Source organism: Promicromonospora sukumoe (assembly GCF_014137995.1).
GTDB lineage: Bacteria > Actinomycetota > Actinomycetes > Actinomycetales > Cellulomonadaceae > Promicromonospora > Promicromonospora sukumoe.
Genome location: NZ_JACGWV010000001.1, coordinates 1 through 222,853, shown reverse-complemented (window position 1 = coordinate 222,853; position 222,853 = coordinate 1). Strand labels below are relative to the sequence as shown.

General features: G+C 72.6%; 212 protein-coding genes, 1 tRNA gene and 1 riboswitch (1 of these 214 cut by a window edge). Of the genes, 85 read left to right on the top strand and 128 right to left on the bottom strand.

The window, feature by feature from the left end; translation table 11 throughout:
• A protein-coding gene (gene sigE, locus FHX71_RS01060) for an RNA polymerase sigma factor SigE (protein ID WP_182614029.1) crosses the window boundary here: on the bottom strand, positions 1-373 show its 5' portion. 230 nt of this gene lie to the left of the window's left edge; only the first 373 of its 603 coding nucleotides appear in the window; its start codon is at positions 371-373; its stop codon lies off the left edge, out of view.
• 176 nt (positions 374-549) lie between these two features.
• Between sigE and FHX71_RS01055 the strand changes: the two genes are divergently transcribed.
• Positions 550-1,122, top strand: coding sequence for an O-methyltransferase (locus FHX71_RS01055; protein ID WP_312876877.1), 573 nt, complete (start codon positions 550-552; stop codon positions 1,120-1,122).
• A 67-nt stretch (positions 1,123-1,189) separates the two neighbouring features.
• On the opposite strand, the gene FHX71_RS01050 is transcribed toward FHX71_RS01055, so the two are convergent.
• The 4 genes from FHX71_RS01050 to dapE all read right to left on the bottom strand — a co-directional run bounded on the left by FHX71_RS01050 (position 1,190) and on the right by dapE (position 4,529).
• On the bottom strand, positions 1,190-1,357 hold the full coding sequence (locus FHX71_RS01050) for a DUF3117 domain-containing protein (protein ID WP_084467633.1): 168 nt from the start codon (positions 1,355-1,357) through the stop codon (positions 1,190-1,192).
• A 169-nt stretch (positions 1,358-1,526) separates the two neighbouring features.
• Positions 1,527-2,516 carry a dihydropteroate synthase gene (gene folP / locus FHX71_RS01045; RefSeq protein ID WP_182614028.1) on the bottom strand — a complete coding sequence of 330 codons (990 nt, stop codon included), beginning with the start codon at positions 2,514-2,516 and terminating at the stop codon, positions 1,527-1,529.
• Positions 2,517-2,534: 18 nt separating this feature from the next.
• Complete coding sequence (locus tag FHX71_RS01040) at positions 2,535-3,386, bottom strand: LOG family protein (protein ID WP_182614027.1); 852 nt, start codon at positions 3,384-3,386, stop codon at positions 2,535-2,537.
• A 9-nt stretch (positions 3,387-3,395) separates the two neighbouring features.
• The gene (gene dapE, locus FHX71_RS01035; RefSeq protein WP_182614026.1) at positions 3,396-4,529 is read right to left on the bottom strand and encodes a succinyl-diaminopimelate desuccinylase; all 1,134 of its coding nucleotides are present in this window, start codon (positions 4,527-4,529) and stop codon (positions 3,396-3,398) included.
• A 42-nt stretch (positions 4,530-4,571) separates the two neighbouring features.
• Between dapE and dapD the strand changes: the two genes are divergently transcribed.
• Together dapD and FHX71_RS01025 are read left to right on the top strand one after the other, a co-directional pair.
• Positions 4,572-5,519, top strand: a complete 948-nt coding sequence (gene dapD / locus FHX71_RS01030; RefSeq protein WP_182614025.1) for a 2,3,4,5-tetrahydropyridine-2,6-dicarboxylate N-succinyltransferase — start codon at positions 4,572-4,574, stop codon at positions 5,517-5,519.
• A 116-nt stretch (positions 5,520-5,635) separates the two neighbouring features.
• Entirely contained in the window at positions 5,636-6,604 is a 969-nt protein-coding gene (locus FHX71_RS01025; protein WP_182614024.1) for a hypothetical protein, read from the top strand.
• A gap of 72 nt (positions 6,605-6,676) precedes the next feature.
• Here FHX71_RS01025 and FHX71_RS01020 read toward each other — a convergent pair whose 3' ends face one another.
• The 5 genes from FHX71_RS01020 to FHX71_RS01000 all read right to left on the bottom strand — a co-directional run bounded on the left by FHX71_RS01020 (position 6,677) and on the right by FHX71_RS01000 (position 13,777).
• Positions 6,677-8,494, bottom strand: coding sequence for an ABC transporter ATP-binding protein (locus tag FHX71_RS01020; RefSeq protein ID WP_182614023.1), 1,818 nt, complete (start codon positions 8,492-8,494; stop codon positions 6,677-6,679).
• A gap of 2 nt (positions 8,495-8,496) precedes the next feature.
• Entirely contained in the window at positions 8,497-9,495 is a 999-nt protein-coding gene (locus FHX71_RS01015; protein ID WP_182614022.1) for an ABC transporter permease, read from the bottom strand.
• A 27-nt stretch (positions 9,496-9,522) separates the two neighbouring features.
• The gene (locus FHX71_RS01010; RefSeq protein ID WP_182614021.1) at positions 9,523-11,043 is read right to left on the bottom strand and encodes an ABC transporter permease; all 1,521 of its coding nucleotides are present in this window, start codon (positions 11,041-11,043) and stop codon (positions 9,523-9,525) included.
• Between the two features lie 195 nt (positions 11,044-11,238).
• On the bottom strand, positions 11,239-13,053 hold the full coding sequence (locus FHX71_RS01005) for an ABC transporter family substrate-binding protein (RefSeq protein WP_182614020.1): 1,815 nt from the start codon (positions 13,051-13,053) through the stop codon (positions 11,239-11,241).
• 232 nt (positions 13,054-13,285) lie between these two features.
• Positions 13,286-13,777, bottom strand: coding sequence for a cold shock domain-containing protein (locus tag FHX71_RS01000; RefSeq protein ID WP_220489395.1), 492 nt, complete (start codon positions 13,775-13,777; stop codon positions 13,286-13,288).
• 208 nt (positions 13,778-13,985) lie between these two features.
• Here FHX71_RS01000 and FHX71_RS00995 point away from each other — a divergent pair, with 208 nt between their 5' ends.
• Together FHX71_RS00995 and FHX71_RS00990 are read left to right on the top strand one after the other, a co-directional pair.
• Positions 13,986-14,567, top strand: coding sequence for a histone deacetylase (locus tag FHX71_RS00995; protein ID WP_312876876.1), 582 nt, complete (start codon positions 13,986-13,988; stop codon positions 14,565-14,567).
• 9 nt (positions 14,568-14,576) lie between these two features.
• Entirely contained in the window at positions 14,577-15,107 is a 531-nt protein-coding gene (locus FHX71_RS00990; RefSeq protein WP_182614018.1) for a GNAT family N-acetyltransferase, read from the top strand.
• Between the two features lies 1 nt (position 15,108).
• Here the strand turns inward: FHX71_RS00990 and FHX71_RS00985 are convergent, their stop codons facing one another.
• The 8 genes from FHX71_RS00985 to FHX71_RS00950 all read right to left on the bottom strand — a co-directional run bounded on the left by FHX71_RS00985 (position 15,109) and on the right by FHX71_RS00950 (position 24,968).
• The gene (locus FHX71_RS00985) at positions 15,109-15,897 is read right to left on the bottom strand and encodes a GNAT family N-acetyltransferase (protein WP_182614017.1); all 789 of its coding nucleotides are present in this window, start codon (positions 15,895-15,897) and stop codon (positions 15,109-15,111) included.
• Positions 15,898-15,997: 100 nt separating this feature from the next.
• Entirely contained in the window at positions 15,998-17,839 is a 1,842-nt protein-coding gene (locus FHX71_RS00980; protein WP_182614016.1) for a BCCT family transporter, read from the bottom strand.
• 177 nt (positions 17,840-18,016) lie between these two features.
• Positions 18,017-18,862, bottom strand: a complete 846-nt coding sequence (locus FHX71_RS00975; protein WP_220489393.1) for a carbohydrate ABC transporter permease — start codon at positions 18,860-18,862, stop codon at positions 18,017-18,019.
• Position 18,863: 1 nt separating this feature from the next.
• Positions 18,864-19,754 (bottom strand): carbohydrate ABC transporter permease, encoded by an 891-nt coding sequence (locus tag FHX71_RS00970; protein WP_312876875.1) that lies wholly within the window; start codon positions 19,752-19,754, stop codon positions 18,864-18,866.
• 2 nt (positions 19,755-19,756) lie between these two features.
• On the bottom strand, positions 19,757-21,070 hold the full coding sequence (locus tag FHX71_RS00965) for an ABC transporter substrate-binding protein (protein ID WP_182614014.1): 1,314 nt from the start codon (positions 21,068-21,070) through the stop codon (positions 19,757-19,759).
• 26 nt (positions 21,071-21,096) lie between these two features.
• Positions 21,097-22,719, bottom strand: a complete 1,623-nt coding sequence (locus FHX71_RS00960; protein WP_312876874.1) for an FAD-dependent oxidoreductase — start codon at positions 22,717-22,719, stop codon at positions 21,097-21,099.
• Complete coding sequence (locus FHX71_RS00955; RefSeq protein WP_182614013.1) at positions 22,716-23,834, bottom strand: LacI family DNA-binding transcriptional regulator; 1,119 nt, start codon at positions 23,832-23,834, stop codon at positions 22,716-22,718. Before FHX71_RS00955 ends, FHX71_RS00960 begins: the two co-directional genes overlap by 4 nt.
• 297 nt (positions 23,835-24,131) lie before the next feature.
• Positions 24,132-24,968, bottom strand: a complete 837-nt coding sequence (locus FHX71_RS00950; RefSeq protein ID WP_182614012.1) for an aldo/keto reductase — start codon at positions 24,966-24,968, stop codon at positions 24,132-24,134.
• Between the two features lie 200 nt (positions 24,969-25,168).
• Here FHX71_RS00950 and FHX71_RS00945 point away from each other — a divergent pair, with 200 nt between their 5' ends.
• Entirely contained in the window at positions 25,169-25,639 is a 471-nt protein-coding gene (locus FHX71_RS00945) for a VOC family protein (protein WP_182614011.1), read from the top strand.
• A gap of 46 nt (positions 25,640-25,685) precedes the next feature.
• A complete protein-coding gene (locus FHX71_RS00940; protein ID WP_182614010.1) occupies positions 25,686-26,639 on the top strand; it encodes a helix-turn-helix transcriptional regulator in 954 nt (317 codons plus the stop codon).
• On the opposite strand, the gene FHX71_RS00935 is transcribed toward FHX71_RS00940, so the two are convergent.
• Genes FHX71_RS00935 through FHX71_RS00920 form a run of 4 tightly spaced genes read right to left on the bottom strand, consistent with a single transcriptional unit; the run spans position 26,629 to position 30,704 of the window.
• Positions 26,629-27,471 carry an energy-coupling factor transporter transmembrane component T family protein gene (locus FHX71_RS00935; RefSeq protein WP_246402100.1) on the bottom strand — a complete coding sequence of 281 codons (843 nt, stop codon included), beginning with the start codon at positions 27,469-27,471 and terminating at the stop codon, positions 26,629-26,631. The genes FHX71_RS00940 and FHX71_RS00935 overlap by 11 nt on opposite strands.
• Positions 27,468-29,426 (bottom strand): ABC transporter ATP-binding protein, encoded by a 1,959-nt coding sequence (locus FHX71_RS00930; RefSeq protein ID WP_182614009.1) that lies wholly within the window; start codon positions 29,424-29,426, stop codon positions 27,468-27,470. The genes FHX71_RS00935 and FHX71_RS00930 overlap by 4 nt, the downstream gene beginning before the upstream one ends.
• Complete coding sequence (locus tag FHX71_RS00925) at positions 29,416-30,042, bottom strand: ECF transporter S component (protein WP_182614008.1); 627 nt, start codon at positions 30,040-30,042, stop codon at positions 29,416-29,418. Before FHX71_RS00925 ends, FHX71_RS00930 begins: the two co-directional genes overlap by 11 nt.
• Entirely contained in the window at positions 30,039-30,704 is a 666-nt protein-coding gene (locus tag FHX71_RS00920; protein ID WP_182614007.1) for a YkoF family thiamine/hydroxymethylpyrimidine-binding protein, read from the bottom strand. The genes FHX71_RS00925 and FHX71_RS00920 overlap by 4 nt, the downstream gene beginning before the upstream one ends.
• A gap of 58 nt (positions 30,705-30,762) precedes the next feature.
• Positions 30,763-30,870, bottom strand: a riboswitch (TPP riboswitch).
• Between the two features lie 57 nt (positions 30,871-30,927).
• On the opposite strand from FHX71_RS00920, the gene FHX71_RS00915 reads away from it, so the two are divergent.
• Both FHX71_RS00915 and FHX71_RS00910 read left to right on the top strand, forming a co-directional pair.
• Positions 30,928-31,383 carry a hypothetical protein gene (locus FHX71_RS00915; RefSeq protein ID WP_182614006.1) on the top strand — a complete coding sequence of 152 codons (456 nt, stop codon included), beginning with the start codon at positions 30,928-30,930 and terminating at the stop codon, positions 31,381-31,383.
• A gap of 78 nt (positions 31,384-31,461) precedes the next feature.
• Complete coding sequence (locus FHX71_RS00910) at positions 31,462-32,307, top strand: maleylpyruvate isomerase N-terminal domain-containing protein (protein ID WP_182614005.1); 846 nt, start codon at positions 31,462-31,464, stop codon at positions 32,305-32,307.
• 1 nt (position 32,308) lies between these two features.
• Here FHX71_RS00910 and FHX71_RS00905 read toward each other — a convergent pair whose 3' ends face one another.
• The 5 genes from FHX71_RS00905 to FHX71_RS00885 all read right to left on the bottom strand — a co-directional run bounded on the left by FHX71_RS00905 (position 32,309) and on the right by FHX71_RS00885 (position 35,200).
• Entirely contained in the window at positions 32,309-32,839 is a 531-nt protein-coding gene (locus tag FHX71_RS00905) for a flavoprotein (protein WP_182614004.1), read from the bottom strand.
• A 19-nt stretch (positions 32,840-32,858) separates the two neighbouring features.
• A complete protein-coding gene (locus tag FHX71_RS00900; protein WP_182614003.1) occupies positions 32,859-33,254 on the bottom strand; it encodes a hypothetical protein in 396 nt (131 codons plus the stop codon).
• Positions 33,255-33,320: 66 nt separating this feature from the next.
• A complete protein-coding gene (locus FHX71_RS00895; RefSeq protein WP_182614002.1) occupies positions 33,321-33,698 on the bottom strand; it encodes a DUF4259 domain-containing protein in 378 nt (125 codons plus the stop codon).
• Positions 33,699-33,735: 37 nt separating this feature from the next.
• A complete protein-coding gene (locus FHX71_RS00890; RefSeq protein WP_182614001.1) occupies positions 33,736-34,359 on the bottom strand; it encodes a maleylpyruvate isomerase family mycothiol-dependent enzyme in 624 nt (207 codons plus the stop codon).
• Between the two features lie 46 nt (positions 34,360-34,405).
• Complete coding sequence (locus FHX71_RS00885) at positions 34,406-35,200, bottom strand: MerR family transcriptional regulator (protein ID WP_182614000.1); 795 nt, start codon at positions 35,198-35,200, stop codon at positions 34,406-34,408.
• Positions 35,201-35,278: 78 nt separating this feature from the next.
• On the opposite strand from FHX71_RS00885, the gene FHX71_RS00880 reads away from it, so the two are divergent.
• Together FHX71_RS00880 and FHX71_RS00875 are read left to right on the top strand one after the other, a co-directional pair.
• Positions 35,279-35,641 carry a nuclear transport factor 2 family protein gene (locus tag FHX71_RS00880; RefSeq protein ID WP_182613999.1) on the top strand — a complete coding sequence of 121 codons (363 nt, stop codon included), beginning with the start codon at positions 35,279-35,281 and terminating at the stop codon, positions 35,639-35,641.
• 33 nt (positions 35,642-35,674) lie between these two features.
• Positions 35,675-36,463: an SDR family oxidoreductase gene (locus tag FHX71_RS00875; protein ID WP_182613998.1), complete on the top strand. Its 789-nt coding sequence runs from the start codon at positions 35,675-35,677 to the stop codon at positions 36,461-36,463.
• 222 nt (positions 36,464-36,685) lie between these two features.
• Here the strand turns inward: FHX71_RS00875 and ychF are convergent, their stop codons facing one another.
• The 4 genes from ychF to FHX71_RS00855 form a co-directional block, all read right to left on the bottom strand.
• Entirely contained in the window at positions 36,686-37,771 is a 1,086-nt protein-coding gene (gene ychF / locus FHX71_RS00870) for a redox-regulated ATPase YchF (RefSeq protein WP_182613997.1), read from the bottom strand.
• Between the two features lie 11 nt (positions 37,772-37,782).
• Positions 37,783-38,559, bottom strand: a complete 777-nt coding sequence (locus FHX71_RS00865; RefSeq protein ID WP_182613996.1) for a DinB family protein — start codon at positions 38,557-38,559, stop codon at positions 37,783-37,785.
• Positions 38,560-38,632: 73 nt separating this feature from the next.
• The gene (locus tag FHX71_RS00860) at positions 38,633-40,246 is read right to left on the bottom strand and encodes a hypothetical protein (protein WP_182613995.1); all 1,614 of its coding nucleotides are present in this window, start codon (positions 40,244-40,246) and stop codon (positions 38,633-38,635) included.
• Complete coding sequence (locus FHX71_RS00855) at positions 40,228-41,058, bottom strand: ABC transporter ATP-binding protein (protein WP_182613994.1); 831 nt, start codon at positions 41,056-41,058, stop codon at positions 40,228-40,230. Before FHX71_RS00855 ends, FHX71_RS00860 begins: the two co-directional genes overlap by 19 nt.
• Before the next feature lie 196 nt (positions 41,059-41,254).
• Between FHX71_RS00855 and FHX71_RS00850 the strand changes: the two genes are divergently transcribed.
• Positions 41,255-42,754 (top strand): DNA recombination protein RmuC, encoded by a 1,500-nt coding sequence (locus tag FHX71_RS00850; protein ID WP_182613993.1) that lies wholly within the window; start codon positions 41,255-41,257, stop codon positions 42,752-42,754.
• Between the two features lie 170 nt (positions 42,755-42,924).
• Here the strand turns inward: FHX71_RS00850 and FHX71_RS00845 are convergent, their stop codons facing one another.
• Positions 42,925-43,962 carry a 4-hydroxy-3-methylbut-2-enyl diphosphate reductase gene (locus FHX71_RS00845; protein ID WP_182613992.1) on the bottom strand — a complete coding sequence of 346 codons (1,038 nt, stop codon included), beginning with the start codon at positions 43,960-43,962 and terminating at the stop codon, positions 42,925-42,927.
• 63 nt (positions 43,963-44,025) lie between these two features.
• Between FHX71_RS00845 and xseA the strand changes: the two genes are divergently transcribed.
• Together xseA and FHX71_RS00835 are read left to right on the top strand one after the other, a co-directional pair.
• Positions 44,026-45,288 carry an exodeoxyribonuclease VII large subunit gene (gene xseA, locus FHX71_RS00840; RefSeq protein ID WP_182613991.1) on the top strand — a complete coding sequence of 421 codons (1,263 nt, stop codon included), beginning with the start codon at positions 44,026-44,028 and terminating at the stop codon, positions 45,286-45,288.
• 80 nt (positions 45,289-45,368) lie between these two features.
• Positions 45,369-46,511 (top strand): epoxide hydrolase family protein, encoded by a 1,143-nt coding sequence (locus FHX71_RS00835; RefSeq protein ID WP_182613990.1) that lies wholly within the window; start codon positions 45,369-45,371, stop codon positions 46,509-46,511.
• 18 nt (positions 46,512-46,529) lie between these two features.
• Here FHX71_RS00835 and FHX71_RS00830 read toward each other — a convergent pair whose 3' ends face one another.
• Complete coding sequence (locus FHX71_RS00830; RefSeq protein ID WP_182613989.1) at positions 46,530-47,279, bottom strand: class I SAM-dependent DNA methyltransferase; 750 nt, start codon at positions 47,277-47,279, stop codon at positions 46,530-46,532.
• A gap of 154 nt (positions 47,280-47,433) precedes the next feature.
• Here FHX71_RS00830 and FHX71_RS00825 point away from each other — a divergent pair, with 154 nt between their 5' ends.
• Entirely contained in the window at positions 47,434-48,390 is a 957-nt protein-coding gene (locus FHX71_RS00825; RefSeq protein ID WP_182613988.1) for an RNA polymerase sigma-70 factor, read from the top strand.
• Here the strand turns inward: FHX71_RS00825 and FHX71_RS00820 are convergent.
• On the bottom strand, positions 48,356-49,099 hold the full coding sequence (locus FHX71_RS00820) for an SDR family oxidoreductase (RefSeq protein WP_182613987.1): 744 nt from the start codon (positions 49,097-49,099) through the stop codon (positions 48,356-48,358). The two genes, FHX71_RS00825 and FHX71_RS00820, sit on opposite strands and share 35 nt — an antisense overlap.
• A gap of 138 nt (positions 49,100-49,237) precedes the next feature.
• On the opposite strand from FHX71_RS00820, the gene FHX71_RS00815 reads away from it, so the two are divergent.
• Positions 49,238-49,855: an HAD family hydrolase gene (locus FHX71_RS00815; RefSeq protein WP_182613986.1), complete on the top strand. Its 618-nt coding sequence runs from the start codon at positions 49,238-49,240 to the stop codon at positions 49,853-49,855.
• 12 nt (positions 49,856-49,867) lie between these two features.
• Here FHX71_RS00815 and FHX71_RS00810 read toward each other — a convergent pair whose 3' ends face one another.
• Positions 49,868-51,487 carry an ABC-F family ATP-binding cassette domain-containing protein gene (locus FHX71_RS00810; RefSeq protein ID WP_182613985.1) on the bottom strand — a complete coding sequence of 540 codons (1,620 nt, stop codon included), beginning with the start codon at positions 51,485-51,487 and terminating at the stop codon, positions 49,868-49,870.
• 107 nt (positions 51,488-51,594) lie between these two features.
• On the opposite strand from FHX71_RS00810, the gene FHX71_RS00805 reads away from it, so the two are divergent.
• The 4 genes from FHX71_RS00805 to FHX71_RS00790 all read left to right on the top strand — a co-directional run bounded on the left by FHX71_RS00805 (position 51,595) and on the right by FHX71_RS00790 (position 55,000).
• Entirely contained in the window at positions 51,595-51,867 is a 273-nt protein-coding gene (locus FHX71_RS00805; RefSeq protein ID WP_312876873.1) for an exodeoxyribonuclease VII small subunit, read from the top strand.
• Positions 51,864-52,781, top strand: a complete 918-nt coding sequence (locus FHX71_RS00800) for a carbohydrate kinase family protein (RefSeq protein WP_312876872.1) — start codon at positions 51,864-51,866, stop codon at positions 52,779-52,781. Before FHX71_RS00805 ends, FHX71_RS00800 begins: the two co-directional genes overlap by 4 nt.
• Entirely contained in the window at positions 52,778-53,440 is a 663-nt protein-coding gene (locus FHX71_RS00795; RefSeq protein ID WP_182613984.1) for a carbonic anhydrase, read from the top strand. Before FHX71_RS00800 ends, FHX71_RS00795 begins: the two co-directional genes overlap by 4 nt.
• 117 nt (positions 53,441-53,557) lie before the next feature.
• Positions 53,558-55,000, top strand: a complete 1,443-nt coding sequence (locus FHX71_RS00790) for a class II fumarate hydratase (RefSeq protein ID WP_182613983.1) — start codon at positions 53,558-53,560, stop codon at positions 54,998-55,000.
• 73 nt (positions 55,001-55,073) lie between these two features.
• On the opposite strand, the gene FHX71_RS00785 is transcribed toward FHX71_RS00790, so the two are convergent.
• Complete coding sequence (locus FHX71_RS00785; protein ID WP_182613982.1) at positions 55,074-55,841, bottom strand: GOLPH3/VPS74 family protein; 768 nt, start codon at positions 55,839-55,841, stop codon at positions 55,074-55,076.
• Positions 55,842-56,121: 280 nt separating this feature from the next.
• Positions 56,122-57,381: an RNA 5'-3' helicase PhoH2 gene (phoH2, locus tag FHX71_RS00780; protein ID WP_246402640.1), complete on the bottom strand. Its 1,260-nt coding sequence runs from the start codon at positions 57,379-57,381 to the stop codon at positions 56,122-56,124.
• Between the two features lie 504 nt (positions 57,382-57,885).
• Between phoH2 and FHX71_RS00775 the strand changes: the two genes are divergently transcribed.
• Both FHX71_RS00775 and nhaA (FHX71_RS00770) read left to right on the top strand, forming a co-directional pair.
• Positions 57,886-58,467 (top strand): DUF1697 domain-containing protein, encoded by a 582-nt coding sequence (locus tag FHX71_RS00775; RefSeq protein WP_182613980.1) that lies wholly within the window; start codon positions 57,886-57,888, stop codon positions 58,465-58,467.
• An 85-nt stretch (positions 58,468-58,552) separates the two neighbouring features.
• Positions 58,553-59,851 (top strand): Na+/H+ antiporter NhaA, encoded by a 1,299-nt coding sequence (nhaA, locus tag FHX71_RS00770; RefSeq protein ID WP_182613979.1) that lies wholly within the window; start codon positions 58,553-58,555, stop codon positions 59,849-59,851.
• 155 nt (positions 59,852-60,006) lie between these two features.
• Here the strand turns inward: nhaA (FHX71_RS00770) and FHX71_RS00765 are convergent, their stop codons facing one another.
• The 5 genes from FHX71_RS00765 to FHX71_RS00745 all read right to left on the bottom strand — a co-directional run bounded on the left by FHX71_RS00765 (position 60,007) and on the right by FHX71_RS00745 (position 65,049).
• The gene (locus tag FHX71_RS00765; protein ID WP_182618377.1) at positions 60,007-61,179 is read right to left on the bottom strand and encodes an acetyl-CoA C-acyltransferase; all 1,173 of its coding nucleotides are present in this window, start codon (positions 61,177-61,179) and stop codon (positions 60,007-60,009) included.
• 174 nt (positions 61,180-61,353) lie between these two features.
• Positions 61,354-62,004, bottom strand: coding sequence for a CoA transferase subunit B (locus tag FHX71_RS00760; protein WP_182613978.1), 651 nt, complete (start codon positions 62,002-62,004; stop codon positions 61,354-61,356).
• Positions 62,005-62,007: 3 nt separating this feature from the next.
• Positions 62,008-62,826, bottom strand: a complete 819-nt coding sequence (locus tag FHX71_RS00755; RefSeq protein WP_246402095.1) for a CoA transferase subunit A — start codon at positions 62,824-62,826, stop codon at positions 62,008-62,010.
• An 82-nt stretch (positions 62,827-62,908) separates the two neighbouring features.
• Positions 62,909-63,676 (bottom strand): 3-hydroxybutyrate dehydrogenase, encoded by a 768-nt coding sequence (locus FHX71_RS00750; protein ID WP_182613976.1) that lies wholly within the window; start codon positions 63,674-63,676, stop codon positions 62,909-62,911.
• Positions 63,673-65,049 (bottom strand): MFS transporter, encoded by a 1,377-nt coding sequence (locus FHX71_RS00745; RefSeq protein ID WP_182613975.1) that lies wholly within the window; start codon positions 65,047-65,049, stop codon positions 63,673-63,675. Before FHX71_RS00745 ends, FHX71_RS00750 begins: the two co-directional genes overlap by 4 nt.
• A 165-nt stretch (positions 65,050-65,214) precedes the next feature.
• On the opposite strand from FHX71_RS00745, the gene FHX71_RS00740 reads away from it, so the two are divergent.
• Complete coding sequence (locus FHX71_RS00740) at positions 65,215-66,153, top strand: LysR family transcriptional regulator (RefSeq protein WP_182613974.1); 939 nt, start codon at positions 65,215-65,217, stop codon at positions 66,151-66,153.
• A 9-nt stretch (positions 66,154-66,162) separates the two neighbouring features.
• Here FHX71_RS00740 and FHX71_RS00735 read toward each other — a convergent pair whose 3' ends face one another.
• The 9 genes from FHX71_RS00735 to FHX71_RS00695 form a co-directional block, all read right to left on the bottom strand.
• Positions 66,163-67,137 carry a hypothetical protein gene (locus FHX71_RS00735; protein ID WP_182613973.1) on the bottom strand — a complete coding sequence of 325 codons (975 nt, stop codon included), beginning with the start codon at positions 67,135-67,137 and terminating at the stop codon, positions 66,163-66,165.
• Between the two features lie 323 nt (positions 67,138-67,460).
• A complete protein-coding gene (locus FHX71_RS00730; RefSeq protein ID WP_182613972.1) occupies positions 67,461-68,432 on the bottom strand; it encodes an alpha/beta fold hydrolase in 972 nt (323 codons plus the stop codon).
• Positions 68,429-69,061, bottom strand: coding sequence for a TetR/AcrR family transcriptional regulator (locus FHX71_RS00725; protein WP_182618376.1), 633 nt, complete (start codon positions 69,059-69,061; stop codon positions 68,429-68,431). The genes FHX71_RS00730 and FHX71_RS00725 overlap by 4 nt, the downstream gene beginning before the upstream one ends.
• A 17-nt stretch (positions 69,062-69,078) precedes the next feature.
• Complete coding sequence (locus FHX71_RS00720; protein ID WP_182613971.1) at positions 69,079-70,629, bottom strand: class I adenylate-forming enzyme family protein; 1,551 nt, start codon at positions 70,627-70,629, stop codon at positions 69,079-69,081.
• On the bottom strand, positions 70,626-71,717 hold the full coding sequence (locus FHX71_RS00715) for a branched-chain amino acid ABC transporter permease (protein ID WP_246402093.1): 1,092 nt from the start codon (positions 71,715-71,717) through the stop codon (positions 70,626-70,628). Before FHX71_RS00715 ends, FHX71_RS00720 begins: the two co-directional genes overlap by 4 nt.
• Positions 71,714-72,589, bottom strand: a complete 876-nt coding sequence (locus FHX71_RS00710) for a branched-chain amino acid ABC transporter permease (RefSeq protein ID WP_182613970.1) — start codon at positions 72,587-72,589, stop codon at positions 71,714-71,716. Before FHX71_RS00710 ends, FHX71_RS00715 begins: the two co-directional genes overlap by 4 nt.
• Positions 72,586-73,383 (bottom strand): ABC transporter ATP-binding protein, encoded by a 798-nt coding sequence (locus FHX71_RS00705; RefSeq protein WP_182613969.1) that lies wholly within the window; start codon positions 73,381-73,383, stop codon positions 72,586-72,588. Before FHX71_RS00705 ends, FHX71_RS00710 begins: the two co-directional genes overlap by 4 nt.
• A complete protein-coding gene (locus tag FHX71_RS00700; protein WP_182613968.1) occupies positions 73,380-74,153 on the bottom strand; it encodes an ABC transporter ATP-binding protein in 774 nt (257 codons plus the stop codon). The genes FHX71_RS00705 and FHX71_RS00700 overlap by 4 nt, the downstream gene beginning before the upstream one ends.
• Positions 74,153-75,352: a substrate-binding domain-containing protein gene (locus tag FHX71_RS00695; RefSeq protein ID WP_182613967.1), complete on the bottom strand. Its 1,200-nt coding sequence runs from the start codon at positions 75,350-75,352 to the stop codon at positions 74,153-74,155. Before FHX71_RS00695 ends, FHX71_RS00700 begins: the two co-directional genes overlap by 1 nt.
• Positions 75,353-75,597: 245 nt before the next feature.
• Here FHX71_RS00695 and FHX71_RS00690 point away from each other — a divergent pair, with 245 nt between their 5' ends.
• Positions 75,598-76,842, top strand: a complete 1,245-nt coding sequence (locus tag FHX71_RS00690) for an extracellular catalytic domain type 1 short-chain-length polyhydroxyalkanoate depolymerase (RefSeq protein ID WP_182613966.1) — start codon at positions 75,598-75,600, stop codon at positions 76,840-76,842.
• Between the two features lie 174 nt (positions 76,843-77,016).
• Entirely contained in the window at positions 77,017-77,733 is a 717-nt protein-coding gene (locus tag FHX71_RS00685; protein WP_182613965.1) for a hypothetical protein, read from the top strand.
• Between the two features lie 225 nt (positions 77,734-77,958).
• On the opposite strand, the gene FHX71_RS00680 is transcribed toward FHX71_RS00685, so the two are convergent.
• Entirely contained in the window at positions 77,959-79,515 is a 1,557-nt protein-coding gene (locus FHX71_RS00680; RefSeq protein WP_376770113.1) for a helix-turn-helix domain-containing protein, read from the bottom strand.
• Positions 79,516-79,671: 156 nt separating this feature from the next.
• On the opposite strand from FHX71_RS00680, the gene aceA reads away from it, so the two are divergent.
• The 4 genes from aceA (at position 79,672) to FHX71_RS00660 (ending at position 85,732) form a co-directional block, all read left to right on the top strand.
• Positions 79,672-81,030: an isocitrate lyase gene (aceA, locus tag FHX71_RS00675; protein WP_220489386.1), complete on the top strand. Its 1,359-nt coding sequence runs from the start codon at positions 79,672-79,674 to the stop codon at positions 81,028-81,030.
• The gene (gene aceB / locus FHX71_RS00670; RefSeq protein ID WP_182613963.1) at positions 81,030-82,916 is read left to right on the top strand and encodes a malate synthase A; all 1,887 of its coding nucleotides are present in this window, start codon (positions 81,030-81,032) and stop codon (positions 82,914-82,916) included. Before aceA ends, aceB begins: the two co-directional genes overlap by 1 nt.
• Before the next feature lie 296 nt (positions 82,917-83,212).
• On the top strand, positions 83,213-84,916 hold the full coding sequence (locus FHX71_RS00665) for a D-alanyl-D-alanine carboxypeptidase family protein (protein ID WP_182613962.1): 1,704 nt from the start codon (positions 83,213-83,215) through the stop codon (positions 84,914-84,916).
• 60 nt (positions 84,917-84,976) lie between these two features.
• On the top strand, positions 84,977-85,732 hold the full coding sequence (locus FHX71_RS00660) for a hypothetical protein (RefSeq protein WP_182613961.1): 756 nt from the start codon (positions 84,977-84,979) through the stop codon (positions 85,730-85,732).
• Between the two features lie 77 nt (positions 85,733-85,809).
• Here FHX71_RS00660 and lysA read toward each other — a convergent pair whose 3' ends face one another.
• The 4 genes from lysA to FHX71_RS00640 all read right to left on the bottom strand — a co-directional run bounded on the left by lysA (position 85,810) and on the right by FHX71_RS00640 (position 91,144).
• Positions 85,810-87,171, bottom strand: coding sequence for a diaminopimelate decarboxylase (gene lysA / locus FHX71_RS00655; protein ID WP_182613960.1), 1,362 nt, complete (start codon positions 87,169-87,171; stop codon positions 85,810-85,812).
• Entirely contained in the window at positions 87,168-88,829 is a 1,662-nt protein-coding gene (argS, locus tag FHX71_RS00650; RefSeq protein WP_182613959.1) for an arginine--tRNA ligase, read from the bottom strand. The genes lysA and argS overlap by 4 nt, the downstream gene beginning before the upstream one ends.
• A 114-nt stretch (positions 88,830-88,943) precedes the next feature.
• Complete coding sequence (locus tag FHX71_RS00645) at positions 88,944-90,569, bottom strand: hypothetical protein (protein ID WP_182613958.1); 1,626 nt, start codon at positions 90,567-90,569, stop codon at positions 88,944-88,946.
• Positions 90,569-91,144 carry a SigE family RNA polymerase sigma factor gene (locus FHX71_RS00640; protein ID WP_220489384.1) on the bottom strand — a complete coding sequence of 192 codons (576 nt, stop codon included), beginning with the start codon at positions 91,142-91,144 and terminating at the stop codon, positions 90,569-90,571. The genes FHX71_RS00645 and FHX71_RS00640 overlap by 1 nt, the downstream gene beginning before the upstream one ends.
• 305 nt (positions 91,145-91,449) lie before the next feature.
• Here FHX71_RS00640 and FHX71_RS00635 point away from each other — a divergent pair.
• The 5 genes from FHX71_RS00635 (at position 91,450) to FHX71_RS00615 (ending at position 95,282) form a co-directional block, all read left to right on the top strand.
• Positions 91,450-91,525: transfer RNA gene (locus tag FHX71_RS00635), tRNA-Arg, on the top strand.
• A 342-nt stretch (positions 91,526-91,867) separates the two neighbouring features.
• Positions 91,868-92,905 (top strand): TerC family protein, encoded by a 1,038-nt coding sequence (locus FHX71_RS00630; protein ID WP_376770112.1) that lies wholly within the window; start codon positions 91,868-91,870, stop codon positions 92,903-92,905.
• 234 nt (positions 92,906-93,139) lie between these two features.
• Positions 93,140-93,952: a sulfite exporter TauE/SafE family protein gene (locus tag FHX71_RS00625; protein WP_182613957.1), complete on the top strand. Its 813-nt coding sequence runs from the start codon at positions 93,140-93,142 to the stop codon at positions 93,950-93,952.
• 43 nt (positions 93,953-93,995) lie between these two features.
• Positions 93,996-94,556, top strand: coding sequence for an STM3941 family protein (locus tag FHX71_RS00620; protein WP_182613956.1), 561 nt, complete (start codon positions 93,996-93,998; stop codon positions 94,554-94,556).
• A gap of 54 nt (positions 94,557-94,610) precedes the next feature.
• Positions 94,611-95,282, top strand: coding sequence for a CYTH domain-containing protein (locus FHX71_RS00615; protein WP_220489377.1), 672 nt, complete (start codon positions 94,611-94,613; stop codon positions 95,280-95,282).
• Positions 95,283-95,328: 46 nt separating this feature from the next.
• On the opposite strand, the gene FHX71_RS00610 is transcribed toward FHX71_RS00615, so the two are convergent.
• From FHX71_RS00610 to FHX71_RS00600, 3 genes are all read right to left on the bottom strand, one after another.
• Entirely contained in the window at positions 95,329-96,156 is an 828-nt protein-coding gene (locus FHX71_RS00610; RefSeq protein WP_220489375.1) for a M15 family metallopeptidase, read from the bottom strand.
• A 149-nt stretch (positions 96,157-96,305) separates the two neighbouring features.
• Positions 96,306-97,352 carry a hemolysin family protein gene (locus tag FHX71_RS00605; protein WP_182613954.1) on the bottom strand — a complete coding sequence of 349 codons (1,047 nt, stop codon included), beginning with the start codon at positions 97,350-97,352 and terminating at the stop codon, positions 96,306-96,308.
• A complete protein-coding gene (locus tag FHX71_RS00600) occupies positions 97,349-98,806 on the bottom strand; it encodes a hemolysin family protein (protein ID WP_182613953.1) in 1,458 nt (485 codons plus the stop codon). Before FHX71_RS00600 ends, FHX71_RS00605 begins: the two co-directional genes overlap by 4 nt.
• Before the next feature lie 173 nt (positions 98,807-98,979).
• Here FHX71_RS00600 and FHX71_RS00595 point away from each other — a divergent pair, with 173 nt between their 5' ends.
• The 3 genes from FHX71_RS00595 to FHX71_RS00585 all read left to right on the top strand — a co-directional run bounded on the left by FHX71_RS00595 (position 98,980) and on the right by FHX71_RS00585 (position 105,182).
• Positions 98,980-99,753 carry a response regulator transcription factor gene (locus FHX71_RS00595; protein WP_220489373.1) on the top strand — a complete coding sequence of 258 codons (774 nt, stop codon included), beginning with the start codon at positions 98,980-98,982 and terminating at the stop codon, positions 99,751-99,753.
• 13 nt (positions 99,754-99,766) lie between these two features.
• Positions 99,767-100,999, top strand: a complete 1,233-nt coding sequence (locus FHX71_RS00590) for a sensor histidine kinase (protein ID WP_182613952.1) — start codon at positions 99,767-99,769, stop codon at positions 100,997-100,999.
• A 394-nt stretch (positions 101,000-101,393) separates the two neighbouring features.
• Complete coding sequence (locus tag FHX71_RS00585) at positions 101,394-105,182, top strand: multifunctional oxoglutarate decarboxylase/oxoglutarate dehydrogenase thiamine pyrophosphate-binding subunit/dihydrolipoyllysine-residue succinyltransferase subunit (protein ID WP_425566305.1); 3,789 nt, start codon at positions 101,394-101,396, stop codon at positions 105,180-105,182.
• A gap of 77 nt (positions 105,183-105,259) precedes the next feature.
• Here the strand turns inward: FHX71_RS00585 and FHX71_RS00580 are convergent, their stop codons facing one another.
• Entirely contained in the window at positions 105,260-106,255 is a 996-nt protein-coding gene (locus FHX71_RS00580; protein ID WP_182613951.1) for an aldo/keto reductase, read from the bottom strand.
• A gap of 166 nt (positions 106,256-106,421) precedes the next feature.
• Here FHX71_RS00580 and FHX71_RS00575 point away from each other — a divergent pair, with 166 nt between their 5' ends.
• Together FHX71_RS00575 and FHX71_RS00570 are read left to right on the top strand one after the other, a co-directional pair.
• Complete coding sequence (locus tag FHX71_RS00575; protein WP_312876870.1) at positions 106,422-107,366, top strand: aldose 1-epimerase family protein; 945 nt, start codon at positions 106,422-106,424, stop codon at positions 107,364-107,366.
• A 142-nt stretch (positions 107,367-107,508) separates the two neighbouring features.
• The gene (locus FHX71_RS00570; RefSeq protein ID WP_376770136.1) at positions 107,509-108,102 is read left to right on the top strand and encodes a GDSL-type esterase/lipase family protein; all 594 of its coding nucleotides are present in this window, start codon (positions 107,509-107,511) and stop codon (positions 108,100-108,102) included.
• A gap of 66 nt (positions 108,103-108,168) precedes the next feature.
• On the opposite strand, the gene FHX71_RS00565 is transcribed toward FHX71_RS00570, so the two are convergent.
• From FHX71_RS00565 to FHX71_RS00555, 3 genes are read right to left on the bottom strand one after another with little or no spacing between them, the layout of a single operon-like run.
• Entirely contained in the window at positions 108,169-108,966 is a 798-nt protein-coding gene (locus FHX71_RS00565) for a DUF4097 family beta strand repeat-containing protein (protein ID WP_182613949.1), read from the bottom strand.
• Positions 108,967-109,003: 37 nt separating this feature from the next.
• Positions 109,004-109,702, bottom strand: coding sequence for a PadR family transcriptional regulator (locus FHX71_RS00560; protein WP_182613948.1), 699 nt, complete (start codon positions 109,700-109,702; stop codon positions 109,004-109,006).
• Entirely contained in the window at positions 109,702-110,577 is an 876-nt protein-coding gene (locus FHX71_RS00555) for a DUF4097 family beta strand repeat-containing protein (protein WP_182613947.1), read from the bottom strand. Before FHX71_RS00555 ends, FHX71_RS00560 begins: the two co-directional genes overlap by 1 nt.
• 156 nt (positions 110,578-110,733) lie before the next feature.
• Between FHX71_RS00555 and FHX71_RS30270 the strand changes: the two genes are divergently transcribed.
• Positions 110,734-110,808, top strand: coding sequence for a 50S ribosomal protein bL37 (locus FHX71_RS30270; RefSeq protein ID WP_156968370.1), 75 nt, complete (start codon positions 110,734-110,736; stop codon positions 110,806-110,808).
• Positions 110,809-111,005: 197 nt separating this feature from the next.
• Here the strand turns inward: FHX71_RS30270 and rsrA are convergent, their stop codons facing one another.
• Positions 111,006-111,287 (bottom strand): mycothiol system anti-sigma-R factor, encoded by a 282-nt coding sequence (rsrA, locus tag FHX71_RS00550; protein ID WP_020016497.1) that lies wholly within the window; start codon positions 111,285-111,287, stop codon positions 111,006-111,008.
• Positions 111,284-112,060, bottom strand: a complete 777-nt coding sequence (locus FHX71_RS28940; protein ID WP_281383745.1) for a sigma-70 family RNA polymerase sigma factor — start codon at positions 112,058-112,060, stop codon at positions 111,284-111,286. The genes rsrA and FHX71_RS28940 overlap by 4 nt, the downstream gene beginning before the upstream one ends.
• 388 nt (positions 112,061-112,448) lie before the next feature.
• On the opposite strand from FHX71_RS28940, the gene FHX71_RS00540 reads away from it, so the two are divergent.
• The 4 genes from FHX71_RS00540 (at position 112,449) to FHX71_RS00525 (ending at position 115,996) form a co-directional block, all read left to right on the top strand.
• Entirely contained in the window at positions 112,449-112,922 is a 474-nt protein-coding gene (locus FHX71_RS00540) for a DoxX family membrane protein (protein ID WP_182613945.1), read from the top strand.
• A 91-nt stretch (positions 112,923-113,013) separates the two neighbouring features.
• Entirely contained in the window at positions 113,014-114,321 is a 1,308-nt protein-coding gene (gene aroA, locus FHX71_RS00535; RefSeq protein WP_182613944.1) for a 3-phosphoshikimate 1-carboxyvinyltransferase, read from the top strand.
• Complete coding sequence (gene rsgA, locus FHX71_RS00530; protein WP_182613943.1) at positions 114,321-115,454, top strand: ribosome small subunit-dependent GTPase A; 1,134 nt, start codon at positions 114,321-114,323, stop codon at positions 115,452-115,454. The genes aroA and rsgA overlap by 1 nt, the downstream gene beginning before the upstream one ends.
• Before the next feature lie 2 nt (positions 115,455-115,456).
• Positions 115,457-115,996, top strand: a complete 540-nt coding sequence (locus tag FHX71_RS00525; protein WP_182613942.1) for an endonuclease V — start codon at positions 115,457-115,459, stop codon at positions 115,994-115,996.
• A 7-nt stretch (positions 115,997-116,003) separates the two neighbouring features.
• Here the strand turns inward: FHX71_RS00525 and FHX71_RS00520 are convergent, their stop codons facing one another.
• Together FHX71_RS00520 and FHX71_RS00515 are read right to left on the bottom strand one after the other, a co-directional pair.
• Positions 116,004-116,432 (bottom strand): VOC family protein, encoded by a 429-nt coding sequence (locus FHX71_RS00520; protein ID WP_182613941.1) that lies wholly within the window; start codon positions 116,430-116,432, stop codon positions 116,004-116,006.
• Positions 116,433-116,497: 65 nt separating this feature from the next.
• The gene (locus FHX71_RS00515; protein ID WP_182613940.1) at positions 116,498-117,130 is read right to left on the bottom strand and encodes a DUF6928 family protein; all 633 of its coding nucleotides are present in this window, start codon (positions 117,128-117,130) and stop codon (positions 116,498-116,500) included.
• A 165-nt stretch (positions 117,131-117,295) separates the two neighbouring features.
• Here FHX71_RS00515 and FHX71_RS00510 point away from each other — a divergent pair, with 165 nt between their 5' ends.
• A complete protein-coding gene (locus tag FHX71_RS00510) occupies positions 117,296-117,850 on the top strand; it encodes a DUF6912 family protein (protein WP_182613939.1) in 555 nt (184 codons plus the stop codon).
• 26 nt (positions 117,851-117,876) lie between these two features.
• Here the strand turns inward: FHX71_RS00510 and hisN are convergent, their stop codons facing one another.
• From hisN to FHX71_RS00495, 3 genes are all read right to left on the bottom strand, one after another.
• Positions 117,877-118,677, bottom strand: a complete 801-nt coding sequence (gene hisN / locus FHX71_RS00505; protein WP_182613938.1) for a histidinol-phosphatase — start codon at positions 118,675-118,677, stop codon at positions 117,877-117,879.
• A gap of 121 nt (positions 118,678-118,798) precedes the next feature.
• On the bottom strand, positions 118,799-120,085 hold the full coding sequence (locus FHX71_RS00500) for a CpaE/TadZ family protein (protein ID WP_182613937.1): 1,287 nt from the start codon (positions 120,083-120,085) through the stop codon (positions 118,799-118,801).
• A complete protein-coding gene (locus tag FHX71_RS00495; RefSeq protein WP_182613936.1) occupies positions 120,082-120,771 on the bottom strand; it encodes a CpaB family protein in 690 nt (229 codons plus the stop codon). Before FHX71_RS00495 ends, FHX71_RS00500 begins: the two co-directional genes overlap by 4 nt.
• A gap of 195 nt (positions 120,772-120,966) precedes the next feature.
• Here FHX71_RS00495 and FHX71_RS00490 point away from each other — a divergent pair, with 195 nt between their 5' ends.
• Positions 120,967-121,185 (top strand): helix-turn-helix transcriptional regulator, encoded by a 219-nt coding sequence (locus FHX71_RS00490; RefSeq protein ID WP_020016485.1) that lies wholly within the window; start codon positions 120,967-120,969, stop codon positions 121,183-121,185.
• Between the two features lie 89 nt (positions 121,186-121,274).
• On the opposite strand, the gene FHX71_RS00485 is transcribed toward FHX71_RS00490, so the two are convergent.
• Entirely contained in the window at positions 121,275-121,829 is a 555-nt protein-coding gene (locus FHX71_RS00485; RefSeq protein WP_182613935.1) for a hypothetical protein, read from the bottom strand.
• Between the two features lie 153 nt (positions 121,830-121,982).
• Between FHX71_RS00485 and FHX71_RS00480 the strand changes: the two genes are divergently transcribed.
• Entirely contained in the window at positions 121,983-122,981 is a 999-nt protein-coding gene (locus FHX71_RS00480; protein ID WP_182613934.1) for a LysM peptidoglycan-binding domain-containing protein, read from the top strand.
• Between the two features lie 59 nt (positions 122,982-123,040).
• The gene (locus FHX71_RS28935) at positions 123,041-123,718 is read left to right on the top strand and encodes an Rv3235 family protein (protein WP_246402090.1); all 678 of its coding nucleotides are present in this window, start codon (positions 123,041-123,043) and stop codon (positions 123,716-123,718) included.
• A 22-nt stretch (positions 123,719-123,740) separates the two neighbouring features.
• On the opposite strand, the gene FHX71_RS00470 is transcribed toward FHX71_RS28935, so the two are convergent.
• Positions 123,741-124,403 carry a nucleoside/nucleotide kinase family protein gene (locus FHX71_RS00470; RefSeq protein ID WP_182613933.1) on the bottom strand — a complete coding sequence of 221 codons (663 nt, stop codon included), beginning with the start codon at positions 124,401-124,403 and terminating at the stop codon, positions 123,741-123,743.
• Positions 124,394-125,278, bottom strand: a complete 885-nt coding sequence (locus FHX71_RS00465; protein ID WP_220489369.1) for a PfkB family carbohydrate kinase — start codon at positions 125,276-125,278, stop codon at positions 124,394-124,396. The genes FHX71_RS00470 and FHX71_RS00465 overlap by 10 nt, the downstream gene beginning before the upstream one ends.
• Before the next feature lie 54 nt (positions 125,279-125,332).
• Here FHX71_RS00465 and FHX71_RS00460 point away from each other — a divergent pair, with 54 nt between their 5' ends.
• Positions 125,333-125,950: a DinB family protein gene (locus tag FHX71_RS00460; RefSeq protein ID WP_182613931.1), complete on the top strand. Its 618-nt coding sequence runs from the start codon at positions 125,333-125,335 to the stop codon at positions 125,948-125,950.
• On the opposite strand, the gene FHX71_RS00455 is transcribed toward FHX71_RS00460, so the two are convergent.
• Positions 125,914-126,717, bottom strand: coding sequence for a MerR family transcriptional regulator (locus FHX71_RS00455; RefSeq protein WP_182613930.1), 804 nt, complete (start codon positions 126,715-126,717; stop codon positions 125,914-125,916). The genes FHX71_RS00460 and FHX71_RS00455 overlap by 37 nt on opposite strands.
• A gap of 126 nt (positions 126,718-126,843) precedes the next feature.
• On the opposite strand from FHX71_RS00455, the gene FHX71_RS00450 reads away from it, so the two are divergent.
• On the top strand, positions 126,844-127,362 hold the full coding sequence (locus FHX71_RS00450; RefSeq protein ID WP_182613929.1) for a hypothetical protein: 519 nt from the start codon (positions 126,844-126,846) through the stop codon (positions 127,360-127,362).
• On the opposite strand, the gene FHX71_RS00445 is transcribed toward FHX71_RS00450, so the two are convergent.
• Both FHX71_RS00445 and exaC read right to left on the bottom strand, forming a co-directional pair.
• Positions 127,319-127,750: a DUF779 domain-containing protein gene (locus tag FHX71_RS00445; protein ID WP_182613928.1), complete on the bottom strand. Its 432-nt coding sequence runs from the start codon at positions 127,748-127,750 to the stop codon at positions 127,319-127,321. The two genes, FHX71_RS00450 and FHX71_RS00445, sit on opposite strands and share 44 nt — an antisense overlap.
• A gap of 97 nt (positions 127,751-127,847) precedes the next feature.
• Positions 127,848-129,371 carry an acetaldehyde dehydrogenase ExaC gene (gene exaC, locus FHX71_RS00440; RefSeq protein ID WP_182613927.1) on the bottom strand — a complete coding sequence of 508 codons (1,524 nt, stop codon included), beginning with the start codon at positions 129,369-129,371 and terminating at the stop codon, positions 127,848-127,850.
• A 238-nt stretch (positions 129,372-129,609) separates the two neighbouring features.
• On the opposite strand from exaC, the gene FHX71_RS00435 reads away from it, so the two are divergent.
• Positions 129,610-131,286: a vWA domain-containing protein gene (locus FHX71_RS00435; protein WP_182613926.1), complete on the top strand. Its 1,677-nt coding sequence runs from the start codon at positions 129,610-129,612 to the stop codon at positions 131,284-131,286.
• Between the two features lie 166 nt (positions 131,287-131,452).
• Here the strand turns inward: FHX71_RS00435 and FHX71_RS00430 are convergent, their stop codons facing one another.
• The gene (locus tag FHX71_RS00430) at positions 131,453-132,091 is read right to left on the bottom strand and encodes a hypothetical protein (protein WP_182613925.1); all 639 of its coding nucleotides are present in this window, start codon (positions 132,089-132,091) and stop codon (positions 131,453-131,455) included.
• A 290-nt stretch (positions 132,092-132,381) separates the two neighbouring features.
• Between FHX71_RS00430 and FHX71_RS00425 the strand changes: the two genes are divergently transcribed.
• Entirely contained in the window at positions 132,382-133,674 is a 1,293-nt protein-coding gene (locus tag FHX71_RS00425; protein WP_182613924.1) for a sigma-54-dependent transcriptional regulator family protein, read from the top strand.
• A 40-nt stretch (positions 133,675-133,714) separates the two neighbouring features.
• Here the strand turns inward: FHX71_RS00425 and FHX71_RS00420 are convergent, their stop codons facing one another.
• Positions 133,715-134,233 (bottom strand): hypothetical protein, encoded by a 519-nt coding sequence (locus tag FHX71_RS00420; protein ID WP_182613923.1) that lies wholly within the window; start codon positions 134,231-134,233, stop codon positions 133,715-133,717.
• Positions 134,234-134,886: 653 nt separating this feature from the next.
• Complete coding sequence (locus tag FHX71_RS00415) at positions 134,887-135,285, bottom strand: hypothetical protein (protein WP_182613922.1); 399 nt, start codon at positions 135,283-135,285, stop codon at positions 134,887-134,889.
• A gap of 242 nt (positions 135,286-135,527) precedes the next feature.
• Here FHX71_RS00415 and FHX71_RS00410 point away from each other — a divergent pair, with 242 nt between their 5' ends.
• Positions 135,528-136,421, top strand: coding sequence for a sulfurtransferase (locus FHX71_RS00410; protein WP_182613921.1), 894 nt, complete (start codon positions 135,528-135,530; stop codon positions 136,419-136,421).
• A gap of 130 nt (positions 136,422-136,551) precedes the next feature.
• On the opposite strand, the gene FHX71_RS00405 is transcribed toward FHX71_RS00410, so the two are convergent.
• The gene (locus FHX71_RS00405) at positions 136,552-136,863 is read right to left on the bottom strand and encodes a DUF3175 domain-containing protein (protein WP_182613920.1); all 312 of its coding nucleotides are present in this window, start codon (positions 136,861-136,863) and stop codon (positions 136,552-136,554) included.
• Positions 136,864-137,017: 154 nt separating this feature from the next.
• On the opposite strand from FHX71_RS00405, the gene FHX71_RS00400 reads away from it, so the two are divergent.
• Complete coding sequence (locus FHX71_RS00400) at positions 137,018-137,473, top strand: SufE family protein (RefSeq protein ID WP_036970494.1); 456 nt, start codon at positions 137,018-137,020, stop codon at positions 137,471-137,473.
• Between the two features lie 159 nt (positions 137,474-137,632).
• On the opposite strand, the gene metG is transcribed toward FHX71_RS00400, so the two are convergent.
• Positions 137,633-139,351: a methionine--tRNA ligase gene (metG, locus tag FHX71_RS00395; protein ID WP_182613919.1), complete on the bottom strand. Its 1,719-nt coding sequence runs from the start codon at positions 139,349-139,351 to the stop codon at positions 137,633-137,635.
• A gap of 224 nt (positions 139,352-139,575) precedes the next feature.
• Here metG and FHX71_RS00390 point away from each other — a divergent pair, with 224 nt between their 5' ends.
• Positions 139,576-141,129 carry a CotH kinase family protein gene (locus FHX71_RS00390; protein WP_182613918.1) on the top strand — a complete coding sequence of 518 codons (1,554 nt, stop codon included), beginning with the start codon at positions 139,576-139,578 and terminating at the stop codon, positions 141,127-141,129.
• Positions 141,130-141,140: 11 nt separating this feature from the next.
• Here the strand turns inward: FHX71_RS00390 and FHX71_RS00385 are convergent, their stop codons facing one another.
• Entirely contained in the window at positions 141,141-141,725 is a 585-nt protein-coding gene (locus FHX71_RS00385; protein WP_182613917.1) for a TIGR03086 family metal-binding protein, read from the bottom strand.
• A gap of 51 nt (positions 141,726-141,776) precedes the next feature.
• Between FHX71_RS00385 and FHX71_RS00380 the strand changes: the two genes are divergently transcribed.
• Positions 141,777-142,193: a MarR family winged helix-turn-helix transcriptional regulator gene (locus FHX71_RS00380; RefSeq protein WP_182613916.1), complete on the top strand. Its 417-nt coding sequence runs from the start codon at positions 141,777-141,779 to the stop codon at positions 142,191-142,193.
• A gap of 4 nt (positions 142,194-142,197) precedes the next feature.
• Here the strand turns inward: FHX71_RS00380 and FHX71_RS00375 are convergent, their stop codons facing one another.
• On the bottom strand, positions 142,198-142,680 hold the full coding sequence (locus FHX71_RS00375) for a hypothetical protein (RefSeq protein WP_182613915.1): 483 nt from the start codon (positions 142,678-142,680) through the stop codon (positions 142,198-142,200).
• Between the two features lie 125 nt (positions 142,681-142,805).
• Between FHX71_RS00375 and dapA the strand changes: the two genes are divergently transcribed.
• On the top strand, positions 142,806-143,759 hold the full coding sequence (dapA, locus tag FHX71_RS00370; protein ID WP_182613914.1) for a 4-hydroxy-tetrahydrodipicolinate synthase: 954 nt from the start codon (positions 142,806-142,808) through the stop codon (positions 143,757-143,759).
• On the opposite strand, the gene FHX71_RS00365 is transcribed toward dapA, so the two are convergent.
• Positions 143,745-144,110 (bottom strand): Lrp/AsnC ligand binding domain-containing protein, encoded by a 366-nt coding sequence (locus FHX71_RS00365; protein ID WP_182613913.1) that lies wholly within the window; start codon positions 144,108-144,110, stop codon positions 143,745-143,747. The genes dapA and FHX71_RS00365 overlap by 15 nt on opposite strands.
• Before the next feature lie 142 nt (positions 144,111-144,252).
• Between FHX71_RS00365 and chrA the strand changes: the two genes are divergently transcribed.
• The 3 genes from chrA (at position 144,253) to FHX71_RS00350 (ending at position 148,012) form a co-directional block, all read left to right on the top strand.
• Complete coding sequence (chrA, locus tag FHX71_RS00360; protein ID WP_182613912.1) at positions 144,253-145,611, top strand: chromate efflux transporter; 1,359 nt, start codon at positions 144,253-144,255, stop codon at positions 145,609-145,611.
• A gap of 74 nt (positions 145,612-145,685) precedes the next feature.
• Complete coding sequence (gene cmtR / locus FHX71_RS00355) at positions 145,686-146,045, top strand: Cd(II)/Pb(II)-sensing metalloregulatory transcriptional regulator CmtR (RefSeq protein ID WP_182613911.1); 360 nt, start codon at positions 145,686-145,688, stop codon at positions 146,043-146,045.
• On the top strand, positions 146,042-148,012 hold the full coding sequence (locus FHX71_RS00350; RefSeq protein ID WP_182613910.1) for a heavy metal translocating P-type ATPase: 1,971 nt from the start codon (positions 146,042-146,044) through the stop codon (positions 148,010-148,012). Before cmtR ends, FHX71_RS00350 begins: the two co-directional genes overlap by 4 nt.
• An 18-nt stretch (positions 148,013-148,030) precedes the next feature.
• Here FHX71_RS00350 and FHX71_RS00345 read toward each other — a convergent pair whose 3' ends face one another.
• From FHX71_RS00345 to FHX71_RS00305, 9 genes are all read right to left on the bottom strand, one after another.
• On the bottom strand, positions 148,031-148,750 hold the full coding sequence (locus FHX71_RS00345) for a response regulator (protein WP_312876869.1): 720 nt from the start codon (positions 148,748-148,750) through the stop codon (positions 148,031-148,033).
• Complete coding sequence (locus FHX71_RS00340; RefSeq protein ID WP_182613909.1) at positions 148,747-151,275, bottom strand: DUF4118 domain-containing protein; 2,529 nt, start codon at positions 151,273-151,275, stop codon at positions 148,747-148,749. The genes FHX71_RS00345 and FHX71_RS00340 overlap by 4 nt, the downstream gene beginning before the upstream one ends.
• Before the next feature lie 4 nt (positions 151,276-151,279).
• A complete protein-coding gene (gene kdpC, locus FHX71_RS00335; RefSeq protein ID WP_281383635.1) occupies positions 151,280-151,906 on the bottom strand; it encodes a potassium-transporting ATPase subunit KdpC in 627 nt (208 codons plus the stop codon).
• Positions 151,907-151,935: 29 nt separating this feature from the next.
• On the bottom strand, positions 151,936-154,170 hold the full coding sequence (gene kdpB, locus FHX71_RS00330) for a potassium-transporting ATPase subunit KdpB (protein ID WP_182613908.1): 2,235 nt from the start codon (positions 154,168-154,170) through the stop codon (positions 151,936-151,938).
• Positions 154,167-155,834: a potassium-transporting ATPase subunit KdpA gene (gene kdpA / locus FHX71_RS00325; RefSeq protein WP_182613907.1), complete on the bottom strand. Its 1,668-nt coding sequence runs from the start codon at positions 155,832-155,834 to the stop codon at positions 154,167-154,169. The genes kdpB and kdpA overlap by 4 nt, the downstream gene beginning before the upstream one ends.
• Positions 155,835-155,838: 4 nt before the next feature.
• Entirely contained in the window at positions 155,839-155,931 is a 93-nt protein-coding gene (gene kdpF, locus FHX71_RS28930; RefSeq protein WP_020016455.1) for a K(+)-transporting ATPase subunit F, read from the bottom strand.
• Between the two features lie 313 nt (positions 155,932-156,244).
• Positions 156,245-156,700, bottom strand: a complete 456-nt coding sequence (locus FHX71_RS00315; RefSeq protein WP_182613906.1) for a TFIIB-type zinc ribbon-containing protein — start codon at positions 156,698-156,700, stop codon at positions 156,245-156,247.
• A 76-nt stretch (positions 156,701-156,776) separates the two neighbouring features.
• Positions 156,777-157,979: a TFIIB-type zinc ribbon-containing protein gene (locus FHX71_RS00310; RefSeq protein WP_182613905.1), complete on the bottom strand. Its 1,203-nt coding sequence runs from the start codon at positions 157,977-157,979 to the stop codon at positions 156,777-156,779.
• Between the two features lies 1 nt (position 157,980).
• Entirely contained in the window at positions 157,981-159,105 is a 1,125-nt protein-coding gene (locus FHX71_RS00305) for an SPFH domain-containing protein (RefSeq protein ID WP_182613904.1), read from the bottom strand.
• Between the two features lie 223 nt (positions 159,106-159,328).
• On the opposite strand from FHX71_RS00305, the gene FHX71_RS00300 reads away from it, so the two are divergent.
• On the top strand, positions 159,329-159,712 hold the full coding sequence (locus FHX71_RS00300) for a universal stress protein (protein ID WP_182613903.1): 384 nt from the start codon (positions 159,329-159,331) through the stop codon (positions 159,710-159,712).
• A gap of 129 nt (positions 159,713-159,841) precedes the next feature.
• On the opposite strand, the gene FHX71_RS00295 is transcribed toward FHX71_RS00300, so the two are convergent.
• Positions 159,842-161,860, bottom strand: a complete 2,019-nt coding sequence (locus FHX71_RS00295) for an anthranilate synthase family protein (RefSeq protein ID WP_182613902.1) — start codon at positions 161,858-161,860, stop codon at positions 159,842-159,844.
• A 223-nt stretch (positions 161,861-162,083) separates the two neighbouring features.
• On the opposite strand from FHX71_RS00295, the gene moaA reads away from it, so the two are divergent.
• The 6 genes from moaA (at position 162,084) to FHX71_RS00265 (ending at position 169,506) form a co-directional block, all read left to right on the top strand.
• Complete coding sequence (moaA, locus tag FHX71_RS00290; protein ID WP_182613901.1) at positions 162,084-163,202, top strand: GTP 3',8-cyclase MoaA; 1,119 nt, start codon at positions 162,084-162,086, stop codon at positions 163,200-163,202.
• Between the two features lie 96 nt (positions 163,203-163,298).
• Positions 163,299-164,570 carry an ATP-binding protein gene (locus tag FHX71_RS00285; protein ID WP_182613900.1) on the top strand — a complete coding sequence of 424 codons (1,272 nt, stop codon included), beginning with the start codon at positions 163,299-163,301 and terminating at the stop codon, positions 164,568-164,570.
• A gap of 147 nt (positions 164,571-164,717) precedes the next feature.
• The gene (locus FHX71_RS00280) at positions 164,718-165,707 is read left to right on the top strand and encodes a carbohydrate ABC transporter permease (protein WP_182613899.1); all 990 of its coding nucleotides are present in this window, start codon (positions 164,718-164,720) and stop codon (positions 165,705-165,707) included.
• On the top strand, positions 165,704-166,582 hold the full coding sequence (locus FHX71_RS00275; protein ID WP_182613898.1) for a carbohydrate ABC transporter permease: 879 nt from the start codon (positions 165,704-165,706) through the stop codon (positions 166,580-166,582). Before FHX71_RS00280 ends, FHX71_RS00275 begins: the two co-directional genes overlap by 4 nt.
• A 71-nt stretch (positions 166,583-166,653) precedes the next feature.
• On the top strand, positions 166,654-168,036 hold the full coding sequence (locus FHX71_RS00270) for an ABC transporter substrate-binding protein (protein ID WP_182613897.1): 1,383 nt from the start codon (positions 166,654-166,656) through the stop codon (positions 168,034-168,036).
• Positions 168,037-168,153: 117 nt separating this feature from the next.
• On the top strand, positions 168,154-169,506 hold the full coding sequence (locus FHX71_RS00265) for a glycosyltransferase family 4 protein (RefSeq protein ID WP_220489367.1): 1,353 nt from the start codon (positions 168,154-168,156) through the stop codon (positions 169,504-169,506).
• Here FHX71_RS00265 and FHX71_RS00260 read toward each other — a convergent pair.
• Both FHX71_RS00260 and FHX71_RS00255 read right to left on the bottom strand, forming a co-directional pair.
• Complete coding sequence (locus tag FHX71_RS00260; RefSeq protein ID WP_182618364.1) at positions 169,472-169,891, bottom strand: molybdenum cofactor biosynthesis protein MoaE; 420 nt, start codon at positions 169,889-169,891, stop codon at positions 169,472-169,474. The two genes, FHX71_RS00265 and FHX71_RS00260, sit on opposite strands and share 35 nt — an antisense overlap.
• A 47-nt stretch (positions 169,892-169,938) precedes the next feature.
• Entirely contained in the window at positions 169,939-171,228 is a 1,290-nt protein-coding gene (locus FHX71_RS00255; protein ID WP_182613896.1) for a molybdopterin molybdotransferase MoeA, read from the bottom strand.
• Positions 171,229-171,305: 77 nt separating this feature from the next.
• Here FHX71_RS00255 and FHX71_RS00250 point away from each other — a divergent pair, with 77 nt between their 5' ends.
• A complete protein-coding gene (locus FHX71_RS00250) occupies positions 171,306-171,944 on the top strand; it encodes a hypothetical protein (RefSeq protein ID WP_182613895.1) in 639 nt (212 codons plus the stop codon).
• Between the two features lie 6 nt (positions 171,945-171,950).
• Here the strand turns inward: FHX71_RS00250 and FHX71_RS00245 are convergent, their stop codons facing one another.
• Entirely contained in the window at positions 171,951-172,439 is a 489-nt protein-coding gene (locus FHX71_RS00245; RefSeq protein ID WP_182613894.1) for a dsRBD fold-containing protein, read from the bottom strand.
• Between the two features lie 137 nt (positions 172,440-172,576).
• Here FHX71_RS00245 and FHX71_RS28925 point away from each other — a divergent pair, with 137 nt between their 5' ends.
• The 3 genes from FHX71_RS28925 (at position 172,577) to FHX71_RS00230 (ending at position 175,620) form a co-directional block, all read left to right on the top strand.
• Positions 172,577-173,965 (top strand): XdhC family protein, encoded by a 1,389-nt coding sequence (locus FHX71_RS28925; protein WP_182613893.1) that lies wholly within the window; start codon positions 172,577-172,579, stop codon positions 173,963-173,965.
• 76 nt (positions 173,966-174,041) lie between these two features.
• On the top strand, positions 174,042-175,052 hold the full coding sequence (locus FHX71_RS00235) for a S66 family peptidase (RefSeq protein ID WP_182613892.1): 1,011 nt from the start codon (positions 174,042-174,044) through the stop codon (positions 175,050-175,052).
• Positions 175,053-175,200: 148 nt separating this feature from the next.
• Entirely contained in the window at positions 175,201-175,620 is a 420-nt protein-coding gene (locus FHX71_RS00230) for an Hsp20/alpha crystallin family protein (RefSeq protein ID WP_182613891.1), read from the top strand.
• Between the two features lie 193 nt (positions 175,621-175,813).
• Here the strand turns inward: FHX71_RS00230 and FHX71_RS00225 are convergent, their stop codons facing one another.
• Genes FHX71_RS00225 through FHX71_RS00205 form a run of 5 tightly spaced genes read right to left on the bottom strand, consistent with a single transcriptional unit; the run spans position 175,814 to position 182,171 of the window.
• Positions 175,814-176,734, bottom strand: a complete 921-nt coding sequence (locus FHX71_RS00225) for an ROK family protein (RefSeq protein WP_182613890.1) — start codon at positions 176,732-176,734, stop codon at positions 175,814-175,816.
• Positions 176,731-178,494 carry a dipeptide ABC transporter ATP-binding protein gene (locus FHX71_RS00220; protein WP_182613889.1) on the bottom strand — a complete coding sequence of 588 codons (1,764 nt, stop codon included), beginning with the start codon at positions 178,492-178,494 and terminating at the stop codon, positions 176,731-176,733. Before FHX71_RS00220 ends, FHX71_RS00225 begins: the two co-directional genes overlap by 4 nt.
• Complete coding sequence (locus FHX71_RS00215; protein WP_182613888.1) at positions 178,491-179,327, bottom strand: ABC transporter permease; 837 nt, start codon at positions 179,325-179,327, stop codon at positions 178,491-178,493. Before FHX71_RS00215 ends, FHX71_RS00220 begins: the two co-directional genes overlap by 4 nt.
• Positions 179,324-180,361 (bottom strand): ABC transporter permease, encoded by a 1,038-nt coding sequence (locus FHX71_RS00210; protein ID WP_220489365.1) that lies wholly within the window; start codon positions 180,359-180,361, stop codon positions 179,324-179,326. The genes FHX71_RS00215 and FHX71_RS00210 overlap by 4 nt, the downstream gene beginning before the upstream one ends.
• Position 180,362: 1 nt before the next feature.
• Positions 180,363-182,171, bottom strand: coding sequence for a peptide ABC transporter substrate-binding protein (locus tag FHX71_RS00205; RefSeq protein ID WP_182613887.1), 1,809 nt, complete (start codon positions 182,169-182,171; stop codon positions 180,363-180,365).
• Between the two features lie 251 nt (positions 182,172-182,422).
• Between FHX71_RS00205 and FHX71_RS00200 the strand changes: the two genes are divergently transcribed.
• Together FHX71_RS00200 and FHX71_RS00195 are read left to right on the top strand one after the other, a co-directional pair.
• Positions 182,423-183,631: an ROK family protein gene (locus tag FHX71_RS00200; RefSeq protein ID WP_312876868.1), complete on the top strand. Its 1,209-nt coding sequence runs from the start codon at positions 182,423-182,425 to the stop codon at positions 183,629-183,631.
• Complete coding sequence (locus FHX71_RS00195) at positions 183,628-185,130, top strand: M81 family metallopeptidase (protein ID WP_182613886.1); 1,503 nt, start codon at positions 183,628-183,630, stop codon at positions 185,128-185,130. The genes FHX71_RS00200 and FHX71_RS00195 overlap by 4 nt, the downstream gene beginning before the upstream one ends.
• A gap of 85 nt (positions 185,131-185,215) precedes the next feature.
• Here FHX71_RS00195 and ocd read toward each other — a convergent pair whose 3' ends face one another.
• Positions 185,216-186,244: an ornithine cyclodeaminase gene (ocd, locus tag FHX71_RS00190; RefSeq protein ID WP_182613885.1), complete on the bottom strand. Its 1,029-nt coding sequence runs from the start codon at positions 186,242-186,244 to the stop codon at positions 185,216-185,218.
• Entirely contained in the window at positions 186,241-187,236 is a 996-nt protein-coding gene (gene ddaH / locus FHX71_RS00185) for a dimethylargininase (RefSeq protein WP_182613884.1), read from the bottom strand. Before ddaH ends, ocd begins: the two co-directional genes overlap by 4 nt.
• A gap of 102 nt (positions 187,237-187,338) precedes the next feature.
• On the opposite strand from ddaH, the gene FHX71_RS00180 reads away from it, so the two are divergent.
• The 3 genes from FHX71_RS00180 to FHX71_RS00170 all read left to right on the top strand — a co-directional run bounded on the left by FHX71_RS00180 (position 187,339) and on the right by FHX71_RS00170 (position 189,776).
• A complete protein-coding gene (locus FHX71_RS00180; protein ID WP_182613883.1) occupies positions 187,339-187,776 on the top strand; it encodes an Lrp/AsnC family transcriptional regulator in 438 nt (145 codons plus the stop codon).
• A 59-nt stretch (positions 187,777-187,835) separates the two neighbouring features.
• On the top strand, positions 187,836-188,504 hold the full coding sequence (locus FHX71_RS00175; protein WP_182613882.1) for a DedA family protein: 669 nt from the start codon (positions 187,836-187,838) through the stop codon (positions 188,502-188,504).
• Between the two features lie 87 nt (positions 188,505-188,591).
• Positions 188,592-189,776, top strand: a complete 1,185-nt coding sequence (locus FHX71_RS00170; protein WP_182613881.1) for an MFS transporter — start codon at positions 188,592-188,594, stop codon at positions 189,774-189,776.
• On the opposite strand, the gene FHX71_RS00165 is transcribed toward FHX71_RS00170, so the two are convergent.
• Positions 189,675-190,610 (bottom strand): AraC family transcriptional regulator, encoded by a 936-nt coding sequence (locus FHX71_RS00165; RefSeq protein ID WP_182613880.1) that lies wholly within the window; start codon positions 190,608-190,610, stop codon positions 189,675-189,677. The two genes, FHX71_RS00170 and FHX71_RS00165, sit on opposite strands and share 102 nt — an antisense overlap.
• Before the next feature lie 132 nt (positions 190,611-190,742).
• Between FHX71_RS00165 and FHX71_RS00160 the strand changes: the two genes are divergently transcribed.
• The gene (locus FHX71_RS00160; protein ID WP_182613879.1) at positions 190,743-191,129 is read left to right on the top strand and encodes a DUF1304 domain-containing protein; all 387 of its coding nucleotides are present in this window, start codon (positions 190,743-190,745) and stop codon (positions 191,127-191,129) included.
• Between the two features lie 32 nt (positions 191,130-191,161).
• Here FHX71_RS00160 and FHX71_RS00155 read toward each other — a convergent pair whose 3' ends face one another.
• Positions 191,162-192,013: a helix-turn-helix transcriptional regulator gene (locus tag FHX71_RS00155; protein ID WP_182613878.1), complete on the bottom strand. Its 852-nt coding sequence runs from the start codon at positions 192,011-192,013 to the stop codon at positions 191,162-191,164.
• An 86-nt stretch (positions 192,014-192,099) separates the two neighbouring features.
• Here FHX71_RS00155 and FHX71_RS00150 point away from each other — a divergent pair, with 86 nt between their 5' ends.
• The gene (locus FHX71_RS00150; RefSeq protein ID WP_182613877.1) at positions 192,100-192,894 is read left to right on the top strand and encodes an SDR family NAD(P)-dependent oxidoreductase; all 795 of its coding nucleotides are present in this window, start codon (positions 192,100-192,102) and stop codon (positions 192,892-192,894) included.
• Positions 192,895-192,971: 77 nt separating this feature from the next.
• Here the strand turns inward: FHX71_RS00150 and FHX71_RS00145 are convergent, their stop codons facing one another.
• Both FHX71_RS00145 and FHX71_RS00140 read right to left on the bottom strand, forming a co-directional pair.
• Positions 192,972-193,994 carry a GlxA family transcriptional regulator gene (locus tag FHX71_RS00145; protein WP_182613876.1) on the bottom strand — a complete coding sequence of 341 codons (1,023 nt, stop codon included), beginning with the start codon at positions 193,992-193,994 and terminating at the stop codon, positions 192,972-192,974.
• On the bottom strand, positions 193,991-194,572 hold the full coding sequence (locus tag FHX71_RS00140; protein WP_182613875.1) for a cysteine hydrolase family protein: 582 nt from the start codon (positions 194,570-194,572) through the stop codon (positions 193,991-193,993). Before FHX71_RS00140 ends, FHX71_RS00145 begins: the two co-directional genes overlap by 4 nt.
• A gap of 207 nt (positions 194,573-194,779) precedes the next feature.
• Here FHX71_RS00140 and FHX71_RS00135 point away from each other — a divergent pair, with 207 nt between their 5' ends.
• The gene (locus FHX71_RS00135; protein ID WP_182613874.1) at positions 194,780-196,768 is read left to right on the top strand and encodes an HNH endonuclease; all 1,989 of its coding nucleotides are present in this window, start codon (positions 194,780-194,782) and stop codon (positions 196,766-196,768) included.
• 532 nt (positions 196,769-197,300) lie between these two features.
• On the opposite strand, the gene FHX71_RS00130 is transcribed toward FHX71_RS00135, so the two are convergent.
• A complete protein-coding gene (locus FHX71_RS00130; RefSeq protein WP_182613873.1) occupies positions 197,301-198,143 on the bottom strand; it encodes an NAD(P)H-binding protein in 843 nt (280 codons plus the stop codon).
• Positions 198,144-198,266: 123 nt separating this feature from the next.
• Here FHX71_RS00130 and FHX71_RS00125 point away from each other — a divergent pair, with 123 nt between their 5' ends.
• Complete coding sequence (locus FHX71_RS00125; protein ID WP_182613872.1) at positions 198,267-198,680, top strand: winged helix-turn-helix transcriptional regulator; 414 nt, start codon at positions 198,267-198,269, stop codon at positions 198,678-198,680.
• Positions 198,681-198,807: 127 nt separating this feature from the next.
• Here FHX71_RS00125 and FHX71_RS00120 read toward each other — a convergent pair whose 3' ends face one another.
• On the bottom strand, positions 198,808-199,650 hold the full coding sequence (locus FHX71_RS00120) for an alpha/beta fold hydrolase (protein WP_182613871.1): 843 nt from the start codon (positions 199,648-199,650) through the stop codon (positions 198,808-198,810).
• A gap of 117 nt (positions 199,651-199,767) precedes the next feature.
• Between FHX71_RS00120 and FHX71_RS00115 the strand changes: the two genes are divergently transcribed.
• The 3 genes from FHX71_RS00115 (at position 199,768) to FHX71_RS00105 (ending at position 201,909) form a co-directional block, all read left to right on the top strand.
• A complete protein-coding gene (locus FHX71_RS00115) occupies positions 199,768-200,337 on the top strand; it encodes a TetR/AcrR family transcriptional regulator (RefSeq protein ID WP_182613870.1) in 570 nt (189 codons plus the stop codon).
• Positions 200,334-200,936, top strand: a complete 603-nt coding sequence (locus FHX71_RS00110) for a DsbA family protein (RefSeq protein WP_182613869.1) — start codon at positions 200,334-200,336, stop codon at positions 200,934-200,936. Before FHX71_RS00115 ends, FHX71_RS00110 begins: the two co-directional genes overlap by 4 nt.
• A gap of 133 nt (positions 200,937-201,069) precedes the next feature.
• Positions 201,070-201,909, top strand: coding sequence for a slipin family protein (locus FHX71_RS00105; protein ID WP_182613868.1), 840 nt, complete (start codon positions 201,070-201,072; stop codon positions 201,907-201,909).
• 24 nt (positions 201,910-201,933) lie between these two features.
• Here FHX71_RS00105 and nhaA (FHX71_RS00100) read toward each other — a convergent pair whose 3' ends face one another.
• Together nhaA (FHX71_RS00100) and FHX71_RS00095 are read right to left on the bottom strand one after the other, a co-directional pair.
• Positions 201,934-203,334: a Na+/H+ antiporter NhaA gene (nhaA, locus tag FHX71_RS00100; protein WP_312876867.1), complete on the bottom strand. Its 1,401-nt coding sequence runs from the start codon at positions 203,332-203,334 to the stop codon at positions 201,934-201,936.
• A 28-nt stretch (positions 203,335-203,362) separates the two neighbouring features.
• Positions 203,363-204,190, bottom strand: a complete 828-nt coding sequence (locus tag FHX71_RS00095) for a helix-turn-helix transcriptional regulator (protein WP_182613867.1) — start codon at positions 204,188-204,190, stop codon at positions 203,363-203,365.
• Positions 204,191-204,290: 100 nt separating this feature from the next.
• Between FHX71_RS00095 and FHX71_RS00090 the strand changes: the two genes are divergently transcribed.
• On the top strand, positions 204,291-205,028 hold the full coding sequence (locus tag FHX71_RS00090; protein ID WP_182613866.1) for an SDR family oxidoreductase: 738 nt from the start codon (positions 204,291-204,293) through the stop codon (positions 205,026-205,028).
• Positions 205,029-205,059: 31 nt separating this feature from the next.
• Here FHX71_RS00090 and FHX71_RS00085 read toward each other — a convergent pair whose 3' ends face one another.
• From FHX71_RS00085 to FHX71_RS00010, 16 genes are all read right to left on the bottom strand, one after another.
• Positions 205,060-207,240 (bottom strand): RICIN domain-containing protein, encoded by a 2,181-nt coding sequence (locus FHX71_RS00085; protein ID WP_182613865.1) that lies wholly within the window; start codon positions 207,238-207,240, stop codon positions 205,060-205,062.
• 93 nt (positions 207,241-207,333) lie between these two features.
• The gene (locus tag FHX71_RS00080) at positions 207,334-207,855 is read right to left on the bottom strand and encodes a hypothetical protein (RefSeq protein ID WP_182613864.1); all 522 of its coding nucleotides are present in this window, start codon (positions 207,853-207,855) and stop codon (positions 207,334-207,336) included.
• A gap of 69 nt (positions 207,856-207,924) precedes the next feature.
• Positions 207,925-209,058 carry an N-methyl-L-tryptophan oxidase gene (gene solA, locus FHX71_RS00075; RefSeq protein WP_220489713.1) on the bottom strand — a complete coding sequence of 378 codons (1,134 nt, stop codon included), beginning with the start codon at positions 209,056-209,058 and terminating at the stop codon, positions 207,925-207,927.
• An 86-nt stretch (positions 209,059-209,144) separates the two neighbouring features.
• On the bottom strand, positions 209,145-209,891 hold the full coding sequence (locus FHX71_RS00070; RefSeq protein WP_182613862.1) for an SDR family NAD(P)-dependent oxidoreductase: 747 nt from the start codon (positions 209,889-209,891) through the stop codon (positions 209,145-209,147).
• Complete coding sequence (locus FHX71_RS00065; protein ID WP_246402088.1) at positions 209,888-210,823, bottom strand: fumarylacetoacetate hydrolase family protein; 936 nt, start codon at positions 210,821-210,823, stop codon at positions 209,888-209,890. The genes FHX71_RS00070 and FHX71_RS00065 overlap by 4 nt, the downstream gene beginning before the upstream one ends.
• Complete coding sequence (locus FHX71_RS00060; RefSeq protein ID WP_182613861.1) at positions 210,820-211,758, bottom strand: amidohydrolase family protein; 939 nt, start codon at positions 211,756-211,758, stop codon at positions 210,820-210,822. Before FHX71_RS00060 ends, FHX71_RS00065 begins: the two co-directional genes overlap by 4 nt.
• A gap of 54 nt (positions 211,759-211,812) precedes the next feature.
• Positions 211,813-212,310 (bottom strand): RbsD/FucU domain-containing protein, encoded by a 498-nt coding sequence (locus FHX71_RS00055; protein WP_182613860.1) that lies wholly within the window; start codon positions 212,308-212,310, stop codon positions 211,813-211,815.
• Complete coding sequence (locus tag FHX71_RS00050) at positions 212,307-213,290, bottom strand: ribokinase (protein ID WP_182613859.1); 984 nt, start codon at positions 213,288-213,290, stop codon at positions 212,307-212,309. The genes FHX71_RS00055 and FHX71_RS00050 overlap by 4 nt, the downstream gene beginning before the upstream one ends.
• Positions 213,280-213,984 (bottom strand): deoxyribose-phosphate aldolase, encoded by a 705-nt coding sequence (gene deoC / locus FHX71_RS00045; RefSeq protein WP_182613858.1) that lies wholly within the window; start codon positions 213,982-213,984, stop codon positions 213,280-213,282. Before deoC ends, FHX71_RS00050 begins: the two co-directional genes overlap by 11 nt.
• 99 nt (positions 213,985-214,083) lie before the next feature.
• Positions 214,084-214,926, bottom strand: coding sequence for a carbohydrate ABC transporter permease (locus FHX71_RS00040; protein ID WP_182613857.1), 843 nt, complete (start codon positions 214,924-214,926; stop codon positions 214,084-214,086).
• Entirely contained in the window at positions 214,923-215,837 is a 915-nt protein-coding gene (locus FHX71_RS00035) for a carbohydrate ABC transporter permease (RefSeq protein ID WP_182613856.1), read from the bottom strand. Before FHX71_RS00035 ends, FHX71_RS00040 begins: the two co-directional genes overlap by 4 nt.
• Before the next feature lies 1 nt (position 215,838).
• Positions 215,839-217,116, bottom strand: coding sequence for an ABC transporter substrate-binding protein (locus tag FHX71_RS00030; RefSeq protein WP_182613855.1), 1,278 nt, complete (start codon positions 217,114-217,116; stop codon positions 215,839-215,841).
• A gap of 108 nt (positions 217,117-217,224) precedes the next feature.
• Complete coding sequence (locus FHX71_RS00025; protein ID WP_182613854.1) at positions 217,225-218,694, bottom strand: hypothetical protein; 1,470 nt, start codon at positions 218,692-218,694, stop codon at positions 217,225-217,227.
• Positions 218,691-219,719 carry an aldo/keto reductase gene (locus FHX71_RS00020; protein ID WP_246402086.1) on the bottom strand — a complete coding sequence of 343 codons (1,029 nt, stop codon included), beginning with the start codon at positions 219,717-219,719 and terminating at the stop codon, positions 218,691-218,693. The genes FHX71_RS00025 and FHX71_RS00020 overlap by 4 nt, the downstream gene beginning before the upstream one ends.
• Positions 219,712-220,737, bottom strand: coding sequence for a hydroxyacid dehydrogenase (locus FHX71_RS00015; RefSeq protein ID WP_182613853.1), 1,026 nt, complete (start codon positions 220,735-220,737; stop codon positions 219,712-219,714). Before FHX71_RS00015 ends, FHX71_RS00020 begins: the two co-directional genes overlap by 8 nt.
• Before the next feature lie 30 nt (positions 220,738-220,767).
• A complete protein-coding gene (locus tag FHX71_RS00010) occupies positions 220,768-221,910 on the bottom strand; it encodes a mandelate racemase/muconate lactonizing enzyme family protein (protein ID WP_182613852.1) in 1,143 nt (380 codons plus the stop codon).
• Positions 221,911-222,021: 111 nt separating this feature from the next.
• Between FHX71_RS00010 and FHX71_RS00005 the strand changes: the two genes are divergently transcribed.
• A complete protein-coding gene (locus tag FHX71_RS00005; RefSeq protein ID WP_182613851.1) occupies positions 222,022-222,759 on the top strand; it encodes a FadR/GntR family transcriptional regulator in 738 nt (245 codons plus the stop codon).
• The last annotated feature ends 94 nt before the right edge of the window (positions 222,760-222,853 follow it).

Here is a 222,853-nt window from a genome sequence, read left to right as displayed (position 1 = left end):
CGCGCTCCGGCCGGCCGAAGTCGCCGGTGTCGGCGACGTGGCCGTCGTCGTCGCCCATCGCCTCCATGCGGATGCGCTTCTTGCGGCGCGCCTGGTCCAGGAAGAGGTTGGTGGTGATGCGATGCAGCCAGCCCTCGAACGTGCCCGGCGTGTAGCTGGACAGCGAGCGGAACACCCGGATGAAGGTCTCCTGCGTCAGGTCCTCGGCGTCCTGCTTGTTGCCGGTCAGACGGTAGGCGAGCCGGTAGACGCGTGCGGAGTGCTCCCGCACGATCTCTTCCCAGGTCGGGGGCTGCCAGGGCAGGTCGGCGCCGCCCCCGGAGGGTACCGACGCGGTCGCGTCTGCTGCTGGGCGAGTGCTCACAGAAGTCATCGTCCTCTCAACGTACGTCAAAGCCCAGGCGTTCCCACGGGCTGTACCCTGACGCCGCACGTGATGTACACAACTGCCCGGTTCAGCGGAGGAAAGCCATCAGCACAGCGGAGCCGTCAGGCCACGGCAGGGTCGCGGCCTGGGTCTACAGCGAGGCCTTCGTCCCCGAGGACGAGGTGCTCCTGCGCGCCCGCGAACGCGCCTCCGAGCTGGGCACCCCGGCGGTGCTGCCCGGGGTGGGCGCGGTGCTGCGGGTGCTCGCGGCCGCCACGAACGCGCACGCCGTGGTCGAGGTCGGCACGGGGGCCGGCGTCGCCGCGCTCTGGCTGCTGCGCGGCATGCCGCTCGACGGCCAGCTCACCACCATCGACCGGGAGGTGGAGCACCAGCGGGCCGCACGGGCGGCCTTCGCCGAGGACGGCGTCGCCCCGCAGCGCACCCGGATCATCCCCGGGCGGCCCGGGGACGTCCTGCCCCGCCTCGCGGACGGCGCCTACGACCTCGTGCTCGTGGCGAGCGACCCGCTCGCCTACCCCGAGTACGTCGACGAGGCCCTGCGGCTGCTGCGCCCGGGCGGCGTGCTCGCCGTCGACGGCGCGCTGCTGCGGGACCGGGTGGCGGACCCCGCGCGCCGGGACGAGCTCACCACCGTCGTGCGCGAGGTGGGCCGGACGCTGCGCAACGACGAGCGCGTGCTCCCCGCCATGCTGCCGAGCGGGGACGGGCTGCTGCTGGCCGTCCGCCGCTGACCCGCCGAGAGGCCGGTCCCCGCGGCGGACGGCCGCCGAAAGGGTTCAGACCCCGTCCGATATCGGCTCAGCCGACCACGGTCTGGAGAGCGTCACCGAGCTCGCTGGCCTCGGTCGCGTTGAGCTCGACGACGAGCCGACCGCCGCCCTCGAGCGGCACACGCATGACGATGCCGCGCCCCTCCTTGGTGACCTCGAGCGGTCCGTCACCCGTTCGCGGCTTCATCGCAGCCATGTGTGGCTCTCCCATTCCGTTGTCCGGTGTGTAGCAGCATTCATGTCTCCGGCGAACGCCGAGGGCACAGAGCCATTCTAGTTCAAATGGCGCCCCTTACTTTCCACTCGCCCATTCGTGGCCGTTCACCCGACCGGGTGCCAGGAAGGCGCTCGAATCGTGCGTGGGCTCAGGCAAGACCGCGGAGCGCGGCGGCCGGTGGCGCCTCGTCCCGCACGGCCGCCACGAGGTCGAGCACGCGGCGCGTCGCGGCGACGTCGTGGGCCCGGAAGACCCTGGCGCCCAGCCATGCGGCGACCGCCGTCGCGGCCAGCGTCCCCTCCAGGCGCTCCTCGGGCGGCAGGTCGAGCGTCTCGCCCACGAAGTCCTTGCGGGACAGCGCCATGAGCAACGGGAAACCCAGCCCGGCGAGGGCGCCGGTGCGCCGCAGCAGGTGCAGCGAGTGCCAGGTGTTCTTGCCGAAGTCGTGCGTCGGGTCCACGAGCACGGACTCGCGCGGCACACCGCGGGCCACGGCCCGCTCCGCGGCGGCCCGGAGGGTCGCCACGACGTCGGCCAGCAGCCCGTCCCGCCCGTCCCCCTCCCCCGTGTCAGACGTACAGGTCCCCCCGGTGACCTGTAGGTCTGACACGTCGGGGTACTCCACGCGGTACGGGTCCGTGCGCGGCACGGCGCCGCCCGTGTGGGAGCAGACGACGCCGACGCCGGCGGCGCCCGCCACCTCCACCAGGCCGGGATCGTGCCCGGCCCAGGTGTCGTTGATCAGGTCCGCGCCGGCGTCGATCGCCGCGCGGGCCACCCCGGCACGCCAGGTGTCGACCGAGACGAACAGATCGGGCACGGCGCGGCGGACGGCGGCCACGAACGGCACCACCCGGCGGATCTCCTCCGCCTCGTCGACCGGCGTGCCGTTGCCCGCGCGCACGCCGCCGACGTCGAGGATCTCGGCGCCGTCGGCGTACGCGCGCTCAGCGGCGGCCAGTGCCGCGGCGTCGCCGGGCACCCGGGCGGGCGCGTAGAACGAGTCGGTGGTGCGGTTCAGCACCGCCATCACGACCGGCCGCACCGCCCGCCCGTCGCGCCCCACCTCCCGCCCGCGCAGCACCAGCGGCGCGGACGCCGGCGGGACCGCGTCGGCGGGGGCCTCCGGATGGTCCACCGGCTCCGGGTGGTCCACCTAGGAGTTGCCCACGACGGCGTCGTGCCGGCTCGCCGCCGACGCCTGCTCGGTGGCACGCTCCGCCGCCACCGCGGCCTGCAGCGCCGCCTGCTCGGCCGCGATCTGGTGGGCCCGGTCGACGACGTGCCGCACCGCGTCGGCCGGGTCGTCGGTCAGGTGGATGATGTCGAGGTCGGCGGCGCTGATGACACCGTGCTCCAGCGCCGTGGTCCGCACCCACTCCAGGAGCCCGCCCCAGTACTTCTTTCCCACCAGGACGATCGGGAACTGGGTCACCTTGTGGGTCTGCACCAGGGTGACCGCTTCGAAGAGCTCGTCGAAGGTGCCGAATCCCCCGGGCATCACGATGAATCCCTGCGCGTACTTCAGGAACATCGTCTTTCGCGCGAAGAAGTACCGGAAGTTGATGCCGAGATTGACGTACTCGTTGACGCCCTGTTCGAAGGGCAGCTCGATACCGAGACCCACCGACGTCCCGCCCGCCTCGGCGGCGCCCTTGTTCGCGGCCTCCATGATGCCGGGCCCGCCGCCCGTGATGACGGCGTAGCCGGCCTCGACCAGGAGCCGGCCCACGGTCTCCCCGGCGGCGTAGTCGGGGTGCCCGGGCTTGGTGCGTGCGGAGCCGAACACCGACACGGCCTGCCCCAGCTCGGCGAGCGCGCCGAAGCCCTCCACGAACTCGCTCTGGATGCGCAGCACGCGCCAGGGGTCCGAGTGCAGCCAGTCGGTGTCCTGGTCGGATGCCAGGAGTCGCTGGTCCGTGGTGGTCCGCGGGATCTGGTTCCCGCGCAGCAGCACGGGACCGCGGCGGTACCCGGTGCCGGACTGTGGAATGCCGTCGTCGCTCATGCCACCAAACTAGTCGTCGAGCAGCCACGCTCGCAGCGCGTCGCGGCACTGCGCGAGCTGTGCCACGGGGAGGTGCTCGTCGTCCTTGTGCGCGAGCAGCGGGTCGCCGGGGCCGAAGTTCACCGCGGGCACCCCGAGCTCGGAGAACCGGGCGACGTCGGTCCACCCGTACTTGGGTGCCGGCGCGCCGCCCGTCGTGGCCAGCACCGACTGCACGAACTGGGCCGCCAGCGGGTCGTCGAGGCCCGGGCGGGCGCCGCCCGCGGCGTCCGTCACGACGAGCTCGAAGCCCTCGAACACCTCCCGCAGGTGCGCCTCCGCCTCGGCCGCGGAGCGCGAGGGGGCGAACCGATAGTTCACCTCCACCGTGCACGCGTCCGGGATGACGTTGCCCGCGATGCCGCCCTCGATCCGGACGGCGTTGAGCCCCTCGCGGTAGACCAGGCCGTCGACCTCGACCTCGCGCGGCGCGTAGGCCGCCAGCCGGCCGAGCACGGGCGCGACCGCGTGGATCGCGTTCTCGCCCGTCCAGGCCCGCGCCGAGTGCGCGGCGACGCCGTGGGTGCGCACCTCGACGCGCATGGTGCCGTTGCAGCCGCCCTCGATACCCGCGTTCGACGGCTCGCCCAGGATCGCGAAGTCGCCCCGCAGCAGCTCGGGGTGGTTGCGCGCCAGGCGCCCCAGGCCGTTCAGCGCCGAGTCGACCTCCTCGTGGTCGTAGAAGATCCACGTGAGGTCGTGGGCGGGCGCGGTGCCGGGCGCCCCGAGCTCGACCGCCAGGGCGAGGGCGACGGCCACGCCGCCCAGCATGTCCACGGTGCCGCGGCCCCAGAGCACCGCGTCCGCGCCGTCGGCCCCCTCGACCAGGCGGGTCGGCAGGTTGTCCGCGATCGGCACGGTGTCGATGTGCCCGGCGACGACGACGCGCCGCTCCCGCCCGAGGTTCGTCCGGGCGACCACGGCGTCGCCGTCGCGCAGCACCTCCAGGTGCGGGCAGGCGCGCAGCAGCGTCTCGATCGCGTCGGCGAGGGCCCGCTCGTCGCCGCTGACGGACGGGATGTCGCAGAGGATGCGGGTGAGGGCGACGAGGTCGGCCCCCTCGCCGGACGGGTCGAGCAGGGCAGGGTCGATCGCGTTGTCCACAGGGCAAGCCTAGGTGCTGTTCGCGGCCGTTAGGCTGGACGCATGACGACCGCATGGGGCTTCGGCCTTGCCACGATCGCCGACGACGGCACCACCCTCGACACCTGGTACCCGGCGCCCGCCCTCGGCGACGCGCCCGCCGGCGCCACCCCGCCGGAGACGCTCACGGCGGCCACCGGCACGGACGAGGTGCGCCGGGTCCGGCTGGAGGTCGTGACCACGCAGATCGACCTCGCCGACCCGCCCAAGAGCGTCTCCGACGCCTACCTGCGGCTGCACCTGCTCTCGGCCCGTCTCGTCCAGCCGCACGGGCTGAACATGGACGGCATCTTCGGGGCCCTGACCAACGTGGTCTGGACCAGCGCCGGCCCGTGCGCCGTCGAGGGCTTCGAGGAGACCCGCCTGCGGCTGCGCGCCCGCGGGCACGTCACCGTCTTCGGCGTCGACAAGTTCCCCCGCATGGTCGACTACATCGTCCCGTCGGGCGTCCGGATCGCCGACGCCGACCGGGTCCGTCTGGGCGCGTACCTCGCCCCCGGCACCACCGTGATGCACGAGGGCTTCGTCAACTTCAACGCGGGCACGCTCGGCGTCTCGATGGTCGAGGGCCGCATCTCGGCGGGCGTCACCGTCGGCGACGGGTCCGACGTCGGCGGCGGCGCCTCGATCATGGGCACCCTGTCGGGCGGCGGCAAGCAGGTCGTGTCGCTCGGCGAGCGCTGCCTCCTGGGCGCCAACGCGGGCCTCGGCATCCCCCTGGGCGACGACTGCGTGGTCGAGGCCGGCCTGTACCTCACCGCGGGCACCAAGGTGACGGTGCTCGGCGCGGCGGCCGACCCGTACGGCGACGGCACCGCCCCCGTCAAGGCACGCGACCTCGCGGGCCGCAGCAACCTGCTGTTCCGGCGCAACTCCACCACGGGCGCCGTCGAGGTGCTCGACCGGACCGGCGTCGGCATCGAGCTCAACGAGGTGCTGCACGCCAACTGAGGCAAGCCAGGCACGCGAGCCGAGGCACCAGCCCGACCCGTTTTGCACCATCCCTGACCAGGCGGATTACAATTCGTGGCCCTCCTGATACCGCCCCGGACGACAGGGAGCTCCGCATGGCAGTGCTGGCCGAGACCGGCCCACCGGTCCCGCCACCCGTAGACGGCTCGACGCCGCGACGGCCGCTCGGGCGCGCCCTGAAGTACGCCGTCGCGATCGGCGCCGTGTGCGTGGTCGCCACGGTCGGCGTCGTCGTCGGGCTGAACCGGCTGGCGGGCTCGGGGCCCGTCACCGAGCGGTGCACCGCGGTGCTCGACGGCTCGAACTGGTACCTCTCGCCCGACCAGGCGGACAACGCGGCGCTCGTGGCCGGGACGGCGGTCGCCCGCGGCCTGCCGGCCCGCGCGGCGACGATCGGCCTGGCCACGGCGCTGCAGGAGTCGAAGCTCATCAACATCGACTACGGCGACCGGGACTCGGTCGGGCTGTTCCAGCAGCGACCGTCCCAGGGCTGGGGCGACGCGAACCAGATCCTCGACCCGGTCTACTCGACCAACGCCTTCTACGACGTGCTGGTGAAGGTCGAGGGGTACGAGGACATGGAGGTGACGGACGCGGCGCAGACCGTGCAGCGTTCCGCCTACCCCGACGCCTACGCGCAGCACGAGACGCGGTCCCGCGCCTGGGCCTCCGCCCTGACGGGCAACTCCCCCGCGGCGCTGTCCTGCGAGCTCGCCCCCGTGGCCGACGCCGACCAGATCGCCCCCGACGCCGCCCGCGACGTGGTGGCGGGCCGCCTGGGCCGGGACCTGGGCCTCGCGCCCGCGACCGGTGCGGCGGACCCGAACCGGCAGGACCCGGCGTCGGCGACCGTAACGGTGGACGCGACCCCCCTGACGCCGGACGACCCCGCGCGGGGCGCCTGGGCCACCGGCCAGTGGGCGGTGGCGACGGCCCAGTCCACGCAGGCCGTCGAGGTCCACGTGGACGACCAGGTGTGGCTGCGCGACGAGGCCGCGTGGGTCGACGCCGAGACGCGGCTGCGCCCGGGCGAGGTCCGCATCACGGTCGACGCCGCGGAGTAGCACCAGCACAACGTGTCAGACCCTCAGGTCACCGGGGTGACCTGAGGGTCTGACACGTTCAGAGGGTGGTGGTCAGCTGTCGCCGCCGCCCATGAGGCCGCCCAGGCCGGAGGCGTTGCCGCCCTCGTCCTGCTTGGGCCGCGGCCGCTCGTAGTCGTCCTCCACGTGCAGCTCCGCGATGTCCTCGCCGAGCTTGTTCAGCAGCGCGTGCCGCGCCTCGCGACGGCGGCGCTGCTCCAGCGGCTCCGGCACGGGGGCCGCCGCGATGAGCCGCTGCGTGTACTCCTCGCGGGGGTTGTGCAGCACCTCCTCGCGCGGGCCCTGCTCCACGATGCGGCCGCTCTGCAGCACCACCACGCGGTGGGCCAGCAGGTCGATCACCGCGAGGTCGTGGCTCACGAACAGGCAGGCGAACTTGTACCGCTCCTGCAGCGCCGTGAACATCTTGAGCACGTTGGCCTGCACGGAGACGTCCAGGGCCGACGTCGGCTCGTCCGCGACCAGCAGCTCGGGGTCGAGCGTCAGGGCGCGGGCGATGCTGACGCGCTGGCGCTGCCCGCCCGAGAGCTCGTGCGGGTAGCGGTTGTAGACGCTGCGGGGCAGCTCGACGGCGTCGAGCAGCTCCAGCACCCGGCGACGGCGCGACCGGTCGTCGCCCTCCTTGTGCACCACGAGCGGCTCGGCGATCACGTCACCGATCGGCAGGCGCGGGTTGAGCGAGGACGCCGGGTCCTGGAACACCACGCCGATGCGCTTGCGCAGCGCCTTGAGCTCCTTGCCCCGCATCCTGCCGAAGTCGGTGCCGAGGATCGACACCGAGCCGGAGGCCGCGGGGATCAGGCCCAGCGCGCACTTCGCGATGGTGGACTTGCCGGAGCCCGACTCGCCCACCAGGCCGACGATCTCGCCCTGCGCCACGGACAGCGACACGTCGTCGACGGCCCGGAAGGTCGGCTTGCCCAGCCGGTGGTACTCGATGACCAGGTTGTTCAGGTCGAGGGCGGGCACGTCCTCGGGGGCGGCCTGCACGGGCGCGACGTCGCCGAACTGGCCCGGGCCGGAACCCAGGTGAGGCACCGCGGCCAGCAGGCGCTTGGTGTACTCGTGCCGCGGGTGGTTGAGCACCTGGTCGGCGGTCCCGGTCTCCACGAGGTCGCCCTTGAGCATGACGGCGACGCGGTCGGCCATGTCGGCCACGACGCCCATGTTGTGGGTGATCAGCAGGATGCCGGTGTTCAGCTTGTCCTTGAGCGAGCGCAGCAGGTCGAGGATGTCGGCCTGCACGGTCACGTCGAGGGCCGTCGTGGGCTCGTCGGCGATGATCACCTTGGGGTCGCACGCGATCGCCATGGCGATGACGACGCGCTGGCGCTGACCGCCGGAGAGCTCGTGCGGGTACTGCTTGAGCCGGCGCTCGGGCTCGGGGATGCCGACCATGGCGAGCAGCTCGGCGGCGCGCGCCGTGGCCTGCTTGCCGTAGGCGATGCCGTGCAGCTGCAGGCCCTCGGTGAGCTGGTCACCGATGGTGAGCACCGGGTTCAGCGCGGTCATGGGCTCCTGGAACACCATGGCCACGTCGTTGCCGCGCATGTCGCGCAGGCCGCGGCCGTCGAGGGCGCCCACCACCTTGTCGCCCACGCGGATGGTGCCGCCGACGCGCGCGTTGCGGGGCAGCAGGCCGAGCGCCGTCATCGACGTGACGGACTTGCCCGAGCCGGACTCGCCCACGAGCGCGACGACCTCGCCGGGCCGGACCTCCAGGTCGATGCCCTTGACGGCGTGCACGTCGCCGAACTCGGTCTTGAACGTGACGGTGAGGTCTTCGAACGCGAGGACCGCGTCGCCGGACGCCGTGATCGAACCCGGCGCGCTGATGTCGAGAGTCGTCATTCTCAGTCCTTGGTCCGGTTCTGGCGGGGGTCGAACGCGTCGCGCAGGCCGTCGCCGATGAAGTTCACGCACAGGGCGATGGCCAGGATCATCAGGCCCGGCCACCAGAACAGCCAGGGCCGGGTCGTGAAGGCGGCCTGGTACTCGGAGATGAGCGTGCCGAGCGAGGTGTCGGGCGGCTGGACGCCGAACCCGAGGAAGCTCAGCGAGGTCTCGAGCAGGATCGCCGCCGAGATCGACAGCGTCGCGGACACGATGATCACGCCGACGGCGTTGGGCAGCACGTGCCGCGTGATGATGCGCCAGGGGCCCGTGCCGACCGCCTGGGCCGCGAGCACGAAGTCGCGCTCGCGCAGCGAGAGCACCTCGCCCCGCACCAGGCGGGCCAGGCTCGTCCAGGTGACGAGGCCGAGCACGAGGGCCAGGCCGAGGATGCCCCAGCTCGCGGCCGTCTTGCCCAGCACCGCGGCGATCACCAGCAGCGGGATGACGATGAAGACGTCGGTCACCCGCATGAGGATCGACTCGATCCAGCCGCGGTAGAAGCCCGCCAGCGCGCCGATCAGCGTGCCCACGATCGTGGAGATGATGCCTACGGCGAACGCGATGATCAGCGAGAACTGCGTGCCGCGCATGACCAGCGCGAAGTAGTCCTTGCCGCCGGTGTCCTGACCGAAGGGGTACTCCCAGGTGGGCGCGCCGTCGCCGATCTTGTCGTACTGGAGCCGGTAGTCCTTGGGCCACCAGCCGGGGATGTCGCCGACGCCGATGGACGTGAACGCCACCACGATGATGATGCCCAGCACGATCATCGAGCTGAGGGCGGCCCGGTGCCGGAAGAACCGGCGCGCGACGAGCTGGCCCTGGCTGTAGGACTTGTCCTCGCCGGGCAGCGGGTCGGCGGAGCCGCCGGCGGCGAGGCCGACCGCGTCCACTCCGGTGGCCGTGACCTGCGGCTCGTAGTCCTCGCCGCCGGGGTTGCTGTTCCTGATGTCACTCATGTCTGTGTCTCCTGCCGTGGCCCGCGCTCAGCGCCGGATCCGGGGGTCGAGGGCCGCGTACGCGATGTCTGCCAGCAGGTTCATCAGCACGGCGGCGATGCCCGTGACGAGGAAGAACGCCATCACCGGCGCCGGGTCGACGGCGTTCAGGCCGTCCTGGAACAGGGCACCCATGCCCTTCCAGCCGAACACCTGCTCGGTGATGATCGCGCCGCCGATGATGCCCGCGAAGTCGAACGCGATGATCGTCGTGATCGGGATCAGCGCGTTGCGGAACGCGTGCTTGACGATGACCTCGCGCTCGGACAGGCCCTTGGACCGGCCGGTGCGCACGTAGTCCTGGTTCAGCGTCTCGAGCATCGAGGACCGCGTGTACCGCGAGTAGCTCGCCACGGAGACCAGGGTGAGCAGGACGGTCGGCAGCAGGATCTGCGTGCCCATGTCGAGCACCTGCTCCCAGAACTCGCCGGTGAAGTTCGGCGTCTGCGAGCCGATCGTCGAGATCGGGCGGGACTTGATGCCCAGGAAGCTGGACCAGTGCGCGATGAGGATGTCGGCGACGACCAGGAGGCTGGTGATGACGCCGGTGATGCCGGTGACGAGCATGGACTGCTTGCGGGCGTAGCCGCCCCAGGCGGCGCCGATCCCCACGGAGACCACGATCGCCAGCACGAACAGTCCCGCGAGCAGGAGCCAGCTCGGGCTGTTGACCAGGAGCGGCGCGAAGGCCAGGTACGAGATCGTGCCGACGGCGGATGTCGTGAGCGCCGCGTACAGCGCGCGCCGGTTGCGGACGCCGGCGACGAGCGACGTGACGAGGACACCCGCGGCGACCGAGACGACGAGGACGCCGCCGATGCCGAACATCGGCTCGCGCCACCAGTTGAGGGCGTTGAAGACGAAGAGGGTGATCATGACGAACGCGAACACGGCCGCCGCCGTCAGCAGCCGGCGCTTCCTGGTGCCGCCGAGGACCGCCTGGAGCAGGAAGGCCGCCACCACCGCGACTATCACGATGGTCAACGGCGCGTAGTGCCCGTCGGCTATCCAGTTGTTGTACTGGATGGCCGCGTACTCCTTGAGCAGCGTGGCCGCCCAGAAGACCGGCAGCGAGAAGAAGAGGAACGCGCTGAACGTGATCGAGTAGTCGAAGCCCGAGTACTGCCGGATCGCGGTGAGGATGCCGAGCGAGATGCCGACGACGATGGCGAGCAGCGTGGCCACGGTCACCAGGCGCAGCGTGGAGCTGGCCGCCTGCTGCGTCAGGCCGAGCACGTCGACGCCGTTCACGGTGACGCCGAGGTCACAGTTGCCGGTGAAACAGCCTCCGACGCCCCTGAGCCAGTCCCAGTAGCGCTCGTACCAGGGATCGTCGAGCCGCAACAGCGCGGTCCGCTGGTCGATGAGCTGCTGCTTGTTCTGGACGTTGGACTCGCGCAGGTCCTTGAGCGGGTCGCCCGAGTTGATGGTCAGGACGTACACGAGCAGTGAGGCGCCGAGCAGGACGAGCGCCGAGGCGCCGATGCGCCGGAGGATGAACTTGAGCACGGGTTGGACCCTTCGAGGCGGACGCAGCACGGCGTCTGCTGGGGAATGCGATCAGCGTGTCACTATAGGACACAGGATGAAAATTGCCGCCATCCGCCCAGGTCAGAACTGGAAATAATCCTGATCGGGTGCGCACAGCCCTGCGGGGAAGGGACCAGAGGCGCCCTTCCCCGCAGGTACTACGTCAGGCTCGCGTCAGGAGGCGCGGGCCCACTGCTCGGAGGTCCACAGCACGCCGCTCTGGGCGGCGGTGTTGCGGACGTTCTCCAGGCTGGAGCTGCTGGCGATGACGCCCGGGTGCGAGAACAGCGGGATGCCGAAGAGCGTGTCCCACAGCTGCTTCTCGATGATCACGGTCTGCTCGGCGTGCACCGCCTCGTCCGTGGTCGAGGCGAGCGTCTTCCACGCCTCGTCGACGGTCTCGTCGGAGTAGCCACCGTAGTTCTGCTGACCGGTCGAGGAGTAGATGTTCTCGCCCGAGGCGATCTGGCCCGAGCCGGCCCAGGCGAACAGGGCGACCTCGTAGTCACCGTTCGGCAGGTCCTTGTCGAAGAAGTCCGGCGCGGCGGAGTCGACGATCTCGAAGCCGACCTGGTCGCACGAGGACTTGATGGCCTCGACCTCGGCGGCACGGCGGGGGTTCGGCGCGGCGTAGCCGATACGAACCTTCTCGCCCTCCTTGAGGCCCGCGGCCTCGAACTTCTCCTTGGCGGCGTCGAGGTCGACCTCGTCGTACCGGCCGTCGTAGGAGCCCGAGACGGTGTCCTCGTAGTTGTCCTGGAACGGGAAGACCTCGCGGGCGTTCATGATGACGGCCTCGGGGGCGATCGGCTTGATCAGGTCGTCCACGATCTTCTGGCGCGGCACGCAGAGCGCGAACGCCTCACGGGCCTCCAGGCTGTCGGAGAAGATGCCCGAGTTGAAGTTGAAGTCGAGGTGCTCCCAGGTCAGGTTCTGGTTGGTGTCCACCGTGACGGCGTCACCGAGCTGCTCGAGCTGCGTCACCGTGTCGACGGTCGGGCCGTTCGGCTGGATGACGTCGAGGTCACCGTTGGCGAGGGCCTGGATCTGCGCGTCGGCGGCGACGAAGCGGAACGTGAGCTCCTTCGTGGCGGCGGGCGTGCCCCAGTAGGCGTCGTTCGCCTCGAGGGTGATGTACTGGCCGGCCTCCCAGCCGTCGGCCTTGAAGTTGTACGGGCCGCTGACCGGGGCGATCGCCGGGTCCGGGACGTTGCCCGGCTGCGACAGCCAGCCCTCGTTCCAGAACTTCGCGGCGTCCTTCAGGACGTCGAGGTCGAGGTCCTGGATGGCGGTGACGAGCTCCTCGGTGGAGATGCCCGCCTGCTCGGCGACGACGTGGGCCGGGAAGGCCGAGCCGATCTGGATGCGCCAGTCGGCGTACACGCGCTCGTAGTCGTAGGTGAACGACTTGGCGTCCGGGGAGTCCGCCTGCGGGCCCTCGGGGACGTAGTCGCCCAGCGTCAGGCCGGAGATGTGGTTGAACAGCGGGGTCTCGGAGCCGTCCTCCGTGACCTTGCCGTCCTCGGTGATCGCCTGTGCGGCCCAGTCGAGCAGGTAGTCCGCGTAGGTGACCGGGGTGCCGTCGGACCAGGCAGCCTCGTCGTTGAGGGTGTACTGGACCTGCAGCGGGTCCTCGGACAGCGCCTCGTAGGTGCCGTACTCCTCGTCGGCGCAGATCGAGCCGTCGGCGCCGAAGTAGTAGAAGCCCCCGAAGAGGCGGTCGGTCACGGCGCTGTTGTACGTGGAGTAGGTCTCCGGGGTGTTCGAGTTGTAGCCGAGGAACTCGTCCTCGACCGACACCTTGATCTCACCGTCAGCGGTGGTGACGTCCCCGAGGTCCGCCTTGCAGGGGCCGTCGGCCGCGGCCGAGGTCGCAGTGGCATCACCTTCGGCCGGGTCGTCGCTGCCCGCCGGGCTGGTGCACGCCGAGAACAGCAGCGCACCACTGGCGGCCACTGCGACGGCGGCGCTCAGTCGCCTGATCTTCAATGTTCCTCCTCAGAAATGCCGGTGACGGTCACCATCGCCGCCACGCCGCAACGCGTGGGGTGAGATGTCCGTCACCGTCATGGTTTCCGCTCACGCTACTCACGCGATGGGAGGGTTTGCCCTACTTCGCCGTTTGCAGGAACTGATCGTTACCGACCTGATATCGCCCCGTAGCGGCACCGTCGCCGCCGTTCAAAGACGGAAACAGGGCGGTAACACCTCGGGTGAAATTTCACACCCATCCGTGCGAACGCGCCACCGCGACGAACGCACCCCGGGTCGCCAGGACCTGCTCGGCGGTGAGCGTGGGTACTCCGGCGAGCAGCACCTCGGTCACCTCGACGGCGAGCTCGCGCTCGGACGGACCCTCGCCGTCGGGCCGCGGACCGGGGTCGGGCAGGGGCGGGAGGAAGGCGGGGACGGGCGTCGTGGTCGCGCCCGCGCCGACGGCGGCCGACGCCATGGCCGGGGTCAGGGCGGGAGCCGGCGCCACCAGGGTGACCGTCGAGGCCTTCAGGCCCCGGTCGCCGTCCTCCACCGCGAAGTCCACGACCGCGCCCACCGCGAGGTTGCGCTTGTCGAACTCGAGGTCGTTGACGTGGATGAACACGTCGTCACCGCCGGTGTCCGGTGCAACGAACCCGTAGCCGCGAACCTCATCGAACCTGATGACCTTGCCTTGAACCACGGCACACACTCCGCCTCGTAATGAACCCTGCGACATCGAGTCTAGGACGGTTGTCCAACTCCGCCTGGGCAACGCGCGCGGCGTTCCGCGCGTTCCGTCCCACGGAATACCGGCCCGGTCTACCGGCCGCGGCGGGCCCGTCGCGGGGTCCGGGCCGCCGGTTCCGCGGCGGTGGCATATTACGTAGCGTGTCGAGGACCTGCCCGCACCCGAGGAGAGACCGCTGAGCACCGAGGTCTGGTACGTGAGCTACGGGTCCAACATGGCCCGGGCCCGGCTGGACTGCTATCTCCAGGGCGGTCGCCCGCCCGGGGCGCGGCGCACCTACCCGGGGGCGCGCGACCGCACCCCGCCGCGCGAGGACCGGGCGGTCCACCTGCCCGGACGCCTCTGGTTCGCGGGCGAGTCCAGCGTCTGGGGCGGAGGCGTGGCGTTCTACGACCACGACGCCGTGGGCCCGACGCCAGCGCGCGCCTACCGCATCACCTCCGGCCAGCTCGCCGACGTCGCCGCCCAGGAGATGCACCGCTCCCCCGCACCCGACGACCCGCTGGAGGCCCTGCTCCGGTCGGGCGTCGCGCGGCGGCACACCGCGGGACCGGGCCGGTACGAGACGCTGATCGCCGTCGGGCGGCTGGACGGGCTGCCGATGCTCACCTTCACCGCGCCGCACGGGCACGCGGGGCGGCCCCACGCGGCGCCCTCCGCCGCCTACGTCGCGATGATCGCCGCGGGCCTGCGCGAGGCGCACGGCTGGTCCGACGCCGAGGTCCGGACCTACCTGTCGTCGGTGGTCCCTCGCGCCGGGGGCGCCGGACGGGGCTAGCGTGCCGACATGACGATCCGCGCGCTGGAGACCTCCGAGGTACTGCGGCGCGCGGACGAGATCGCCGGGATCTTCCAGCGCGCCTTCGGCTACTCCGACGAGCGGCGCGACCACTTCCGCGACACCCGGCTCGCCTACCTGCCCCTCTACGACGGCGCGCTGACGTTCGGCGCCTTCGAGGACGAGGCGCTGGTGGGCTTCGTGTACGGGTTCGACTACCAGCCCGGCCACTGGTGGCCCTCGCAGGTGGGGCCGGCGCTGGAGCGTGCGGGTCACGCCGACTGGGCCGACGACGCCTTCGAGCTCAACGAGCTGGAGATCCTGCCCGAGCACCAGGGCCGCGGCCACGGGACCGCGCTGCTGCGCGAGCTGCTGGGCCGGTCCGACCACCGCCACACCCTGCTGTCCACCACCGCCGACCCCGAGGACCGGGCCAAGGTGCTCTACCGGCGCCTGGGGTTCGTGGACCTGGTGCCCGGGTTCCGGTACGCCGGCGTCACGGAGCCGGCGAACATCATGGGCCGACGGCGGCCGGGCTGACTCAGCGCTTCCACTCGTAGGGCGTCGTGGTGGACACCTTGTGGAAGCCGTAGCGCTCCAGGATGGGGCGGGAGTACTCGGTCGAGTCGCTGTGGATCAGGGTCTTGCCCCGCGCGAGGGCCGAGCGCGCGCGTGCCGCCGTCAGCGCGCGGTAGATGCCCTTGCCCCGCCACTCCGGGCGGGTGCTGCCGCCCCAGATGCCCGCGAAGTCGGTGCCCGGCACGGGCTCCAGCCGGCCGGCGGTGACGATCGCGCCGTCGGCCTCCGCGACCCACAGCTCCATCTCGGGGTCGATCGCCTGCCGGCGCAGGATCGCGTTCGCGGTGCTGTCGGACACCGGGCCGCCGAACACCTCGTCCTGCATCGCGCACATGGCGCGCACGTCCGCCTCCTCGGTGACCCGGCGCAGCGTGACGCCGTCGGGCAGCGGGACGTCGACGGCGAGCGCGGCCGCCTCGCCGATCATGATCGACTCGGGCTCCTCGGCGACGAACCCGTGCTCGGCGAGGGCCTCCGCCAGCCCCGGGGCGTGGTCGTGGCCGCGGGTCTTCCACTCGACCCGCGTGATGCCGCCGTCGGCCCGGAAGTGCGCGACCGCCTGCTCGACGAGCTCCTGGACGCGCGCCTCGTCGGCGCCGTCGAGGTCGCGGTAGGTGACGAAGCCGCGTCCGCCCAGGAAGGTCACGAGCCGGAGCGGGCCGAGGCGCGTCACGGAGATCGCGCTCGGGGTCTCGGCGTCGGTGCGGAGCTGTTCGTCGTACGCCTGGAGCAGGCGCGAGGTGTCGGTCATGGGCCGATGCTCCGTCGCCGGGCCGAAGCCCGGCAACGGATTTACGTGTCAGACGTACAGGTCACTCCCGTGACCTGTACGTCTGACACGTGGACTGGCGTCAGTCCTTGGTGATCGTGCCGCCCTCGGTGACCACCGGGACCCCGTTCTCCGGGGTGGTCGGCGTCTCGTCGGCGTCCGCCTCGGGGGCGGACGCCGAGGTGGAGAGCTCGAACGGCTCGCCGTCGTGCTTCTCGACGCCGGAGTCGACCGTCTCGGCCAGCACCTGCACCGCCAGCTCCCGCTTGAGGACGAGCGGGTCGCTGGAGAGGTCCTTCCACAGCGCGACGCACAGCACGAGCATCACGACGACGAACGGCAGCGCCGAGACGATGGTGATGTTTTTCAGGCCGTTCAGCGCCGCGGCTGGATCGTCGCCGCCGGCCAGCAGCATCGCCGCGGCCACGGCACCGGTGCTGACGCCCCAGAAGATGACCGACTTCTTGGTGGGGTTCTCGGCGCCGTTCTCGGACAGCCCGCCCATGATGATGGAGGCGGAGTCGGCGCCGGTGACGAAGAAGATCGCCACGAGCACGACGGCGAGGATCATCAGCGCGATCCCGACCCAGCCGGGGACCGGCAGGGCCCCGAGGGTCTGGAAGAAGATGAGGTCGAAGTTGATGTCGGCCCCGCCCTGCCCGAAGGCGGCGAGGGCCGCACCGGCGTCCTGCGCCTGCTCGGCGCGCTCCTGCAGGCCGATGGCGCCGCCGCCGAAGATCGCGAACCAGATGGTCGACACGATCGAGGGCACCAGCAGCACGCCGGTGACGAACTGGCGCACGGTGCGGCCGCGCGAGATGCGGGCGATGAACGGGCCGACGAACGGCGTCCAGGACACCCACCAGGCCCAGTAGAAGATGGTCCAGGAACCCATCCAGTCGGCGAGCGCCTCGTCGCCGGAGGCCGCGGTCCGCGAGGCCATCTCGGGCAGGTCGCCGACGAAGGCGCCGAGGGAGGCGGGCAGCACGTTCAGGATGAAGAGCGTGGGGCCGCCGATGAAGACGATGATCGCGAGCAGGAGCGCGAGCCACATGTTGGCGTTGGACAGCCACTGGATGCCGCGCTCGATGCCGGAGACGGCCGAGAGGACGAACAGGCAGGTCAGGATCGCAATGATGACGACGAGCGTCGCCGTGCCGACGGACTCCATGACGCCCGAGTGCTGGATACCGCCGCCGATCTGCAGGGCGCCGAGGCCCAGGGAGCAGGCTGAGCCGAACAGCGTGGCGAGGATCGCGAGGATGTTGATGACGCGGCCGCCCGCGCCGTTGACGGCCTTGCGGCCGAAGAGCGAGGTGAACATCGAGCTGAACAGCTGCGCGCGGCCCAGGCGGTACGTGCCGTAGGCCATGCCGAGGCCGACGATCGCGTACATGGCCCAGGGGTACAGGGTCCAGTGGAACAGGGTCTGCCCCATGGCGGTGGACGCGGCCGCGGGCGTGGACCCGTCGACGGTGCCGGGCGGGGGCGCCATGTAGAAGTAGAGCGGCTCGCCGACGCCGTAGAACATGAGGCCGATGCCCATGCCGGTCGCGAACATCATCGCGATCCAGGAGGGGGTGGAGAACTGGGGCTTCTCGCCGTCCTGCCCCAGGGGAATCTTGCCGAACTTGCCCATCGCGACGACGATCACGAAGACGGTGAAGATCGTGGCGGCGGAGACGAACAGCCAGCCGAAGTTCTTCAGGACGCCGCTGAGGGCACTGTCCGCCACCGTGCCGAGGCTGTCGGGGCTCGCGAAGCCCCACACGATGAACGCGAGCGCGATGAGGCCCGCGACGCCGAAGACGATCCGGTCGGTCCCGACGCGGTGGTCCTGCGGGCCGCGTGCGGCCCGCTCGACCCGGTGCGCTGCGCGCTGGACGCGCCCCAGCAGGGTCTTGGTGGATTCTGAGGTACTCATCACAACGGCCCTACCTTCCGCCCGGGTCTGCCGGGTGGTCACACGAGGAGGGCCAGGACTCCTTTACACATGAAGCGACGATTTACAGAGCGCTTCACGTTAGCATCACACCTGCTTTTCACCCCGACCAGCGAGGACGGGGAAACGGCGGCACGCCGCGGGGCGTGCCGCCGTCGGTCACCCCTTGAGCCCGCTGTGGGCGAGCCCCTGGACGAACTGCTTCTGGGCCACGAGGAACACGGCCAGGACGGGCAGCACGGTGAGCGTCGTCGCTGCTAGCTGGACGTTCCACATCGGTCCGCCGTAGGCGTCGACGTACTGGGTCAGCGCCTGCGGGAGCGTGAAGTTCTCCTTGCTGGAGAGGTACACGATGGGCTCGAGGTAGAGGTTCCAGGACTTCAGGAACGTGAAGATCGCCACGGCGCCCAGCGCCGACCGGGAGAGCGGGAGCGCGATGCGCCAGAACACTCCCCAGCGCCCGAGCCCGTCGATCCGGCCCGCCTCCTCGAGCTCGGTGGGCAGCCCGAGGAAGAACTGGCGCATGATGAACACGGCCAGGACGGCGGGTGCCCCGAGCACGGGGATCACGATGAGCGGCCAGTGCGTGTCGATGAGGCCGAGGGTGTTGACGATGCGGAACAGCGGCACGATCGTCACCTCGGACGGCACGAGCAGCCCGACGAGCACCAGGACGAACAGGGCGTTGGCCCCGGGGAACCGGATGCGCGCGAACGCGTAGCCCGCCATCGCGGACACGAGCATGGTGCCCGCGGTGACCAGGACCGCGATGTAGAGGGAGTTCCAGTACTGCTGCGCGAACGGCTGGAGCGTGAAGACCCGGCCGTAGGCCTCGAACGTCGGGTCCTGGGGCCAGATGGTCGGCACCCGGGACAGGATCTCGCTCATCGGCTTGAGGCTGGACGTCGCCATCCACCAGGTGGGGAAGACGAACGGCACGCTCAGCACGATCAGCAGCAGCACGAGCAGCCAGCGGTTCAGGCCGCGGCGGGCCGTGGCGCTCATGTCAGACCTCATGGAAGACCCACCTCTTGCGCGACTGCCACTGGAACAGGGTCAGTACGAGGACGATGACGAACAGGAGCACGGCCAGGGCACTGGCGTAGCCGAACTCGTTGAACCGGAACGCCTGCTGGTACAGGTAGTAGACGAGCACGGTGGTCGAGTTCCCGGGGCCGCCGCCCGTCAGCACGTCGATCTGGGCGAACACCTCCAGCGAGCCGACGATCGTGATGATCGAGACCAGCAGGATGGTGGGGCTGATCAGCGGCAGCGTGATCGAGCGGAACCGGCGCCAGGCGCCGGCGCCGTCGAGCCGGGCCGCCTCCTGCAGCTCCTCGGGCACGCCCTGCAGGGCCGCGAGGAACAGGATCATGTTGAGCCCGACGTTCTTGAACACCTGGACGATGATCACGGCGATCATCGCGGTGGTGGGGTGCCGCAGCCAGTTCGGTCCCTCGACGCCGAGCACCGACAGGAACCCGTTGATGCCGCCGTCGGCCTGGAGCAGGAAGCTCCAGACGATGGTCCAGGCCACGAGCGACACCACGACCGGCGAGAAGAAGAAGGTGCGGAACGTGGTGGTCCCGGGCAGCTTCTGGTTGAGCAGGACGGCGAGCAACAGCGCCAGCGCGATGTTCACCACGACGAGCCCGACCGAGAACCAGACGGTCGCGAGCAGCGCGTCCGTCAGCCCGGGGTCGGACGCCATGCGCTGGTAGTTCTCCGCCCCGACGAACGTGAACGTGTTCGCCAGGACGTTCCACTCGTGCAGGGAGTACCAGACCACCATGCCCAGCGGCAGGACGACGAAGGCGAGGGAGCCCAGGACGACCGGGGCGACCATGGTGTACCCGACGAGCCAGTCGCGGCGCACCGCCGCTGACGCTGTTGCCACGATCAGTCCTCCAGCAGCGGCGTGACCGCCGCGCAGGTGTCGGCCAGGACGGCCTCGACGTCGGCGTCCTCGACCCACAGGGCGTCGAGCTCGGCGCGCACGGTCTCCGACAGCTTGGCGAAGTTCTTGTGCGCCGGCTTGGTCACCGCGTCCTCGACACCCTCGACGACGACGGCCTCGAGCTGGCCCGCGGTCAGCTTCGGGTTGGCGTCGGCGAGGCTCTCCCCGTTGAGCAGCGACTGGCGCGGCGGCGGGAAGTAGGCCGCGAGCTGCCCGGCGTTCTCCGCGTTCGTGAAGTACGCGAGGAAGTCGGCGGCGACGTCCGGGTGCTCGCCCGCGGCGAAGACCCCGACCCCGGCCTGGCCCACGACGTTCTGCTTGCCGGCGGGGCCCTCGGGCAGCGGCACGACGTCCCAGTGGAAGGAGTCGTCCAGCGCCGAGGCCCGGCTGATCTGCGTGATCGTCATGGCGGCGTCACCGGCGAAGAAGTCGGCGGTGGTGCCCGGCTCCGGCATCGCGGCGTCGGTGAAGACGGCGTCGTGGAACCAGGTCATGGCGTCGACCATCGCGGGCTCCGTGAACGTGCACTGCGTGCCGTCCGCGCTCCACGGCGCCGCCTGCCAGCCCGACCACACCGTGGCCAGGTTCTCCCAGGACTGGTACTCGAAGTCGCGCACCACCAGACCCTGCTCGCCGGACTTCTCGGCCGCGGCCGCGGCGATGTCCCGGGCGGCGTCGAACGTCCACTTACCGTCGGCGACCAGGTCGACCGGGTTGGGCTGCCCGGCCTCCTCGATCTGGTCGGTGTTGACGAACATCGCGAACGGGCTGTTGGAGAAGGGGTAGGCGTACAGGCCCTCGCCGTCCTCCCACAGGGTCAGGGCGCTGGGCACCAGGTCGTCGAACGCGTAGTCCTCGGTGCCCTCCAGCACCGGGCGCAGGTCCACGAGCGCGCCGCTGGAGACGAACTCCGGGGCGTTGCTCTCGAAGATCCACGCCAGGTCCGGGGCGTTGCCGCCCGCGAGCTGGGTGGTCAGGGCCGTGGTGTAGTCCTCGAACGGGATGGTCTCGAACTTCACGCTCGAGACCAGCTCGGGGTTCTCCGCGACGTAGGCGTCGGCGATGGACTGGAAGAGCGCGAGCTGCGTCTCGTCCGCCGTCCAGACGGTCATCCGCAGGTCGACGGGCTCGGACGGGGTCTCGGGGTCACCGACCGGCGCGTCGGACCCGCCCGCGCACGCGGACAGGGCGAGCGCCGCCCCGAGGACGGCGGCGGTTCCCGCCGTCCTCCGGGCTCGGTTGTGCTGTGCAGACATCAGTTCTCCTTTGAACAGGGGGTGCGTCAGTAGGGGTGGGCCTCGTCGGGCCAGCGCAGCTCGACGCCGGAGGCGACGAGCTCGGCCTGGTAGTCGGCGAGCAGGTCCGGCTCGGACTGGACCGCGTGCGGCGTGCGGCCGGTGGCGAGGCAGTGCGCGGCGAGGTGGCCGGCGGCCTCGCCGACGTTCCACTCGACCGGGTGCAGCCGGTAGCACCCGTTGGTGATGTGGGTGGTGCCGATGTTCTTGTTGCCGGCGAGCAGGTTGGTCGTGCGCCGCGGCAGCAGGGCGCCGAGCGGGATCTCGAACGGGGTGGACGGCACGTCGATGTACGTGTCGCCGCCCGTGGAGGGGTGCAGGTCGATGCGGTACATGCCCACGCCCACCGAGTCCGCGTAGCGGGTGGCGCCCCGGTCGCCGCGCACGGCGTAGGAGACGTCGTTCTCGGTGATCGTCGTGACCGCCCTGATGCGGCGGGACTCGCGGTGGTACGCCGCCTGGGCCAGCCCGTCCGGGTTGCCCGTCACGTCGGGGCGCAGACGCAGGCCGGGGAACCCGGTGCCCCCGTCGGGCCGCGGCGCCTCGGTCTGCATCCAGTAGAGCATCGACAGGCTGAGCTGCCGGGCGTCGGCGATCCGCGCCTCCTCCTCCTCGCGGGGCACGTCCAGGACGTGGCCCAGGAAGTAGTCGATGCTCGGCCAGTTCACGAGGCACAGGTCGCTCTCGTAGAACCCGGGCTCGTGCAGGTCGCGCGCGGCGATGCGGCGGAACAGCCAGAGGTTGCCGTCCCCGGCGTTCTTGGACTGGTCGGCGTCCACGGCCAGCGGGTCGTCGCCCGGGTTGGGGGTGAACGACCGCTTCTCCAGCGCGAGCGTGCGCGGGTTGGGCGCCGTCCACGACAGGAGCTGCTCGCCGCCCCAGGCGGCGGGCGCGTAGGTGCGCCAGAAGTCGTACCGCTCGGGCTTCTCGATCGTGTGGTCGCCGTCGGTGTGCTCGACGACGAAGCAGACGCTCAGGGCCTGGACGTTGTCCGGCTGGGCCTCGTCCGGGGCGCTGGGCTCCCCCGTCTCGTGCCGCGACTCGAACCCGGTCACGTACTCCGTGCCGGTCAGCGGCAGCAGCTCGCCGGTCTCGGTCGCGTCCACGGTGTAGGCCGCGGTGACGGTCACGTCCTCCCCGCCGACGACGGAGCGCAGCGTCACCGAGGTGACCCGGTCGCCGTCGGTGGTGGCCGCGACCGGGCGCACGCGCTCGACCAGCCGGATGCGGCCGGACGAACGGTGCGGGGCGAGCATCTCCTCCAGCACGCCGACGGCGACCCGCGGCTCGTGGCACAGCTTGGACACCCACCCGGCACCCGGGTTGAGCTCCGCCCAGTCGCGCGCCCCGTCGGTCAGGGGGTAGCGGCGCCGGTAGACGTCGCGGATGCCGTCGCGCAGCGCGCGGTAGCGGGCCGTCACGCCGAACCGCTCCACCCAGGGGTGCTCGTCCGGCGGCACGCCCTGCGACGTGAGCTGGCCCCCGATCCACGGGTGCTCCTCGGTGAGGACGACGCGGGCGCCGCGGTCGGCGGCGGCCAGCGCGGCGGCGATGCCGCCGAGCCCCGCGCCCACCACGAGCACGTCGGTCTGCAGGTCTTGATGGGTCACGCGTGGTCCGTCCTGTCGTCAGTCTGCGTTAGGGGGCTGGTGCGTGTGGCGGACGGCGGGGCCGCAACGGTGGCGCCCTCCACGTCCGGGCACACGAGGATCTGGTGCAGCTCGGCGTCGGTCACGGCCGAGGGCCGCCGCGTGTCGCGGTCCCGCCGCGGCTCGTCGTCGGACACGAGGCGCGAGAGGAGGTAGAGCGCGCGGGCGCCCATCTCCTCGCGGGGCACGGAGAAGCCGGACCACTGCCGGCCGCCGCGCCGCGGGTGGTGCGGCTGCCCGAGCAGCAGCACGGACACGTCGTCGGGCACGCGCCGGCCGCGGCGTTCGAGCTCGTCCGCGAGCTCCTCCGGGTGGTTCTCCGGGGCCACGACGACGGCGGTGAAGCGCTGGTCGACGATCTCGGCCGCCGTGGCGGCGACGTCCTCCAGCTCGACGAACCGCGTGGTCAGGCCGTGCGTCTTCATGGCGTCGCGGTAGCCCTCGACGCGGTCGAGGGTGGGCTGGTCCGTGCCGCGCATGCCCACGTACCCGATGCGCTGGTGGCCGAGGGCGACCAGGCGGTCGATCTGCCGCACGGTGCCGCCCACGTAGTCGGCGCCCACGTAGGGCAGCCGGCCGCCGTCGCTCCCGCGCTTGCCGATGAAGACGAACGGGTAGTTGGTGTCGAGCAGGTGCTGCAGCTCGCCGCGGTGCTCGTGCTGCCCGAGCAGCAGGCAGCCGTCGGCCACGCCGAGCCGCTGCCAGCCGTCGCGGGTGAGCCGGCGGCGGCCGTCCGCGACCGGGGCGCTCGTGAACAGCAGGATGTCGACGCCCAGGCGCTCGGCGGCGTGCTCGATCCCGGTCAGGAACGGCCCGTAGAAGTCGCGGCTGGCCCGCGGGAACGTGGCCTCGTACGTGAAGACGCCGAGGATCTGGGCGAGGCCGCCCGCGAGGCGCTGCGCCGCGGGGTTGGCGGTGTAGCCCGTGATGCGGATGGCGTCGAGCACGCGCTGACGCGTCTCCTCGCTGATCCGCACGCCAGCCGGGGTGCTCCCGTTGAGCACGAACGAGACGGTGGCCTGGCTGACGCCGGCCATCGCGGCGACGTCGGTCTGGGTGATGCGGCGACGTGGCACAGCTCCTCCTCGAAACGCCCGGTCGGGTCATCGTTGACATCCGGAGTCTCACGGGGCGCCGAGCGCACGGTCAATCTGATGATGCGCATTATTAGCAACCGCCCGGGGCGGGCTCGTTGGGGCTGCGCTGGCCGTTGTGCCGGTGCTCGCGGGCCGATGTGGCGCATTATCAGCGGGTTTCCGGGGCGCGCAGGGGTGGTCGGCAAAAGGTCAGGTGGTCGGCAGCTCGGGCTGCCGACCACCTGACCTTCTACCGATCACCGTGCCTGCGGGCCGGGGCCCGGAGGGCGGCCCGGGTCAGAGCTCCTCGTACGTGGCCGGGTCCTGGCCTGCCGTGCGGCCGTCGGGGCGGCCCAGGGCCGTGATCCGGGCGATCTCGTCGTCGGTGAGCCCCACCTCGAAGATCGCGAGGTTCTCCCGCTGCCGGTCGTGGCCGGCGGCCTTGGGCAGCGGGATCGCGCCGCAGGCCACGTGCCACGCGAGCACCGTCTGGGCGGCGCTGACGCCGTGCTCCTTCGCGATCTCGGTGATCACCGGGTGGTCGAGCAGGTCGTTGCCGCGACCGATCGGGCTCCACGACTCGGTCAGGATGCCGTGCTCGCGGTGGAACGCGAGCGCCTCGGTCTGCGGGAAGTAGGGGTGCAGCTCGATCTGGTTGACCGCGGGCAGCTCGCCGGTCTCCTGCGCGAGCCGGTCGAGGTGCTCGGACAGGAAGTTGCAGACGCCGATCTGGCGCACCAGCCCGCGCTCGCGCGCCTCGATCAGGGCGCGCCAGGCCTCGACGTACCTGCCGACGGACGGGTTGGGCCAGTGGATGAGGTACAGGTCGACGGCGTCCAGGCCCGTGCGCAGTACGCTCTCCTCGACGGTCTGGATGGCGTCGTCGAACGCCTGGTACTTGCCGGGCAGCTTGGAGGTCACGACGATCTCCTCGCGCGGCACGTCGGAGCGCCGCACGGCCGCGCCGACGGCGCCCTCGTTCTGGTAGCTCGCGGCCGAGTCCAGCAGCCGGTACCCGGCGTCGAGCGCGTCGCCGACCGCCCGCGCCCCCGACTCGCCGCGCAGGCGGTAGGTACCGAACCCGACGGCGGGCAGCGTGTATCCGGACGGCGTGGCGACCGTGGGGATCGACATCTCAGGACTCCTCAGCATCGACTTCAGGTGTCTCGACGTTAACCGTTCTCTGGCGTCCGGTTCGCCCGGCGCTGCCGGGTGGTACTGGCAGAGCCAGGACCAGCGGAGCCAGCAAACCTCTCCCCGTGGCCGGCCGCGGCGGGTTGCATGACAGGTGGGCCGCACCACGGGCCCGCCGAACCACGAGAGGAACGATCACGATGCCCCTGCCCGCCGCGCCCGCGCGCAACACCACCTCGCCGTTCTCGTCGATGCACGGCCACCACACGGCGATCCGCTACCCCGACTTCGAGGCCGCCCGGGCCTTCTGGGTCGAGACGATGGACTGGCGCGTGCTGCAGACCTGGCCGTACGGCGAGCTCACCCTCGCCTACGTGATGCCGCCGGGCCAGGACAACTTCCACCTGGAGATCCTGGCCGGGCCCGGCGCCGCGTCCCAGACCGTGTACGACGACGTCGACGCCAGCCTCGCCGCCAACGGCTTCAACCACGTGTGCCTGTCGGTCGACAGCGTCGACAAGACGCTCGCGGCGCTGCGCGAGCGCGGGGTCGACGTCGTGAACCCGCCGTTCGAGATCGACGACATCAGCGCGCGGCTCGCCTTCTTCCGCGACCCCTGGGGCAACATGTTCGAGCTCTCGGAGCGGACCGGCGGCGGCCACGTCGGCTGAGGTTCTTCACCCGCCGGTCCCCGCCGCCCCGGCGGATACTGGGTCGGTGACGACCGACCACCCGCTGCGGGACTTCCTGACGTCGCGCCGGGCCGCGCTCGAGCCGGAGGCCGTCGGCCTGCCCCCGGCCCGGGCGGGCCGGCGGGTCCGGGGGCTGCGCCGCGAGGAGGTCGCGATCCTCGCCGGGGTCAGCGTCGACTACTACGTCAAGCTGGAGCAGGGCCGCGCCGGGAACGTCTCCGAGCAGGTGATCCGGGCCGTCGAGCGTGCCCTGCGGCTGGACCACCTGGAGCGGCTGCACCTGCGCGCGCTGCTCGACCCGGACTCCATCCACGTGCGGCGCATCCCGCCGATCACCCTGCGCGCCCGCCCGGCGCTCATCTCGATGATCGAGGCGCTCGACCCCGTGCCCGCCGTCATCCACGGCCCGCACCTGGAGGTGCTGGGGATCAACCGGGCCGGGGTGCTGCTGCTCGACGACTTCGACGCCATGCCCTCGGACGAGCGCAACATGGCCCGCTGGATGTTCCTCAGCGACCGCGCCCGCGAGGTCTACCGGAACTGGGACGTGATCGCGCCGCAGATGGTCGCGATCCTGCGCAACGCGGCGGCGGCCGGGTCGAACGAGTACCTGTCGGCGCTGGTCGACCACCTGACCGCGGCCTCGGAGGAGTTCGCGCGGTACTGGGCCGACTACGAGCTCTTCGAGCACACCCACGGCGTCAAGCTCTTCTTCAACGAGGCCGTGGGCGAGCTGCGGCTCAACTACGAGGCCCTGCCGCTCCCGGCCGACCACGGGCAGACCGTCATCGTGTACACCGCGGACCGCGGCTCGCCGTCGGCGGAGAAGCTGCGGCTGATGTCGGAGCGGGCGGGGGCCGGTTCCGGCGAGCGGGCGGAGGCCGGTTCTGGCGAGCCGGCGGAGGCCGGGCAGGTGCGCGGCCCGCGGACGACGGCCGAGCGGGCGCCCGCCGAGGACCCGGCCGCCGTCAGAGGCTGATCGCCAGGACGACGGCGGCCGCCCAGCCCGCGACGACCAGCAGCACGAGGACGACGTCGGCCCGCCCGATCGGGACCGGCCGCCAGACCGTGCGGGGGCGCTCGCCGAGGCCGCGGGACTCCAGCGCCAGCGCGATCCGTTCCGAGGACCGGATCGAGGTGACGAGCAGCGCGAAGGCCGCCCGACCGGCGTCGGCCAGGCCGAACCGGGGGCGACCGCGCCGCAGGGGCGCGCGCACCGCCTGCGCCGCGCGGACGGTGGCCCACCGCGCGGGCATGGCCGCGAGCATGCGGTGGCCGGCGAGGATGGAGTACGCGTACCGCGGGCTGAGCCGGGCGTGCTGGACGAGGCTCACCATGAGGTCACGCGGCGGGGTCGAGGACAGGAAGCCGATGGTGAGGACGCCGATCACGAGGCCGCGCAGCGCGAGGGCGACGCCCACCGTCAGCCCCTCGACGCTGACCGGGGCGCCTTCCACGAGCGGAGTGCCCGGACGGCTGAGGGCGTTGACGGCGACGAGTCCCACGCCGAAGACGACGAACGGCACCTGGGCCAGCAGCAGGGTTCGTGCCGGGACGCGAGCGCTGGCTGCGACTGCCACCAGCGCGAGCGCGTAGAGGGCGAGCAGCGGGCGCGGGTCCAGGAAGCCGAGCGTCGCGAGCGAGGCGGCCAGCAGGATCGCCGCCTTGACCGTGGGGTTGCGGCGGGCGAGCCAGGAGGTGGCGGTGGGCGCGGCCGATCCGGTCGTGACTGGGCTCGTCCCGCCCGGCCCGGTCTCTTCTGGTCCGGTCCCGCCTGGTTCGGTCGCGGCGCGCGGCTCGACGGCCGTCATGCGGCCACGCCCAGTGCGAGGGCCGTGTCGTCCATGGCGCGCAGCACGCCGACCAAGTCCTGTGCGTCGCGCACCTCGCAGGCCAGCGCCCGGAGCAGGGCGGGCGGGCGCAGGCCGGCGCTCGCGAGCAGCGCCTCGTCGCGCAGCAGGTCCAGCGGGGTCGTGTCGGCCAGCAGCGTGCCGTCGGCGAGCACCAGGACGCGGTCGGCGTACCCGGCGACGGCGCGCAGGTCGTGGCTGGAGAACAGCACACCGCGGCCTGCCGCGGCGGCGTCGCGCAGGGCACGGAGGACGCCGACCGAGGCGTGCCGGTCCAGCCCGAAGCCGGGCTCGTCGGCGAGCAGGAACGGGTGCTCGTGCACGAGCATCGCGGCGAGACTGAGGCGCCGCTTCTGCCCGCCGGAGAGCCGGTACGGGTTGTGGTCGGCGAGCCGCGTGAGCCCGAAGCGGGCCAGGGCCTGCTCGACCCGCGGCGCGGCGTCCGGCGGCAGGCCGTGCGCCACCTCTTGGCGCACCGTCGTGGCGGTGAACTGGTGCTCCGGGTTCTGGAACACGAGCCCGGCCCGCGGACCTTCGACACTGCCCGCGGCGGGTCGGTCGAGGCCCGCGAGGCAGGCCAGCAGCGTGGACTTGCCGCTGCCGTTCGCGCCGACCAGCGCCGTCGTGGTGCCGGGGCGCAGCTCCAGGTCGACCCCGCGCAGTACCTCCCGCCGCCGGCCACGGGGCCCGCGCGCGACGGCGAGGGCGTTGGCGCGGAGGGTCGGGGCGTCGGACGGGGCGGGGTGCGGGGCAACGTCGGGCGCCGGCACGGGAGCGACGTCGGACGCGGGAGCGACGTCCCGGCCGAGCTCCCGTAACATCCGAGCCGCCAGCGACTCGCCCGCGCCCGCGATGTGCGTTTCTACCCCGTCATTGGGCCCGGAATCAGGCTGTTTTCGGGCGTAACGACTGGGTAGAAGCGCACCTCTCGACCACGCCCCGCCGTCACCCCGGCCGAGCTCCCGCAGCAACCGGGCCGCCAGCGACTCGTCCCCGCCCGCGATGTGCGCTTCTACCTCGTCATTGGGCCCGGAACGAGGCTGTTTTCGGGCGTAATCGCTGGGTAGAAGCGCACCTTGCGGGAGCGCACCTCCGGAGAGCGCCCCACCTTCCCCCAGCAACGCCCGGAGCTCCAGGTCGAGCGGGAGCCAGCAGCCCTCCCCCACGAGCTCCCGCAGCACGGGCACCGTCAGGGCGTCGACGGCGACGTCGTGCCGCACGCGGCCGTCCTTGCCGAGCACGATCCAGCGGTCCGGCAGGGCGGCGGCGCCGGCGTCGCCCGCGAGCTCGTCGAGCCGGTGCTCCACGAGCACGCAGGCGGCGCCGGTCTCCCGCCGCACCACGTCGAGGGCGTGCCGCACGGCGTCGATCCCGTCGGCGTCGAGCATCGACGTCGGCTCGTCGAGCAGGAGCAGGCGGGGCGACGGTGCGATGGCCGCCGCGAGCGCCACACGCTGCAGCTCGCCGCCGGACAGCTCCGCCGTCGCACGTCCGGCGAGGCCCGAAGCCCCGGCCCGGTCGAGCGCCGTGCGCACGGCCGGCCCGATGAGCGCGGGGTCGACGGCGAGGTTCTCCAGCGGGAACGCGACCTCGTCGAGCACGTCGGGCAGGCAGACGCCGGACTCGGGGTCCTGCCCGACGACGCCCACGACGTCGGCCAGCCCTGCGATCCCCGTGCCCGCCACGGACCGGCCGGCCACGCGCACCTCGCCGTCGACCTGCGCGTGGACCGCGAGGGGTACCGCGCCGTGCAGCATCCGCAGCAGCGTGGACTTGCCGGACCCCGACGGGCCGAGCACGAGCACGCTCTGCCCGGGTTCGATGCGCAGGTCCACGGGCCCCACGCCGTCGCCGGTGCCGTACACCGCCTCCAGAGCGGTGGTCTCGACGACGGCGGTGGTCACGTCAGCGCTCACGGCGCACCACGGGTCCACGGTCGGCGGCCCCCGCCCGGCCGATGGCGAACTCGTCGAGCACGCCGGTGCCGTAGAGGCGGTCGACGATCACCTTGGCGAGCAGCCCGCCGAGCAGGATTCCGGAGACGAGCTGCATGCCGAGTCGCAGCGCGAGGATGTCCTGCCCGAACCAGCCGAACCGGAATGCCGACCACACGAAGACCAGGCCCGCGCCGAGCAGGCCCGAGAGCGCGTAGACCCCCCACCCGAACTGGCGGTAACGGGTGAGCGCGAACGGGAGCTCGCTGCCCGCGCCCTGGATCGCGGCGGCGACCAGCAGGAGCGGCCCGACCGGCGAGCCCAGGAAGACGACCTCGACGACCGAGGCGATCACCTCGGCGATGATGCCGACGAAGGGCTTGCGGATGATCGCGATCGCGATCGGCGCCACGAGGAGCCAGCCACCCAGCAGCACGTGCTGCGCCAGGTCACCGGCCGGTCCCATCGCGACGGCGAGGCCGTTCCACGCCTGCACGAGCGCCCAGTACAGGAACCCGAAGACGACGCCGAGCATCACCATGAGCACGATGTCGCGCAGCGGCAGCCGCGACGGGCGGCGCTCCGTCGTCTCGCTCATCGGGTGCCGCCCGCGTGGCTCGGGCTGTTCACCGAGAGGGTGAGGTGGCTGGTGACGTGCTGCACCGTGCGGCCCGCGAGGACCCAGCCGGCGAAGGCGCTGGCGAGCACGCGGCCGGCGTCGCCCTCCAGACGGGTGACGAAGTGCTGCGAGCCGTGGAACGTCCCGTTCTCCTTGGCCAGGTCGATCGCGGCGTAGATGTCACGCATGTGGTCGGGGGTCACGTCGGCGCGGACGTCGTCGGCCAGGGGGTACAGGGCCCACTCCGCCGTGACGAAGCGGCCGGTGTCGCGGCCCTGCGGCACCTCGGTGACGCGCGGTCCCGCGCCGCCGGGCAGCTCGCAGACCACCTCGCCGGGGCAGCCGCGCGACAGGTGCACGGTGATCGCGGCGTGCTTGCCCGACGCCGCGATCCCGGCGGTCAGGTCGGTCACGTACCGCAGCAGGTCGGCCTCGGCGCCGCCCACGTAGGTGCTCACGTCGCCGGTCTCGACCACGAGGCCGGTGGTGTCGGCGTCGCGCAGGGCGCCCAGGATCACGTCCACGTAGTCGTCCGACATCACCGCCGCGGTGATCCGGGCGCCGACGCCGAAGCGCATCGGGTCGCCGCGCAGCTCGGCTGTCTGGTCGGTGGTGGCTTCGGTGGTGGCAAGGTCTGCCATCGGGGTGCTCCCTGTCCGTCGGATCTCCGTCGGCACAGGAGGACGGGCGCCTGACGGCCCCACGTCCTGAGTCGCTTCCTGCGCCGGCATGATCCGGATCAGGTTCTACGGTCGGAGTTGAGTACTCCCTCTCAGCCCGGCATACCGGACTCCCGTGCACTGCGCTCACCGTAACAGCAGGGGCGCGCACGGCCGCCAGGCGTCCGCTCGCTAGCATCGGCGCATGCCCGACGACGCCACCGCCGTCCCCTCCGCCTGGGGCGAGCTCACCCGTGCCACAACCACGCTGACCAGCGGCGAGACCCTGATTCACGACTGGTACGACACCTCTGCGGCCGACGTCGCGGACGGCGACCCCGAGCTCATGCTCCGGGCGACCGACCCCGATGCGGCCGCCGCCCTGCTGCCCCGCGTCGCGGCGTTCTTCGCGGACCGGGCCGGCTGGCACCGGCGTGCGACCGACGCGGTCGTCGCGGAGTTCACCACCGGTGAGCCGACGGCGGACGACCTCGCCGAGGCCGCCGACGACCTCGTGCTCCAGACGGTCGAGGTGCTCCCGGAGGGCGACGTCGTGCTGCACCTCGACGACTCGTGCGGCAAGCACTTCCTGGACGGATACTGGCCGGCGGTGCGGTTCGACGCGAAGGACGCCGTGGCGGAGGTCAGCGTGGAGGCGTGACGGACCACCCGTGCCGATGAATTCGGGCGCCGTTGCCCGTCAGTCACTGCACGACCGCCGAGAAGAACGGACAGTGCGATGACCGAGCTGAACCCAGAACGTGCCCGCCGGGCGATCGTCGAGCACACCGGGCGCCTGGCGGACTCGGCCGCCGCGGCAGGGCCCGACGCCGCCGTGCCGACCGCCCCGGAGTGGACCGTCACCGACCTGGTCGCGCACGTGGGCCAGACGCAGCACTGGACCGCGGAGATCATCGAGCGGCGCGTCACGGACCCGGCCGACATGCCCACGGAGGTGCCCGACCTGCCCGGCGACCCCGACAAGTGGCCGGAGTGGCTGGCGCAGTCCGCGGTGCGGGTCGCGAGCGCGTTCTCCGACGAGGCGCTCGACGCCGAGATCTTCAACGCCGCGGGCGACGACCGGTCCGGGGCGAGGTTCTGGCTGATCAACGTGCTCAACGAGGCGGTCGTGCACGGCTTCGACGGCGCGGGCGCGGCTCATGCGCAGGGCGCCACGGACCTGCCCCAGATCGACGCCGGTGTCGCGGCCGAGCTGATCAGCCACCACCTCGCGATGCTCACCTCCCCCACCTGGGCGATGCTGCGGCCCGAGTCCGCCCAGGCCATCCAGGGCACCGGGCAGACCCTCCGGTGGCTGGCCACCGACACCAGGGACGGCAACGGCGCGTGGTTCGTCGAGCGGCGGCCCGACGGCGCGACGTGGGAGCGCGGGAACCGGCCGGCCGACGTCACGGTGACGGGTCCGGCGGGGACGCTGCTGCTCACGCTGACGCGGCGGGTGCCGCTGGGTGCGGGCGGCGCCGGTGCCGGCTTGGGCGGTGCCAGCTTGGGTGGTGTCGGCGTCGAGGGGGACGCCGAGCTCGTGCGGCACTGGCTGGACAACACGGCGCACATCGCCGACTGAGCTAGGCGCCGTCGGGCGTCACCGCGTCCAGGATCGCGTCCCACGGAAAGTCCGCGGCGTCGTCCCCGGGCTCGTGCGGCTCGCCCGGGCCGATGACGACGTCCACGCCCCACTCCTTGAGCGTGGCCAGGCTGCCCGGGTAGGTCGGATGCCCGGCGAACCGCGTGCTGGTGCAGGGCGCGGCGACGATCGGGATACCACGGCCGACCTGTTCGACCAGGCGGGTCAGCACGTAGGTGTCAGCGATCCCGAGCGCCCACTTGGTGATCGTGTTGTACGACGCCGGGGCCACGACCACGGCGTCCGGGTCAGGCAGCGAGTACCCGACCGTGGTGTGGAAGCCGGTCCGCACCGGCCGGCCCAGGACGTCCGCGATCTGTCGCATCGCCTCGGGAAAGGTGCGCGCCGCCTGCTCGGTGGCGAGCACGTGCACGTCCCAGCCCCGCTCGACGGCCCGCGGCAGGAGCTGGGTCGGCACCTGCCGGGTCGCTCCGGCACCGGTCACGACGACGTAGAGCACACCCAGGGTCATGGGTCCCGAGGCTAGACGGTCACACCTGTGGAGCGGGTGCCTCTCCCCGCGCGGCAGCGACGGCGACACGGATGCGCTCGGCGAACTTTCGTGATCCGTAGCAGCGGACCGTGAACTCGTGGCCGCCGGCATGTACGACGACGAGGCTGGTGCCGACGCCGAACCTGGTGGTGACCTCGTCGACGTCCACCAGTGGGATGACGAAGTCGACAGGACCCTCGTGAACCGAACGGTTCATGCCGTTCGCATGGAAGTGATACTCGGTGGGCGTCAGCGTCACGCGCCCGCCGACCCAGAGTCCTCGGTACATGGCTCGAAGCGGGGCGAGCGCGGGCTCGACGACCCGGCCCACCCCGGCCGCCCGGACATCGAAGAGGGCGTTGGCGAGGCGGGAGTCGATCGCGTCAGGGATCACGACCCCCGACAGTAGGGCAGGGCCGGCGCGCCGGACAGGATGAAGAAGAAGCGCGAGCGCAGGAACTCAGCCGGCGTCCGCTGTCTTCCTGAGCTCGATGAGGTCTTCGAACGTGCGGACCAGGACGGCGCGCCGGGCCTCCTTGAACGCCGGGGAGGGTTCGAGCCCGTCGATCGAGCCGTCCCAGATCTCCAGGAACTTCGCCTTCCACGCCTCGATCGTCGCGACCTCCGGCAGCAGGACGCCGACATAGTCCAGCCGGGCGAGCACCGCCAGGAGCTCGAGGTTCGCCGGGACGGCCACGCCCCAGTACTCGTCGGGCTCCACCCCGACCGGGTCGCCGGCCATGGCCTCGGCGACCTCGGTGGCGAGCTGGTCGGTGAGGCGCGCCAGGTGGTCGGCGGCTGCGTCGTCGTCGAAGTTGCCCGGACCCCAGGTACCCACGGAACTCTCTCTCGGTCGTCGTTCGCTGACCGGGCAGTTATACCGCGAGTCGCTCGCTCAGCACGGACACGCCGTCGCCGTCCAGGTCCTGCAGCGCCGCGCGCCGTCCGGCCATCGCCATGACCAGCGAGAGCAGCGGACCGTTGGCCACGGGACCGTCGCCCGTCCGGAACTCCGCGTCGGTGGCCGTCAGCCGGAGCCCCTTGACCAGTGACCTGCTGTTCACCGCGAAGTCCTTGGACGCGAAGAATGTGGCGACCAGGAGCAGGCCCTCGGCGTCTGGCTGGTGCTTCAGACCCAGGGGCCGGCGGATGTCCTCCGAGTGCACGATCAGCTCGCCGAGCCCGGCCACGCTCTCCTTGCGAGGAAGCGCGATCGGCCCTGCGGCGGCGTAGCGCTCCAGGGTCTCCGGGTATGCGTCACCCCGGAACTCCTCCAGGCGGCGCTGGTTGTGCAGGTCGGCGTCGAACCGGGCGCCCGCGATGCTGCGCAGCCAGCCCCAGAAGGTCAGCCCCGAGGCGGCGCCCAGGTGCGCGACGACGTCCTCGACGTCCCAGTCACCGCACAGCGACGTCGTGCGCCACTGCTCGGGCGTGAGCGTGCGCAGGTCGTCGACGAGCGCGGCGTGCTCCCGCACCTGGATCTGGGACGGTCGCGTCATGGCGGTCAGTCTAGGGAGCGGGTGATCCCGCTTCGCGCTGCCCACCTCAGGTGACACGAAACACGGGCCAGCCGATCTCGGTACGCCACCGAGCGGGATCGCTCGTGTCACGAGGGCCGACGACGTAGACCTCGCGTACCGGCCCGGCCACCGACATCGCGTTCTCCACCACCCAGGTCCCTAGTTGCCCGTACGTGACCTCGATGCCGTCGTGCTCGCCGACGTGGATGGTGACGGCCAGTTCCGCGGCCGGCAGGATCACGGGGTGTACGCGTCCTGTGCGGGGTGGCGCGGCGGTCGGCAGGTAGACGATCGAGTGACCTCGTTCCTGCTCGAACAGGGCGTTGTCATAGGTGCCGCCCGGCGGCCCGGTCACGGCGGGACCGACGGCCGCCTCCAGCTCGGCCATCGCGCCCGCGTACCAGGACTCGACCTCACGATGTCCGACGACGGCCTCCACGGCTGCGACCGTCCGGGCGGGCTCCGCGCGCAGCTGGACGTCGATCGGTGCCGGGTCGGGCCGGAGCAGGCGCCGTAGCGACACGACCGCGGCCCGCGTGCGGTCAAGGACGTCCTCGAGGCGTTGCAGGTGGTCCGCCACCAAGGCCGCCCGGACACTCGGGTCGGGGGTCCGCAGGATCCGCTGCACGTCGCTCAGCGGTACGTCGAGCTCGCGCAGCCGGTGGATAACCTGCGCGGTCGGGATCTGCTCGACGCTGTAGTAGCGGTAACCGGTGGTCTCGTCCACCACGGCCGGTTCCAGCAGGGCTGCGTCGTGATAGCGACGCAGGGTCCGCACGCTCAGGTGGGTCAGCCGCGAGAACTCCCCGATGGTCAGCACCCGCTCATTCTGAACGCTCCCCCTGGGGGAGAGTCCACCGCTTGACCCTCCCGCGCCGGGACGCCACACGGTGGGCTCATGACACAGCACACCGAGATCCCGTCCGACCTGCTCCCGGCCACCGTGCGCGACTTCCTCACCGCGCACATCGCCTACGACGCCGACACCGCCTCGTCGTTCCTCACCGAGGACGCGGTGATCGTCGACCAGGACCAGACCTTCCGCGGCCGAGAGGTAGTTCACGCGTTCCTGCGCGACGCAGGCTCCGAGTTCGAGTACACGACCGAGCAGATCGGCGCACGCCGCGTCGACGACACCCACTGGGTGGTCACCCTGCGGCTCGAGGGCACCTTCCCGGGTGGCATCGCCGAGCTCGACTACCGGTTCGCGCTGCGCGGCGCCCTGGTCGCAGAACTCGTCATCGCCAACCACACCGCCTGACCGAACAACCACCTCGATCTACGAAGGAGAGAGATGTCTATCCCAGATCGCGATCGTCTCGACGGTCGCCGGGCACTGGTCACCGGCGGCTCGAAGGGCTCGGGCAAGGCCGTCGTCGAGAGACTCCGAGCGATGGGCGCCGACGTGTACGTCACGGCGCGCACGATGCCCGACGGGTACGAGCGGCCGGACCGGTTCATCGAGGCCGACATCCTGACGGCAGAGGGCACCGACGCCGTGGCCGCTCGTATCGCCAAGGACGTCGGCACGCTCGACATCCTGGTGCACGTCGTCGGAGGCGCATCGACGCCGTCCGGCGGATTCGCGGTCATCACCGACGACCAGTGGCTCACCGAGCTGAACCTCAACCTCCTCGGAGCGGTACGGCTGGACCGGGCCCTTCTACCGGCAATGATCCGGGCTGCGTCGGGCGTGGTGCTCCACTTCACCTCGATCCAGCGCGAGCTGCCCCAGTACGACGCATCCTTGCCGTACGCAGCGGCGAAGGCCGCGCTGCGCACGTACAGCAAGGGCCTTGCCAACGAGCTCGCGCCGCGCGGCGTCCGCGTCAACGCGATCAGTCCCGGCGGCATCGAGACGGAAGCCTACGAACGGTTCGTGGACCGGATCGCCGAGGGCAACGGACTCACACGCGAAGCAGCCAAGCAAACGATCTACGACTCCCTCGGAGGAGTCCCACTGGGACGGTTCGCGAACACCGAGGAGATCGCGGACCTGGTCGGGTTCCTCGTGTCGGACCGCGCCTCGGCGATCGTGGGCGCCGAGTACGTGATCGACGGCGGCACCGTCCCGACCGTCTGAGCGAGGCACCGGCTCCGAGGGGCCGCTCCCGAACGGCTCAATCCGCCGGCACAGCCTCCACCCCAACGGGTGGCGGGCCGTGTCGGCGGTACGACACGTGCTGATGCCTCACCAGCCGGGCCAGGCAGACACCCCGCTGACTACCACCCGGAGTACGAGCGTTACCGCAGGTCAACCGGCACTTGGTCTGGTTAAGCGACCAGACCCAAACCGGGGTGATGCTCAGACGTTGAACCTGAACTCCACCACGTCCCCGTCCTGCATGACGTAGTCCTTGCCCTCGATGCGGGCCTTGCCCGCCGCCTTCGCCGCCGCCACGGACCCGGTCTCGACCAGGTCGTCGAAGGAGATGACCTCGGCCTTGATGAAGCCACGCTCGAAGTCGGTGTGGATCACGCCGGCGGCCTGCGGCGCCGTCCAGCCGCGGTGGATGGTCCACGCGCGCGATTCCTTGGGGCCCGCGGTGAGGTAGGTCTGGAGGCCGAGCGTGTCGAAACCGACGCGGGCGAGCTGGTCCAGGCCGGACTCCTCCTGGCCGGTCTCCGCGAGCATCTCGGCGGCCTCGTCGGGCTCCAACTCGACGAGCTCGGACTCGAACTTGGCATCCAGGAAGATGGCCTGCGCGGGCGCGACGACCTTGCGCAGCGCCTCCTGCGAGGCGGTGTCGGCCAGACCGGCGTCGTCGGTGTTGAAGACGTAGATGAACGGCTTGGCCGTCATGAGCTGCAGGCTGGCGATCTCGGCGAGGTCCAGGCCGGCGTCCTTGGCGCCCTGGTACAGCGTCACGCCGCTGTCGAGGATCTCCTGGGCCTTCTTGGCGGCCGCGTACAGGACGGGGTCGCCGCGCTTGATCTTGACCTCCTTCTCCATCCTCGGCAGTGCCTTCTCGAGGGTCTGGAGGTCGGCCAGGATCAGCTCGGTGGAGATGGTCTCGATGTCGCCGGGGGCGTCGAGCGAGCCGTCGACCCGCACCACGTCGGGGTCGTCGAAGGCGCGCGTGACCTGGCAGATCGCGTCGGCCTCGCGGATGTTGGCGAGGAACTTGTTGCCCAGGCCCTCACCCTCGGAGGCGCCCTTGACGATGCCCGCGATGTCCACGAACGAGACCGTGGCCGGCAGTGTGCGCTGGCTCTCGAAGATCTCGGCCAGCTTGTTCAGCCGCTCGTCGGGCAGCGAGACCACACCGACGTTGGGCTCGATCGTTGCGAACGGGTAGTTCGCCGCGAGCACCTGGTTGCGGGTCAGAGCGTTGAAGAGGGTGGACTTGCCGACGTTGGGCAGGCCGACGATGCCGATAGTGAGAGCCACGTCGCGCAAGTTTACGTGGACGCGGCGGCGTCCGCGTCGATCAGGTCCAGGTCCCTCGTCGCGAACTGGTGGTGGTTCCACTCCTCGGAGAGCACGACCCACACGCACTGGGCCGCCACGAACGCCTCGGACTGGTCCATCCAGGGCGGCGGCTCGGCCGGGCTGCCCGCCTCGTCGGGCGAGACTGCGGCCAGATACTCCCGCACCTCGCGCAGCCGGCCGCGACGCACCTCCAGCACCTCGTCGTACGACGGCGCGGCGTCCGGGTCGATCCCGAGGCCCGGGGAGCCGGCGGCGAAGCCGGAGTGCGGCATGCCGGCCGGCCAGAACACGTCGTCGCGCCTGCCCTGCGCGCCCCACCGCAGCCAGCCGTCGGTGCAGAACACCAGGTGGCGCAGGGTCTGGGCGAACGACCACTCGTCGTCGACCGAGACGTCCACGGTGCCCGGCGGCATCGACGCGACCCGTTCGACCGTGGTCTCCCACATCCGCTCGTAGGCGTCCAGGGCCGCGCGGAGGCCGGCGAGAGAGCGGTCCTGCAGCAGCGTGCGCTCCGGGTGGCGCCGGTTCAGCTCGGCCTCGACCAGGGGCTCCACCTCGACGCCGTTGACGCGCAGGCCGTAGATGTAGCCGTCGATGTCGGCGCCGGCCAGCTCGACGCCGCGCATCCGCACGCCGTTCAGCACGACCTCGCGAAAAGAAGCGCCACTCAGGTCGGCGTCGCGCACGACGGCCCCGCGGAGGTCGGCGCCCTCGATGCCGTCGACACGTCCTGTGATCTGGTTCATGCGGGCGACGCTACGCGCAGCCACTGACACCCGTGCCCCGGGCCGTGGGCCCGGGGCACGGTGTTCGGAACGGCTACGGGAACGACTGCACCTGCTGCAGCAGCTCGGGCAGTCGCCGGTCGTACACGCGGGCGCCGAACCGCACCGCGAGCACCAGGATCAGCGCGCCGTACAGCACGCCGACGACGAGCGTGGCGACACCCCACAGCACCCCGCCCAGCACCAGCGCGGCGATGCCCACCGCGAACACCGGGATCGACAGTCCGAGCGTGACCACGAACCCGAGGCCCTGCGAGACCATCGTGGCCACGGCGGCACCCTGCGGGGACTTGAGCGGGCTCTCCCCCGGCTTGGCCACGGGATAGACGAGCCGGGCGGAGGCCGCGCAGGACACGCCCGTGCTGACGAGCAGCGAGCCGAGGGCCAGCCCCAGCAGCGGCAGCGTGAGGTGCCAGTCGTCGGCCACCCACACCGAGGCGATGACGGTGGCGATGCTGACCAGAGGTCCCACGGTGAGCATCGGGATGGCCCGGCCCCACCGGTCCGCGCGTCCGTCGACCCCGGCCGCGACGTGCAGCGCGAACGCAGTGTTGTCGTACGCGATGTCGTTGGAGATGCTGAAGCCGAGGATCCAGGCCACGAACGGCCCGCTCGCCAGCAGCAGGAAGTAGTTGCCCATGCTCTGGCCGGAGAAGTACATGATCACGGGCAGCAGCGGGACGATCGCGATGGAGCCGGAGTAGCGCGGGTCGCGCAGCCAGTACGTCGCGGTCCGTGCGGTCACGGCCCAGGTGGGCGAGGACGGGACGAGGCCGAACGCGCCGAGCCCCTTGGCCCGGCCACCGCTGCCGCCACCGACGGGCGGACGCTCCAGCGCGCGGCCGAGGGCCCGGTCCCAGACCAGCCAGGCCAGCGCGATGGTGGCGAGCGCGACGGCGAGCCGGCCGGCCAGGACCGCCCACTCGCCGTCGTGCGCGGTGCTCCCGAGCGACCAGGCCGCTCCGAACGGCGTCCAGCCCACGACCCCGGCCGCCTGCTGGAACACGGGCAGGAGCTGCACCCCGGTGCTGCTGCCGGGGTCCGCCTCCGGGGAATCGTTCGCGCTGTTGACGAGCCAGCTGATCAGCGGGCCGATCATCACCACGAGGACGAGCGCGACCAGCGTGACCACCTCGCGGTAGCGCCGTGACTCCAGCACGGGCGCGAGCAGCGTGGTGATGGCACGGGACCCGATGATGCAGGTCGCGACGCCGAGCACGGCGCCGACGAGCGCCACCAGGAGCGTGCCCGGCTCCAGCACCCAGCCGAACGCGGTGCCCAGCGCGGTCAGGACCGTCGCGATACCCGGCACCGAGACCAGGCCGGCCACCGCCAGCCCGGCGACGAGGGTGCGCCGCGGGATGGCGAAGGTCGTGAAGCGGTGCGGGTCCAGGGTGGCGTCCACGCCGAACGCGAAGATCGGGATGATCCACCAGCCCAGGACGGTGAGGGCGCCGCCGAGCGTGATCGCCAGCCCCGCCCAGGTCGGGTTCTCGAACACACCGAGACCCACGACCGCGGCGACCAGCACACCGACGACGCCCAGCGCGTAGGCGGCGGCGACGATCATCCCGATGGTCTGCCACACGCTCTTGCGGAACGTGTTGCCCATCAGCGTGAGCTTGAGGGTCAGGAACCGCGCAACCACGAGAGCCCCTCCGAGTGCTGCCGACCGCCGACGAGGTCGACGAACCGGTCCTCCAGGCTCTGCTCGCCGCGCACCTCGTCCACCGTGCCCGCGGCGAGGACCTGCCCCGCCGCCATGACCGCGACGTGGTCGCACATGCGCTGGACCAGGTCCATCACGTGGCTGGAGACGATCACGGTGCCGCCGCCGGACACGTAGTCCTTGAGGATGTCGCGGATGTTGGCGGCGCTCACCGGGTCCACGGCCTCGAACGGCTCGTCCAGCACCAGGGTGCGCGGAGCGTGGATCATGGCGCTGCCCAGCGCGATCTTCTTGGTCATGCCCGCGGAGTAGTCGACGACGAACGTGTCCGCGTCGGCGCCCAGGTCGAACGCCTGCAGCAGGTCGTTGCTGCGCTCGACGACGGTGGCCTTGTCCATCCCGCGCAGCATCCCCGCGTACGCCAGGAGCTGGCGGCCGGTCAGGCGGTCGAACAGGCGCACGCCGTCGGGCAGCACGCCGAGGGTGGCCTTGGCCTCGTCGGGACGTGCCCAGAGGTCCACGCCCTGCACCCAGGCCGTGCCGAAGTCCGGGCGCAGCAGGCCCGTGGCCATCGAGAGCATGGTGGTCTTGCCGGCGCCGTTGGGGCCGACGAGGCCGTAGAACGAGCCGCGCGGCACGTCCAGGCTGACGCCGTGGACGGCGATCTTCTGCCCGAACCGCTTCCAGAGGCCGCGGACGCTCATCGCGGCCGACGGGTCGTACGGGGGCGGCTCCGGCGCACCCTGCGGGCCGGCGCTCCCCGGCGGGCTCGGGTCGACTGGGATCGTCATGGCACCCAACCTAGCCAAGACCACCGACGCACCGGATCCGACGCGAGGAGGAGGTCGGGTGAATGCTGCTCCGTCTCGGGTCGGACGGCGCCACCTGGGGCGATACGGAGCTGTCGCCAGGCTCATACCGGACGATCGGGGCACTGCGGGGTGTCGGCGTACGAGAGTGTCGGTGGCTCGTGGCAGCCTGTCGCCCATGGACATCGCCGCAACGATTCTGCTGGCCCTCGGCGCCCTCGTCGTCGGTGCGCTGCTGGGATGGCTCGGGCACGCGCAGCGCAGCACGTCCGCCGTACGCGAGGCGGACCTCGAGGTCGTGCGCCTGCGTGCCCAGACCGAGTCCGCCGAGCGCCAGGTCGAAGCCGCACGGGACCGCGCGGACGAGCAGATCGCCGACGCACGCGCGCGTGCCGCCGAGCAGATCGCCGCCGCACGCACCGAGCAGGAGCACGCCCGGCAGCAGTTCCAGGCGCTCGCCGGTGACGCGCTGGACGCCAACAGCAAGCGGTTCCTGGAGCTCGCGGAGGAGCGGTTCAAGCGGTCGACGTCGGCCGGCGAGCAGGCGCTCGCCCAGCGCGAGCAGGCCGTGAAGTCGCTGGTGGACCCCCTGACCAAGGCGGTCGAGCTGGTGCGCAGCGAGGTGCTGCAGGCGGAGAAGGCCCGCATCGAGGGTCAGGGCGCGCTGGTCGAGCAGATGCGCAACGTCGCCGAGGTCTCGGCCGACCTGCGCAACGGGACGGCGGACCTCGTCACCGCGCTGCGCTCGTCGCAGACCCGCGGCGCCTGGGGCGAGCTGCAGCTCCGTAAGGTCGTCGAGTCGGCGGGCATGATCAACCGGGTCGACTTCACCGAGCAGGCGCAGGTCACCACGGAGGACGGCACGCTCCGCCCGGACATGGTCATCAACCTCGCCGGCGGCAAGCGCGTCGTCGTCGACTCCAAGGTCGCCTTCCTGGGCTTCCTGGAGGCCCAGCAGTCCGACGACGCCGCGTACCGCGAGCAGCGCCTCGACGCCCACGTGCGGCACATGCGCAAGCACGTGGACGACCTGGCCGGCAAGAAGTACTGGAACCAGTTCGAGCCCGCGCCGGAGTTCGTCGTGATGTTCGTGCCGGCCGAGGCCTTCCTGTCGGCCTCCCTGGAGCGCGCCCCGGAGCTGCTGGAGTACGCGGCCCAGAAGAACGTCATCATCGCGACGCCGACCACCATGCTGGCGCTGCTGCGCACCGTCGCCTACGCCTGGCGCCAGGAGGCCCTGGCCGAGAACGCGCAGCGGGTGCTCAGCGTCGGCAAGGAGCTCTACGCACGCCTGGTCACGATGACCGGCCACGTCACCCGGACGGGCCGCGCGCTGGAGTCGGCGACCAAGAGCTACAACCAGATGATCGGCTCTCTGGAGCGCAACGTGCTGACGTCGGCCCGGCGGATGGTCGAGCTCGAGGTCGTCGACGAGCGGGACAGCATCGAGGAGATCCGGGGCATCGAGGAGGTGCCGCGGCCGATCACCAAGCCCGAGCTGCTGGCCGCCGAGGAGGGCGGCGTGGTCGCCATCGACCGTGCGCAGGAGGAGAGCGACGGCATCCTGGTGCAGGCGCTGGAGGTCACAGAGCTCGCGGCGAGCGACAAGCGCGCCCTGGAGGCGGTCGAGGATGCGGCGGCCAAGAAGAACGCCCAGAAGGACAGCGCGGCGGGCTGAACGGCACCGGGCTAGCCCGCGCCCGGCCGTAGGAGGCCGCGATGGTCGGCAGTACGTCAGATGATCGGTAAGAGGTCAGGTGATCGGTAGTTTGAACTACCGATCACCTGACCTCTTACCGATCACCCAGCCGGGACCGATCACCCGGGCCGGCGCCCAGGCACCAGCCCTCAGGCCTGCGGGAGCTCCTTGCGGGCCTCGCGGCGCGGGCGCTTGGGCTCCTCGCCCGCGGCCTTGAGCCCGGCGCGCAGCTCGCGCGGCAGCGAGAACATGAGGTCCTCGGTCGCGGTCCGCACCTCGTCGACGGTGCCGAAGCCGTGCTCGGCGAGGTGCGTGATGACGTCCTGCACCAGGATCTCGGGCACGGAGGCACCCGAGGTCACGCCGACCGTGGTGACGCCCTCGAGCCACTCGTCCTTGATCTCGACCTTGCGGTCCACGCGGTACGACGCCGTGGCGCCGGCCTGCAGCGCCACCTCGACGAGCCGCACGGAGTTGGACGAGTTGGCGGAGCCGACCACGATGACCAGGTCGCACTCGGGGGCCAGCTTCTTCACCGCGACCTGGCGGTTCTGCGTGGCGTAGCAGATGTCGTCGCTGGGCGGGTCCTGCAGGGACGGGAACTTCTCCCGCAGCCGGCGGACGGTCTCCATGGTCTCGTCGACCGAGAGCGTGGTCTGCGAGATCCACACGACCTTGTCGGGGTCGCGCACGACGACCTGGTCCACCTCGTCGGGCGAGTTCACGATCTGCACGTGCTCGGGGGCCTCGCCGGCGGTGCCCTCGACCTCCTCGTGACCGGTGTGCCCGATCAGCAGGATGTCGTAGTCGTCCTTGGCGAACCGCACGGCCTCCTTGTGCACCTTGGTGACCAGGGGGCAGGTCGCGTCGATCGTGTCGAGGCTCCGCGCGACAGCCGAGGCCCGGACAGCGGGCGACACACCGTGCGCCGAGAACACGAGCCGGCTGCCCTCGGGCACCTCGTCGGTCTCGTTGACGAAGATGGCGCCGCGTTCGCGCAGCGTCTCCACCACGTGCTTGTTGTGGACGATCTCCTTGCGCACGTACACGGGTGCGCCGTAGGTCTCCAGTGCCTTCTCGACGGCGACCACCGCACGGTCCACACCGGCGCAGTATCCGCGGGGTGCAGCCAGCAGGACGCGCTTGGTCTTGGTCCGGGCAGGGCGCTCAGGGCTCGTGACACTCACAGGTGCAGTCTAGGGGCGGTGTGCGGAGGGCTTGTGTCGGTGGTGGGTGGCAGGGTTGGACACGTGACGGAACCCACCCAGCAGGCCCTCCCGACCGAGCTCCCCCGCAAGGCGCTCGACACCACGCCCACCAGCCCCTGGCCGGTGCGCGTGCTCTCGGAGAAGATCAAGGGCTACATCGACAAGATGCCGCCGGTCTGGGTCGAGGGCCAGGTGGTGCAGTTCAACCTGCGGCCCGGCTCCGGCATGCAGTGGCTGACACTGCGCGACACGGACGCCGACGCGTCGCTGCCCGTGACGATCTTCTCGCGCGTCCTCGGCACCCTGGCGCAGCCCCCCGCCGAGGGCGACCACGTGGTGGTGCACGCCAAGCCCGTCTTCTGGACCAAGCGCGGCACGCTGCAGATGCAGGCCAACGAGATCAAGGCCGTGGGCGTGGGCGAGCTGCTGGCCCGCATCGAGGCCCTGAAGAAGGTCCTCGCGGCCGAGGGCCTGTTCGACGCCTCCCGCAAGCGCAGCCTGCCGTTCCTGCCCGCCGTCGTGGGGCTGGTGTGCGGGCGCGAGTCCAAGGCGGAGCACGACGTCGTCGTCAACGCCCGGGCGCGCTGGCCCCAGGTGCGGTTCGAGATCCGCGAGGTCGCCGTGCAGGGCGTCAACGCCGTGCGCGAGGTGTCGGCCGCGGTCGCAGAGCTCGACCAGGACCCGCGGGTCGACGTCATCGTCGTGGCCCGCGGCGGCGGCTCGGTCGAGGACCTGCTGCCGTTCAGCAACGAGGCGCTGGTGCGCGCCGTCGCGCAGGCCCGAACGCCCCTGGTCAGCGCGATCGGCCACGAGACCGACGCACCGCTGCTCGACCTGGTCGCCGACTACCGCGCCTCCACCCCCACCGACGCCGCCAAGCGCATCGTGCCCGACGTCTCCGAGGAGCGGCTCCGGCTCACCCAGGCCCGCTCGCGGATGCGCGGCGCGGTCGCGTCGATGCTGGACCGCGAGCAGCGCGGGCTCGACGGCGTCCGCTCGCGGCCGGTGCTCGCCGTGCCGCAGACCATGCTGGAGTCGCGCGAGCGGGACGTCCGCCAGGCGGTCCGGCACGCCCGGCACGCCCTCGACGCGCTGCTCCTGCGCGCCGGCGGCGAGATCGGCCGGCTCGGCGCCCAGGTCAGGGCGCTGTCACCGGCCTCGACGCTGGAGCGTGGCTACGCCGTCGTGCAGCGGGCGGACGGCCACGTGGTGCGGCACCCCGACGACGTCGAGGTCGGCGCCGGCCTCCACGTGCGCCTCGCCGAGGGCGCGCTGGACGCGGAGGTCACCGCGACGAGGGCCTAGATCCGGCCCCGGGACGAGGTCCGGGAGACGGTCGGAGAAGAGGCCAGAAGCTGTCCGCCTCTCCTGGAAAGGTAGCTGTCATGACCGAGAACACCGCACTCACCCCGTTCCGCATCGCCGTACCGCAGGCCGATCTCGACGACCTGCACGACCGGCTCGCCCGCACGCGCCGGCCCCTCCCGGTGCCCGGGCGGGACGACCGGACGGACTTCAGCCGCGGCATCCCGCAGGCGTACCTGACGGAGCTCGCCGAGTACTGGCGCGACGGGTTCGACTGGCGCGCCCAGGAGGCGGCGCTCAACGCGTACGAGCAGGTCACCACCGTCGTCGACGGCCAGACGTTCCACGTGGTGCACGCGCGCTCGGCGAACCCGGACGCCACGCCGCTGATCCTCAGCCACGGCTGGCCGGGCTCGTTCGTGGAGTACCAGCGGCTGATCCCGCTGCTCACCGACGCGTTCCACGTGGTCATCCCGTCGCTGCCGGGCTTCGGGTTCTCGACGCCGCTGTCGGGCACCGGCTGGGACCTGGCCCGCACCACCGAGGCGTACGCCGAGATCATGACCCGGCTCGGGTACGAGCGGTTCGCCGCGCACGGCACCGACATCGGCGCGGGCACCACAGGCCGGCTCGCCGCGCTCTACCCGGAGCGCGTCATCGGCACCCACGTCGGCAGCGACGGCCGGTCGCTCGGCATGGTCGGCGACAAGTTCCCCTACCCCGAGGGGCTGTCCGACGACGAGATCGCGCAGATCGAGGCGATCCGCGCCAAGGACGTGGCCGAGCGCGGCTACTTCGAGATACAGAACCACCGCCCCGACACGATCGGCGCGGCCCTGGTCGACTCCCCCGTGGGCCAGCTCGCGTGGATCGCCGAGAAGTTCCAGACCTGGACCAACCCCGCGCTCCCGACCCCGGACGAGTCGGTCGACCGCGACCAGCTCCTGACGAACGTGAGCCTGTACTGGTTCACCCGCAGCGGCGCCTCCAGCGCACAGTTCTACTGGGAGTCGGAGCACTCCGGCCTCGACTGGATCGCGCCGTCGGGCGTGCCCGCCGCCTGGATCGTCTTCGACACGCACCCGCTGATGCGCCGCGCCCTGGACCCGTGGAACGCCGTCAGCCACTGGAGCGAGCACGCCGTGGGCGGGCACTTCCCGGCGATGGAGGAGCCGGAGATCCTGGCGGCGGACATCCGCGCCTTCTTCGCGAGCCTCACCTGACCCGGGGCCCGGCTCGGCTCACGCCCGCCGGGCCACGAACACCCACTCCAGACCCGGCCGGTCCGGCGCGTCCAGCACCTCCTCGACCGTGAACCCGGCGTCGGCCAGCGACGCCTCCACCTCGTCGCGCTCCCGGAACCGCAGCGTCGAGACCGAGGTGACCACGTCGCCGTCGGGCAGGAGGCCGGGCGGGAAGCGGTAGGAGCTCTGGAAGGTGACCAGCGGGAGGTCGACCTCGAGGAGGTCGCTCCACGACTCGACCTCGCCGACGCCGGGGATGGTGCGGCTGGCCGACCGGTGCTCGCGCGTCCAGGAGAGCCAGGCCTGCCGGGCCGGGACGCGGGTCTCGAAGACGAGCACGCCGCCCGGCCGGAGCGCGTCGTGGACCGCCGCGAGCGCCCGCGCCCAGTCGTCGTCGCCGGTGAAGACCTGGGCGACGTTGCCGGTCATGGTGGCGAGGTCGGCGGCGAGGCCCAGCCCGGCGACGGCGTCGGCCCCGCCCTCGACCCAGGTGACGGCGTCGGCGCCGGGTTTTCGGCGGGCCACCTCCAGGGAGGCGGCGGCGGGGTCGACGCCGGTCACCTCCAGTCCGCGACCGGCCAGCAGCAGGGCGAGCACCCCGGTGCCGCAGCCGACGTCGACCACGGTGCGGGCGCCCAGCCGCTCGGCGAGGCCGGCGTACAGGTCGAGGTCGCCGCGGTCGTCGTCGAAGGCGTCGTAGAGGCGCGCGAGGCGGGGGTCCACGAAGATCGGGTCGGGTGTGGTCATGGCAACAATGTTCACCCACGGTCGGACCCCGCCCAAGGCCATTCGTTCGCGTACGGTCGGGGAGGTATCGAGGCGCGCGACCGGAGGAGTCACCGGCCGCGCGTGTACGACCGGTGTCTCCCCCGGGAGATCTGCGCTACCCCAGGAGAGCACGATGACCAGCGATGTGGGCACGCTCGACGACGCCGCGGACGTCTTCTCGTCGTCCAGGAGGCGGCTGTTCGGCATCGCGTACCGCATGCTCGGGTCCGCGGCGGAGGCCGAGGACGTGGTGCAGGAGACCTGGGTGCGGTGGCAGACGACGGACCGGTCCGCCGTGATCAACCCGCAGGCGTTCCTGACGACGGCGGCGACCCGGCTGGCGATCAACGTGCTGCAGAGCGCGCGGTCGCGGCGGGAGACGTACATCGGTCCGTGGCTGCCCGAGCCGGTGGACACGAGCGCCGACCCGACGCTGGGCGCGGAACGTGCGGAGGCCCTGGACACGGCCGTGCTGGTGCTGCTCGAACGGCTCACCCCCACGGAGCGCGCCGCGTACGTGCTGCGCGAGGCGTTCGACTACGGGTACCCGGAGATCGCCCAGATCGTGGGTGTCTCCCCCACCGCGACCCGCCAGCTCGTGAGCCGGGCCCGCAAGCACCTCGCCTCCGAGCGGAAGAACACGGTGAGCGACACGGCCCGCCGTGACCTGCTGGAGGCGTTCCTCGCCGCGGCCCGGGTGGGCGACGTCGCCCGGCTGGAGAAGCTGCTCGCCGAGGACGTCGTGACCCGCGCCGACAGCAACGGCCGTGCCAAGCACGTGGCCCGCGTCGCGGTCCGGGGCCGGAACAAGGTGGCCCGTGTCCTGTCGTCGTTCGCGGAGATCTTCTGGGCGGGCATCACCACGCGCCCGATCGAGGTCAACGGCACCGAGGGCTTCGCGATGGAGCGGGACGGCGAGCTGGTCGGCGTCCTGTCCGTCACGGTGTCCGGCGAGGGCGTGCAGGAGCTGATGTGGCAGATGAACCCCGACAAGACCGAACCGCTCCGGCGGGCCTGGGCGGACCAGGCCGCGCCGGAGGCCGGCGTCGGGGAGGCTACGCCTGAGCCGCCCGCCACTGGTCGTAGCTGATCTCGCCGAGCTGGGCCTCGCCGGCGGGTACGAGCTCGGCGTCCTTGAGCTCCGCCCCGAAGTAGGTCGCGCTCGGGTCGGCGACGACCTCGCGGGTGTCGTCCTTCGTGGCGAGATGCTTGCGCACGATCTCGTCGAACCCGAAGGTCTCCGGTCCGGCGATCTCGATGGTCGCGCCGAGCGGCGTGCCCGCGGCGGTGCGGCCGACGAACTTCGCGACGTCGGCCGAGGCGATCGGCTGGAAGCGGACGGGCGCGATGTGCACGACGCCGTCGACGGTCCCCGTGTCGGCGATCGACGCGAGGAACTCGAAGAACTGGGTGGACCGGATGATCGACCAGCCCGCGCCGGAGGCCTTGACCAGGTCCTCCTGCAGCACCTTGGCGCGCATGTAGCCGGAGTCGATGCCGTCGGCGCCCACGATCGAGAGGATCACGTGGTGCTGCACGCCGGCCCTCTTCTCGGCCTCGAGGACGTTCGTCGTCGAGGTACGGAAGAAGCTGGTGACGTCCTCCTCCGCGAACGAGGGCGAGTTGCTGAGGTCGACCACGACCTGCGCTCCTTCGAGGACCTCGTCCAGGCCCTCGCCCGTCAGGGTGTTGACGCCGGTCTGCGGCGCCGCTGCGACCGCCTCGTGCCCGTGCGCCGTCAGGTTCTTGACGACCTGGCTGCCGACGAGGCCCGTGCCGCCGATGACCACGATCTTCATGGTGTGCTCCTTTGGTTCGCGTCGTTCGCGTCGTTCGCGCGACGGGCCGGGCGGCCCGTCGTGTGTTCGACCGGGAGCCCCCCGGATCTGTGACAGACGCCGCACCAAGCGCCCGGGCGGGGTTGCTACGGTTCGCTCGTGGCGACCATCCGACATGTCCTGTTCGACGCCGACGGAGTGCTCCAGGAGATCCGCGGCGGCTTCTACGCCGCCGCCGAGCCGCTGCTGGGCGAGCACGCGCGCCCCGTGCTGGACGAGGCGTCCGAGCGCGAGCGGCCGCTCCTGGCCGGTGACGAGGACTTCCTGCCGGTGCTCGCGCAGGTGCTGCGGGAGCAGGGTCTCGACGTCGCGGCCGCCGACCTCTACGCGGCGGTGTGGCAGAACACCGAGCTGTCGGCGCCGTCGTTCGACCTGGTCCGGCGCCTGCGCGCGGCCGGCTACGGCATCCACCTCGGGACCAACCAGGTGCGCCGCCGGGCCGACTACATGCGTGCGGAGCTCGGGTACGAGGAGCTGTTCGACGTGCGCCTGTACTCCTGCGACCTCGGTGTCGCGAAGCCGGACCCGGGCTTCTTCGAGAAGGCGGCCACCCGGATCGGCGCCGGGCCCGCCGAGATCCTCTTCGTCGACGACCACGCGGCCAACGTGGCCGGCGCCCGGTCCACCGGGATGGCCGCGGTGCACTGGCACCTCGACGAGGGCCACGACGCGCTCGTGGAGCGGCTCGCCGAGCACGGGGTCCGCCCCGCCGACTGAGCGGGCGCCCGGCTAGCGCTCCCGCTCGACCCGGCGCTCGTCCCAGACGGGCTCGGGCGTCTCGCGCACGATGCCGTCGGAGCCGAAGACCAGGTACCGGTCGAACGACCGCGCGAACCAGCGGTCGTGCGTCACGGCCAGCACGGTCCCGTCGAACGACTCCAGGCCCTCCTGCAGCGCCTCGGCCGACTCGAGGTCGAGGTTGTCGGTGGGCTCGTCGAGCAGCAGCGCCGTCGAGCCCGCGAGCTCCAGCAGCAGGATCTGGAACCGCGCCTGCTGACCGCCGGACAGCCGGTCGAACGGCCGCTCGGCCGCCACGGTGAGCTCGTAGCGCCGCAGGCGGGCCATCGCCTTGCCCTTGTCCTGCGCGTGGTCCTCCCACAGGATGTCGAGCAGCGCGCGGCCGAACAGCTCGGGGTGCGCGTGGGTCTGCGCGAAGTGCCCCGCGACCACCCGGGCGCCGAGCTTCCACGAGCCCGAGTGCGCGACGTCGCCGCCCGCGAGCAGGCGCAGGAAGTGCGACTTGCCCGACCCGTTCGAGCCCAGCACCGCGACCCGCTCGCCGTAGAAGATCTCCAGGTCGAACGGCTTCATGAGCCCCGTGAGCTCCAGCCCCTCGCAGGTCACGGCCCGCAGGCCGGTGCGCCCGCCGCGCAGGTGCATCGTGATGTCCTGCTCGCGCGGCGGCTCGGGCGGCGGGCCGACCTCCTCGAACTTCTTGAGCCGGGTCTGCGCGGCCCGGTAGCGCGACGCCATGTCGGGGCTGCTCGCGGCCTGGTTGCGCAGGGTCAGCACGAGCTTCTTGAGCTGCGCGTGCTTCTCGTCCCAGCGTCGGCGCAGCTCCTCGAACCGCGCGAACCGCTCGCGCCGCGCGTCGTGGAACGTGGCGAACCCGCCGCCGTGCACCCAGGCGTCGGCGCCTGCGGGGCCCGGCTCCAGCGACACGATGCGGTCGGCCACCGTGGAGAGCAGCTCGCGGTCGTGCGACACGAACAGCACGGTCTTGCGGGTCGTCTTGAGCTGCTCCTCCAGCCAGCGCTTGCCCGGCACGTCCAGGTAGTTGTCCGGCTCGTCGAGCAGCAGCACCTCGTCGGTGCCGCGCAGCAGCGCCTCCAGCACGAGCCGCTTCTGCTCACCGCCCGACATGGTCCGCACCTCGCGGAACTGCGCCCGGTCGTAGGGCACGCCGAGCGCGGCCATGGTGCAGACGTCCCACAGGGTCTCTGCCTCGTAGCCGCGCACCTCGGCCCAGTCCGACAGCGCCTGGGCGTACGCCATCTGCGCGTCCTCGTCGTCGACGGTGAGCATCGCGTGCTCGGCCTCGTCGACGGCGCGCGCCGCCTGCTGCAGGCGGGCGTCGGACACGGAGACCAGCAGGTCGCGCACGGTGGTCTCGTCGCGCACCGACCCCACGAACTGGCGCATGACGCCGAGCCCGCCGCTGACGACGACGGACCCGCCGTGCGGCTCCAGCTCGCCCGTGATCAAGCGCAGCAGCGTGGTCTTGCCCGCGCCGTTGGGGCCGACGATCGCCGTCGCGCTGCCCTCGCCCACGCGGAACGAGACGTCCCCCAGCAGGGTCCGGCCGTCCGGCAGGTGGTACTCGGCGTGCGCGACTTCAAGATGGCCCATGGGTCACCATGGTCCGATGCCGGACCGGTCCCGGCCAAACTGATTCCGGCGCCGCACCTGTGGACAGCGGACCACGGATGTCGGCGGTGTGCTGTTGACTGTTCCCCGTGAGTACAGATGCTGCGACCGAAGCAGGCGACCCGGTGAAGGCCCCCGACGTCGCCTCCCTCAGCTACGAGCAGGCGCGCGACGAGCTCGTGCAGGTCGTCGGCCGGCTGGAGGCCGGCGGCGAACCGCTGGAGGCATCCCTCGCGCTCTGGGAGCGTGGTGAGGCCCTGGCCGCCCGCTGCCAGGAGTGGCTCGACGGCGCCCGCGAGCGCCTCGCCGCCGCGCAGAACGCGTCGACGACGACGCCCGACTCCCCGGAGGAGGCCGAGTGAGCGAGCACATCCTCGCCGTGGGCGAGGCCCTAGTGGACGGGGTGCACCGTCCCGACGGCACCTCCGCCGAACACCCCGGAGGCAGCGTCGCCAACGTCGCGCTGACGTTGGGCCGCCTGGGCCGTGAGGTGCGGCTCGCCACGTGGCTCGGGGCCGACGCGCGCGGCGACCTGGTCCGCGGCTGGCTGGCCGAGTCCCAGGTCGTGCCGGTCGAGGGCAGCAACGGCGCCGAGCGCACCAGCACCGCGGTGGCCACGCTGGACGAGTCCGGCTCGGCCACCTACGAGTTCGACCTCACCTGGCAGGTTCCGCCGGCGACGGCGGCCGGCGAGGAGACGCTGGCGGTCCACGCCGGATCGATCGCGGCGATTCTCGAACCGGGCGCCACGCAGGTCAGGCAGGTCCTGGACGCGGCGCGCGCCACGTCGACCACCACGTACGACCCGAACGCGCGGCCGGCGATCATGGGCGCGCCCGACGACGTGCGCCCGCGCGTCGAGGCGCTGGTGGAGCTCTCCGACGTGGTCAAGGTGAGCGACGAGGACCTGGCCTGGCTCTACCCGGGCACCGACCCGGTGGCCGTCGCCCGCGACTGGCAGCGCGGCACGCCCGCGCTCGTCGTCGTCACCTTCGGCGGCAAGGGCGCGGTGGCCGTGTCCGACGCCGGGGAGGTCGAGGCCGTGGCCCCGCGCGTCGAGGTGGTCGACACCGTGGGTGCCGGCGACTCGTTCATGGGCGCCCTGATCGACGGCCTGTGGGAGCACGGCCTGCTGGGCGCCGCCCGGCGGGACGCGCTGAACGCCGTCGACGCGGACACGGTGCGGCAGCTCCTGGAGCGCTGCGTCGCCGTCGCCGCGATCACCGTTTCCCGCGCGGGCGCCAACCCGCCGCGTCGTCAGGAGGTAGGCCTGTGAGCACGACCGAGACCACCGCACCGCTCAGCCCCACCGAGGCCTGGACGAGGCTGCGGGAGGGCAACGAGCGGTTCGTCGCCGACGTGCCCGCGCACCCGTCGCAGAACGCCGACCGGCGGCGCGAGCTGCAGGCCGCGCAGCACCCGCACACGGTGATCTTCGGCTGCTCGGACTCCCGTGTGGCCGCGGAGATCATCTTCGACCAGGGCCTGGGCGACGTGTTCGTGGTCCGCACCGCGGGCCACGTCGTGGACACCACCGTGGTCGGCTCGATCGAGTACGGCGTCGAGGTGCTCGGCGCGTCGCTCGTGGTGGTCCTGGGGCACGACTCCTGCGGGGCGGTCGCCGCCGCCGCGCACACCCTGGCCACGGGCGAGCAGCCGCCGGGCTTCGTGCGCGCCGTCGTGGACCGCGTGATCCCGTCGATCGCGAGCATCACCTCGGGCGACCCGGCCCTGGCCATGGCCGCGCTGGCGGACCAGGACGTGCTGCGCCGTGAGCACGTGAAGCACACGGTCGGGATGCTGCACGGGTACTCGGCCGCGCTGGCCAAGGCGGTCGAGGAGGGCCGGTGCGCCGTCGTCGGGCTGGAGTACGACCTGGCCGAGGGCAGCGCGCGCATGGTCGACGTGATCGGCGAGGTCGGCGAGCGGCCCTGACCTCGGGGTCCTGGACGAACGGTCCCGGAGGAGCGCGGAAGAGCTCGGGCGAGACGGGGTGACACGAGTCACGCCTTACGGTGCGATGCCACGCCGTGGCTGCGGCACCATAGGAGCATGACTGCTGACACCGTCGTCTCCTCGAGCTCTTCCGGGTCCGAGGACACTCCTGCCTACCGCATCGAGCACGACACCATGGGCGAGGTCCGCGTCCCCGCGAACGCCCTGTACCGAGCGCAGACGCAGCGTGCCGTCGAGAACTTCCCGATCTCCGGCACCCCGCTGGAGCGCGGCCACATCGAGGCGCTCGCCCGGGTGAAGAAGGCCGCCGCCACCGCGAACGCGGAGCTCGGTGTGCTCGACCAGGACATCGCCGACGCCATCGTCGCCGCGGCCGACGAGGTCGCCTCCGGCAAGCACGACGGCCACTTCCCGGTCGACGTCTACCAGACCGGCTCGGGCACGTCGTCGAACATGAACACCAACGAGGTGCTGGCCACGCTCGCCACCGCGAGCCTCGGCAAGGACGTGCACCCGAACGACCACGTCAACGCGTCGCAGTCGTCGAACGACGTGTTCCCCACGTCGGTGCACGTCGCCGCGACGTCGGGCGTCGTGAACGACCTGATCCCCGCGCTGAACCATCTGGCGGACGCGCTGCAGGCCAAGTCCGTCGAGTACGCGACCGTCGTGAAGTCGGGCCGCACGCACCTCATGGACGCCACCCCGGTCACCCTCGGCCAGGAGTTCGGCGGGTACGCCGCCGCGATCCGCTACGGCGTCGAGCGTCTGCAGGCCGCGCTGCCGCGCGCCGCGGAGGTCCCGCTGGGCGGCACCGCCGTCGGCACCGGCATCAACACGCCCGCCGGCTTCCCGCAGCGGGTCATCGCGCTGCTCGCGCAGGACACGGGCCTGCCGCTGACCGAGGCGCGCGACCACTTCGAGGCGCAGTCCGCGCGGGACGGCCTCGTCGAGCTGTCGGGCGCGCTGCGCACCATCGCGGTCTCCGTGACCAAGATCTGCAACGACCTGCGCTGGATGGGCTCCGGCCCGAACACGGGCCTGGGCGAGATCGCGCTGCCCGACCTGCAGCCGGGCTCCTCGATCATGCCGGGCAAGGTCAACCCGGTCATCCCCGAGGCCGTGCTCATGGTGTGCGCGCGCGTCATCGGCAACGACGCCACCGTCGCGTGGGCCGGCGCGAGCGGCTCCTTCGAGCTCAACGTGCAGATCCCGGTGATCGCGCAGGGCGTGCTGGAGTCGATCCGCCTGCTGTCGAACGCGTCCCGCGTGCTCGCGGACAAGACGATCGTCGGCATCACCGCGAACGTCGAGCGGGCCCGCGCGCTGGCCGAGTCGTCGCCGTCGATCGTCACGCCGCTGAACCGCGCGATCGGCTACGAGGCCGCCGCCAAGGTCGCCAAGCACGCGGTGAAGGAGGGCATCACCGTGCGTCAGGCCGTGGTCGACCTCGGCTTCGTCGAGCGCGGCGAGGTCACCGAGGAGCAGCTCGACACGGCCCTCGACGTCCTGTCGATGACCCGCCCGCCGCAGGGCTGACCCGCCCGCCGCACACGACAGAGGGCCGCTTCCGTGACGGAAGCGGCCCTCTTGCGGTTCAGCGGGGGTGCGGTCAGGCGACCGGGGTGCCCTCGGCGGCCGGGAGCGCGGCGGCCTCGGCCTCCGCGGCCTCCTTGGTGTTCGCGATGATGACGGCGGCCGCGACGGCGGCACCGACCGTGGCGACGGCGGCGACCGAGGCCGCGATGGCGACCTGCGTGGCGACCGTGGCGACGCCCCACTCGCTGCCGGCGATCTCCTCGGCGCGGTCCTGGGCGGCCTTGCGCTGCTCCTTGCCGACGACGCTCGAGATGAGGCCCGAGCCGTGCAGCAGGGAGATCAGGGTCGCGGTGCGCTCGTCGGGCTCAGCGCCCTCGACGAGGACCTTGACGAGGTTGGCGCGCAGCGCGATCTCGTGGCTCGAGTCGGGGGCCGGCCAGCGGGTCACGGGGAGCATGCGGAAGAGCTTGGACTCCTCCTTCTCCAGGATGCCCCGCTCGATGAGCGCGGCCAGCAGGTTGTCCTCGGCGTCCTTGGAGATCGCCTCGACGACCTTGCGGGCCGGGGCGTCGGGCGTCGCGAGCACGGCCTGCAGCGCGGCGTCCAGGGCGACGTGGCCCGTGGGGGCGTTGTCGGTGACGATGATCGTGGCGTCACCGGCCTTCTCGCGCTCCTCCTTGGTGGCACCGGCCTCCGGAGCACCCCGCAGCAGGGTCTTGCGGGCGTCGGAGAGGTCGGCGAGAAGGGCACCGGCGAGGCGAACACCCAGGTTGTCGACGTTGGCGAGCTTGCCCGTCTCGTCGTCGACGGCAAGCAGCAGGAAGTCTTCGGCAATCAGCATGAGGCGATGCTATATCCGACAAGCGAGACAAGCCCCGAATGAACCAGTAACCGAGAACCCCCCGAGAACCTCACCCGCGGCCATGACTATGGTTAGCCTTACCTAAGGTGCTATGGTCGCACTGCACGCAGAGGAGGCGGTCCGCCGGGCATGCGGGGCTGGGGGGTTCCGTCCGGCCGGCCCGCCTCCTCAGTGCCAGAAGTTCCGAAGGAACCAGACGCCCAGGTCATTTGCGGTGACCTGGGCGTCTGGCATGTCGGAGGGCGGTTGCCGTGCGGCGTCAGACCTCCAGGCGCTCCAGCATGTCGGTCACGAGCGCCGCCACCGGCGAGCGCTCCGACCGGGTCAGGGTCACGTGCGCGAACAGCGGGTGCCCCTTCAGCGCCTCGATCACGGCGGCGACGCCGTCGTGCCGGCCCACCCGCAGGTTGTCGCGCTGGGCGACGTCGTGGGTGAGCACCACCCGCGAGCTCTGGCCGATCCGGGAGAGCACCGTGAGCAGCACGTTGCGCTCCAGGGACTGCGCCTCGTCCACGATGACGAACGAGTCGTGCAGCGAGCGCCCGCGGATGTGCGTGAGCGGCAGCACCTCGAGCATGTCGCGGGCCATGACCTCCTCGACGACATCCGGCGAGACCAGGGCGCCGAGCGTGTCGTAGACGGCCTGCGACCACGGGTTCATCTTCTCGGACTCGGACCCGGGCAGGTAGCCCAGCTCCTGCCCGCCCACCGCGTACAGCGGCCGGAAGACGAGCACCTTGCGGTGCTTCTGCCGCTCCAGCACGGACTCCAGCCCGGCGCACAGGGCGAGCGCCGACTTGCCCGTGCCTGCTCGGCCGCCGAGCGAGACGATGCCGATCTCCTCGTCGAGCAGCAGGTCGATGGCCACGCGCTGCTCGGCCGAGCGACCGTGCACGCCGAACACGTCCTGGTCGCCGCGGACCAGCTGCACGCGCTTGTCCGCCGTCACGCGGCCGAGCGCGGAGCCGCCCGGCGAGTGCACGACCATGCCCGTGTGCACCAGGAGCGGCGAGGCCGCCTCGACCGTCGCGGGGTCCAGGGCCGCGATCTCGACGGAGTCGCTCTCCCAGAGGGCGCCCATCTGCTCGTCCGAGAGGTCGATCTCGCGCATGCCGGTCCAGCCGGAGTCGACCGCGAGCTCCGCCTTGTACTCCTCGGCCTGGAGGCCGACGGCGGAGGCCTTGACCCGCATGGGCAGGTCCTTGGAGACGACGGTCACGACGCTGCCCTCGGCTGCCAGGTTGGCGGCCACGGCCAGGATGCGCGTGTCGTTGTCACCCAGGCGGAAGCCGGCGGGCAGCACTGAGGGGTCGATGTGGTTGAGCTCCACCCGGAGCGTGCCACCCGTGTCCCCCACGGGGACCGGTGAGTCGAGCCGGCCGTGCTGCACGCGCAGCTCGTCCAGCATCCGCAGGGCGCTCCGGGCGAAGTACCCGAGCTCGGCGTGGTGGCGCTTGGCCTCCAGCTCCGTGACCACGACGATCGGGAGGACGACGTCGTGCTCCGCGAACCGCAACATCGCCTTCGGGTCGCTCAACAGCACGGACGTGTCGATGACGAAGGTCCTGCGTTCGTCACCTGCCGCGCCGGGAGCGGCGTCGGCACTCTGGTCGGACGGACGGGTGGTGTGTGCGGAATGGCTCACTGCGGTTCTCCCTCCGGCGCCGAAACGCCGTGACAGCCTCGTCGCTACCTGGCGGGTACCGCCTGCCGGCGGAACCGACCCGGTCGAACCGGGGCTGGTGGATGGGCCGAGCGACCGACTCGGTGCGCCGCGGTGTGGCGCAGAGCCGGGGCCGGCCCTTCTCCACGGAGCGAGCACTCCATAGGTTGGCCTCCCGAAGGGGCGACTGGGTGCCGTCCCTGAGGTGGAAACTACGCGCCCTGCCATCCCATGACCAGACCTCAGCCCCGGCGGGTCGCAAGTTGTCACGAACTGTTCACACGGTGGCAATAGCTTGATTTTTCCTCCAAGGAATGGCAAAACTCGCAGAGAGGTACGCTCTCGCGGCAGGATGGTCACATGGCTGCCTTCGCCGTCCTGCTTCGCGCCGTCAACATCGGACCCGGCCTGCGCGTGTCCTCCGCGGACCTGCGCGGCGCCGCCGAGGACGCCGGTCTCGGCGCCGCGAGAACCCTCCTGAACAGCGGCAACCTCGTGGTCACGCCGGGCACCTCGGGCGCGAGCACCGCCGACGACGCCGCCCGGCTGGTGCAGGAGCAGCTCGCGACACGGGTCGGGCAGGACGTGGCCGCCGTCGGGCTGAGCGCCGCCCGGCTGGACGAGATCGCCGCCGCCAACCCCTTCCCCGCCGCGGCCCGGGACGACCCGTCCCACCTGCAGGTGCACGTGCCGTTCGGCGAGCTGGACGCGGCGGGCATCGCCAAGCTCGACCTGGCCAGCCCCGGACGGGAGATGCTCGCGACGGCCGCGGGCGTGCTGTACGTGCACTACGTGGACGGGATCGGGCGGTCCAAGCTGACACCCAAGGTCATCGACACGGCGGTCGGCGCGCCCACCACGGCGCGCAACTGGAACACGGTCACCAAGCTGCGCACGGCCTGCGCGCAGGCCTCGGGAGAGGACTCGGGCCCGGTAGGGTGAGCCCAGGGAGTGCCGGGAAGTCTGGTCGGCGTGGACCGGGTCGACCGGTCCGGTTCAGCCGACCCCGCACCCGAGAGGACGACCGTTGACCGGTTCCGCCCCCGCCCCCGCTCCCACCCGTGTCCAGCGCCTGCGCACCTGGCTGTCCCGCGAGACGACCGGCGGCGCGCTGCTGATCGGGGCCGCGTTCGTCGCCCTGGTGTGGGCCAACTCGCCGTGGCGCGCCTCCTACCAGGCCCTGTCCGACGCCGTCGTGGGACCTGCCGCGATCGGCCCGCTGCCCGTGCACCTCGACCTCTCGCTGGCCACCTGGGCCGCCGACGGGCTGCTCGCGGTCTTCTTCTTCGTGGTGGGCGTGGAGCTCAAGCAGGAGTTCGTCGCCGGGAGCCTGCGCAACCCGCGCGAGGCCGGCGTCCCGATGATCGCGGCCGTGGGCGGCATGGCCGTGCCCGCGCTGATCTACGCCGGCACCGTGCTGCTGCTCGGCGACCCCGGGGCGTTGCGCGGCTGGGCGATCCCCAGCGCGACCGACATCGCGTTCGCCGTCGGCGTCCTCGCGATCTTCGGCCGCGGCCTGCCGGCGGCGATCCGCACGTTCCTGCTCACGCTGGCCGTCGTGGACGACCTGCTGGCGATCGTCGTCATCGCCGTCTTCTACACCGCCGAGATCCACTGGCTGGCGTTGCTCGGCACGCTCGTCTGCGTCGCGCTGTTCGGCTGGCACGTGCGCTCCCGCTCCCCGCGGTGGTTCCTGCTGGTGCCGCTCGCCGTGGTGGCGTGGGCGCTCATGCACTCCTCGGGCGTGCACGCGACGATCGCCGGGGTGCTGCTCGGCTTCACCGTGCCGGCGGTCGCGCTGCACGGCGAACCGACGTCGCGCACTACCCGCTACGAGCACGGCATCCGGCCGTTCTCCTCGGGCTTCGCGCTGCCCGTCTTCGCCTTCTTCGCCGCGGGCGTCTCCCTGGTCGACGGCGACGGGCCGGGCGCCGTGCTCGGCCAGCCGGTCGTCGCCGCGATCGCGGCCGGCCTGATCCTCGGCAAGCTGATCGGCGTGCTCGGCACCACCGCGCTGGTCACCCGGCTCACGCCGCTGCGCCTGCCCGACGGGATCGGCGTGCGCGACCTGCTGCCCGTCGGCCTGCTGGCGGGCATCGGGTTCACCGTGTCGCTGCTGATCAGCGAGCTGTCCTTCGGCGACTCCGAGCACACCGACGGCGCGAAGATCGCGATCCTCGGCTCGTCGGTACTCGCGGCGATCCTGGGCGCGGTCGCGCTGCGCAGGGACGCCCGGCAGGCGCGGAGCAACGACATGAACCTCGACGGCCGCCCGGACGACGTGCACGACTTCATCGGCGACGCCAAGGACCACGAGACCCACTGACCCGCTCCGCGCCTCGCTGGTCGAGCCCCCACCGCTGGTCGAGCTTGTCGAGACCCCGCACCGCTGGTCGAGCATCGCTGGTCGAGCTTGTCGAGACCCATCAAGGTTTCGACAAGCTCAACCAGCGAAGCGGGCAACCAGCGGTGCGCCCCGCGTCAGACCTCCAGGAGGAGCGCCTCGCCCTGGCCGCCGCCACCGCACAGGCCGACGGCCGCACGGCCACCGCCGCGCCGCGCCAGCTCGTGCGCCGCGTGCACCGCGATCCGCGCGCCGGACGCCCCCACGGGGTGCCCCAGCGCGATGCCGCCGCCGTGCACGTTGACGAGGTCCAGCGGCACGCCCAGCGCCTTCGCGGAAACGCCCACCACCACGGCGAACGCCTCGTTGATCTCCACGAGGTCGAGGTCGGCCGCCGACCAGCCCTCGCGCTCCAGCGCCTGGCCGATCGCACGCGCGGGCTGAGAGTGCAGCGAGTTGTCCGGCCCGGCCACCTGGCCGTGCGACCGAACGGTCGCGAGCACGGGCACCCCGGCGGCCTCGGCCCGGGCACGCGTGGTGAGCACGAGCGCCGCGGCGCCGTCCGAGATCTGCGACGAGTTGCCCGCCGTCAGCGTCCCGTCGCCCTTGAACGCGGGGCGCAGCCGCGCGAGCGACTCCGGCGTCGTGTCCGGCCGCACGCCCTCGTCGGTGCGCACCTCGACGGGCTCGCCGCGTCGCTGGGGCACCGAGACCGGCGCCAGCTCGGCCTCGAAGTACCCGTCCTTGGCGGCGGCCGCGGCGCGCTGGTGCGAGGCGGCGGCGATCGCGTCCTGCTCCTCGCGCGAGACGAACACGTCGCCGGAGTTGTGCTCCTCCGTCGAGATGCCCATCGAGACGTCGTCGAACGCGTCGGTCAGGGCGTCGTGCGCCACGGAGTCGGTCAGCTCGGCCGAGCCGAAGCCGAACCCGGACCGCGCGCCGGCCAGCAGGTGCGGGGCGTTGGTCATCGACTCCTGCCCGCCCACCAGCACCACCGACGCCTCGCCGGTGCGCAGCAGCCGGGCGCCGTCGATAATCGACGTCAGACCCGACAGGCACACCTTGTTCACCGTCACGGCCTGCACGTCCCAGGGCACCCCTGCGGCCACGGCCGTCTGCCGGGCCGGGTTCTGCCCCGCGCCCGCCTGGATCACCTGGCCGAGCACCACCTTGTCGACGTCGGCCGCGAGCGCGCCCGCGCCCTCCAGCGCCTTGCGCGCCGCCACCGCGCCCAGCTCGACGGCGCTCAGCGCCGACAGCGAACCCTTCAGCCGTCCCTGCGGCGTGCGTGCCGCGGAGACGATCACCACGTCGTCGGCGCTGTGTGTCGCGCCCGAGCCGGTGGCGCCCGGACCGGTGCTCGTGGCACCCGTCGGGGCAGCAAATGCGTCACTCATGAGACCTCCTTTGGCCGTTCTTCCCAGCGTATCCCTCGGATTCGCGCGTGAGCCCGGCGGTCGCGCGGGCTCGACGGTCGCGCACACTCAGCCCGCGGAGCCGACCAGCTCGACGGCGAGCTCCGGCTCCGTCTTCTCGACGACCTCCTCGGCCGTCACCCCCGGCGCGAGCTCGCGCAGCACCAGCCCGGACGGCGTCACGTCGAGCACCGCCAGGTCGGTGATGATCCGGTCGACCACGCCCTTGCCGGTCAGCGGAAGCGAGCACTCGCGCAGGATCTTGGGCGACCCGTCGCGCGCCACGTGCTCCATCAGCACGATGACGCGGCCCGCGCCGTGCACCAGGTCCATCGCGCCGCCCATGCCCTTGACCATCTTCCCGGGGATCATCCAGTTGGCCAGGTCGCCCGTGGCGGAGACCTGCATGCCGCCCAGGATCGCGGCGTCGATCTTGCCGCCCCGGATCATGCCGAACGACGTCGCGGAGTCGAAGATCGACGAGCCCGGAAGCAGCGTCACCGTCTCCTTGCCCGCGTTGATCAGGTCGGGGTCCACGGCGTCCTCGGTGGGGTACGGGCCCACGCCGAGGATGCCGTTCTCGGACTGCAGCACCAGGTGCCGGTCGTCCGGCACGTAGTTGGGCACGAGCGTCGGCAGCCCGATGCCCAGGTTCACGTACATGCCGTCGGCCAGCTCGCGCGCGGCGCGCGCGGCCATCTCCTGTCGGGTCAGTGCCATGGTTCAGGCTCCCTTCGTACCGGTCGTGCCCGACGACGACGCCGCGGGCTCCGTCACCGTCCGGCGCTCGATCCGCTTCTCGATGTCGGTGCCGACCTCCACCACCCGGTGCACGTAGACGCCCGGCAGGTGCACGGTGTCCGGGTCGATCTCCCCCGGCTCGACGAGCTCCTCGACCTGGGCTATGCAGACGCGCCCGGCCATCGCGGCCAGCGGCGAGAAGTTGCGCGCCGACTTGTTGAACACGAGGTTGCCGTGCCGGTCGCCGCGCAGGGCGTGCACGAGCGCGAAGTCGGTGCTGATCGACTCCTCCAGCACGTACTCGGCGTCGTCGGGCCCGAAGGTGCGTACCTCCTTGGGCGGGGAGGCGATCGCGACCCCGCCCACGCCGTCGTACCTGCGGGGCAGGCCGCCCTCGGCGACCTGGGTGCCGACGCCGGTGCGCGTGAAGAAGGCCGCGATGCCCGCGCCGCCGGCGCGGAGCTTCTCGGCGAGCGTGCCCTGCGGGGTGAGCTCCAGCTCGAGCTCGCCCGAGAGGAACTGCCGCTCGAACTCCTTGTTCTCGCCCACGTAGGAGCTGGTCATCTTGCGGATGCGCTGGGCGTTCAGCAGCACGCCGAGGCCCCAGTCGTCGACGCCGCAGTTGTTGCTCACCACCGACAGGCCGCTCGTGCCTTGCGCGAGCAGGGCCTCGATCAGGGCGATCGGGTTGCCGCACAGGCCGAACCCGCCCACGGCCAGCGAGGCGCCGTCCGGGATGTCGGCCACCGCCTCGGCCGCGCTCGCGACCACCTTGTCGAACCCGGTACGTGCTCCAGTCATCATCGACTCCTCCATCACGTCAGTCCTGGCAGGTCGTGCCATGTGCCAGTGTCACACCCCGGCCGCGCCGCTGGGCGGTTCCTCACCGGGCGCTCCAGCCGCCGTCGACGGTCCACGAGGCGCCGGACACCATCGCGGCGTCCGGGCCCGTGAGCCAGCCGACCAGCGAGGCGACCTCGTGCGGCTCCACCAGGCGCTTCACCGCGGACTCCGCGAGCATGACCTTCGCCATCACCTCGGACTCCGGGATGCCGTGCACCCGCGCCTGCTCGGCGATCTGCTTCTCCACCAGCGGCGTGCGCACGTAGCCGGGGTTGACGCACACGCTGGTCACGCCGTGCTCGCCGCCCTCCAGGGCCGTCACCTTGGACAGGCCCTCCAGCCCGTGCTTGGCCGCCACGTACGCCGACTTGAACGGCGAGGCCACCAGCCCGTGCACCGACGAGATGTTGACGACCCGCCCCCAGCCCCGCGCGTACATGCCGGGCAGCGCGGCGCGCACCAGCAGGAACGGCGCCTCCAGCATGATCCGCTGGACCAGCCGGAAGTCGTCCGGCACGAAGTCCTGGATGGGGCTGACCCGCTGGATGCCGGCGTTGTTCACCAGCACGTCGGTGTCCAGGCTCAGGTCGTCGAGCGCCCGGGTGTCGGACAGGTCGACGACCCACGCCTCGCCGCCCACCTCCTCGGCCAGGGCCTTGGCGCCGTCGCCGTCCACGTCGGCCACGGTCACGTGCGCGCCGCGGGCGGCGAGCTCCCGGACGCACGCTGCGCCGATGCCGCTCGCGCCGCCCGTCACGAGCGCCCTGCGGCCGTCGAGCGTGCGGCGCTCCTCCGGCGCGGAGCTCACGACCGGCCCTCGGCGAGCGCCCGCTCGCGGGCCTGGTCCTCGGCGTCGAGCGCGTGCAGGGAGGCGCCCTTGGTCTCGCGCAGCGCGACGGCCGCGACCAGCGTGATGAGCGCGGCGATCGCCATGTAGACGGCGGTGGGCCACCAGGAGCCGGTGTTCTTGAGCCAGGTCGTGGCCAGGATCGGGGCCAGCGAGCCGGCCACGATGGAGGTGACCTGGTAGCTGATGGAGACGCCGGAGTACCGCATCCGGGTCGGGAACATCTCGGCCATGATGGCCGGCTGCACCGCGTACATCAGGGCGTGGAACAGCAGCCCGGCCATGAGCACGGCCAGGATGACCCAGACGTTCTTGGTGTCCATCGCGGGGAAGGCGAACCAGCACCAGGTCGCGCCGAGCACGGCGCCCGTGATGTAGAGCGGCTTGCGGCCGACGCTGTCGGCGAGGCGGCCCACGGCGAGGATCACCACGAAGTGGAACGCGTGCGCGGCCGCGACGACGCCGAGGATGCGCGTCGTGTCCATGCCGAGCCCGGTGCCGAGGTAGACGATCGAAAAGCTGACCACGAGGTAGTACAGGATGTTCTCCGCGAACCGCAGGCCCATGCCGGTGAGGACGCCGCGCGGGTAGCGCTTGATGACCTCGAGCACGCCGTAGGCGTTGTCGCCCTCCTGGATCTCGGCCTTGGCCTCCTCGTAGATGGGGGCGTCGGAGACGCGGGTGCGCACGTAGTAGCCCACGACGATGACGACGGCCGAGAGCCAGAACGCGACGCGCCAGCCCCAGGCGAGGAAGGCCTCGTCGGTCAGCGTGGCCGACATCGTGTAGAGCACGACGGTCGCGAGCAGGTTGCCCGCGGGGACACCGGCCTGCGGCCACGCCGTCCAGCGGGCCCGCTCGTCGTCGCGGCTGTGCTCCGCGACGAGCAGCACGGCGCCGCCCCACTCGCCGCCGAGCGCCACGCCCTGCACGAAGCGCAGGATGACCAGGAGCGCCGGGGCGAGGAAGCCGACCTGCTGGAACGTGGGCAGGCAGCCCATGAGCACGGTCGCCACGCCGATCAGCACGATCGTGAACTGCAGCGTGTACTTGCGCCCGAGCTTGTCGCCCAGGTGGCCGAAGATGATTCCGCCCAGCGGACGGGCGAGGAAGCCGACGGCGTAGGTCACGAACGCCGCGATGATCGCGTCGTAGGCGTTGCCCGTCTCGGGCATGAGCACCTTGTTGAACACGAGCGCCGCGGCGGTCGCGTAGAGGAAGAAGTCGTACCACTCGACGACGGTGCCGGCCATCGAGGCGGCGACGATGCGCCTGATCAGCGACCGGTCGTCCGGTGCGTGGGTGCCCTGCTGTGCACTCTGCTCTGCAGACATGCTGGTGCTCCTAGGTGTCGGCTCTGACACGGGGTGTGGCGGGCTCGCGCGGTCCGCGCCTCCTGCCACCTGTGACCCGCCGAGTGTTCCGGGGAAGCGCCGTGCGCAGCAATGACGAAGTCGGCAGACGCCGTGTGCACGGATGCACATTGGTAACGTCACGGCATGCCAGCCCGCAACGACCCGCCGGCCGGCCAGGTCGCCGACCAGCTCCTGGTGCTGCTCGCCGTGGCGCGCACCGGCCGGTACACGACGGCGGCGCAGGCCCTCGGCGTCAACCACACCACGGTCGCCCGCAACATCACGGCGCTGGAGCGCGCCCTCGGCGGGCGCCTCCTGGTGCGCGGCGCGGACGGCTGGGAGCTGACGACGCTGGGCCGGCGCGCGGCCCGCGCCGGCGAGGCCGTGTCCGACGCCGTCGACCGCCTCGTCGCGGGCGACACCGAGGCCGACCCGATCACCGGCGTCGTGCGCATGACGGCGACCGACGGGTTCAGCGCGTACGTCGCCTCCCCCGCCATCGCCCGGCTGCGGGGCGCGCACCCGGAGCTGTCGGTCGAGCTCGTCACGGTCACCCGCGTGGCGACGCACCACCGCTCGGGGGTCGACGTCGACGTCGTCGTCGGAGAACCGAGCGTGCAGCGGGCCAAGGCCGTGCGCCTGGGCGAGTACGTGCTCGGCATGTACGGCTCGCGCGAGTACCTGGAGCGGCACGGCACGCCGACCACGGTCGAGGAGATGTCGAAGCACGGCCTGGTCTACTTCGTGGACTCCATGCTCCAGGTCAACGACCTTGACGCGCCGCGCCGCCTGGTGCCCGGCATGCCCGACGCGCTGGCCTCAACCAACGTGTTCGTGCACGTCGAGGCCACGCGCGCCGGGGCGGGCCTGGGGTTCCTGCCCTGCTTCATGGCCGACCGGCACGACGACCTGGTGCGCCTCCTGCCCGACGACGTCACCGAGCGGCTGCCCTACTGGGCGGTGATCCGGAGCGAGTCATGGCGCCGGCCCGCCGTGGCCGCCGTCGTACAGGTGCTCGGCGACGAGATGAACCGCCAGCGCGACCGTATGCTCGGCCACGTGTCCTCCCGTGGTGAGAGCTGATCGTGGTCGTCAGTCCTTGAACCGCAGCCAGACCTGGATGACCGACGTCGCGATACCGCTCGAGATGGCCACGACCGTCGTCACCACGGCGGTCGTCAGAGCGCTGATCCCGGGATCGACGGCGATCACGGTCGCGACCACGGTGACCGCCAGAAGGAGGGCGAGGACGGCGAGACGCGACAGCCATCGCATGCGCCGGAGGATGCCCGTCAGACGCCAGGAGACCGGGCGGAGAGCCTGCTGCCGCAGGTAGATCTCCAGGAGCTGATCCACCCAGTTGATGTCCACCATGGGCTGCCTCTTGCTGGCCGTCGACCGGGTTCCGCCGTTCCTCTCGACCGTGTCGAACAAGTCACCGGCGATGCCGTGCACCGCGTGACGAGCAGGCCGCCACGAACCTGAGGTGAGCAGGGCGAGCGCGACGATGATCTGCAGAGGGAACGACACCTGGTGGTTCCTGGCGTCGTCGGGCGCCGGTACGTAGTAGTGGTACTGAACGTACTCGAGCGGCGTGCTCCATCGTCCGCGCAACCACGGAGCCAGACTGCGCGTCGTCTGCCTGATGACCGAGTCCGTGTCGTCGAGCCCGAGACCCGCGTCCCGCATGCGAGCGAGCGCGAGACAACCGAACGCGATCTCGATGGTGTCCAGGCCAGAGTTGTTGCTGAGCTCACCCTGGAGCCAGGCCACCGGGCCGTCGAACCGACGGGCCGGACCACCGCCACAGAACGGCACCAGGGCGATGAGTGCCTGCGACGTCGCCAGCACGCGTGGCGGTTCAGGTTCGGAGGACACGAGGTGGTCGCCCCAGCCCTGGTCGTCGACCAGTCCGTCGACCAGGGTCCGGACGATCGGCTGATCCTTGGCGTCGGACAGCTTCGAGACGCCCAGGGCCTCGACGATGGCCGTCACCTTGAAGGTGAGCAGCAGGTCCGACGCGTCGAACCGAGGGTGGGTCGCGGACTCGGGTTCGATCTGCGGCAAGACCCGGAGAGTCGGTCGCGTGTCGCGATCATGGCGCGCCAGGACCGAGAGAGCGGCACAGGTCCCGTAGATCCCGAACTGACGCGAACGCGCCGGCACATCGACGAACTGGCCCCAGACCGGGGAACCCTGCGGCGTCACCTGAGCGGCGTTGTCGAGCGTGGCGAGCAGACGTGTCTGGGCGGTCGTCACCCGGCGGCGAAGGTCAGGCAGGTCAGGTCCGGTCGGCCTCAACACGCACACCCCCGCTCGCACCCACCCCGATATGCGAGCAATGTACTGGATTTAGCTCATGGCGTCGCCGGTGCGCGACACCCTGCGGCTCACCCCCGTACCGCGGCCCTCACCGCCGAGATCCCCGGCTCCGCCATGATGATCGTGTAGTGGTTCACGCCCGGCACCTCGCTCGCCGTCAGCCCGGGGAGCCGGACCGACCACTCGGCGACAGTCCCGGCCGGGTACATGCCGCCGGGCTGGTCGAGCAGTCCACGCGGGGCGCGCAGGAACGTGATCGGCAGGCCGGTCTCGGCGGCCCACGCGAGCGCGGCGGGCAGGGCGTCGCCTCGTGCGGAGTCGGCCGAGTCCGCGGCGACGGCGTCGGGCGACGTCGCCGGCCGGAGCACGGTCCCGCCCACCACACCATCCCCTGCCGGGTACTCCGCCAGGTCGTAGTCCACGTACTGCTCCACCACGGGGTTCCACTCCGCGAAGGCGGGGTGCGCCCGCCAGAACTCCCGGTACGCCTCGGCGCTCGGGAACGTCTGGGTCAGCCGCTCGATCGCGGGGCCGAGCAGGGCCCGCACCAGCTCCTCGGGCGTCGCTCCGTCCGGCACACCGGGCGGGAGCGGGATCGGCAGCCCGCCGTCCACGAGCACGAGCCGCTCCACCAGGTCCGGGTGGCGGTGCGTCAGCACGAGCGACACGAACCCGCCCATCGAGTGCCCCACGACGACGGCCGGCCCCTCGGCGAGCGCCCGGACCACCGCGGCGACGTCGTCGGCGTGCGCGGCCATGCCGTACGGGCCGGGCAGCCCGTTGCTGCGGCCGCGGCCACGCAGGTCGGGCGCGATGACGCGGCGGCCGGGCAGCGCGGCGGCGATCGCCGGCCAGGCGCGGTGCGAGGCGGTGATGCCGTGCACCAGCACGACGGCGGGCAGCGGTGTGCCGTCCGGCCCGGTCGCGACGGGCGCCGTCGGCTCCCAGACCCCTACCCGCAACCTGCCGCCCGCAACCACCACGTCGTGCGTGGCGTAGGTGTGCGATCCGGTCGCCTCCACCTGGTCGACCATGCTCATGGACGTACCTCCCCCTCGTTCCGGCCCGTGCCGGTCCCCCCGGGCGCCAGCGCCCGCTCGATGAACGTCATCGCCTGGTCGAACACCTCGGGCGGGACGGCCGACGTCGGGCCGCCGGGCTCGACGTCCGGCCCCCACAGGACCCACCGCATCCCCACGATCTCGCCGATGCCCATGAGCGCCCAGGCGGCCACCTCGGGGTCGATGTCGCCGACCTCCCCGGCCTCCTGCGCCTTCGCGAGGCCGTCGCGGTAGCCCTCGACGATCCGGGTGTAGTGCAGCCGCAGCGCGCCGGGCGACACGAACTCGGCCTGCCGCACGATCCGGTAGAGCGCCGGGTGCTCGGCCGTGAACTCGAAGAACGCCCGGAACCCGGCCCGCTCCGCCTCGATGCGCCCGGTCGCCTGCGAGGACGCCGCGATCATCGCGTGCCGCACCCGCCGGTTCAGGTCCTCGACCACCTCGTCGAAGATCTCGATCTTCGACGTGAAGTACAGGTAGAACGTGCCCTGCCCGACGCCGGCGGCCTCCGTGATCTTCACGATCGAGGCGTCGTGGAAGCCGAGGTCGGCGAACACCTGCTCGGCGGCGACGAGGATGCGCGCGCGGGTGCGCTCCCCCTTGGTCATGGGCTGGGAGATGGTGCTCACCGGGCCTCCTCGGCAGGGCGTACGTGGAGCGCCGAGCGCACCACCTTGTTCAGGGACGAGCGTGGCAGGTCGGGGACGAGATCGAAGTGCCGGGGCACCTTGAACCCCGCGAGCTCGCGGCGGCAGAAGGCCTCCAGGTCCTCCGCGTCGGTGAGCTGCCCGCCGCGCGGCACCACGAAGGCGTGGCCCACCTCGCCCCAGCGGTCGTCGGGCACACCGACGACGGCGGCGTCGGCCACCGCGGGGTGCCGGCGCAGCGCGGCCTCGACCTCGGCCGGGGTCACGTTCTCGCCGCCCGTGATGAACACGTCCTTGAGCCGGTCCACCACGCGGTAGTACCCGTCGGCGTCGCGTTCCACCAGGTCGCCGGTGCGCAGCCAGCCGCCCGCGAACGACGCCGCCGTCGCCTCCGGCTCCCGGAAGTAGCCCGCGAACACGCTGGGGCCACGCACGAGCAGCTCCCCGGTCGCGGGGCCCGCGAGGTGCTCACCGGTGACGGGGTCGGCCACGGCGACCTCGACGTGCGGGTAGGGCACGCCGGCGGAGCCGAGCCGGTCGCGCGCCACGTCGTCGGGCAGGCAGAGCACGTTGGGGCCGGCCTCGGTGAGGCCGTAGCCCTGGGTGAGCGCGACGCCGCGCCGGTGCCAGGCGCGCAGCAGCGGCTCCGGCATGGGCGCTCCGCCGACGACGGCGTGCCGCAGCGAGGTCAGGTCGGCCGCCGCGAACCCGGGGTGCTCGGCGAGCAGCAGGTAGTTGGTGGGCACGCCCATCATCGTGGTGACCCGCCGGTCGGCGACCAGGCGCAGCACCCGCTCGGGCTCGAAGGTGCGCTCCAGCACCACGGTCGCGCCGGTCCACCAGGCCAGCAGCGGCTGGATGTTCCAGCCGCCCACGTGGAACTGCGGCAGCACGGAGAGCACCACGTCCGTGCTGGTCAGCTCGACCGTCCGGGACAACGAGAGGTTGTTCCAGAAGCAGTTGGCGTGGGTGAGCAGCGCGCCCCGCGAGGTGCCGCCCGTGCCGGACGTGAACACCAGCAGCAGCGGGTCGTCGTCGCGCACCATGCGGTGCGGCGGTCCGGCGGGCCGCGCGTCGAGGTCAGCCCGACGACGGGTGGGCGCCGGCACCCGCGCCTCCACGCCGTGCGGCCCCAGCGCCGTGCGCGACAGCGGGAGCGGCAGCCGTTCGAGCGCGGCGTCGGCCAGGGTGCCGCACTCCTCCTCGACGAGCACGAGCGCGGGGTCGGCCTGGTCGAGCTGCGCCGCGAGCTCGTGCGGCGACAGTCGCCACGACAGTGGCGCGAGCACCAGCCCGGCCTTGGCGCAGGCGAAGAACAGCACCACCTGGTCGGAGCTGTTCCCGGTCACGGTCGCGATCCGGTCGCCCACCCCGTAGCCGGCGTCGAGCAGCCGGGCCGCGAGCGCCGTCGCCCGGGCGTCCAGGGCGCGGTAGGTCAGGGTGACGCCGCGGTCGTCCACGGCCACGCGGTCGGGCGTCGCCAGGGCGCGGTCGCGGGGCCACCGGCCGAGCGTGTGCAGGTCGCTCATGCCACGGCCCCCTCGGGGGCGGGCACGCCGGGCGCGGGCCCGCTCCCGTCCGGGTCGCTCCCGGGCCGACGGCGCGCGGCGAGCCGCTCGGCCGCACCCGCCAGCCCGCCCGGCAGGAAGATCACGACCAGCACGAAGCAGGTGCCCAGCAGGAACATCGGCTCGGAGAGCGGGATGCGGAGCACGGCGGGCAGCCCGGCCACGGCCTCGGAGTGGGCGAGCTCGGCGAGCCGCTGGTCCAGCAGCGTGTAGAGCACGGCCCCGACGACGGCGCCCCAGCGCGAGCCGACCCCGCCCAGCACCACCATGACCAGGAGGGTGAGCGTGAAGTCGGCGGTCGACGTCGCCGGCGAGGCGCCGGACTGGAGCAGCAGGTACGCCATCCCGACGACGGTAGCGAGCGACGCGGCCAGCACGAACACCACGAGCTTGGTCAAGTAGGGGCGCCCGCCGATGATGCGCACGCGCACCTCGTTCTCCCGTACAGCGGCGGCGACGTGCCCGGCCCGGCTGCGCTCGATCCACAGCACCACCAGGTAGACGAGCAGCAGCACGACGAGCGCGAGCCAGTACAGGTTGCGCGTGTTGACCACGCCGACCAGGGCAGCCGGGACGCCGTCGGTGGCGAGCGCGAGCCCCTCCTCGCCGCCGGTCAGGTCGCCCTGGTCGCGCCGGACCAGCACGTTGCCCGCCTGGGCGAACGCGAGCGTGACCATGGCGAACGAGATGCCGGTGACCCGCAGCGAGATGGCGCCGACGACGAACGCGAGGGCCACGCCGCCCACGAGCACGAGCGCGGCGGCGGGCAGGAGCGGCACGTCGGTGCGGTCCAGCACGATGGCCAGGCCGTAGATGCCGGCCGCGAAGTACAGCGCGTGCCCGAAGCTCATCAGCCCCGCGACCCCGAACAGCAGGTGGTACGAGAGCGCGAGCGCCGCCGTCAGCCAGCACAGGGCCAGGAGCTGGAGCGTGCCCGGCTCGTACGTGTAGCCCGGCAACACGCCCGGGACGGGGATCGCGAGCAGCGGCAGGCAGCCCAGGAGCACCAGGAGCGCGAGGCCGCCGAGGCGGGTGGTGACGCGGTTCATGCGGGCCTCCCCATCAGTCCGGACGGGCGCACGAGCAGCACGAGCGCCAGGAGCAGGACGACGATCAGGTCGCCGGTGTTGTTCAGGTAGAAGTTGGCGAGCTGCTGGAGCACGGCGACGACGACGGACGCCACCGCCGCCCCGGTCAGCGAGCCCATGCCGCCGATCACCGTGACGATGAACGCGAAGATCAGCAGGCTCGCACCCATGTGCGGCGACACGTAGTTCAGCGACTGCGTGGCGAGCACGCCGCCCAGTCCGGCCGCCGCCCCGCCGACGGCGAACACGAGCGTGAACGCCTGGCGCACGTCGATGCCGAGCGCCGTCACCATGGCCCGGTTCTCCACGCCCGCGCGGATGATCAGGCCGTACCGCGTGTACCGCAGGAACGCGACGATCCCGGCGAGCACCGCGGCCGCGGCGAGCACGTTGAGGAACGCGGTGTTCGGCACGTGCGCGCCCAGCACGTCGGTGGTCGAGGCGAGCCAGTCGGTGCGCGTGACGTTGCGAGGGTTGGGACCCCAGATGCCCTCGAACAGCGCGACCGTGGCGAGCGAGAGCCCGACGGTCACGAGCACCTGCTCGATGTGCCGGTTGTAGAGGGGCCGGATAAGACCAAGCTCGGTGGCGGTCGCCGCGGCGGCTCCGGTCAGCGCGCCGACCAGGAGGCCCAGCAGCAGGCCGCCCCACGTGCCCGCGCCGACCAGGTTGCCGGCCGCCAGCCCGACGAACGCGCCGAGCGTGAGGAACGACCCGTGCGCGAAGTTCAGCACGCCCATCAGGCCGTAGATCAGGGACAGCCCCGAGGCGACGAGGAAGTAGAGCCCGCCGAGCCCGAGGCCCGTGGCGAGCAGAAGAACCAGGGTGCTCATCGGGCAACCTCCGTCTCGCCGGCCGAGACCCCCAGCAGTCGCTGCACCAGCTCCGGATCGTCCAGCAGCTCCCGCGCCGGTCCCGTGTGCACCACGCGTCCGGCGTCGATCACGACGACGCGCTCGGCGAGCCGCTCGACCACCTGGAGGTTCTGCTCGACGAGCAGCACGGGCACCGTCTGCGCGGCCGTGGCCAGCGTCTCCGCGACCTCGGTCACGATGCGCGGGGCCAGGCCCTTGGTGGGCTCGTCCACGAGCAGGATGCGGTTCTCGTTGAGCAGCGCCCGCGCCAGGGAGACCATCTGCTGCTGCCCGCCCGAGAGTGTGCCCGCGCGCTGGCCGGCCCGCTTGACCAGGTCGGGGAACAGCGCGTCGACCAGCTCGCGGCGCTCCGCCGTCGTGCCGTGCGCCGTCGTGCCGGACCGTTCTGCTCTACCGCCACTCCCCGCGCGGCGTTCCGCGAGCCGCAGGTTCTCGGCGACGGTCAGGCCCGCGAACACCTCGCGGTCCTCCGGCACGTAGCCGACGCCGCGGCGGACGATGCGGTCGGTGCGCTCGCCGTCCACCCGGACGCCGTCGAGCAGCACCTCGCCCGACCGCTCGACCAGGCCGAGGATCGCGCGCAGCGTGGAGGTCTTGCCCACGCCGTTGCGGCCGAGCACCGCGGTGACGCCCGACGCCGGGACCTCGAACGACACGTCGTGCACCACCTCCTGACCGGCGATGCGCGCGGACAGCCCGCGCACCTCCAGCACCGGCTTCTCCGCCGGTCGAGCCTGTCGAGACCCGCTCATGCCGCGCTCCCCGCCGTCGTGCCCAGGTAGGCGGACTGCACCGTCTCGTCCGCCATGACCCGTTCCGGGACGTCGCAGGTCAGCAGCTCGCCGTGGTGCAGCACCGCGACGCGGTCGGCGAGGCCGAGCACCACGTCCATGTGGTGCTCCACCATGAGCACCGTGCGTCCGGACGCGCTGATCGACCGGATCACCTCGACGAGCCCGGCGACGTCGCCCGTGGCGACGCCCGCCATCGGCTCGTCCAGCAGCACCACCGACGAGTCCATCGCCAGGAGCACGGCGATCTCCAGCTTGCGCTTGTCGCCGTGCGACAGGTCGCCGGCCGCGGCGTCGGCCCGGTGGGTCAGGCCCACCGTGGCCAGGTGCTCGGCGGCCTCCGCCGACGCCGCGTCGCCGCGCCGCGGGAAGCTCAGGACCGAGAGGCTGCCGCCGAGGCGGCGCTGGGTGGCGAGCCGCACGTTCTCCGCGACGGACAGCCGCGGGAACAGGCTCGACGTCTGGAACGTGCGGCCCAGGCCTGCGCGGGCCCGCACCGCGACGGACGCCGCGGTCACGTCCCGGCCCGCGAGCAGCACGCGGCCGCTCGTGGCCCGGTAGATGCCGCTGACCAGGTTGAACAGCGTGGTCTTGCCCGCGCCGTTCGGCCCGATCACGCCGATCAGCTCGCCGCGCTCCACCCGGAGGTCGACCCCCGCGAGGATGCGCGCACCGCCGATCGTCAGCCCGAGGCCGGTCACCTCGAGGACTGGCTCGCCACCCGTCGCCATTACTCGGCCGCCTCCGCGGGTGCGACGGACGCGCCGTCGATGACGTCGACCAGCTCGGGCGTCCAGACGTCGCCGTCCTTGACCAGCTTGGCCTGGTACATCGGCTGGATCAGGGCGTGGTCGGACGCGCGGACGGTCGTCTCGCCCTTGGGCCCCTCGAACGTGTAGCCCTCCAGCGCGTCGACCATGGCCTCGACGTCGCCGGCGCCCTCCTCGATCGCGTGCACGATCATCTGCGCCGCCACGAAGCCGTCCGGCGTGAACAGGTCGGGCGTGCCGCCGGCCGCCTCGACGGCGTCGAGCATCGCGGCCTCGGTGTCGGTGCCCGCCGCGCCCGGGAAGTAGTGGTTCAGGAAGCTGACCTTCTCGGCCGCGTCCCCGTAGGCGCCGTAGGTCGCGACGTCGCCCAGGCCGGTGACGACCGTGGTCTCGTCGAGCACGCCCTGCTGGTCCAGGCCCTGCCACATCGCGCCCGTCGTCGCGCCGGCCCAGGCCACGAAGACCATGTCGGCCTGCGCGTCCAGCACCTTCTTGGCGAACGGCGTGAACTCGGTGGCGTCCTCGGGGACCAGCACCGAGGAGACCTCGGCGCCCTGGCCGCCCAGCACGCCCTCGACGGCGGCGAGGTTGCCCTGGCCGAAGGCGTTGTCCTGGGCGAACACGACGACCTTCGCGCCCTGCGGGTCCACGAAGGTGCCCGCCGCGGCGACGTCCTGCAGCGACTGTCGGCCGCTGCGGAAGGTGTAGCGGTTGATGCCGGTGAGGGTGTCCACGGCGGCGGGGCCGGAGACGTACAGGACCTTGTTCTGCTCGGCCTGCTCGGCCAGGGGCAGCGTCACGCCCGAGACGACGGTGCCGCCCAGGATCTGGTAGCCCTTGCCGATCAGGTCCTTGGCCTGCGAGACGGCCTTCTCGGGGTCGCCCGCGTCGTCGTGGTAGGTCACGTTGAGCTCGTGGCCGGCGACCGTGCCGGTGCCACCGGTGGCGTGGTCGATGCCCGCCTCGAACCCCTGCTTGTAGGCCGCGCCGTAGGCGGCGAGCGGCCCGGACTCCGAGTACACGATGCCGACGTCGATCGGCGCCGCGCTCTCGCCGTCGCCGCTGCCGCCGGTGGTCGCGCCGGTCGGCGCGCACGCCGCGAGCGCCAGGCCCGTGACCGCCGCCGCGGCGACGGCCATGAGGGACTTCCTCGTCCGCATGACTCTGCCCTTCTTCGGGTGGTCGCCGCTCGTGGGGTGCGGGCTCCGTCGCCCAAACCTGAGAGGCGATTCAGGTTGCGGAGATAGTGGACGAGCCGGGCATCTCGTGTCAACCCTCCGGCCGGCAGAAGGGCCCGGGTGAACTATTGACAGGTGATTCAGGTCGCACCTAATGTCCGCAGATGTCCGGCTGACCCCGCGCATCGGAGCGCCTCGGGCGGCACGACCTCGACGTGGAGGTTCGAATGACACACCCCTTGACGCGGCCCCGGCGCCGCCTCGCCACCTGGCTCGCGGCAGTCGTCGCGGTGGCCCTCGTCCCACCCGCGGTCGCGGCGGTGGCCGCCGTCGCGCAGCCCGCCGCGGGCGCCTGGTCGTCCCGCGCGGCGGGCGGCATGACGACGCAGCTCTACGTGCCGACGTCGGAACCCGCCCTGGCCGCGGGGCGCGCGCTGATGATCAACCTGCACGGCTGCGTGCAGACGTCGGCCAACCTGAAGTCCGGCGGAAACTGGGCGGGGACCGCCGACGAGCACGGCATGGTCGTCGCCGTTCCCGCCGCGCCGAACGGCGGCGTGCTGCTCGGCTGCTGGGACTACTACGACACGTCCCACTCGCGGGCCAACCCGGCGCGGCACGACGACAACCTGCTCCAGCTCGTCGACGACCTGCTCGGCGACGCCTCGCTCGGCATCGACCCGAACCAGGTCTACCTTTCCGGGCTCTCGTCCGGCGGCGGCGAGACCATGGTCATGGGCTGCCTCGCGCCCGACGTCTTCGCCGGGATCGGCATCAACGCCGGCCCGACGGTCGGCACGACGTCGGGCCAGATCGGGTCGGTGGCGACCACCCAGGCGCAGGCCACCACCGTCTGCCGCAACTTCGCGTCGACCGGCTCACCCGGCTTCGGCACACAGGTGACGTCGGTGGTCTACGGGTCGTCCGACACCACCGTGGCGACCGGGTACAACACCCTGAACGCGCAGGTCATGGCGGGGATCTACGGGGCGTCGACGCAGTCGTCGTTCTCCCTGGCGGGCCTGCCCGGCACCAACACCGCGGGCACCGGCACCCTGTGGTCCGACGCCGCGGGGCCGCGCGTCTCGCTGATCGCCAACACCAACGTGGGCCACGCGTGGCCGGCCGGCGGCGGCCCCGGCGGCTCGTACATCTCGACGAGCTCCGTGAACTACCCGGCGTACGTGACGGACTTCTTCTTCGACAACAACCGGCGCGTGGACCGGTCGGCCGAGCCGACCGACCCGCCCACCGACCCGCCGACGGACCCGCCGACCGAGCCGGGCCTGTTCTGCGGCGCCGCAACCAACGCGCAGCACCAGGCGGCGGGGCGCGCGACGTCGTACGGCATCGACCCGTACAACCCGTTCTACGCCGTCGGCACCCTGGACTACCTGGGCCAGGGCAACACGACCGTGACCACGCTCCGCGAGACGTCGGAGGGAGTGTTCGACCTGGTCACGGCCTGCTGACGTCGTCCGTTCGGTGCGCGCCCCGCGCGGGGCGCGCACCGCTCAGCCCTCGGGAGCGTGCCGCGCGAACCGTCGCGGACCCGCGCCCCAACTTGGCTTGATTCAGTTTCGTGGACACTCTTTCACCCTCTCGATACGGTGATTTCACCCACCCGACCCAGCGCTAGGGGAATAGTGACCGACCGTACTGCGACAAGCCCTCCATCTCGTTACCGAGTTCTGGCCACCGCGTTCTTGACGGTATTGACACTGCTGGCGCTGCCGCTCAATGCGACCGCGGACAACCTCACACAGGCGACAGACGATGCACGCGCGGCCGCCACGACGTCATCCGGAACCTCGGACACCACCGTTGCTCAAATGGGAGAAGCCGACGTTGCCGAGCTAGAGGCTCAGGTAGCGCTCATCCAGACACACCTCAGTCAGGATCTTCAGCTCGACTACGGCACAGCCGTTGCCGACGACCAGATCAACAGGGCCACTCTCAAAGACTTTGCGATCGGAATCGTCGCCGGCGGAGGTTCGGTCACCGGCGCCGGGACCGACGCGCAAGCCATCGACTCAGGCGCGTCAGACCTTGTGGCTCACGTCGGAGGCGACGGCGCAGCCGCCCTCGCCTGCGAAGGCCGCAATGGTTTCGCCTCAGTACCTCCGACCATCTACCTCAGCAGCTGCAACGCCTCGGCGCTGTCATCAGCCATGGCCGCTGGAGCCGCGATTGCAACCATCGGGGCGTTGATCATAAGTTGGACCGGCGCCGGGGCCGCGGTGGCGGGAGTAATTGCAGCCGCTCTCGGCCTTTACTCCTCGATCTACGCCCTCTGCAACTCGTGGGGGCACGGTATCCGCATCTATGTGGTCACCTCGTTCCCCGTCTGCTGGAGCCAATAATGGTACGAGCACTTCGAGTCACAGGAATCGTCTTCGCGGTCCCCGGACTCGCACTGTCCATCCTCGGTGTCGCCAGTGCTTACAGCGACGATCCCGGCCCGTGGGCCAACCTCGGCCTGGCCTGCGTCTCGATTGCGGTTGTCTGTGCGCTCGGCGCGATCATCTCTGATCGCAAGGACTCGAATACATAGTTCGGTCGAGCCCAGCCGCGCGTCCGCACCACCTTCAGCCCTCGGGAGCGTGCCGCTCCAGGAACCGGTAGACCTCCGTGGTCTCCACACCCGGGTACGCGCCCGAGGGCATCGCGGCGAGCATCGACGCGTGCGGGCGGGCCGAGGGCCAGGCGAAGTCGCCCCACTTCTCGGTCAGGTCCGCGGGCGGACGCCGGCAGCACGACTCGTCGGGACACCGCGACGCCGACCGGACCGTGGTCTCGCGCCCGGAGAACCACTTGACGTCCGCGAACGGCACGCCGACCGACACCGAGAACGCGCCGTCGGACGTGTTCTCCACGCGCGACGTGCACCAGTAGGTGCCGGCCGGCGTGTCCGTGTACTGCGCGTACGGGTTGAACCGGTCCTCGACGTCGAACACGCGGCGCGCCGTCCACTGCTTGCACACGTGCTGGCCCTCGACGGCGCCCAGCGCGTCCGACGGGAACCGCACGCCGTCGTTCTCGTACGCCTTGTGCAGGATCCCCGACTCGTGGACCTTCATGAAGTGCACCGGGATGCCGAGGTGCCGCGTCGCGAGGTTGGTGAACCGGTGCGCGGCGGTCTCGAACGACACCCCGAACGCGTCGCGCAGGTCCTCGATCGCGATGGCCCGCTCGTCCTTGGCGTCGCGCAGGAACTTCACGCCCGGCTTCTCCGGCACCATCAGGGCCGCCGCCAGGTAGTTCGCCTCGACCCGCTGCCGCAGGAACTCGCCGTAGTCGCGCGGCTCGGTGTGGTCCAGCACGTGCGAGGAGAGCGCCTGGAGCAGCGCCGACCGGGTGTTCGAGCGGCCGCGGAACCCCTTGGACGGCAGGTAGACCCGCCGGAAGCGGGTGTCGATCACCGACCGCGTCGAGTGCGGCAGGTCGCTCACGTAGTGCAGCGTGAAGCCCAGGTGGGCGGCGATCTCGGCCGCCATCCGCTGCGGCAGCGGCCCGGTGGTGTGCCCGACGTCGGCCAGCAGCTCCTTGGCGACCTGCTCCAGCTCGGGCAGGTAGTTGTCCCTGCCGCGCATGTCGTCGCGCAGCTCGCCGTTGGCCCGGCGCGCCTCCTCCGGGGTGGCCGCACGCTCGGTGTGCAGGCGCTCCAGCTCCCGGTGCAGCGCCAGGATGGTGCCCAGCGCGTCGGTGGGCAGCGACTTGCCGATCCGGACGCCGTCGATCCCGAGGGACGCGAACAGCGGACCGCGCTGCGCGCGCTCCAGCTCGATCTCCAGGGCGTCGCGCTCCGACGGCGGCTCGGCCGACAGCAGGTCGTCCACCCCGGCGCCGAGCGCGCGGGCGATGGCCTGGAGCTGGGAGAACTTGGGCTCCCGCTTGCCGTTCTCCAGCGTGCTGACCTGCGACGGAGCACGGTCGATGGCCGACGCGAGGTCTTCGAGGGTCATGCCCTTGCTGGTCCGCAGGTGGCGGATGCGGCGACCGATCGTGAGGGCGTCGGGCTCGGCGTCCGGCGGCGTCGTCACCGTGGTCACCGCCGTCGTCCTCGAAGCGTTTTGACCGCTCTGCGGAGAACGCGAGGATGCCGCATTTCGCGCGGTTCTGCGATTTCCCGGGGTTCCTACCATGCCCGAGGGTGACATACGGAAAGGCTTCCGATCAACAGAAGAACCGAGAATCTTCTATCCGGATCTGCTTGAGAAGGGGGTTGCGGAGGGCAGATGGTCGTAACACGTCGCCGGCAGACAGGGCGACAACGTTCCGTCCCGAGAAGGAGACCCGCCATGAGCGCACCCACGATCAACCACACGTCCGAGGCGAGCACGTCCGCGACGACCTCGGTGCCGGCGCAGGCCTCCGTGCGTGCCGGCGACCAGACCCAGACCGCCGCCGACCTGCAGCAGTCCTGGGACACCGACCCGCGCTGGGCCGGCATCGACCGCAGCTTCACCGCCGACGACGTCGTCGCGCTGCGCGGCTCGGTCGGCGAGGAGAACACCCTGGCCCGCCGTGGCGCCGAGCGCCTGTGGCGCCAGCTCCACGAGGAGGACTACATCAACGCGCTCGGCGCGCTGACCGGCAACCAGGCGGTGCAGCAGGTCAAGGCCGGCCTCCAGGCCATCTACCTCTCGGGCTGGCAGGTCGCAGGCGACGCGAACCTCTCGGGGCAGACCTACCCCGACCAGTCGCTCTACCCGGCCAACTCGGTGCCCGCCGTCGTCCGCCGGATCAACAACGCGCTGCTGCGCGCCGACCAGATCGACGTCGCCGAGAACGGCACCCCCACCCGCGACTGGCTCGCGCCGATCGTGGCCGACGCCGAGGCCGGCTTCGGCGGCCCCCTGAACGCGTACGAGCTGATGAAGTCGATGATCCAGTCGGGCGCCGCCGGCGTGCACTGGGAGGACCAGCTCGCGTCGGAGAAGAAGTGCGGCCACCTGGGCGGCAAGGTGCTCATCCCCACCCAGCAGCACGTGCGCACGCTCAACGCGGCCCGGCTCGCGGCCGACGTCGCCGACGTGCCGTCGATCGTGATCGCCCGGACGGACGCCGAGGCGGCCACCCTGATCACGTCCGACGTCGACGAGCGCGACCGCCCCTTCATCACCGGCGAGCGCACCAACGAGGGCTTCTACAAGGTGACCAACGGCATCGAGCCGTGCATCGCCCGCGCCAAGGCCTACGCGCCCTACTCCGACCTGATCTGGATGGAGACGGGCACGCCGGACCTGGAGCTGGCCCGCAAGTTCGCCGAGGCCGTCAAGGCCGACTTTCCCGACCAGATGCTGAGCTACAACTGCTCGCCGTCGTTCAACTGGAAGAAGCACCTGGACGACGACACGATCGCCAAGTTCCAGCGCGAGCTGGGCGCGATGGGCTTCACGTTCCAGTTCATCACGCTGGCCGGCTTCCACGCCCTGAACTACTCGATGTTCGACCTCGCCCACGGCTACGCCCGCGAGCAGATGTCGGCGTACGTGAAGCTGCAGGAGCTGGAGTTCGCCGCCGAGGAGCGCGGCTACACCGCCACGAAGCACCAGCGCGAGGTCGGCACGGGCTACTTCGACCGCGTCGCCACGGCGCTCAACCCGGACTCGGCGACCACCGCCCTGGCCGGCTCGACCGAGGCGGCGCAGTTCTGATGACCGCGACCATCGACACCCGCGCCCAGGGCACCAGCCCCTACGACGCCGACGCCGGCCTGGCCGGCATCGGCACCCCGCCGGCGGCCCACCGGTCGCACGCCCCGGCGTCCCACGCCGCGTCCACCCCGCCGTCCACCCCCGCTCCCGTGCGGGCGCCCGCCCCGGCGCCCGCACCCCGGAGCTCGGCCCCCAGCACGCTGCCGAACGGCGGGGTGGGCGCCTCGGGGACCGGCGCACGCCGCGGCGTCATCACCGTGACGGCGTCCGTCGGGCCGCGGTACGGCGAGATCCTGACGCCGGGGGCCCTGGCGTTCCTCGCCCTGCTGCACGACCGGTTCGACGCGCGACGTGACGAGCTGATCGCGCAGCGGCAGCTCCGCCGGCAGGACATCGCCGACGGCGGCGACCCCGACTTCCGCGCCTCGACCCGGCCCGTCCGGGACGACCCGCACTGGCGGGTCGCCGGGTCGCGGAACGCGCCCGGTCTGGAGGACCGCCGCGTCGAGATCACGGGTCCCACCGACCCGAAGATGACGATCAACGCCCTCAACTCGGGCGCCCGGTGCTGGCTCGCCGACGCCGAGGACGCGTCCAGCCCGACGTGGCCCAACGTGATCGAGGGGCAGCTCGCGCTGCACGACGCGATCCGCGGCACGCTCGCCTTCACGAACGAGGCGGGCAAGGAGTACACGCTGCGGTCCGCGGACCTCGTGGACCTGCCGACCATCGTGTTCCGGCCCCGCGGCTGGCACCTCGACGAGGCGCACCTGCGGTACACGGACGCGAACGGCATCACGAGCAGCGCGCTCGGCAGCCTCGTGGACTTCGGCCTCTACTTCTTCCACAACGCCGCCGAGCTCATCGCCCGCGGCCGGGGCCCGTACTTCTACCTGCCCAAGCTGGAGGGCTACCGGGAGGCGCGGCTGTGGAACGAGGTGTTCGAGGTGGCGCAGGACGCGCTCGGCATCCCGCGCGGGACCGTCCGCGCCACGGTGCTCGTCGAGACGCTGCCCGCGGCGTTCGAGATGGAGGAGATCCTCTACGAGCTGCGCGACCACTGCGCCGGGCTGAACGCCGGCCGCTGGGACTACCTGTTCTCGGTGATCAAGTGCTTCCGGACGCGCGGGGAGTCGTACGTGCTGCCCGACCGCGCCCAGGTCACCATGACGGCGCCGTTCATGCGCGCCTACACCGAGCTGCTGGTCGCCACGTGCCACAAGCGCGGGGCGCACGCGATCGGCGGCATGAGCGCGTTCATCCCCGACCGCCGCAACCCGGAGGTCACCCGGCAGGCGTTCCAGCAGGTCGCGGCGGACAAGAAGCGTGAGGCCGGCGACGGCTTCGACGGCACCTGGGTGGCCCACCCCGACCTCATCCCGGTGGCCGAGGCCGAGTTCGACGCCGTGCTCGGCGACGCGCCGAACCAGGTCTCGCGCCTGCGGGACGACGTCGTGGTGGGGCAGCACGACCTGCTCGACGTCGCGTCCGCGCGGCGCGGCGGGGCGACCGTCACGTCGACCGGCCTGCGGTCGAACGTCACGGTGGCCGTGCGCTACCTCGACGCGTGGCTCCGCGGTACCGGGGCCGCCGCGCTGGACAGCCTCATGGAGGACGCGGCGACCGCGGAGATCTCGCGGTCGCAGGTGTGGCAGTGGATCGCGTCGGGCACCCTGACCGACGACGACCGGCAGGCCATCACCCGTGAGCGCGTCGAGGCGATCCTGCTCGACGTCGTCGCCTCGCTGCCGCACGACCACGGCAACCGGATCGACGACGCGGCGGCGATCTTCCGTGCCGTCGCCCTCGAGGACGACTTCCCGGCGTTCCTCACGAACCCCGCGTACCAGGGGTACCTGGTGGGCTCCCCGGTCGACCGGCCCTAGCGCCTCGACCGCAGCCCACCGGCCACAGGCTGGGACGCCCCGCTGTCGGGGCGTCCCTTCCACCGCCCGACGCCGCACCGGTCGCCGCTCTCTCGGCGCCCCGCCACCCCTGGGGTGAGACCGGTGCGGTGTCGGGCCCTTCTGCTGGGCTCTTGTTCCGGTCACAACCACGCTGACCTGCACGGCAGCCCGGTTGTTGCACGTGGCCTCAGTAGCGCTACCCTGGGCGCTCGTGGACGGACGGCGCCGGACGCAGATGTCCGACGCAGGTGTCGAACGCAAGGGGGCGTTGACCAGTGACGGAAGAACCGAACGGTGCCGGATCGAGCGGTGCGGGATCGAGCGGGCCCGGGTCGGGCGGAGCGGCGTTCTTCCGCGACCGTCGCGGCCCGGTGCGACGGGCCATGACGAGCCGCCGGACGCGCAACGCCTGGACGGGTGCCGTCGCGCTGGCGATGACCGGCGGGGTGCTGGTCAGCGCGTCGGCGAGCGTGCCGACGTCGTATCCCCTGCCGGACGGCGCCGCCGCGTCCGCCGCGCCGCACGCGCGGGTGCTCGCGCATCCCGCCGCGGCCTCCGGCGCGGACTCCCCCGGCGCCGGCACCGGCGCCGGCGTGGCGGCCGCGGAAGGCGTCACGGTGAGCCAGGTGCTCGCCGTCCTGGACCGCGCCGAGCTGACACTGCGGCAGAGCTCGTCGCCCAGCCCGGGCATCGCGCAGGCGGCCGCCGAGCTCGGCATGCTCTGGACCACCTACCAGGCGCAGCAGCTCGCGCTGGCCGAGGCCGACCGGCCCCTACGTGTCGAGTCCGCGCCGACGGCGGGCGAGGCCATGGCGCCGGACCCGGCCGACGACGTGGTGCAGGCCGCCCCGGTGTCGCGGACCGTGACCGCCGCCCTCCGGCAGAGCCCGGCCCCGAAGTGGGACTGGCCCGATGACGCTCCCCTCCCCCGGACCGTGTCCCGGGACGTCGAGGCCGTCCCCGAGTCGGCCACCGGATACGTCACCTTCGACGAGGTGGCCGTGGCCGCGATTCGGCTGGCGAACCTGCTCGACCCGTCGTCGCCGACGGCGCTGATCGACGCGCTGCCGTCCACCGGGCCCTCGCTGCGCCAGAACCTGCTGGAGACCGTGGCCGCCTACGGCGGCTCCACCGTCGGGTACGCGAACGGGCGCATCCCCGCGGACGTGCTGTGCCCGCTGCCCTTCGCCCCGGGGCACCTGCTGCGCTGCGACGCGGCCGAGCGACTGACGGCCCTGAGCGAACGGTTCGAGGAGGAGTTCGGTTACCCGATCCCGCTCACCGACTCGTACCGCTCCTACGCGATGCAGGTCGCGGTCAAGGGCACGAAGCCGCACCTGGCGGCGTTCCCCGGCACGTCGAACCACGGCTGGGGCCTCGCCGTGGACCTCGGCAACCCGATCGCGGGCGGTTCGTCCGACGAGTACGTCTGGCTGCGCCTGCACGCTCCCGACTACGGCTGGGACAACCCGTCCTGGGCCCAGCTCGGCGGCGCCAAGCCCGAGCCGTGGCACTTCGAGTTCTTCGCGGCGGGCTCGATCCCGAACCGCGCCATCGACCCGGCCGACGTCGGGACGTGGACTGACTCTGTCGGCTCCGACGCCGCCTCGCGGCCGGCGGGGAAGTCGTCGTCCGCGGCGCATCCGGCCTCGGACGGCTCGGCTGGTTCCGGGGGCAAGAGCTCCGGGTCGAGCGGCTCGGAGGCGGGATCGGGCGGTTCCGGTGCCGGGGGCGGCTCGTCCGCTCCGGAGGGCACGGCGCCAGCAAAGCCCGAGCAGCCGACGCCGTCGGAACCCGAGCCGTCCGAGCCGCCGGCCGAGGAGGAGCCGGAGACCCCGGCGGGCTCCGGGCTGGTGGAGGACGTGGTGGGTGGCACCGTCGGACTCGTCGGTGAGACGGTCGAGGGTGTGGTCGGCGGCGTCGTCGGCGGCCTGCTCGGAGGCAGCAGCACGAACGGAGCCGCGAACCAGGGTGGGTGATCTTTCACCTCCACGCCCGTTGGGGCCGGTTTCGCCGTTTTTGCCGGATACGGTGCCCGCATGTCCGACGACGAGGGCGCGACCCGCGCCCCAGAACTGAACCCGTCCCCCGAGCCCCGTCCGGCCGCGGACGCATCGAACGGCGCCGCCGCCGACGCCTCGAACGGAAGCGCGACGACGGCGTCGGCCACGGACGACGCCGCGGAGCCGCAGCGCACCCAGGTGCTGACCGCCGAGAGCCCGGCGCCGTCCGAGATGACGTCGCACGCGGCCGACGCGCCGGGCAGCCCGGAGGCCCCCGCAGCGCCGAACGCGCTCGGCGTCGTCGTGGCGTTCGTCAAGACCCACGCCACCATCCTCGTGCTCGTGGTGCTGCTGATCGCGGCCATGATCTGGGGTGCGCTCGGCGTGGTCTCGACGAACGACTGGCAGTCGCGCGCGGCGGCGCTCTCGTCGGACCTGAAGAACGCGGAGCAGACGCTCGCTGACGCACGCGCGACGATCGACGACCTGGAGATCGCCAAGGAGCGGGCCGAGACCACGGCGACCGCCTGCATCGGCGCGATCGACGACGCGGACGCCATGCTCGAGGTCTCGGCGGAGCTCGACGACAAGACCGTCGACTACCTGGAAGGCCTGGACGACTTCATGACCGCGCTGGCCGCGGGCAACATCTCCGCGGCGGAGAGCATCGGGTCGGAGATCGACTCCCTCAGCGCGCAGATGGAGGAGCTGGGCGACCAGATCGACGGGCACATGGACGACTACGCGGACACCGCGGAGGGCTGCCACGTGGACGACGCCCAGGGCGTCTGACCCTCGGGCACGAACGGAACGGCGGGCGGGCGACACAGGTCGCCCGCCCGCCGTCGTCGTACGTCAGCCGTCGTCCGTCAGCCCTGGTCGAGGCCGAGCAGGTCGTCCTCGGTCTCGCGGCGCACCAGCACGCGCGAGGCGCCGTCGGACACCGCGACCACGGGCGGGCGGGGCAGCATGTTGTAGTTGGACGCCATGGAACGCCCGTAGGCGCCGGTCGCGGCGACGGCGAGCAGGTCGCCCGCGCGCACGTCGGCCGGGAGCCGCACCTCGTGCACCACGATGTCGCCGGACTCGCAGTGCTTGCCGACCACCCGTGCCAGCACGGTCTCGGCCGCGGACGACCGGCCCACGATCTCGGCGTGGTACGCCGCGCCGTACAGCGCGGGGCGGATGTTGTCGCTCATGCCGCCGTCGACGGACACGTAGGTGCGCGTGAAGTCCGCGCCGCCGTCGGCCGAGACGGTGACGGGCTTGACCGTGCCGACCGTGTAGAGCGTGAGGCCGGCGGGGCCGACGATCGCGCGGCCGGGCTCGATCGAGAACCGCGGCAGGCTCGTGCCCAGCTCCTGGCACACCCCGGCCACCGACTGCGCGATGTCCTTGGCGACCCGCTCCGGGTCGAGGGCCACGTCCCCGGGCAGGTAGGCGATGCCGTACCCGCCACCGAGGTCGACCTCGTCCACGAGCACGCCGGAGCGCTCGGACAGGTCGGCCCGCAGGCGCAGCACCACGCGCGCGGCGGCCTCGAACCCGTCGGGGTCGAGGATCTGCGAGCCGATGTGCGAGTGGATGCCGAGCAGCTTCAGCTCGGGGTGCTTGAGCACCTGCAGCAGCGCGGCCATGGCGGGGCTCTCGGCCCCGTCCGCGGCGTTGACCGAGAGGCCGAACTTCTGGTCCTCGTGGGCCGTCGCGATGTACTCGTGCCCGCCGGCGTGCACACCCGTGGTCACGCGCACCATCACCGGCGCGACGACGCCGCGCCCCGCCGCGAGCTGCGCGACCCGCTCGATCTCGACCAGCGAGTCGACGATGATGCGGCCGACCCCGGCGTCCAGCGCGCGCAGGATCTCGGCGTCGGACTTGTTGTTGCCGTGCAGCCCGATCTCGGCACCCGGCACCTCGGCGCGCAGCGCGACGGCGAGCTCGCCGCTGGAGGCGGTGTCGACCCGCAGGCCCTCCTCGCGCGCCCAGCGCGCGACGGCCACGGTGAGCAGCGCCTTGCCGGCGTAATACACGTCCACGTCCGCGCCGACGGCCCCGAACGCGGTCTCGAACGCCGTGCGGTAGGCGTGGGCCCGCATGCGGAAGTCGGCCTCGTCCAGGACGTACGCGGGCGTGCCGTGCTCGGCCGCGAGGCCGCGGACGTCGACGCCCGCGATCGTCAGCGCGCCGTCCGGCAGGCGGCCGACCCCGGTGGACCAGGGCGCGCCGGTCACATCCGCTCCGGGGCGCTCACGCCCAGCAGGTCGAGGCCGTTGGCCAGGACCGTGCGGACGGCGTCGTTCAGCCACAGGCGGGCGCGGTGCGCGTCGGTGACCTCTTCGTCGGGGTACGGCGTGACGCGCAGCTTCTCGTCGTCGTTGTACCAGGAGTGGAAGTCACCGGCGAGGGCCTCCAGGTAGCGGGCCACGCGGTGCGGCTCGCGCAGCTCGGCGGCCTGCGCCACGATCCGCGGGAACTCGGTGAGGCGCCCGATCAGCGCGGCCTCCGAGGCGTGCGAGAGCTGCGCCGGGTCGAACCCGTCGGCCCGCGCGACGCCGCGCTCGACGGCCTTGGTGCCGATCTGCACCGTGCGGCTGTGCGCGTACTGCACGTAGAAGACCGGGTTGTCGTTGGTCTGCTTGAGCATGTCCTCGCCCTGCAGCTCCAGCGGCGTGTCCGCGGGGTAGCGCGCGAGCGAGTAGCGGACGGCGTCCGACCCGATCCACTCGACCAGGTCGCGCAGCTCGATGATGTTGCCGGCCCGCTTGGACAGCTTGGCGCCGCCGACGTTCACGAGCTGCCCGATGAGCACCTCGATGTTCGTCTCCGGGTCGTCCCCCGCGCAGGCAGCGATGGCCTTGAGGCGGTTGATGTAGCCGTGGTGGTCGGCGCCGAGCAGGTAGATCTTGCCCGGGAACCCGCGGTCCTTCTTGGACAGGTAGTACGCGGCGTCCGCGGCGAAGTAGGTGGGCTCGCCGTTCGCCCGGATCATCACGCGGTCCTTGTCGTCCGTGAAGTCCGTGGTGCGCAGCCAGACCGCGCCCTCCTGGTCGAAGACGTGCCCCTGCTCGCGCAGCCGGGCCACGGCCTTCTCGACGGCGCCCGAGCTGTGCAGGTCGCGCTCGGAGAACCAGACGTCGAAGTGCACGCCGAAGTTCTCCAGCACGTCGCGGATCTCGGCGAGCTGGTGGGCGTAGCCCGACTCGCGGGCGACCGCGATGGCCTCGTCGCGCGGCAGGCCGGGCAGCTCGGGGTGGTCCGCGAGCACCTTGGCCGCGAGCTCCTTGACGTACTCGCCGCGGTAGCCACCCTCGGGGATCTCGCCGTCGGTGGCGCGGGCCAGCACGGACTCGCCGAAGCGGTCCATCTGGGCGCCCGCGTCGTTGATGTAGTACTCGGCGGTCACCTCGGCACCGGCGGCGCGCAGGATGCGCGCGAGCGAGTCGCCCAGCGCGGCCCAGCGGGTGTGCCCGATGTGCAGCGGGCCGGTCGGGTTGGCGCTGATGTACTCCAGGTTGATGACCTGGCCGGTCAGGGCCTCACCGCGGCCGTAGGCCGAGCCGGCCTCGACGATGGTGCGGGCGAGCTCGCCCGCCGCGGCGGCGTCGAGCGTGATGTTGAGGAAGCCCGGGCCGGCGACGCCGACGGACTTGATGCCCGGGGCCGCGCCGAGGCGGGCCGCCAGGTCCTCCGCGAGCGCGCGCGGCGTGGTGCCCGCCTTCTTCGCGAGCTGCAGGGCCACGTTCGTGGCCCAGTCCCCGTGCTCTCGCTGCCTCGGTCGCTCCACGTGGACCGACGCCGGGACGGCGTCGGCGGGCAGTGCGAGTGTGCCGTCGGCGACGGCCGCGGCAAGGGCAGCGCTCAGCGCTTCGGAGAGCTCGGTGGGGGTCACGGATCGATTCTATCGGCCGCGCCGGACGCGTCGCCCCGGCTTTCCACAGGCCGGGAACGGGCTGCCCGACGCCGGCCGGTGCACCTGGGTGCACCGGCCGTCGTCGGGCGCAGGTCAGGGCGAGGTCAGGCCGGCGGCGTCCAGCGACGCCAGGATCTGCCACCACCGTTCCTCGGTCGCCCCGGAGCCCTCGTACCGGATCTCGACCGCCCTGCGCCCGTCCGCCGTCAGGTGGAAGGTCGCGGTCCCCAGGAAGCCCGGCTCGCCGGGCTCGGGCACGGCGGTGTCGGTGGAGGTCCCGACGGTCACCACCCCGCGCGTCGTACCGGCTGGCTCGTAGCGATACCCGTAGTCGGCGAGCTGGATCGGCGGGTCGTAGCCCTCCACGTCCCAGAGGGTGATCGCCAGCTCCTCCCACGAGTCGCCGGAGTCGCTGCTCCAGATTCCCCACATGCCTTCCGGGCTCTTCAGCTCCCGCGGCAGCGTCAGGTCGAGGCCCTCGAACGTGACGGGCTCCCAGTCCGACGGCGGGTCCTGCAGCAGCGGGTCCGCGGGATCGAGCGCGTCGTAGGCGGGCGGGCCGTCCGTCGAGGCCCCGGTGAGGCCGAGGCTGCCGAGCAGCGCGGCGAGGTCGTCGTCGAGGCCGGTGGCGCCGTCGAACCCGAAGAGGTTGACCGTGTAGCTGCTGCCGCCGGCGGCACGCACCTCGATGTAGGCCCGGTACTCGCCGTCGAACCGCTCGGTCAAGACCGTCGACGCCTCGGCGCCCGCCAGCTCGAAGCGGTAGAAGTCCGGCAGGGGACCGGCCTCGCGGTTCGCCGCGAGGTAATCCAGCCGGTCCACCACGGCGAGCTGCAGCTCCGCCTTGCCGTCCGGCCGTCGCAGCAGCAGCGTGTCGGTCGGGTGCTCCGCGCTCGCCCCGTCGGCCGCTGCCCAGTCCCCCGGTGCCGCGTACGCCAGGCCGTGGAACTCGCCTCGCTCCCAGCTCTCGGGCACGTCCGCGGACTCGAGGAGCGGCAGATCCTCCTGGCCGGTCGACCCCGGGCCCTCCGGCTCCGCGGGGTCACCGTCCACGCGGACCGTACGAACCAGCCGCTCGAAGGTGTCCTGCGGGGTCTCGTCGTCCGCCAGGCTCATGGTCAGGCGGACCACCGTCCCGGTGTCGAGCTCGACGTCCAGCTCGCCGACGAAGTCGCCGTCCCCCGGCCCTCGCTGCCAGTAGCCCGAGTCGGAACCGTACTGCGGCTCGTACCAGGACCAGCGCGCGGCGGCGGCTCCGGGCACGTCGACCTCGGTCACCGGGTTTCCGGCCTGCTCGCCGGCGAGCGGCTCGTCCTCCGCGGGTGCCACGGCGACCCACGAGGCCGCATGAGCGACTTCCTCCATGTCATCCTCGTCCGGGACCACCGGATCGGCTCCCCACATCGGGTCACCGACGGGGTTGAACTCCTCGTAGCCGTCCGGCACCTCGAAGACCAGGCCGTCCGAACGGACCTCGGACGAGGCCTGCACCCACGGCAGGAGCGCCGGAAGCGCCGGCCGCTCGGTGAACCAGGCCACCCCGGCCGCACCCAGGACCAGCAGCGCGGCGGCCACGGCTCCGCCGATCACCCCGCGCCGGGTGCGCTCGTGGCGGATCGCCCGCCGCGCCATCATCTCGCCGTCGATCCCGGCCACGGGCCCGACCTGGCCCGCGGCGTCGTGGATCAGGGTCACCAGGCTGTCGCTCTGCTCCTTCATCACTGCGCCTCCTTCCGCGAGGTGCTGGGTGTGCCGATCTCTGGTCCCAGGACGTCCCGAAGCCGGTCGAGCCCGCGCGAGGCGCCGGACTTCACGGCTCCCACGGAGATGCCCAGGTCTTCGGCCGTCTGCTTCTCCGTCCGGTCCAGCAGGTAGCGCAGGACGACGACGCGCCGCTGCGCGGCGGGCAGCTGCCGCAGCGCTCCTACCAGCGCGTCACGGTCGACGACGAGCTGCGTGCCGTCCGACGCCGCTCCTGGCCGCAGGTCCGCCGGCGCCACCAGGACGTCCTTCCTGGTGCGCCGCCAGGAGTCGATCCGGGCCGTCGCGATCACCCTGCGCGCATAGGCGAACGGTTCGCCGTCGCCCACCCGGCCCCAGGCCCGGTAGGTCCGTTCCAGGGCGAGCTGCACCAGGTCAGCGGCCCGGTGCGTGTCGCCGCACAGCAGGTACGCGATGCGGGACAGCTCCGGCGAGCGGTCCCTGGCGAACGCCGTGAACCGCTCGGCCGCCGTACCGGTGGTCACCACCCGGGCACGGGGGTCTTCGAGGACCGCCGCGTCATCACTCACCATGTCCACCACCTTGGTCGTCACCTGCGTACCCGTCCGTACGCCCCTGAGGTCGAGCACTTCGAAGATTCACGGCACACAGACGCGTGCGGACGGCGGAAGGTTGCCAAGCCGGCTGTAGTTGGTCGCGGCGGGCTCGCGCGGTGCTGGTGCGCCCGCGCCCGCGCCGCGCGCGGCAGCCTCCCGGGGCGCACGATGCCAGGCCGGGTAACGGCGCGGGTCACAGGCCCGGATGCACACGCGGGGCTGCTTACCTGGTAGTCTCGCTTCGGCCGTTACGGGTGCGACGCACCCCTCTCAGCGGCCTCGCGCCTGTAGCTCAGTGGATAGAGCGTCTGCCTCCGGAGCAGAAGGTCGGGGGTTCGAATCCCTTCAGGCGCACCACCCAACGAAGGCCCTTGAACTGCGGCGACGCGGAACAAGGGCCTTCGTCGTCCCCGCGGGCGCCCCGCAGCACGAGGTGACAGATCCCCCCATGTGCAATCCCAGATCGATGTCGTAGACTCCCTCCCGCGAGGGGAGTACTTCCCAAACATCGTCCCGGTCAGTACGGCGCTGCTACCAGTGCCTCGGGCGGCGGCCTAGCTTCGGCAAGGCGAAGGAGACCTCGGAGCCGACCCTTTATTTGGAGACTCCTTGCTCGCCCAACTGACGAGTTCAGCTGCCCCTGCCTCCGCTCTGACCACGGTGGCCACGCCCTTGATGTGGGCCCTCACCATCGTTGCCGTGATCGCTCTGATCGTCGTCGACTTCCTGATCACCAGGCGCCCCCACGAGGTCTCGATGCGCGAGGCCCTGGGTTGGAGCGCCTTCTACATCGCCCTGCCGCTCGCGTTCGGCGGCTGGATCTGGGCCACGTTCGGCTCGTCCATCGGCGTCCAGTACCTGACCGGATATCTGGTCGAGAAGTCGTTGTCCGTCGACAACCTCTTCGTGTTCATGCTGCTGCTCAGCGCCTTCGCGGTACCGGCGGCGCTGCAGCAGCGGGTCCTCCTGCTGGGCATCGTCGGAGCCCTGGTGCTCCGCGGCGTCTTCATCGCGGTGGGCGCGGCCGTCCTCGCCAACCTGAGCTGGGCCTTCCTGCTCTTCGGCGCGATCCTGCTGGCCACGGCGGTCAAGATCCTCCGCGACCAGATCAAGGGCGACGACCACGAGATCAACATCTCCGAGCTGCGGTCGGTCAAGATCATCCGCCGCTTCATGCCCGTCACGGACGACTACCGCGGCCCTGCCCTCTCGGTGCGCGAGGGCGGCAAGCGGATGCTCACGCCGCTGACGGTCGTGGTCGTCGCGATCTTCGCGGCCGACATCGTCTTCGCCGTCGACTCGGTGCCCGCCGTCTACGGCATCACCAGCGACCCGTACCTCGTGTTCGCCACCAACGCCTTCGCCCTGCTCGGCCTGCGCGCCCTGTACTTCGTGCTCCAGAGCGCGCTGAGCAAGCTGGTGCACCTCGGCTACGGCCTCGCGACGATCCTCGCCTTCATCGGCGTCAAGCTCGTGCTGCACTGGGCCCACGGCATCTGGGCCGGCGTCCCGGAGATCCCGACCCTCGCCTCGCTCGGCGTCATCATCGGCGTGCTGGTCATCGTGACCTTCACCAGCCTTCACGCGACCCGCGACCTCGACACCGAGGCCACAGCCGACGGCGCGAAGGTCGTCGGCCCGGACGGCTCGGCGAGCACCCCGGCGCAGACCTCGGGCGACGAGAAGGCCGGCGAGGACCAGGACGCCTCCAGCGGCTCCCGCCCCGGGACCCACTGACCCAGGTCACAACGCACGCCCGACGGGCGGTCCGGCTCCGGCCGGGCCGCCCGTCGGCATTCCCGCCCCACCTGTCAGACCCCGGCGTACGTGTCAGACGTACAGGTCACCCGAGGGACCTGTAGGTCTGACACGTACGACGGGGTCTGACACACCCCCGAGGGCGGGTTCGCGCACCGGGCGACGGCAGCACGGCGCGTGACCAGCACGGGGCGACGTAGAGTCCACCCCGTCATGGACCCCGCACTGGACCTCACCGCCACGGTCGTCATCGGCGGCACGATCGCCGCCCTGCTCATGGGCCTCTCCAAGACCGGGCTCCCGCCGCTGGGCGCGTTCGGCGCGGCGGTCATCGCCTCGGTGCTCCCGCCCGTCCAGGCCGCGGGCGTCGCGCTCCCCCTGCTCATCGTCGGCGACCTGGTCGCCGTCAGCGCGTACGGCCGGGACGTCCGCTGGCGCATCCTGCGGGGCCTGCTCCCCAGCGTCACGCTCGGCCTGATCGTCGGCTTCGCGGCGCTGCGCTGGGCCCCGCCCGAGGTCAGCGCCCGGATCGTCGGCGCGCTGCTGCTCCTCGCCGGGCTCGGCGACCTGGTCCGGCAGCTCGCCGCGCGCCGCGCGCGCCGTCGTCCGCCAGCCCCGGCAAGTACGCCAGTGCCCGACGGCGACTCCGCCCCCGCCCGCCCTCGCCTCGGCGAGCGGGTCATCCGCGCCGCGCTCGGGGCCACGGCCGGGGTCTCGACCATGATCGCCAACGCTGGCGGCCCGCCCATGAGCCTCTACCTGCTGCGGGCCGGCATCTCGCGCGCCGGCCTGCTCGGCACCGTCGCGCTGTTCTTCCTCACCGTCAACGTGGCGAAGCTGCCGTTCAGCGCGGGACTGGGGCTGGTCTCCCCCGCGTCGCTGCACGTCTCGCTCGCCCTGCTGCCCGGACTGGTGGCAGGCCTGGTGCTCGGCAAGCTCGTGGCCCACCGCATCTCGGGCCCGGTGTTCAGCACCGTCGTGCTGATCGCCACGTCCGTGGCGGGCGCACGGCTCCTGCTCGCCTAGCCCGGGCTACCGATTCGCCCCCGGGTGCGGCTAGTGTCCCGGTATGCCCGACGAGTCCGTCGACTTCTATCCATCCCGCGCGCACGTCCTCACGCTCGCCCTCGCCACGCTCGCGCTGGTGGTGCTCTGCGCCGTCGCCGCCCGTCTCGGCTTCGACGCCGCGCAGACCAGCGGCTCGTCGGCCGCGCTGTTCGTCGTCTCGGTGAGCGCCATGGGTGTCCTGGTCTTCACCGGACTGGGGCTCATCGTGCTGCGCCGTCTGCTGCTGCCCACCTGGCCCGTGCTCACGCTCGACGACGACGGCCTCACCGACTGGCTGCCCAACCTCGGCGTCGAGCAGGTGCTCTGGTCCGAGGTCACGGGCGTCCGCGAGGCCCGGCTGGCCTTCCGGCGGGTGCTCGCCGTGGACGTCACGGACCCGCGGGCCGTCGTCGTCCGCCAGCGGACGTTCGTGCGGCGCATCGCCGCCTCGCTGAACGCGTCCCTCGTCGGCACGCCCGTGGTCCTCAAGCCCGGGAGCATCGCCACCCGCCCGGAGGAGCTGTCGGCCGCCCTGACCGAGTTCGTCGCCGGCCGGGCGCCCCACGCGAAGCCGGTTGCGTAGACTTCTAGGACCATCCGCCGAGAATCATCAGCCGAGCATGGCGAGGGACCTCTCATGAGCGACGACCTCTTCGACGGGCCGGCCGCCCCCGACCCCGATCCTGACCGCGGCTACGCAGACTTCGAGTTCGAGCGCCGCTTCTTCGTGCGCGACCTGCCGGCCGAGCTCAAGGACGCCCCGGCCCTCATCGTGCAGTCCTACTTCCTGGCCGACGACGGCTACGCGCTGCGGGTCCGCGTCCAGGCGGGCGACGTCGACGCCGACCTGACCGGCGAGACCGACCCGGCCGAGCTGCTCCGGGCGCACACGTCCGACATCGACTTCGCGGCCGTCACGGTCAAGGGGCCCGCCGTCGGCGGAACCCGGTACGAGGCGGAGCGCGAGCTGGACCCGCGGGTCGGCGTCGAGCTGGTCCGCCGGGGCGGCGCCCCGATCGTCAAGGTGCGCTACGCGGCGTGGCTCGGGGCCGACGGCTGGTCCATCGACGTCTTCGGCGGGGCCAACCACCCGCTGGTGGTCGCCGAGTGCGAGCGCTCCGGCCCGGTCACCGGCCTGCAGATCCCGGACTTCTGCGTCACGGAGATCACCGACGACCGCCGGTTCTCCAACGAGTCGCTCGCGATGGAGCCCTACAGCGCGTGGGCGCCGTCGTTCGCCGCGGAGCTCGCGAGCGAGGGACCGGTCTTCCGGCAGGACTTCGGGCCGAACACGCACCTGCGCCTCTGACCGAGGCGCCCTTCAGCGCGTCGCGCCCCGGCGGGGCACGGAGCCGTCAGCCCTGCCACTCGCCCTTCTCGACGACGCCGGACACGAACTCCCAGTGCCACGGCTCGTACTTGCTGCCGCCGAGCTGCGCCCACGACGGGTTCTGCCAGCCGTAGGACGGCGCGTTGGCCCAGAGCCACGAGAAGACGTCGCTGTCGCCCGTCTCCTTGGAGCACAGGTCGATCGCCAGGCCCCAGCCGTGCATCGAGGTGCCCGGGGAGGCGGCGTAGAAGCCGCGCGACGCCTTGAGCTCGTACTGCGTGCTCAGGTCGCGGTAGCTGGCCACCAGGCACAGCTCGCGGCCGAACGACGCACGGAACGCCTCGTTGAGCGCGCTGAGCGACATCGCGGCGTCGGGCCGGAGGTACTCCCCGTCCTGCCACAGCTCGCACAGCGAGTGGTCCGAGAGGCCGCCGTTGGTGCCGTCGACGGAGGCGTTGACGTCGCACTGCGGCAGCGGGCTGCGGTCCAGCGAGCGGCTCGCGACGGACGCGGGCCGGGCGAGGGCCTCGGCGCGGACGACGGAGGCGGAGGTCTCCGGGCGCTCGACGGGCTGCGTGACCAGGTCCAGCACCGACGGCCCGGTGGGCGGCGCCTCGACGTCAAACGGGGACTCGCCGGGCTGGTCCGCCGCCTGCACGAACGGAGCGGCGATGGTCGCGGCGGCGAGGGTGCCGACCACGGCGGCCCGGGAGATCATCCGCTGCCCGGCCGGGACCGAGGACGTCGGCCGGGAGGCCCGGGGGACGGCGCCGGTGACCAGACGGTCGAACGACGTGACCTTGCGGGTCGCCTGGGAGTTCTGCTCCGCCTCGCGGCGGGCCCGCCTCGTCATGAGGTCAGGCTGCGTGCTCGTCACAGCAGTGGACTGCACTGGTCCTCCGTCGTCATCTGTCCGCGACCCCCTCGCGTTCCGTTATGTGCACGTGACATTAACCCCAGTCGGCCCCCCTGCCAAGCCCGGCCTGTGGACGACGGGCTGCCTCAGCGGCGCTGCATCGCGTCGCGCACCTCGCCCACGAGCTCCTCCAGGATGTCCTCGAGGAAGACCACGCCGAGCACCTCGCCGTCCGGCCCCTCGACCCGCGCCAGGTGCGAGCCCGAGCGCTGCATCACGCGCAGCGCGTCCTCGACCTCGTCGTCGGGCGCGACGGCCGCCAGGGCGCGCACGCGCCACACCGCGACCGGCTCGAACCGGGCCGGCCCGGTGGCGTACAGCACGTCCTTGAGGTGCAGGTAGCCGACCAGCTCGTCACCGTCCTCCCGCCGGGTCACGACGGGGAACCGGCTGAAGCCGTGCTTGGAGACGAGCCGCTCAACGTCGTCGGGCGTGCTGGTCTCGTCGACGGCGACCAGGCCGCCGACCGGGACCATGACGTCGCGCGCGGTGCGGTTGGAGAACTCGATGGCGCCCGTCAGCAGGCCCTGCTCGTCGCGCAGCACACCCTCGGCCTGGGAGTGCTCCACGATGGACTGGACCTCCTCGGCCGTGAACGCCGAGGCGACCTCGTCCTTGGGCTCGACGCCGGCGAGCCGCACCGCGTGGTTCGCGATCCAGTTCAGGCCGGCGATCACGGGGCGCAGCGCCCTGCCGAGCAGCACCAGCGGCGGGCCGAACCACATGACGGCCCGGTCCGGTCCGGAGACCGCCAGGTTCTTCGGCACCATCTCGCCGAGCACCACGTGCAGGTAGACGACGAGCGACAGCGCGATGACCAGCGCGATCGGGTGCGTGAGGTCCTCGCTGACGCCGAGGCTGTGCAGCGGCCCCTCCAGCAGGTGCGCGATGGCGGGCTCCGCCACGATGCCCAGGCCGGTGGAGCAGACGGTCACGCCGAGCTGCGCGCAGGCCAGCATGAGCGACACGTGCTCCATCGCCCACAGCACGGTGACGGCACGCCGGTCGCCGGCCGCGGCGAGCGGCTCGATGGCGCTGCGGCGTGCGGAGATGACGGCGAACTCGGCGCCCACGAAGAACGCGTTCCCCGCGAGCAGCACGAGGCCGATGACGAGTGCGGTGGTCGTGCTCATCGGCTCGCGCCCTTCTCGGAACGGGACCTGTCGGCGTCGTCGGCGCCGGGCGCCGCGTCGTCGGGCAGGGGGCGGACGCGGAGGCGCTCGACGCGCCGGCCGTCCATGGCCTCGACACGCAGCGTGACGCGCGCGTACGTGCCGTGCAGGCCGGTGCGGCCCACGGTGACCTCGTCGCCGACGACGGGCATGCGGCCCAGCTCGGCCATCACGAGGCCGCCGAGCGTCTCGTACGCGGCGCCCTCCGGGACCTCGATCCCGGTGTACTCCTGGAGCTCGTCGGGGCGCAGCACTCCCGGCACGATCCACGACCCGTCGGCGGCGCGGGAGGCCCCGGCGCGGCGCGGGTCGTGCTCGTCGGCGACGTCGCCCACCAGCTCCTCGACGACGTCCTCCAGCGTGACGACGCCGGACGTGCCGCCGTACTCGTCCACGACGACGGCCATCTGGAGGCCGAACCCGCGCAGCTCCACGAGCAGCGGCCCCAGGCGGACCGTCTCGGGGACCCGCGGCGCGTCCACCATGAGGGCGGCGGCGGGCACCTCGGACCGCCGGTCGTGCGGCACGCCGACGGCGCGGCGCAGGTGCACCAGGCCGACGATGTCGTCACGGTCCTCCCCGATCACGGGGAACCGCGAGTGCCCGGTCCGGCGGGCGAGCGCGACGACGTCCTCCGCCGTCGCGTCGCGGTCGACGACGGACATGCGCAGGCGGTCGGTCATCACGTCACGCGCGCTGAGGGTGTCCAGCTCGATCGAGTTGGTCAGCAGCGTGGCCACGGACTCCTGGAGCGTGCCCTCCTCGGCGGAGCGGCGCACCAGCGAGGCGAGCTCGGGCGCGGACCGGGCCCCGGACAGCTCCTCGCGGGGCTCGACGCCGAGGCGGCGCAGCAGCGCGTTGGCGGAACCGTTGAGCACCGCGATCAGCGGCTTGAACGTGATGGTGAACACCCGCTGGACCGGCACCACGACCCGCGCGGTGGCCAGGGGTGCCGACAGCGCGAAGTTCTTGGGGATCAGCTCGCCGCACAGCATGGAGAACAGGTTCACCAGGATGAGGGCCAGCACGCCGGAGATGCCGGCGGAGACCGCCGTCGGCACGGACGTACCGCCGAACGCGGCGGAGATCAGGGAGTTCAGGGCCGGCTGGGCGGTGTAGCCGAGCAGGATCGTGGTCAGCGTGATGCCGACCTGGGCCGAGCTCAGCTCGGTCGAGAGGTGGCGCAGCGCGGTGCGGACGCTGCGGTCCCGCATGCCCTGGCCGAGGGCCCGCGGGGCGCCGGGATGGGTGGAGGAGACGGACCGGGACCGGCCGGGTCTGTCTCCCTCCGAGTCGTCGGAGTCGCCGATCACGGCGGGGTCGATGGTGACGAGGGAGAACTCCCCCGCCACGAAGACGGCAGTACCAGCCGTGAGGAGAACACCGACGGCGACCATGATCCATTCGCCGGTCATCGCGTACTCCGGGAGGCACTGCGGGGGGCCTGATTCTGCCAGGGTTCCCGGTCGGGATATCGCTCGATCATCGTGCGATAGATCGTAGCGGGAACAGCCCGCTGAGCGCCCCGGGGTCCGACTCTCAGGCTGGCTTCAGTGTCTTATCAGGCAGGTACGGGCATGATTGACCTATGTCATCGAGTACTCCCCAGCCGTCTGGGGCCCCGCAGCAGCCCGGCGCGGCGTCGGCCGCCGCCTCGACCGGTCAGCAGAGCGCGACCGTGCTCGTGGTGGAGGACGAGCCCACGATCGCCACCGCGATCGCCCAGCGGTTGTCCGCCGAGGGCTGGCGCGTCGAGGTGGCCCGCGACGGCCTGTCCGGCGTCGACGCCGCCTCCCGGCTGCGCCCCGACCTCGTGGTGCTCGACGTGATGCTCCCGGGCATCGACGGCCTCGAGGTCACCCGCCGCATCCAGGCGGAGCACCCCACCCCGATCCTCATGCTCACCGCGCGCGACGACGAGACCGACATGCTGGTCGGCCTGGGCGTCGGCGCGGACGACTACATGACCAAGCCGTTCTCCATGCGCGAGCTGGTCGCCCGGATCAAGGCCCTGCTGCGCCGCGTCGACCGCGCGGCCCAGGCCGCCGCGACCACCCCCGCGGACCCGCCCATGACCATGGGCGACGTCACGGTGGACCGCGCCCAGCGTCGCGTCTACCGCGGCGGCGAGGAGGTGCACCTGACCCCCACCGAGTTCGAGCTGCTCGTCATGCTCGCCGGGTCGCCCAAGACCGTGCTCACGCGCGAGCGCCTGCTCGCCGAGGTCTGGGACTGGGCCGACGCCAGCGGGACGCGCACCGTCGACTCCCACATCAAGGCGCTGCGCCGCAAGCTCGGCCCCGACCTGATCCGAACCGTGCACGGCGTCGGCTACGCGTTCGAGCCGCCCGCCAACCAGTGATCCGGATGCCCCGATGAGACCGCACGTACCCCGCGTCCCCGACGTGCGGCCGCTCGACCCCCTGCGCTCGCTGAAGATCAAGCTCGGCGTGCTGGTGGCGGCCACGGTGACGGCCGCGGTGCTGATCACCTGGCTCGGCCTCCAGGCCTCCCTGGGGCCGAGCCGCACCTTCCCGCTCGCGATCATCCTGTCGCTGCTGGTCACCCAGATCCTGGCCCGCGGCATGACGTCGCCGCTGCGCGAGATCACCGAGGCCGTCCAGGCCATGGCCGACGGCGACTACACGCGCCGGGTGCGCGCGACGAGCAGCGACGAGGTGGGTCAGCTCGCGCACGCCTTCAACCGGATGGCCGAGGACCTGGCCTCGGTGGAGCAGACCCGGCGCGACCTCATCGCGAACGTGTCGCACGAGCTCCGCACGCCGGTCGCGGCGCTCCAGGCGCAGCTCGAGAACATGGTCGACGGCGTGGTGGAGCCGACGCCGGCCGCCCTGGAGCAGGCGCACGCGCAGACCGAGCGGCTGACCCGGCTGGTCACCTATCTGCTGGACCTGTCGCGGATCGAGGCGGGCGCCTCGGCCCTGAACATCGGGCAGATCGCCGTGGGCGACTTCCTGGAGCACTGCGCCGAGGACATGCAGATGGTCGACGCCGCGAAGGACCTGCACTACGTGGTCGACGTGACCCCGGAGGACCTGATCATCGAGGGCGACGCCGAGCGGCTGCACCAGGTGGTCATCAACCTGCTGCAGAACGCGATCCGGCACTCGCCGCAGGGCGGCGTGGTGCGGCTGGACGCGTACCCCGTGGACGGCACGGAGGGGTCGGACATCGTCCTGGAGGTCAGCGACGAGGGACCCGGCATCGCCGCGGCCGACCGCGAGCGGATCTTCCAGCGCTTCGTCCGCGGCACCGGGTCGTCCGGCGCGGCGCGCGGCGAGGGTGGCCGGGGCGACGGCGGCCGGAGCGTCAGCCGCCGGGGCGGCCGGAACCGGGGCGACAAGGGCCGGACCGCCGCGCCCGACGAGTCGATGGTCAACACCCTGGGCGGCGTGAGCACCGTCGGCTCGGGCACCGTCGGGTCGAGCGGCGGGACCGGGATCGGCCTGGCGATCGTTCGCTGGGCGGTCGAGCTGCACGGCGGGCAGGTCGAGGTGGTCGACTCCGAGCGGGGCGCCACGATGCGCGTCACCCTGCCGCGGCGGGCCCACCCGGCGCCGGGCGTCTCGACGACGCACACGGTCTGAGCCGGTCCGTCGCTGGTCCGGGCCCGACGCCGGTCCGGGCCGGTCGCGCGGTGAGAAACCCAGCAGCCTAGGGCTGCGGGCGGTCAGAACGTGAGACGGAGTCCCGTGATTTCTGTCACAGACGCCAAAGGTTGTCCGTGCGGGGCGAAACCCCGTAACACCAAGTTGGGGACTTCCAGGCCGAACGTTGCCCTGGTTTTGCTCTGTGTGCGAGAAACATGACGAACCTACTTCTTTGGCACCGGAACCGCCCGCAACACCCGCAGAACCACGCCCCCCGCGGAGCGCGAAGGGCCTACCCTTGGAGGGTCCGAAAACCATTCGGGCTGTGCGCGCTGTGACCCCTGTGCGGCGCGCGACGAACGCAACTGTGGTGAAGGTGGGCGATCCGCGCGTGTCCCCTAAGGCTGGTTCAGAGTCGATCAGCGTGGCGAGCTCGTCATTCGGAGCCAACGAATGGCTTGTGGACGAGCTCTACCAGCAGTACCTGAAGGACAAGAACGCGGTAGACCCCGCGTGGTGGGACTTCTTCGCCGACTACACGCCGGGCGAGAACGGTTCCGCCAAGGAGGGCTCCCCGGCCCCCGCTTCAGCCTCTCCGACAGCGCCCGCAGCGGCTCCGGCCGCTCCCGCGGCGTCAGCCCCTGCCGCCGCCTCCGAGGCGCCGGTCACCGGTGGCACCGCCGCCGCTGAGGCCGTGCAGCCCGTGCGCGAGAAGGTGCTCCCGGCAGACCCCAAGGTCAACCCGGCCAGCCCCATCGCCACGCCGCCCACCACCCACTACGCGGACACGTTCGAGCGCCCGGTGGCGCACCCGGACGCCGTCGACGACATCCAGAAGCTGCGCGGCCCCGCCGCGCGCGTGGTCACGAACATGGAGGCCTCCCTGGAGGTCCCCACCGCCACCTCGGTGCGCGCCGTGCCCGCCAAGCTGATGGTCGACAACCGCATCGTCATCAACAACCACCTCAAGCGCGGACGCGGCGGCAAGATCTCGTTCACGCACCTCATCGGCTTCGCGCTGGTCGAGGCGCTGGCCGACATGCCCGTCATGAACGCGCACTACGAGCCGGTCGACGGCAAGCCGGGCGTGAACCAGCCCGCGCACGTGGGCTTCGGCCTCGCGATCGACCTGGCCAAGCCGGACGGCTCGCGCCAGCTCCTGGTGCCCAGCATCAAGAAGGCCGAGGAGCTCGACTTCGCCGAGTTCTGGGCGGCGTACGAGGAGCTGGTCCGCAAGGCCCGCGGCAACAAGCTCGCCGTGCCCGACTTCCAGGGCACCACGATCTCGCTGACCAACCCGGGCGGCATCGGCACCGTGCACTCCGTGCCGCGCCTGATGCAGGGCCAGGGCACCATCATCGGCGTCGGCGCCATGGACTACCCGGCGGAGTTCGCCGGCGCGTCCGAGGAGCAGCTCGCCCGGATGGGCATCTCGAAGGTCATGACGGTCACGTCGACCTACGACCACCGCATCATCCAGGGCGCCCAGTCCGGCGAGTTCCTGAAGATCATCTCGAACAAGCTGCTCGGCCTGGACGGCTTCTACGACCGCGTCTTCGCGGCGCTGCGCGTCCCGTACGAGCCCGTCCGCTGGGTCCGTGACAACACGGTCGACGCCGACGTCGAGGCCGCCAAGCCGGCCAAGATCGCCGAGGTCGTGCAGGCGTACCGCTCGCGCGGTCACCTCATGGCGGACACCGACCCGCTGGCCTACCGGCAGCGCAAGCACCCCGACCTGGACATCCAGACCCACGGCCTGACGCTGTGGGACCTGGACCGCACGTTCCCGACGGCGGGCTTCGGCCCCAAGGCCAAGGCGACGCTGCGCGACATCCTCGGCCTGCTGCGCGACTCGTACTGCCGCACCATCGGCATCGAGTACATGCACATCGCGGACCCGGGCCAGCGCAAGTGGCTCCAGGAGCGCCTGGAGGCCGGCTACGCCAAGACGCCGCGCGAGGACCAGCTGCGCATCCTGCGCCGCCTCAACTCCGCCGAGGCGTTCGAGACGTTCCTGCAGACCAAGTTCGTCGGGCAGAAGCGCTTCTCGCTGGAGGGTGGCGAGTCCCTGATCCCGCTGCTCGACGCGATCCTGTCGCGCGCCGCCGAGGGCGGCCTCGACGAGGTCGGCATCGGCATGGCCCACCGCGGCCGGCTGAACGTGCTGGCGAACATCGCGGGCAAGAGCTACGGCCAGATCTTCAAGGAGTTCGAGGGCCAGCTCGACCCGAAGAGCGTCCAGGGCTCCGGTGACGTGAAGTACCACCTCGGCACCGAGGGCACGTTCACCTCCGAGTCGGGCGCCACCACGCGCGTCTACCTCGCGGCCAACCCGTCGCACCTGGAGGCCGTGGACCCGGTGCTCGAGGGCATCGTCCGCGCCAAGCAGGACCGCATCGACCTCGGCGGCGACGGCTTCTCCGTGCTGCCGATCCTGGTGCACGGCGACGCCGCGTTCGCCGGTCAGGGCGTGGTGCCCGAGGTGCTGAACCTGTCGCAGCTGCGCGGGTACCGCACCGGCGGCACCATCCACGTGGTCGTGAACAACCAGGTCGGCTTCACCACCGGCCCGACGGCGTCGCGCTCGACCACCTACGCGACCGACGTCGCCAAGGGCTACCAGGTCCCGGTCCTGCACGTGAACGGTGACGACCCCGAGGCCGTGGTCCGGACGGCGGAGCTCGCCTTCGCGTTCCGCGAGCAGTTCGGCCAGGACGTCATCATCGACCTGATCTGCTACCGCCGCCGCGGGCACAACGAGGGCGACGACCCCTCGATGACGCAGCCGCTCATGTACAACCTCATCGAGACCAAGCGCTCGGTGCGCAAGCTGTACACCGAGAACCTGGTCGCGCGCGGTGACATCACCGTGGAGGAGGCCGAGCACGCGCTGCAGGACTACCAGTCGCAGCTCGAGCGGGTCTTCACCGAGACCAAGTCCGGCTTCACGCCCGCCCCGGAGACGGAGCACCTCGCGGGCCTGGAGCGCCCGGAGTCGCAGCGTGAGGACGCCGGCACGATGGTCGGCTGGCAGACCGCGGTCTCGCACGACGCGCTGCAGCGGGTCGGCGACGTGCACACCACGCCGCCCGAGGGCTTCACGGTCCACCCGAAGCTCGCCCAGCTGCTGGAGAAGCGCCAGCTCATGGCGAAGGACGGCGGCATCGACTGGGGCTTCGGCGAGCTCGCGGCCTTCGGCACGCTGCTCGCGGAGGGCACCCCGGTGCGCCTCGCCGGCCAGGACTCGCGTCGCGGCACGTTCGTGCAGCGGCACGCGGTGCTCCACGACCGGGAGACCGGCGCCGAGTGGACGCCGCTCCTGTACCTGTCGGGCGACCAGGCCAAGTTCTGGGTCTACGACTCCTCGCTGTCGGAATACGCGGCACTCGGCTTCGAGTACGGCTACTCGGTGGAGCGCCCGGACGCCCTGGTGCTCTGGGAGGCGCAGTTCGGCGACTTCGTCAACGGCGCCCAGACGGTGATCGACGAGTTCATCTCGTCCGCCGAGCAGAAGTGGGGCCAGTCGTCGTCGGTGGTCATGCTGCTGCCGCACGGGTACGAGGGCCAGGGGCCCGACCACTCGTCGGCCCGCATCGAGCGGTTCCTGCAGCTCGGCGCCGAGGACAACATCACCATCGCGCAGCCGTCCACGCCGGCGTCGTACTTCCACCTGCTGCGCCGCCAGGCCTACGCCCGGCCGCGCCGTCCGCTGGTGGTGTTCACGCCCAAGCAGCTGCTGCGCCTCAAGGCGGCGGCGTCCGCGGTGGAGGACTTCACCGCGGGCACGTTCCAGGAGGTCATCCCGGACGCGGCGGCGGACCCGGCCAAGGTGGAGCGCGTGCTCCTGTGCACCGGCCGCGTGTACTACGACCTGCTCGCCGAGCGCACCAAGCGCGGCGACGACGGCGTGGCGATCGTACGCCTGGAGCAGCTGTACCCGTTCCCGGAGGCGGACATCCGCGCCGAGATCGCCAAGTACGGCGACGCCGAGGTGGTCTGGGTGCAGGACGAGCCGCAGAACCAGGGCGCGTGGAGCTTCATCCACCTGGCCCTGCCGCTGGACGTGCCGTACGTCAAGGTGGTCTCCCGCCCGGCGTCGGCCTCCACGGCCGCCGGCACGGCGAAGCTGCACCAGGCCCAGCAGAAGACCCTGCTGGAGCAGGCCTTCAGCCGCGGCTGACGCGAGCACACCGCACACGCCGAAGGGCGGGCACCCCACGGGGTGCCCGCCCTTCGGCGTTTCAGATCAGAGCAGCGTCACCACTTGTCGTGGACGTGCTCCTTGATCATCTCGTCGTAGATCTCCCGCACGCCCGACATGAACAGCGGGCCCAGCGTCTCGGCGTGGCCGGCGGCCGCGTTGGCCCGGGCCTGGTCGACGTTGCGCGCGCCCGGGATCACGGACGAGACGCCCGGCCGCTGCCACACCCAGGCGATGGCGGCCTGGGCAGGGGTGAGGCTGTCGCCCAGGATGTCGCGGGACAGCTCGGTGAAGCGGGCCGCGGCCTCCAGGCCGACCTCGTAGGGCACGCCGGAGAACGTCTCGCCGACGTCGAACGCGGCGCCGTCCCGGTTGAACGTGCGGTGGTCGTTCTCGGCGAACACCGTGTCCTTGGTGTACTTGCCGGAGAGCAGGCCCGACGCGAGCGGCACGCGCGCGATGATGCCGACACCCGCCGCCGAGGCCGCGGGCAGCACCTCCTCGAGCGGCTTGAGCCGGAACGCGTTGAGGATGATCTGCACGGACGCGACGTTCGGACGCGCGATGGCCTCCAGCGCCTCCGACGTCTTCTCGACGCTCACGCCGTAGGCCGCGATCGCGCCGTCGGCCACGAGCTGGTCCAGCGCGTCGTAGACGGCGTCCGTCGAGTAGACGGCCGTGGGCGGGCAGTGCAGCTGTACCAGGTCCAGGCGGTCGACACCGAGGTTCTGCCGGGACCGGTCCGTCCACTGACGGAAGTTGTCCAGCACGTAATTCTCGGGCACCTGGTCCATCCGGCGGCCCATCTTCGTGGCCACGGTGATCCCGGCGTCGGGGTGCTCCTTGAGGAACGCGCCGATCACCTGCTCGCTGCGGCCGTCGCCGTAGACGTCCGCGGTGTCGAAGAACGTCACCCCGGCCTCGAGCGAGGCCTCGAGGACGGCACGGGCGTCGCCCTCGCTGACCTCTCCCCAGTCGGCGCCGAGCTGCCAGGTGCCCAGGCCCACGGCCGATACGAGCCGACCGGTCCGTCCGAGTACCTGCTGTTCCATGGTTCCTCCTACTGCTGGGGCGGGCAGAGCTGCCCGCACGGACCCGTCGTCGGGTCCCTTTCCTCAGGGGCCGCCGCGTGCTGTGTGCGGCCCGACCGTCTAGCTGCTCTCTAGTCTGCTGTCTCACGCTACGTGCCGCAGGCGTAATTTGCCCTACGGTTACGGTGTGAGTGTGACGACAGAAATTCCTCCGGTTGCTGCCGCAAGGCCCCATCCTTCCGGGGACCAGTTCCGCATCAGCGACGCGGGCCATCGTGCCACCGTCACCCAGGTGGGTGCGGCGCTGCGAGAGTACTCGGTGGACGGCCGCGACGTCGTGGTGCCCTTCGGCGCGGACGAGATCAACCCCGTGTTCAACTGCGCGGTCCTCATCCCGTGGCCCAACCGCCTGCGGGACGGCGCCTACGAGTACAACGGCGTGACCCACCAGCTCCCGGTGACCGAGCCGGCCCGCAACACCGCGCTGCACGGCCTGGCGGCGTTCGACCGCTGGTCCGTGGTGGAGCACACCGGCTCCGCCGTCACGCTCGAGCTCGAGCTCGTGGCGCGCCCCGGCTACCCCTTCCAGCTCGTCGCGCAGATGCGCTACTCCCTGTCCGACGCCGGGCTGGAGATCACCCTCGACGTCACCAACGTGGGGGCCGACACCGCGCCCTACGGCTGCGGGTTCCACCCCTGGCTGTCCACGGGCGGCGCCGACCTGGACGAGTGCACGCTGCGGCTCGACGCCGCGACCCGCGTCACGACCGACGAGCGGCTGCTCCCGACCGGCACCGAGCCGGCGTCGGGCACGTTCGACCTGCGCGAGGCGCGCAGCGCGGCCGGCGTGGACCTCGACGACGCCTACGTGGACGTGATCCGCGACGAGAAGGGGCTGTCCTGGGCCCACCTGACCGGGCCCGACGGGAAGACGTCGGCGGTCTGGATGGACGAGTCGCAGGACGTGTGGCAGGTCTGCACGGGCGACCACATCGAGCCCGGCCGACGCCGCATGGGGCTGGCCGCCGAGCCGATGAGCTGCGTGGCGGATGCGTTCCGCACGGGCGAGCGGCTCGTGCACCTGGCCCCGGGCGCGCACCACGGCGTCCGCTGGGGGATGACCCTGCTCTGACGATCCCCGCGTTGTCGCGACGCGGCACGCGGCCGTCGGCGCGTTGTCACCGGTCGGCTGCGCTCCGTGCATCACAATGGGGAACCGGCCGTCCGCCAGGCTGCCGGGAACAGGCAAGGAGAGTCCGTTGCAGGATCGCGAGGTGCGTATCTGCGTCGTCGGTGACGAGCTGGCCACGGGTGTCGGAGACGCCCGGGCACTCGGCTGGACCGGCCGCGTCGTCGCGCGCACCCACTTTGCCCGTCCCGCCATGCTCTTCACGCTCGCCGTCCCCGGCGAGAACAGCACCCAGCTCGGTGCCCGCTGGGAGGCGGAGACCGCCGCGCGGTTCGGCTCGGACTCCGAGGTCGAGAACCGCCTGGTGGTGGCCCTGGGGCGGCACGACGTCGCCGCGGGGCTCACCGTCGCGCGCTCGCGCCTGAACCTGGCGAACATCCTGGACGTCGCGGACGCGAACCGCACGGCGGCGTTCGTCGTCGGGCCGCCGCCCGGTGCGCCCGCCGAGGGCGACCGGATCGCGGAGCTGTCCGACGCGTTCGCCGACGTCGCCAGCCGGCGCCGGGTGCCGTACGTCGACACGTACACGCCGCTGGCGCAGCACGAGCAGTGGCTCGCCGACCTGGCGCAGGGCGGCGGCACCTACCCCGGCCAGGCGGGCTACGGCCTCATGGCGTGGCTCGTGCTGCACACGGGCTGGCACAGCTGGCTGGGCCTGCCCCAAGATGAGGTCGCGTAACGAGTAAACGTGTCAGACGCTCAGGTCACCATGGTGACCTGAGCGTCTGACACGTTCGGGGGTGGGTCAGCCGCGGGTGACCGTGGCCGTTCCCGAGACCGTGTTGGTCGAGATGTAGGCCGCGGCGCCCGGCTCCGCGTGGTCGACGACGACGGTGCGCTGCGCGCTGGACGTCGCCTGCGCCCCGTCGATCACGACCTTGCCGGTGACGCTGCGCGCCCGGAGGTTGACCGGTGCGCCGGCGTCGAGCTGGACCGCCGCCGCGCCGGAGACCGTCTTGGCGTTGACCAGCGGCGTCGTGCCGACGGCGGTGACGTCGACCGCGCCGGAGACGGTCTGGACCGAGACCCGGCCGAGGGCACCCACGAGCGAGACGGCGCCGGAGACGGTGGTGGCCGACGCGTCGCCCGAGTGCTCGGCGATCGTGACGGCGCCCGTGCCGGACTTGGTGGTGACGGAACCGCTGGTGCCGGTCACGGTGATGGCGCCACCCGCGGTCTTGACGTTCACGCCGGACTGCGCGCCGGTCACCACGACCTCGGCGCCGACGGTCGCGACGTCGACCACGGACGTGGCCGGCACCGTGATGCGGACGACGGCGCTGTCCTGGTCCTTCAGGCCGCGGAACCGGTCCACGAAGCCCTCCAGTCCCGGGAAGTCGTAGGCGACCCGGAGGTTACCGTGCTCGGCGAGGACCTGCAGGGGCCGCGTCGAGACCTCGAGAACCTCCACGACGGCGCCGGACGTGCGGTTCGGGTCGGCCACGATCTCAGCGCGGCCGTTCGTCAGTCGGACGGTCAGGGTCGTGGCGCCGCCGACCTCGATGGTCTGCGGTGCGGCCACGCTCCAGGACTCGGTGGTCATCGCTGTGCTCCGTTCATGGGGATGGGGTCTGCTCTGGTCACTGGGGATGGGTGTGGGGTGCGCGGGGCGGTGCGGTGGTGGTGCTGTTCGGCAGGGTCCCACGGATCGCGGAACGCGCCGAGTCGAGGACGGTACGGAGTGTCTCGACGGTCAGCGCCGACACCGTACCGGCGACGTCGGCCTCTCGCAGGTCGGCCAGGACGTCGTTGCGGAACCGCTGCAGCACCGCCTCGGCGTCGTGCCGCAGCGAGTTGGACTGGGTGCGGCGCGGGTCCGGCGTCGTGCCCGGGCCCGGCCGCGGCCGGGTGCGTACCTCCTGTGCGGCGGCCGCGAGCTCGGCCCGGAGGCCGCGCATGGTGTCGCGGATGTCGGCGCGGACGCCGTCCGCGAGGGTGCGCACCGTCTCGGCGACGCTGCGCTCGAGGCGCTTGACGTCGTCGAGGCGGGCGTCGATCTCGGCCTGGCCGGCGGGGGTGAGCTCGTAGGTGCCCTTGCGGCCGGCCCCGGACGGGCCGGGGGCGCCGGGCGGTCCCGGGGCGGCGGGGACGGTCCGGCGGATCAGCCCCTCCTCCTCCAGGCGAGCCAGGCGCGGGTAGATGGTGCCGGCGCTGGGGCGGTACGTGCCGCCGAAGCGCTGGGTGAGCTCGGTGATGAGCTCGTACCCGTGGCGCGGCCCGTCCATGAGCAGCACCAGGAGGTAGAGGCGCAGCTCGCCGTGGGCGAAGACGGGCGGCATCAGAGGTCCACGGGAGTCTGGTCCGCGGGGGCGTCCTCGGGCGCGTCGACGGGGGCGTCCTGCGGCCCGCCGAGCACCGTGACCTCGCCGGAGACACTGGTCGCCCGCAGCCGGGTGGTCCCCTGGCCGGCGGGCCCGGCCTCGGTGCGGCCGCCGCCGTTGAACGTGGCGCCACCACCGCCGAAGACCTGTGCGCCGCCCACCGTCACGCGCCCGCTGACGCTCTGCGCGGAGACGGCCACCACGGAGTCGTCCGGGACCCGCAGCAGCAGGTTCCCGGACACGGAGTTGACCTTGACCGACCGTGGCTGGGTGGCCAGGTCGATCGTGACGTCGCCGGAGACGGACGACGACACGACGGAGTCGGCGGAGCCGCTCATCACGACGTCGGCGGACACCGTATTGCTCGTGATGTCGCCCACGTGGTCGCGGACCGTCACCTCGCCGGAGACGGTGTTCAGCCGGAGCTCGCCGGCCGTGCGCGAGACGAGCAGCGACCCGGACACCGTCGACGCGGACGCGCCCGCCGTCGTGCCCGCCAGGAGGCACTCGCCGCGGATCGTGCCCAGCCGCACCGCGGTGCCGGCGGGCACGGCCACGTGGATGTCGGCACGCGCCTTGCCGCCGAAGTCGGCGAACCGTTTCATGAACGATCCCCAGCCCGACAGGCCGCTCTCGTGCTCGATGACCAGGCGGCCGTCCTCCAGACGGACCTCCAGGGACCGGCCCTCGACGGAGTGCACCTCGACGCGGACGAGGGGCTCGTCGTGGGCGACGACGTCGAGCCGGCCGTCGACGACGTGGGCGTCCACGGTCGTCACGTCGCGCAGCTCGATGGTCTGCGGACCGGTGACGGTCCAGCTGTCCGTGCTCATGGATGCCTCCGGTGCTTGGTCCTGGACGCGATATATCGCGTCGATGCCAGACACGATATATCGCGTTGTACGGCCTGACAACCCCTCGCGCTCTGACAACCCGCTGATCTGTGGGACCATTGAGCCATTCAGTCCGTCACCTGTCAGGAGACACCCATGAGCAAGCGCGGTCGCAAGCGCCGTAGCCGCAAGGGCTCGGCCGCCAACCACGGCAAGCGTCCCAACGCCTGAGCCGTAGGTGAGGCGAAGGGTGGGGGCCGAGGAACGAGGCGCCCGCCCGCAGCCGAACCGCAGGCTCAGGCGTTCAAAGGAACAGCCTGAGCCTTGCGCGTCAGCCGTTGTCGAGGCGAACAGCCTGGACATGCGAAAGGGCCGGAACCCCCACAGGGGTCCGGCCCTTCGTCATGCCCGGTTCTTCGTGCCCGGTGCTAGGCGGTCTCGACGACCGTCATCACCGTGAGCTGTTCATGGATGCGCACGCGGAGCGTGTCCGGCGCGCGCTCGCTGCAGGACCGCTTCACGAGCTGCTTCACCAGGTCCTCGACGCTGAGCTCGGCCAGGCACGGCGAGCAGTGGGCGACGTGGGCGCGCATGCGCTGCTCGTCGTCCGGCGTCATCTCGGAGTCCAGGTACTCGTACAGGTGCGTCAGTGCGTGCTCGCACTCGGACTCCCCCGCGGTGTCGTGCGGGACGGGCTCGATGTTGTTCACTGCGCACCTCCGGGCGCCTGGCTGACGAGACCTCGCTGAGCGGCGTAGTCGGCGAGGAGCTCACGCAGCTGCCGGCGCCCGCGGTGGAGGCGGGACATGACCGTCCCGATCGGAGTCCCCATGATCTCCGCGATCTCCTTGTAGGGGAAGCCTTCGACGTCGGCGTAGTACACGACCATCCGACGGTCCTCCGGGAGCTCGGCGAGCGCCCGCTTCACGTCGCTGTCCGGGAGCCGGTCCAGCGCCTCGGCCTCGGCCGAGCGCAGGCCGCGCGACGTGTGCGACGCCGCGCGCGCGATCTGCCAGTCCTCGACGTCCTCCGCCTGGGACTGCTGCGGCTCGCGCTGCTTCTTGCGGTAGCTGTTGATGAACGTGTTCGTGAGGATGCGGTACAGCCAGGCCTTCAGGTTGGTGCCCGGCCGGTACTGGTGGAAGGCCGCGAACGCCTTGGCGAACGTCTCCTGCACCAGGTCCTCGGCGTCGGCGGGGTTGCGCGTCATGCGCAGCGCGGCCGAGTAGAGCTGGTCGAGGTACTGCAGGGCGTCCCGCTCGAACCGTGCGGCGCGGGCGGTGGCGTCCTCCTCCTGCGGGGAGCGCTCGGTGCCCTCGTCGTCGCCCTCGGGGTCGACGGCGGTGGTCACGTCCGTACCCTCGGCCGGACCCGCGGTCCCGACGACGGCCTCGCTCGCGTCCTCGCCGGGGCGCGCCTCGACGTCGGCGCTGCCGGCATCGGCGCCTGCGCCCTGGTTCTGCTCACGGGAAGTGTCAGTCATCGCCCTTGAGCCTAGCCGCGTCGGCCAGCCGGTGTTCGCCAGGACGGCGCCGAAAGCGCCCGGGGCGTTACCGGACAGGATGTCCGCCGTGGCCTTCGCCGAGTCCGCGCCCACGTCCAGCAGGTGCGTCGGGACTGCTCCGAACATCAGGGGAGCGCTCTGCGCGACCGCCGCCGAACCCGCCGTAGCACCGGGCAGGCCGCTGGTCTCGGGGCTGGTTGTTGTGTTTGTCACCGTGCCGATCACCGTGTCGTTCACCGCATCCTTCTCGAGGCATTGCTCCACACCGGCTTCAACCCCGACCCCCGGCGACGAATTCCCGGCGGCTTCCCGGCGGCGCGCGGGGCATCCTGCTGCGTCTGCCGCCGGCATCTGCCAAGGTGGAGCCATGCTGCTTCGACACATCGCGCGACCGCTGCTGGCCTCATCGTTCATCTACGACGGTGTGCGGGCCGCCCGGAAGCCGAGCGAGCACGTGGCCGCCGCCCGTACGGGCTCGGCCCTGGCGACGAAGGCACTCGGTGCCGAGCCGCTCAGCGAGAAGCAGGTCGCCACGCTCGTGCGCGCGCACGGGATCGCGACCGCCACGGCGGGCACGCTGCTCGCGCTGGGCAAGGCGCCGCGCGCGTCCGCCCTCGCGCTCGCGCTGCTGACGCTGCCGCTCGCCGTCGTGAACCAGCCCTTCACGGCGCCCAAGGAGGAGCGCCCGCTGCGGACCGACCGGTTCCTGCGCAACGTCGCCTCGGTCGGCGCCGCCCTCATCGCGGGCGCGGACCTCGAGGGCCGGCCGGGCCTGTCGTGGCGCGTCCAGCAGGCCCGCGCGGCGCGCGCGGACGCGAAGGCCGCCGCCGCCGAGGCGTGACCCACCCGCTGTCAGACGTGCAGGTCACCCGGGGGACCTGTGTGTCTGACACGAGCCGTCGCGCGGGGCCGCTCCGCGATAATCTCGGCACATGACTTCTTCGACCACCGCGCCCGCACCGACATGGGAGGCGCCGCTCGCCGGCGCACCGCTGGACGCGACGGTCGAGGTACCCGGCAGCAAGTCCCTCACCAACCGGCTCCTGGTGCTCGCCGCGCTGGCGGACTCCCCCGGCACCCTGCGCGGCGCCCTGCGCAGCCGCGACGCCGACCTGATGATCGGCGCCCTGCGCGCGCTCGGCGCGGGGATCGAGGAGGGCGACGAGCCCAGCACTCTGCGTGTGACGCCCGGACCGGTCGCCGGCAACACCGAGGTCGACACCGGGCTCGCCGGCACGGTGATGCGGTTCCTGCCGCCCTTCGCGGCCCTCGCCGACGGCCCGGTCCGGTTCGACGGAGATGCCGAGGCCCGCGTCCGGCCGATGCTGCCGGTGCTCGCCGCGCTGCGTGCGCTCGGCGTGACGGTGCACGACCCGGAGCACCCGGGCGAGCCGCCGGCCTTCCTCCCCTTCACCGTGGAGGGCCGCGGCGGCGTGCCGGGCGGCTCCGTCGACGTCGACGCCTCGGGGTCCTCCCAGTTCGTGTCCGGCCTGCTGCTCGCCGCCGCGCGGTTCGAGCGCGGCCTCACGCTGCGGCACATCGGCGCCACGCTGCCGAGCCTGCCCCACATCGAGATGACGGTCGCCACGCTGCGCGACGTCGGCGTCGAGGTCGACGACTCGCGGGACGGCATCTGGAGCGTGCGCCCCGGGCCGATCACCGGGCGCGACGTGCGCGTCGAGCCCGACCTCTCCAACGCGGCGCCGTTCCTCGCGTCCGCCCTCGTGGCCGGCGGCACGGTCCGGGTCCCCGGCTGGCCGACCCTGACCACCCAGCCCGGCGCGATGGTGCCCGAGCTGCTGGAGCGCATGGGCGGCACGTACACCCTGGCCGACGGCGTGCTGTCCGTCACCGGAACCGGCGAGATCCACGGGATCGACGTCGACCTGCACGCCGGCGGCGAGCTCGCGCCGACGTTCGCCGCGCTGGCGGCGCTGGCCGACTCCCCCTCGCGGCTGCGCGGCATCGCGCACCTGCGGGGCCACGAGACCGACCGGCTGGCGGCCCTGGCCCGCGAGATCACGCGGCTCGGCGGGCAGGCGGAGGAGACCCGCGACGGCCTGGTCATCACGCCGCGGCCGCTGCGCGGCGACGTCGTGCGCACGTACGCCGACCACCGCATGGCGACCTCGGCCGCGCTGCTCGGCCTGCGCGTCCCGGGGGTGCTGGTGGAGAACGTCGCGACCACGGCCAAGACGCTGCCCGACTTCACGGGCATGTGGCTGGGCATGCTGGGCTGATGGGTCGGCGCGACATCGACGAGTCGGACTTCCGGTCCCGCCCGTCCAAGCGGGGCTCCCGGCCCCGGACCAAGCAGCGCCCGGAGCACTCGGACGCCGTGACAGGGCTCGTCACGGGCGTGGACCGCGGGCGGTACACCCTCCTGGTCGACGACGACGTGACGGTCACCGCGATGAAGGCCCGCGAGCTGACCCGCACGCGCGTCGTCGTCGGCGACCGGGTCGACGTCGTGGGCGACACCTCCGGCGAGGAGGGGTCGCTCGCGCGGATCGTGCGCATCCAGGAGCGCACCTCCACGCTGCGTCGCACCGCCGACGACACCGACCCCTACGAGCGGATCGTCGTCGCCAACGCGGACCAGCTCGTCATCGTCACGGCGCTGGCGCAGCCCGAGCCCCGCACCGGCATGATCGACCGCTGCGTCGTGGCCGCGTACGACGCCGGGATGTCGGTGCTCCTGTGCCTGACGAAGGCCGACCTCGCCTCCCCCGACCACCTCCGCGAGCTCTACGAGCCGCTCGGGGTCGAGGTCGTGGTGACGCAGCGGGCCGCGTCGAGCGACGACTATCCCGGCGCCGTCGCCCTGACCGCGGAGTCCGTCGAGGACGTCCGCGACCGGCTGACCGGGCTGGTGTCGGTGCTGGTGGGGCACTCGGGCGTCGGCAAGTCCACGCTGATCAACGCGCTGGTGCCGGCGGCGAAGCGGGCCACCGGCGTGGTCAACGACGTGACGGGGCGGGGCCGGCACACCTCGACGTCGGCGGTGGCGCTGCGGCTTCCGGTCGGGGTCGCGGATGCCGGGGCCGAGGGCGAGGCCCGGGCCGACGGCGCGGGTGCCGACGGTGTCGGTACCGACGACGGCGCGGGCTTCGACGGCTGGGTGATCGACACCCCGGGCGTCCGCTCGTTCGGCCTGGCGCACGTCGAGGTGGCGCACCTGCTGCACGCGTTCGACGACCTGGACGAGGTGGCGCAGGAGTGCCCGCGCGGCTGCACGCACCTCGCGGACGCGCCCGACTGCGCACTGGACGACTGGATCGAGGCCTCCCCCGAGGACGAGCGGCCGGCCCGCACGGCCCGGCTCGCCTCGTTCCGCCGCCTGCTGTCGTCCAGGACGGGCTCGGACGCCTGACCATGCCCACCACCACCCCGCGCTACGGCGCGGCGGACGTGCAGTACCTGGACGACGGCGGGGCACGAGCGGCGCTGGTCGTCGCCGAGGATGCCGCGTTCGCGACGCTGGTCGAGGAGCGCACCGTGCTCGTCGACCAGGTCGCGGAGTACCGGCCCGGGCACTTCTACGAGCGCGAGCTGCCGCCGCTGCGCGAGGTGCTGGCCGGCGTCGCACCCTTGGACCTGCTGATCGTGGACGGCTACGTGGACCTCGACCCGGACGGGAGCCCGGGGCTGGGTGCCCACGTGGCCGACGCTGGGCTCGCGCCCGTGGTGCTCGGCGTCGCCAAGACCCGGTTCCACGCGGCGTCGCACGCCGCCGAGGTGCTGCGCGGGCAGTCGGCCCGCCCCCTCTACGTCACGGCGTCCGGGATGCCGCTCGACGCCGCGGCCGACCTGGTCCGTGAGATGGCCGGCGACGCGCGGTTCCCGGCCGCGCTGCGCCGCGTGGACCGGCTGGCCCGCGGGGCCGCCCCGGAGCCGGCGGCACCGCGGGTCTGACCTCCCGCTACGGCTGGAGGAACATCCAGCGGTGGCCCTCCAGGTCCTCCGCGCGGTACGACCGGCCGTACGGCGCCTCCTCGATCTTCGAGAGCACCCCCGCCCCGGCCGCCTGGGCCTGGGCGAAGTGGGCCTCGACGTCGGCCACGTGGACCAGCACGCCGTCGATCACCCAGGGCGTCGACAGCCAGGCGTCCGCCGCCCGGCAGTGCTTGCGGTGCGCGGTCGGGCCTTCGTAGGAGGCCAGCTCGGAGAGCATCAACCGCCCGCCGCCAGCGTCGAGCTCACCGTGGGAGAGGTGGCCGTCGTCGTCGAGCCACCGTTCCGCCTCGGTGAAGCCGAACACCTCGATGAGCCAGTCCATGGCGGAGACGCCGTCCTGGTAGGACAGCATGGGGACGACACCGGACGGGCCGGCAGCAGTGGGTTCGGGCATGACAACCTCCTCGCTCTCGAACAAATGTACGAGCGATTCGGTGATCCGTCCAGCGCTGGGCGCGGTTACACCACCTGGAAGCCGAACAGCTCCACCGCCCAGGGGTCCAGCCGGCCGGCGGACGGGCCGCCGTCGTCGGCCCCCTCGCCGCTGAAGCCGAAGAACTCGCGCAGGGCGTGGTCGCCCAGGTCCAGGGGGTGGAACGGGAGCGGGTAGCCGTCCAGGGCCGCCGGGTGCCGGCCAGCCCAGAACGGCTCCTCGAAGGCGAGGCGCTCGCCCGTGTCCTCCAGGACGCCGTCGTCCGGCGAGAGGCTCAGCGAGCGCACGAGCGTGCCGTCGCGCCACACCGCGAAGGCGAACCAGTCCACCGCGCTGTGCATCGCGTGCAGGTACAGGGTGCGGCCCATGCTCGCGTCGACCAGGTGCGCGGGGAGCTGGGAGGGCCGGTCGAGCATGAGCGCCTGGTCGCACAGGACGTCCACCTCGGGCGTCGACAGCGCGCACGCCCGCCCCTCGGGCGGGAACACGGCGTCGCCGAGGTCCCAGGGTTCCTCGCCGTCCGGGCGGATGCGGGCCGGCGGCCAGAGCAGGCCGAGCAGCTCCGCCGCGCTCGCCTCGTCGGCGAAGTCGGCCGCTCCCGTCAGACCCGCGGCCACGTCCCCGTCCGCGTACACCAGCATCGCGGTCTTGGCACCCATTCTGTTCTCCTGCCCTCGGCTGCAACCACTACTACCCGTGGCGTCCCGCCCCGACGCCGGACACGAGAGTACGGGGACTGGGCGACACCGCCACTCCACCCGCCGCTCCGCCGGCACTTCACCCGCCGCGGGCCGACATCGGCCCGGACACGGCACACTGGGCACATGCGCATCTACGTGCCCGCCACGCTCGACGAGCTCGACGCCGTCTCCCACTCCTCCGACGCCGCCCGCTGGACGGTCGCACCGCGCCGTGCGCACGCCGTGACCAAGGAGCTCGAGGCCACCCTGCCCGACGAGGACGCCGAAGGCCTCGAGTACGTCGCGGCCCTCAACGCCGCCGACGACTCCCTCGCCCTGATCGCGGGCCGCACCGACGCGCCGCACCAGCGCGTGATCATCACGGTCGAGGTCCCGGACGCGTCCGTCGGGCCTGTCGTGCCCGGCGACGACGAGGACGACGAGCCCGTGGCCTCCGAGGTCCAGGTGACCACCACCGTCGAGCAGGTGGCGATCGTCTGCGTGCACGTCGACGAAGCCGACGCCGCCTCGGACATCGCGGACGTGCTCGCCGCCGCGGACGAGGAGAGCGACGCCGAGACGACGGCGGAGGTCGGCGAGGAGTCCGACACCGCGCTCGACGAGGCGCTCCAGCGCGTCACCGACCGCGACCTGCTCTGGTACGACTGGAGCGAGATCAAGGACGTCCCGCGGGTCTGAGACCTGCTTGCCGGGCGGGGCCCCCGTCAGCCCAGGAAGTCGAGCGCTTCCTTGTGCAGCTTCCCGTTCGTCGCCACCGCGTTGCCGCCCCACGGGCCGGGCTTGCCGTCGAGCGACGTGAAGGTGCCGCCGGCCTCGGTGACGATCGGGACGAGCGCGGCCATGTCGTACACCTCGAGCTCGGGCTCGGCCGCGATGTCGACGGCGCCGTCGGCCACCAGCATGTACGACCAGAAGTCGCCGTACCCGCGGGTGCGCGCGCAGGCTCGCGTGAGGTCGAGGAACCCGTCCAGCTTGCCGCGCTCCTCCCAGCCGCCGAGGGAGGAGTAGGCGAACGACGCGTCGGCGACGCGGGAGATGCCGGAGACCGACATCCGCGACGCGGACGCCATCGACTTGCCGGTCCACGCGCCCGAGCCCTTGGCGGCCCACCAGCGGCGGCCGAGGGCGGGAGCGCTGACCAGGCCGACGACGACCTCGTCGCCGTCGGCCAGCGCGATGAGCGTGGCCCAGACGGGGACGCCGCGCACGAAGTTCTTGGTGCCGTCGATCGGGTCCACGATCCAGCGGCGCGCACCGCTGCCGGCGGAACCGTACTCCTCGCCCACGATCGCGTCGCGGGTGCGGGCCCGGGCGAGCTGGCCCCGGATGAAGTCCTCGGCGGCGCGGTCGGCGTCGGACACCGGTGTCAGGTCCGGCTTGGTCTCCACCTTGAGGTCCAGCGCCCGGAAGCGGGACATGGTGATGGAATCGACCTGGTCGGCGATCACTTGCGCCAGACGCAGGTCGTCGGCGTAGTTGTCCTTCGTCACGGCGGCCACGGGCACAACCTAGCGTCGGTTGCCAGATTTTCGTCGCCGAGCCGCGCCGGGCGGGCGGATTGTTCCGCACGAAGTCGCTCGCGGAGGGGTGTCGTGGCCGCCCGGACCGGCGCCTCCGGCCGACTCCTCACACCGGCACCGGCACCGGCACCAGGTCCCGGACGCGCGCCGCGAGGCCCTCGAACGCGTCCCGGGCGGGCGAGGACGGCGCGCACTCGGCCAGCACGCGGCCCGACAGCAGGGCGGCGTCGAGCCCGGCCGGGTCGTCGGGCACGAGGTGGGCGTCGCCGACTCCCCCGTAGCGCGCGAGCGCGTCGCGCACCTGGGCCTCGGCCCGCCGTCCGACGGCGGAGACCCGCACCCGGTTGACCACCACCAGGCGGGCCGCCGGCACGGGCACGGGAGCGTCCCGCAGGTCCTCCAGGCCGCGCACCAGCCGCTGGAGCCCCACGGGGTCGGCCCCGCCGACCACCACGACCACGTCGGCGGCGTGCAGCGCGCTGAGGGTCGCCCCGTTGCGCTGCGGCGCGCGCGTGTCGTACATGAGCAGCTCGTCGGTCTCCAGCACGGGGCCGCAGTCGACCACGGTCCAGGCCGCGAGCTCGCGGCAGCGCTGGAACACCACGTCGAGGGAGCTGGCGGGCAGCTCGGGCCAGCGGGACGCCCGCGTGATGCCGGTCAGGACGCGCACGCCGGGGAGCGCGACGGGGCTGTGCCCGGCGAGCGTCACGACGTCGAGCACGCCCTGGCCGGCGGCGCGGGCCGCGGCGGCGAGGCCGGGGGCGTCGTCGAGCAGGCCGAGGCGCGAGGTGACGGAGGAGGCATACGTGTCGGCGTCGGCCAGCACGACGGTGCTCGACCCGTGCGGCTGCGGCACGGGGCGCGGCCGGCGCAGCAGGCCGGTGCGGCGAGGCGCGCCGGAGCCCACCCCGGCGAGGGCGGCGGCGAGCTCGATGGCGGTGGTGGTCCGCCCGGGCGAGCCGGACGGACCCCAGACGGCGACGATCGTGCCCGGCCGCGACGCGGGCTCGGCCGGGACGGGCGGAGCGGCCGCCTCCTGCCCGTCGCCGCGGACGGCGGCGACCAGGTTCTCGGCGTCCCCGCCCGCGACGACGGCGTCGCCACCCAGGCCCGCGAGCCGCGCGGCCGGGGTGGCAGGGTCCTCGATCACGACGACCCGCAGACCCGCGACCCGCAGCCGCGCGACCGCCTCCCGGTCCAGGCCGGGCAGGTCCCCCGAGACGACGGCGACCGTGCCGCCGCCCGCCTCGGCCGAGGCCAGGAGCTCGGAGAGCTCGGCGCACCGGCGGGCCACGGTCACGTGCGGCTGCGCGCCGAGCACGGTGACCGCTGCCGCCTCCTCGTCCGGCGACTGCACCGCGACCAGGACGGTGACCGCCCGCTCCTCGCTCACCGGACGCCGCCCGCCACGGGCACGACGGCGACGGTACCCGCGTCCGAGAGGGCGGCCAGCACGGTCGGCAGGGCGTCGCCGGGGACCAGGACGTGCAGCGTGACCGTGCCGTCGACGACGATCGCGCCGTCCTGGGCGTCCACCTGCTCGACCACCACGTCCGTCGCGAGCGTCGCCGGTTCCGGCCGGGACTTGCCCGCCTCGTGGGTGACCGGGACGTCGGGCACGAACCACAGGTCCACCACGGCCCCGGCCCGGATGCGTTCCGACAGCCCGGAGGCGACGGGCACCGCGACGGACCGGACGTCGGCGTCCGCCCCCAGGGCCGTCAGCGGCACCAGCTCGCCGTCGTCCACCACGCGGAGCGCCACGAGGCCTTCCGGCAGCGGCTCGTCGGCGGGCAGGTAGCGACCGGTCCCGGCCCCGAGCCGGACGTCGGCCGTGCGGAGCACGTCCGCGGTGAGGGGCTCGCCCGGGGTGAGCGCGCCGTCGGCCACGAACACCGGTACCGTGCGGCTCGCGGCCGAGACCACCCAGGAACCGAGGGCGACGGACAGCGCGACGACGACGAGGCCGGTGACGAGCCGCGGGTCGCGCCAGCCGGGCCGGCGCAGCCGCGACGCGACCGGCTCGGGCAGACCCTGGTCCCGCACTGCGGGCGCCGGGGCGGCCGGGGCATACGTCATCTCGGTCCTTCCGCGTACTTTGGTGGACTTTGGGTGGGACGTCGAGTACAAGTTGAACGGCCAACCCGGACGGAATGACGCACAGCCTGGGCAGAGCGCCGGAACCATAGTGATCGAACGTCGGCGATCCGGCATCAGATAAACACTTCTTGTGGATAACCCCCTCATGTCGGTGTCTCGTGCCACACTGTTCACATGGAAAAGCGCTTTCTCTCTCTGGCGGATGTGGTCGAGACCCTGAACATCTCGATGGCCCAGGGCTACGCACTGGTTCGTACCGGCGACCTCCCCGCGATCCAGGTGGGTCCCAAGAAGGTCTGGCGCGTCGAGGCGGCAGAGCTCGAGTCGTACATCGAGCGTATGTACGCAAAGAGCCGCGAACGGCTCAAGGGTTCTGCCGCCGCTGACGGCTGAATGGCAGCACCCGCGCACATCGACGGGACCGGCGCACTCCATACGGAGTGAGACCGGTCCCGCTTCCATTTCCGGGCATTTCAGTCGATTTAGGGCGCCTCGCTCACCACGAGCAGCGCCGTGAACGGAACCAGTCGTGTTCCGCGCCCGTCCAGCAGGTCGATGTCCAGGTGGTCACGGCCGACGCGCGCGATCCGCCCGGCCGACGAGCCCCGGAGCGTGCGCACCGCGACGCGCGCCCGGTCCCGCTGGAGGCTCCGGAGCACTGGCCCCAGCCCCGCGGCTTCCCGGCGTGACGTCGCCGGCGCCGCCTGCCGCGCCAGCCCGTGCACGGCCGCGACCGCGGGCAACGGCACCAGGTGCTGGCTCGCCGGCTCGGGCCGCACCCCCTGCAGCAGCAGCCACTCGTCGGCCGCCTCCAGCACGACACCGCGCAGCGAAGCGCCGTCGAGCAGCTCGACCGTCACCATCGCGCCGACGACGGCGCGGAACCGGTCGGCGAGCGTCATGGTCGCGTGCTCGGCGCGGGTCAGCTCGGACACGAGCGCGTCCGCCTCCGCCGCCGACTGGGCGCGCGCCTGCGCCTCGAGGTCGCTGAACAGCGCCTCCCAGCGTGTGGGGCCGGCGGGGCGTGTGGAAGTCATGGAGACACCTTGCGCCATCCACAGGCATCTCGCTCTCCGGTGGACACCCCTCCGGCACCCCTGTTGAATAACGGACGCCGGGCGACATCAAAAAGCATCAAAGATGTTGCCCGGTCTCATAGCGCCTGAACTTCGACCACCGCAGGGGGAACCATGTCGACGCACGCCCTGGAGCATGCGCCAGCCGCCACCGAACCCGACGACCGCCCGGGGGACGGGGGAGTCAGGCCCGACGGCGGCCGGGCCGGCGCGACGGGTTCGCGCGAGGCCGCCCTGCGCCCAGGCTCCGGGGGCACCCGGCGCGGGCTGCTCGGGCTGGCCGCCCTGGGTGTCGCGCTCGTCGCCGCCGCCGTCCTGCTCGGGGCGCGGACCTGGCAGGTCGGGTCGGGACTCGGCGCGGCGTTCTTCCCGGTCGAGGACATCGTCGAGCTCGCGGCGGTCGCCGTCGGCACGGTGGCCGCGGGGTGGACCGGTGGGCACGCCCTGCTGGCGCTCGCCTGCGTCCTCGCGGGCCGGCGCGGCCGGCGCTGGGCGGCGGGCGAGCGGACCGTGGCCCGTAACGCGCCCTCGATCGTGCTGCGACTCGCCCGGGTGGCCGCGGGCGCGGGCGTCGGGCTCGCGCTCGCGGCGCCGACGGCGATGGCTCTGCCCCACGATCCGGCGATCCCGGCCGCCGACGCCGGACCGGCGGTCGTGCTCGACCTCGGCTGGCGACCGACGAGCGGTTCGAGCGGGGAGAGCGGCTCAAGCGGGAAGGAGGCGGCGACCGGTTCGAGCAGGGCGGGTTCGAGCGGGGAAGGTGCGGCGAGCGCGCAGCCCAGGGAGCGCGACGAGCGCGAGACGGCGAACCGCCCGGGCAGCTCGGCCTCGTCCGGTGCAGGTCCGGGGGCCGAGCGGTCGTCCCTGGTCGCCCGCAGCCGGCACACGGACGAACGGACGGTGGTGGTCGAGGCGGGCGACACGTTGTGGTCGATCGCGGCCGACGGGATCGCACGCGAGGCCGATACCCGCGCCGGGGCAGGCGCCCGCGCCGGCACTCCGGCCGCCGCCGAGATCGTGGACGCCGTCGGCCGCTGGCACGAGGTCAACCGCGCGGTGCTGGGCGCAGATCCCGACCTGGTCCGCCCGGGCATGGTGCTGCGCGAGCCCTGACGGCGACGACGCCACCGACCCCTGCCGTTCCCCCAGCAAGCCGCCCCAGGAGGCCCCGCATGACCACCCTCGACACCCCGCCCGACGCCGGCGGCCCCGCACCCGCAGCGACACCCGTACCGACACTGTCCGCGACCGCACGCGCCACCCCCACGGCCTCCCGGCCCACGGGCGGCGCCACGACCCCCGCGCCACGGCCCGCCCCTCGGCCCGCCCCTCGCACGGCGGCGCCCGTCCAACGCCCCGCCGTCCCGCCGTCCGGGCCGGTGACCGGGCCCGGGATCGGACGGCGGCTGCGGCGCATGCGCATCGGCGGCACGCCGTACCCCGAGCTGCAGAACGCGGCGGCCGCCCTGGAGGCCCTGTCGGGACGCCCGGCGCCCGAGCCCGACCCGGAGCTGCCCGACCCGACGGCACAGGTGTGCCGCGTGGTCCGCGCCGCGGTGGAGGTGCTGCGCGGCGAGCGTCCGGCCGCCCAGCTCGCCCGCTGGGTCACGCCCCAGGTCTACGACCAGCTCCTGGAACGGGGGCGGCTCATGCGGGAGGCCCGGCAGGTGCGGGCGCCGCGGCCCAAGGCGCACCCCGCCGCGGTGCGGCGCGTCCGGATGGTCCGGCTCGGCGCCACCTCGGCCGAGGCGACGGTGATCCTGCACGACGAGGGCCGGGTGCGCGCCGCCGCCGTGCGGCTGGAGGCGCGGCGGGGCGTGTGGCGCGTCGCCGTCCTGGAGATCGGCTGAGCCCGGGAGGTCGGCTGAGCCCTCAGCCGACGACGTCGGTTCCGGGCTCCACCCACTGCACGACGAGGTCCGCGGTGTCCCGGGTCGTGGCGATGAGGTCCGCGTTGCGCTGGTCGGTGCCGCGGGCCCACGCCTCGGCGTCGGGCAGGGGCTTGCCGAAGGCGTGGTGGCGGGCGACGAGGCGCCGCAGGCGCTCGTCGTCGGGCAGGTCGACGTACCAGACCTCCGCCATGCGGGCGCGGGCCGCGGGCCAGTCGCCGCCGGTGGCGAGGAGGTAGTTGCCCTCGGTGATGACGAGGGGCTCGTCGCCGACGACGGTGCCGGCGGCGACGGGCTCCTCGATCTCGCGGCGGAACTCCGGAGCGTAGACGGGCGGGCCGCCGGGGCGCCGGCCCGCGATCCGGTCGATCAGGGCGGCGTAGCCGGCGTCGTCGAACGTGTCGATCGCGCCCTTGCGCGCGCGGCTGCCGTGGGCCTCCAGGACCCGGTTGGAGAGGTGGAACCCGTCCATGCCGACCACGACGGCCGTGCCGGGCGCCAGGCCGTCGGCGAGGGCGGCGGCCAGGGTTGACTTCCCCGCGCCGGGCGGGCCCGTGATCCCGAGGACCCGGGCCTCGCCCGAGCGGGCGGCCGCGGCGGCGAGGCCCGCCGCCCGCTCGACCAGGGCGCCGGTGGTCAGGCGCACGGGACGTACTCGAGCCAGGACCGGGGCCCGACGTGCTGTACCCGGATGGTCGCCACGCGGATCGCCTCCTCGACGGCGGCCTCCAGGCAGGCGCCCTGGGCGAGGGCCACCGAGAGGGCGCCGTGGAATGCGTCGCCGGCGCCGAGGGTGTCGCGCACCTCGACGTGGGGCACGTCGGTCGACCCGTGCCGCCCCTCCGCGTCGCGCCAGGTCACGGGACCGGCCCCGTGCGTCGTGACGACGGCGCGGGACTCGGCGGCGTCGGCCGGCGGGTGGAAGTCGGCGGACCGGGCGGTGACGTCGGCCGCCCCGAGCAGGTCGGCGAAGACGGGGCGCCAGCGGCCGGCGTCGAGCACGATCAGGGGGCGGGGTTCGAGGGCCAGGGCGTACGCGAGCACGCTCCGGGCCAGGTCGGGGTGGTGCCCGTCGAGCAGGACGACGTCGGGCCGCGGCAGGGTGTCGAGCTCCGCGGGCGTGACGTCGAGCCCGTCGGTGAGGGTGGCGTCCGGCGAGACGACCGAGCGGTCGCCGGTCTCGTGGTCGACCATCACGGCGGACACGGCGATGGGGATCTCCCGGCCGTCCGCGGTGTCGTGGATCTCCACGCCGTGGTGCTCCAGGTCGCCCCGGGCGGCCGAGCCCACCGGGCCGGTCCCCATCGCGCTGATCAGCAGGGCGCGCGCCCCGAGCGTCGCCGCGATGACGGCGGCGTTGGCCGCGGGACCACCCGCGGAGACGTCCTGGCGCACGGCCGTGATCTTCTCGTTCCGGCCCGGCCGGACCGCGCTGCGATGGATCACATCGAGCGTCGTGAGACCCGCGAACCAGCAGGTCACAGGCGGTTTTTGCGGTGCTTCAGCGGGGGTGTCGCGCATGGGCAGAGGCTACCTTTGAAACTGAGTGTCAGAGACCGAGCGTAGTGTCCGAGCATGACGACGACGGAGCCGACAATACCCCCGACGACGCCCCCTGCCGTATGGCGTGACCTCCTTCTCGACCAGCTCACGTTCTACTGGGACTTCCATCTGCGGCCCCGTCTGGAGGGCCTCACCGACGCCGAGTACCTCTGGGAGCCCGCGTCGCCGGCATGGAGCGTGCGGCCCGGACCCGACGGGGAGCCCCGGCTCGAGCAGGAGGTGCCCGAGCCGGAGGTCCCGCCGGTGACCACCATCGCGTGGCGCATGGTGCACGTGGGTCGTGACGTGTTCGGGCGGCGCGCCCGGGCCCTGTTCGGCCCGACGGACGCGCCGCCCGACGCCGACATGTTCGACGCCCGGCACTGGCCGGAGACGCCGATCACGGCCGCCGGCGGCCTGGCCATGCTCGAGGAGGGGTACCGCTCGTGGCAGGCCGGCATCGCGGCGCTGGACGACGAGTCCCTGATGCGGCCGATCGGCGCCAAGGGCGTGGCCTACGCCGAGTTCCCGGTGGCGGCGCTGGTGACCCATCTGAGCCGCGAGGCCATGGCGCACGGCGGCGAGATCTGCCTCCTGCGTGACCTCTACCGCGCTCAGTACGCACCCTCGGAGCTGACGCCGGCCGGATAGGCCCGCTCCGCGAAGATCCGCAGGGTGTCCCGCACGAACTTCGCCCCCTCGGTGCCGCCGTAGTTGGCGGCGAACCGGTCGTCCGCCACGTACATGTCGGCCAGGCCGAGCAGGTAGCCGCGGTCGGGCAGCGGCTGCCCGCTGCCGGGCGTGGCGGGCACGGAGGCGAGCCATGCGGCGTGCCGCGCGGCGAGCGCCTGCGCCTCGCCCGAGGCCGGGTCGGTCCCGGCCACCGCGGCGTCGGCCCAGTCCTGGCTGAGCGCCGCGACCTTCGCCTTCCATTCCTCCTGCTCCTGCTCGGTGAGGCCGCGCCACCACGCGTCGCTCTTCCGGTAGGCGTCGCTCCCCCAGCGCTCGGTGACCTCCTCCTCGTACTGCGTGTGGTCGAAGCCGTCGAACATGTCCTTGGCCATGATGTTCCCCTCCTGGGTGTCCGGGTCCTTCTCGAGGTCGGCGACGGTCCGTTCGACCGACGCGATCTGCCGGGCCAGCCGGCCCTGCTCCGCCCGCAGGGACGTGAGGTGCGTGCGCAGTGCGTGCGCCTCGTCCCGCTGGGTGTCGAGCACCTCGGCGATGGCGCCGAGGCCGAGCCCGAGATCACGCAGCAGCAGGATGCGCTGCAGCCGCACCAGGGCGGTGCGGTCGTAGCGGCGTGGTCCGCTGTCCGTGGTGCGGACGGCGGGCAGCAGGCCGACGGCGTCGTAGTGCCGCAGCGTGCGGCTCGTGACGCCGGTCAGTCGCGAGATCTCCTGGATGGACCATTGCATGTTCACCACGGTAAAGGTTGACGTCGCGTCAACTTCAAGTCCCCTCTTCTGCCGATCATGAGCACCCAAGAAACTGGATCTGTGGATAACTCATCTCCACCGGCATCCTCGACCAGACTCGTCCGCATGACAGCATCGAGCGAGATCATTCCGGACCACCCCCTGGTCGACGACGCGGCGCTCCTGGCCCTCGCGGAACTCCTGCACGGCGGCATCCGGCCGCGGCGCCGCACGCTCTGGTTCGTCCTGCTCGACGGCGAGCGCCGCCCCCTGCCGGTGGTCGTCCCCGTGGACCTGGTGCCCGAGCTGCCCGACCCGCTGGGGGTGGACAACCTGGGCCGGTCCTGGCACCAGATCCTCCGGGGCGAGCCGGGCGCGTCGGTGGTGCTGATGCTGGAACGCCCCGGGCCCGGTGACCCCTCGTTCGAGGACCGGGCCTGGCACGCGGCGCTCCGGTCCGCAGCCGCCGAGCAGGGGCTCACGGTCGCCGCGTTCTTCCTCGCCACGGCGGACGGCGTCGCGGCGCTCGCCCCGGAGGAGGCGCCGGCCCCCGACGACGCCCGGGCCGCGGACGGCGCAGCGCCCGGACCCGTGACCGGCGTCAGGCCCCGATGGCCTCGAGCCGTTCCCACTCGTCGTCGGTGAACAGCCGCGACCGGATGAGGAACCGCACGCCCTCGGGCGCCTCGACGCTGAACCCGGCGCCGCGGCCCGGCACCACGTCGATCGTCAGGTGGGTGTGCTTCCAGTACTCGAACTGGTTGCGGCTCATCCAGACCGGCACCGTGAACGGCCCGTCGTCGGCCCCCGGGAGCGCGAGGTCGCCGAGGTGCACGTCCGCGTCGCCGGTGATGAAGTCGCCGTCCGGGTAGCACATGGGCGAGGAGCCGTCGCAGCAGCCGCCCGACTGGTGGAACATGAGCTCGCCGTGCTTGTCCCGCAGGCGTGCGAGCAGCGCCGCGGCGTCGTCGGTGACGGCGACCCGGGCGACCGGTGACCCGTTGACGGGGGCCGGGCGAACGTCGTCGGACATGGAACCTCCCAGTGCTCGAAGCCGAACCGGACCGCCGGGCGGGAGGCCGGTGACGTACCGGCCCGGCATCCCGCCCGACGTGGTGCTCCCGCGGGGCCTAGAAGAAGCCCAGCTTGTCCGGGGAGTAGCTGACCAGCAGGTTCTTGGTCTGCTGGTAGTGGTCGAGCATCATCTTGTGGTTCTCGCGGCCCACGCCCGAGCCCTTGTAGCCGCCGAACGCCGCCGCGGCCGGGTAGGCGTGGTAGTTGTTCGTCCACACCCGGCCGGCCTCGATCGCCCGGCCCGCCCGGTAAGCGGCCGCGCTCGACCGCGTCCACACGCCCGCGCCCAGCCCGTACAGGGTGTCGTTGGCGATCTTGATGGCGTCGTCGTAGTCCGCGAACTCCGTCACCGCCACGACCGGCCCGAAGATCTCCTCCTGGAAGATCCGCATCTCGTTCTTGCCCTCGAAGATCGTGGGCGTCACGTAGTACCCGCCCGCGAGGTCGCCCTCCAGCTCGGCCCGGTGCCCGCCGGTGAGCACCTTGGCGCCCTCCGCCTTGCCGATGTCGAAGTAGCTGAGGATCTTCTCGAGCTGGTCGTTGCTGGCCTGCGCGCCGATCATCGTGTCGGTGTCCAGCGGGTTGCCCTGCTTGATCGCCTCGGTGCGCGCCACGGCGTCGGCCAGGAAGTCGCGGTAGATGTCGCTCTGGATGAGCGCGCGCGACGGGCACGTGCACACCTCGCCCTGGTTGAGGGCGAACATCGTGAAGCCCTCCAGGGCCTTGTCGTAGAACTCGTCGTGCGCCGCGGCGACGTCGCTGAAGAACAGGTTCGGCGACTTGCCGCCCAGCTCCAGCGTCACCGGGATGATGTTCTGCGACGCGTACTGCATGATCAGGCGGCCCGTGGTGGTCTCGCCCGTGAACGCGATCTTGCGGATCCGGGAGGAGCTCGCCAGCGGCTTGCCGGCCTCCGCGCCGAACCCGTTGACCACGTTCACGACGCCCGGCGGCAGCAGGTCCGCGATGAGCTCCATCAGGTAGAGGATCGACGTCGGCGTCTGCTCGGCGGGCTTGAGCACCACGGCGTTGCCCGCCGCGAGCGCCGGGGCCAGCTTCCACACCGCCATCAGGATCGGGAAGTTCCAGGGGATGATCTGCCCCACCACGCCCAGCGGCTCGTGGAAGTGGTAGGCGATGGTGTCGCCGTCGATCTCGCTGATCGAGCCCTCCTGGGCCCGGATCGCGCCCGCGAAGTAGCGGAAGTGGTCGATGGCCAGCGGCAGGTCGGCGTTCAGGGTCTCGCGGACCGGCTTGCCGTTCTCCCAGGTCTCCGCGACGGCCAGCTCCTCGAGGTGCTCCTCCATGCGGTCGGCGATCTTGTTCAGGATGATCGCGCGCTCGGTGACGGAGGTGCGGCCCCAGGCCGGGGCGGCCCCGTGCGCGGCGTCGAGCGCCCGGTCGATGTCGTCGGCGTCACCGCGCGCCACCTCGGTGAAGGTCCGGCCCGTCACGGGGGTCGGGTTCTCGAAGTACTGCCCGTTCGCCGGGGGTACGTACTCGCCGCCGATCCAGTGGTCGTACCGGGGTCGGAAGCTGGCGATGGCACCTTCCGTGCCTGGGGCTGCGTACACGGTCATGGTCTGCCTCCTCGCAGGATCTCGCGCCCGTCCTCGGGTTGCCCGACGGCGGAGCCACGCCCCGGGTGCACCGGTGCACCCGAGTGCGGCGAGGTTAGGCAGCCGGGCGTTGCATCCGCGTTGCAACCCGTCCGTGACCTCGGGCGAGCAAGCACGGCGCGCGCCGGCACACAGGACGGACGAGGACAGATCGCCGGACCGACGACGCCGCGCGACGAGCCGAACCCGAGGAGAGGCCATGAACCTCGCAACCCGCCGCACGACCCCCACGCTCCCCCTGATGGTGCCCCTCGCCGCCGCGCTGACCGTGGTGCTGGCGCTCGCGGGCTGCACCGGCGCCGGCGAGGCGTCGGACGCCGAGGCGGAGACCGCGAACCTGACGGCGCCCGACACGGCGACCGGCCCCGACGCCGCACGGGTCCCCGAGGACGCGGCGGAGGCGCTCAGCGGCGAACGCCTCGTGCCGCCCTACCCGGAGCCCGGCCCGACCGAGCCCCCGCTGAGCGGCGAGGAGTACGACGACTCCCCCGAGTCACCGTTCCTGGACGTCGCCACCAGCCCGCTGTCCACGTTCTCCGCCGACGTCGACACGGCGTCATACTCGAACCTGCGCCGCCAGGTGAACCAGGGCGTGACCCCGGAGGGCGTGCGCATCGAGGAGCTCGTCAACTACTTCGACTACGACTACCCCGCGCCCGCGGCGGGGGCCGAGCACCCGTTCTCGGTGACCACCGAGGTGGCGCCCGCCCCGTGGAACCCGGAGCACCGGCTCGCCATGGTGGGCGTCCAGGCCACGGAGGAGCTGCCGGCGACGGAAGGCAACAACGTCGTCTTCCTGCTGGACGTGTCCGGGTCGATGGACGAGCCGAACAAGCTGCCGCTGCTCGCGGAGTCGTTCGCGCTGCTGGTCGAGCAGCTCGACGAGGACGACCGCGTGTCGATCGTGACCTACGCGGGCGACAACCGCGTGGTCGCCGACTCCGTGCCCGGTTCGGAGCACGCCGTGCTGGTGGACCACCTGCGCTCGCTGCGGGCCGGCGGCTCCACGGGCGGGGCGGCGGGGCTGGCGACGGCGTACGAGCTCGCGGAGAAGAACTTCGTGCGTGGCGGCAACAACCGGGTGATCCTGGCGACGGACGGCGATTTCAACGTGGGGCCGTCGTCACCCGAGGAGCTCACGAGCCTCATCGAGGCCGAGCGGCGGTCCGGGGTGTACGTGTCGGTGCTGGGCTTCGGTATGTACAACCTGAAGGACAGCACCATGGAGGCCGTCGCCGACCACGGGAACGGCAACTACGCGTACATCGACACCTTGGCCGAGGCGCGCAAGGTGCTGGTGGACGAGTTCGGCTCGACGATGTTCGTCGTCGCGCAGGACCTGAAGCTGCAGGTCGAGCTGAACCCGGCCGTCGTCGGCTCGTACCGGCTGATCGGGTACGACAACCGGCGCCTCGCGGACGAGGACTTCGACGACGACGCCAAGGACGCGGGCGACGTCGGGGCCGGGCACTCGGTGACGGCGTTCTACGAGCTGGTCCCGGCGGGTGGGGGTGCTGGTGACGGCGGCGCGGGCGACGGCTCCGGCTACGGCTACGGCTCGGACGGTGAATCGGACGGCGACGACTTCATGACCGTGCACGTGCGGTACAAGGCGCCAGCGAACGGGGTGTCGGCCGCCAGCACGGAGGTCGCGTTCCCGGTCGGTGCAGGCGCCTTCACGACGGCACCGTCGGCGGACTTCGAGTTCGCCTCGGCGGTGGCGGAGCTCGGGCTGGTCGCCACGGGCTCGGAGTACCGGGCCCAGGCGAACCTCGACGCGGTCCGGCTGCGGGCCGCGGGTGCACTCGGCAGCGATCCGTACGGGTTGCGGGCGGAGTTCGTCGACCTGGTCGAGGCCTACCGGGCGTTGGGGTGAGGTTGGGGTGATCTCGACGCGGAATGGCATATCGAGAATCGCCCCGAATGCCGTGCAACTACTTTACTTGGCATTGATTACGCGGGAACTTTCGGCCGAAACCGATCCTTGCGGTGGCTAATTCATCCCTCGTCGAGCGAAGAATGGCCCGCGGACGTCAGCGCTTTCAGGACCCGGTGCGCGACGTGAGGATCGTGCGGTTGCCGACCGGCTCCCGGGAATCCAGAACCTGCTGCGCGCCCTGCGACTGCTGGACCATGTCGACGGCGATCCGCAGATCTTCCGCGGCCCAGTCGAGCGAGCTCTCGATGTGCGTGGCCTGGGCGAGCAGGGTCCGGGCCTGCGTCACCGAGGTGGGCGGGGCGTCGGTCAGCCGCTGGGCCCCGGCCTGGCGCGCCTCGGCGAGCGCCTGGGCCAGCACGTCGCGGGTGGCCGGGTCCGCGACCTGACCCTCCGAGTGCTCGTACACCCGCTGGGCCGTCGCCAGCACTGCGGCGAGGTCCTGCGAACGGGCCGAGGTGCTGGTGACCTGGGTGTCGATCTGGCCGGTCAGGGTGAGGATGCGGCTGGTCTCCTCGGCGCGGGCGGACATGACCCAGAGGGAGACAGCGACCGCCAGACAGGTGACGATCGCGGCGCCGAAGGTCCAGCGGCGGCGGCCACGGGCGCCGGCGAGATCGGGGCCGGCGTCAGCACCGGGCTCGGAGGAAGGCCCCGGCGTGTCGAGCGCGGGCAGGTTCGCGGGCTCGACGGCGGGCAGCGAGCGACTCGGACTGTCTCCGGCCTGTTCGTCAGTTCCAGACATCTGCGATTCCGGTCTAGCTAAAGCGACGGTGTTCAACTCTTCCCCCAAAGAGAGTTCTTGTGAAAACTATCTGTCGGACGCGAAGCCCGTTTAACTACCGGTGCTAATGACGCTAAGACTACTTTCCGAGTCGCGCACGGTGAAGATGTGATGCGCCTCCAATCTGTGGAAAACCGCCCGCGCCGCGGTGGCCGACTTGGGGATCGCGGTGGACGACGTGGTGGTGTCTTGGTCCGATGCCTACACTTGGCGTGGTTCGACAAGGGCGTCGGGACAAGGTCAGGGGCAGCATGCAGCAGGTGCCACACCGGGACGCGCGCTGGGTTCGCGCGGCATACGAGAGCTTCGTCGGTTCCGCCGGCTCCGAGGAGCCGGACGGGATCGACCCCGTCGTCGCGGCGTCCTGGCAGCGCAGCCTGCGCAACGGTGTGGACCCCGACCGGCCGAGCGCGGTCGCCGTCGCGGCGTCGGGCGACCTGGACGAGTACCGCAGCACCCACCCCCTGGCCGGTGCGATGCCGCTGGTGCGTGACCTGGTGGGCGGGGCCACGGGCGACGGCCTGGTCGTCGCGGTGTCCGACGACGTCGGCCGACTGCTCTGGGTCGAGGGCCGCGGCCAGGTGCGCTCCGCGGTCGACGGCGTCGGGTTCGTCGAGGGCGCCGTCTGGCGCGAGGAGTCCGTCGGCACGAACGCCCCCGGGACCGCGCTGGCCACCCGCCGCCCCGTCCAGGTGCTCGGCGCCGAGCACTTCGCGCGCCCCGTCCAGCGGCTGAGCTGTACCGCCGCCCCGGTGCACGACGCCGCCGGCGGGATCATCGGCGTCCTCGACCTGACGGGCGGGAGCGCCGCGGGGTCGCACGTCGCCCTCGCGCTGGTGCGCGCCACGGTCGCGATGGTCGAGCGGGAGCTCGCCCTGCGCGGCGGGCCGGTCCCCGGGAGCACGCCCTGGACCGGCAGTCTCGACCCGGAGCCCGAGCCGGGGATGCCGGGCGGCGCCGCCGAGCGGGCGCCCGACCTGCACCTGCTCGGCGCGCCCACGCTCCGCGGCAGGCGGCTCTCCCTGCGGCACGCCGAGATCCTGTGCCTGCTCGCGGAGCGACCCCGCGGCCTCAGTGCCGAGGAGCTCGCCGTGCTGCTGCACCCGGGCGACCTGTCCCTCGTGGCCGTGCGCGCCGAGATCTCCCGCCTGCGCCGGGTGGCCGACGGCGTGCTCGGCGGGCCACTGCTCGCCGGTTCCCGGCCCTACCGCCTCGCCCGCATGCTGCGGTCCGACGTCGACACGGTGCGCTCCCGGCTCCAGCGCGGCGACGTGCGCGGCGCGCTGTCCGCGTACCCCGAGCCGCTGCTGCGCCGATCCGTCGCGCCGGGCATCGAGCGGCTGCGCGAGGAGCTGGAGGCCGAGCTCCGGTCGGCGGTGCACGCCTGCGACGACGCGGCCGCCGTCGAGCAGTGGACGGCGCGTGACGAGGGCGCCGACGACCACGCGGCGTGGGTCCGCCTGGCCGAGCTGGCCGAACCGGGCGGACCGCAGGCGGCGCGGGCGCGGGCGCACCTGGGGGTGCTGGAGCGCCGGTTGTCGTGACCGGTTCCGTGCTCGGTCGTCACGTCGCGGTGATCAGTTTTCAGCCGGATGGCCACGTGGACGGGTGCGGCAGCCAAGCCGTCAACGCGAGAGCAACGACGACCGATACCGCCAGGCCGCAGAGGGACACAGCGAGGAACGCACGGGGATTCTTCTCGAGGTCGAGCTCCCAGGGAGCCTGCCCGGCAGCTGCGGGGACTGCGAACGCCCTGTCCAGGGTCTGCTGGATGGTCAGGTGCGCCACGAGCACGACGGCGCACGGCGCCAGCGCGGCGAGAAAGCCGAGGAACACGAGGATCGCGGGGAACCCGAGAAGCCTCGCCGGGACGCCGAACGCCAGGACACCGAGCACCGCGAGCGCGCTCATCCCGAAGTAGGACAGCTGCAGGATGCTGCCACGGGCGTCCTGCCTGTCCGCGACCACCGTCGCCCATGGAAACGGCAGGATGGGGTCGGGGGACGAGTCCCGCCAGGACCTCACGGCGAAGCGAGCGACGACTCTGATCAGCCAGAGGCCGAGCAGCACTTCCGTCCGGAAGATGTTCAGTGCTGCCGCCATGCCTTCACCCCTCCCGGGGTTCGCTCCGTCCTGGGCATCACCACTTACCGCCGCTCCTCGGACGGCTGCTTCGAACGGAACCTGTCTGGCAATCTTTCTCTAGCCAACAAAAATTCGACGAGATAGACAGGCAAAGCAATGAGGACTGCCCACCAGAGGCTAGCTCCTCTCACCAGGAGGATCTGGGCCGTGATGAGTCCCAACAACACGCCGTACAACACCAGAGTCCGCCAACTGTCGCCGACCCCTGGTCCACGAAGAAGCTCTGCCCGTTTCACATCGGACAAGATGAACTCAAAAGTCCGCGGCCCTACCGTGACGCTTGCCACCGTGACAACCACCAAAAGTGGGGGAACGTCGAACAGCGCAGAAAGCGGAGCAAATATCACGCATCCCGCGAAGCTGAGGTAGGCCCCGACCCTTTGGGGAAGCTGGCTGCTCCTGTCAGCCCCGGTGACGCGTTCCAGCTCACTCACATTGCCAGCCCTTCAAGAGGTTGTGCGACAAACGAGACTTTGGCCTTCCCGGTCTGATTATTCGCTGGATCACTGGCGCCGATCACCATCCGGATCGACCCGGCATCCGCGCCGGACAACCCCAGTACCTGCGCCACCTGCAACGGTGGACACCCCAGCCTGCCAGCGGGGCCATGCTTACGGCGCCCCCTTCGAGCCGGCCAGCGACAGCTCAGCCGCGAGCAGGTACTCCAAGAGATAGAGAGCCAAAGTCGCGAGCAGCGCCCACCACAACCAGCCGAAATTGACGATCGCCACCACTGCGCCTGCGGTCAGAACCATGAGCAGCACAAGAACGACGGACACGCCATTGCGTGCCGCCCGACCTCGGTGCCCCTTCCGGCGATCAAAACGCTCTAGCACATAGCGAAAGAACATCGGGCCGACGATCAGGCTTCCCACCGCGCCGCACACAATGGGAAACCCCTGACCCACGCTCACCCCGAGAACCACCGACAGAACTGCCAGCGGAAAGAATCCGAGCGATCGAATCGCCCGAGCTTTCGCCCTTGACGAGTCGTAGTAGCTTTCAGCCAACCTGTTCGACACCCCCTCGTGAGCGGTGCGTACCGCCGTCTCAATATCTTGCGCGACAACCGACGGGAAACATCCCTTGCTCGGTCCGGCGAGGAGACTCGCAAAGGTTGATCGTCCCGGTCAAGGCTCGTTGGCGTGGCGGCTCATAATTCACCCATGAACCGCTACGGGGGCGCGCGGGATCATCCAGCCCCCGCCGTGTGTTCCTAGACTCGACAGTGCACGTCCATCGAGGAGGAACCATGCCCGCTCCCATCGACCCGTCGGACAAGATCGCGCAGTACGCCCACCCCGAACGGCTCGTGAGCACCGCGTGGCTGGCCGAGCACCTCAAGGACCCGGGCATCGTCGTCGCCGAGTCCGACGAGGACGTGCTGCTCTACGAGACCGGGCACATCCCGGGCGCCGTGAAGGTGGACTGGCACACCGAGCTGCAGCACCCGGAGATCCGCGACTACCTCGACGGCGCGGCGTTCGCCGCCCTCCTGGGCAGCAAGGGCATCGGCCGCGACACGACGGTCGTGCTGTACGGCGACAAGAACAACTGGTGGGCCGCGTACACCGCCTGGGTGTTCACGCTGTTCGGGCACCAGGACGTGCGCCTGCTCGACGGCGGCCGCGGGCTCTGGACCGCCGAGGGCCGCGAGCTCACCACCGACGTGCCCGCCCCCGCACCGGTCGAGTACCCGGTGGTCGAGCGCGACGACACGACGGTCCGCGCCTTCCGCGAGGACGTCCTGGCGCACCTGGGTAACGGCCCGCTCGTCGACATCCGCTCGCCGCAGGAGTACACCGGCGAGCGCATCGCCATCCCGGACTACCCCGAGGAGGGCGTGCTGCGCGGCGGCCACATCCCGACGGCGCGCAACGTCCCGTGGGCCACGGCCGTGGCCGAGGACGGCACCTACAAGGCGCGCGCCGAGCTCGACGCGATCTACACGTCCGGCCTGGGCCTCGACCCCGACGACGCCGTGGTCACCTACTGCCGCATCGGCGAGCGGTCCAGCCACACCTGGTTCGCGCTGACCTTCCTGCTCGGGTACACCAACGTGCGCAACTACGACGGTTCGTGGACCGAGTGGGGCAACGCCGTGCGCGTCCCGGTCGCCACGGGCTCGGAGCCGGGCACGGTCTGACGCTCCGGCGGCGGCGCCCGCACCTGTCAGACGTCGGCGCACGTGTCAGACCTACAGGTCCCCCGGGTGACCTGTGGGTCTGACACGTGCGGGAGGGTCTGACAAGGGCGGGAGGGTCTGACACGGCAGGTCAGGCGCGGCCGAAGGCCTTGCGGAGCTCGTCCTTCGCGCGTTCCAGCACGTCGCGCTGGTCGGCGTCGAGGTCCTTGCCCGCGCGGTTGACGTAGAACGTGAGCATCGACATCGCCGACCGGTACGGGGAGCTCTTGCGCCGGTCGCTCGCCTCGGCCGACCTCTTGAGGGACCGGGCGATCCGCGCGGGGTCGTCCCAGGTGAACACGCCGTCCTCCAGGTCCAGGGCGTCGCTGCCCTCGGTGACGCCCTGTGACCAGCGGTCGGGGCCGTCGTCGGGCGCCTTGTTGGACCCCTTGTTCCCGGCCATACGGCCACGCTACGACGCGGCCCGGCCACCCGCCCGGGCCGTGCCAACGGCCCGCCCACATGTCAGACGCCCGCGCCCGTGTCAGACGTACAGGTCACCCGAGGGACCTGTGGGTCTGACACGTGTGCGGGCGCGACGGTGAAAGGATGAACGGATGAGCACCAACGACGTCGAACTGCCCGAGGCTCTCGCCGAGCTGCGGGACGCCTTCCTGGAGACGCCCGAACGCGACCGGCTCCAGCTCCTGCTGGAGGTCTCGCGCGAGCTGCCGCCCCTTCCGGAGCGGTACGCGGACGCGCCCGAGCGGCTGGAGCGGGTGCAGGAGTGCCAGTCCCCCGTCTACGCGTTCGCCGAGGTGGACGACGCCGGGGTGGTCACCTTCCACGCCAGCGCACCGGAGGAGGCGCCCACCACGCGCGGGTTCGCGTCGATCCTGGCGCAGGGGCTGACCGGGCTGACGGCGCAGCAGGTGCTGGACGTGCCCGAGGACTACCCGCTGCAGCTCGGCCTGACCAAGGTCGTGAGCCTGCTGCGGCTGAACGGCATGGCGGGCATGCTGACCCGCGCCAAGCGCCAGGTCCGCGAGCAGCTCGCCGCCGCCCAGGTCTGAGCCCGCGCGGCCGCCGGCCGCAGTCACGTCGGCAGCCGTCACGCCGGCAGTCGGTACGCGCCCACCGCCGCGGAACTCGTGTCAGACGTACAGGTCACCCGGGGGACCTGTACGTCTGACACGTCGAGGCCGGCCGGCGGCCCCCTCAACCTGCCGGGCTCAGGCCTCGCCGCCGCCGAAGCGCTCGCGGTAGGCGTCCAGGTCGTCGTCGCTGATCTTGGCGAACAGCACCGGCGGCACCGTGAACGCGGTCCCGGCGGGCACGGCGTCGAGCGACGTCGCCGCCTCGGCGTCGACCCAGGTCGCGGTGTCGCCGTCGAGCGCGAACACGCCGCGCAGGGTCGCCGCCGTCTGCGGGATGAACGGCTCGGAGACGACCGCGTAGAGGCGGATCAGGTTCATCGCGGTGCGCAGCGAGACCGCCGCAGCCTCCGGGTCCACCTTGACCTGCTTCCACGGCTCCTTCTCGACGAGGTACGCGTTGCCCGCCGACCACAGCGCGCGCAGGCTGTTCGCGGCCTTGCGGTACTGGAGCGCCTCCAGGTGCTCCTCGTACTCGGCGAGCAGCCGTGACACCTCGGCACCCAGCTTCTGCTCGGCCTCGCCCGGCTCACCGCCCTCGGGCACCGTCTCGCCGAACCGCTTGGCGGAGAACGTCAGCACCCGGTTGACGAAGTTGCCGAGGGTGTCGGCCAGGTCCTTGTTGACCGTGCCGGCGAAGTGCTCCCAGGTGAACGACGAGTCGTCGGACTCCGGGGCGTTCGCGATCAGGTACCAGCGCCAGTAGTCGGCCGGCAGGATCTCCAGCGCGGCGTCGGTGAAGACGCCCCGCTTCTGCGACGTCGAGAACTTGCCGCCGTAGTAGGTGAGCCAGCTGAAGCCCTTGACGTAGTCGACCATGGTCCACGGCTCGCGGACGCCGAGCTGCGTGGCCGGGAACATCACCGTGTGGAACGGGACGTTGTCCTTGGCCATGAACTGCGTGTAGCGCACGTCGTCGGCCTCGTACCACCAGGACTTCCAGTCGCGCGTCTCGCCCTGCGCGGCGGCGTCCGCCCACTCCTGGGTGGAGCCGATGTACTCGATCGGGGCGTCGAACCAGACGTAGAAGACCTTGCCCTCGGCGGCGAGCTCCGGCCACGTGTCGGCCGGGACCGGCACGCCCCACTCCAGGTCGCGCGTGATCGCGCGGTCGTGCAGGCCCTCGGAGAGCCACTTGCGCGCGATCGACGTCGACAGCAGCGGCCAGTCCTTGCTGTTGCCGTCGATCCAGGCCTCGACCTCGTCCTGGAGCTTCGACTGGAGCAGGAACAGGTGCTTGGTCTCGCGCACCTCGAGGTCGGTCGAGCCGCTGATCGCCGAGCGGGGGTCGATCAGGTCGGTGGGGTCCAGCACGCGCGTGCAGTTCTCGCACTGGTCGCCGCGCGCCCGGTCGTAGCCGCAGTGCGGGCACGTGCCCTCGACGTAGCGGTCGGGCAGGAACCGGCCGTCGACCGGCGAGTACACCTGCCGGATGGCGCGCTCCTCGATGAAGCCGTTCTCGTGCAGGCGACGCGCGAAGTGCTGCGTGGTCTCGGCGTTCTGCTCCGAGGAGCTGCGCCCGAAGTGGTCGAACGACAGCCCGAAGCCGTCGTAGATCTTCTTCTGCGTCTCGTGCGCCCCGGCGCAGAACTCGGCGACGGGCAGCCCCGCCTCGGCCGCGGCCAGCTCGGCCGGCGTGCCGTGCTCGTCGGTGGCGCAGATGTAGAGCACGTCGTGGCCGCGCTGGCGCAGGTACCGCGAGTAGACGTCGGCCGGGAGCATCGACCCGACCATGTTCCCCAGGTGCTTGATGCCGTTGATGTACGGAAGCGCACTGGTGACAAGGTGGCGAGCCATCGCTGGATGCTCCGATTCGTAGGTCTGGAACTCGTGTCCGGACGACGTGTCCGGCGGCCCGGGAACCGAGCCACGGCCCAGCCTAGATCCCCGCGCTGCCGGGGGTGCCATCGTGGTCACGGTACGGGCGGCCGACGGCGCCGTCGGGCACAGGCCCCGGGTGTCATAGGCGCAGTGCAGGAGGGGCCGAGGAGCCTCCCAGAACGCCGTGATGATGTCTTCGCATGATGACGAACCCCGCGCACGACCACGGACCGCTCCCCCGCCGCGCCCGGACCAGGCGCCTGCGCAGCACGGCCGCCGGGGCCGGAGCCCTCGCTCTCGCGGCCTCCCTGACGGCCTGCACCGCGAGCGCCGAGGCCGACGAGAACGGCGACGGCTTCTTCGACACGAGCACGGTGCACACCATCTCGGTCGACTACGACGAGGCCGACTACCAGGAGATGCTCGACGCGTTCGCCGAGACCGGTGACAAGGACTGGATCGAGGCGACGGTCACGATCGACGGCGAGGAGTACGACGACGTCGGCCTGCGGCTCAAGGGCAACTCCAGCCTGCGCGGCCTGAGCGGGGACGGCGCGACGGCAGACAGCGACACAGACACCGACACCGACACCGACACCGACACCGCACCCCAGCCCGACGAGGGCGACGGCTCGGTCTCCGCCGACGACCCCGCCGGCCTGCCGTGGCTGATCCGGCTCGACAAGTACGTGGACGGCCAGGAGCACGACGGCCGCGCCGACTACGTGGTGCGCGGCAACAACTCGGAGACCTCCCTGAACGAGGCGGTGGCACTCAAGGTGCTGGAGCTGTCCGACGTCCAGGCCGAGCAGGCGTCGTACGCACGGTTCAGCGTGAACGGCAGCGACGAGCAGCTCCGCCTGGTCCTGGACCTGCCCGACGACGACCTCTGGAACGAGGACAACTACCCCGACGAGGGCATCACCTACAAGGCGGACAGCGCGGGCGACTGGACCTACCGCGGCACGGACGCGGCGGACTACGTGGACGCGTTCGAGGCGGAGTACGACAGCACGGGCGGGACCGACGACGAGGCGTACGAGCCGCTGATCGAGTTCCTCGACTTCGTGAACAACACGACCGACGAGGAGTTCGCGGAACAGCTCGGCGACTACCTCGACGTCGACGCGTTCGCCCGGTACCTCGCGGCGCAGGACCTCGTGGCGAACCAGGACGACATCGACGGCCCGGGGAACAACGCCTACCTGCACTACGACGTCGCCACGGGGCTGATGACGGTGGTCGCCTGGGACCAGAACCTGTCCTACGGCGGGCTCGGCGGGGGCGGTGGCTTCGGCGGCGGGCGCGCCGGTGAGGGCGGGATGCCGCCCGAGGGCGGGCCCGGCGACGGCACGGCTCCCGAGGGCATGGAACCGCCGGAGGGGATGGAGCCGCCGGACGGCGCCGAGCTCCCGGAGAACCTGGACGGCGCGGACGGCGGCACGCAGGGCGGAGCCGGACGGGGCGGCGGCATGGCCGGAGGCATGGGCGGCGACAACGCGCTGGTCACGCGCTTCCTGGCGGACGACGACTTCGCCGCCGCGTACGAGTCGGCCACGCAGGAGCTCACGGCGTCGGTCTACGAGAGCGGCGACGCCCAGGAGTACCTGGACGACCTGGCCGCGATGCTCACCGACGAGGCGTCGGACCTGGTGGACGCCGACACGATCGCGAGCGAGGCCGACGACCTGGCGGCCCAGCTCACGGGGAGCACGGACCAGCAGACCGACCCGGCGTCGTCCGCCACGTCGTAGCGGTCAGGTGGTCAGGCGGGCGGGACCGTGCGGCCCAGGAGGCGCAGGGCGTCGGACCACGGGTCCCCGCCGGTCTCGCCGAGCGGCGCGGCGAAGACCCCGGGCGTCCCACCGGGGCGGGCGGCGATCTGCCGGGCGCTGTCGAGCACGAACCCGACGCTCGCCTCGGCGGGGCGGTACGTGGTGCCGAGCGACGCGGCGACGTCCCAGGCGTGCACCACGGTGTCGAGGAGCTGCATGCCGAGCGCGAGCGCCGGCGAGACCTGCGAGTCGAACTCGGCGAGGTGCACGGTCGCCTCCTCGTCGGCCTGCGCGAACGCCTTGCGCAGGGCGGCGGCGGACGCGTCCCACTCGCCGACGACGTTCTCCGCCGTCACCTCCGGTTCGGCGTAGGCCGTCACGTCCGCGGGGCCGTCGCCGACGGCGGACGCGAAGCCGTTGTTCTGGCCGATCATGTGCGACAGCAGGGCCGTCAGGTCCCAGTCGTCGCAGGGCGTCGCGCGATGCAGGTCGCCGTCGGCGGCCCGCTCGACCAGGCGGCCGGCGTCGGTGAGGGCGGCGTCGTGCAGGGCGAGCATCTCCGCGTAGGTAAGCATGCGTAGACCGTACACCATGGTAGATCATCGCAACCTGGTTAGGATCGCCGGGTGGAGCGCCCCGAGCTTGGATACCTGCTCAACCGGCTGATGCGGGTGGTGATCGCTCGCGAGGAGCCGGTCCTCGCGGCCGCCGGCCTGCGGATGTGGGACTACGCGGTGCTCACCGCCCTGGCCCGGCAGGACGCGCCCACCCAGGCACAGCTCGCCGCCCAGACGGGCCGCGACAAGACGCGGCTCATCGGCAACCTGGACCGGCTCGCGGAGCTCGGGCTGGTCAGCCGCGCCCCGGACCCCGTCGACCGCCGCAACCGGGTCGTCTCGCTCACGGCCGAGGGACGGCGCGTCCTGGACCGCTGCCAGGCGGGCATCGGCGCGATGGAGGACGACCTGCTGAGCGGCCTCCCGGCCGGCGAGCGCGCCGCCTTCGAGCGGGCGCTCACGACGCTGGCCGCCTCCCTGGACTGAGGCGTCACCGGCCCGGACCACGCCCGACGCCGCCCGGGCACGGCACCCCGAGCAGGTCGCCCGTCGCGACGTCGGCGGGCATCGGCACCTCCGCGAGCGGCACCTTGTCGGGGTCGCAGACGACGGTCGGCACCAGCCGCGCGACCGACGCCCGGCCCAGCAGCCGCAGCTCGGCCCACGTCGCGGACCCCGGGCCGACGAGGCCCGCGCCGGAGCCCTCGGTGGGGCCCGCGTCGAGGACCAGCAGGCGCCGGCCGTCGTGCGTCGTCGTCGTGCCGGTCACGGTGGTGACCAGCACGGCGAACGGCTCCGCGCCGTCGGCCGTGTGCACGCACGGCGTGCCGCACAGCAGCGCGAGGCCGTGCAGGGACACGCCGTCCACCACGACGTCGGTGACGGAGGCCCGCGTGCGCGCCGGCCAGGAGGCGGCGGCGAGCGGGTCGGGGATGCTCGCGCGGAGCGTGGGCAGGATCGCGGTGAGGGTCATGACCCCGTCGTACGGCCCGCGCGCCCGGCCGGGCGAGGGGTCTTGACGCATCCCGTACGGACCCGAGCCACATCCTGACGCGGCCCGTACGGACCGGCCCCCGAGCGCCGACATAGCGTGAACGCGTGCCTGATCCACGCTTCACGCGGCTCTACGCCGCGACTGTCACGCCCTTCACCTCCGACGGTCACCTCGACCTCGACGCGCTCGCCGCGCACGTCGACCGCCTCGTGGGAGAGGGGGTGGACGGGATCGTCGTCGGCGGGACGACGGGCGAGTCCGGCGCGCTCGCACCCCCGGAGCGGACGGCGCTCGTGCGCACGGCCGTCGACGCCGCGGCCGGCCGCGCCGCCGTCGTCGCCGGGGTGGGCGAGCACGACACGACCACCGGCATCACCCTCGCCCACGACGCCTCCCGGGCCGGGGCCGACGGCGTGCTCGTCGCGGCACCCGCGGCCAGCCGCCCCTCGCAGGCCGGGCTCCTCGCGCACGTGCGGGCTCTCGCCGACGCCGCGGACGCGCCCGTGATGCTGTACGACAACCCGCGCCGGTTCGGCGTCGGCCTCGACCTGGCGACCCTGCTCCGCGCGGCCGAGCACCCGAACGTCTGGGCGGTCAAGGACGCCACGGAGAACCCGCACCGGGCCGCGGAGATCATCGGGCTGACCGACCTGGCGTACTACGCCGGGTCGGACGCCGCCGCCATGGTGCTGACCGCGGGCGGGCAGGGCGTGGTCGGCGTCGGCGCGAACGTGGAGCCCGCGCTCTGGCGGGCCTACGTGGACGCGCTGGTGGGCGGCGACCTGGACGTGGCGGACGGCTTCGCCGAGCGGCTCGCGCCCCTCGACCATGCGCTGCACCACCACGTGCCGCCCGCCGTGGCAACCAAGGTGGTGCTGCGCGGCCTCGGGCTGCTGCCGTCCGCCCGGGTCCGGCTGCCGCTGGTGGGCCCCGTCCCCGAGGAGACCGCGGCGGTCCGGCGCGACCTGGAGGTGTACGACGGGTTCCCGGACTTCCACCGCGGCCTCGTGCGGCTGGACCACCCCGACGCGCGCGGTGGCGCGCTACGCCTGCTCTGAGCCGGTCGGGCCGGTCGGGCGGGCCGGGCTCGCCGGACCGGCCGGGCCCGCCGCCGTGACCCGGTGCAGCAGGAGCTGCGCCGTCACGCGGCGTACGGCGGGGTGCTCGCGCACGCGGCGCAGCTCGGCCTCGACGTCGCGCAGGCTCCGGCACGCGAGGTGCGCCACGTAGTCGGCCTCCCCGGTGGACTGCCAGGCCGACAGCACCGCCGGGGAGCCTGCGAGCGCCGCCTCGAACGCGGCGAGGTCGCCGTCCGGGCGCACCACCACCTGGGCCAGCACCTCGACCGGCCCGCCGCCGTCCGACGGGCCCGCGACGGAGCGACGGCGGGAGGCAGGTTTCGGGGCCATACCCGCGACGCTACGAACGGCCCAGGGACGAACCCGCGACCTGAACGCGATCCCTACGCCGGGGGTACGCATCCTGACGGGACCTTGACGCCCGCCGCGCGGGTCTTGTGCCCGACGGCGCCGCCGTGGTCACCTCTGAGGCGTGTCGACCCCGCAGCGCGATCTGATCCCGTTCCGCACCGCGGTGCGGGCCTGGTTCGCCATCTCCTGGCAGACGTTCGGCGGCCCCGCCGGGCAGATCGCCGTCATGCAGCGCACCCTCGTGGACGAGAAGCGGTGGATCGGACAGGGCCGGTTCCTGCACGCCCTGAACTACTGCATGCTGCTGCCCGGGCCGGAGGCGCAGCAGCTCGCCGTCTACACCGGCTGGCTGCTCAACGGGTGGCGCGGCGGCCTGGCCGCCGGGGTGCTGTTCGTGCTGCCCGGCATGCTCGCGCTGCTCCTCCTGTCCGCGGTGTACGTCGCGTTCGGCGACACCACGGTCGTGGCCGGGCTGTTCGCCGGCCTGGCGCCGGCCGTGCTGGCCATCGTGGTCCAGGCCGTCCTCCGGGTCGGCAAACGCGCGCTGACCAGCCCCGCACTGATCACCCTCGCGGTCGCGGCGTTCCTGGCACTCACCCTGTTCGGCGTGCCGTTCCCCCTGGTCGTGCTCGGCGCCGGCGTGGTCGGCTGGCTCGTGCACCGGTACGCGCCGTCCTGGATCGCCGCGCCGGCCGCCGGGAGCACGGCCGACGGTCCCGCCCCGCTCATCCCCGACGACACCCTGCACGCCGAGCGCCCGTCGGGCCGGCGCGCCCTGCGCGTGCTGGCGCTCGGCCTGGTCGCGTGGTCCCTGCCGGTCGTGGTGGTCGCGCTGCTGACCGGTGCCGGCAGCGTGTTCACCCAGCAGGGACTGTTCTTCTCCGGCAGCGCGCTGGTGACGTTCGGCGGCGCGTACGCGGTGCTGGCCTACGTCGCCCAGCAGGCCGTGCAGACCTACGCCTGGGTCACACCCGGCGAGATGACGCGCGGCCTCGCGCTGGCCGAGACCACGCCCGGCCCGCTGATCATGGTCGTGCAGTTCGTCGCGTTCCTCGGCGCCTACCGCAACCCCGGCGACCTCGACCCCTGGGCCGCCGCCCTGCTCGGCGCCCTGCTGACCACCTGGGTCACCTTCGTGCCCTCGTTCCTGTTCATCTTCCTCGGCGCGCCCTACGTCGAACGGCTGCGCGGCAACCGCACCCTGTCCGCCGCGCTGACGGCGATCACCGCCGCCGTGGTCGGCGTCATCGCCAACCTGGCGCTGTATTTCACCACGCACACCCTGTTCGCCGACTCCTCGACCCGGACCGCCGGGCCCCTGAGCCTGGAGGCCCCCGACCTCGCCTCCCTCGACCTGGTCGCGCTCGGCGTCGCCGCGCTGGCCGCGGTCCTGCTCTTCGTCGTCCGCTGGTCGGTGCTACGCACCCTGGGTGTGTGCGCGGTGCTCGGCCTCGCGCTCGGGCTCGCCGGTCTGGTCTGAGCCGACGCCGGGGCCGAGGGCCACCGCCGGGGCCGCGGGTACCGATAGGTCAGCGATCACTGTATGGTCAGCGCATGCTGACCATAGCCTCGCGGCTCGACGTGATGAACCGGCTCGGCCGGGCGATGGCCGACCCGACCCGCTCCCGGATCCTGCTCAGCCTCATCGAGGAGCCCGGCTACCCGGCGCGCCTGGCCCGCGACCTGGACCTGACCCGCACGAACGTCTCGAACCACCTGGCCTGCCTGCGCGGCTGCGGCATCGTCGTCGCGACGCCCGAGGGCCGGCAGACCCGGTACGAGATCGCCGACCCGCACCTGACCCGGGCCATCGGCGTGCTCGTGGAGACCGTGCTGGCGGTCGACGACGGGGCACCCTGCGCGGACGAGAACTGCGACGTGCCGCTGTGCTGCGGCCCGGGAGCCGCGCAGTGAACGACGTCTGCTGCGGTCCGGACCCAGCACCCCAGGCCGCGAACCCCCCGCACGACGACGAGCACGACCACGGTCACGGTCACGGCGACGACGACGCCGCTCCCTGGTGGCGCGACCCCGGCCTGCTCCTCCCCCTGGCCTCCGGCGTGCTCCTGCTGGTCGGCTACGTCCTGGAGTGGACCGGCGCCCCCTCCGCCGTCGCGACCGCAGTGCTCGCCCTGTCCCTGCTGGCCGGCGCCTGGACCTTCGTCCCCGGCGCGATCAAGCGCCTGGTCCGGGGCAGGCTCGGCGTCGGCCTGCTGATGACGATCGCCGCCGTCGGCGCCGTCCTGCTGGGGCACGTGGGCGAGGCGGCCGCGCTGGCGTTCCTGTTCTCCATCGCCGAGGCCCTGGAGGACCGGGCCATGGACCGCGCGCGCCACGGCCTGCGCGCCCTGCTCTCGCTGATCCCCGAGACCGCGACGGTCTCCCGGCTCTCGGGCGACGTCGAGATCCCCGCCGCCCAGATCCAGGAGCTCGACATCCTCGTGGTCCGACCCGGCGAGCGGGTCGCGACCGACGGCGTCGTCGTGGCCGGGACCAGCAGCGTCGACACCTCCGCGGTCACCGGCGAGTCCATCCCGGTCGAGGTGGGCCCCGGCGACCCCGTCCCCGCCGGGTCGATCAACGGCACCGGGCCGCTCCAGGTCGAGGCCACCTCCGGCGGCACGGACAACTCCCTGACCACCATCGTCACGCTCGTCGAGCAGGCGAACGCCCGCAAGGGCGAGCGCGCCCGTCTGGCCGACCGCATCGCGCGCCCGCTGGTCCCCGGCGTCCTGGTCCTCGCCGCCCTGATCGTCGTGTTCGGGTTCCTCACCGGCGAACCGGCCCTCTGGACCGAGCGCGCCCTGGTCGTCCTGGTCGCCGCCTCGCCGTGCGCCCTGGCCATCGCCGTCCCGGTCACGGTGATCTCCGCGATCGGCGCGGCCAGCAGGTTCGGCGTCGTCATCAAGTCGGGCGAGGCGTTCGAGCAGCTCGGCGCCGTCACGACGGTGGCCCTGGACAAGACCGGCACCCTGACCCGCGGCCGGCCCGAGGTCGTCGCCGTCGAGACCGCCGCCGGCCACGAGCGGGACCAGGTGCTGGCCGTCGCCGCCGGGCTCGAACGGCACAGCACCCATCCCCTGGCCGCGGCGATCCTCGCCGCCGCCCCCGAGCCCGCCGCCCTCACCGAGGTCGCCGAGCACCCCGGCCAGGGCATCACCGGGCTCCTCGGGGCCGGCCCGGGCCGCGACCCGAGCACCGGCACCGACCGGGTCCGCGTCGGCTCCCCGCGCTGGGTGGACCCCGGCGCCCTGAGCGACGCGGCGGACACCCTGGAGGCCCAGGGCATGACCGTCGCCGTCGTCGAGATCGCCGGGGCCGCGGCGGGCCTGATCGGCATCCGCGACGAGCTGCGGCCCGAGGCCGCCGAGGCCGTCCGCGACCTGGCCGCGATGGGCTACCGGACGGTCATGCTCACGGGCGACAACGAGCGCACCGCCGGGGCGCTGGCCGCCCAGGCCGGGATCGCGGACGTGCGGGCCGGGCTCCTGCCCGCCGACAAGGCCGCGGCGGTCGAGTCGTTCGGCGCCCGGGGCACCACCGCGATGATCGGCGACGGCGTCAACGACGCCCCGGCGCTGGCGGCCGCCGACGTCGGCATCGCCATGGGCGTGAGCGGGTCCGACGCCGCGATCGAGTCCGCGTCCGTCGCGTTCACGGGCACCGACCTGCGGCTGCTGCCCCGGGCCATGGCGCACGCCCGGCGCGGACGGCGCATCATGACCGGCAACATCGGCCTGTCGCTGGCGATCATCGTCGTGCTGCTGCCGCTGGCCCTGTCCGGGACCCTCGGGCTGGCCGGCGTGGTGCTGGTGCACGAGATCGCCGAGGTCGTCGTCATCCTCAACGGGGTCCGCGCGGCGCGCCGGCCCACGGCCTGACGCCGCGGCCCGGCCCGCTCACTCCTCGAACCGGTACCCCGCCCCCGGGTGGGTCAGGATGTGCTTGGGGTGCGACGGGTCCTGCTCCAGCTTGCGCCGGAGCTGGGCGGTGTAGACGCGCAGGTAGTTGGTCTCCGTCGAGTACGCGGGGCCCCACACCTCGTGCAGCAGCAGCTTGCGGTCCACGAGGCGGCCGCGGTTGCGCACCAGCACCTCCAGGAGCGCCCACTCGGTGGGGCTCAGCCGCACCTCCTCGCCCGCGCGGGACACCTGCCGCCGGGCGAGGTCGATCCGCAGGTCGCCCGCGGTGACCACGGGTTCCTCGGCCTGCGCGGGCTCCGCGCGGCGGACGGCGGCGCGCAGTCGCGCCAGCAGCTCGTTCATCGCGAACGGCTTGGTCACGTAGTCGTCGGCCCCGGCGTCGAGGGCGTCCACCTTGTCGTCGCCGAGCTGCCGCGCCGACAGCACGACGATCGGCACCCGGGTCCAGCCGCGGATGCCCGCGATGACGTCGAGCCCCGGCATGTCGGGCAGCCCCAGGTCGAGCAGCACGACGTCGGGCCGGGTCGACGCCACGGCGTCCAGGGCCGCCGAGCCGGTCGGCGCCGCGGTCACGTCCCAGCCGTGCGCCCGCAGGTTGATCGCCAGCGCGCGGGTCAGCGCGGCGTCGTCGTCCACCACGAGCACACGGTTGCCGGACGCCGAGCGCTCGGCCGCGCCGTCCACCTCGCCTGTCACGGGACCATCCCATCACGCGGCACGGTGAGCACCATGGTGAGGCCGCCGCCTGGCGTGTCCTCGGCGGAGACCCGTGCGCCGACGGCGTCCGCGAGCCCGGCCGCGACCGCCAGCCCGAGGCCCAGGCCTCCGGTGCTCGTGTCGTCGAGCCGCTGGAACGGCTCGAACATCGTGGCCTTGCGGTCCTCGGGCACGCCCGGCCCGGTGTCGGCCACGCGCAGCTCCACCGAGTCGCGGGCCGCGGAGGCCGTGACCAGCACCTTCGCGCCGGGCGGCGAGTGCCGCACCGCGTTGGAGACCACGTTGGCGACCACCCGCTCGAACAGCCCGGGGTCGGTGTGCACCAGCGGGAGGTCCTCGGGGACGTCGAGCGCCAGGTCGGCGAGCCACGGCTCGACGGCGATCGGCACGACCTCCTCCAGGGAGGCGGCGCGCAGCGCGGGCCGCACGGCGCCGGTCTGGATGCGCGACAGGTCCAGGAGGTTGCCGATGAGGCGCTCCAGCCGGTACGTCGAGTCGGCGATGGTCGCCGTCAGCACGTCGCGGTCCTCGCGGTCCAGCTCGACGTCGGGCGAGGCCAGGCCGTCCACGGCCGTGCGGATCGCCGCGAGCGGTGTGCGCAGGTCGTGCGAGACGGCGGCGAGCAGGGCGGTGCGGGTGCTCTCGGTGCGCTCCAGCACCTCCGCCTGGGCGGCCTGCTCGCGCAGCCTGCGCCGCTCCAGCACGATCCCGGCCTGCGCGCCGAAGGCCTCGACCACCTGCCGGTCGCTCGCGGGGAGCACGCGGCCGGCCAGCACCAGACGGTGCCGGTCGTCGATCAACACCTCGGTCACGTCGTCGTCCGTCCCGGCGGGGGCCGCGCCGGGCTCCGCGTCCGTGACCCACCGCTCGTGCGCCACCACGGACCACGGCGCGCGGTCGTCGGCTCGCTCCTCCAGGCGCACGTCGGCCATCGCGAAGGTCTGCGCCAGGCGCTGCACGATCGCGTGGGCGGTGTCCTCGCCCGAGAGCACGGAGCGGGACAGCGCGGCGAGCGTGGACGCCTCGGCCCGCGCCCGGTACGCCTGGGCGGAACGCCGCGCGGCCAGGTCCACCACCGACGCGACGGCCACCGCGACCACGACGAACACGGCCAGCGCGAACACGTTCTCCGCCTCGGCGATGGTCAGCCGGCCCGTCGGCGCCGCGAAGAACCAGTTGAGGCAGAGGTTGGACACGACGGCGGCCACGACCGCGGGCCACAGCCCGCCGATCAGCGCCACGCCGACGACGCCCGCCAGGAGCAGCATGGCGTCGGTCGCGAGCGCGACCGCGTCGGTGCCGATCGCCAGCAGAGCCGCCGTGAGCACGGCCGGGATCAGCAGCGCGGACCCCCAGCCCGCCGCGCGCCGCTTGGGCGACAGCGAGGAGTACCGCGAGCGCACGCCGAGCCCCACCCGCGCCCGCTCGTGCGTCACGAGGTGCACGTCGATCGCGCCCGACAGGCGCGCGATCTCCGCGCTGGACGAGCCGAGCAGCGCCTGCCGCCACACGGGGTGCCGGGACACGCCCACCACGATCATGGTCGCGTTGACGCCACGCGCGAAGTCGACGACGGCGGTCGGCACGTCCTCCCCCACCACCGTGTGGAACACGCCGCCGAGCGACTCCACGAGCGCGCGGTGCGCCGCGATGGTGGCCGACGGCGTGGACGGCAGCCCGTCCGTCGGCAGCACGTGCACCGCCAGCAGCTCGGTCCCCGCCGCCCGCTGCGCGATCCGGGCGGCCCGGCGCAGCAGCGTCTCCGTCTCGGGCCCGCCCGTGACGGCCACGACGATGCGCTCGCGGGCGGGCCAGGTGCCGCCGATCGAGTGGTCGGCGCGGTATCTCGTGAGGGCGTCGTCGACCCGGTCGGCGAGCCAGAGCAGGGCGAGCTCGCGCAGCGCCGTCAGGTTGCCCACGCGGAAGAACGACGACATCGAGGCGTCGATCTGCTCGGCCCGGTACACGTTGCCGTGCGCGAGCCGGCGCCGGAGCTGCTCGGGCGAGAGGTCCACGAGCTGGATCTGATCGGCGTCGCGCACCACCTGGTCCGGCACCGTCTCGCGCTGCCGCACCCCGGTGATGGCCTCGACGTCGTCGGTCAGCGACGCGATGTGCTGCACGTTGACGGTGGTGACCACGTCGATGCCGGCGTCGAGCAGGTCGTGCACGTCCTGCCAGCGCTTGGCGTGCCGCGACCCGGGGGCGTTGGTGTGCGCGAGCTCGTCGACGAGCGCCACCTCGGGCGCGCGCTCCAGCACGGCGTCGACGTCGAGCTCGGTGAGCGTGGACCCGCGGTGCTCGGCCAGCCGTCGCGGGACCATCTCCAGGTCGCCGATCTTGGCGACCGTCGCCGCCCGGCCGTGCGTCTCGACCAGGCCGACCACCACGTCCGTGCCCCGTGCGCGCCGCCGGTCCGCCTCGTCGAGCATGGCGTAGGTCTTGCCCACGCCAGGGGCCGCCCCCAGGTAGACGGTGAGGCGGCCCCGGCGTCCGGTGGTCATGGGCTCAGTCTGCGGCATCGAGGGCAAGGTTGAGCTCCAGGACGTTCACCCGCGGATCGCCCAGCACGCCCAGGGTGCGGCCGGCCGTGTGGGCGGCGACGGCCGCCTCGACGTCGGCCACCGGGAGGCCGCGCTCACGCGCGACCCGGGCGACCTGGATCGCGGCGTACGCCGGGCTGATCTCCGGGTCGAGGCCCGAGCCGGACGCCGTGACTGCGTCGGCCGGGACCTCAGACGGGTCCACGCCCTCCAGCTCGGCGACGGCGGCCTTGCGCTCCTCGATCGTCGCGACCAGGTCCGGGTTGAGCGGGCCCAGGTTCGACGCCGCCGAGGCGGTCGTGTCGTACCCGTCGCCCGCGGCCGACGGACGGGGGTGGAAGTACTCCGCCCCCGTGAAGCCCTGCGCGACGAGCGCGGAGCCCACCGCCTCCGACCGGTCCGTGGTGTGCGAGCCGTCGGAGCGGACCAGCGAGCCGTTGGCCTGCCAGGGGAAGGCCACCTGCCCGACGGCGGTCGCCGCGAGCGGGTAGGCCAGCCCCAGCAGGAGCGTGAAGACGAGCAGCATGCGCAGCCCCGCCAGCGAGTGCCGGGTCAGTGCCGCGAGATCGCTCGCGACCGTGGTCGATGCCATGAGATTTCCTTTCCGTGCCCAGGACCGGGCTACAGGCCCGGGAGCAGCGAGACGACGAGGTCGATGAGCTTGATGCCGATGAACGGCGCCACCAGGCCGCCCAGGCCGTAGATGAGCAGGTTGCGCGTCAGCAGGGACGACGCCGACGCCGGCCGGTACCTCACGCCCCGCAGCGACAGTGGGATCAGCGCGAGGATGATCAGCGCGTTGAAGATGACGGCCGACAGGATCGCGGACCCCGGGCTCGCGAGGTGCATGATGTTCAGCGCCTCGAGCTGCGGGAAGACCGTCATGAACATGGCGGGCAGGATCGCGAAGTACTTCGCGACGTCGTTCGCCACGGAGAACGTGGTCAGCGCGCCGCGCGTGATGAGGAGCTGCTTGCCGATCTCCACGATCTCGATGAGCTTGGTGGGGTCGGAGTCGAGGTCCACCATGTTGCCCGCCTCCTTGGCAGCGGACGTACCGGTGTTCATCGCCACGCCGACGTCGGACTGGGCCAGGGCCGGGGCGTCGTTCGTGCCGTCACCGGCCATCGCGACGAGCTTGCCGCCCTCCTGCTCACGCTTGATGAGCGCGAGCTTGTCCTCCGGCGTGGCCTCCGCCAGCACGTCGTCCACGCCGGCCTCGGCCGCGATCGCCCGCGCGGTCACGGCGTTGTCGCCCGTGACCATCACCGACCGGATGCCCATGGCGCGCAGCTCGTCGAACCGCTCGCGCATGCCCTCCTTGACCACGTCCTTGAGCCGGACGACGCCGAGCACCCGGGCCGGCGCCCCGCCCACCTGCTCCGCGACCACCAGCGGGGTACCGCCGGCCCGCGAGACGGCGTCCACGTGCTTCTCCAGGTCCTTGACCTCCCGGTCGGAGACCTGAGCGCCCGTGCTGTGCACCCAGCGCTGGATCGCGCTGCCGGCACCCTTCCGGATGCGGTGCACGCCCCCATCGCTGGTCGAGCTTGTCGAGACCCCGGTTTCGGCAGGCTCAACCCGCGTACGCGGCAGGTCCACGCCCGACATCCGGGTCTGCGCCGTGAACGGCACCAGCTCCGCGTCCAGCGGCAGCTCCTCGCCCACACCGTACTTCTCGTCCACCAGGTCGACGATGCTGCGCCCCTCCGGCGTCTCGTCGGCCAGTGACGCGAGCCGCGCCGCCACCGCGAGCTCCTGCGGCGTCACCCGGCTCACCGGCAGCACCTGCGTGGCACGCCGGTTGCCGTACGTGATGGTGCCCGTCTTGTCGAGCAGCAGCACGTCCACGTCACCCGCCGCCTCCACCGCCCGGCCCGACATCGCCAGCACGTTGCGCTGCACCAGCCGGTCCATGCCCGCGATGCCGATGGCGCTCAGCAGCGCGCCGATCGTCGTCGGGATGAGGCAGACCAGCAGCGCGACGAGGACCAGCAGCGACTGCCGCGAGCCCGAGTACACCGCGAACGGCTGGAGCGTGGCCACCGCCAGCAGGAACACGATGGTCAGCGACGTCAGCAGGATGTTCAGCGCGACCTCGTTCGGCGTCTTCTGGCGCTCGCTGCCCTCGACCAGGGCGATCATCCGGTCCACGAACGTGGCGCCGGCGGGCGCCGTGATGCGCACGACGACCTGGTCGGACAGCACCACGGTGCCGCCGGTGACGGCGCTGCGGTCGCCGCCGGACTCGCGGATGACGGGGGCCGACTCGCCGGTGATCGCCGACTCGTCGATGGACGCGACGCCCTCGATGACGTCGCCGTCGCCCGGGACGGTCTCGCCCGCGGCGACCACCACGACGTCGCCCACCTGCAGCGTCGAGGACGGCACCTCGACCGTGGGCAGCAGGTCCAGCCGCGTGACCGAGGCCAGGGTGTCCTGCGCGGCGTCGACCTTGCGCGCCGTCGTCTGCTTCTGCGTGGCGCGCAGCGTGGAGGCCTGGGCCTTGCCGCGCGACTCGGCCACGGACTCGGCGAGCGTCGCGAACAGCACGGTGGCCCACAGCCAGACGGCGATCCACCAGGCGAACACGTCCGGCTCGATGACCGCGAGGACGGTCGTGACGAGCGCGCCCACCTCGACCACGAACATGACGGGCGAGGTGTACAGGACGCGCGGGTCCAGCTTGCGCAGCGCGCCCGGGAGCGCGGACCGGAGCTGCGCCCAGGTCAGCGCGCGCGGCGTGCGGCGCTCGGGGCGGTGCCGCGTGCCGCCGCGTCGTCCTGAGCCTGTCGAAGGATCGGGCACGGGCTCCTGGGTGGGAACGCCGGGGACGTTCCGGGTGTCGATGGTCATGACAGGGACTCCACAACGGGACCGAGGGAAAGGACGGGGATGAAGGTGAGCCCCACGACGACGATCGCGACCGTCGCGAGCATGCCCGCGAACAGCGGGCGGTGCGTGGGCAGGGTGCCCGCCGTCGCCGGCACCGCCGTCTGGCTCGCGAGGCGACCCGCGAGGGCGAGCACCAGCGCGATCGGCACGAACCGGCCCGCGAGCATCGCGATGCCCTGCGTCACCTCGTAGAACGGGGTGCCCGAGGTGAGCCCGCCGAACGCGGAGCCGTTGTTGTTGGCCGCCGAGGCGTACGCGTACAGCACCTCGGACAGGCCGTGCGGGCCCGACTCCTGGAGCCCGGCCAGGCCGGGCTGGACCACGACGGCGGCCGCCGTGCCCACCAGGACCAGCGCGGGGGTCGTCAGCACGTAGAGCGCGACGAGCGTCATCTCCTGGCGGCCGATCTTCTTGCCCAGGTACTCGGGGGTGCGCCCCACCATGAGCCCGGCGATGAACACCGCGACGACGGCCAGGACGAGCATCCCGTAGAGGCCGGAGCCGACGCCGCCCGGGGCGATCTCGCCCAGCAGCATGTTGAACAGCACCAGCCCGCCGCCGGGCGCCGTGAGCGAGTCGTGCGACGCGTTCACCGCGCCGGTCGACGTCGCCGTGGTCGCCACCGCGAACAGCGCGCTGCCCGCGAGCCCGAACCGGGTCTCCTTGCCCTCCATGGCGGCGCCCGCTGCCTGGGGTGCGGCGCCCGGGCCCGCCATCTCGGCCCAGGTGGTCAGCACCAGCGAGGCCAGCGCGAGGCCGCCCATGACGCCGAGGATCGCCCAGCCCTGCCGCTTGTCGCCCACGAGGATGCCGAACGTGCGGGGCAGCGTGAACGGGATGAGCAGGATCAGGAAGATCTCGACGAGGTTGGTGAACGGCGTCGGGTTCTCCAGCGGGTGGCCGGAGTTCGCGTTGAAGAAGCCGCCACCGTTGGTGCCGAGCTCCTTGATGGCCTCCTGCGAGGCGACCGGGCCGCCCAGCGACTGCTGCGTGGCGCCCTCGACCGTGGTGATCGCGGTGTGCGGGTCCAGGTTCTGGATCACGCCGCCCACCATGAGGAGGATCGCCGCGACCAGGGACAGGGGCAGCAGGATGCGCGTCACGCCGCGGGTCAGGTCGGACCAGAAGTTGCCGATGCGGGCGTCCGTGCCGGAGCGGGCGAAGCCGCGCACCAGGGCGATCGCGACGGCCATGCCGACGGCGGCCGAGACGAAGTTCTGTACGGCCAGGCCGGCCATCTGCACCAGGTGCCCGGCGGCGGCCTCGCCCGAGTACCACTGCCAGTTCGTGTTGGTCACGAAGCTGACCGCGGTGTTCCAGGCGCCGGCCGGGTCGAACCCGGTGAAGCCCAGGCTCCACGGCAGGTACGCCTGGAGGCGCAGCATCCCGTAGAGGAAGAGCACGGAGACCAGCGAGAAGCCCAGCAGGGACATCAGGTAGGTGGTCCAGCGCTGCTCGGCGTCCGGGTCCACGCGGACGAGCCGGTACCAGAGGCGCTCGGCGCGCAGGTGCTTCGGGCTGGAGTAGACGCGCGCCATGTACGCGCCCAGCGGGGCGTGGACGGCGGCGAGCAGGGCGAGCAGGACGAGGACCTGCGCCACGGCGACGAGAACGGGGGTGCTCATGCCGTCACCGCGTCCGGTCGGCGCGGATCAGCGCCACGAAGAGGTAGACGAGGCCCGCCAGGGTGAGCACCAGGCCCACGGCGTCGAAGGGGTTCACTTCCGCCTCCCCGAGGGGCGGGCGGAGTCGTGGCTCGCGGAGGCGCGGCGCGCCACCAGGGCCACCGCGGCGAAGAACGCCACGGTCAGGAGGATGAAGGCCAGATCGGTCATGCCACTGGTCTACGCCGGTGCGCGACCGGTGGAGCCGGTCCTTGACGGAACACTGACGCCGGGGTGGCTAGCTCTGACGCCCTCCTGATGGGGCTCCCTCAGCCGCCCGTAAATGAGATCGGTCGGTTGCCTTGAGACCGGTCGGTCGTTGGACCGGTCTCAACGCAACCGACCGATGTCATCAGTGCGGTGCGGGAAGGTCAGAAGTCGAAGAGCTCCCCCAGGATCGACTCCTTGCGCTTCTTCTTGTAGCGCTGGTCGTACCGGCGGTCGCCGTACGAGTCGTAGCGGCGGTCGTCGTCGCGGCGCCGGTCGTCGTCGTACCGGCGGTCGCGGTCGTAGCGCCGGTCGTCGTCACGGCGCCGGTCGTCGTCCCGACGGCGGTCGTCGTAGCGCGGGTCGTAGGCCGGCTGCGGCGAGCCGTACGCCGGGCCGGCGTGCACCGGGTTCGGCGCCGACGGGGCGGCGGGAGCGGGCGGCGCGACGGGTGCCGACGGCCGGTTCTCCGCGGCGATCTCGGCCTCGACCGACCGGTCGATGACCTTGTCGAGCTCGCCACGATCGAGCCACACGCCACGGCACGTGGGGCAGTAGTCGATCTCGATCCCCTTGCGCTCGGACATGACGAGCGTCGTCTGGTCGATGGGGCACAGCATCGGTTGGTCTCCTTGCGGTCGTCTTCTACCGGTCACCCCAACGGACGGGGCGGTGCTGCGGTTCCTCCGGCGCCGGCTACGCCGGAGCTCCCACGCTCTCACGGACGCCTCCGGCGCCCCACCGCACGGCGGCTTCCACGAACGGTCCGACGTCGGCGAGCGCCCCCGCCGAGCCGCCGCCCCCGTTCGCGACGATCGCCCAGATGATGACGGCCGCCACGAGCAGGCCCGCGAGCACGGTCATCGTGATCTTCCACGCCGACCACGGCCGCTGGCCGACGACCTCCGCCGTCCGGGCGTTGACCAGCACCTGGAACGGCTTGCCGCCGTACAGGTAGGTGGCGATCCACACGGGCAGCAGGAGGAGCTTGTACGTCACGGCGGAGTAGCTGGTGTGCACCTGGAACACGCGCTGCACGTCGCCGCCGATGTCCCGCTCGCAGTCGTTCTCGATGACGGGCGCCATCTCGCCCTTGGCCCGCTCCAGCCCGGCCTCGGGCTCGACGTCGTACCGCAGGGTCTCGTACCCGGCGAGGTAGTCGGGCTGGTAGGCGCGGGCCTGCTGGAGCGGCCAGGGGCTGAGCTTGGCCAGGTGCTCCGGCATGACGCGCCCGGTCCCGGCCACGAGCACGTCGTCGAAGTCCCGCCCCACGGTGCCCGACGCCGGATACCAGCGTGTCTTCTGCACCTGCCGGGTGTGGGTCTGGCTGCGGCCCTCGGAGTCGGTGGTCGTGTAGGTCTCGGTGACCCAGTAGTGCTCGCCGCGCTGGCCCGTGTAGTCGGACCGGGTCCGCGCGTCGAAGGTCCAGTGCGGCAGGTAGACGCCGTGCGCCTGCTCCGCGGAGACCACCTTCTTCAGGGCCGACGGCGCGAACCAGCGCGAGCGCACCCACGTCCCCAGGGCGCTCTGCATCGCCGGCCGGTCCACCTCGAACGGCAGCACGGCCTCGGGCTCGACCAGGCCGAGGCCCTCGACCTCCGCGACCATGGGCGACCCGCAGAACCCGCACTTCTGGGATAGGTGGTCGCTGGTGGTGACGGCGCCGCAGGTGCCGCACCGGTAGTCGTGCGCGGCCGGCGCGGCGGGGCGAGCCCGCGCGGCGAGCGCCGCGAAGTCGTGCTCGCGCACCTCGCGGACGACGGCGACGACCTCCTGCGCGTGACCGCAGTACGGGCAGGTCAGCGTGCCGGTGCCGGCCGCGAACTCGACGATGGCCCCGCACTGCTCGCACGGGTAGGCGTGGTGGGCGGCGGGGCCGCCGTCGGTGAGCTCCGCCATCTCAGGCCTGCGGCAGCGGGGGCGGCGTCGCGCCGAGGTGCTTCGCCACGTCCGGTACCGACGCCGCCGGCTCCCAGCCCGCCATGCCGGCGCGCCAGATCAGCGTGGTCGCCGTGAGCGTGCCGGCGGACGCCTGGCCGGCGAGCGCGGCGTCGTCGAACGGGCCGGTCTGCGCGCCGCCGTTGCCGAGGTACCAGCCGCCCGGCAGGGGCGGCGGGCCCGACGTCGCCGCGGGCGCGGGAGCCGGGGCCGAGGGTGCGGGCTGCGTGGGCGGCACGATGGCGTTGCCCACGGACTGGCCGAGCCCCATGCCGATGACGGCGCCGGCGCTGCCCCCGCCGTCGGCCGCTGCCTCCATGGCCTGCCCGGCCTGGAACTGCTGAAAGGCGGCCATGCTGCCCACGGTGCCGGACGAGACGATGCCCATCGAGGTGCGCTTGTCGAGGGCCTCCTCGACCTCGGGCGGCAGCGAGATGTTCTCGATGACGAACTTGGGCACGGCGATGCCGAGGTCCGAGAGCTCGTCGGTGAGGCGGGTGGCGAGCTGGGTGCCGAGGTCGCCGTGGTGCGCGGCGAGCTCGATCACGGGGATACCGGACGACGCGAGCACGCTCGCGAGGTGGCTCACCACGTTCTGGCGCAGGTACTCGTGCACCTCGTCGGTGCGGAACTGCGGGTCGGTGCCGACGAGCTCGCGCAGCAGGAGCTGCGGGTCGCTGACCCGCGCGGAGAACGCGCCGAAGGCCCGCACGCGGACCATGCCGAGCTCCGGGTCCCGCATCATGACGGGGTTCTTGGTGCCCCACTTCATGTCGGTGAACTGGCGGGTGCTGACGAAGTACACCTCGGCCTTGAACGGCGAGTGGAAGCCGTGCTTCCAGCCCTTCAGCGTCGAGAGCACCGGGAGGTTCTGGGTCTCCAGCGTGTAGGTGCCGGGCACGAAGACGTCGGCGATCACGCCCTCGTTGACGAAGACGGCGGTCTGGGACTCGCGCACCACGAGCCGCGCGCCCATCTTGATCTCGTTCTCGTAGCGGGGGAACCGCCACACGATGGTGTCCCGCGTGTCGTCGAGCCACTCGACGATGTCGACGAGCTCGCCCTTGATCTTGTCCAGCAGGCCCATGCCGTCCTCTTCTCTCCATCCGGACACTCGCCCGGAAGCCCCAAACACTCGGACCCTACAAGTCCGGTACGTCCCGGCAAACGAAAAGGAGGCCTGTTCGGTGCCCGTGGTGTCCCATGGGCGCTCCAGGTGCTGTCCGGCGCCTGCCAGTGAACCGGACATGTGAGAGAGTTTCACCGCAGGGTGACTACCCGGCGAACCTGTCCGGAGGTGCTTAGGACCGATGACCGTCCTCGTGGCGTACAACGAGTCACCCCAGGGTGAGGCGGCCATGCGTGCCGCGGTGGCCGAGGCGGTGCGACGCCGTCAGGAGCTGGCCGTCCTCGTGCTGACGCCGCAGGTGGACACCAAGGTCCCCGCGTCGCTCGCGTACCTGCTCGACACCGTCCCCGGCACCGTGACGGTGGCGCCCGTGGTGTTCCGGGCCGAGCAGTCCGAGCCCGCCGACGCGATCGTCGACCAGGCCGAGGCGGTGGCCGCGGAGCTCGTCGTCATCGGCTCGCGCAAGCACTCCACGGTCGGCACGTTCCTGGTCGGCGCGACGACGCAGCAGGTGCTGCTCGACTCCCCCGCCCCGGTCCTGGTCGTCAAGGCCAGCTACGCCTGATTCCTGACGGCCGCATCTCTCCTTTGAGACCTAAGTTTCTTCGCTTTGGCGCGCCTCAAAGCGAAGAAACTTAGGTCTCAAAGGGGATGAGGATGACGGCCTCTGCGGGCCGACGACGGACGGGCCGGCTCAGTGCGCCCGGGCCGACGACGCCGGGGCCGCCGCCGGTACACCCAGGACGTGGCGGGTCAGAGCATCGAGCACGGTGAGGCCGTCGGCCGACAGCACTGACTCCAGGTGCCCCTGGACCGAGGCGACGCCGGGGCCGCGCAGGGCCGTGAGCACGCCGTCGGCGTCGGCGGACGGTTCGAGGGCGAGCCGCGCGACCGGGTTGTCGGCGGCGGTCGCGTCCACCGTCGTCAGGCGCGCCCCGAAGGTGTTGTAGTAGCCGACGGCGGCGGTCGTGCCGAGCACGTCCGCCTCCAGCCGCACGCCCTGGCGGGGTGCGAGCAGCGCCCGGACCGGGAACCCGGCGAGCCCCGCGAGCACCTGGTGGCTGAGGCAGACGGCGAGCAGCGGCCGGCCCGCGGAGACCCGCTCCTGGGCGCGCCGCGTGATGGCGGCGATGCGCGGGTCCGCCTGGTCGCGGGGGTCGCCGGGGCCCGGGCCGAGCACGAGCAGGTCGGGCGCGAGCACGTCGTCGACGGCGTCCCACCGCTCCACGCGCACGGTCATGCCGAGGTGGCGGAGCTGGTGGGCGAGCATCGTCGTGAACTGGTCCTCGTGGTCGACGACGAGGGCGTCCCGCCCTGCCAGGGCACCGGCGAGCGCGGACGGGCTGGTCAAGGCACCGCCCGACGCCGACGGCGCGACCTCCTGCGGCCGCACCCAGAACTCGGCGAGCTGGTGGTTGCGCGCGGTCAGCGCCTCGGCGACGCCGGGCTGGGCATTCAGGTCGACGACGGTGTCGGGCCCGGCACCGCGCGGCACCAGCCCCAGCGAGGCCAGCACCCCCGCGGCCTTGGCCCGGGTCTCCGCGACCTCGTGCTCGGGGACGGAGTGCCGCACGAGGGTCGCCCCGGCCGGGACCGACACCCGGCCGCCGTCGTGCAGGTAGGCCGTGCGGATCAGGATCGGCGCGTCGAGCGAGTAGGCCGCCGGACCGGTCGCGGCGGACGAGGGCGCGCCGTCGTCGGGCTCGAACAGCGCGAGGAACCCCGAGTAGTAGCCGCGCGGGCGCGTCTCGTGCCGCGCGATGACCGTGCAGGCGTTCTCCATGGGCGACCCGGTCACGGTGGGCGCGAACATCGTCAGGCGCAGCGCCTCGCGCGGGTCGAGGGTGGTGCGCCCCTCCAGCAGGTACTCGGTGTGGCTCAGGCGCGCCATCTGCTTGAGGTACGGGCCCACGATGCGCCCGCCGTCCGGGCAGAGCGCGCTCATCATCTTCATCTCCTCGTCGACCACCATGAAGAGCTCCTCGTTCTCCTTGGTGTCGGCCAGGAAGTCCAGCACGCCCTCGCGCGTAGGGCCCGACGCCGGATGCCGGTAGGTGCCGCTGATCGGGTTCATCCGCGCCACGCCGTCGTGCAGGGTGAGGTGCCGCTCCGGGGTGGCGCCGGCCAGGGACAGCGACTCCATCGGGGCCCCCGCCACAGGCGCGTGCACCGCGAACGTCCAGTACGAGCCCACCTCGTGCGTGAGCAGGGCCCGGAACCACGACGTCAGCGTGGGCACGGGAGCGGCGTCGGTCCGGGCCTCGAAGCTGCGCATCACCACGAAGTTGGCGCCCGCGCCCCGGCCGATCTCGTCGTCGATCACGCGGCGCACGATGCCCGCGTACTCCTCGTCCGGGACGTCGAAGCCCAGCGGCTCGGCGGCGACGGGCTCCGGCGGAAGGGCCGCGATCGCGTCGGACAGGGGGACGCGCTCCGACTCGCGCACGACCAGGCAGCGCAGCGGGGCGCCGTCGTCGCGCACGGTGAACCCGCGCTCGCGGGCCTGGCGGTACGGGACGACCGCGAGCACCGGCGCGCCGTCGAGCGGTACGTCGCCCAGCAGGTCGACGTCGACCACCTCGCCGGTCAGCACCTCGACCTCGGCGCCGCCGTGGCGGCGCAGGAGCGCGAAGGGCAGCGTGCCGTCGGAGGCGAGGACGCGGTCGAGAAGGGGGTGCGGGGCGGCGTCGGCGGGGCGCGCGGAGGTGGTCATGCGGGGGGCCTCTCGGTTCGGGGTACCCGCCCCGGACCGGAAGCCTCGTGGGAACACGAAACGACCGCCTCGGAGCGAGACGGTCGTGGACGTTTCAGTGGATGCGTCGCGAGCCCGCCTAGTCGGCGGGCCACCAGTCCAGGCAGATCAGGAGCGACGTCATGGCGGGAACGTTAGCCGGGCTCGGGACCGGGTGTCCACAGGAAGCGTCTAGTCTCGAGGGATGAGCGCTGTGACTCTCGGGATCCCGTCGGTCCGCGGCGTGCCCCGGCGGGCCGCCACCCCGGCAGGCCGGGCGCGCCCCGAAACGCCGCTGCTGGTCGACCGGTACGGGCGGGTCGCGCGCGACCTGCGGGTGTCGATCACCACCGCGTGCTCCCTGCGCTGCACCTACTGCATGCCCGCCGAGGGCCTGCCGCTCGTGCCGAAGGACGAGCTCATGACGCCGGACGAGATCGGCCGCCTCGTCTCGATCGGCGTGCACGACCTCGGCATCCGCGACATCCGGTTCACCGGCGGCGAGCCCCTCATGCGGCGCGACCTGGAGCAGATCATCGGCTCCGCCCGCACGGCGGCCGACGACGCGATGCGCGCCCTCGGCTCCGACGAGCACGTCCGCATCGCCATCACCTCCAACGCCCTCGGGCTCGACAAGCGCGCGAAGGCGCTCGTCGCCGCCGGGCTCGACCGCGTCAACGTCTCCCTCGACACCGTCGACCGTGAGGCCTTCGCGACCCTGACCCGGCGCGACCGCCTCGACGACGTGCTCACCGGCATCCGGGCGGCGCTCGCCGCGGGACTGGCGCCCGTCAAGATCAACGCGGTGCTGCTGCCCGAGACGCTGGCGGGCGCCGCCGACCTGCTCGCCTGGTCCGTGGAGCACGGCTGCCGGCTCCGGTTCATCGAGGAGATGCCGCTCGACGCCGACGGGCGCTGGACGCGCGACGACGTCGTCAGCGCGGACGACCTGCTGGGCGTGCTGCGCGAGCGGTTCACGCTGACCCCCGCGGACCGCGAGGACCCGTCCGCGCCGGCGGAGGAGTGGCTGATCGACGACGGCCCCGCGACCGTCGGGATCATCGCGTCGGTGACCCGCTCGTTCTGCGGGGCCTGCGACCGCACCCGGCTGACCGCCGAGGGCACGGTGCGCTCGTGCCTGTTCGGCAACGAGGAGACGGACCTCAAGTCCCTGCTCCGCTCCGGCGCGACGGACGACGAGGTGGGCGACGCGTGGCGGGCCGCCATGTGGGCCAAGCCCCGCGCCCACGGCAGCGACGCCGTCGAGCTCGCGGCCGACGCGTTCGCCGAGACCGAGCGCAGCATGGGCGCCATCGGCGGCTGAGACTCGTCGAGATGTCTGGTAGGAGCTCGTCCGTTTGCATAGTAGAGACTCGTCGAGATGCCTAACAGGAAGCCGTCCAACTGCTAGGTTGAGCGCATGGCATACCAGCGCCGGATCGTTGACGACGTCCTGGACGACCTCTTCCCCCACCTGGCGGCAATCGCTCTGGAGGGCGCCAAGGGCGTGGGAAAAACGGCCACTGCAAGCCAACGAGCAGCGACGGTTCTGACGCTCAACGAGCCTCGCCAACGCGAGGTGCTCGCAGGCAATCCCGACTACGTGGTCCAGGCACCGCCGCCAGTCCTGATCGATGAGTGGCAGCTGGAGCCGTCCGTATGGGACCGCGTGCGCCGAGCCGTCGACGACAACAGCAAGGGTGGGCAGTTCCTCCTGGCCGGGTCAGCCAGCGTCCCACCCGGAGTACGCATTCATTCAGGCGCCGGGCGAATCGTCAGCTTCCCGATGCGCCCTCTCGCATTCGCGGAACGCGGTATCGACGAACCGACCGTTTCACTCGGGGCGTTGCTCCGGGGTGAGCAGTCGGAAATCAGTGGTCGAACCACCATTGACCTACAGACATATGCCGATGAGATTCTCCGGTCAGGCTTCCCCGGCATCCGAGACCTCCCCGAGCGCGCCCGAAGGGTCCAGCTGGACAGCTATGTGGCACGAATCGCTGAACGAGAGCTGCCTGAGAACGGGATCACCGTCCGGCGGCCGAATGCACTCCGATCCTGGCTCGCCGCATACGGTGCCGCGACAGCCACTGACGCCTCGTACAGCACGATCCTCGACGCAGCCACAGCCGGAGACGACGACAAACCCACTCGGGCGACGTCCGACTCCTACCGCGAGCATCTCCAGCGCATCTTTGTCCTGGATCCCATTCCCGCTTGGATACCCACATTCAACACTCTCAAACGCCTCACGCACGCCCCTAAGCACCACCTCGTCGACCCTGCGATCGCGGCTCGCCTTGTCGGGATCGGCAAGCCCGGCCTGCTCCGCGGCGAAGGCACCCGCGTCTCAGCACAGACCGGCACGTGGCTCGGAGCGCTTTTCGAGTCGCTCACCGCACAGAGCGTGCGCGTCTATGCGGGAGCCTTCGACGCCGAGGTCGGCCACCTTCGCACCAAGAACACCGACCACGAAGTGGACCTGATCGTCGAAGGCGAGGACAGGAAGGTCGTCGGCGTCGAGGTCAAGCTCGCCGCGACCGTCACCGACAAGGACGTGCGCCACCTCAACTGGCTTCACGACCAGATCGGCGACCGAATGGCCGATCGAGTTGTCGTCACGACGGGCGAGTTCGCATACCGGCGGCCTGACGGCGTCGCCGTCGTCCCGCTTGCGCTGCTCGGCCCCTGAGCCACAAGCACCACATGACCGGCACGTGACCTCCTGTCGTCCCAGGTGACCCCCGGGAGACGGCCGCGTGTACGTTGCCGGAAGCCTCGCTCGCACCGACGGCAAAAAGCCGCATAACGCCCACCGGCCTTCTTAGGCTCCCGGCACGTGACCACCATCGCGACGCCACGGGCGCCGGAGGACCCCGGCGCCCCGCCGGCCGCCTCCGCGGCCCCCGAGCGCACAGCACCTCAGCGCCCGCGCCGTGGCCGCCTCGCGGCCGGCCGCCGGCGCACCGCCCTGATCTGGGCGCTGCTGCTGGCCGGCCCCAACATCGCCCTCCTGCTGGTCTTCGTCTACCGGCCGCTCGTCGAGAGCCTGTACCTGTCGACCCTGCAGTGGAACCTCGGCTCCCCGACCGCGCGGTTCGTGGGGCTCGGCAACTACGTCGAGTGGTTCACGGCGCCGACCACCGGCCGGATCGTCACCACGACGGTGGTCTTCACGGTCGCGACCGTAGGCGGCGCGATGGTCCTGGGCCTCGGCCTGGCCCTGCTCCTGGACAAGAAGCTCCGGGGCCGCGGCATCGCCCGCACGGTCGCCTTCGCGCCGTACGTGCTGGGTGGGTTCGCCGTCGGCATCCTCTGGCTGTTCATGTTCGACCCGCGCTACGGCCTGATCCAGGAGCTGCTCGGCTGGGTGGGCCTCGACTCACCCGACTGGTACACGAGCCGCCCGTGGCCGCTGGTCATGGTGATCGTCGTCTACCTGTGGAAGAACCTCGGGTACGTCGCCCTGATCTACCTGGCGGGTCTGCAGGCCGTGCCGCAGGACCTCAAGGACGCCGCCGCCATCGACGGGGCGTCCGCCGCCCGCACGCTGCGCTCGGTGGTGCTGCCGCTGCTCACGCCCACCACGTTCTTCCTGCTCGTGACGATGCTGCTCAGCTCCCTGCAGTCGTTCGACACGATCAAGGCGATGACGCAGGGCGGCCCCCTCGGGTCCACCACGACGCTCATGTACTCGATCTACGTGGAGAGCTTCGTCAACGGCCGCGCGGGCTACGCGTCCGCCGTCGCCACCGTCCTGTTCCTCGTGCTGCTGGCCGTCACCGCCGTGCAGCTGCGGTTCGTCCAGCAGAAGGTGCACTACGCATGACCGCCGCCACGCTCCTCCGCCCGGCTACGCCGGCCACCGCCCCGGCCCGACGACGGCGCCCCCGTCCCCAGGTCGGCTCCTACGTCACGATGATCCTCGCGACGATCGTGCTCGGCGCGCCGCTGCTGTGGATGGCCCTGGCCAGCCTCAAGGCGCCCGACGAGCTCTACACGCTCCCGCTCCAGTGGTTCCCGGCCCAGCCCGACCTCGACAACTACGCGCAGGCCGCGGGCGCCATCCCGCTCGGCCGGCTGCTCGTGAACAGCATCGGCCTGACGATCGTCGGCGCGGGCCTCAAGGTCGCCCTCGGCCTGTGCTGCGCGTACGCGCTCGTCTTCCTCGACTTCCCGTTCCGCAAGCTCGTGTTCGGGCTGGTCATCGCCACGCTGATGATCCCGCCGCAGATCACGATCATCCCCAACTACACGCTGGTGGCGAGCCTCGGCTGGCTCAACACCTACCAGGGCATCCTCGTGCCGGGCCTGGCCAGCGCGTTCGGCACGTTCCTGTTCCGCCAGCACTTCCTGACACTGCCGCGGTCCGTCCTGGAGGCGGCCGAGCTCGACGGCGCGGGGCACTGGCGCAAGCTGTGGCGGTTCGTCGTGCCGATGAGCACGCCGACGCTCGCCGCCGTCGCCCTGGTCTCCGTCGTGACCGAGTGGAACGACTACCTCTGGCCGTTCCTCGTGGTCGACGACCCCTCGAAGATGACGCTGCCCGTGGGGCTCACCCTGCTGCAGAACACCGACGGGATGACCAACTGGGGCGTGCTGCTCGCCGCCACGGTCGTGGTCACCCTGCCCATCCTGCTCGTCTTCCTGGTCCTGCAGCGCCGGCTCGTCGCCGGCCTCACCGCGGGCGCCGTCACCGGCTGAGCCCCCTCTCTTCCCCCTCCCCAGCACCCGGACCCGGGTGCGTCCCCAGCACGAGAACCAAGGAGCACCCCGTGTCCCACCGTCCTGCCCGCAGGGCCGTCCGGCGCCCCCGCGCCGCCGTCGTCACCGCGCTCGCCGCGCTCACCGCCCTGACCGCCGCCGGCTGCGCCGGCCCGAGCGTCGGCGCGACCGGCGGCTCCGACGACGCGACCACCGAGGCCGTCGACTGGTCGCAGGTCGAGCCGGCGAAGGAGATCACCTGGTGGAGCAACCACCCGGGTGCGTCCCAGGAGGTCGAGCAGCAGCTCATCGACGACTTCACCGCCGAGACCGGCATCGAGGTGAAGCTGGTGACCGCCGGCGCCGACTACGACGAGGTCGCCCAGCGCTTCCAGGCCGCGTCGCAGACCGACGAGCTGCCCGACCTGGTCATCGCGTCCGACGTGTGGTGGTTCCGCTACCACCTGAACGACCAGATCATGCCGGTCGACGACGTCATGGAGTTCCTCGACGCCGACGCCGCCGACTTCCAGCCGGCGCTGTACTCCGACTACGAGTACGACGACCAGCACTGGGCCGTGCCGTACGCCCGCTCGACGCCGCTGTTCTACTACAACAAGGACCTCTGGGAGTCCGCCGGCCTCCCCGACCGCGGCCCGGAGACCTGGGCCGAGCTGGAGGAGTGGGACGCCTCCCTCAAGCAGGAGGTCCCGGAGAAGGGCTCCACGTTCGGCCTGTCGACCGGCCCGTCGTGGGGCGCCTGGTGGTTCGAGAACATGATCTGGGGCCAGGGCGGCGCCTACTCGGACGGCTTCGACCTGACGCTCGACACCCCCGAGGCGGTCGCGGGCGGCCAGTTCGTGCACGACCTCTTCCACGAGTCCGGCGTGGCGACCCTGTCCGCGGACGACGCGATGGCCGACTTCTCGTCGGGCCTCATCGCCTCCACCATCGGCTCGACGGGCTCGCTCAAGGGCGCGCTCGACGCCGCGAAGTTCGAGGTCGGCACGGCCTACCTGCCCGACGGCCCCCAGGGCGGCGGCACCCCGACCGGCGGCACCGGCCTGGCCATCCCGTCGTCCAAGACGCCGGAGGAGCAGCTCGCGGCGGCGATGTTCCTGGAGTTCCTGACGGACACCGAGAACACCGCCACGTTCTCGCAGGCCACCGGCTACATGCCCGTGCGCACCTCCGCCGTGGAGAGCGACACGATGAAGGCGACCTACGAGGAGACGCCGCAGTTCCGCACCGCGGTGGACCAGCTCGCCGACAAGGCCCGCGTGCAGGACGACGTCCGCGTCTTCGTGCCCGGCGCCGACGCCCTGCTCAACGACGCCCTGGAGCAGATCATCATCGAGGGCGCCGACCCGGCGACGGCGTTCGAGTCGGTCACACCGCGCATCGAGACCGCGTACACCGAGAACGTCGAGCCGTACCTGGACCCCCAGGACTGACGTGCCCGACGACGACGAGGCCCGCCACGCCGCCCCGGCGCCCGTGGCGGGCCTCGCCGCGCCCGGTTCGACCACGGCCGCGCACGGGACGACCCCGGAACGTGGTTGAATCGCGCCGTGCCTACAGCGACCGATCGGCCGCACCGCATCATGATCGTCACCGACGCCTGGGAACCCCAGGTGAACGGTGTCGCCACGGCGCTCTCGCGCACCGTGGCCGAGCTGCGCCGCATGGGGTGCGCCGTCGAGGTGGTCACGCCGTGGGACGGCTACCGGACGATCCCCCTGATCAGCTACTCCGAGATCCGCGTGCCGATCATGGCCCGCGACGACGTGGAGCGGCGGTTCCTGGAGTTCGCGCCCGACGCCGTGCACATCGCCACGGAGGGCCCGCTCGGCTGGTACGCGCGCGCCGTCTGCGACCACTTCGGCTTCCCGTTCACGTCCAGCTACCACACGCAGTTCCCGGAGTACGTGAGCGCGCGCTGGTCGTGGATCCCGCTGTGGGCGGGGTACCGCTACGTGCGCAAGTTCCACGACAAGTCAGGCGCGGTGCTGGTGGCGACGCCGACCATGCGCGAGCAGCTCACCCAGTGGCGCATCCGGAACGTGACGCCGTGGAGCCTCGGCGTGGACACCGAGCAGTTCCACCCCCGCCGTCGGGCAGCCGCCACGGGGAGCGGGGCGACCGGGAACGGCGTCTACCGCGACCTGCCCGGGCCCGTGTTCCTGTACGTGGGGCGGCTGGCCGTGGAGAAGAACGTCGAGGCGTTCCTCGACCTGGACCTGCCCGGCTCGAAGGTGGTGGTGGGCGACGGCCCGGCCCGCGCCGAGCTGGAGGCTGCCCACCCCGGCGCGCACTTCCTGGGCCGCCGCTCGGGCGACGACCTGGCCCAGCACTTCGCGGACGCCGACGTGCTCGTCTTCCCGAGCCGCACCGACACGTTCGGCCTGGTCATCCTGGAGGCCATGGCGTCGGGCACGCCCGTCGCAGGCTTCGACGCGCCGGGTCCCCGCGACCTGATCCCGGGCTCCGGCGCGGGCGCCGTCGACGACGACCTGCGAGCCGCCTGCCTCGCCGCGCTGGCCTGCTCCCGCGAGGAGACCCGCCGGTACGCGGAGCTGTTCTCGTGGCGGGCCTGCGCGGAGGCGTTCTACGACCGGCTCGACGTGCCGCCCCCGCCGGTGCGGGAGCGCATCTGGGTGCGCGGGATGCAGCGGCTGCCGAACCTCGGCCTGTCCGGGCTGAGCATGCCGACCCTGACGATGCCCAGCCTCACCCTGCCCAACCTGTCCCGGCCGAGCCTGCACCTGCCGAGCCTGCCCAGTCTGCCGAGCCTCACGCTGCCGGGCCGCGTCAGCCGGCTGCCCGACCTGCTCCCGGCCAGCATCCCGCGCACGGTCGGCCGGGCCGTGACCCGGGTGCGGCGGATCGTCACAGACCGACCCACTCGGACTCCCCGTCCGTGAACTGCTGCTTCTTCCAGATCGGCACCTCGGCCTTGATGCGCTCCACCAGCAGGGAGCACGCCTCGAAGGCCTCCTTGCGGTGCCCGGCCGACGCCGACGCCACCAGCGCGACGTCCCCCACCACGAGGTGCCCGTAGCGGTGCGTCGCGGCGACGCGCAGGCCTGTCTCGGCGCTCACCGCCTGGCACACTTTTTGTAGGACGACGGTCGCGTCGGGGTGCGCCTCGTAGTCGAGGCTGGTCACGTCGCGGCCCCCGTCGTCGTCCCGGACGACGCCACGGAACGTGACCACCGCGCCGCACTCGGGCGCGGCCACGGCCGCCTCGACGGCCCGTCCGACGGCGTCGTCGAGCACCTCGTCCGTCACGCGCACGACCTCGTCCATGGTCACCGGTCCCTCTCGCTCGGGTGCGCTCTCGCTCGGGTGCGACGTCACAGCGGCCACACGGCCACCTCGGCACCCGGTTCGAGCGTAGTCGCGGCCGCGGGCACGTCGATCAGCACGTCCGCGGCCGCCATCGACGCCACGAGGTGCGAACCAGGCCCGCCGACGACGGCGACGCGCGGGGCCGGTGCCGATGCCGGTCCCCCGGCGTCCCGCACCCAGCGGCCCCGCAGGAGCTGCCGCTTCCCGGCGGGCGAGGCGACGGCCGGGGACCCGACGGCGCCGTCGAGCACGGCGGTCACCCGCTCCACCGGCGGCAGCCCGCCGGCCCGCCGCAGCACGTCCCGGAGGAAGACCACGAACGAGACCTGGGCGCTGACGGGGTTGCCCGGGAAGGTGAGCACGGGAGTGCCGTCGACCCGGCCGAACCCCTGGGGGCCGCCCGGCTGCATGGCGACGGACCGGAAGACGACCTCCGGCAGGGCGTCCTTGACCACCTCGTAGGCGCCCTGGCTGACGCCGCCCGTCGTGAGCACCAGGTCGCAGTCCGCGGCCGCGCGGGCCAGGCCGGCGCGCACCGCCCCCGGGTCGTCGGGCAGGGACAGGCGCAGGCCGACCCGCCCGCCGGCCGCCTCGACGGCGGCGGCGAGCGCCGGGCCGTTGGCGTCGAAGATCTGGCCCGGCCCCGGCTCGGTGCCCGGCCCGACGAGCTCGCTGCCCGTGGAGACGACCGCCACCGTGACCGGGGCGAGGAGCGCGATCCGGGCGACGCCGCACGCCGCGGCGGCCGCGACGTGGTGGGGCGCCAGGACGGTGCCGGCGGGGAGGACGACGGTGCCGGCGGCGACGTCGGACCCGGGCTCCCGGACGAACTCGCCGGAAGCGCGGCCGCGCGCCACGGCGACCTGCTCCGGCCACGGGTCCGCCGGTGCTGCCGGGCTCGCCGCGCCGCGGTTGAACGTCACGTGGTCGGTGTCCTCGACGGGGACCACGGCGTCGGCGCCCTCGGGGACGGGCGCGCCGGTCATGATGCGGACCGCCGTGCCGGGCGCGAGCGGGGCCGGGTCGCCGGGTGCGGCGGCGACGTCGGCCACGACGGGCAGGGTGACCGGCGATCCGGGCGCCGCCGCGGCGACGTCGGCGGCGCGCACGGCGAAGCCGTCCATCTGCGAGTTGCGGAACCGGGGCAGGGGTCCGGCGGCGACGACGTCGCGCGCCAGCACGCGGCCGAGCACCCCTTGGTCGAGGGCGGCCTCCTCCACGGGGCGGTCCGCGAGCCCCGCGAGAAGCTCCACGACGTCGGCCCGGTGCTGTTCCACGTCCACACGCTCGCTCATGTCCGCAACCTACCCGGCGAGCGCTTCCGCTCCTGGTTACGCTGGCGCCGGGACCTCGCCGCACGGGAGGATCGGCCATGTACATCCAGGCCCTGAGCAACAACGGGACCACCCCGGACGGCGCGCTGGTGCGCCGGATGTCCAGGACCGAGGACGGGCTGCGGGTCCTCGAGTCGGTGCTGGCCATGCGCCCCTGGCCCGACGTCGTGCTGCGGGCGCGGCACCGCGTCGAGTACGACGGCGACGTGCGGCACTGGGTGCGCTGGTCCCACCAGCGCGAGCCGGGCGGTGTGGACGTCACGTTCGAGCGCGCGGACCTGCTGCCCGGGGTCGGGGACGGCGTCCCCTCGTTCGCGCGGTACCTGCTGGTCCTGGAGCTCGCGACGGTCGGCTCGTGGGTCGAGTACACCCAGCTCGACGACACCGACCCCGCGCGCACGCAGCACGCGCTGCTGGTGCGCACGGACACCCAGCCGCTCGTGCTGCCCGACGGCGTCTCGACGTCCGCGATGCGCATCGACCAGCTCCTGGACGGCAGCCCCGCCAACGCGTTCTGGTGCGACGAGGACGGCGTGCTCCAGGCCGACTACATCGAGCGGTTCACCGACGGCACCGAGATCACCGGCGTCTCGTGGCGCGCCACGTGGGCGGGCGTCGAGCCGTGGCTCGACCCGGAGGTCCGCGCGGCGCTGGACGCGTCGGGCATCCTGGCCTGAGGCGGGTCAGCGATGCAGGTGCGCCTTGTGCCCGACCGCCGCGGAGACGTCGGCCTCGGCCACGGCGAGGAGGCGGTCGGCGAGCCGCCGCAGCGCGCGCCCGGCCGCGATCTCGTCGCCGATCAGCGGCACCTCGTCGTCGTCCGGCGACTTCCTGGCGTGCCCGACGCCGCGCAGGGCGTCCGGCGGGCCGTTCATCACGGTGGCCTCCGCCGTCGTGCTGCCCGCGGCCTCGACCACGGTGATCCGCACGTCCCAGGTGAGCGCGCGGCCCCGCCGCGCCTCCGCCCAGGCGCCCGAGCCGGCCTCGACCTGCGCGTCCACGTAGGTGTCCCCGCCGGGGTAGACGAGGGTCTCCTCGCCCGTGTCGGACCAGCGCACCCGGTACGGCGGCGACCCGTCGCCATGGGGGCACTCCGTCACCACGCCGTCCCGCACCGCGCCACCGACCACTCCGGAAGCGGTGACGATCCGGTCGCCCACTGCTGCTTTCATGGGGTCCTCCTCGCGTCGTTGCGATCCCTTCCATCATCGCCCCGAACGCCGCGACATGTCAGACGTAGTCGTCACCTGGCCGACCCCTGCCCGTGACACGGGCGTGAGAACCTGACAGTGCGAGGGAAGGAGCCGGGGTGCGGGATCTGCTGCCGGAGCTGCTGGGCTGGTGGCGCGCCGGGGACCGCGCGGCCGTCGCCACGGTGGTGCGCACGTTCCGGTCCGCGCCGCGCGAGCCCGGGGCCGCGCTGGCCGTCGGGCCGGGCGGCGAGGTGATCGGCTCGGTGTCCGGCGGGTGCGTCGAGGGCGCCGTGTACGACCTCTGCCTGGAGGTCGCCGAGACCGGCGCCCCCGTGCTGGCGCGCTACGGCGTCACCGACGACGACGCCTTCGACGTCGGCCTGACCTGCGGCGGGACCATCGAGATCCTCGTCGTCCCGCTGTCGCGGGAGGCGTGGCCGGGCTTCGAGTCGTTCGCCACGCAGGTGATGGGCGGCGGAGTGTCCGACGACGGCGGGGCGCCGGGCGGCCGGGTGTCCGGCGGCGGCCGGGTGTCTGACAGCGGCTGGGTGCCGGGTGCACCGTCGCCCGACGGCGGCGGGGCGCCGTCGGGGGTGTGTCTCGCGACGGTCGTCGGGGCGGATGGCGGCAGCGCGGGCAGGACCGTCGACGCCGGCCGTGCAGGCGGGCCGCTGGGCCGGCACCTGGTCGTCCCCGCGGACGCGGGCGGGGTCCTTGCGGCCGACGGCCCCGGCGCGCCGACGCCGTCGGACGAACCGACCGTGCGGACGACGTCGGACGAGCCGACCCGGCAGATGCCGCCGGACGAACCGACACGGCCGGCCGACCCCGCGCCCACGCTCGGGGACCTTGGGCTGGACGCGGCGGTGACCGCGGATGCCGTCGGGCAGCTCGCCGCGGGGGTGTCCGCCGTCCGGGAGTACGGCCCGCACGGTGAGCGCACCGGCACGGGCACTCGGGTGTTCCTGCAGGTCTTCGCGCCGCCACCGCGGCTGCTGGTGTTCGGCGCGATCGACTTCGCCGCCGCGCTGGCCCGAGCCGGGCGGCTGCTCGGGTACCGGGTCACGGTGTGCGACGCCCGGCCGGTGTTCGCGACGTCGGCCCGCTTCCCGGAGGCCGACGAGGTGGTGACCGAGTGGCCGCACCGATACCTGGCCGCCGAGATCGACGCGGGCCGCGTCTCGGCCCGCGACGCCGTGTGCGTGCTGACCCACGACCCCAAGTTCGACGTGCCCCTGCTGCACACGGCGCTCACCGGCCTGCCGTCCGGCACCTACGTGGGCGCCATGGGTTCGCGCCGCGCGCATGCCGAGCGGGAGGCCCGCCTGATCGAGGACGGCGTCCCGCCCGCCGCGCTGGCCCGGCTGCGCAGCCCGATCGGCCTGGACCTGGGCGCGCGCACCCCGGACGAGACCGCGGTGTCGATCGCCGCGGAGATGATCGCGGCCCGCTCGGGTGCCTCGACCCGCCCCCTGAGCGAGACGAACGGCCCGATCCACGGCTGAGCCGGTAGCAGCCGCACGTACGGCGCCCGGCGGAAATCCCGGGCCGACGGCGGCGGCGCCGTCCTAGGCTGCGGGCATGTCAGCGCACGCAACCATCGTCCCGCCCCGGCTCCGCTCCGGCGACACCGTCCGCGTCGTCGCCCCCGCCCGCTCGCGGGCCATGATCATGGAGCACGACAACACCCGCTGGATCGACGAGCGGTTCGCCGCGATGGGGCTCACGCTGACGTTCGGCGAGCACGTGGACGAGGACGACCAGTTCCGCAGCGCCTCGATCGAGCACCGGGTCGCCGACCTGCACGCCGCGTTCGCCGACCCGTCCGTGGCCGGCATCCTCACGGTCATCGGCGGGTTCAACAGCAACGAACTGCTCCCCCACCTGGACTTCGACCTGATCGCCGCGCACCCCAAGGTGTTCTGCGGCTACTCGGACATCACCGCGCTGCAGAACGCGATCCTCGCCCGCACCGGCCTGATCACCTACTCCGGCCCGCACTGGTCGAGCTGGGGCATGCGCGACCACTTCGAGCCCACCGGCGACTGGTTCCGCGCCGCCGTGACCACCGAGGACCCGATCGTCGTCGAACCCTCCGCCGCCTGGACCGACGACGCCTGGTTCGCCGACCAGGACACCCGCACCCCCGTCCCCAACGCGGGCTGGCGGTCGCTGCGCCCGGGGCAGGCCTCGGGCCGGATCGTCGGCGGCAACCTCTGCACGCTCAACCTGCTCCAGGGCACGGCGAACATGCCGTCGCTCGACGGCGCGCTCCTCTTCGTCGAGGACGACTTCGAGTCGAACACCGTGGCGTTCGCCCGGAACCTGACGTCCCTGCTCCAGCAGCCCGGCGCCGACGGCGTGACCGGGCTGGTGCTCGGCCGGTTCCAGGAGGCCTCCGCCGTGACGTGGGAGGCGCTCGACGAGATCGTCGCGCGGCAGCCCGCGCTGGCCGGCAAGCCGGTGCTCGCGGGTGTGGACTTCGGGCACACGAGCCCGCTGCTCACGTTCCCGGTCGGCGGCACGGCGGACCTCGCCGTCGGGCCGGACGACGACGGCACGCGCGCGAGCCTGACGATCACCCGCCACTGACCACGTGTCAGACGTACAGGTCCCCCGGGTGACCTGTACGTCTGACACGGGGTGCGGGAGGGGTGGCGTCCGCCGTCGGCGAACCCGGAAATTGAGTCGGGTCGACTCAGGTTGTACCCGTCATCAGACCCCGCCCGAGGAGGACACCATGACCACCGTTCTTACCCGTTCCCCGTTCGCCGGCACCTGGCTCCGCGAGCCGTGGAGCCAGCAGCTCGGCGTCTCCGAGGGCGTCGTGCCCGCGGCCGACGTCTACCGTGAGGGCGAGGACCTCGTCGCCCGCCTCGACCTCCCGGGCGTGAACCCGGCCGACGACATCACCGTCGAGGTCGAGGGCCGCAAGCTCGTCATCCGTGGCGAGCGCAAGGACCAGCGCTCGGAGGAGTCCGAGGGCCGCCGCATCTCGGAGGTCCGCTTCGGCTCCTTCCGCCGCGTCGTCACGCTGCCGAAGTCCGTGGACGGCGACGTCGTGACCGCGTCCTACGACGCGGGCGTCCTGACGGTCACCGTGCCGGGCGTCTTCGCCGGCACGACGCCGCAGCGCATCGAGGTCACCACCGCCGCCTGATTCCCCTCAGGCGGCCACCACGACGGCGCCCGACCGCTCCCAGCGGCCGGGCGCCGTCCGCGTGTGCGGGCAGTGTGGGGACCAGGCAAGGGACCGAACTCAGCGAGCTCGGTCCCTTGTCTTGAGACCGGTCCATCAATGGACCGGTCTCAAAGCAACCGACCGATCTCATCTGCGGCAGCCGCCCACCCCACTAGGGCCGGGCCAGGGCCGCCGCTCCGATGACCGTCGCGTCGCCGCCCAGGACCGCCTGGCGCACCTCGATGCGGTGGCCCGAGACCGGGGGCTCGTCGTCCAGCCGGGCCCGGATCGCGGGTTCCAGCAGGTCCCAGGCGCGGGCGAGCCCGCCGCCCACCACCACGTGCCCGACGTCGAGCAGCGCCGCGAGCACCAGCACCGCCGACCCGACGGCGCGGCCGGCGTCGGCGAGCACTCGCAGCGCGGCGTCGTCCCCGACGCGAGCACGGGACTCGATCTCCGCGGCCCCGACAGCGGCCGGACCGGCATCGCCCAAGCCAACGCCGCCCAGCACCTCCGCGTACCGGCGCTCCACCGACCGCCCCGACGCCAGCGTCTCCAGGTGCCCCCGCTGCCCGCAGGTGCACCGCGCGTCGCCGAACCCCGGCATGTGACCGATCTCGCCGGCCGCGCCCGCGCCGCGGTAGAGCGCGCCGTCCAGCCACAGCGCTCCCCCGACGCCGGTCCCGAGCGCGATCCCCGCCGCCGACCGGGCGCCCCGGACGGCGCCCCAGGTCGCCTCGCCCACAAGGAACGAGTCGACGTCGTTCGCCACGGTCACGGGCAGCCCCGTCCGGGCGGCGAGCCCGGCGCTCAGGTCGGTGCCCACCCAGTCGACGAAGGTGTCGCTCGCGGCGAGCACCTCGCCCGTCACCGGGTCGACGACGCCGGCCGCGCCCACGCCGACGGCGGCCACCGGCACACCCGCCGACGCCGTCGCGCGCGCGACCAGCTCCGCCGCGACGTCGAGCATCGCCGCGCCGCCCGGCGGCGTGGGCGCGGTCGCCGAGGCGAGCACCGCGCCGTCGGGCGTGACGACGGCTGCCTTGATCTTGGTGCCCCCGATGTCGACGCCGGCCGTGGGCCGGTCGGTCATCGGGCGGCACCGGGGGCCGGGGCGACGTCCTCGCCGGAGGCCAGCCGCAGCCGGGCCTCGCGCCGTTCCCGCTGCGCCACCGGGTCGGGCGCCGGCACGGAGGCGAGCAGCTCGGCGGTGTAGAGCTCGCGCGGCGCGCTGAACACGTCCGCCGTCGCGCCGCTCTCCACGAGACGGCCCGACCGCAGCACGGCCACGCGGTCGGTCAGCTCGTGCACCACGCCCAGGTCGTGGCTGATGAACAGGCAGCCGAACCCGAGCTCCGCGTGCAGGTCGCGCAGCACCTGCAGCACCTCGGCCTGCACGGACACGTCGAGCGCGCTGGTCGGCTCGTCGGCCACCAGCAGGCGCGGGCGCAGCGCGAGCGCACGCGCCAGCCCGATCCGCTGGCGCTGCCCGCCGGAGAACTCGTGCGGGTAGCGCCGCTCGGCCCCGGCCGGCAGCCGGACGGCGTCGAGCAGCTCGCGCACCCGCGCCCGCTTCTCGGCCGCCGTCAGGCGCCGCCCGTCCCGGCCGTGGATCGCCAGGGGCTCGGCGATCGACTCGCCCACGAGCCGGCGCGGGTCCAGCGACCCGCCCGGGTCCTGGAAAACGACGCCGACGTCGGCCAGCAGGCGCCGCCGGGCCCGGCCGCGCGCCCGGGCGACGGACGTCCCGAGCAGCAGCACCTCGCCCTCGGACGGCGTCAGCAGGCCCAGGCAGGCCCGCCCCGCCGTCGACTTGCCCGAGCCGGACTCGCCGACCAGGCCCAGCATCTCGCCGGCCCGGACGGTCAGGTCGAGGCGCTCGACGGCGCGGACGTGCCGGCCCTGCACCCGGTAGTCGAGGCTGACGCCGCGCAGGTCGAGCACGACCTCGCGCGCGTCGTCCCCACCGGCGGTCGAGCCTGTCGAGACCTCCGCGCCCGTCGAACCAGGTCTCGACAAGCTCGACCGGCGAGAGGCCGTCGTCGAGCTCGCCGGCGGCGGCTCCGGCACGGCGTCCAGCAGGGCCCGCGTGTACGCGTGCGCCGGTTCGAGCAGCACCTGGTCCACGAGCCCGTGCTCCACGATCCGGCCGCCGCTCATCACGGCCACCTCGTCGGCGAGGTCGGCGACCACGCCCATGTTGTGCGTGACCAGCAACAACGCCGTCTCGCGCTCGGCGACCAGCGAGCGCAGCAGGTCGAGGATGCCGGCCTGCACGGTCACGTCGAGCGCCGTCGTCGGCTCGTCGGCGACGATCAGCCGCGGCTCGCACGCCAGCGCGATCGCGATGACCACGCGCTGCCGCTGCCCGCCGGACAGCTCGTGCGGGTACTGCCCCGCCCGCCGCTCCGGCTCCGGGATGCCCACGGACCGCAGCAGCTCCACGGCCCGCTCCCGGGCGACGGCCCGCGGCACGCGCTCGTGGTTCAGCACGGCCTCGGCGACCTGGTCGCCGAGCGTCATGGTCGGGTTGAGCGCCGTCATCGGCTCCTGGAACACCATGGAGGCCACGCGTCCGCGCAGGTCCACGAGCTGGTCCTCGGGCGTGGTGACGACGTCGCGCAGGGTGTCGCCGTCGGCCAGCTCGACCGAACCGGTCACGCGCGCCGTCCCGGGAAGAAGGCCCAGGACGGACAGCGAGGTGACGCTCTTGCCCGAGCCGGACTCGCCCACCAGCGCGACCACGCGCCCGCGCCGCACCTCCAGGTCGATGCCGCGGACGGCGGGCACGTCGCCCGAGTCGGTGGTGAAGGTGACGTTCAGGTCCGCGATGCGCAGTACGACGTCGCTCATGCCGTCCTCCCCTTCACGTCGACGACGTCCCGCAGCCCGTCGCCCACGAAGTTCAGGGCGCAGACCACGATCACGATCGCCAGGCCCGGCGGCAGGATGAGCCACCAGGCGCCCTGGTAGATGTAGTTGATGCCGTCGTTGAGCATCGCGCCCCAGTCGGTCGTGGGCGGCTGGACGCCCATGCCGAGGAAGCTGATGTAGGCGACCAGCAGGATGGCGTCGGCCACCTGGAAGGTCGCGTTCACCACCACGGTGCCCACGGTGTTGGGGATGACGTGCGTCAGCACGGTGCGGCGGTGCGTGGCGCCCATCGCGCGGGCCGCCACCACGTAGTCGCGGGTGCGCACCGACAGGGCCTCCGCGCGGATCAGCCGGGCCGGGACCAGCCAGGACACCAGGCCCAGCACCACGATCATCATGCCGACCGTGGGCCGCACGATCGTCGACAGCACGAGCAGCAGGAAGATCGCGGGGATCGCGATCCCGGCGTCGACCACGCGCATCATGACGGCGTCCACGACGCCGCCCACGTACCCGGCGACGGCGCCCCAGAGGGTGCCGACAACGGTCGCGAGCGCTCCCGCCAGCACGCCGACCAGCAGGGAGACCCGGCCGGCGATCATCAGCCGGCCCAGGTTGTCGTAGCCGAGCGCGTCGGTGCCGAGCGGGTGCCCGTCGGTGCCGGGCGGCAGGTTGGCGGCGCCGAGGTCGGTCGCCACCTGCTCGGTGGGGTACACGAGCGGGCCGACGAGCACGAACAGCACCAGCACGGCGAGCGCGACGGCGCCGACGACGGCCAGCCGGTTGCGGGCGAACCTCCGCAGCGCGGTCATCGCAGGCCTCCTCGGGTGCGCGGGTCCAGGAGGGCCTGGACGAGGTCGGCCACCAGGGAGCCCACGACGGTGGCGACCGAGATGACCAGCACGCAGCCCAGCAGCACCGGGAAGTCGCTGCTCTGGGCGGCGCTCCAGAACAGCAGGCCCATGCCGGGGTAGTTGAAGAGCTGTTCGACCACGAGCGCGCCGCCGAACATGACCGGCAGGTAGTAACCGAGCATCGCGACCACCGGGGTCAGGGAGTTGCGCAGCACGTGCCGCAGCACCACGCGGCGGTAGGCAGTGCCCTTGGCGCGCGCGGTGCGCACGTAGTCCTCGCCCAGGTTGTCGAGCGTGGCGGACCGCATGTACCGGCTGAACGTCGCGACGATCGGCACGGCGCCGGTGAGCACGGGCAGCACGAGCGCGGCCGGCTGGGCCAGCACCTCGGCGATCCCGGTGCCCTGCGGCGCGGCCGCGGGGAACAGTCCCGCCGTCTGGCTGAGCAGCAGGATCAGGAGCATCCCCAGGAAGAAGGTGGGGGTCGAGTACGCGACGATCGCCAGCGTGGAGAGCCAGTAGTCGACGGCGCGGTTGCGGCGCACGGCCTGGTAGACGCCGGCCGGCACGGCGATGAGCACCGCGACGACCAGGGAGAGCCCGGTGAGCAGCAGCGTCTTGGGCAGCCGCAGCGCGATGGCGTCCGAGACCGACTGGTTGAGCAGGTACGAGTCGCCGAGGTCGCCCGTCAGCGAGCGCCCCAGGAACGACAGGTACTGGAGCACCACGGGCTGGTCCAGGCCGTTGGCGGCCTCGAACGCGGCGATCTGCTCGGGGCTGGCCTGCTGGCCGAGGACGCCGCGGGCGGGGCCGCCCGGCAGCGCGTGCAGCAGCGCGAACACGATCACGCTGACCACGAGGATCACGACGAGCGACTGGAGCACGCGCCGGATCAGGAAGCGGCCGAAGCCGCCGCGGGCCGCCCGGACGGGCGGGGGCGCGGCGACTCCGGCTTCGACTGCCCCGCTCTGGGCGGGGATGGCTGTCGTCATGTCAGCCGGCCCAGCTCCAGCGCTGCGGGTGGAAGCTGGCGAGCGGGTCCTGCGTGGTGCCCTCCAGCCCCTCCTTGATCACGGAGACCTGGTAGACGGGGTTCGGCAGCCACATGACCGGCAGGTTCTCGGCGCCGTACTTCGAGTAGGCCTGCATGACCGACGGGTCGGTGCTCTCGGTGGAGTCGTGCATGAGGGTGTCGAGCTCGTCGTCCGAGTAGGAGCCGAAGTTCGAGGCGGCGCCGGTGCCGAACACCCGCTCGCCGCTCGGGTAGCCGCCGAAGTACCAGCTCCCGGCGGTGCCGAAGAACGGGAGCTGCCAGTCGCAGTCCGCCTGGTCGGCGGTGCACGGGGCGATGGAGGAGAGCACGGTGTTCAGCGGCGCCGACTCGATGGTGACGGCGACGCCGGCCTGGTCGAAGGTCGACTTGATCTCGGCGAACATGTTGTCGGTCTCGGCGGAGCCGCTCTGCGCCAGGATGGTGATCGCGAGCTGCTGGCCCTTCTCGACGTCCTCGCCGCACTGGTCGTCGCCGGTCCCGGGGCTGGTGCACTCCAGCACGCCGTCGGAGCCGGCCGTCCAGCCGTGGTCGGCCAGCAGCGTGGCCGCGGCCTCCGGGTCGAACGGGTACGGGTTGGCCTTCTGCTCCTCGGAGAGGAAGTCGCTCTCGGGGTTCTGCGGCACGGGGCCGTAGCCGGGCAGGGCGGCGCCCTTCCAGATGACGTCGGAGATCTGCTCCTGGTCCACGAGGTGCTGGAGCGCCTGGCGCACGTAGAGCTGGCGGTAGACCGGGCCGAGCTCGGGGTGGTTGAAGTTGTACGGGAGGTACGTGATGGACCAGCCCGCCCACGGCTCGACGGCGAAGCCGAGCGACTCGTACTGCTCGGGCGCGTCCAGGCCGGTGGTCGGGATGTACCCGTAGTCGACGGCGCCGGAGCGCACCGCGTTCACCTCGGCGTCGGTGGACGTGTACGGGAGCAGGTTGACGGTCTCGATCGAGGCGGCGTCGTCGCCGTCGTACTTCTCGTTCTTCGTCAGCTCGACCTGGCCGCTGTCCGTGAACCCGGTCAGCGAGTACGGGCCGTTGATGGTCTGCCAGAGCGGGTTGGTGGCGTAGGTGCCCAGGTCCTCGCCCTGCGCGATGAGGTACTCGAAGATCGCCTTGGCGCCGTCCTCGGTCTCGGCGAGCGCCGGGTCGGGCGTCTCGTCGTCGGCGGACTTGGCCCAGGCGTGGGACGGCAGCGGCACGACGAGCGTGAGCTGCGAGGCCTGGAGCCACTCCGGGTTGTAGACCTTGTCGAAGGTGAGCTCGACGGTCTTCTCGTCGGGCGTCGCCACCTCGGTGACGTTGTCGGGCATGCGGCCCTCGGAGTAGCTGGCCCACACGTCGGTGTTGCCCTTGACCAGGTCGAACCAGAGCTTCACGTCCGCCGAGGTGACGGGCTCGCCGTCGCTCCAGGTGCGGTCGTCGAGCGTGATGGTCACGGTGCGGGAGTCGTCGGAGAAGGTGATCTCGTCGGCGAGATCAGCGCTCGCGACGCGCCCCATCTCGCCCTCGGAGCCGTCGTACGCGACGAGCGGCTCCCAGAGGGTGCGGGTGATGGCGGAGTTGTGGGTCGCGAGCTTGCCCGCGATGCCCAGCGGCACGATCCAGTTGGGGGTCGCGTTGGCGGGCAGGGCGTAGTTCACGTCCGTGCGGGCGGCCGCCTCGTCCGCACCGGAGGACGTCGAGCATCCGGCGAGGAGGGCGACGGCGGCGGCCGCGCCGACGGCCAGCCGTGCGGCCCGTCCGGCATGCGTGGTGCGCATCTGGGTCTCCTTGGTCTGCGGGGCCGACGACGCCGGAGCCTGTGCGACTCGGGCACTTGTTTCGTCAGCCGAATAATGGAGCACCGTAGACGCACTAAGTTTCCCGGATCTATGCGAAATCCGTAACAAGGCTGTTAATTCGCTCCCGCAAAAAGGCGGCAGCGCCCCGATCAGCGGCGACGTGGTGCACACTCTTGCCCGGAACTTGTTCCAGGTCTTGAAAAAAGTTCGGCAACGTCAGGAGGAGGCCCGTGGCCCAGCCCCCGCGTCCCCGGGTGGCCGCCGCACGGCTCGAGCGGGAGATTCTCGTGCTCGTGTCGAGCGGACGCGCCCGGTCCCGCAAGGAGATCGCCGAGTCGCTCGGCATCGCGCCGTCCACCGTCTCGCAGCGGGTGCAGGCGATGCTCACCTCCGGTGAGCTGGAGGAGACGGGCGAGGGCGCGTCCAGCGGCGGACGGCGGCCCCGGTCGCTCCGCGTGCCCGGCAGCACGGGCTACCTCGGCGTCGTCGACGTGGGCGGCACCCACGCCCGGCTCGGGGTGCTGCGGCACGGCGGCGAGCTGGCCGCGACCACCGAGGTGGCCCTCGCCGTCGCGGACGGCCCCGAACCGGTTCTCGTGCAGGTCACGGCGGCGCTGCGGGAGCTGGCCGGGAGTGTCGGCGGCGGGAGCGGCGGGCCCGACGACGGCGGCCGGCTGCTCGGCGCCGGCATCTCCCTGCCCGGCCCGGTCGACGTCGCCCGGCGCGCCCTCGACAGCCCGTCGCGCATGCCGGGCTGGTCGGGGTTCGACGTCGGCTCCTGGCTGGAGGACGCCCTGGGCGTGCCCGCCGTCGTGGAGAACGACGCCAACGCGATGGCCGTCGGCGAGCACTTCGGGCACGCCCGGCGCACGCACCACTCCGTCGCCGTGAAGGCGGGCAGCGCGATCGGCGCCGGCATCCTGGTCGACGACCGGCTCTACCGCGGCGCGGGCGGCGCGGCGGGCGACATCACGCACACCCGCATCCCCGCGGGCGGCGACACCCCCTGCACCTGCGGCAACCGCGGCTGCCTGGAGACCGTGGCCTCCGGCGCGGCCCTGGTGCGCCTGCTGCGCGAGCAGGGGTACGACGTCGAGGCGACCGCCGACGTCATCGACCTCGTGCGCGACGCCGAACCCGTGGCGACCACGCTGACCCGCACCGCCGGCCGGCACCTCGGCGCGGCGCTGTGCACGGTGGTCAACTTCTTCAACCCCGGCGCCGTCTACCTCGGCGGCGCCCTGTCGACGCTCGAACCGTTCGTCTCGGCGATCCGCAGCCAGATCTACGAGGGCGCCCACCCGCTGATGACCCGCGACCTGGTGATCGCGCCGTCCGCCCTGGGCGCCGACGCGAACCTGGTGGGCGTGGGCCGCCTGCTGGAGGACGCGCTCGTCCCGCACACCCTGCTCGGTACCCCGACGGAAGGACCACGATGACCAACCCCCGCCCGCGGGTCGCGATCGCCGGCATGTCGATCGAGTCCAGCACGTTCTCCCCGCACCGCTCCGGGTGGGAGGCCTTCACCCTGCGCCGCGGCGACGATCTGGTGCGGCACTACCCGTTCCTCGCCGACGGCGCTCCCCTGCGCGACGCCGCCGAGTGGACCGGCGTGCTCCAGGCGCGGTCGCTGCCCGGCGGCGCCGTCCCCGCCGACGTCTACGAGTCCGTGCGCGACGAGATCGTCGCGACGCTGACCGCGCAGCAGGCCGAGCACGGGCCGTACGACGGCCTGCTCCTCGACATCCACGGCGCCATGACCGTGGTGGGCCGCGACGACGCCGAGTCGGACCTCGCCGCGGCGGTGCGTGCCGCCGTCGGCCCCGGGACGCTGATCAGCACCACGATGGACCTGCACGGCAACGTGCCGCGCGAGCTGGCGCAGGCCAGCGACCTGATCACCTGCTACCGCATGGCCCCGCACGAGGACGCCTGGGAGACCCGCGAGCGGGCCGCCGCGAACCTGCTGGACCGGCTGCGGGCCGGCGGTGCGCCCAAGAAGGCCTGGCTGCAGGTGCCGGTGCTGCTGCCCGGGGAGAAGACCAGCACCCGGATCGAGCCCGCGGCCTCGATCTACGCCGACGTCACGCGCGTGGCCGAGCTGCCCGGCGTGCTCGACGCCGCGCTCTGGGTCGGGTACGCGTGGGCCGACGAGCCGAGCTGCCGGGCCGCCGTCGTCGTCACCGGGGACGACGAGGAGGTGATCGTGCGCGAGGCCGAGCAGCTCGCCCGGCAGTACTGGGACGCCCGCGACGACTTCGCGTTCGTCGCGCCCGCCGCCCCGTACGACGAGTGCGTGGCGACCGCCCTGGCCAGCGACGCGCGGCCGTACTTCCTGTCCGACTCGGGCGACAACCCGACCGCGGGCGGGGCGGGCGACGTCACCTGGACGCTCGCGCGGCTCCTGGCGGAGCCGGCCTTCGCCCGTCCGGTCGAGGAGGGCGGCCGCACCGCGATCTACGCCTCCCTGCCCGACGCCGAGGCGGCGCGCTCGGTGGCCGCTTCCTTCGCCGCTGGTGGGGCGGGCGCGGCGGTCGACGTCGAGGCCGGCGCCCGGGTGGACGACGGGCCGCACGGGCCGGTCCGACTGACCGGCGTCGTGGAGCATGTCAGCGAGGGCGACCCCGACGCGGGGATCGTCGCCGTCGTGCGCGTGGGCGGGCTGCGCGTGATCCTCACCGAGCGCCGCAAGCCGTACCACCTGGAGCGGGACTTCACGGTGCTGGGCCTGGACCCGCGCGGTACCGACGTCGTCGTCGTGAAGATCGGCTACCTGGAGCCCGAGCTGTACGACATGGCGGCCGACTGGATGCTCATGCTCACCCCGGGCGGCGTCGACCAGGACCTGCTCCGCCTGGGCCACCACCGCCTGACGGTCCCGACGCACCCGTTCCACGCGTTCGATGCGGAGCCGAAGCTCCGCGCCGAGCTCCTCTGAACCCACTGTCGGTAGAGCGACACCCCCCCGCTGGTCGAGCTTGTCGAGACCTCACCAGGTCTCGACAAGCTCGACCACCGAGCTCTCAGGCCTCCGCGACCAGGGAGAACAGGTCCTTCGGGTTCTCCGGCTCGGCGATGAGGTCCAGGTGCTGGAGCAGCTCCGGGGCGTTCGCCGTGACGTCCGCCAGCACGAACTTCAGCGCGGTCCAGTCCTCCACGGCGAAGCCGACGGAGTCCCACACGATGAGCTCGTCCTGGCTCCGGCGGCCCTGCGCGGCGCCCGTGACGACCTGCCACAGCTCCGTCACCGGGAAGTCGGCGGCCTGACGCTGGATCTCGCCCTCGATGCGGGTCTGCTCCGGCAGCTCGACGAACACGCTGGCGCGCGCCACGATCGCCGGGTCCAGCTCGGTCTTGCCCGGGCAGTCGCCGCCGATCGCGTTGATGAAGACGCCGCCGGTCACGTCGGCGTCGTGCAGCACGGTCGCGTTCTGCTTGTCCGCGGTGCACGTGGTGATGACGTCGGCGCCACGCACCGCGTCGGCGGCGTCGTCGGCCAGGACGACGTCGAAGCCGAGTACCTTAGCGTGCTTCGCCAGCTTCTCCATCGCGTCGCGATCGACGTCGAAGACCCGCAGCGTCTCGATGCCCAGCTCGGCGCGCATGCCCAGGGCCTGGAACTCGGCCTGCGAGCCGCAGCCGATCAGGGCGAGCGTCCGCGAGCTCTCCGGCGCCAGGTACCGCGCGGCCAGGGCCGACGTCGCGGCCGTGCGCAGCGCCGTGAGCAGCGTCATCTCGGCGAGGAACGTCGGGTAGCCGTTGCCGACGTCGGCCAGCACGCCGATCGCGGTGACGGTCTGGAAGCCGTTGGCCGGGTTGAGCGGGTGCCCGTTGACCAGCTTGAAGCCGTAGGTCTCGGCGTCCGACGTCGGCATCAGCTCGATGACGCCCTCCGGGGAGTGCGACGCGATGCGCGGGCGCTTGTCGAGCTCGGGCCAGCGCGCGAAGTCGCGGTCCAGCGCGTCGGTCAGCGCGGCGATGGCGGCCTCAGGGCCGCGGCGGGCGACCCAGCGGGCGGTGGCGGCGACGTCGAGGTACGGGACGGTGGTCATCGGGTCTCCTCGGGGGTGGGCACGGCGGTGGTGGCGGCGGCCGCGTCGGCCAGCACGGCGCCGGCGAGCACCGTCGCGGCGAGCGCGGTGCCGGTCAGGGCAGGCACGGCGGACGGCGTCGTCGTCTCGGGGCGCAGCTCGAGCGTGCAGCACTTGACGGAGCCGCCGCCCTTGAAGATCTCGGACAGGTCGATGCCCACGGGCACGAAGCCGCGCTCCTTGAGCGCGTCGGCGTAGGCGCCGGCGCGGTCGCTGAGGAACACGTGCAGGCCGTCGGACACGACGTTCAGGCCCAGGACGGCGGCGTCCTCGGCGCCGACCAGGATCGCGTCGGGGAAGCGCTCGCGGAGCGTCTCCTGCGCGGCCGGGCTGAACGCCTCGGGGTGGTAGGCCACGACGGTCTCGCCGGAGACGGAGCCGTCGTCGAGCACGGAGAGCGCCGTGTCGAGGTGGTAGTAGCGCGGGTCGACCAGCTCGAGCGGGACCAGCTCGATGCCCTGCTCGGCGAGCTCCAGGCGCTCGGCCACCTCGGCGTGGCCGGCGGGCGTGGTGCGGAAGCCGGTGCCGGCGAGCAGCAGCTTGCCGATCAGCAGCAGGTCGCCCTCGCCCTCCATGACCTCGACGGACTCGCCGAGACGGCGGTAGCCCTCGGCCTCGGGCGTCTCGAACCAGCGGTCGTACGCGGGGCCCTCGGCCGCGCGCTCCGGGTAGGTGAACCGGGCCGCGAGCGCCCGTCCGCCGACGACGATGCCGCCGTTGGCCGCGTAGACCATGTCGGGCAGGCCGGGCTCGGGGGTGATGACGTCGACCTTGTGGCCGCGGGCCTCGTACGCGGCGCGCAGGGCCTCCCACTGCGCGAGCGCCTTGCCGGTGTCGACGGGCGAGGACGGGTCCATCCAGGGGTTGATGGCGTAGACGACGTCGAAGTACGTGGGCGGGCACATGAGGTAGTGCCGCGGGGTGGCGGTCCGCTGCGCGGTGGTCTGCGTCATGGCGCGAGGCTACGGCCGCACCGATTCACAACAGGCGGGCATCCGTTGCGCATTCAGGCACGGAATCTTGCGCAATCGCAGCGAGTATTGAACGATTCGTTCATGGATGCCGTGAACCGGGCAATCGTCGGAGAGCTGCTGCGCGACGGTCGTGCCACGTACCAGGAGGTCGGCAGCGTGGTGGGGCTGTCGGCGCCCGCCGTGAAGCGGCGGGTCGACCTCATGCTGGCCCGCGGGGAGATCGCGGGCTTCACCGTGCGCGTGGACCCGCAGGCGATGGGCTGGATCCTGGAGGGCTACGTCGAGATCTTCTGCTCCGGGATCGTCTCCCCCAAGGTGCTGGAGCGCGACTTCGCGCCCATCCCGGAGGTGGTGCGCGTCTCGACCGTGACCGGCGACGCCGACGCGATGGTGCACGTCATGGCCACGAGCATGGAGGAGATCGAGCGCACCGTGGAGCGCATCCGGACGGTCACCCACGTGGTCAAGACGCGCACGGCGCTGGTGATGTCGCGGGTGGTCGACCGGCCCGGGGCGTGAGCCGCGCGGCTTAGGCTGTCCTCACCAACGCTCCCCCACGGCACCGGAGGACGCCTCAGATGATCAGGACCGCTGTCTCGGACGACGTCGTCGGCTGGCTCGACGTGCTCGGCCCCCTCGCCTTCTACCTGGTCGTCTGGGGCCTGGTGTTCGTCGGCACGGCGTTCTTCGTCGGCGTCTTCATCCCGTTCCTGACGGGCGACGGGCTGCTGTTCGGCGCGGGGATCGTGGCCGGGAGCACGGACCGGATCGACATCTGGGTGCTCGCGATCGGCGTCGGCGTCGCCGCCGTGGCGGGCGACCAGGTCGCGTTCCTGCTGGGGCGCAAGTACGGGCGGCCGTACCTGAGCACCCGCAAGGGCCGCTGGGTGCAGGCCACCGTGGTGCGCACCGAACGGTTCTACGAGCTGTTCGGCTGGTGGTCCGTGGTGATCGGCCGGTACATGCCCTGGGCGCGCGTCTTCGTGCCGGTCATCGCGGGCATCGGCGGGATGTCCTACCTGCGGTTCCTGACGGCGAACATCTTCGGGGCGCTGAGCTGGGGCGTGCTCATCACGGTGCTCGGGTACTTCGCGGCGTCGGACCCGTCGGTGCGGCCCGTCGCGTACGTGGTGGCGGGCGTGGTCATCGCGGCGTCGGTGGTCGCGGGCATCCGCGCGTGGCGCCACGACCGGGCGGGCCGGCAGCCGGCCGAGGTCTCGCAGGGCGAGGTGTCGCAGGGCGAGTGACCGGGCGCGGCGCAGGTCCCGCCGCGCGGTCAACTGCTGGAGCCGGGCGATCAAACGGAGGGACCCTGGGACGTCCAGGGTGGGGGCATGAGCACGAGCACAACCACCACCGCGCGGCGCGACGCCGCCGCGACCCCGACGTCGGGCCGCCCCTCCTGGACGCCCGTCGTCGCCCTCTCCTTCGGGATCGCGATGGTGGTCCTCAGCGAGTTCCTGCCGGCGAGCGTGCTGCCCGCGCTGGCGGCCGACGTCGGCGTCAGCGAGGGGACGGCCGGGCTCGCGGTGGCCGCGACCGCCATCGCCGGGGCCTTCACGGCGCCGAGCATCGCGGTGCTGCTCCCCCGCGCCGACCGGCGCACGGTGCTCGTCGCGCTGCTCGTCGCGGCGGCGGTGTCCAACCTCGCGGTCGCACTCGCGCCGAGCTTCGCCGTGCTGCTGGTCGGCCGCCTGCTGCTCGGCGTCGCGCTCGCCGGGTACTGGTCGTTCGCGTTCGGCGCCGGCACCCGGGCCGTGCCCGGCAAGGACCACGTGGTCTCGTCCGCTCTCGCGTTCGGCACCAGCATCGCGACGGTGGTCGGCATCCCGCTGGCCTCCGTCGTGGGGGACGCCGTCGGCTGGCGGACGACGTTCGGCGGCGTCGCCGTCCTGACGGCGATCGGCGCCGTCGTGCTCGGCCTGACGCTGCCGTCCGTCCCGCCGCACCCGGCCGCGGGCCTGAAGATGCTCCGGGAGGCGCTGCGCAACCGGCGGCTCATGGCGGGCATCGCCTGCGTGGTGCTGGTGGCGTTCGCCAACTTCACGGCCTACCCGTACATCCGGATCGCGATCGAGCGCGTGGACCCCTCGACCACCACGTGGATGCTGCTGGCCTGGGGCATCGGCGGCACGGTGGGCACGGTGCTCGCCGGGGTGCTCGCGCGGTGGCTCCGCCCGCTGGCCGCCACGGCGCCGCTCGCCCTCGCGTTCGCCCTGGTGCTGGCGGCGTTCGCGACGACCGTGCCCGCGCTGGCCGTCGCGGTGGTGCTGTGGGGCTTCGCGATCAGCATGATGCCGGTGATCACGCAGCTCTGGGTCACCCGGGTCGAGTCGGAGCGGGCCGAGTCTGCGATGTCCTTGCAGGTCACCGCCTTCCAGGTGGCGATCACCGCGGGATCGTCCCTGGGTGGTGCGCTACTGGACGGGTACGGCGTCCGGCCGCTGATGCTGGTCGGGGCGGCCGCCGCGGTCGCGGCGGGGCTCGGCTGGGCGTTCCTGCGCGTACCGCGCACCTGACCCGCCGGGCGGGGCGGACGGGACCCAGGGCCGGGCCGGGCGCGGACGGGGCGGGGCGGGCGTCGTGATGGGAGCCTGGGCCCGGGGCGCCGACGTCGGCCCCGCCCGCCACGCGAGCGGCGAGAGGCCGTGCTCGGACGTGAACGCGCGGCTGAACGCGGCGACCGAGCCGTAACCCACCTCGAAGGCGACACGCGTGACCGGCAGGCACTGGTCGGTCAGGAGGGTGCGGGCCCGGTGCATGCGCACCTCCCGCAGCATCTCCATCGGGCTGTGCCCCGTGGCGCGGCGGAAGCGCTCGGTCAGAGCCGAGCGCGACAGGTGCACCAGAGCCGCCATCCGGTCGAGGGTCCACGCCTCGCCGGGCCGGTCCGCGAGCGCGGCGACGACGTCGGCGACCTGGGTATCGGCGGTGCCGTCCGCGGTCGCCGCGCCGCCCGCCTCCTGCCACAGCGCCGTCATCGCCGCGCCGACCAGGCCGGCGTAGCTCGCGGCGAACGGGGCGGGGCTGGAGATCGCGTCCAGCGGGCACGCGGTCACGAGCGCGACGACGCCACGCTGCCGCTGGTCGAACCGGCGCACGACCAGCGGGCTCGGCAGCGCCGCCGACGGGACGGCCGGCCGCAGGTCGCCGTGCACCAGGTCGGTCTCGGCGTCGGCCGTGAGGCGGTGCGCCGTCCGGGCGTCGACGAGCACGGCGTCGCCGGCGAGCACCCGGTGCCGGGCCCCGGCGGTCTCGAGCGTCACGGCGCCGGCCAGCACGACGGCCCACAGGGCACCCGCCCCGGACCGCGTCGCACCGGCGGACAACCGCTCGCGCGTCAGCGCCGTCATCTCCCAGTCCATACGAGACGGAGCCATCTGGACGCGCCGGCTATTCCCGGGGCCGCCCGAGCGGGGTGCTGACATACTGCCGATCACCCGGCCGCGCCCCGCGCCGGGACCAGGGACTCGAAGGACACCACCTTGCTGATCGCCGGACTTGTGCTCGCTGGCCTCGCGGCACTCATCCACGTCTACATCTTCTACCTGGAGTCGTTCGCCTGGACCGAGAAGCGCACCCTCGCGACCTTCGGGATGACGGCGGAGGAGGCCGAGGTGACCAAGCCGCTCGCGCTGAACCAGGGGTACTACAACCTGTTCCTCGCGATCGTCACGGCGGTCGGCATCGTGCTGACGGCGGCCGGGTCGACGGCGGCGGGCGCAGCCCTCGTGCTGGCCGGCGCGGGCTCGATGGTCGCGGCGTCGCTGGTCCTGCTGATCTCGGACCCGAGCAAGAGCAGCGCCGCCCTCAAGCAGGGCGTCGTCCCGCTGCTGGGCGTGATCGCGCTGGTCGTCGGCCTGCTGGTCTGAGGTTCTGAGGGTCCGAGACGGGGACGACGGCCTCAGGCCGTCACGTCCATCCGCTGCGTACCCAGCACGGCCAACAGGCGCAGGGCCTCCTCGGACGACGACCCCGGGTCGGCCGTGTAGATCACCATCTGCTGGTCGCGGTCGGCGACGGCGAGCACGTCGCAGTTGACGGTGACCGGGCCGACGAGCGGGTGCCGGAACGTCTTGCGCAGCACCGGCGGGACCTGCACGTCCTCGGCGGCCCACAGCCGGGCGAACCGCTCGCTGCCGCGCAGCAGCTCGTCCAGCAGCGCGGCCAGCTCGGGGTCGCCGGGGTAGCGCGCCAGCACGGCGCGCAGCCGGCTGGCCGAGGCCTGCTGGAACTCGTCGACGTCGGACACCCCGAACAGCCGGCGCCCGGGCTCGTCGTCGGAAAGGAAGGCGCGGCGCAGCAGGTTGCGCTCGCGCCGCGGCGTCGCGGAGAAGTCCTCCATCAGCGCCGCCGCGAGGTCGTTCCAGGCGAGCACCTCGGCCGCGGCCGACGTCACGAACGCCGCCGAGTGCGGCAGCCGGTGCAGGAGGTCCAGGATGCTCTGCCGCACCTCGCGCGGCGGGCCGGGCGGAAGGGCCTGCGACACTCCCGCGAGCTCGTGCAGGTGGTCGCGCTCGGCGTCGGACAGGCGCAGCGCCCGGACCAGCCCGGACAGCACCTCGCGCGACGGGTGCGGGCCGCGGGCCTGTTCGAGGCGCGTGTAGTACTCGGTCGAGATGAAGGCGAGCTGGGCCGCCTCCTCGCGGCGCAGCCCCGGCGTCCGACGCCGCTGCCCTGCGGGCAGACCGACGTCGGCCGGCGCGATGCGCTCACGGCGGGAGCGCAGGAACGTGGCGAGACCGGCTCTGTCCATACCCCGAGTATGGGCAGGCGGCCCGCCCGTAGCCAGGTACCCGCGATGCCTGGATAGCCCTCGGGGCCCGGCGCAGGCTCGTCGGCATGAGCGCATCGACCACACAAGCAACCACCACGACGACCGGCCTGCTCGACGGCAAGGTCGCCTTCATCACCGGGGCCGGGCGGGGCATCGGCGCCGCCGCGGCCCGCCTGTTCGCCCGGGAGGGCGCCGCGGTGTTCCTCGCGGCCCGCACGGAGTCGCAGCTCCAGGCCGTGACCGAGGAGGTCCGGGCGGCAGGCGGTACCGCGGAGTACGCGGTGACCGACCTCGCCGACGCCGACAGCGTGCGCGGCGCCGTCGACCGGGTCGTCGAGCGCTACGGCCGCCTCGACGTCGCCTTCAACAACGGCGCCACGTTCACGCCTCCGGCCCCCGTCGACCAGGTCTCCGAGGCCGACTTCGACCACCTCTACGCGGTGAACCTGCGCGGGCCGTGGCTGTCGATGGCCGCCGAGATCGCGGCGATCCGGGCGACCGCGGGCCGGGGCGCGATCGTCAACAACACCAGCGTCGGCAGCCTGCGGGCCAACCCCGTGCTGCCCGCCTACGGCGCGATGAAGCGGGGCGTGAACAGCCTCACCGAGTCCGCCGCCGTGACCTACGGGCCGGAGGGCATCCGGGTCAACGCCGTCTCCCCCGGCGGCACCCTGACCGAGATGATCCGCACCTGGGAGGAGCACACGCCCGGGCTGATGGAGCAGCTCGCCCCGGGCGTCCCGCTGCGACGCGCGGCGCAGCCGGAGGAGATCGCCGAGGCCGCGGCCTGGCTGCTCAGCGACCGTGCGTCCTACGTGACGGGCGCGGTGCTCCAGGTCGACGGGGGTGCGGGGGCCTGATCCCTTTTCCGGTCGGGGCGCGGGCTCCTGACCCGTCGTCCGGCCTGGGCGCGCGGCCCGGCCCGGGCGCGCTCCGGTCAGGGCGCGCTCCGGAGCCGGCGGAGGGACCGCGAGTCCTCGAAGCCCACTGTGCGGGCCGCCGCCTCGACGGTGGCGCCCTGCCCGATGAGGTGCTCGGCGCGCTCGCGCCGCAGGAGCTGCTGGTAGCGCAGGGGCGTCACACCGGTGGCCCGGGTGAACGCCCTGGTCAGCGTGCGCTCGGCGACGCCGGTCCGGGCCGCCAGGTCGGCGAGCGGCAGGGTCCGCGCGAAGTGCTCGTCGATGTGGTCCTGGGCCCGGTGGACCGTGTCGTCGACGTGCGAGCGGTGGCGCAGCATCGCGCTGGCCTGCGGCTCCGCCCCGTTCCGGCGGGCGTAGACGACCATCTCGCGGGCCACCCGGGCGGCGACCGCAGGCCCATGGCGCATGGCGAGCAGGTGCAGCGACAGGTCGATGCCGCTGGCGATCCCGGCGGAGGTGACCACGCCGTCGTCCGTGGTGAACAGGACGTCGCGCACCACGTGCGCCCGCGGGTGCCGGGCGGCGAGCGCGTCCTGGACGGCGTGGTGCGTGGTGCAGCGACGGCCGTCGAGCAGGCCCGCCTGACCGAGGGCGTCCGCGCCCGCGCAGATGCTGGCGACAGTACCGCCGCGCGCGTGGTGCTCCCGCAGCCGCTCGCGCGTGCGCTCGGTCAGGTGGGGCCAGGCGCCCGGGTCGCCGCCCACGCGCCACCCGGGGACGACGACGAGGTCATCCGGACCGAGTGCTGGCCAGTCCGTACCCACGAGCAGCGGGAGGCCCTGCGCCGAGGCGACCACACCGGCGTCGGGCCGGAGGCCTCCGGCGTTTCGGGGGCCGACGGCGTTCCCGGAGGCGATGTCGCTCCGGGGGCCGGAGCCGCGGGGGGCGCCGTCGCCCGGGGCGCCGTCGCCCGGGGCGCCGGACACGTACCGCAGGTCGTAGTGGTGGCCGAGGTCCCCGGCCGTGAAGAACGCCTGCGCGGGGCCCGCCAGGTCGAGCAGGTGGACCCCGGGCAGGAGCAGGAAGACGACGGTGGTCACGCCGTCGATGCTGCCACCCCGGCCTGCCCGACGGCGCGCCCGGCGTCCTCCGCCGCCAGCTCGGCGACGGTCGCGATGCGCGCGAACCGGTCACGGAGCACCGTCTCGGTGCGTTCCAGGATCTCGGCCGCGGTGAACCGGCCCAGGGGGTCGGTCGTGGTCGCGTCGCTGACGAAGGTGACGTCGTAGCCGAGGTCCGAGGCGACGCGCGTGGTGGTCTCGACGCACTGCTCGGCGCGGATGCCGCAGACGCGCAGCTCGCGCACGCCGTGGGTGGTCAGGATCTGCTGGAGGTTGGTGGTGGTGAACGCGTTGTGCGAGGTCTTGTGCAGCAGGGGCTCGCCGGGCAGCGGCTCGCTGAGCTTCTCGAACAGGCGGACGTGGCCGGTCGCGGGGTCGAACGGGTTGCCCGAGCCCGGCTCGGTGTGCAGCACCCGGATCACGAGGTCGCCGGCCGCGCGGGCGAGCTCGACGAGGCGGTTGACGGGCTCCGCGACGCCGGGGTTGAGGGTGTCGGCCCACAGCGGCCGCACCCGGAACGACTCCTGGACGTCGATGACGATCAGCGCTCTGCTCATGCCCTCAGTCTGGTGCGTGACACGGGCGGGCGGGAGGCTGCATCAGGTCGCGGGGCGGACGGATCTGGTCACCCTTGAAGGGCCTTCCGCGAGACCGGCGGCCGGGGTTGTCCACAGATCTGGATCTGGGGATGCCGACCCCAACCATCGAACGTATATTCGATGCATGAAGCGTTGAACAGGCTCTTTCATGGATGAGGAGGCAGCATGCAATCCGTGGTCGTTGGTTCCACCGCCGTCGAGCGAATCGTCCAGCAAGCCCTCGTCGCCAACCCTCCGAGCCTGCCAGGCACGACGACGGCGTCCACGCTGTGCTGGAGCGCCCAGCCCCTGGACGGAGAGGGCGCGCTGCCGAGGGCGACGGTGACCTGGCCGGCTCACGGGGACGCCACGCGTCCCACGACGACCCATCCCGTCGGCGAACCGGCCGGGCGGGTCGGCGCTGCCGTGGACGCTGCTGCGCCCGCCGCGCTGCCCGACCTGGCCGAGCTGCCCGTCGGGGCACGTCTGGTCGCGGCGCTGACCGCGGTCGAGGTAGCGGACACCGATGACGCCGACCTGGTCGATGTCGCGGCCCGGTGGCAGGACCTCATCTCCTGGGCCACCGCCATGCAGTCACGCGCCACCGGCGAAATCGCCCGACGACGCGGATGGACCACCGAGCACAACGCCGCAGCAGCCGAGATCAGCGCCCGCCTCCACATCCCCCAGACCGACGCGAACAAGCTCATGGCCCGCGGCACCGGCCTCGCCGAACACCCCCAGGTCATGAACGCCCTCCACCACGCCACCATCGACACCACCAAAGCCGACATCCTCCTGCGCGCCGGCAACCCCCTGACCACCGAGGAACGCGACCAAGCCATCACCCGCTACCTGCCCCAAGCCCCCGACCACACCCGCAGGTGGCTGCGCGACAAGATGAACCAGCACGCCACCCACCTGCACGGCACCACCGAAGTGGCCAAGCACGCCACCACCCGCCGGGCCGTGTTCCTGGACCCCGCCGACAACTCCATGGCCTGGATCACCGCCAACCTGCCCGCCACCGACGCCACCACCGTCTGGGACGCCATCGAACAAGCCGCCCACGCCCTACGCCGCACCCCCGGCACCACCCGCACCCTGCCCCAAGCCCGCGCCGACGCCCTCGTCGCCCTCGCAACCGGCCGCATCATCGCCCCACCGCTACCCGAATGCGCCCCCGACGAGCCCAGCACCACGCCGGACACGGACAACCAATCCATGCCCCGCATTACGGTGCCCGCCACCGGATGCACCTGCGGCGGCTGCACCTGCGGCGGAACCACGATCCGCGTCATCACCGTCAAGCCCCAGATCCGGGTCACCGTCCCCGCCACCATGCTCCTCGGCCTGGACAACACGCCCGGCCACCTGGACGGATACGGCCCCATCCCCGCCGAGACCACTGCCCGCATCGCCACCGACGCGACCTGGCAGCGCCTGCTCACCGACCCGACCACCGGCATCCTGACCGACTACTCCACCACCACCTACCAACCCGGCAAGATCCTGCGGCAGGCAGTCGTCGCCCGGGACCAGACCTGCTGCTTCCCCCAGTGCGACCGACCCGCCCGCCACACCGACCTCGACCACATCCAGCCCTACGACCACCAGCTCAACCCCACCCACCAACCACCCGGGACCCCCGGACAGACCCGCGCCACCAACCTGCAACCACTGTGCCGCGGCCACCATCTCGCCAAGACGCACCACGGCTGGGACGTCACCCGCGACCCCGACACCGGCACCACCACCTGGATTGCACCCACCGGACACACCCACACCCGACCACCCACCCAAACCAGCCCCGTCCCCGTCCCCGACCACGGGGACAGCACGGAGCGCACGGACGCCACCCGCGACACGCACGCCACCGACTGCACCGTCACTGCTCACTGCACCGACCCCGGTGACCGCACGGACGCCACCCACCACGCGGACGCCTCCGACAGCACCAACACCGCTCACCGCACCGACCCCACTGACCACAGGCACGCCGACACCGACGACACCGACGACACCGACATCACGAGCCTCGCCGAGGACGTGCGCCAGCTCCTCGGACGGCGTGCCCCGAACGGCCGAGCCAGCACCCGGTCCACTTCGGCCGCAAACGTCGCACCCGGCGCTGCCGGAGCACACCGGCCCGACCCTGGGGAGCCAACGTTCTGATCACCCAGGTCACGATGCGGAGCGACTGCCGCCAAACGAACGGAGACCTGGCGCAGCACCGGCACCGGCACCGGCACCGGCACCGGCACCGGCAGATCATCACGGCCTCCCAGCACCAGAGCACCCAACCTGGTGTTTCGCGGACGGGGCCAACGGGCAGAGCAGTGACCAAGGGGGCACACAAGGAGGGCGCCCGACCGAGCGCATGCCAAAACCAGGAACCCAGGAACCCAACCGGGTGTTCGAGCGGCCGGGACCAACAGGCAGAGCCGTGACCAAGCGGGCGCACAAGCAGGTCACGCGAGCGGACGCATGAGCAACCCTGGTGAACGGTCAGCCAGCCGACCGGGTCCGTCGATCGGGACCCGCAGCCAAGTCCAGCGATCAGGACCGGAAACCCGCCCCAGCGATCAGGACCGGCAGCCCGCTCCAGCGATCATGACCAGCAACGCGGCCCAGCCATCAGAACCGGCACCCCGGGCCCACGGCGTCCGCATCGCCCGGACACCACCCACACATCCACCCAGACCGGTCAGGCCGTAAACGCCCCAACGTTCCGGCGCACCCAGTCCTCGAAACTGTGCGCCGGACGCCCCAGCACACTCTCGATGTCGGGGCTGACCTGCTGCTCCTGCGGCGTCGGCGAGCCGAGGATCGCGAGCGTGCCGTCGACCACCGGCTCCGGCATGTACGCGAGCATCGCGGCACGCGCCTGGTCCCGGGTCTGCTCGACGAAGGCGACCGGCATGCCGAGCACCCGGGCGAGCACCTCGGTCCGGTCCCGCGGCGAGACCGGGGCGGGACCGGTCAGCGTGTAGCTCCGGCCGGCATGACCGTCGTCGGCCAGGGCGGCGGCCGCGACCTCCGCCAGGTCGAGCGGGTCGACGGCCGGCAGCGCGACGTCGCCGAACGGGGCGTGGACGGTCCGTCCCGACCGGACCGTCGGGACCCAGGCGAGCGCGTTGCTGGCGAAGTCGGCGGGTCGCAGCAGCGTCCACTCCAGACCCGAACCCTGCACCCGCTTCTCCAGCTCGGCGAGCGGGCCGTGCGAGGCGGACCCAGCGCGGGTGACGGCGCCCAGCGAGGACAGCAGGACGAGCCGCCGCACCCCGGCCTCGGCGGCGATGCCGATGATCCGTTGGGTGTCCAGGTGCTCTCCCGAGCCCGGCACCAGCAGGAACAGGGCGTCCGCTCCGTCGACGGCGGCGCGCAGGCTTCCCAGTTCCGCCAGGTCGGCGCTCACCCCTCGGACCAGCGGGCTGTCGAGCGGGGCGGTCCCCGCGCGAGAGACGGCGGTGACGTCCTGGCCGCGCCGGGCGAGCTCGGCGACCAGCGGCCGGCCGATGTTCCCCGTGGCTCCGGTGACGACGATCATGAGTGCTCCTTATCGGTGGGACACGGCCCCGAACCGAGGCCGGACGGCCCCTGCGGCCGCCGTGCCGCCGACGTTACGAGCGTCAGTACAGTAGGTTCCCTCAGGAAAGTATTGGAGCCCGCCATGCCGAACGCGACGCCCGCCAGGCGACCCGGACCCAGCACCTGGTGCCCGCAGCCCGAGGACGACCCGGCCACCGCGTGCCCCATCTCGCCGGTCGTCGACCTCGTGTTCAGCCGCTGGACGACGCCGATCCTGTGGGTGCTGCAGGCGCACGGGACCCAGCGCTTCGTCGAGCTGGAGCGGCGCATCGGGGTCACCCCGAAGGTGCTGACCCAGCGCCTGCGCCAGCTCGAACGCGACGGCCTGGTCCAGCGGCGGATCTACGCGGAGGTCCCGCCGCGCGTGGAGTACGAGATCACGGAGCTGGGCAGCAGCCTGCAGGCGGTCTTCGCGGCGCTGGGCGAGTGGGGCGACGCGCACATGGACGACGTCGAGCGCTCGCGCGCCGACTACACGGGCCCGCTCCCCCGCTAGCCGAGGCCGACCCGGGATCAGGGTGATCGGCAAAAGGTCAGGTGATCGGCAGCCCGAGCTACCGATCACCTGACCTTCTACCGATCACCCGAACCCCGCGGACGCCGGCCCCGCGGGAATCAGCGCGTCAGGCCTGCACGAACTTCAGCAGCACCTCGTTGACCTCGGCCGCGTGGGTCCAGAGCAGGCCGTGCGGCGCGCCCTCGATCTCGACGTACTCCGCCTCCGGGAACGCGGCGTGGAAGGCGCGGCCCGTGGCGTCGATCGGCAGGATGTTGTCCTTGGTCCCGTGCAGGATCAGGGACGGCTTGCCAGCGGCACGGACGGCCTCGACGTCGGTCCGGAAGTCCTCGATCCAGGACGAGACCACGGCGTACGCGGCGACCGGCGCGCTGCCCGTCGCGGTGTTCCAGCTCGCCGTGACGGCCTCCTGGCTGATGCGCGAGCCGAGGTTCTCGTCCAGGTTGTAGAAGTCCTGGTAGAAGTTCGTGAACCAGGCGAAGCGGTCGGAGCGGGCCGCCTCCTCGATGCCGTCGAAGACGGACTGCGGAACGCCGTTCGGGTTGTCGTCGGCCGCCACGAGGAACGGCTCCAGCGACGCGAGGAACGCGAGCTTGGCGACACGCTCGGCGCCGTGGTTCTTCACGTAGCGGGCGAGCTCGCCGGTACCCATCGAGAAGCCGACGAGGATGACGTCGCGCAGGTCGAGGGTGTTCAGCACGGTGTCCAGGTCGGCGGCGAACGTGTCGTAGTCGTACCCGGCACCGACCTTGCTCGACTTGCCGAACCCGCGGCGGTCGTAGGTGATGACGCGGTAGCCGGCGGCGATCAGCTCACGCGACTGACGCTCCCAGCTGTTGCCGTCCAGCGGGTAGCCGTGGATCAGCACCACCGGCTGCCCGGAGCCGTGGTCCTCGTAGTACAGCTCCGTGGGGGTGCTGTTCTCGTTGCCGACCGTGATGAAACCCATGATCCGTTCCCTTCTCGATCCCAGCGGAGAACGTTCGTTCTCCGCCCACATCCGCTACAGTAGAGAACGAACGTTCTCCGCGCAAGTCGTGCGGGACACAAGACGGGGTGAGATCTGATGCTGGACGAGAAGACGGCTCGAGAGGCCGTGGTCCTGGCCGCCGACGAGCTGTTCTACGCGCGCGGCGTCCAGGCCGTGGGCATGGACGCGGTGCGGACGTCCGCGGGCGTCTCCCTCAAGCGGATCTACTCGCTCTTCGCCTCGAAGGACGAGCTGATCGTCGCCGTCCTGCAGCACCGCACGTCGGTCTGGGACAGCGGGCTCGCGTCCACCTCCGAGCGCGCGACGACGGCCCGCGAGCGTATCCTGGTGATCTTCGACTTCCTCGACGCGTGGTTCCGCGAGCCGGACTTCCGCGGGTGCGCGTTCATCAACACGCACGGCGAGCTGGGCGCGGCGTCGACCGCCGTCGCGGACGCCGTCCGCGAGCAGAAGCGCACCTTCCAGGAGTACGTCACGCGCCTGGTGGCCGACGCCGGAGGGCCGCCGGCCCTGGCCCCGCAGCTCGCCATCCTGGCCGAGGGCGCGCAGACCACGGCGGCCATCGCGGGCACGCCGGACGCCGCGCACCACGCGCGCGCCGCCGCGGAGACCCTGCTCGACGCGGCAGGGGTGGTGGGATCATGAGCGACATGACGACCGACGAGTCCGAGAACGGCACGCGCGAGGCCAAGGCCAGCGCCGTACCGGCAGCGCACGACGCCGACGACTTCGCGTTCCGCTGGGCGTACGGCAACCCGGAGGCGCCGTTCACCATCGTGGAGTTCGGCGACTTCGAGTGCCCCTACTGCGGCGCGGCCAAGCCGGTGCTGCACGAGCTCATCAAGGCGTCGGACGGCCAGGTCCGCCTGGTCTGGCGCCACTTCCCGCTGTTCGAGCCGCACCCGTACGCCCTCACCGCGGCGCTGGCCGCCGAGGCGGCGGGCCACCAGGGCGCGTTCTGGCCGATGGCGGGCCTGCTCTTCAAGAACCAGGACAGCCTCGACGACGCGTCGATCCTCCGCTACGGCGACCAGCTCGGCCTGGACACGAGCACCCTGGTGGGCGACCCGGCCCAGAAGTTCGCCGAGGCCGTGCGCACCGACTACCAGGACGGCATCGACGCGGGCGTGCACGGCACGCCGACCCTGTTCGTCAACGGCGAGCCGTACCTGGGCGACGTCACGGTCACCGACCTGCGGGACACGATGGGACTGTCGCGCAAGCGCAGCCGGTTCGGCCGCTAGGACCCCGAGAACGGTGCCGGCCGGCGGCGAGACCGCCGGCCGCACCGGGTCCTCGCCGGAGTATCGTGAGAGGTGGACGAGCCCCCGACGCCTCTGCCCGGGACCATCCTGAACCTTCTTGCGGAGCGTTCCGATGAACCCCTCGGCCTGGATCCTGATCCTGATCATCGTTCTTGTCCTGATCCTTCTCGCGACGGCCGTCAAGGTCGTCAAGCAGTACGAGAAGGGCGTGCTCTTCCGGTTCGGCCGGCTCAAGGGGACCCGCGAGCCGGGCCTTCGGGTCATCATCCCGGTGGTCGACGTGCTGCACCGGATCTCCCTGCGGATCGTCACCATGCCGATCCAGTCCCAGGGCATCATCACCAAGGACAACGTCAGCGTCGACGTGGCCGCCGTCGCCTACTTCCGGGTGGTCGACGCCGTGAAGTCCGTCATCGAGATCGAGAACGTCACCGCGGCCATCAACCAGATCGCCCAGACCACGCTGCGCAACGTCGTCGGGCAGCACGCGCTGGACGAGATCCTGGCGGAGACCGACCGGATCAACGAGGGCATCCGCCTGATCCTCGATCGCACGACCACCGAGTGGGGCCTGCAGATCACGCTGGTCGAGCTCAGGGACATCCAGCTCCCCGAGACCATGAAGCGGGCCATGGCACGTCAGGCCGAGGCCGAGCGGGAGAAGCGCTCGAAGATCATCAACGCCGAGGGCGAGCGCCTCGCCGCCTCGAAGCTGGGCGACGCCTCCGACGTCATGATGGCGCACCCGCTGGCGCTGCAGCTGCGCAACCTGCAGACGCTGGTCGAGCTCGGTGTCGACAAGAACACCACGGTCGTGTTCCCCGCGCCGCTGATGAGCACCATCGGCGAGCTCGGTACCTTCCTGGCCCGCGAGCAGGCGGCCGCAGCGGCGAACGCACCGGCCGGCGGCGGCGACGGCACCGACGGCACCAGGGCACGCGCGCAGGGGTAGCACCCGGGGTGCGCGCCAGAAGGCTCACGCCGGCGGGCGCCACGCCCCCTCGGGAAGCGGCGGCGGGCCCGCGGCCTCGTGCGGCGAGCACAGCGGCAGCCGGTCGCCGAAGTACCGCAGGATCAGGGCGCCGATGATGCCGGACAGCAGCGAGCCGACCAGGATGCCGACCTTGGCCTCGTTGATCAGGGCCTCGTCGTCGAAGGCGAGCTCGCTGACGAACAGCGCGATGGTGAAGCCGATGCCGCAGAGGAACGCGCCGCCCGCGAGGTGCCCGTAGCGCACCCGGCCCGGCAGCGTGCCCAGCCCGGTCACCAGCGCGACCATGGCGCCGAGGAACACACCGATCCCCTTGCCCAGCACCAGGCCGACCAGCACGCCGAGGGTCACGGGGCTGGACAGGGCGGCGTCGATCGACTCGCCGGAGAGCACCACACCGGCGTTGGCCAGGCCGAACACCGGCACGACGACGTAGGAGCTCAGCGGGTGCAGGGCGTCGAGCAGCCGGTCGCTCGTCGGGACGGCGGACTGCGCCGCGCGCACGGCGAGCCGCGACCGGGTGGGGTCGAGCTCCTCCATGAGCGCGCGGCCGTAGAACCCGAAGTGGAGGCGCGCCTCGTCGTCGTTGCCGTGCCGCGCCGTCGGGACCGCGAGGCCCACGACGACGCCCGCGAGCGTCGGGTGCAGCCCGGACTCCAGGACCACGACCCACAGGACCGCGCCCACGATCAGGTACGGCGCGATCTGCCAGACGCCGATCCAGCGCATCGCGAACAGCACCACGGCCAGCACGGCCGCGAGCACGAGCGCGCCCATCACCAGCGCGTCGGAGTAGAAGATGCCGAGCAGCGCGATGGCGCCGATGTCGTCGAAGATCGCGAGCGTCAGCAGGAAGATGCGGAGCTGGTCCGGACACCGGGGCCCGACCAGCGCGAGCACGCCGATCACGAACGCCGTGTCCGTGGACATCGGCAGGCCCCAGCCAGAGGCGTCGGGCCCGGACGGGTTGATCAGCAGGTAGATGCCGATCGGCACCACGAGCCCGCCGATCGCGCCGAACAGCGGCACGGACGCGGCGCGGAAGCTGCGCAGCTCACCGACCGTCAGCTCGCGGTTGACCTCGACGCCGACGACGAGGAAGAAGACCGCCATGAGGAAGTCGTTGACCCAGTGGTGCAGCGAGAGGTGCAGCTCCCAGGTGCCGACCGTGAGGTTGACCGGCGTCTCCCACAGGGCGTCGTACGAGCCGAACGACACGTTCGCCCAGACCAGGGCGATGGCGGACGCCGCGAGCAGCAGCGTCGCTCCCCCGCCCTCGGTCGCGAAGTAGCTGCGCAGCCCTGGGGACAACCGCGGGTACGGGAGGACGACTCGCGGCCGGGGACCCGGCCGGGTGGGTACTCCGGTGGGGATCCGGTCTGTCACGGTTCAAGGATAGGAGACGACGCAACCATCAGCCGATCCTCCGGGTCGCGGCGAGGGTTCCGAGCAGGGACAGCGCCTCCGCCGCGGGCGAGCCGGCCGGCGCGTGGTAGACCACGAGCTCCTGCCCGGGCGCGCCGCGCACCTCGAAGACGTGCACGCGCAGCTCCAGGTAGCCGACCTCGGGGTGCTGGAACCGCTTGGCGGCCAGCCGCTTGCCCCGCGCGTCGCTCCGGTCCCACAGCGCCGCGAAGTCCGGGCTCTTCACGCGCAGCTCGTCGACCACGGAGCGGATCGCCGGGTTGCCCGGCGTCAGCCCGTCCGCGAGGCGGAGCCCGGCCACGGTGTTCTCGGCGACGTCGGACCAGTCGGGGTAGAAGGCGCGCGACCGCGGGTCCAGGAACACGGTACGGGTCAGGTTGCGGGAGAACGGGAACCCGCCGAAGAGGGCCTCGCCGAGGGCGTTGCTCGCCAGCACGTCGTACGCCCGCCCGAGCACGAGCGCCGGGCTGCCGGCCCACGAGAGCATCAGCTCCAGCAGCGAGTCGTCGACCTCCTCCACCGGGGCCGGCGGCACGGGCCGCGGGCTCAGACCGGCGAGGCGGTACAGGTGCTGCCGGCCGTCGTCGTCCAGGCGCAGCACCTCCCCGAGCGAGTCGAGCACCTGCGGGGAGGGGCTCACCTCGCGGCCCTGCTCCAGCCGCACGTAGTAGTCCACGCTCACGCCGGTCAGCATCGCCACCTCCTCGCGGCGCAGCCCGGCGACCCGACGTCGCCCGTAGACGGGCAGCCCGAGCGCCTCCGGTGACAGCCGGTCGCGCCGGCCGCGCAGGTAGTCGCCGAGCGGGGAGGAGGTCATGCCCCGACGGTACGGCGCCCGACGTCGCCCGACCAGGGTGTGTCGCACCCAGGAGGACGGCGTCCTTCCGGGCCGCCCGGCCCCGTCCGAGGCTGGAGCCATGACAACGACAGACACACCCAAGGTGATCCTGGTGACCGGCGCGAGCAGCGGCATCGGCGAGGCCACGGCCGTCCGGCTCGCGGCGGAGGGGCACGACGTCGTCCTCGGCGCGCGCCGGACCGACCGCCTCGACGCCGTCGTGCAGAAGATCCGGGCCGACGGCGGCCGGGCCCGCGCCGTGAGCCTCGACGTGACCGACGCCGACGCCGTCCGCGCAGCCGTCGACGCCGTCGTGGCGGAGCACGGCCGCGTCGACGTGATCGTGAACAACGCCGGCGTCATGCCGCTGTCCCGGCTCGACGCCCTGCTGCTGGACGAGTGGGACCGCATGATCGACGTCAACGTGCGCGGCCTGCTGCACGGCATCGCCGCGGTGCTGCCGCACTTCAGGCGGCAGGGCGGCGGGCACGTCGTGACCGTCGCCTCGGTCGGCGCGCACGAGGTCTACCCGACGTCGGCCGTGTACTCGGCCACGAAGTTCGCCGCCTGGGCGATCACCGAGGGCCTGCGCCTGGAGTCCGACCCGGGCATCCGGGCCACCACCATCACGCCCGGCACCGTCGAGAGCGAGCTCGCCGACCACATCACCGACGCCGGGGCGGCCGAGTACATGACGACGTTCCGCCGCAACCTGATCCCGGCCGACGCCGTCGCGCGCGCCATCTCGTTCGCGCTGGCCCAGCCCGCGGAGGTGGACGTCAACGAGATCGTGGTCCGCCCGTCGGCCCAGCGCTGACCCAGCGCTGGGCCGACCCGTCACAGCCTCGTCACGGCCCCGTCGTCAGGTACGTGACCTGGCGCGACGAGTTCACCGTCTCCCCCGTGTTGTTGATGACCCGCCGGATCGTGCCCACCCCGCCCAGCGACACGGTGACCATGTTGTGGAACCGCACCCCGGACCGGACCGGCACCTCGAAGGCCCGCGCGTTCGCGACCGCCGGGTTCACGTTGAAGAACGCGTAGCTGCCGAGCCCCCAGGCCTGGTGGTCGGTCACGGCGTCGGCCACCTTGTACGCCGCCCAGCCCTCGGTGGAACCGTTCATGTACGCGGCCTGGTTCGGCGGGTCGTAGGGCATCTCGTTCTGGTAGAAGTACGTGCGCCCGCGTTCGCCGTTCCAGATGGTCTGGTACTGCTGGTAGTGCTCGACGAACAACCCGTACATGGACACGTCGTCGCCGTTCACGATCAGTCCGTTGCGGCCGGTGTTGATGTTCCAGCCCACCGTGCCGCCGTTGCCGTGGTCGGCGCGCCAGATCCACGCGTGGTCGCCGATCACGTCGTCGCTGTTGACCTCCATGCTCACCACGGCCTTGCCGGCGACCGAGCCGCCGACCCGGATGAACACGTCGGACAGCACCGTCGGGTTGGCCGCGTGGTCGGCGGACGAGCCGGCCGGGCCCACCTGCAGCAGCACGTTCGAGCCGCCGGTCCCGGCGTCGAACATGATGCCGGCGAGGCGCACGCCGTCGACGTCGGCCACCCGCATGGCGTCGATGCCGCCCTGCGGCACGAAGGTGGCGAGGCCCAGCCCGAGGACCACCGTGTCCGCGCGGTTGACCTGGAGCGTCTGGTTGATCTGGTAGGTGCCCGGCGTGACGAGCAGGTGCTTGCCGGCGGCGAGCGCCGTGTTCATGCTGGCCGCGGAGTCGCCGGGCCGCACCACGTGGAAGTCGCCGATCGGCAGGGAGCGCCCGGCGGGGTTCCCACCGCCCCAGGTGGTACCGACCGACCCGGACCGCACGGCCGGGACGAACACCCGGTAGGAGCCGTTGTCGTCGACGTACAGGTACGGCTTCTCGGCGACCTTCGGGGTCGCGGCGATGGTCGTGTAGGGCGGGTTCGGGAAGCTGTTCGACGGCGCCCCCGTGCTGCCCACGAACACCTGGTTCCAGTTGGAGCCGGTCCAGCTCCCCATGGCGGAGTTGCGGGTGAGGAACTGCTGCTGGGTGCCGGAGTTGATCTGGCCGTCGACCTTCGAGTCGGCGATGAACCCGCCCGACGACCAGCCGCCGTCCGACAGTGCGAGGTTGCCGCGCAGGTGCATGCGCCGGTAGGGCGCGGCCTGGGAGACGGACCAGCGGTCGTTGCCGTCGGAGGGTGTCACGGACAGACCCTCGGCGGAGCGCCAGAAGTTCTGCGTGGCGTTCTGCGAGCCGTCCGGCCACCAGTCGGCCTCGACGTGCACGTGGCCGTTGATGTTCACGTCGTCGGGCACGAGGCCCAGGCCGGCGACCTGCGTGAAGAAGCCGACGTTGGCGTCGACGTCGTAGGAGCCCGGGTAGAACAGCATGGCGTGGCGCTGGGGGCCGAACTGGTTGGTCTCCTGCGCGTCGAAGACGCTGTTCAGCTTGGCCTGGACCGCGGAGTCGGACATCGAGGTGTCGAAGACGGCCACGTTCGGGCCGAGGTCCGGGTTGGCCGGGTCCGGGAGCACGGCGTCCGGGTCGGGCCCGGGCACGGAGCCCCCGTTGTGCGTCCACTTCTGGTTGGCGGCGCCGGTGCAGGTCCAGAGCTGCACCTTGGTCCCGTTGGCGGTCGCGCCGCCGGTGACGTCGAGGCACTTGTTCGCGGCCTGGTTGACCAGGTCGCCGGCCGCGGTCAGGGTCCACCGCTGGCTCGCCAGCGAGGAGTAGCAGTCCCAGAGGTGGACGACGGCGCCGTTCGCCGTCAAACCGTCGGCGACGTCGAGGCACTTGCCGCGCCCGCGCACGGAGCCGTCGTCGGCGAAGGTCCAGGTCTGATTGGCGTTGTTCGCCGTGCAGTCCCAGACCTGGGGCCGGTTGCCGTTGGCCGTGGACCCCTCGGTGACGTCGAGGCAGCGGCCGCTGGCCGAGCCGACGATCGTGCCGGTGGAGGCGGCGACGGCGCCCGGTGACGCGACCACCCCCAGCAGGCCAGCGAGCAGGACGGCGCTGAGTGCGCCGACCGCCTTCCGAACAGGTGACATGGCAGCCTCCGGCAGGGTAGGGCGCCGCGTCGTCGCGGCGGCCCCTCACCCTACCGATCCACTTACTAACCTGTCAGTAGGTAAAACCCCGTATCAGCGCCGCCGGGGCAGCGGCTTGGGCTCGACCGGGTCCGGGTTCGCGTCCGTCGCGTCGGGCGCGCTCGCCGGGACCGTCGCGGCCGGGGCCATGACGGCGGCCAGCTCGCTCTCGTCCGCCGTCGCGCGGCAGTAGACCCGCTTGCCGGGGCCCTTGCACAGCTCGTGCAGGCCGGCGGCGAACGCGTGCAGGTCCTCGGGCTCCGCCCGGCGGAACCGGCGGGAGAGCGACCAGTGCTTGACCACGTCGTCCAGCGTGGTGGGTCGCACCATGCCGAACAGCGTCACCAGATGGTTGGACAGCCGGATCAGCAGCCGGGCGCCGTCGGGGCTCTCGGCGACGAGCTGCGCGCTGCGCAGGCCGTCGTCGCCCCGGGGGCCGCCGAGCAGCCGCTCGAGCTGGCCCAGCACGGAAGCGGGGTCGACCACGTGGGATGCCACGGCTCCGTCGATCTCGCCACCATCGATGGTCAGGGCAGCCGTCTCGTCGTCCGGGGCTGCGAAATACTCGAACCTCATGGGCGCATCTTTCCGCATCCCAGGGGGTGCTCGGTGCCACTTGTCATGGGAGAGATGTCACGGGACAAGTCAGGCGAACCGGTCAGGGTTCATGAAGCCCACGTCGCCGTAGGTCTGCTCGCCGACGGCGATCTGCGCCAGCAGCTCGCCCACGCCCGCGACGTGCTTGAACCCGTGCCCGCTGTCGCCGCCCGCCATGACCAGGCGCGGGTCGCCGCCGGGACGGCCCACGAGGAACTGCTCGTCCGGCGAGTTGGTGATCATGCACGGGATCGCCTTGACCGGGACCGGGTCCACCTGCGGGAACGCGGCCGCGACCGTCTCGGCCAGGCGGTCGACGTCGGTGCGCGGGTGGATGTACCGGTCGAGCTCGTCGGGGTCCGTGTCGTCGTGCCCGTGGTCGCTCAGCCCGATCTTGATGTGGAAGCCGTCGCCGCTCCCGTGGCCCCACAGGCCGCGCCCGTCGGCGAGCTCGTAGATGAACGACGGGAACGCCGACAGGTCGAATGCCTGCTCCGCGTCGGTCTTCGGGGCGAACCAGTACAGCGGGGTGCGGCGCGGCCGCAGCGGCAGCCCGGGCAGCAGCTTCGCGTTCCAGGCGCCGGCGGCGACCACGGCCTGGGCGGCCTCGAACACGGCGGTCGGCGTGGTCACGCGTACCCCGCCGTCCACGAGCTCGACCGCCGTCACGCGCGTGCCGGGATACACCTCGGCGCCGGCCTCGACGGCGGCCCGGACCTGCGCCTTCACGTTGCGCTCGGGGAAGCACAGGCCGCCCTCGGGGTCGAACACGGCGACGGTCTCGTCGTCGTACGCGGCGTACTGCGGGTACCGGCGCACCAGCTCGTCGTGCGACAGGCGGTCGAGCTCGACGCCGGCCGCCGCGGCCGCCGCCGTCGTGCCCTCGATCACGCGTGAGCCCGGGCCGCCCACGTTCAGGCAGCCGGTCTGCTCCACGTACGACTCGCCGTACCGCTCCCCCAGCTCCGTCCACAGGTCCAGCGACCGGCGCGCCACCGCGGCGAGCCCGGGGTGCTCCATGCAGGCGACCCGGAACAGCCGGGTCAGGCCGTGCGAGGAGCCCAGGTTGTGCCCGACGTCGAACCGGTCGATCCCGGCCACGGACACGCCGCGCTCGGCGAGCCGCCAGAGCGCCGCGCTCCCGAACCCGCCCAGGCCGACGACGACGACATCTGAGGTCATGGTGTTCACGCGCCCACGCTAACCCGGCCCACCGACACCGCGGCCGGGCCGTCCACAGGCATCAGCCGGCCGGCGGCAGCCCCCCATCAAGCAGGGCGCACCCGGAGCGAGTGCATTCCCCCGTCCACCGCGATCGTCGTGCCCGTGGTCGACGCCGCCAGCGGGCTCGCGAGGTACGCGACCGCCTCGGCCACCTCGTCCGCGGAGACCAGGCGGCCGTGCGGCTGCCGCGCCTCCAGGGCCGCCCGCTCGCCGGCCGGGTCGGCCGCGCGCGCCAGGAGCCGGCCCACCCAGGGGGTGTCGACCGTGCCGGGGTTGACGGCGTTGACCCGGATGCCCTCGCGCACGTGGTCCGCGGCCATGGCCTGGGTCAGCGCCAGGACCGCGCCCTTGCTCGCGCTGTACAGCGCGCGCTGGGGCAGACCCGCGGTCGCGGCGATCGAGCAGGTGTTGACGATCGCGGCCGCGGGCGAGCGCCGCAGCAGCGGCAGCGCGGCCCGGGTCGTGCGCGCGATGCCGACGACGTTCAGGTCGAGCACGCGCAGCCACTCCTCGTCGGGGTTGTCCGCGACGGTGCCCTGCGCGCCGATGCCCGCGTTGTTGACCAGCACGTCGAGCCGCCCGAGCTCCTGCTCGACGGCGGCGACGGCGGCCTCCACCGAGGCGGCGTCGGTCACGTCGACGGCCAGCGCCAGGTCGGCGTCGGCCGCGTCGGGGTCGACGTCGAAGACCGCCACCCGGGCGCCGCCCGCGCGCAGCCGCCGCACGATCGCGGCGCCGATCCCGGAGGACCCGCCCGTGACGACGGCGACCAGCCCCTCGAACCCGGTCATGCGCGCACCTCGGTACCCGCGGCCGCGTTCCCCGTGAAACCGGCGTCGCCCGCAGGACGCGCCCACGCCACGTACTCCTGCCGCTGCCGGCCCAGCCCGTCGATCTCGACCTCCACCACGTCGCCCGGCGTCAGGTACGGGAACCGCCCCGACAGGGCCACGCCCTCGGGCGTGCCCGTGAGCAGCACGTCGCCCGGTTCGAGCGCCAGGTACTGGCTCAGGGTGTGCACCAGCACGTCGACGCCGAAGATCAGGTCCGACGTCGTGGAGTCCTGGCGCGGCTCGCCGTTGACCCAGGACCGCAGGCGCAGCCCGGCCCCGAAGGCACCCGCCGCCCCGGGCGTCGCGTCGGCCTCGTCGGGCGTGACCAGCCACGGGCCCAGCGGCGTGAAGCCCGGGGCGTTCTTGCCCTTGGACCACTGGCCGCCGGACTCCTCGATCTGCCACGCCCGCTCGGACAGGTCGTTCGCCACGGTGTACCCGGCGATCACGTCGCGGGCCTCCCCGGGCGAGTCGAGGTAGCTGGCGCGGCGGCCGATCAACACCGCGAGCTCCACCTCCCAGTCCGTCTTGCGGCTGCCCCGGGGGATGGTGACGACGTCGTCCGGGCCGGCCACGGTGTTCGGCGTCTTGAGGAAGATCACCGGCCGCTCCGGCGGGGCGGAGCCGGACTCCGCGGCGTGCGCCGCGTAGTTCATGCCCACGCAGACGACGGCGGACGGCCGGGCCACCGGGGCGCCGAACCGCACGCCGGTCACGTCGACCGGTGGCAGCGTCCCCGCCGCGAGCGCCGCGCGGGTGCGGGCGACGCCGTCGGCCGCGAGGAACGCGCCGTCGATGTCCGCGGTGAGCGGGCTCAAGTCGTGCCAGGCGGCGCCGTCGTGCACCACCGGGCGCTCCTGGCCGGGGGTCCCGATCCGGGCGAGCTTCATGCTGGGTCCTCTTCTTCCGTGGGGTGTTCCGTCATGGGTGCGGGCAGGGTGGTTCCGGGCAGGCCGTAGACGCGCCGCGCCGTGGCCTGCCAGACCGCGTCCTGCTCGGCGGGCGACAGCGCGGCCAGGAGGGCCGTCAGCGTGTCGGTCCACCGGTCGTACCGAGCGGCCAGGAGGCTGACCGGCCAGTCCGAGCCGTACATGAGGCGCTCCGGCCCGAAGGCCCCGAGCGCGTGGTCGACGGCGGGCCGCAGCCCCTCGGCCGACCAGTCGCTCCACGACGCCTCGGTGACCAGTCCGGACAGCTTGGCCGTCACGTTCGGCGCCGCCGCGATCTCGTCGATGGCCGCCGCCCAGCCCGCGAGGTCGCCCGTCGTGGTGGGGTCGGGGCCGGCGAGCGGCGGCTTGCCCAGGTGGTCCAGCACGAACGGCACCTCGGGCAGCTCGCGCACGAGCCGGGCGACGGCGGGGAGCTGGTCGTGCCGGGTCACCAGGTCGACGACCAGGCCCTCCCCGGCCACGGCGCGTATCCCCCGCCGCAGGTCGGGGCGGTCGAGGTAGCCGGGGTGATGCTCCGCCTGCACCATCGACCGCACCCCGGCCAGGTGGGCGCCGCCGGGACCGGACCGCAGCCGCGCGACGGCGTCAGCGACCCCGGCGTCCGCGAGGTCCACCCAGCCGACCACGCCCCGCACGACCGGCGTGCGCGCCGCGAGGTCCAGGAGGCCCACGGTCTCGGCCTCCTCCGGCACCGACTGGACGACGACGGTCCCCGTCACGCCCTGGCCCGCCAGCGCCTCCGCCAGGTCGTCCGGCGTGAAGTCGGCGTCGATGGCGCCCATCGTGCCGGGGTCGATCCAGGGCTGCGGCGTCCGCGCACGGACCCAGAGGTGGTGGTGGGCGTCGATCCTGTCGGGCACGGCGGTGTGCGTCATGGCGTCATCCTTCCTGGCCTGGTCCGTCCTGGCGTGATTCCGGGAGCCCAGCCCTCAGGCGAGGTCGGGGCGCACGTCCTCGCTGATCAGCCGGCGCCGCTCGACGTAGGCGGGCAGGATCGTCACATCGTCGTCGTCGAACCACTCGAACGGGGCCGTCGAGGCGACCAGCGCGAAGTTGGCCCACGGCTCGAACGAGCCGGACCGCACCACGACCTTGGCGCGCGGGGCCCACTCGGCGATGAGCGCCTCGTGCGTGGTGCCGTGGAAGGTGGCCCCGGTGCCGGTGAAGATGTCCTGCACCTCGCCGTACAGCCGCGGGTGGTGGGTCTTGAGCTCGGTGGCGAAGTGCGCCTCCTCGAAGAACGTCGAGTCCAGCAGGGCGCGCAGCACCGACTGCACGTCGAGCTGCCCGCGCGTCAGGGCGAGGTCCACCCGGTGCGCGCCGTCCGGGATCGGGAAGCCCGCGTCGGTGACCAGCACCACGTCGGTGTGTCCCAGCGTGGCCAGGCTCCGGGCCAGCTCGGGGTGCAGGATGCGTCCGGCTCTCATCGTGATGCCTCCGTGGTCGTCGTGGTGGTCGTTTCGGCACGGGCGAGGAACGCCTCGACCGTGGCCCGGTCCTGGTAGGACGGCACCGTCTCCCAGTGCTCGCAGCACAGCGCCGCGACCGTCCCGGCGAACCGCGCCGCGTCGGCCAGGTCCCGGCCCTCGCCGAGGGCCACGGCCAGGGCCGCGTTGAAGCTGTCGCCGGCGCCGTTCGAGTCGACGACGTCGACGCGCACCGGCGCCACGCGCGTGTCGCCGTCGGCCGTGACGACCAGGGCGCCGGCCTCGCCGAGCGTGACCACCACGGCGCGCGGGCCGAGGGCCAGCAGGCGCCGGCCCAGCTCGGCGGGCGGCCTGGCGTCGTCGGGCCCCAGGCCGAGCGCGACCTTGGCCTCGTGCTCGTTGGGCGTGAGCACGTCCACGCTGGTCAGGTCGGTCCCGCGCAGGTCGACGGCGGGCGCGGGGTTGAGGATCGTGGTCACGCCCGCCGCCCGCGCCACGGTGAGCGCGTGCAGGGCGGTGGGCAGCGGGATCTCGAGCTGGGCGAGCGCGACGTCGGCGGCGGTCAGGGCGCCGGCCGCCGCGTCGACGTCGGCCGGGGAGAAGCTGTCGTTCGCCCCCGGGTCGACGACGATCACGTTGCGGCCCGCGGTGTCCTTGACGATGAACCCGACGCCGGTCGACTCGCCGGGCGCGACCCGTAGCCCGACCGGGTCCACACCCTCGTCAGCCAGCAGGGCTCGGAACTCCGCGCCGTGGGTGTCGTCCCCGACGACGCCGAGGTACGACACCCCGGCGCCCAGCCGCGCCGCCTGCACGGCCATGTCGGAGCCCTTGCCGCCGAACGTGCCGCGGTAGTCCCGGCCGATCAGCGTCTCGCCGGGCGCGGGGATGCGGTCCGCCGTCATGACCAGGGCCTTGGCGTAGCTCCCGATCACCGCGACGGCGGCGCGTGCCGCGCCCGCGGCGTCCTCAGTAGGCATCGGGGTCCCCCACGAGCCCGTCGACGATGGCCGGGCCCGAGCTCGTACCGACCAGCTCGGCGCCGGCGTCGAACAGCGACCGCATCTTCTCCAGGGAGTTGACCTTGCCGGACACCTTGACCCGGCACGGCGCCTCGATGTTCTCGGCGAGCAGGCGCACGTCGTGCTCGGTGGCCGCCAGGCCGCCCTTGCCCCAGCCCGAGGACTGCTTGACCCAGTCGACGCCCGCCTCGTAGGCGATCCGCGTGGCCTTCACCTTGAGCTCGTCCGTCTCCAGGAAGCCGAACTCCAGCATCGCCTTGACCTTGACGCCCTCGGCGTGCGCGACGGTCACGATCTCGGTGATGTCCTGGGCGTACAGGTCCTCGTCGCCGCCGAGCAGCAGCCCGGGGTGCGGCGGGAAGTCGAACTCGTCCACGCCCTCGGCCACCAGGGCGCGCAGCGCCGCCAGCCGCATCGACAGGGTGTCGTTCGCCATCGGGAAGTTGAGCGTCGAGGCGACGCGCACGCCCGTGCCGGCCAGCACGTCCTTGGCGAGCGAGACCCAGTAGGGCGCGATCATCGCGGCGTCGAAGCCGTACTCGACGCAGGTCTCGACGTGCTTCACGAGGCCCGCCCGCGTCAGGTCCGGGTTGACGTTCGTGTACTGGATCGCCTGGGCGACCTGCTTGGAGTCGGTGAAGTCGACGGTCATCGGGGGTCTCCTCGGGTAGGGGGTGGGTTGCGTTCGGGCAGGGCGGAGCCAGGCGGCCCGACGACGGGGGGGTCGCGGCGGCAGCAGAAGAGAAGGGCCTCAGCCCTTGACGGCCCCCGCCGAGAGGCCGCCCATGATGTGCCGCTGCATGAGCACGAAGATCAGCAGGATCGGCACGACGGCGAGCAGCAGGGTGGGAAAGACGATCTCGTAGTTGGTCGTGTAGGTGGACACCGCGGCGTACACGCCGGTGGTGATCGTCCGGAACTGCGATCCGGGGCCGAGGATGAGCTGCGGGCTCACGAAGTCGTTCCACGCGCTGAGCGCGTTGAGGATGAACGCGGTGGCGACGATCGGCCGCATGAGCGGAAACACGATGGTCCACAGGATGCGCTGCCGGCCCGCGCCGTCGATCGAGGCGGCCTCGTCGAGCGAGCGGGGCAGCATCCGGATGTACCCGCTGAAGATGAACAGCGTGAACGGGATCATCGTGGACGACATGAACAGCACCAGGCCCGGCAGGGTGCCCATCAGGCCGAGCGCCTTGAGCACGAAGATCGCCGGGACCAGGATGATCTGGGCGGGCACGAACATCCCCGCGACGAAGAAGAACAGCACGAACCGGAACAGCGGCGTGGGCGTGCGGGCGATCGTGTACGCGGCCGGTACGGACGCCCCGATCGCCACCACGTTGCACGCCACCACCAGGAACAGCGTGACGGCGTAGCCCTCGACCACCGGGAAGCTGGTGTTCTGCCACGCGGCCGCGATGTGGTCGGTGGTCGCCGTCGCCAGGTCGAGGCCGAGCGGGGACAGCAGGATCTCCTGCTGCGGCTTGAAGGCGTTGACCACCATGATGTACATCGGCACGAGCATGGCGGCCGAGAGCACGGCCACGACGGTCACGCGGACCGCCCTGCTGATCGGGCTGGTGCGCGTCATCCGACGGCCTCCGCTCCTTCTTCGGCCCGCCTGCGGAGCGCGATGATCGTGAAAGACAGGATTCCGGCCACGACGACCAGCAGGACGGCCTGCGCGCACGCGAGCCCCACCTTGTTGTTGGCGAAGGAGACCGCGAGGATCTCGTACGCCCAGGTCTGCGTGGCGTCGCCGGGCCCGCCGTTGGTCAGGCCCAGCACCACGTCGTAGACCTTGAGCAGCGACAGGATCGACGTGACGATCGTGACCGTCACGGTCGGCGCCAGCGCCGGCCAGGTCACGTGCCGGAACACCTGGGGGCCGTTCGCGCCGTCGAGCCGCGCGGCCTCCTGGAGCTCCGGGGACACCGCCTGCAGGCCCGCCAGGTAGAGCACGAGCTGCACGCCGAACTGGGCCCAGACGATCACCCCGACGAGGGTCACCAGCGCCCAGTCCGGGTCGGACAGGAACGGCCAGGAGGACCGCCCGGCGTTCTCCAGCAGGTTGTTCACCGCGCCCTGCGGCCCCAGGATCGCCTGCCAGAGGAACCCCACGATCAGGGCCGAGAGCACGTGCGGGTAGAACATGACGGCCCGCGCGAACGTGTTGAACGGCGTCGTGCGGCGCAGCAGGAGCGCGAGGCCGAGGGCGGCGCCGTTCACGAGGAAGGCGCCGACCACGGCGATCACGAGCGTGACCCAGGCCGCCGGCCGCAGGTCGCCGATCGGGTCGGTGACGATCCGCACGTAGTTGTCCCAGCCCACCCAGGTGGGGGCCTGGCTCGGGATGCCGTTGTACTGCGTGAAGGAGTAGTAGACGGCGTATCCCACCGGCACCACCGTCAGCCCGGTGTAGACGGCGGCCGCCGGCAGCGTCATCAGCCCGTTCGCGAGACCGGAGACGAGCCCTCGCCGGGTGGTCGTGGTGCGTGCCATGTCAGCCGAGCTTCTCCGCCTCGTACCAGGCCGTCAGGTCGGCGGCGACGTCGGCCGGCGGGCGGCCCTGCCACAGACCCTGGACGAGCTCGGTGAACTTCGGGTTGAAGCCGGCCACCGGCAGCGCGTAGTCGCCGACGGTCTGGTTGCCGGGCACCACGTACGACGGCGCGGCGTCGGACAGCTCCTGCACCATCCCCGCGTACTCGTTGCTGCTGGGCTCCAGGCCCTCGCGGCTGAAGCTGTCCATCTCCGCCTGGGCGGCGATGGCGGCGTCGTCCGTGGTCAGGTACTCGACCAGCGCGGTGGCGCCGTCCGGGTTCGCCGTGCCCTTCCACACCATGTACGGGAAGGCCAGGGTGGCGCCCATCGGCCCGGGGACGTCGGCGGCGTCGTCGACCGGCGGGGCGAAGACGCCCACCTCGAAGTCCGGCGGGGATGCGGCGAGCGTGGTGCTGAACCACGAGCCCATGGGGTAGACGCCCACGTCGCCCGCGATGAAGTTGGCCTCCTGCGTGCCGCTGTCGGTCGCCACGTCGTCGGCGGTCGTGTACCCGGCCTCGATCCAGTCGGCGACGTGCTCGAACACCGGCTGGAACTGGTCGCCGAGGGTCGACGAACCGTCCGCGACGCTCTGCTGCCAGCCCGGGGTGGAGACGTTCTGCTGGGGGTGCCAGATCTCCTGGACCTGGACGCCGGTGGCCCAGTCCGAGGCGAACGCGATGGGGGTCGCCACGTCGTTGGCGGCGAGGGCGGCGAGCGCGTCGTCGAGCTCGTCCCAGGTGGTCGGCGGCTCGGTGATGCCCGCCTCCGCGAAGAGGTCCGCGTTGTAGTACATCAGCGACTGCGCCTGCATCCCGACGCCGACGACGTTGATCGTGCCGTCCGTCGAGTACAGGTCGGCCATCGGGGTGCCGGAGGCCCACTCGTACTCCGTGAGGTCGAGCACCTCGGGGGCGGTGTCGGGCCCCGGCACGATGGACTCGATGACGTCGGGGGCCGTGCCCGCCGCGAGGAGCGCCGGGAAGGACTCGGCGACCGACTGGCCGCTGGGCCCCTCGATCTTGACGTCGATCCCGCTCTCGTCCTCGAACGGCTTGACGAGCTCCTCCCACTTGGCCTGGGTGAGGTTGTCGGTGATGTTCACGAGCATGCGCACGGAGCCGTCGCCGGCCGCGTCGCCGCTGCCGCCCTCCGAGCCGCAGGCCGCGAGCGCGAGGACCGGGGCCATGCCGAGCACCACGGCACCGCGCGCTCGGCGCAGGAACGTAGTTGACATCTTTGTCTCCCTACCTTGGGGGTCCGAGCCGGGCCCGGTCTCGGGCTCCGGCTAGTTGTCATACATACTACATGTGCAAAGTTGAGTGCAAGGGTGCGCCGGGTGCGCTCACGCGTCCCGGACGTGCCCCCGGTACGGCAGCTCGCCGAGCACCGACACGTCGGTCACCCGGTCCGAGTCGTCCAGCCGGTAGATGCCGTCGTCGGCCACGAAGAAGTGCGGCGCGTCGGACAGCTCCAGCTCTTGCGGCAGCGGCTCCTTGTCGGTCCAGGCGAAGAAGGAGCGCCCGAAGGTGTCCCGGTCCTTGCGGCCGTGGAGGCTGAGGTCGCCGGCGGTCTCGGGGCTCAGGACGGCCCAGTGCACGCCGTCCTCGACCCAGTAGGCCCGGTCGGAGAGCAGCACGGACCGCCGGTCCGGGTCCGCGAACACCTCGGCCCAGAACGAGTCCCGCGTGCTCACGTGCCGCACGAGGAACATCAGGTCGTGCGCGTGCCAGGCCGTGCTGGGGGCGACGTCGGCCTCGTTGTGCCAGCCGGTCGCCGACGCGAAGTACCCCGCGGGCGTCTGGTAGCGCACGTAGGTCGCCAGGCAGGCGTCCACGAACCGCCCGAGCTCGGGGTGGCGCACCTCGTCGAGGATCTCGTCGATGCCGTAGAGGCTCAGCCCCATGCCCGCGATCAGCATGGGCGTGGTGGTGCGCAGCACGGTGTCCTCGCGCACGTACCAGTACCGGTGGAAGCGGGTGCAGCCCCGCTCGTCCACCCAGGCCGAGCGCGCGACGTGCAGGCCCAGGCGGACCGCCTCGTCGAGCAGGTCGCGGCGGCCGAACCGCCGGGACCCGAGCACGAGCGGCACCATCATCAGCCCGTAGTACTCGGCCGGCTCCAGGATGCCGCCGCCGGCCCGGTCGGTGGGCTGCCGGTAGGCCCCGGCGCTCTCCTCGTCGGGCACGCCGGGGGCGGCGCTCAGCCGCACGAGGGTGTCGAGGTCCTCCTCCAGCTCGTCCGCGTACCGGTCGTCGCCGGACAGCTCCGTGTACCGGAGCTTGGCCCAGACCCGGGCGTACTCCTGGTTGACCGTGCCCTCGGGCGTGGGCCGGCCGCCGCCGTAGACGCGGCACGCCTCCAGGTTCGCCGCGACCGCGGCGAGCACCTCGGCCACCTCGGCGGGCTCCAGCAGGTGCCCCGCGTGCCGCAGCCCCTCCAGCAGGCCGATGCAGCCGGCCATGTTGTGGATGAGGCCGGCCGTGGCCGACTCCCCCACCTGGAAGCCGATGTGCTGGAACTGGCCGTCGTCCTGGACCGTGCGTGCCTGGAACAGCATCATCCGGCGCCACAGGTCCAGCCCGCGGTCGTCGGGGTGCCGGGCCAGGGCCTCGGCGAACGCGGCCGTCGCGGGCGCCGAGAACGCCTGGTGCCCGCTGGTGAAGTCGATGAACGTGGCGGGGTTGGTGCCCCACACGCTGTGGTTGTGGAAGCCCCGGACCTGGCCCTCCGCACCCACCCAGGTGCGCATCCAGCGGGCGAGCGCGGTCACCTTCGGCGACGTCGCCGGGCCTGCGGCGTGGTGGGTGGTCATGACGTGCTCCGTCCTGTGGGTGGTTCGTGCGGCGCGAGGCCCTCGGCCGGTACCAGGCCGAGCCGGTCCAGCTCGGCCCAGAGCTCCTCGGGCACGTCGCGCGCGATCCGCTCAGCCGACGTCGTGACGTGCGCTGCCGTCCGCATGCCCATGACGACGGACGCGACGGCAGGGTGCCGCAGCGCGAACCGGGCCGCGAGGTCCGGGACGGTCACCCCGTAGGGCTCGGCGACGTCGGCGATGCGGTGCACCCGGGCGACCAGGTCGCCGGGCGCCTCCGCGTAGTCGAACCGGGCGCCGGGCCGCGGGCGCGGGTTCGCGAGCAGCCCCGAGTTGTAGACGGCGGCCGCGACCACGGACACCCCGCGCTCGACGGCGGCGGGCAGCAGGTCCGCGACGGCCGCGGCGTCCACGAGCGTGAACCGCCCGGCGCACATCACCACGTCGACGTCGGTCTCGCGGACGAACCGCGCGAGCATCGCCGACTGGTTCATCCCGGCGCCGATGGCTGAGACCACGCCCTGGTCGCGCAGCTCGACGAGCGCGCCGACGCCGCTCGTGGAGGCCTGCTCCCAGTGCGCGTCGGGGTCGTGCAGGTAGACGACGTCGACCCGGTCCAGCCCGAGCCGGTCGAGGCTGCCCTCCAGGGACCGGAGCACGCCGTCGCGCGAGAAGTCCCACTCGCGGCGGTGCGCGGCGGGCACGGCGAAGCCGTCGTCGTCGGGCAGGTGCGCGCGCTCCGGCGTCGGTACGAGCGCGCGGCCCACCTTCGTGGAGACCACGAACTCGTCGCGCGGGCGGCCGGCGAGCGCGGCGCCGAGGCGGCGCTCGGACAGGCCGAGGCCGTAGTGCGGCGCGGTGTCGAAGTACCGGACGCCGGCGTCCCAGGCGGCGTCGACGGCGGCGCGCGCCTCCTGGTCGGTGGTCTCGCGGTAGAGGTTGCCGAGCTGGGCGGCGCCGAGACCGAGCTCGGTCAGGCGCGTGCCGGTGCGCAGGGGGTGCTCACGCATGATCGGCTCAGGCATGGGGTGCTCCCAGATCGTCGGGGTGGGCGAAGGGCAGTCCGGCGGCGTACCGCTCGGCCTCCGCCGCCACCAGGTCGCCGATGCGGTGCAGCTCGCCGCCCGCCGACCCCGCGATGTGCGGAGTGAGCACCACGTTCGGCAGGTCCCACAGCTCGCTGTCCGGGGCCGGCGGCTCCGGTTCGGTCACGTCGAGCACGGCGCCGATCCGGCCGGTGCGCAGCTCCGCGACCAGCGCCCCCTCGTCGACGACGGAGCCGCGCGCGGTGTTGATCACGGTCGCGCCGTCGGGCAGCAGGGCCAGGACCCGCGCGTCGATCTGGCCGTCCGTCTCGGGGATCGCCGGCTGGTGCAGGGAGAGCACGTCGCTCTGCGCGGCGACCTCGTCCAGGGTGCCGTACCTCGCGCCGAGCGCTTCCGCGCTCTCGTCGTCGAGCTCGGGGCTCCAGACGACGACGTCGAGGTCGAACGGGCGCAGCAGCTCGATGACGCGGCGGCCCACCTGCGAGGCGCCCACGATGCCGACGGTGCGGCGGTAGTTGCCGAGGTTCGCCGGCTCGTGCTCCCGGTCGGGCGGACGCCGGGCCGCGCGGAACTCCCGCTCGGCGGCCCACGCCCGCTTGTTCGCCAGCAGGATCGTGGCGAGCGTGTACTCGGCGACGGGCACGGCGTTGACGGCGCCCGCGTTCGCGGCGACCACCCCGCGGGCGGCGTGCGCCGCGGGGTCGTCGAGGCACGTGGCGGCCACGCCCCCGGCGTAGAGCACGGCGCGCAGGTTCGGGGCGTCGTCGACCGTGATCCGGGGCGCGCCCCAGCCCGCGAGGAGGACCTCGGCGTCGGCCAGGGCTCGGCGAGCTGTGCTGGCCGTGCTGGAAACAAGGCCGGAATCCGTGCCGGTGACCACGTGGGCGACGTCGACGTCGAGCACCGCGGTGATCCGGCCGAGGGCCTCGGGGCTGAAGATCCGGCCCACGAGGGACGGCGGTCCGAACGCGAGGACCGCGCGAGGGCGCTGGGTCATGGGGTCATCTCTCTGTGCTGGGCCGGTGGGTCACGGCCGGCGCGGGGCGAGCCGCAGGCCGGCGTCGGCGGGGCGGACGTGCGGCCCGGCCGGGGCCGACCATGCCCCCGATTCGCGCTGCGCGGCGATGAGCGCCTCGTCCACCTCGAGGCCCAGACCGGGCGACCTGCCGAGAAGTATCCCGCCGTCGATGATCTCCTGGTCGACCGTGAGACCCACCGGGGCCTGGAGGTCCTGTACCTCGGTGACAAGGTGGTTGGGCACGGCGGCGGCCGCGTGCGCCACGGGGTTGGTGTCGTACGCGACGGGGCTCACCGGCAGGTCGCGGCCGAGCGCCAGCACGGAGACCCGCAGGAAGTGCGTGATGCCCCAGACGCTCCCGGTCTGCACCACGCTCACGGCGTCGGAGTCGAGGAGCTGGCGGTACTGCTCCAGGCCGGTCAGGTTCTCGCCGGTCGCCACCGCGGCCTGCACGCCGGAGACGACGGCGCGGTGCCCCGCGACGTCCCAGCGCCGCACGGGCTCCTCGATCCAGGTGAGGTCCACCTGCTCCTCGACCCGGCGCGCGAGGCGGACCGCCTGGTGCCGCCCCCAGGACTCGTTCACGTCGTACATGATCGCGGGCTGGTCGCTGTTGACGCGCAGCACCTCGCGCACGGCTGCCAGGCGCTTCACGTCGCGGTTCAGGTCCAGGCCGCCCTTGACCTTGGCCCCGGTGTAGCCGCGCTCGGCCCACTGCTCGTAGAGGCCGACCAGCTCGTCGTCGTCGAGCCCGTACTCCAGGCCGGAGGCGTAGCCGGGGACGAACCGGTCGGCGGCGCCGAGGGTCTGCCACAGCGGCTCGCCCGCCATCTTCGCCTTGAGGTCCCACAGGGCCATGTCGAGGGCGCCGATGGTGCCGAAGGTGCCGCCGTTGTGCCCGGACTTGAACACGAACGCGAGCATCCGGTCGTACAGCGCGGTGACGGCCCGCGGGTCCTGCCCGTCCAGGGCGGGGAACACCCGGGCGATGTCGGCGTGGGCACCGAGACCGACGCCGGTCAGCCCGCCGTCGGTCTCGACCAGCACGATCGGCACCTCGGTCACGCCGCTCTCCACCACGCCGTTGACGTCGCCCACGGGGCGGCCCCAGCGATGGACCGTGGTCAGGCTCCGGTACCCGGTGATTCGCATCGTGCTCCACATCGTCGTCGAGACAGCACGCTCGGCGACGCTCCGCCAGCATGTCATTCATAACTTATGATACGAGTGACGATAGTACAACACTCGACTACCCTCGGTCTGATGAACTCGACACCCGCGGCCGGCGCAGCCGTCCCCCGCCCCCAACGGCACCGGCCCCCGCTCGCCGCGGCTGTCGTCAAGAGCCTGGTCACCGCGATCGTCGTCGGCGACTACGCGCCCGGTTCCGCCCTGCCGCCGGCCGGCGTGCTGTGCGAGCAGTACGAGGTGAGCCGCACGGTGATCCGCGAGGCGACGACGACGCTGGCCGAGAAGGGCCTCGTCGCGACCCGCCAGGGCTGGGGCACCGTGGTGCTCGACCAGGAGCAGTGGAGCCTGCTGGACCCGATGGTGCTCGACGCCCTCTTCCAGCGCGAGGACCGGCTGGTCTACCTCGACAACCTGGTCGAGGTCCGGGCCACGCTGGAGTGCGCCATGGCGGCGCGCGCCGCCGGCCGGCTCGACGCCCCGCAGCGCGCGGCCCTGACGGCCAAGGCCGAGGAGCTCGCCGGGCTGATGGACGACCCGACCGCCTACGCCGCGGCCGACGTCGAGTTCCACGAGCTGATCCACCGCGCCTCGCAGGACGCGTTCGGCCGGGCGATCGTGTCGAACATCCAGGGCAAGGCCCTGCACACGCCGCAGTACAGCGGGCACCCGACGCGCGAGGACATCGAGCTGACGCACGAGCAGCACACGCACATCCTGGACGCGCTGCTCAAGGGCGACGCAGAGGCGGCGTCGTCGGCGATGCACGAGCACATCACGGGCAGCTGGGCCCGCCGCCGCCCCACCACCTAAACCCTCTCGTTGAGTGCTGGGTATTTGTCCTCTGCAACCGGTTGCAGAGGACAAATACCCAGCACTCAACGAAGCGGGTCAGGGGGTGGAGTGG

What these genes read in the sequence shown, in the direction of transcription:
- FHX71_RS01050 (WP_084467633.1), bottom strand. Translation starts at nt 1,357, where the DNA reads ATGGCTGCGATGAAGCCGCGAACGGGTGACGGACCGCTCGAGGTCACC.
- FHX71_RS01040 (WP_182614027.1), bottom strand. Translation starts at nt 3,386, where the DNA reads ATGAGCGACGACGGCATTCCACAGTCCGGCACCGGGTACCGCCGCGGT.
- dapD (WP_182614025.1), top strand. Translation starts at nt 4,572, where the DNA reads ATGACGACCGCATGGGGCTTCGGCCTTGCCACGATCGCCGACGACGGC.
- FHX71_RS01025 (WP_182614024.1), top strand. Translation starts at nt 5,636, where the DNA reads ATGGCAGTGCTGGCCGAGACCGGCCCACCGGTCCCGCCACCCGTAGAC.
- FHX71_RS01020 (WP_182614023.1), bottom strand. Translation starts at nt 8,494, where the DNA reads ATGACGACTCTCGACATCAGCGCGCCGGGTTCGATCACGGCGTCCGGC.
- FHX71_RS01015 (WP_182614022.1), bottom strand. Translation starts at nt 9,495, where the DNA reads ATGAGTGACATCAGGAACAGCAACCCCGGCGGCGAGGACTACGAGCCG.
- FHX71_RS01000 (WP_220489395.1), bottom strand. Translation starts at nt 13,777, where the DNA reads ATGTCGCAGGGTTCATTACGAGGCGGAGTGTGTGCCGTGGTTCAAGGC.
- FHX71_RS00990 (WP_182614018.1), top strand. Translation starts at nt 14,577, where the DNA reads ATGACGATCCGCGCGCTGGAGACCTCCGAGGTACTGCGGCGCGCGGAC.
- FHX71_RS00985 (WP_182614017.1), bottom strand. Translation starts at nt 15,897, where the DNA reads ATGACCGACACCTCGCGCCTGCTCCAGGCGTACGACGAACAGCTCCGC.
- FHX71_RS00980 (WP_182614016.1), bottom strand. Translation starts at nt 17,839, where the DNA reads ATGAGTACCTCAGAATCCACCAAGACCCTGCTGGGGCGCGTCCAGCGC.
- FHX71_RS00975 (WP_220489393.1), bottom strand. Translation starts at nt 18,862, where the DNA reads ATGAGCGCCACGGCCCGCCGCGGCCTGAACCGCTGGCTGCTCGTGCTG.
- FHX71_RS00965 (WP_182614014.1), bottom strand. Translation starts at nt 21,070, where the DNA reads ATGTCTGCACAGCACAACCGAGCCCGGAGGACGGCGGGAACCGCCGCC.
- FHX71_RS00950 (WP_182614012.1), bottom strand. Translation starts at nt 24,968, where the DNA reads ATGTCGATCCCCACGGTCGCCACGCCGTCCGGATACACGCTGCCCGCC.
- FHX71_RS00945 (WP_182614011.1), top strand. Translation starts at nt 25,169, where the DNA reads ATGCCCCTGCCCGCCGCGCCCGCGCGCAACACCACCTCGCCGTTCTCG.
- FHX71_RS00935 (WP_246402100.1), bottom strand. Translation starts at nt 27,471, where the DNA reads ATGACGGCCGTCGAGCCGCGCGCCGCGACCGAACCAGGCGGGACCGGA.
- FHX71_RS00925 (WP_182614008.1), bottom strand. Translation starts at nt 30,042, where the DNA reads ATGAGCGAGACGACGGAGCGCCGCCCGTCGCGGCTGCCGCTGCGCGAC.
- FHX71_RS00920 (WP_182614007.1), bottom strand. Translation starts at nt 30,704, where the DNA reads ATGGCAGACCTTGCCACCACCGAAGCCACCACCGACCAGACAGCCGAG.
- FHX71_RS00915 (WP_182614006.1), top strand. Translation starts at nt 30,928, where the DNA reads ATGCCCGACGACGCCACCGCCGTCCCCTCCGCCTGGGGCGAGCTCACC.
- FHX71_RS00910 (WP_182614005.1), top strand. Translation starts at nt 31,462, where the DNA reads ATGACCGAGCTGAACCCAGAACGTGCCCGCCGGGCGATCGTCGAGCAC.
- FHX71_RS00905 (WP_182614004.1), bottom strand. Translation starts at nt 32,839, where the DNA reads ATGACCCTGGGTGTGCTCTACGTCGTCGTGACCGGTGCCGGAGCGACC.
- FHX71_RS00890 (WP_182614001.1), bottom strand. Translation starts at nt 34,359, where the DNA reads ATGACGCGACCGTCCCAGATCCAGGTGCGGGAGCACGCCGCGCTCGTC.
- FHX71_RS00880 (WP_182613999.1), top strand. Translation starts at nt 35,279, where the DNA reads ATGACACAGCACACCGAGATCCCGTCCGACCTGCTCCCGGCCACCGTG.
- FHX71_RS00875 (WP_182613998.1), top strand. Translation starts at nt 35,675, where the DNA reads ATGTCTATCCCAGATCGCGATCGTCTCGACGGTCGCCGGGCACTGGTC.
- FHX71_RS00865 (WP_182613996.1), bottom strand. Translation starts at nt 38,559, where the DNA reads ATGAACCAGATCACAGGACGTGTCGACGGCATCGAGGGCGCCGACCTC.
- FHX71_RS00855 (WP_182613994.1), bottom strand. Translation starts at nt 41,058, where the DNA reads ATGACGATCCCAGTCGACCCGAGCCCGCCGGGGAGCGCCGGCCCGCAG.
- FHX71_RS00850 (WP_182613993.1), top strand. Translation starts at nt 41,255, where the DNA reads ATGGACATCGCCGCAACGATTCTGCTGGCCCTCGGCGCCCTCGTCGTC.
- FHX71_RS00835 (WP_182613990.1), top strand. Translation starts at nt 45,369, where the DNA reads ATGACCGAGAACACCGCACTCACCCCGTTCCGCATCGCCGTACCGCAG.
- FHX71_RS00830 (WP_182613989.1), bottom strand. Translation starts at nt 47,279, where the DNA reads ATGACCACACCCGACCCGATCTTCGTGGACCCCCGCCTCGCGCGCCTC.
- FHX71_RS00825 (WP_182613988.1), top strand. Translation starts at nt 47,434, where the DNA reads ATGACCAGCGATGTGGGCACGCTCGACGACGCCGCGGACGTCTTCTCG.
- FHX71_RS00820 (WP_182613987.1), bottom strand. Translation starts at nt 49,099, where the DNA reads ATGAAGATCGTGGTCATCGGCGGCACGGGCCTCGTCGGCAGCCAGGTC.
- FHX71_RS00810 (WP_182613985.1), bottom strand. Translation starts at nt 51,487, where the DNA reads ATGGGCCATCTTGAAGTCGCGCACGCCGAGTACCACCTGCCGGACGGC.
- FHX71_RS00790 (WP_182613983.1), top strand. Translation starts at nt 53,558, where the DNA reads ATGACTGCTGACACCGTCGTCTCCTCGAGCTCTTCCGGGTCCGAGGAC.
- FHX71_RS00785 (WP_182613982.1), bottom strand. Translation starts at nt 55,841, where the DNA reads ATGCTGATTGCCGAAGACTTCCTGCTGCTTGCCGTCGACGACGAGACG.
- phoH2 (WP_246402640.1), bottom strand. Translation starts at nt 57,381, where the DNA reads ATGTTGCGGTTCGCGGAGCACGACGTCGTCCTCCCGATCGTCGTGGTC.
- FHX71_RS00775 (WP_182613980.1), top strand. Translation starts at nt 57,886, where the DNA reads ATGGCTGCCTTCGCCGTCCTGCTTCGCGCCGTCAACATCGGACCCGGC.
- FHX71_RS00760 (WP_182613978.1), bottom strand. Translation starts at nt 62,004, where the DNA reads ATGGCACTGACCCGACAGGAGATGGCCGCGCGCGCCGCGCGCGAGCTG.
- FHX71_RS00755 (WP_246402095.1), bottom strand. Translation starts at nt 62,826, where the DNA reads ATGACTGGAGCACGTACCGGGTTCGACAAGGTGGTCGCGAGCGCGGCC.
- FHX71_RS00745 (WP_182613975.1), bottom strand. Translation starts at nt 65,049, where the DNA reads ATGTCTGCAGAGCAGAGTGCACAGCAGGGCACCCACGCACCGGACGAC.
- FHX71_RS00740 (WP_182613974.1), top strand. Translation starts at nt 65,215, where the DNA reads ATGCCAGCCCGCAACGACCCGCCGGCCGGCCAGGTCGCCGACCAGCTC.
- FHX71_RS00730 (WP_182613972.1), bottom strand. Translation starts at nt 68,432, where the DNA reads ATGAGCATGGTCGACCAGGTGGAGGCGACCGGATCGCACACCTACGCC.
- FHX71_RS00725 (WP_182618376.1), bottom strand. Translation starts at nt 69,061, where the DNA reads ATGACCAAGGGGGAGCGCACCCGCGCGCGCATCCTCGTCGCCGCCGAG.
- FHX71_RS00720 (WP_182613971.1), bottom strand. Translation starts at nt 70,629, where the DNA reads ATGAGCGACCTGCACACGCTCGGCCGGTGGCCCCGCGACCGCGCCCTG.
- FHX71_RS00715 (WP_246402093.1), bottom strand. Translation starts at nt 71,717, where the DNA reads ATGAACCGCGTCACCACCCGCCTCGGCGGCCTCGCGCTCCTGGTGCTC.
- FHX71_RS00710 (WP_182613970.1), bottom strand. Translation starts at nt 72,589, where the DNA reads ATGAGCACCCTGGTTCTTCTGCTCGCCACGGGCCTCGGGCTCGGCGGG.
- FHX71_RS00705 (WP_182613969.1), bottom strand. Translation starts at nt 73,383, where the DNA reads ATGAGCGGGTCTCGACAGGCTCGACCGGCGGAGAAGCCGGTGCTGGAG.
- FHX71_RS00700 (WP_182613968.1), bottom strand. Translation starts at nt 74,153, where the DNA reads ATGGCGACGGGTGGCGAGCCAGTCCTCGAGGTGACCGGCCTCGGGCTG.
- FHX71_RS00695 (WP_182613967.1), bottom strand. Translation starts at nt 75,352, where the DNA reads ATGCGGACGAGGAAGTCCCTCATGGCCGTCGCCGCGGCGGCGGTCACG.
- FHX71_RS00690 (WP_182613966.1), top strand. Translation starts at nt 75,598, where the DNA reads ATGACACACCCCTTGACGCGGCCCCGGCGCCGCCTCGCCACCTGGCTC.
- FHX71_RS00680 (WP_376770113.1), bottom strand. Translation starts at nt 79,515, where the DNA reads ATGGTAGGAACCCCGGGAAATCGCAGAACCGCGCGAAATGCGGCATCC.
- aceA (WP_220489386.1), top strand. Translation starts at nt 79,672, where the DNA reads ATGAGCGCACCCACGATCAACCACACGTCCGAGGCGAGCACGTCCGCG.
- aceB (WP_182613963.1), top strand. Translation starts at nt 81,030, where the DNA reads ATGACCGCGACCATCGACACCCGCGCCCAGGGCACCAGCCCCTACGAC.
- FHX71_RS00660 (WP_182613961.1), top strand. Translation starts at nt 84,977, where the DNA reads ATGTCCGACGACGAGGGCGCGACCCGCGCCCCAGAACTGAACCCGTCC.
- FHX71_RS00645 (WP_182613958.1), bottom strand. Translation starts at nt 90,569, where the DNA reads ATGAAGGAGCAGAGCGACAGCCTGGTGACCCTGATCCACGACGCCGCG.
- FHX71_RS00640 (WP_220489384.1), bottom strand. Translation starts at nt 91,144, where the DNA reads ATGGTGAGTGATGACGCGGCGGTCCTCGAAGACCCCCGTGCCCGGGTG.
- FHX71_RS00625 (WP_182613957.1), top strand. Translation starts at nt 93,140, where the DNA reads ATGGACCCCGCACTGGACCTCACCGCCACGGTCGTCATCGGCGGCACG.
- FHX71_RS00620 (WP_182613956.1), top strand. Translation starts at nt 93,996, where the DNA reads ATGCCCGACGAGTCCGTCGACTTCTATCCATCCCGCGCGCACGTCCTC.
- FHX71_RS00615 (WP_220489377.1), top strand. Translation starts at nt 94,611, where the DNA reads ATGAGCGACGACCTCTTCGACGGGCCGGCCGCCCCCGACCCCGATCCT.
- FHX71_RS00610 (WP_220489375.1), bottom strand. Translation starts at nt 96,156, where the DNA reads ATGACGAGGCGGGCCCGCCGCGAGGCGGAGCAGAACTCCCAGGCGACC.
- FHX71_RS00605 (WP_182613954.1), bottom strand. Translation starts at nt 97,352, where the DNA reads ATGAGCACGACCACCGCACTCGTCATCGGCCTCGTGCTGCTCGCGGGG.
- FHX71_RS00600 (WP_182613953.1), bottom strand. Translation starts at nt 98,806, where the DNA reads ATGACCGGCGAATGGATCATGGTCGCCGTCGGTGTTCTCCTCACGGCT.
- FHX71_RS00595 (WP_220489373.1), top strand. Translation starts at nt 98,980, where the DNA reads ATGTCATCGAGTACTCCCCAGCCGTCTGGGGCCCCGCAGCAGCCCGGC.
- FHX71_RS00590 (WP_182613952.1), top strand. Translation starts at nt 99,767, where the DNA reads ATGAGACCGCACGTACCCCGCGTCCCCGACGTGCGGCCGCTCGACCCC.
- FHX71_RS00580 (WP_182613951.1), bottom strand. Translation starts at nt 106,255, where the DNA reads ATGGAACAGCAGGTACTCGGACGGACCGGTCGGCTCGTATCGGCCGTG.
- FHX71_RS00565 (WP_182613949.1), bottom strand. Translation starts at nt 108,966, where the DNA reads ATGACCACCGAGTCCTGGAGCGTGGCCGCACCGCAGACCATCGAGGTC.
- FHX71_RS00560 (WP_182613948.1), bottom strand. Translation starts at nt 109,702, where the DNA reads ATGCCGCCCGTCTTCGCCCACGGCGAGCTGCGCCTCTACCTCCTGGTG.
- FHX71_RS00555 (WP_182613947.1), bottom strand. Translation starts at nt 110,577, where the DNA reads ATGAGCACGGACAGCTGGACCGTCACCGGTCCGCAGACCATCGAGCTG.
- FHX71_RS28940 (WP_281383745.1), bottom strand. Translation starts at nt 112,060, where the DNA reads ATGACTGACACTTCCCGTGAGCAGAACCAGGGCGCAGGCGCCGATGCC.
- FHX71_RS00540 (WP_182613945.1), top strand. Translation starts at nt 112,449, where the DNA reads ATGCTGCTTCGACACATCGCGCGACCGCTGCTGGCCTCATCGTTCATC.
- aroA (WP_182613944.1), top strand. Translation starts at nt 113,014, where the DNA reads ATGACTTCTTCGACCACCGCGCCCGCACCGACATGGGAGGCGCCGCTC.
- rsgA (WP_182613943.1), top strand. Translation starts at nt 114,321, where the DNA reads ATGGGTCGGCGCGACATCGACGAGTCGGACTTCCGGTCCCGCCCGTCC.
- FHX71_RS00525 (WP_182613942.1), top strand. Translation starts at nt 115,457, where the DNA reads ATGCCCACCACCACCCCGCGCTACGGCGCGGCGGACGTGCAGTACCTG.
- FHX71_RS00520 (WP_182613941.1), bottom strand. Translation starts at nt 116,432, where the DNA reads ATGCCCGAACCCACTGCTGCCGGCCCGTCCGGTGTCGTCCCCATGCTG.
- FHX71_RS00515 (WP_182613940.1), bottom strand. Translation starts at nt 117,130, where the DNA reads ATGGGTGCCAAGACCGCGATGCTGGTGTACGCGGACGGGGACGTGGCC.
- FHX71_RS00510 (WP_182613939.1), top strand. Translation starts at nt 117,296, where the DNA reads ATGCGCATCTACGTGCCCGCCACGCTCGACGAGCTCGACGCCGTCTCC.
- FHX71_RS00495 (WP_182613936.1), bottom strand. Translation starts at nt 120,771, where the DNA reads ATGACGTATGCCCCGGCCGCCCCGGCGCCCGCAGTGCGGGACCAGGGT.
- FHX71_RS00490 (WP_020016485.1), top strand. Translation starts at nt 120,967, where the DNA reads ATGGAAAAGCGCTTTCTCTCTCTGGCGGATGTGGTCGAGACCCTGAAC.
- FHX71_RS00485 (WP_182613935.1), bottom strand. Translation starts at nt 121,829, where the DNA reads ATGACTTCCACACGCCCCGCCGGCCCCACACGCTGGGAGGCGCTGTTC.
- FHX71_RS00480 (WP_182613934.1), top strand. Translation starts at nt 121,983, where the DNA reads ATGTCGACGCACGCCCTGGAGCATGCGCCAGCCGCCACCGAACCCGAC.
- FHX71_RS28935 (WP_246402090.1), top strand. Translation starts at nt 123,041, where the DNA reads ATGACCACCCTCGACACCCCGCCCGACGCCGGCGGCCCCGCACCCGCA.
- FHX71_RS00465 (WP_220489369.1), bottom strand. Translation starts at nt 125,278, where the DNA reads ATGCGCGACACCCCCGCTGAAGCACCGCAAAAACCGCCTGTGACCTGC.
- FHX71_RS00460 (WP_182613931.1), top strand. Translation starts at nt 125,333, where the DNA reads ATGACGACGACGGAGCCGACAATACCCCCGACGACGCCCCCTGCCGTA.
- FHX71_RS00455 (WP_182613930.1), bottom strand. Translation starts at nt 126,717, where the DNA reads ATGCAATGGTCCATCCAGGAGATCTCGCGACTGACCGGCGTCACGAGC.
- FHX71_RS00450 (WP_182613929.1), top strand. Translation starts at nt 126,844, where the DNA reads ATGACAGCATCGAGCGAGATCATTCCGGACCACCCCCTGGTCGACGAC.
- FHX71_RS00445 (WP_182613928.1), bottom strand. Translation starts at nt 127,750, where the DNA reads ATGTCCGACGACGTTCGCCCGGCCCCCGTCAACGGGTCACCGGTCGCC.
- exaC (WP_182613927.1), bottom strand. Translation starts at nt 129,371, where the DNA reads ATGACCGTGTACGCAGCCCCAGGCACGGAAGGTGCCATCGCCAGCTTC.
- FHX71_RS00435 (WP_182613926.1), top strand. Translation starts at nt 129,610, where the DNA reads ATGAACCTCGCAACCCGCCGCACGACCCCCACGCTCCCCCTGATGGTG.
- FHX71_RS00430 (WP_182613925.1), bottom strand. Translation starts at nt 132,091, where the DNA reads ATGTCTGGAACTGACGAACAGGCCGGAGACAGTCCGAGTCGCTCGCTG.
- FHX71_RS00425 (WP_182613924.1), top strand. Translation starts at nt 132,382, where the DNA reads ATGCAGCAGGTGCCACACCGGGACGCGCGCTGGGTTCGCGCGGCATAC.
- FHX71_RS00420 (WP_182613923.1), bottom strand. Translation starts at nt 134,233, where the DNA reads ATGGCGGCAGCACTGAACATCTTCCGGACGGAAGTGCTGCTCGGCCTC.
- FHX71_RS00410 (WP_182613921.1), top strand. Translation starts at nt 135,528, where the DNA reads ATGCCCGCTCCCATCGACCCGTCGGACAAGATCGCGCAGTACGCCCAC.
- FHX71_RS00405 (WP_182613920.1), bottom strand. Translation starts at nt 136,863, where the DNA reads ATGGCCGGGAACAAGGGGTCCAACAAGGCGCCCGACGACGGCCCCGAC.
- FHX71_RS00400 (WP_036970494.1), top strand. Translation starts at nt 137,018, where the DNA reads ATGAGCACCAACGACGTCGAACTGCCCGAGGCTCTCGCCGAGCTGCGG.
- metG (WP_182613919.1), bottom strand. Translation starts at nt 139,351, where the DNA reads ATGGCTCGCCACCTTGTCACCAGTGCGCTTCCGTACATCAACGGCATC.
- FHX71_RS00390 (WP_182613918.1), top strand. Translation starts at nt 139,576, where the DNA reads ATGATGACGAACCCCGCGCACGACCACGGACCGCTCCCCCGCCGCGCC.
- FHX71_RS00385 (WP_182613917.1), bottom strand. Translation starts at nt 141,725, where the DNA reads ATGCTTACCTACGCGGAGATGCTCGCCCTGCACGACGCCGCCCTCACC.
- FHX71_RS00375 (WP_182613915.1), bottom strand. Translation starts at nt 142,680, where the DNA reads ATGACCCTCACCGCGATCCTGCCCACGCTCCGCGCGAGCATCCCCGAC.
- FHX71_RS00365 (WP_182613913.1), bottom strand. Translation starts at nt 144,110, where the DNA reads ATGGCCCCGAAACCTGCCTCCCGCCGTCGCTCCGTCGCGGGCCCGTCG.
- cmtR (WP_182613911.1), top strand. Translation starts at nt 145,686, where the DNA reads ATGCTGACCATAGCCTCGCGGCTCGACGTGATGAACCGGCTCGGCCGG.
- FHX71_RS00340 (WP_182613909.1), bottom strand. Translation starts at nt 151,275, where the DNA reads ATGACCACCGGACGCCGGGGCCGCCTCACCGTCTACCTGGGGGCGGCC.
- kdpC (WP_281383635.1), bottom strand. Translation starts at nt 151,906, where the DNA reads ATGGCATCGACCACGGTCGCGAGCGATCTCGCGGCACTGACCCGGCAC.
- kdpB (WP_182613908.1), bottom strand. Translation starts at nt 154,170, where the DNA reads ATGACCATCGACACCCGGAACGTCCCCGGCGTTCCCACCCAGGAGCCC.
- kdpA (WP_182613907.1), bottom strand. Translation starts at nt 155,834, where the DNA reads ATGAGCACCCCCGTTCTCGTCGCCGTGGCGCAGGTCCTCGTCCTGCTC.
- FHX71_RS00315 (WP_182613906.1), bottom strand. Translation starts at nt 156,700, where the DNA reads ATGCTGTGCCCCATCGACCAGACGACGCTCGTCATGTCCGAGCGCAAG.
- FHX71_RS00310 (WP_182613905.1), bottom strand. Translation starts at nt 157,979, where the DNA reads ATGGCGGAGCTCACCGACGGCGGCCCCGCCGCCCACCACGCCTACCCG.
- FHX71_RS00305 (WP_182613904.1), bottom strand. Translation starts at nt 159,105, where the DNA reads ATGGGCCTGCTGGACAAGATCAAGGGCGAGCTCGTCGACATCGTCGAG.
- FHX71_RS00300 (WP_182613903.1), top strand. Translation starts at nt 159,329, where the DNA reads ATGACCGTCCTCGTGGCGTACAACGAGTCACCCCAGGGTGAGGCGGCC.
- FHX71_RS00295 (WP_182613902.1), bottom strand. Translation starts at nt 161,860, where the DNA reads ATGACCACCTCCGCGCGCCCCGCCGACGCCGCCCCGCACCCCCTTCTC.
- moaA (WP_182613901.1), top strand. Translation starts at nt 162,084, where the DNA reads ATGAGCGCTGTGACTCTCGGGATCCCGTCGGTCCGCGGCGTGCCCCGG.
- FHX71_RS00285 (WP_182613900.1), top strand. Translation starts at nt 163,299, where the DNA reads ATGGCATACCAGCGCCGGATCGTTGACGACGTCCTGGACGACCTCTTC.
- FHX71_RS00275 (WP_182613898.1), top strand. Translation starts at nt 165,704, where the DNA reads ATGACCGCCGCCACGCTCCTCCGCCCGGCTACGCCGGCCACCGCCCCG.
- FHX71_RS00260 (WP_182618364.1), bottom strand. Translation starts at nt 169,891, where the DNA reads ATGGACGAGGTCGTGCGCGTGACGGACGAGGTGCTCGACGACGCCGTC.
- FHX71_RS00255 (WP_182613896.1), bottom strand. Translation starts at nt 171,228, where the DNA reads ATGAGCGAGCGTGTGGACGTGGAACAGCACCGGGCCGACGTCGTGGAG.
- FHX71_RS00250 (WP_182613895.1), top strand. Translation starts at nt 171,306, where the DNA reads ATGTACATCCAGGCCCTGAGCAACAACGGGACCACCCCGGACGGCGCG.
- FHX71_RS00245 (WP_182613894.1), bottom strand. Translation starts at nt 172,439, where the DNA reads ATGAAAGCAGCAGTGGGCGACCGGATCGTCACCGCTTCCGGAGTGGTC.
- FHX71_RS00235 (WP_182613892.1), top strand. Translation starts at nt 174,042, where the DNA reads ATGTCAGCGCACGCAACCATCGTCCCGCCCCGGCTCCGCTCCGGCGAC.
- FHX71_RS00230 (WP_182613891.1), top strand. Translation starts at nt 175,201, where the DNA reads ATGACCACCGTTCTTACCCGTTCCCCGTTCGCCGGCACCTGGCTCCGC.
- FHX71_RS00225 (WP_182613890.1), bottom strand. Translation starts at nt 176,734, where the DNA reads ATGACCGACCGGCCCACGGCCGGCGTCGACATCGGGGGCACCAAGATC.
- FHX71_RS00220 (WP_182613889.1), bottom strand. Translation starts at nt 178,494, where the DNA reads ATGAGCGACGTCGTACTGCGCATCGCGGACCTGAACGTCACCTTCACC.
- FHX71_RS00215 (WP_182613888.1), bottom strand. Translation starts at nt 179,327, where the DNA reads ATGACCGCGCTGCGGAGGTTCGCCCGCAACCGGCTGGCCGTCGTCGGC.
- FHX71_RS00210 (WP_220489365.1), bottom strand. Translation starts at nt 180,361, where the DNA reads ATGACGACAGCCATCCCCGCCCAGAGCGGGGCAGTCGAAGCCGGAGTC.
- FHX71_RS00205 (WP_182613887.1), bottom strand. Translation starts at nt 182,171, where the DNA reads ATGCGCACCACGCATGCCGGACGGGCCGCACGGCTGGCCGTCGGCGCG.
- FHX71_RS00195 (WP_182613886.1), top strand. Translation starts at nt 183,628, where the DNA reads ATGACCAACCCCCGCCCGCGGGTCGCGATCGCCGGCATGTCGATCGAG.
- ocd (WP_182613885.1), bottom strand. Translation starts at nt 186,244, where the DNA reads ATGACCACCGTCCCGTACCTCGACGTCGCCGCCACCGCCCGCTGGGTC.
- ddaH (WP_182613884.1), bottom strand. Translation starts at nt 187,236, where the DNA reads ATGACGCAGACCACCGCGCAGCGGACCGCCACCCCGCGGCACTACCTC.
- FHX71_RS00180 (WP_182613883.1), top strand. Translation starts at nt 187,339, where the DNA reads ATGGATGCCGTGAACCGGGCAATCGTCGGAGAGCTGCTGCGCGACGGT.
- FHX71_RS00175 (WP_182613882.1), top strand. Translation starts at nt 187,836, where the DNA reads ATGATCAGGACCGCTGTCTCGGACGACGTCGTCGGCTGGCTCGACGTG.
- FHX71_RS00170 (WP_182613881.1), top strand. Translation starts at nt 188,592, where the DNA reads ATGAGCACGAGCACAACCACCACCGCGCGGCGCGACGCCGCCGCGACC.
- FHX71_RS00165 (WP_182613880.1), bottom strand. Translation starts at nt 190,610, where the DNA reads ATGACGGCGCTGACGCGCGAGCGGTTGTCCGCCGGTGCGACGCGGTCC.
- FHX71_RS00155 (WP_182613878.1), bottom strand. Translation starts at nt 192,013, where the DNA reads ATGGACAGAGCCGGTCTCGCCACGTTCCTGCGCTCCCGCCGTGAGCGC.
- FHX71_RS00150 (WP_182613877.1), top strand. Translation starts at nt 192,100, where the DNA reads ATGAGCGCATCGACCACACAAGCAACCACCACGACGACCGGCCTGCTC.
- FHX71_RS00140 (WP_182613875.1), bottom strand. Translation starts at nt 194,572, where the DNA reads ATGAGCAGAGCGCTGATCGTCATCGACGTCCAGGAGTCGTTCCGGGTG.
- FHX71_RS00135 (WP_182613874.1), top strand. Translation starts at nt 194,780, where the DNA reads ATGCAATCCGTGGTCGTTGGTTCCACCGCCGTCGAGCGAATCGTCCAG.
- FHX71_RS00130 (WP_182613873.1), bottom strand. Translation starts at nt 198,143, where the DNA reads ATGATCGTCGTCACCGGAGCCACGGGGAACATCGGCCGGCCGCTGGTC.
- FHX71_RS00125 (WP_182613872.1), top strand. Translation starts at nt 198,267, where the DNA reads ATGCCGAACGCGACGCCCGCCAGGCGACCCGGACCCAGCACCTGGTGC.
- FHX71_RS00120 (WP_182613871.1), bottom strand. Translation starts at nt 199,650, where the DNA reads ATGGGTTTCATCACGGTCGGCAACGAGAACAGCACCCCCACGGAGCTG.
- FHX71_RS00115 (WP_182613870.1), top strand. Translation starts at nt 199,768, where the DNA reads ATGCTGGACGAGAAGACGGCTCGAGAGGCCGTGGTCCTGGCCGCCGAC.
- FHX71_RS00110 (WP_182613869.1), top strand. Translation starts at nt 200,334, where the DNA reads ATGAGCGACATGACGACCGACGAGTCCGAGAACGGCACGCGCGAGGCC.
- FHX71_RS00105 (WP_182613868.1), top strand. Translation starts at nt 201,070, where the DNA reads ATGAACCCCTCGGCCTGGATCCTGATCCTGATCATCGTTCTTGTCCTG.
- FHX71_RS00095 (WP_182613867.1), bottom strand. Translation starts at nt 204,190, where the DNA reads ATGACCTCCTCCCCGCTCGGCGACTACCTGCGCGGCCGGCGCGACCGG.
- FHX71_RS00090 (WP_182613866.1), top strand. Translation starts at nt 204,291, where the DNA reads ATGACAACGACAGACACACCCAAGGTGATCCTGGTGACCGGCGCGAGC.
- FHX71_RS00085 (WP_182613865.1), bottom strand. Translation starts at nt 207,240, where the DNA reads ATGTCACCTGTTCGGAAGGCGGTCGGCGCACTCAGCGCCGTCCTGCTC.
- FHX71_RS00080 (WP_182613864.1), bottom strand. Translation starts at nt 207,855, where the DNA reads ATGAGGTTCGAGTATTTCGCAGCCCCGGACGACGAGACGGCTGCCCTG.
- solA (WP_220489713.1), bottom strand. Translation starts at nt 209,058, where the DNA reads ATGACCTCAGATGTCGTCGTCGTCGGCCTGGGCGGGTTCGGGAGCGCG.
- FHX71_RS00070 (WP_182613862.1), bottom strand. Translation starts at nt 209,891, where the DNA reads ATGACCGGGTTCGAGGGGCTGGTCGCCGTCGTCACGGGCGGGTCCTCC.
- FHX71_RS00065 (WP_246402088.1), bottom strand. Translation starts at nt 210,823, where the DNA reads ATGAAGCTCGCCCGGATCGGGACCCCCGGCCAGGAGCGCCCGGTGGTG.
- FHX71_RS00060 (WP_182613861.1), bottom strand. Translation starts at nt 211,758, where the DNA reads ATGACGCACACCGCCGTGCCCGACAGGATCGACGCCCACCACCACCTC.
- FHX71_RS00055 (WP_182613860.1), bottom strand. Translation starts at nt 212,310, where the DNA reads ATGAGAGCCGGACGCATCCTGCACCCCGAGCTGGCCCGGAGCCTGGCC.
- FHX71_RS00050 (WP_182613859.1), bottom strand. Translation starts at nt 213,290, where the DNA reads ATGCCTACTGAGGACGCCGCGGGCGCGGCACGCGCCGCCGTCGCGGTG.
- deoC (WP_182613858.1), bottom strand. Translation starts at nt 213,984, where the DNA reads ATGACCGTCGACTTCACCGACTCCAAGCAGGTCGCCCAGGCGATCCAG.
- FHX71_RS00040 (WP_182613857.1), bottom strand. Translation starts at nt 214,926, where the DNA reads ATGACGCGCACCAGCCCGATCAGCAGGGCGGTCCGCGTGACCGTCGTG.
- FHX71_RS00035 (WP_182613856.1), bottom strand. Translation starts at nt 215,837, where the DNA reads ATGGCACGCACCACGACCACCCGGCGAGGGCTCGTCTCCGGTCTCGCG.
- FHX71_RS00030 (WP_182613855.1), bottom strand. Translation starts at nt 217,116, where the DNA reads ATGTCAACTACGTTCCTGCGCCGAGCGCGCGGTGCCGTGGTGCTCGGC.
- FHX71_RS00025 (WP_182613854.1), bottom strand. Translation starts at nt 218,694, where the DNA reads ATGACCACCCACCACGCCGCAGGCCCGGCGACGTCGCCGAAGGTGACC.
- FHX71_RS00020 (WP_246402086.1), bottom strand. Translation starts at nt 219,719, where the DNA reads ATGCCTGAGCCGATCATGCGTGAGCACCCCCTGCGCACCGGCACGCGC.
- FHX71_RS00015 (WP_182613853.1), bottom strand. Translation starts at nt 220,737, where the DNA reads ATGACCCAGCGCCCTCGCGCGGTCCTCGCGTTCGGACCGCCGTCCCTC.
- FHX71_RS00010 (WP_182613852.1), bottom strand. Translation starts at nt 221,910, where the DNA reads ATGCGAATCACCGGGTACCGGAGCCTGACCACGGTCCATCGCTGGGGC.
- FHX71_RS00005 (WP_182613851.1), top strand. Translation starts at nt 222,022, where the DNA reads ATGAACTCGACACCCGCGGCCGGCGCAGCCGTCCCCCGCCCCCAACGG.